Annotated in this window: 207 protein-coding genes and 2 pseudogenes (2 of these 209 running past the window's edge); 99 read left to right on the forward strand and 110 right to left on the reverse strand. The window is 66.5% G+C overall.

The features are described from left to right. Positions 1–369, reverse strand: partial view of a U32 family peptidase gene (locus AC1DOX_RS08250; RefSeq protein WP_441616719.1) — the 5' portion only. 576 nt of this gene lie to the left of the window's left edge; the window shows 369 of its 945 coding nt (coding positions 1–369); its start codon is at positions 367–369; the stop codon falls past the left edge of the window. Positions 370–409: 40 nt separating this feature from the next. After that, positions 410–1,456, reverse strand: a complete 1,047-nt coding sequence (ubiU, locus tag AC1DOX_RS08255) for a ubiquinone anaerobic biosynthesis protein UbiU (RefSeq protein ID WP_441616717.1) — start codon at positions 1,454–1,456, stop codon at positions 410–412. 240 nt (positions 1,457–1,696) lie between these two features. Here ubiU and AC1DOX_RS08260 point away from each other — a divergent pair, with 240 nt between their 5' ends. Beyond that, positions 1,697–2,878 (forward strand): NAD(P)H-dependent flavin oxidoreductase, encoded by a 1,182-nt coding sequence (locus AC1DOX_RS08260; RefSeq protein ID WP_441616715.1) that lies wholly within the window; start codon positions 1,697–1,699, stop codon positions 2,876–2,878. 114 nt (positions 2,879–2,992) lie between these two features. Here AC1DOX_RS08260 and AC1DOX_RS08265 read toward each other — a convergent pair whose 3' ends face one another. After that, positions 2,993–4,306 carry a hypothetical protein gene (locus AC1DOX_RS08265; protein WP_441616713.1) on the reverse strand — a complete coding sequence of 438 codons (1,314 nt, stop codon included), beginning with the start codon at positions 4,304–4,306 and terminating at the stop codon, positions 2,993–2,995. Between the two features lie 417 nt (positions 4,307–4,723). On the opposite strand from AC1DOX_RS08265, the gene AC1DOX_RS08270 reads away from it, so the two are divergent. Together AC1DOX_RS08270 and AC1DOX_RS08275 are read left to right on the forward strand one after the other, a co-directional pair. Continuing rightward, a complete protein-coding gene (locus AC1DOX_RS08270; RefSeq protein WP_441616711.1) occupies positions 4,724–6,733 on the forward strand; it encodes a type IV pili methyl-accepting chemotaxis transducer N-terminal domain-containing protein in 2,010 nt (669 codons plus the stop codon). Next, complete coding sequence (locus tag AC1DOX_RS08275) at positions 6,730–7,386, forward strand: response regulator (RefSeq protein WP_441616709.1); 657 nt, start codon at positions 6,730–6,732, stop codon at positions 7,384–7,386. The genes AC1DOX_RS08270 and AC1DOX_RS08275 overlap by 4 nt, the downstream gene beginning before the upstream one ends. Positions 7,387–7,419: 33 nt before the next feature. On the opposite strand, the gene AC1DOX_RS08280 is transcribed toward AC1DOX_RS08275, so the two are convergent. After that, the gene (locus AC1DOX_RS08280; RefSeq protein WP_441616707.1) at positions 7,420–8,229 is read right to left on the reverse strand and encodes an IclR family transcriptional regulator; all 810 of its coding nucleotides are present in this window, start codon (positions 8,227–8,229) and stop codon (positions 7,420–7,422) included. A gap of 231 nt (positions 8,230–8,460) precedes the next feature. Here AC1DOX_RS08280 and AC1DOX_RS08285 point away from each other — a divergent pair, with 231 nt between their 5' ends. The 4 genes from AC1DOX_RS08285 to AC1DOX_RS08300 all read left to right on the forward strand — a co-directional run bounded on the left by AC1DOX_RS08285 (position 8,461) and on the right by AC1DOX_RS08300 (position 11,923). Beyond that, positions 8,461–9,909, forward strand: a complete 1,449-nt coding sequence (locus AC1DOX_RS08285; RefSeq protein ID WP_441616705.1) for an NAD-dependent succinate-semialdehyde dehydrogenase — start codon at positions 8,461–8,463, stop codon at positions 9,907–9,909. Between the two features lie 123 nt (positions 9,910–10,032). Further along, complete coding sequence (locus tag AC1DOX_RS08290) at positions 10,033–11,190, forward strand: iron-containing alcohol dehydrogenase (protein ID WP_441616703.1); 1,158 nt, start codon at positions 10,033–10,035, stop codon at positions 11,188–11,190. Positions 11,191–11,521: 331 nt separating this feature from the next. Then, complete coding sequence (locus tag AC1DOX_RS08295; RefSeq protein ID WP_092137198.1) at positions 11,522–11,680, forward strand: DUF3309 family protein; 159 nt, start codon at positions 11,522–11,524, stop codon at positions 11,678–11,680. 54 nt (positions 11,681–11,734) lie between these two features. Next, a complete protein-coding gene (locus AC1DOX_RS08300) occupies positions 11,735–11,923 on the forward strand; it encodes a DUF3008 family protein (RefSeq protein ID WP_441616701.1) in 189 nt (62 codons plus the stop codon). A gap of 44 nt (positions 11,924–11,967) precedes the next feature. On the opposite strand, the gene AC1DOX_RS08305 is transcribed toward AC1DOX_RS08300, so the two are convergent. The 3 genes from AC1DOX_RS08305 to AC1DOX_RS08315 form a co-directional block, all read right to left on the reverse strand. Then, complete coding sequence (locus AC1DOX_RS08305; protein ID WP_441616699.1) at positions 11,968–12,597, reverse strand: ParB-like protein; 630 nt, start codon at positions 12,595–12,597, stop codon at positions 11,968–11,970. Positions 12,598–12,646: 49 nt separating this feature from the next. Next, positions 12,647–13,123 (reverse strand): hypothetical protein, encoded by a 477-nt coding sequence (locus AC1DOX_RS08310; protein WP_441616697.1) that lies wholly within the window; start codon positions 13,121–13,123, stop codon positions 12,647–12,649. Between the two features lie 79 nt (positions 13,124–13,202). Then, entirely contained in the window at positions 13,203–14,069 is an 867-nt protein-coding gene (locus AC1DOX_RS08315; RefSeq protein WP_441616911.1) for an SDR family oxidoreductase, read from the reverse strand. A 406-nt stretch (positions 14,070–14,475) separates the two neighbouring features. Between AC1DOX_RS08315 and AC1DOX_RS08320 the strand changes: the two genes are divergently transcribed. After that, positions 14,476–15,120 (forward strand): ParB-like protein, encoded by a 645-nt coding sequence (locus AC1DOX_RS08320; RefSeq protein WP_441616695.1) that lies wholly within the window; start codon positions 14,476–14,478, stop codon positions 15,118–15,120. Positions 15,121–15,148: 28 nt separating this feature from the next. Here AC1DOX_RS08320 and AC1DOX_RS08325 read toward each other — a convergent pair whose 3' ends face one another. The 5 genes from AC1DOX_RS08325 to AC1DOX_RS08345 form a co-directional block, all read right to left on the reverse strand. After that, positions 15,149–15,592: a hypothetical protein gene (locus AC1DOX_RS08325; protein WP_441616693.1), complete on the reverse strand. Its 444-nt coding sequence runs from the start codon at positions 15,590–15,592 to the stop codon at positions 15,149–15,151. Positions 15,593–15,980: 388 nt separating this feature from the next. Then, the gene (locus AC1DOX_RS08330; RefSeq protein WP_441616691.1) at positions 15,981–17,138 is read right to left on the reverse strand and encodes a DNA topoisomerase IB; all 1,158 of its coding nucleotides are present in this window, start codon (positions 17,136–17,138) and stop codon (positions 15,981–15,983) included. A gap of 112 nt (positions 17,139–17,250) precedes the next feature. After that, entirely contained in the window at positions 17,251–18,114 is an 864-nt protein-coding gene (locus tag AC1DOX_RS08335; protein ID WP_441616689.1) for an alpha/beta hydrolase family protein, read from the reverse strand. After that, the gene (locus AC1DOX_RS08340; RefSeq protein WP_441616687.1) at positions 18,101–19,255 is read right to left on the reverse strand and encodes a DUF3182 family protein; all 1,155 of its coding nucleotides are present in this window, start codon (positions 19,253–19,255) and stop codon (positions 18,101–18,103) included. The genes AC1DOX_RS08335 and AC1DOX_RS08340 overlap by 14 nt, the downstream gene beginning before the upstream one ends. A 154-nt stretch (positions 19,256–19,409) precedes the next feature. Next, complete coding sequence (locus AC1DOX_RS08345; protein WP_441616685.1) at positions 19,410–19,988, reverse strand: low affinity iron permease family protein; 579 nt, start codon at positions 19,986–19,988, stop codon at positions 19,410–19,412. A 190-nt stretch (positions 19,989–20,178) separates the two neighbouring features. On the opposite strand from AC1DOX_RS08345, the gene AC1DOX_RS08350 reads away from it, so the two are divergent. Beyond that, entirely contained in the window at positions 20,179–20,529 is a 351-nt protein-coding gene (locus tag AC1DOX_RS08350) for a BON domain-containing protein (protein ID WP_441616683.1), read from the forward strand. Positions 20,530–20,785: 256 nt separating this feature from the next. Here AC1DOX_RS08350 and AC1DOX_RS08355 read toward each other — a convergent pair whose 3' ends face one another. The 4 genes from AC1DOX_RS08355 to AC1DOX_RS08370 form a co-directional block, all read right to left on the reverse strand. Further along, a complete protein-coding gene (locus AC1DOX_RS08355) occupies positions 20,786–21,259 on the reverse strand; it encodes a PRC-barrel domain-containing protein (RefSeq protein ID WP_441616681.1) in 474 nt (157 codons plus the stop codon). A 409-nt stretch (positions 21,260–21,668) separates the two neighbouring features. Then, positions 21,669–22,022, reverse strand: coding sequence for a hypothetical protein (locus tag AC1DOX_RS08360; RefSeq protein ID WP_441616679.1), 354 nt, complete (start codon positions 22,020–22,022; stop codon positions 21,669–21,671). Positions 22,023–22,319: 297 nt separating this feature from the next. Further along, on the reverse strand, positions 22,320–23,126 hold the full coding sequence (locus AC1DOX_RS08365) for a sensor histidine kinase (protein WP_441616677.1): 807 nt from the start codon (positions 23,124–23,126) through the stop codon (positions 22,320–22,322). Between the two features lie 140 nt (positions 23,127–23,266). Further along, a complete protein-coding gene (locus tag AC1DOX_RS08370) occupies positions 23,267–24,670 on the reverse strand; it encodes a sigma-54-dependent transcriptional regulator (protein ID WP_441616675.1) in 1,404 nt (467 codons plus the stop codon). A gap of 431 nt (positions 24,671–25,101) precedes the next feature. On the opposite strand from AC1DOX_RS08370, the gene AC1DOX_RS08375 reads away from it, so the two are divergent. Beyond that, positions 25,102–26,082: a sigma-54 interaction domain-containing protein gene (locus AC1DOX_RS08375; RefSeq protein WP_441616673.1), complete on the forward strand. Its 981-nt coding sequence runs from the start codon at positions 25,102–25,104 to the stop codon at positions 26,080–26,082. On the opposite strand, the gene AC1DOX_RS08380 is transcribed toward AC1DOX_RS08375, so the two are convergent. Next, complete coding sequence (locus AC1DOX_RS08380; RefSeq protein WP_092137187.1) at positions 26,083–26,898, reverse strand: DUF2182 domain-containing protein; 816 nt, start codon at positions 26,896–26,898, stop codon at positions 26,083–26,085. After that, positions 26,895–27,497, reverse strand: a complete 603-nt coding sequence (locus AC1DOX_RS08385; protein ID WP_441616670.1) for a DUF1326 domain-containing protein — start codon at positions 27,495–27,497, stop codon at positions 26,895–26,897. The genes AC1DOX_RS08380 and AC1DOX_RS08385 overlap by 4 nt, the downstream gene beginning before the upstream one ends. Before the next feature lie 445 nt (positions 27,498–27,942). Between AC1DOX_RS08385 and AC1DOX_RS08390 the strand changes: the two genes are divergently transcribed. The 5 genes from AC1DOX_RS08390 (at position 27,943) to malQ (ending at position 41,557) form a co-directional block, all read left to right on the forward strand. Continuing rightward, positions 27,943–31,329, forward strand: coding sequence for a maltotransferase domain-containing protein (locus AC1DOX_RS08390; protein ID WP_441616668.1), 3,387 nt, complete (start codon positions 27,943–27,945; stop codon positions 31,327–31,329). Further along, complete coding sequence (gene treS / locus AC1DOX_RS08395; protein WP_441616666.1) at positions 31,326–34,721, forward strand: maltose alpha-D-glucosyltransferase; 3,396 nt, start codon at positions 31,326–31,328, stop codon at positions 34,719–34,721. Before AC1DOX_RS08390 ends, treS begins: the two co-directional genes overlap by 4 nt. Next, positions 34,708–36,987 carry a 1,4-alpha-glucan branching protein GlgB gene (gene glgB, locus AC1DOX_RS08400; RefSeq protein WP_441616664.1) on the forward strand — a complete coding sequence of 760 codons (2,280 nt, stop codon included), beginning with the start codon at positions 34,708–34,710 and terminating at the stop codon, positions 36,985–36,987. Before treS ends, glgB begins: the two co-directional genes overlap by 14 nt. A gap of 140 nt (positions 36,988–37,127) precedes the next feature. After that, the gene (glgX, locus tag AC1DOX_RS08405) at positions 37,128–39,275 is read left to right on the forward strand and encodes a glycogen debranching protein GlgX (RefSeq protein WP_441616662.1); all 2,148 of its coding nucleotides are present in this window, start codon (positions 37,128–37,130) and stop codon (positions 39,273–39,275) included. Further along, entirely contained in the window at positions 39,272–41,557 is a 2,286-nt protein-coding gene (gene malQ / locus AC1DOX_RS08410; RefSeq protein WP_441616660.1) for a 4-alpha-glucanotransferase, read from the forward strand. Before glgX ends, malQ begins: the two co-directional genes overlap by 4 nt. 49 nt (positions 41,558–41,606) lie before the next feature. Here malQ and AC1DOX_RS08415 read toward each other — a convergent pair whose 3' ends face one another. Both AC1DOX_RS08415 and AC1DOX_RS08420 read right to left on the reverse strand, forming a co-directional pair. Then, positions 41,607–43,454 (reverse strand): hybrid sensor histidine kinase/response regulator, encoded by a 1,848-nt coding sequence (locus tag AC1DOX_RS08415; RefSeq protein WP_441616658.1) that lies wholly within the window; start codon positions 43,452–43,454, stop codon positions 41,607–41,609. 386 nt (positions 43,455–43,840) lie between these two features. After that, positions 43,841–44,023: a hypothetical protein gene (locus AC1DOX_RS08420; RefSeq protein WP_441616656.1), complete on the reverse strand. Its 183-nt coding sequence runs from the start codon at positions 44,021–44,023 to the stop codon at positions 43,841–43,843. A gap of 281 nt (positions 44,024–44,304) precedes the next feature. On the opposite strand from AC1DOX_RS08420, the gene AC1DOX_RS08425 reads away from it, so the two are divergent. The 3 genes from AC1DOX_RS08425 (at position 44,305) to treY (ending at position 51,786) form a co-directional block, all read left to right on the forward strand. Continuing rightward, positions 44,305–46,818: a glycogen/starch/alpha-glucan phosphorylase gene (locus tag AC1DOX_RS08425; protein ID WP_441616909.1), complete on the forward strand. Its 2,514-nt coding sequence runs from the start codon at positions 44,305–44,307 to the stop codon at positions 46,816–46,818. Positions 46,819–47,212: 394 nt separating this feature from the next. Then, entirely contained in the window at positions 47,213–49,174 is a 1,962-nt protein-coding gene (gene treZ, locus AC1DOX_RS08430) for a malto-oligosyltrehalose trehalohydrolase (protein ID WP_441616654.1), read from the forward strand. After that, on the forward strand, positions 49,171–51,786 hold the full coding sequence (gene treY, locus AC1DOX_RS08435; protein ID WP_441616652.1) for a malto-oligosyltrehalose synthase: 2,616 nt from the start codon (positions 49,171–49,173) through the stop codon (positions 51,784–51,786). The genes treZ and treY overlap by 4 nt, the downstream gene beginning before the upstream one ends. 48 nt (positions 51,787–51,834) lie before the next feature. Here treY and AC1DOX_RS08440 read toward each other — a convergent pair whose 3' ends face one another. From AC1DOX_RS08440 to AC1DOX_RS08470, 7 genes are all read right to left on the reverse strand, one after another. Further along, entirely contained in the window at positions 51,835–52,839 is a 1,005-nt protein-coding gene (locus AC1DOX_RS08440) for an SDR family oxidoreductase (RefSeq protein ID WP_441616650.1), read from the reverse strand. A 351-nt stretch (positions 52,840–53,190) separates the two neighbouring features. Continuing rightward, complete coding sequence (ligD, locus tag AC1DOX_RS08445; RefSeq protein WP_441616648.1) at positions 53,191–55,674, reverse strand: DNA ligase D; 2,484 nt, start codon at positions 55,672–55,674, stop codon at positions 53,191–53,193. Positions 55,675–55,719: 45 nt separating this feature from the next. Continuing rightward, the gene (locus AC1DOX_RS08450; RefSeq protein WP_441616646.1) at positions 55,720–56,055 is read right to left on the reverse strand and encodes a MoaF-related domain-containing protein; all 336 of its coding nucleotides are present in this window, start codon (positions 56,053–56,055) and stop codon (positions 55,720–55,722) included. Positions 56,056–56,063: 8 nt separating this feature from the next. Beyond that, a complete protein-coding gene (locus tag AC1DOX_RS08455) occupies positions 56,064–57,002 on the reverse strand; it encodes a cyclase family protein (RefSeq protein ID WP_441616644.1) in 939 nt (312 codons plus the stop codon). Positions 57,003–57,023: 21 nt separating this feature from the next. After that, positions 57,024–58,157, reverse strand: coding sequence for an alkene reductase (locus AC1DOX_RS08460; protein ID WP_441616642.1), 1,134 nt, complete (start codon positions 58,155–58,157; stop codon positions 57,024–57,026). Positions 58,158–58,169: 12 nt separating this feature from the next. Next, the gene (gene dkgB, locus AC1DOX_RS08465; protein ID WP_441616640.1) at positions 58,170–58,973 is read right to left on the reverse strand and encodes a 2,5-didehydrogluconate reductase DkgB; all 804 of its coding nucleotides are present in this window, start codon (positions 58,971–58,973) and stop codon (positions 58,170–58,172) included. 155 nt (positions 58,974–59,128) lie between these two features. After that, entirely contained in the window at positions 59,129–60,718 is a 1,590-nt protein-coding gene (locus AC1DOX_RS08470) for an aldehyde dehydrogenase (NADP(+)) (RefSeq protein ID WP_441616638.1), read from the reverse strand. A gap of 171 nt (positions 60,719–60,889) precedes the next feature. Between AC1DOX_RS08470 and AC1DOX_RS08475 the strand changes: the two genes are divergently transcribed. Then, a complete protein-coding gene (locus AC1DOX_RS08475) occupies positions 60,890–61,876 on the forward strand; it encodes a LysR family transcriptional regulator (RefSeq protein ID WP_441616636.1) in 987 nt (328 codons plus the stop codon). Positions 61,877–61,895: 19 nt separating this feature from the next. Here the strand turns inward: AC1DOX_RS08475 and AC1DOX_RS08480 are convergent, their stop codons facing one another. Beyond that, positions 61,896–62,210 carry an NIPSNAP family protein gene (locus tag AC1DOX_RS08480; RefSeq protein ID WP_441616634.1) on the reverse strand — a complete coding sequence of 105 codons (315 nt, stop codon included), beginning with the start codon at positions 62,208–62,210 and terminating at the stop codon, positions 61,896–61,898. Between the two features lie 196 nt (positions 62,211–62,406). After that, positions 62,407–63,582, reverse strand: coding sequence for an iron-containing alcohol dehydrogenase (locus tag AC1DOX_RS08485; protein WP_441616632.1), 1,176 nt, complete (start codon positions 63,580–63,582; stop codon positions 62,407–62,409). A 247-nt stretch (positions 63,583–63,829) separates the two neighbouring features. Between AC1DOX_RS08485 and AC1DOX_RS08490 the strand changes: the two genes are divergently transcribed. Next, positions 63,830–65,185, forward strand: a complete 1,356-nt coding sequence (locus AC1DOX_RS08490) for an MFS transporter (RefSeq protein ID WP_441616630.1) — start codon at positions 63,830–63,832, stop codon at positions 65,183–65,185. 239 nt (positions 65,186–65,424) lie between these two features. After that, positions 65,425–66,375 (forward strand): transcriptional regulator GcvA, encoded by a 951-nt coding sequence (locus AC1DOX_RS08495; protein WP_441616628.1) that lies wholly within the window; start codon positions 65,425–65,427, stop codon positions 66,373–66,375. Here the strand turns inward: AC1DOX_RS08495 and AC1DOX_RS08500 are convergent. The 5 genes from AC1DOX_RS08500 to AC1DOX_RS08520 all read right to left on the reverse strand — a co-directional run bounded on the left by AC1DOX_RS08500 (position 66,347) and on the right by AC1DOX_RS08520 (position 70,850). Beyond that, positions 66,347–66,775 (reverse strand): thioesterase family protein, encoded by a 429-nt coding sequence (locus tag AC1DOX_RS08500; RefSeq protein ID WP_441616626.1) that lies wholly within the window; start codon positions 66,773–66,775, stop codon positions 66,347–66,349. The genes AC1DOX_RS08495 and AC1DOX_RS08500 overlap by 29 nt on opposite strands. A 17-nt stretch (positions 66,776–66,792) precedes the next feature. Then, a complete protein-coding gene (locus AC1DOX_RS08505; RefSeq protein WP_441616624.1) occupies positions 66,793–67,731 on the reverse strand; it encodes an amidohydrolase family protein in 939 nt (312 codons plus the stop codon). Further along, complete coding sequence (locus AC1DOX_RS08510; protein WP_441616622.1) at positions 67,728–68,714, reverse strand: Bug family tripartite tricarboxylate transporter substrate binding protein; 987 nt, start codon at positions 68,712–68,714, stop codon at positions 67,728–67,730. The genes AC1DOX_RS08505 and AC1DOX_RS08510 overlap by 4 nt, the downstream gene beginning before the upstream one ends. Before the next feature lie 54 nt (positions 68,715–68,768). After that, the gene (locus tag AC1DOX_RS08515; RefSeq protein ID WP_441616620.1) at positions 68,769–70,001 is read right to left on the reverse strand and encodes a CaiB/BaiF CoA transferase family protein; all 1,233 of its coding nucleotides are present in this window, start codon (positions 69,999–70,001) and stop codon (positions 68,769–68,771) included. A gap of 69 nt (positions 70,002–70,070) precedes the next feature. Then, entirely contained in the window at positions 70,071–70,850 is a 780-nt protein-coding gene (locus AC1DOX_RS08520) for an enoyl-CoA hydratase/isomerase family protein (protein ID WP_477101265.1), read from the reverse strand. A 277-nt stretch (positions 70,851–71,127) separates the two neighbouring features. On the opposite strand from AC1DOX_RS08520, the gene AC1DOX_RS08525 reads away from it, so the two are divergent. The 9 genes from AC1DOX_RS08525 (at position 71,128) to ku (ending at position 80,966) form a co-directional block, all read left to right on the forward strand. Further along, positions 71,128–72,267: an iron-containing alcohol dehydrogenase gene (locus tag AC1DOX_RS08525; RefSeq protein ID WP_441616616.1), complete on the forward strand. Its 1,140-nt coding sequence runs from the start codon at positions 71,128–71,130 to the stop codon at positions 72,265–72,267. Between the two features lie 232 nt (positions 72,268–72,499). Further along, positions 72,500–73,486 carry a DctP family TRAP transporter solute-binding subunit gene (locus AC1DOX_RS08530; protein ID WP_441616614.1) on the forward strand — a complete coding sequence of 329 codons (987 nt, stop codon included), beginning with the start codon at positions 72,500–72,502 and terminating at the stop codon, positions 73,484–73,486. Positions 73,487–73,515: 29 nt separating this feature from the next. Further along, on the forward strand, positions 73,516–74,499 hold the full coding sequence (locus AC1DOX_RS08535) for an amidohydrolase family protein (RefSeq protein ID WP_441616612.1): 984 nt from the start codon (positions 73,516–73,518) through the stop codon (positions 74,497–74,499). Further along, the gene (locus AC1DOX_RS08540; RefSeq protein WP_441616610.1) at positions 74,496–74,996 is read left to right on the forward strand and encodes a TRAP transporter small permease; all 501 of its coding nucleotides are present in this window, start codon (positions 74,496–74,498) and stop codon (positions 74,994–74,996) included. Before AC1DOX_RS08535 ends, AC1DOX_RS08540 begins: the two co-directional genes overlap by 4 nt. Before the next feature lie 18 nt (positions 74,997–75,014). Next, positions 75,015–76,292 carry a TRAP transporter large permease gene (locus AC1DOX_RS08545; protein ID WP_092137165.1) on the forward strand — a complete coding sequence of 426 codons (1,278 nt, stop codon included), beginning with the start codon at positions 75,015–75,017 and terminating at the stop codon, positions 76,290–76,292. A gap of 43 nt (positions 76,293–76,335) precedes the next feature. Further along, positions 76,336–76,941, forward strand: coding sequence for a PPC domain-containing DNA-binding protein (locus AC1DOX_RS08550; RefSeq protein ID WP_441616608.1), 606 nt, complete (start codon positions 76,336–76,338; stop codon positions 76,939–76,941). A 73-nt stretch (positions 76,942–77,014) separates the two neighbouring features. Continuing rightward, a complete protein-coding gene (locus AC1DOX_RS08555; RefSeq protein WP_477114004.1) occupies positions 77,015–77,119 on the forward strand; it encodes a hypothetical protein in 105 nt (34 codons plus the stop codon). Between the two features lie 502 nt (positions 77,120–77,621). Beyond that, positions 77,622–79,658 (forward strand): hybrid sensor histidine kinase/response regulator, encoded by a 2,037-nt coding sequence (locus tag AC1DOX_RS08560; protein WP_441616606.1) that lies wholly within the window; start codon positions 77,622–77,624, stop codon positions 79,656–79,658. Between the two features lie 198 nt (positions 79,659–79,856). Next, positions 79,857–80,966, forward strand: coding sequence for a non-homologous end joining protein Ku (gene ku / locus AC1DOX_RS08565; RefSeq protein ID WP_441616604.1), 1,110 nt, complete (start codon positions 79,857–79,859; stop codon positions 80,964–80,966). A gap of 63 nt (positions 80,967–81,029) precedes the next feature. Here the strand turns inward: ku and AC1DOX_RS08570 are convergent, their stop codons facing one another. Continuing rightward, positions 81,030–81,959, reverse strand: a complete 930-nt coding sequence (locus AC1DOX_RS08570; protein WP_441616602.1) for a LysR family transcriptional regulator — start codon at positions 81,957–81,959, stop codon at positions 81,030–81,032. 139 nt (positions 81,960–82,098) lie between these two features. On the opposite strand from AC1DOX_RS08570, the gene AC1DOX_RS08575 reads away from it, so the two are divergent. Genes AC1DOX_RS08575 through AC1DOX_RS08590 form a run of 4 tightly spaced genes read left to right on the forward strand, consistent with a single transcriptional unit; the run spans position 82,099 to position 86,174 of the window. Then, the gene (locus AC1DOX_RS08575; RefSeq protein ID WP_441616600.1) at positions 82,099–83,064 is read left to right on the forward strand and encodes a tripartite tricarboxylate transporter substrate binding protein; all 966 of its coding nucleotides are present in this window, start codon (positions 82,099–82,101) and stop codon (positions 83,062–83,064) included. 58 nt (positions 83,065–83,122) lie between these two features. Continuing rightward, positions 83,123–84,163, forward strand: coding sequence for a Bug family tripartite tricarboxylate transporter substrate binding protein (locus tag AC1DOX_RS08580; RefSeq protein ID WP_441616598.1), 1,041 nt, complete (start codon positions 83,123–83,125; stop codon positions 84,161–84,163). A gap of 33 nt (positions 84,164–84,196) precedes the next feature. After that, positions 84,197–85,261, forward strand: a complete 1,065-nt coding sequence (locus tag AC1DOX_RS08585) for an isocitrate/isopropylmalate dehydrogenase family protein (protein ID WP_441616596.1) — start codon at positions 84,197–84,199, stop codon at positions 85,259–85,261. 4 nt (positions 85,262–85,265) lie between these two features. After that, complete coding sequence (locus AC1DOX_RS08590) at positions 85,266–86,174, forward strand: amidohydrolase family protein (RefSeq protein ID WP_441616594.1); 909 nt, start codon at positions 85,266–85,268, stop codon at positions 86,172–86,174. A gap of 128 nt (positions 86,175–86,302) precedes the next feature. Here the strand turns inward: AC1DOX_RS08590 and AC1DOX_RS08595 are convergent, their stop codons facing one another. The 6 genes from AC1DOX_RS08595 to AC1DOX_RS08620 form a co-directional block, all read right to left on the reverse strand. Next, positions 86,303–87,364 carry a porin gene (locus AC1DOX_RS08595; RefSeq protein ID WP_441616592.1) on the reverse strand — a complete coding sequence of 354 codons (1,062 nt, stop codon included), beginning with the start codon at positions 87,362–87,364 and terminating at the stop codon, positions 86,303–86,305. Positions 87,365–87,577: 213 nt separating this feature from the next. Beyond that, a complete protein-coding gene (locus AC1DOX_RS08600; protein ID WP_441616590.1) occupies positions 87,578–88,336 on the reverse strand; it encodes an ABC transporter substrate-binding protein in 759 nt (252 codons plus the stop codon). Positions 88,337–88,361: 25 nt separating this feature from the next. Then, positions 88,362–89,117, reverse strand: coding sequence for an MBL fold metallo-hydrolase (locus AC1DOX_RS08605; protein WP_441616588.1), 756 nt, complete (start codon positions 89,115–89,117; stop codon positions 88,362–88,364). A gap of 3 nt (positions 89,118–89,120) precedes the next feature. Next, positions 89,121–90,095, reverse strand: a complete 975-nt coding sequence (locus AC1DOX_RS08610; RefSeq protein WP_092137157.1) for a Bug family tripartite tricarboxylate transporter substrate binding protein — start codon at positions 90,093–90,095, stop codon at positions 89,121–89,123. A gap of 37 nt (positions 90,096–90,132) precedes the next feature. Next, positions 90,133–91,185, reverse strand: coding sequence for an Ldh family oxidoreductase (locus AC1DOX_RS08615; protein WP_441616586.1), 1,053 nt, complete (start codon positions 91,183–91,185; stop codon positions 90,133–90,135). Positions 91,186–91,232: 47 nt separating this feature from the next. Continuing rightward, the gene (locus tag AC1DOX_RS08620; RefSeq protein ID WP_441616905.1) at positions 91,233–92,177 is read right to left on the reverse strand and encodes a Bug family tripartite tricarboxylate transporter substrate binding protein; all 945 of its coding nucleotides are present in this window, start codon (positions 92,175–92,177) and stop codon (positions 91,233–91,235) included. Between the two features lie 276 nt (positions 92,178–92,453). On the opposite strand from AC1DOX_RS08620, the gene AC1DOX_RS08625 reads away from it, so the two are divergent. Next, the gene (locus AC1DOX_RS08625; RefSeq protein ID WP_441616584.1) at positions 92,454–93,377 is read left to right on the forward strand and encodes a LysR family transcriptional regulator; all 924 of its coding nucleotides are present in this window, start codon (positions 92,454–92,456) and stop codon (positions 93,375–93,377) included. A gap of 223 nt (positions 93,378–93,600) precedes the next feature. Here AC1DOX_RS08625 and AC1DOX_RS08630 read toward each other — a convergent pair whose 3' ends face one another. Then, positions 93,601–94,023 carry a BON domain-containing protein gene (locus AC1DOX_RS08630; RefSeq protein ID WP_441616582.1) on the reverse strand — a complete coding sequence of 141 codons (423 nt, stop codon included), beginning with the start codon at positions 94,021–94,023 and terminating at the stop codon, positions 93,601–93,603. Between the two features lie 363 nt (positions 94,024–94,386). Here AC1DOX_RS08630 and AC1DOX_RS08635 point away from each other — a divergent pair, with 363 nt between their 5' ends. Continuing rightward, positions 94,387–94,626: a hypothetical protein gene (locus AC1DOX_RS08635; RefSeq protein ID WP_441616580.1), complete on the forward strand. Its 240-nt coding sequence runs from the start codon at positions 94,387–94,389 to the stop codon at positions 94,624–94,626. Positions 94,627–94,885: 259 nt separating this feature from the next. On the opposite strand, the gene pstS is transcribed toward AC1DOX_RS08635, so the two are convergent. The 5 genes from pstS to AC1DOX_RS08660 form a co-directional block, all read right to left on the reverse strand. Next, positions 94,886–95,917: a phosphate ABC transporter substrate-binding protein PstS gene (pstS, locus tag AC1DOX_RS08640; RefSeq protein ID WP_441616578.1), complete on the reverse strand. Its 1,032-nt coding sequence runs from the start codon at positions 95,915–95,917 to the stop codon at positions 94,886–94,888. A 166-nt stretch (positions 95,918–96,083) separates the two neighbouring features. Further along, complete coding sequence (locus AC1DOX_RS08645) at positions 96,084–97,229, reverse strand: MFS transporter (protein ID WP_441616576.1); 1,146 nt, start codon at positions 97,227–97,229, stop codon at positions 96,084–96,086. A 130-nt stretch (positions 97,230–97,359) separates the two neighbouring features. Next, positions 97,360–98,070 carry a hypothetical protein gene (locus tag AC1DOX_RS08650; protein WP_441616574.1) on the reverse strand — a complete coding sequence of 237 codons (711 nt, stop codon included), beginning with the start codon at positions 98,068–98,070 and terminating at the stop codon, positions 97,360–97,362. 169 nt (positions 98,071–98,239) lie between these two features. Next, positions 98,240–99,412 (reverse strand): Bug family tripartite tricarboxylate transporter substrate binding protein, encoded by a 1,173-nt coding sequence (locus AC1DOX_RS08655; protein ID WP_441616572.1) that lies wholly within the window; start codon positions 99,410–99,412, stop codon positions 98,240–98,242. Between the two features lie 260 nt (positions 99,413–99,672). Next, positions 99,673–100,806 (reverse strand): hypothetical protein, encoded by a 1,134-nt coding sequence (locus AC1DOX_RS08660; protein ID WP_477101264.1) that lies wholly within the window; start codon positions 100,804–100,806, stop codon positions 99,673–99,675. A gap of 129 nt (positions 100,807–100,935) precedes the next feature. On the opposite strand from AC1DOX_RS08660, the gene AC1DOX_RS08665 reads away from it, so the two are divergent. Continuing rightward, a complete protein-coding gene (locus tag AC1DOX_RS08665; RefSeq protein ID WP_092137149.1) occupies positions 100,936–101,883 on the forward strand; it encodes a LysR family transcriptional regulator in 948 nt (315 codons plus the stop codon). 72 nt (positions 101,884–101,955) lie between these two features. Here AC1DOX_RS08665 and AC1DOX_RS08670 read toward each other — a convergent pair whose 3' ends face one another. From AC1DOX_RS08670 to pobA, 3 genes are all read right to left on the reverse strand, one after another. Beyond that, the gene (locus AC1DOX_RS08670; protein WP_441616570.1) at positions 101,956–104,631 is read right to left on the reverse strand and encodes a tannase/feruloyl esterase family alpha/beta hydrolase; all 2,676 of its coding nucleotides are present in this window, start codon (positions 104,629–104,631) and stop codon (positions 101,956–101,958) included. Positions 104,632–104,771: 140 nt separating this feature from the next. Next, positions 104,772–105,422, reverse strand: a complete 651-nt coding sequence (locus tag AC1DOX_RS08675) for a lipocalin family protein (RefSeq protein WP_441616568.1) — start codon at positions 105,420–105,422, stop codon at positions 104,772–104,774. Between the two features lie 140 nt (positions 105,423–105,562). Continuing rightward, the gene (pobA, locus tag AC1DOX_RS08680) at positions 105,563–106,762 is read right to left on the reverse strand and encodes a 4-hydroxybenzoate 3-monooxygenase (protein ID WP_441616566.1); all 1,200 of its coding nucleotides are present in this window, start codon (positions 106,760–106,762) and stop codon (positions 105,563–105,565) included. A 137-nt stretch (positions 106,763–106,899) separates the two neighbouring features. Here pobA and AC1DOX_RS08685 point away from each other — a divergent pair, with 137 nt between their 5' ends. Beyond that, on the forward strand, positions 106,900–107,793 hold the full coding sequence (locus tag AC1DOX_RS08685; protein ID WP_441616564.1) for a helix-turn-helix domain-containing protein: 894 nt from the start codon (positions 106,900–106,902) through the stop codon (positions 107,791–107,793). Positions 107,794–107,814: 21 nt separating this feature from the next. On the opposite strand, the gene pcaDC is transcribed toward AC1DOX_RS08685, so the two are convergent. The 4 genes from pcaDC to pcaH all read right to left on the reverse strand — a co-directional run bounded on the left by pcaDC (position 107,815) and on the right by pcaH (position 111,830). Next, on the reverse strand, positions 107,815–108,993 hold the full coding sequence (gene pcaDC, locus AC1DOX_RS08690) for a bifunctional 3-oxoadipate enol-lactonase/4-carboxymuconolactone decarboxylase PcaDC (RefSeq protein ID WP_441616562.1): 1,179 nt from the start codon (positions 108,991–108,993) through the stop codon (positions 107,815–107,817). A gap of 13 nt (positions 108,994–109,006) precedes the next feature. Beyond that, positions 109,007–110,428 (reverse strand): 3-carboxy-cis,cis-muconate cycloisomerase, encoded by a 1,422-nt coding sequence (locus AC1DOX_RS08695; RefSeq protein WP_441616560.1) that lies wholly within the window; start codon positions 110,426–110,428, stop codon positions 109,007–109,009. Between the two features lie 114 nt (positions 110,429–110,542). Further along, on the reverse strand, positions 110,543–111,112 hold the full coding sequence (pcaG, locus tag AC1DOX_RS08700) for a protocatechuate 3,4-dioxygenase subunit alpha (protein WP_441616558.1): 570 nt from the start codon (positions 111,110–111,112) through the stop codon (positions 110,543–110,545). Positions 111,113–111,116: 4 nt separating this feature from the next. Beyond that, positions 111,117–111,830 carry a protocatechuate 3,4-dioxygenase subunit beta gene (gene pcaH, locus AC1DOX_RS08705; protein ID WP_441616556.1) on the reverse strand — a complete coding sequence of 238 codons (714 nt, stop codon included), beginning with the start codon at positions 111,828–111,830 and terminating at the stop codon, positions 111,117–111,119. Between the two features lie 100 nt (positions 111,831–111,930). On the opposite strand from pcaH, the gene AC1DOX_RS08710 reads away from it, so the two are divergent. The 8 genes from AC1DOX_RS08710 (at position 111,931) to AC1DOX_RS08745 (ending at position 120,508) form a co-directional block, all read left to right on the forward strand. Continuing rightward, on the forward strand, positions 111,931–112,896 hold the full coding sequence (locus AC1DOX_RS08710) for a LysR substrate-binding domain-containing protein (protein WP_441616554.1): 966 nt from the start codon (positions 111,931–111,933) through the stop codon (positions 112,894–112,896). A 278-nt stretch (positions 112,897–113,174) separates the two neighbouring features. Further along, complete coding sequence (locus AC1DOX_RS08715) at positions 113,175–114,578, forward strand: MFS transporter (protein WP_441616552.1); 1,404 nt, start codon at positions 113,175–113,177, stop codon at positions 114,576–114,578. 184 nt (positions 114,579–114,762) lie between these two features. Beyond that, on the forward strand, positions 114,763–115,269 hold the full coding sequence (locus AC1DOX_RS08720) for a shikimate kinase (RefSeq protein WP_092137322.1): 507 nt from the start codon (positions 114,763–114,765) through the stop codon (positions 115,267–115,269). Positions 115,270–115,428: 159 nt separating this feature from the next. Further along, complete coding sequence (gene treF / locus AC1DOX_RS08725) at positions 115,429–117,210, forward strand: alpha,alpha-trehalase TreF (RefSeq protein ID WP_477101263.1); 1,782 nt, start codon at positions 115,429–115,431, stop codon at positions 117,208–117,210. A 517-nt stretch (positions 117,211–117,727) separates the two neighbouring features. Beyond that, positions 117,728–118,081, forward strand: coding sequence for a FitA-like ribbon-helix-helix domain-containing protein (locus tag AC1DOX_RS08730; protein WP_477114003.1), 354 nt, complete (start codon positions 117,728–117,730; stop codon positions 118,079–118,081). A gap of 30 nt (positions 118,082–118,111) precedes the next feature. After that, positions 118,112–119,095: a Bug family tripartite tricarboxylate transporter substrate binding protein gene (locus tag AC1DOX_RS08735; RefSeq protein ID WP_441616546.1), complete on the forward strand. Its 984-nt coding sequence runs from the start codon at positions 118,112–118,114 to the stop codon at positions 119,093–119,095. Positions 119,096–119,165: 70 nt separating this feature from the next. After that, the gene (locus AC1DOX_RS08740) at positions 119,166–120,026 is read left to right on the forward strand and encodes a PhzF family phenazine biosynthesis protein (RefSeq protein ID WP_441616901.1); all 861 of its coding nucleotides are present in this window, start codon (positions 119,166–119,168) and stop codon (positions 120,024–120,026) included. Then, the gene (locus AC1DOX_RS08745) at positions 120,023–120,508 is read left to right on the forward strand and encodes a RidA family protein (RefSeq protein WP_441616544.1); all 486 of its coding nucleotides are present in this window, start codon (positions 120,023–120,025) and stop codon (positions 120,506–120,508) included. Before AC1DOX_RS08740 ends, AC1DOX_RS08745 begins: the two co-directional genes overlap by 4 nt. Positions 120,509–120,538: 30 nt before the next feature. Here the strand turns inward: AC1DOX_RS08745 and AC1DOX_RS08750 are convergent, their stop codons facing one another. Further along, on the reverse strand, positions 120,539–121,309 hold the full coding sequence (locus AC1DOX_RS08750; protein ID WP_477101262.1) for an AraC family transcriptional regulator: 771 nt from the start codon (positions 121,307–121,309) through the stop codon (positions 120,539–120,541). A 225-nt stretch (positions 121,310–121,534) separates the two neighbouring features. Between AC1DOX_RS08750 and AC1DOX_RS08755 the strand changes: the two genes are divergently transcribed. The 3 genes from AC1DOX_RS08755 (at position 121,535) to AC1DOX_RS08765 (ending at position 122,995) form a co-directional block, all read left to right on the forward strand. Beyond that, a complete protein-coding gene (locus AC1DOX_RS08755) occupies positions 121,535–121,852 on the forward strand; it encodes a high-potential iron-sulfur protein (RefSeq protein WP_441616540.1) in 318 nt (105 codons plus the stop codon). A 100-nt stretch (positions 121,853–121,952) separates the two neighbouring features. After that, positions 121,953–122,336 (forward strand): cupin domain-containing protein, encoded by a 384-nt coding sequence (locus AC1DOX_RS08760; protein ID WP_441616538.1) that lies wholly within the window; start codon positions 121,953–121,955, stop codon positions 122,334–122,336. Between the two features lie 23 nt (positions 122,337–122,359). Beyond that, a complete protein-coding gene (locus AC1DOX_RS08765) occupies positions 122,360–122,995 on the forward strand; it encodes an MliC family protein (protein ID WP_441616536.1) in 636 nt (211 codons plus the stop codon). Between the two features lie 51 nt (positions 122,996–123,046). On the opposite strand, the gene AC1DOX_RS08770 is transcribed toward AC1DOX_RS08765, so the two are convergent. Continuing rightward, complete coding sequence (locus AC1DOX_RS08770; RefSeq protein ID WP_441616534.1) at positions 123,047–124,549, reverse strand: patatin-like phospholipase family protein; 1,503 nt, start codon at positions 124,547–124,549, stop codon at positions 123,047–123,049. Positions 124,550–124,705: 156 nt separating this feature from the next. On the opposite strand from AC1DOX_RS08770, the gene AC1DOX_RS08775 reads away from it, so the two are divergent. The 3 genes from AC1DOX_RS08775 to AC1DOX_RS08785 all read left to right on the forward strand — a co-directional run bounded on the left by AC1DOX_RS08775 (position 124,706) and on the right by AC1DOX_RS08785 (position 126,580). After that, the gene (locus tag AC1DOX_RS08775) at positions 124,706–125,164 is read left to right on the forward strand and encodes a MarR family winged helix-turn-helix transcriptional regulator (RefSeq protein ID WP_441616532.1); all 459 of its coding nucleotides are present in this window, start codon (positions 124,706–124,708) and stop codon (positions 125,162–125,164) included. A 61-nt stretch (positions 125,165–125,225) separates the two neighbouring features. Further along, complete coding sequence (locus tag AC1DOX_RS08780; RefSeq protein ID WP_477101261.1) at positions 125,226–126,131, forward strand: LysR family transcriptional regulator; 906 nt, start codon at positions 125,226–125,228, stop codon at positions 126,129–126,131. A gap of 164 nt (positions 126,132–126,295) precedes the next feature. Next, positions 126,296–126,580 (forward strand): hypothetical protein, encoded by a 285-nt coding sequence (locus tag AC1DOX_RS08785; protein ID WP_441616528.1) that lies wholly within the window; start codon positions 126,296–126,298, stop codon positions 126,578–126,580. Between the two features lie 90 nt (positions 126,581–126,670). Here the strand turns inward: AC1DOX_RS08785 and AC1DOX_RS08790 are convergent, their stop codons facing one another. Genes AC1DOX_RS08790 through AC1DOX_RS08815 form a run of 6 tightly spaced genes read right to left on the reverse strand, consistent with a single transcriptional unit; the run spans position 126,671 to position 133,154 of the window. Next, positions 126,671–127,324, reverse strand: a complete 654-nt coding sequence (locus AC1DOX_RS08790; RefSeq protein ID WP_441616526.1) for a methionine ABC transporter permease — start codon at positions 127,322–127,324, stop codon at positions 126,671–126,673. Further along, positions 127,305–128,447, reverse strand: a complete 1,143-nt coding sequence (locus tag AC1DOX_RS08795) for a methionine ABC transporter ATP-binding protein (RefSeq protein ID WP_441616524.1) — start codon at positions 128,445–128,447, stop codon at positions 127,305–127,307. Before AC1DOX_RS08795 ends, AC1DOX_RS08790 begins: the two co-directional genes overlap by 20 nt. A 17-nt stretch (positions 128,448–128,464) precedes the next feature. After that, positions 128,465–129,274, reverse strand: coding sequence for a MetQ/NlpA family ABC transporter substrate-binding protein (locus tag AC1DOX_RS08800; RefSeq protein WP_441616522.1), 810 nt, complete (start codon positions 129,272–129,274; stop codon positions 128,465–128,467). A gap of 22 nt (positions 129,275–129,296) precedes the next feature. Further along, complete coding sequence (locus tag AC1DOX_RS08805; protein WP_441616520.1) at positions 129,297–130,652, reverse strand: LLM class flavin-dependent oxidoreductase; 1,356 nt, start codon at positions 130,650–130,652, stop codon at positions 129,297–129,299. Next, complete coding sequence (locus AC1DOX_RS08810; RefSeq protein ID WP_441616518.1) at positions 130,652–131,911, reverse strand: SfnB family sulfur acquisition oxidoreductase; 1,260 nt, start codon at positions 131,909–131,911, stop codon at positions 130,652–130,654. Before AC1DOX_RS08810 ends, AC1DOX_RS08805 begins: the two co-directional genes overlap by 1 nt. A gap of 1 nt (position 131,912) precedes the next feature. Then, the gene (locus AC1DOX_RS08815) at positions 131,913–133,154 is read right to left on the reverse strand and encodes an SfnB family sulfur acquisition oxidoreductase (RefSeq protein ID WP_441616516.1); all 1,242 of its coding nucleotides are present in this window, start codon (positions 133,152–133,154) and stop codon (positions 131,913–131,915) included. A 173-nt stretch (positions 133,155–133,327) separates the two neighbouring features. Between AC1DOX_RS08815 and AC1DOX_RS08820 the strand changes: the two genes are divergently transcribed. Continuing rightward, positions 133,328–133,456: a hypothetical protein gene (locus AC1DOX_RS08820; protein WP_441616514.1), complete on the forward strand. Its 129-nt coding sequence runs from the start codon at positions 133,328–133,330 to the stop codon at positions 133,454–133,456. Here AC1DOX_RS08820 and AC1DOX_RS08825 read toward each other — a convergent pair. The 6 genes from AC1DOX_RS08825 to AC1DOX_RS08850 form a co-directional block, all read right to left on the reverse strand. Then, positions 133,447–134,418, reverse strand: coding sequence for a type 2 periplasmic-binding domain-containing protein (locus AC1DOX_RS08825; protein WP_441616512.1), 972 nt, complete (start codon positions 134,416–134,418; stop codon positions 133,447–133,449). The two genes, AC1DOX_RS08820 and AC1DOX_RS08825, sit on opposite strands and share 10 nt — an antisense overlap. Beyond that, on the reverse strand, positions 134,411–135,184 hold the full coding sequence (locus AC1DOX_RS08830) for an ABC transporter permease (protein WP_441616511.1): 774 nt from the start codon (positions 135,182–135,184) through the stop codon (positions 134,411–134,413). The genes AC1DOX_RS08825 and AC1DOX_RS08830 overlap by 8 nt, the downstream gene beginning before the upstream one ends. Continuing rightward, positions 135,181–136,056: an ABC transporter ATP-binding protein gene (locus tag AC1DOX_RS08835; RefSeq protein WP_441616509.1), complete on the reverse strand. Its 876-nt coding sequence runs from the start codon at positions 136,054–136,056 to the stop codon at positions 135,181–135,183. The genes AC1DOX_RS08830 and AC1DOX_RS08835 overlap by 4 nt, the downstream gene beginning before the upstream one ends. Positions 136,057–136,063: 7 nt before the next feature. Next, entirely contained in the window at positions 136,064–137,158 is a 1,095-nt protein-coding gene (locus AC1DOX_RS08840) for an ABC transporter substrate-binding protein (RefSeq protein ID WP_441616507.1), read from the reverse strand. 120 nt (positions 137,159–137,278) lie between these two features. Next, positions 137,279–138,106, reverse strand: coding sequence for a phosphate/phosphite/phosphonate ABC transporter substrate-binding protein (locus AC1DOX_RS08845; RefSeq protein ID WP_441616505.1), 828 nt, complete (start codon positions 138,104–138,106; stop codon positions 137,279–137,281). Continuing rightward, complete coding sequence (locus tag AC1DOX_RS08850; RefSeq protein WP_441616503.1) at positions 138,093–139,082, reverse strand: fatty acid desaturase; 990 nt, start codon at positions 139,080–139,082, stop codon at positions 138,093–138,095. Before AC1DOX_RS08850 ends, AC1DOX_RS08845 begins: the two co-directional genes overlap by 14 nt. Positions 139,083–139,350: 268 nt before the next feature. On the opposite strand from AC1DOX_RS08850, the gene AC1DOX_RS08855 reads away from it, so the two are divergent. Then, complete coding sequence (locus AC1DOX_RS08855) at positions 139,351–140,163, forward strand: MetQ/NlpA family ABC transporter substrate-binding protein (protein WP_441616501.1); 813 nt, start codon at positions 139,351–139,353, stop codon at positions 140,161–140,163. An 86-nt stretch (positions 140,164–140,249) separates the two neighbouring features. Beyond that, positions 140,250–141,002, forward strand: a complete 753-nt coding sequence (locus tag AC1DOX_RS08860; RefSeq protein WP_441616899.1) for a MetQ/NlpA family ABC transporter substrate-binding protein — start codon at positions 140,250–140,252, stop codon at positions 141,000–141,002. A gap of 75 nt (positions 141,003–141,077) precedes the next feature. On the opposite strand, the gene AC1DOX_RS08865 is transcribed toward AC1DOX_RS08860, so the two are convergent. Then, on the reverse strand, positions 141,078–141,725 hold the full coding sequence (locus tag AC1DOX_RS08865) for a LysE family translocator (RefSeq protein ID WP_441616499.1): 648 nt from the start codon (positions 141,723–141,725) through the stop codon (positions 141,078–141,080). Between the two features lie 105 nt (positions 141,726–141,830). Between AC1DOX_RS08865 and AC1DOX_RS08870 the strand changes: the two genes are divergently transcribed. Then, on the forward strand, positions 141,831–142,679 hold the full coding sequence (locus AC1DOX_RS08870) for a LysR substrate-binding domain-containing protein (protein ID WP_441616497.1): 849 nt from the start codon (positions 141,831–141,833) through the stop codon (positions 142,677–142,679). Between the two features lie 27 nt (positions 142,680–142,706). Here AC1DOX_RS08870 and AC1DOX_RS08875 read toward each other — a convergent pair whose 3' ends face one another. Both AC1DOX_RS08875 and AC1DOX_RS08880 read right to left on the reverse strand, forming a co-directional pair. Further along, complete coding sequence (locus AC1DOX_RS08875) at positions 142,707–143,174, reverse strand: MEKHLA domain-containing protein (RefSeq protein ID WP_441616495.1); 468 nt, start codon at positions 143,172–143,174, stop codon at positions 142,707–142,709. A gap of 115 nt (positions 143,175–143,289) precedes the next feature. After that, positions 143,290–144,195 (reverse strand): LysR substrate-binding domain-containing protein, encoded by a 906-nt coding sequence (locus AC1DOX_RS08880; protein WP_441616493.1) that lies wholly within the window; start codon positions 144,193–144,195, stop codon positions 143,290–143,292. A gap of 106 nt (positions 144,196–144,301) precedes the next feature. On the opposite strand from AC1DOX_RS08880, the gene purB reads away from it, so the two are divergent. Next, positions 144,302–145,666, forward strand: a complete 1,365-nt coding sequence (gene purB / locus AC1DOX_RS08885) for an adenylosuccinate lyase (RefSeq protein WP_477101259.1) — start codon at positions 144,302–144,304, stop codon at positions 145,664–145,666. Positions 145,667–145,759: 93 nt separating this feature from the next. After that, entirely contained in the window at positions 145,760–146,710 is a 951-nt protein-coding gene (locus AC1DOX_RS08890; RefSeq protein WP_441616489.1) for a Bug family tripartite tricarboxylate transporter substrate binding protein, read from the forward strand. Between the two features lie 107 nt (positions 146,711–146,817). Here AC1DOX_RS08890 and AC1DOX_RS08895 read toward each other — a convergent pair whose 3' ends face one another. Both AC1DOX_RS08895 and AC1DOX_RS08900 read right to left on the reverse strand, forming a co-directional pair. Continuing rightward, on the reverse strand, positions 146,818–147,414 hold the full coding sequence (locus AC1DOX_RS08895; RefSeq protein ID WP_441616487.1) for a carbonic anhydrase: 597 nt from the start codon (positions 147,412–147,414) through the stop codon (positions 146,818–146,820). Between the two features lie 156 nt (positions 147,415–147,570). Further along, positions 147,571–148,314: a GlxA family transcriptional regulator gene (locus AC1DOX_RS08900; protein WP_441616897.1), complete on the reverse strand. Its 744-nt coding sequence runs from the start codon at positions 148,312–148,314 to the stop codon at positions 147,571–147,573. Positions 148,315–148,338: 24 nt separating this feature from the next. On the opposite strand from AC1DOX_RS08900, the gene AC1DOX_RS08905 reads away from it, so the two are divergent. Further along, entirely contained in the window at positions 148,339–148,581 is a 243-nt protein-coding gene (locus AC1DOX_RS08905) for a hypothetical protein (RefSeq protein ID WP_441616926.1), read from the forward strand. A gap of 124 nt (positions 148,582–148,705) precedes the next feature. Here the strand turns inward: AC1DOX_RS08905 and AC1DOX_RS08910 are convergent, their stop codons facing one another. Together AC1DOX_RS08910 and AC1DOX_RS08915 are read right to left on the reverse strand one after the other, a co-directional pair. Next, positions 148,706–149,536, reverse strand: coding sequence for a DUF2182 domain-containing protein (locus AC1DOX_RS08910; RefSeq protein ID WP_441616485.1), 831 nt, complete (start codon positions 149,534–149,536; stop codon positions 148,706–148,708). Then, positions 149,533–150,204 carry a DUF1326 domain-containing protein gene (locus AC1DOX_RS08915; protein ID WP_441616483.1) on the reverse strand — a complete coding sequence of 224 codons (672 nt, stop codon included), beginning with the start codon at positions 150,202–150,204 and terminating at the stop codon, positions 149,533–149,535. Before AC1DOX_RS08915 ends, AC1DOX_RS08910 begins: the two co-directional genes overlap by 4 nt. Positions 150,205–150,600: 396 nt before the next feature. Between AC1DOX_RS08915 and AC1DOX_RS08920 the strand changes: the two genes are divergently transcribed. Together AC1DOX_RS08920 and AC1DOX_RS08925 are read left to right on the forward strand one after the other, a co-directional pair. Continuing rightward, positions 150,601–151,599 (forward strand): GlxA family transcriptional regulator, encoded by a 999-nt coding sequence (locus tag AC1DOX_RS08920; RefSeq protein ID WP_441616481.1) that lies wholly within the window; start codon positions 150,601–150,603, stop codon positions 151,597–151,599. Positions 151,600–151,812: 213 nt separating this feature from the next. After that, positions 151,813–152,454, forward strand: coding sequence for an HD domain-containing protein (locus tag AC1DOX_RS08925; RefSeq protein WP_441616479.1), 642 nt, complete (start codon positions 151,813–151,815; stop codon positions 152,452–152,454). Positions 152,455–152,529: 75 nt separating this feature from the next. Here AC1DOX_RS08925 and AC1DOX_RS08930 read toward each other — a convergent pair whose 3' ends face one another. From AC1DOX_RS08930 to AC1DOX_RS08965, 8 genes are all read right to left on the reverse strand, one after another. Then, on the reverse strand, positions 152,530–153,411 hold the full coding sequence (locus AC1DOX_RS08930) for an NmrA family NAD(P)-binding protein (RefSeq protein WP_441616477.1): 882 nt from the start codon (positions 153,409–153,411) through the stop codon (positions 152,530–152,532). Between the two features lie 87 nt (positions 153,412–153,498). Continuing rightward, positions 153,499–154,071, reverse strand: a complete 573-nt coding sequence (locus tag AC1DOX_RS08935; protein ID WP_441616475.1) for a TetR/AcrR family transcriptional regulator — start codon at positions 154,069–154,071, stop codon at positions 153,499–153,501. A gap of 331 nt (positions 154,072–154,402) precedes the next feature. Then, positions 154,403–155,017, reverse strand: a complete 615-nt coding sequence (locus tag AC1DOX_RS08940) for a glutathione S-transferase family protein (protein ID WP_441616473.1) — start codon at positions 155,015–155,017, stop codon at positions 154,403–154,405. A gap of 193 nt (positions 155,018–155,210) precedes the next feature. After that, entirely contained in the window at positions 155,211–156,872 is a 1,662-nt protein-coding gene (locus AC1DOX_RS08945) for a cation acetate symporter (RefSeq protein ID WP_477101258.1), read from the reverse strand. After that, positions 156,869–157,174, reverse strand: a complete 306-nt coding sequence (locus tag AC1DOX_RS08950) for a DUF485 domain-containing protein (protein WP_441616469.1) — start codon at positions 157,172–157,174, stop codon at positions 156,869–156,871. Before AC1DOX_RS08950 ends, AC1DOX_RS08945 begins: the two co-directional genes overlap by 4 nt. A 239-nt stretch (positions 157,175–157,413) precedes the next feature. Further along, positions 157,414–158,250: a universal stress protein gene (locus AC1DOX_RS08955; protein WP_477101257.1), complete on the reverse strand. Its 837-nt coding sequence runs from the start codon at positions 158,248–158,250 to the stop codon at positions 157,414–157,416. Between the two features lie 64 nt (positions 158,251–158,314). Next, the gene (locus tag AC1DOX_RS08960; protein WP_441616465.1) at positions 158,315–159,151 is read right to left on the reverse strand and encodes a universal stress protein; all 837 of its coding nucleotides are present in this window, start codon (positions 159,149–159,151) and stop codon (positions 158,315–158,317) included. A 34-nt stretch (positions 159,152–159,185) separates the two neighbouring features. After that, on the reverse strand, positions 159,186–160,022 hold the full coding sequence (locus tag AC1DOX_RS08965) for a universal stress protein (RefSeq protein WP_441616463.1): 837 nt from the start codon (positions 160,020–160,022) through the stop codon (positions 159,186–159,188). A gap of 367 nt (positions 160,023–160,389) precedes the next feature. Between AC1DOX_RS08965 and AC1DOX_RS08970 the strand changes: the two genes are divergently transcribed. From AC1DOX_RS08970 to AC1DOX_RS08985, 4 genes are all read left to right on the forward strand, one after another. After that, positions 160,390–160,899 carry a sigma-70 family RNA polymerase sigma factor gene (locus AC1DOX_RS08970; RefSeq protein ID WP_441616895.1) on the forward strand — a complete coding sequence of 170 codons (510 nt, stop codon included), beginning with the start codon at positions 160,390–160,392 and terminating at the stop codon, positions 160,897–160,899. Next, complete coding sequence (locus AC1DOX_RS08975) at positions 160,896–161,876, forward strand: FecR domain-containing protein (protein WP_441616461.1); 981 nt, start codon at positions 160,896–160,898, stop codon at positions 161,874–161,876. Before AC1DOX_RS08970 ends, AC1DOX_RS08975 begins: the two co-directional genes overlap by 4 nt. Before the next feature lie 90 nt (positions 161,877–161,966). After that, positions 161,967–164,468 (forward strand): TonB-dependent siderophore receptor, encoded by a 2,502-nt coding sequence (locus AC1DOX_RS08980; protein WP_441616459.1) that lies wholly within the window; start codon positions 161,967–161,969, stop codon positions 164,466–164,468. Positions 164,469–164,477: 9 nt separating this feature from the next. Then, positions 164,478–165,230 carry a hypothetical protein gene (locus AC1DOX_RS08985; protein WP_441616457.1) on the forward strand — a complete coding sequence of 251 codons (753 nt, stop codon included), beginning with the start codon at positions 164,478–164,480 and terminating at the stop codon, positions 165,228–165,230. A gap of 9 nt (positions 165,231–165,239) precedes the next feature. On the opposite strand, the gene surE is transcribed toward AC1DOX_RS08985, so the two are convergent. From surE to AC1DOX_RS09020, 7 genes and pseudogenes are all read right to left on the reverse strand, one after another. Further along, a complete protein-coding gene (surE, locus tag AC1DOX_RS08990) occupies positions 165,240–166,019 on the reverse strand; it encodes a 5'/3'-nucleotidase SurE (protein ID WP_441616455.1) in 780 nt (259 codons plus the stop codon). A gap of 189 nt (positions 166,020–166,208) precedes the next feature. Next, the gene (locus AC1DOX_RS08995; protein WP_441616453.1) at positions 166,209–166,610 is read right to left on the reverse strand and encodes a hypothetical protein; all 402 of its coding nucleotides are present in this window, start codon (positions 166,608–166,610) and stop codon (positions 166,209–166,211) included. Between the two features lie 273 nt (positions 166,611–166,883). Continuing rightward, positions 166,884–167,801: a Bug family tripartite tricarboxylate transporter substrate binding protein gene (locus tag AC1DOX_RS09000; RefSeq protein WP_255371216.1), complete on the reverse strand. Its 918-nt coding sequence runs from the start codon at positions 167,799–167,801 to the stop codon at positions 166,884–166,886. A 133-nt stretch (positions 167,802–167,934) separates the two neighbouring features. Continuing rightward, a complete protein-coding gene (locus tag AC1DOX_RS09005; protein WP_441616451.1) occupies positions 167,935–169,359 on the reverse strand; it encodes an amidase in 1,425 nt (474 codons plus the stop codon). 138 nt (positions 169,360–169,497) lie between these two features. Beyond that, positions 169,498–169,797, reverse strand: a pseudogene (locus AC1DOX_RS09010) (cytochrome C biogenesis protein CcsA); the annotation flags it as partial. After that, positions 169,770–169,991, reverse strand: coding sequence for a hypothetical protein (locus AC1DOX_RS09015; RefSeq protein ID WP_441616924.1), 222 nt, complete (start codon positions 169,989–169,991; stop codon positions 169,770–169,772). The gene AC1DOX_RS09015 and the pseudogene AC1DOX_RS09010, both read right to left, overlap by 28 nt. 247 nt (positions 169,992–170,238) lie before the next feature. After that, the gene (locus tag AC1DOX_RS09020; protein WP_441616449.1) at positions 170,239–171,105 is read right to left on the reverse strand and encodes a LysR substrate-binding domain-containing protein; all 867 of its coding nucleotides are present in this window, start codon (positions 171,103–171,105) and stop codon (positions 170,239–170,241) included. 125 nt (positions 171,106–171,230) lie between these two features. On the opposite strand from AC1DOX_RS09020, the gene AC1DOX_RS09025 reads away from it, so the two are divergent. From AC1DOX_RS09025 to AC1DOX_RS09060, 8 genes are all read left to right on the forward strand, one after another. Then, a complete protein-coding gene (locus AC1DOX_RS09025; protein WP_441616447.1) occupies positions 171,231–171,818 on the forward strand; it encodes a cysteine dioxygenase family protein in 588 nt (195 codons plus the stop codon). A 101-nt stretch (positions 171,819–171,919) separates the two neighbouring features. Continuing rightward, positions 171,920–173,533: a rhodanese-like domain-containing protein gene (locus AC1DOX_RS09030; protein ID WP_441616445.1), complete on the forward strand. Its 1,614-nt coding sequence runs from the start codon at positions 171,920–171,922 to the stop codon at positions 173,531–173,533. 54 nt (positions 173,534–173,587) lie between these two features. Further along, a complete protein-coding gene (locus AC1DOX_RS09035; RefSeq protein WP_441616443.1) occupies positions 173,588–174,586 on the forward strand; it encodes a Bug family tripartite tricarboxylate transporter substrate binding protein in 999 nt (332 codons plus the stop codon). Positions 174,587–174,659: 73 nt separating this feature from the next. After that, positions 174,660–175,874: a cystathionine beta-lyase gene (metC, locus tag AC1DOX_RS09040; protein WP_441616441.1), complete on the forward strand. Its 1,215-nt coding sequence runs from the start codon at positions 174,660–174,662 to the stop codon at positions 175,872–175,874. Beyond that, positions 175,858–176,874 carry a M14 family metallopeptidase gene (locus AC1DOX_RS09045; protein ID WP_441616439.1) on the forward strand — a complete coding sequence of 339 codons (1,017 nt, stop codon included), beginning with the start codon at positions 175,858–175,860 and terminating at the stop codon, positions 176,872–176,874. Before metC ends, AC1DOX_RS09045 begins: the two co-directional genes overlap by 17 nt. Positions 176,875–176,920: 46 nt before the next feature. Next, a complete protein-coding gene (locus AC1DOX_RS09050) occupies positions 176,921–177,910 on the forward strand; it encodes a Bug family tripartite tricarboxylate transporter substrate binding protein (protein ID WP_092137089.1) in 990 nt (329 codons plus the stop codon). 3 nt (positions 177,911–177,913) lie between these two features. Beyond that, positions 177,914–180,163, forward strand: a complete 2,250-nt coding sequence (locus AC1DOX_RS09055; RefSeq protein WP_441616436.1) for a molybdopterin-dependent oxidoreductase — start codon at positions 177,914–177,916, stop codon at positions 180,161–180,163. Between the two features lie 181 nt (positions 180,164–180,344). Beyond that, entirely contained in the window at positions 180,345–180,680 is a 336-nt protein-coding gene (locus tag AC1DOX_RS09060) for a 2TM domain-containing protein (RefSeq protein ID WP_477101256.1), read from the forward strand. A 115-nt stretch (positions 180,681–180,795) separates the two neighbouring features. Here AC1DOX_RS09060 and AC1DOX_RS09065 read toward each other — a convergent pair whose 3' ends face one another. The 4 genes from AC1DOX_RS09065 to AC1DOX_RS09080 form a co-directional block, all read right to left on the reverse strand. Beyond that, on the reverse strand, positions 180,796–181,557 hold the full coding sequence (locus AC1DOX_RS09065; protein WP_441616432.1) for a LytR/AlgR family response regulator transcription factor: 762 nt from the start codon (positions 181,555–181,557) through the stop codon (positions 180,796–180,798). Beyond that, entirely contained in the window at positions 181,554–182,465 is a 912-nt protein-coding gene (locus AC1DOX_RS09070; RefSeq protein ID WP_255371188.1) for a sensor histidine kinase, read from the reverse strand. The genes AC1DOX_RS09065 and AC1DOX_RS09070 overlap by 4 nt, the downstream gene beginning before the upstream one ends. A gap of 250 nt (positions 182,466–182,715) precedes the next feature. After that, positions 182,716–183,987 (reverse strand): NAD(P)/FAD-dependent oxidoreductase, encoded by a 1,272-nt coding sequence (locus AC1DOX_RS09075; RefSeq protein WP_441616430.1) that lies wholly within the window; start codon positions 183,985–183,987, stop codon positions 182,716–182,718. A 130-nt stretch (positions 183,988–184,117) separates the two neighbouring features. Next, entirely contained in the window at positions 184,118–185,041 is a 924-nt protein-coding gene (locus AC1DOX_RS09080; protein ID WP_477101255.1) for a LysR family transcriptional regulator, read from the reverse strand. 218 nt (positions 185,042–185,259) lie between these two features. Here AC1DOX_RS09080 and AC1DOX_RS09085 point away from each other — a divergent pair, with 218 nt between their 5' ends. After that, the gene (locus AC1DOX_RS09085; protein WP_441616426.1) at positions 185,260–186,267 is read left to right on the forward strand and encodes a Bug family tripartite tricarboxylate transporter substrate binding protein; all 1,008 of its coding nucleotides are present in this window, start codon (positions 185,260–185,262) and stop codon (positions 186,265–186,267) included. Between the two features lie 18 nt (positions 186,268–186,285). Continuing rightward, complete coding sequence (locus tag AC1DOX_RS09090; RefSeq protein WP_441616424.1) at positions 186,286–187,812, forward strand: amidase; 1,527 nt, start codon at positions 186,286–186,288, stop codon at positions 187,810–187,812. Positions 187,813–188,102: 290 nt separating this feature from the next. Here the strand turns inward: AC1DOX_RS09090 and AC1DOX_RS09095 are convergent, their stop codons facing one another. Together AC1DOX_RS09095 and AC1DOX_RS09100 are read right to left on the reverse strand one after the other, a co-directional pair. Then, positions 188,103–189,800: an adenylate/guanylate cyclase domain-containing protein gene (locus AC1DOX_RS09095; RefSeq protein ID WP_441616422.1), complete on the reverse strand. Its 1,698-nt coding sequence runs from the start codon at positions 189,798–189,800 to the stop codon at positions 188,103–188,105. Between the two features lie 102 nt (positions 189,801–189,902). Continuing rightward, a complete protein-coding gene (locus tag AC1DOX_RS09100) occupies positions 189,903–190,130 on the reverse strand; it encodes a hypothetical protein (RefSeq protein ID WP_441616421.1) in 228 nt (75 codons plus the stop codon). Positions 190,131–190,472: 342 nt separating this feature from the next. Between AC1DOX_RS09100 and AC1DOX_RS09105 the strand changes: the two genes are divergently transcribed. The 3 genes from AC1DOX_RS09105 (at position 190,473) to AC1DOX_RS09115 (ending at position 192,340) form a co-directional block, all read left to right on the forward strand. Continuing rightward, on the forward strand, positions 190,473–190,826 hold the full coding sequence (locus AC1DOX_RS09105) for a DUF4148 domain-containing protein (protein WP_441616419.1): 354 nt from the start codon (positions 190,473–190,475) through the stop codon (positions 190,824–190,826). A 189-nt stretch (positions 190,827–191,015) separates the two neighbouring features. Continuing rightward, positions 191,016–191,555, forward strand: a complete 540-nt coding sequence (locus AC1DOX_RS09110; RefSeq protein WP_441616417.1) for a sigma-70 family RNA polymerase sigma factor — start codon at positions 191,016–191,018, stop codon at positions 191,553–191,555. Further along, positions 191,555–192,340: an anti-sigma factor family protein gene (locus AC1DOX_RS09115; RefSeq protein WP_441616415.1), complete on the forward strand. Its 786-nt coding sequence runs from the start codon at positions 191,555–191,557 to the stop codon at positions 192,338–192,340. The genes AC1DOX_RS09110 and AC1DOX_RS09115 overlap by 1 nt, the downstream gene beginning before the upstream one ends. A 167-nt stretch (positions 192,341–192,507) precedes the next feature. Here AC1DOX_RS09115 and AC1DOX_RS09120 read toward each other — a convergent pair whose 3' ends face one another. Beyond that, the gene (locus AC1DOX_RS09120; RefSeq protein ID WP_441616413.1) at positions 192,508–193,014 is read right to left on the reverse strand and encodes a GNAT family N-acetyltransferase; all 507 of its coding nucleotides are present in this window, start codon (positions 193,012–193,014) and stop codon (positions 192,508–192,510) included. A 36-nt stretch (positions 193,015–193,050) separates the two neighbouring features. Then, positions 193,051–194,022 carry a LysR substrate-binding domain-containing protein gene (locus tag AC1DOX_RS09125; protein WP_441616411.1) on the reverse strand — a complete coding sequence of 324 codons (972 nt, stop codon included), beginning with the start codon at positions 194,020–194,022 and terminating at the stop codon, positions 193,051–193,053. 137 nt (positions 194,023–194,159) lie between these two features. Between AC1DOX_RS09125 and AC1DOX_RS09130 the strand changes: the two genes are divergently transcribed. Genes AC1DOX_RS09130 through AC1DOX_RS09150 form a run of 5 tightly spaced genes read left to right on the forward strand, consistent with a single transcriptional unit; the run spans position 194,160 to position 200,533 of the window. Then, a complete protein-coding gene (locus AC1DOX_RS09130; RefSeq protein ID WP_441616409.1) occupies positions 194,160–195,185 on the forward strand; it encodes a tripartite tricarboxylate transporter substrate binding protein in 1,026 nt (341 codons plus the stop codon). Between the two features lie 19 nt (positions 195,186–195,204). Further along, positions 195,205–196,728, forward strand: a complete 1,524-nt coding sequence (locus tag AC1DOX_RS09135; protein WP_092137074.1) for a UxaA family hydrolase — start codon at positions 195,205–195,207, stop codon at positions 196,726–196,728. Between the two features lie 28 nt (positions 196,729–196,756). Further along, on the forward strand, positions 196,757–198,232 hold the full coding sequence (locus AC1DOX_RS09140) for an NAD-dependent succinate-semialdehyde dehydrogenase (RefSeq protein ID WP_441616406.1): 1,476 nt from the start codon (positions 196,757–196,759) through the stop codon (positions 198,230–198,232). A 27-nt stretch (positions 198,233–198,259) separates the two neighbouring features. Next, positions 198,260–199,078 (forward strand): 4-hydroxy-2-oxoheptanedioate aldolase, encoded by an 819-nt coding sequence (hpaI, locus tag AC1DOX_RS09145; RefSeq protein WP_441616404.1) that lies wholly within the window; start codon positions 198,260–198,262, stop codon positions 199,076–199,078. A gap of 9 nt (positions 199,079–199,087) precedes the next feature. Next, entirely contained in the window at positions 199,088–200,533 is a 1,446-nt protein-coding gene (locus AC1DOX_RS09150; protein ID WP_092137071.1) for an FAD-binding oxidoreductase, read from the forward strand. Between the two features lie 136 nt (positions 200,534–200,669). On the opposite strand, the gene AC1DOX_RS09155 is transcribed toward AC1DOX_RS09150, so the two are convergent. Together AC1DOX_RS09155 and AC1DOX_RS09160 are read right to left on the reverse strand one after the other, a co-directional pair. Further along, positions 200,670–201,872: an MFS transporter gene (locus AC1DOX_RS09155; RefSeq protein ID WP_441616402.1), complete on the reverse strand. Its 1,203-nt coding sequence runs from the start codon at positions 201,870–201,872 to the stop codon at positions 200,670–200,672. A 182-nt stretch (positions 201,873–202,054) separates the two neighbouring features. Beyond that, positions 202,055–202,240: a CsbD family protein gene (locus tag AC1DOX_RS09160; protein ID WP_441616400.1), complete on the reverse strand. Its 186-nt coding sequence runs from the start codon at positions 202,238–202,240 to the stop codon at positions 202,055–202,057. A gap of 348 nt (positions 202,241–202,588) precedes the next feature. Between AC1DOX_RS09160 and AC1DOX_RS09165 the strand changes: the two genes are divergently transcribed. Further along, positions 202,589–203,194: an ABC transporter ATP-binding protein gene (locus AC1DOX_RS09165; RefSeq protein ID WP_441616398.1), complete on the forward strand. Its 606-nt coding sequence runs from the start codon at positions 202,589–202,591 to the stop codon at positions 203,192–203,194. Continuing rightward, entirely contained in the window at positions 203,191–203,988 is a 798-nt protein-coding gene (locus AC1DOX_RS09170; protein ID WP_441616396.1) for an ABC transporter permease, read from the forward strand. The genes AC1DOX_RS09165 and AC1DOX_RS09170 overlap by 4 nt, the downstream gene beginning before the upstream one ends. 47 nt (positions 203,989–204,035) lie before the next feature. On the opposite strand, the gene AC1DOX_RS09175 is transcribed toward AC1DOX_RS09170, so the two are convergent. The 7 genes and pseudogenes from AC1DOX_RS09175 to AC1DOX_RS09205 all read right to left on the reverse strand — a co-directional run bounded on the left by AC1DOX_RS09175 (position 204,036) and on the right by AC1DOX_RS09205 (position 211,437). Beyond that, positions 204,036–204,836, reverse strand: a complete 801-nt coding sequence (locus AC1DOX_RS09175; RefSeq protein WP_441616394.1) for a GntR family transcriptional regulator — start codon at positions 204,834–204,836, stop codon at positions 204,036–204,038. A 106-nt stretch (positions 204,837–204,942) separates the two neighbouring features. After that, the gene (locus tag AC1DOX_RS09180; RefSeq protein WP_441616392.1) at positions 204,943–205,797 is read right to left on the reverse strand and encodes an isocitrate lyase/PEP mutase family protein; all 855 of its coding nucleotides are present in this window, start codon (positions 205,795–205,797) and stop codon (positions 204,943–204,945) included. Continuing rightward, positions 205,794–206,315 (reverse strand): LeuD/DmdB family oxidoreductase small subunit, encoded by a 522-nt coding sequence (locus AC1DOX_RS09185; RefSeq protein ID WP_441616390.1) that lies wholly within the window; start codon positions 206,313–206,315, stop codon positions 205,794–205,796. The genes AC1DOX_RS09180 and AC1DOX_RS09185 overlap by 4 nt, the downstream gene beginning before the upstream one ends. Next, positions 206,312–207,586 (reverse strand): 3-isopropylmalate dehydratase large subunit, encoded by a 1,275-nt coding sequence (locus tag AC1DOX_RS09190; RefSeq protein ID WP_441616388.1) that lies wholly within the window; start codon positions 207,584–207,586, stop codon positions 206,312–206,314. The genes AC1DOX_RS09185 and AC1DOX_RS09190 overlap by 4 nt, the downstream gene beginning before the upstream one ends. Further along, on the reverse strand, positions 207,583–208,551 hold the full coding sequence (locus AC1DOX_RS09195) for a Bug family tripartite tricarboxylate transporter substrate binding protein (RefSeq protein WP_441616386.1): 969 nt from the start codon (positions 208,549–208,551) through the stop codon (positions 207,583–207,585). Before AC1DOX_RS09195 ends, AC1DOX_RS09190 begins: the two co-directional genes overlap by 4 nt. A 206-nt stretch (positions 208,552–208,757) precedes the next feature. Further along, positions 208,758–210,170, reverse strand: a pseudogene (locus tag AC1DOX_RS09200) (extracellular catalytic domain type 1 short-chain-length polyhydroxyalkanoate depolymerase). Between the two features lie 364 nt (positions 210,171–210,534). Continuing rightward, entirely contained in the window at positions 210,535–211,437 is a 903-nt protein-coding gene (locus AC1DOX_RS09205; protein ID WP_441616384.1) for a LysR family transcriptional regulator, read from the reverse strand. Positions 211,438–211,599: 162 nt separating this feature from the next. On the opposite strand from AC1DOX_RS09205, the gene AC1DOX_RS09210 reads away from it, so the two are divergent. The 4 genes from AC1DOX_RS09210 to AC1DOX_RS09225 are packed head-to-tail and all read left to right on the forward strand — an operon-like array spanning position 211,600 to position 214,725. After that, complete coding sequence (locus AC1DOX_RS09210; protein ID WP_441616382.1) at positions 211,600–212,613, forward strand: 2Fe-2S iron-sulfur cluster-binding protein; 1,014 nt, start codon at positions 211,600–211,602, stop codon at positions 212,611–212,613. A 36-nt stretch (positions 212,614–212,649) separates the two neighbouring features. After that, positions 212,650–213,906, forward strand: a complete 1,257-nt coding sequence (locus tag AC1DOX_RS09215; RefSeq protein ID WP_441616380.1) for an aromatic ring-hydroxylating dioxygenase subunit alpha — start codon at positions 212,650–212,652, stop codon at positions 213,904–213,906. 1 nt (position 213,907) lies between these two features. Next, positions 213,908–214,402 (forward strand): aromatic-ring-hydroxylating dioxygenase subunit beta, encoded by a 495-nt coding sequence (locus AC1DOX_RS09220; RefSeq protein ID WP_441616378.1) that lies wholly within the window; start codon positions 213,908–213,910, stop codon positions 214,400–214,402. Positions 214,403–214,410: 8 nt separating this feature from the next. Then, positions 214,411–214,725 carry a non-heme iron oxygenase ferredoxin subunit gene (locus AC1DOX_RS09225; RefSeq protein ID WP_441616376.1) on the forward strand — a complete coding sequence of 105 codons (315 nt, stop codon included), beginning with the start codon at positions 214,411–214,413 and terminating at the stop codon, positions 214,723–214,725. Here AC1DOX_RS09225 and AC1DOX_RS09230 read toward each other — a convergent pair. The 3 genes from AC1DOX_RS09230 to AC1DOX_RS09240 all read right to left on the reverse strand — a co-directional run bounded on the left by AC1DOX_RS09230 (position 214,722) and on the right by AC1DOX_RS09240 (position 218,857). Then, positions 214,722–216,059, reverse strand: a complete 1,338-nt coding sequence (locus AC1DOX_RS09230) for a gallate dioxygenase (RefSeq protein WP_441616374.1) — start codon at positions 216,057–216,059, stop codon at positions 214,722–214,724. The two genes, AC1DOX_RS09225 and AC1DOX_RS09230, sit on opposite strands and share 4 nt — an antisense overlap. 9 nt (positions 216,060–216,068) lie before the next feature. After that, on the reverse strand, positions 216,069–217,397 hold the full coding sequence (locus AC1DOX_RS09235; RefSeq protein ID WP_441616372.1) for an MFS transporter: 1,329 nt from the start codon (positions 217,395–217,397) through the stop codon (positions 216,069–216,071). A 254-nt stretch (positions 217,398–217,651) separates the two neighbouring features. Continuing rightward, positions 217,652–218,857 (reverse strand): LysR family transcriptional regulator, encoded by a 1,206-nt coding sequence (locus AC1DOX_RS09240; RefSeq protein WP_441616370.1) that lies wholly within the window; start codon positions 218,855–218,857, stop codon positions 217,652–217,654. A gap of 126 nt (positions 218,858–218,983) precedes the next feature. Here AC1DOX_RS09240 and AC1DOX_RS09245 point away from each other — a divergent pair, with 126 nt between their 5' ends. The 10 genes from AC1DOX_RS09245 to AC1DOX_RS09290 form a co-directional block, all read left to right on the forward strand. Beyond that, a complete protein-coding gene (locus tag AC1DOX_RS09245; RefSeq protein WP_441616368.1) occupies positions 218,984–220,123 on the forward strand; it encodes a 4-oxalomesaconate tautomerase in 1,140 nt (379 codons plus the stop codon). Between the two features lie 16 nt (positions 220,124–220,139). After that, positions 220,140–221,165 carry an amidohydrolase family protein gene (locus AC1DOX_RS09250; RefSeq protein ID WP_441616366.1) on the forward strand — a complete coding sequence of 342 codons (1,026 nt, stop codon included), beginning with the start codon at positions 220,140–220,142 and terminating at the stop codon, positions 221,163–221,165. A 27-nt stretch (positions 221,166–221,192) separates the two neighbouring features. Then, entirely contained in the window at positions 221,193–221,888 is a 696-nt protein-coding gene (ligK, locus tag AC1DOX_RS09255; RefSeq protein ID WP_441616364.1) for a 4-carboxy-4-hydroxy-2-oxoadipate aldolase/oxaloacetate decarboxylase, read from the forward strand. Between the two features lie 57 nt (positions 221,889–221,945). Further along, positions 221,946–223,037, forward strand: a complete 1,092-nt coding sequence (locus AC1DOX_RS09260) for a porin (RefSeq protein ID WP_441616362.1) — start codon at positions 221,946–221,948, stop codon at positions 223,035–223,037. A 280-nt stretch (positions 223,038–223,317) separates the two neighbouring features. Then, positions 223,318–223,734 (forward strand): cupin domain-containing protein, encoded by a 417-nt coding sequence (locus AC1DOX_RS09265; RefSeq protein ID WP_441616360.1) that lies wholly within the window; start codon positions 223,318–223,320, stop codon positions 223,732–223,734. A gap of 132 nt (positions 223,735–223,866) precedes the next feature. Continuing rightward, complete coding sequence (locus AC1DOX_RS09270) at positions 223,867–225,150, forward strand: flavin-dependent oxidoreductase (RefSeq protein ID WP_441616358.1); 1,284 nt, start codon at positions 223,867–223,869, stop codon at positions 225,148–225,150. 63 nt (positions 225,151–225,213) lie between these two features. After that, entirely contained in the window at positions 225,214–226,368 is a 1,155-nt protein-coding gene (locus tag AC1DOX_RS09275; protein ID WP_441616356.1) for an ABC transporter substrate-binding protein, read from the forward strand. After that, a complete protein-coding gene (locus tag AC1DOX_RS09280; protein ID WP_441616354.1) occupies positions 226,365–226,868 on the forward strand; it encodes a DUF3237 domain-containing protein in 504 nt (167 codons plus the stop codon). The genes AC1DOX_RS09275 and AC1DOX_RS09280 overlap by 4 nt, the downstream gene beginning before the upstream one ends. A gap of 20 nt (positions 226,869–226,888) precedes the next feature. Beyond that, complete coding sequence (locus AC1DOX_RS09285) at positions 226,889–227,434, forward strand: MarR family winged helix-turn-helix transcriptional regulator (RefSeq protein ID WP_441616352.1); 546 nt, start codon at positions 226,889–226,891, stop codon at positions 227,432–227,434. A gap of 253 nt (positions 227,435–227,687) precedes the next feature. Beyond that, positions 227,688–228,099: the 5' portion of a flavodoxin family protein gene (locus tag AC1DOX_RS09290; RefSeq protein WP_441616350.1), read on the forward strand. Its footprint extends 209 nt past the window's final position; the window shows 412 of its 621 coding nt (coding positions 1–412); it begins with the start codon at positions 227,688–227,690; the stop codon falls past the right edge of the window.

Consider the following 228,099-nt stretch of genomic DNA (forward strand, 5'->3'; position numbering starts at 1 on the left):
CAGGAACGGGCGTCCGCCCATGCAGCGCACAGCGCCAAGGTCATTGGCCTCGACCAGGAAAACTTCCTGCTCGCACACCCGGCGCATCACGGCGATGTCACTGTCCGATTCCACCAGCACCGGCGTGGACAGCACGACCTCCTTGCCCGCCTGGCGCAGCATTTCCCCGATCTCCATCCAGTCTGCATGACGCAACTCGTGCCGGCGCGTGCAGACAGTCTCGCCCAGATGCACGCGGTCCACAGGCGCGTCGGCCACGGCGGCATAGAACTGGAACACCGTGGTGCGGGGCCAGTAGTACAACAGGGGGCCCAGCGTGATGCGGAACGGAACGGCAGCGGGGACGGAATCGGGATATCGGACAGTCATGGAAAGCTCTGACGGGAAGATGTTCGGTGGAGGCAGACGCCTAGCGCCACGGGCGATCGTAGGCGCCCTGGGTCACCTGGTCGCCCTCGGCGTGGCGGCCAAGCGCGGCCTGCCAGTCCTGGCGCGGCACGAATCGCTTGGGATCGCGGCAGGCATCGTCGATGGCCGCGCGCAGTACGCCCACCACATCGGCCACATAGCGCGGGCTGCGTTGCCGGCCCTCGATCTTGATGGCGGCGATGCCGATGTCGATCAGCGCCGGCAGCAGTGACACCGCGTTCAGGCTGGTAGGCTCTTCCAGCACGTAGCCGCGCTCGCCCTCCACCGTGAAGCGGCCCTTGCACAGCGTGGGATAGCCCGCCGGCTCGCCCGGCGCGTAGCTGTCGATCAGGATGCCGGAGAGGCGCGCATGCATGGTGCCGTCCGCCTCATCCCAGCGTACCGCATGGGCCGGCGAACAAACGCCCTTGTTGTTGGGAGAATCGCCGGTGGCATAGGAAGACAACAGGCAGCGGCCCTCGGCCATCACGCAGAGGCTGCCGAAACCGAATACTTCGAGCTCGACGTCGGTCTGGCGCGCCAGCTTGGCGATCTGGGCCATCGTGAGCACGCGCGGCAGTACCACGCGGCGGATACCGAAACGCTCGCGCATCAGCTCGATGGCGTCGGCATGTGTGGCCGATCCCTGCACGGACAGGTGCAGCCGCAGCGAGGGATGACGCTTGGCCGCGTAGGCCATCAGGCCGGGATCGGCCATGATCACCGCGTCCGCCCCCAGCGCGGCGGCCGCATCTACGGCGCGATGCCAGCGCGTCACCTCGCCCATCTGCGCAAACGTATTGATCGCGAACAGCACCTCCGCGCCGCGCGCATGTGCTTCCGCCACGCCGGTACGGATGTCGTCCTCGGAGAAATTGAGGCCACCGAAGTTACGCGCGTTGGTGGCGTCGCGCAGGCCCAGGTAAACCGCGTCGGCGCCGTGTTGCAGCGCCATGCGCAAAGCCGCCAGTGATCCGGCAGGCGCGACCAGTTGGGGTTTGCGGGCGCCGGAGGATGCATGAGCCGCGGCAGGCATGGTGGAGGTCATGTGAATGGCGTCAGGTTGGCAGCCACCGGATGCTAGCCATGCACGGACCTGACACCTTTGACCAGGCGCAAATCGGCGGACATGTCAGCTGTCCGGCACGGCCCGCTCCGGGCCGTCTTCTCCATCCGAACTAGGCCTACCGGACGGGCCATCCCGAGATATTGATCTGACACAAGCTGGCACCCGCGCGCGCGTGAGAGCCTTTGCGCTTCCGCAATGCAACAGGTACCCATTCCGATCATGCAATCACGATGGCTCAATCTCGCCGGCCGCAAGCTGCTGCCGATCGTTCAAGGCGGCATGGGCGTGGGTATCTCCGCGCATCGGCTGGCCGGCACCGTGGCCAGCCACAACGCCGTGGGCACGATCGCCAGCATCGACCTGCGCCATCATCACCCGGACCTTCTGGCCGCCACCGCTGGCAAGCGTGACAAGGCCGCGCTGGAAGCCGCCAACCTCACCGCGCTGGATCGTGAAATCCGTGCCGCACAGGCGCTGTCGGGTGGCCGCGGCATGGTGGCCGTGAATGTCATGAAGGCTGTCAGCGCCCATGCGGCACTGGTGCGCCAGGCTTGCGAGAGCGGCGCGGACGCGATCGTGATGGGCGCCGGCCTGCCGCTGGACCTGCCCGACCTGACCGCCAACCACCCCAAGGTGGCGCTGATCCCGATCCTGTCGGATTCGCGCGGCGTGGGGCTGGTACTACGCAAATGGATGAAGAAAGGCCGCCTTCCGGACGCCATCGTGATCGAACATCCGGCCTATGCGGGCGGCCACCTTGGCGCGGCACGCATGGAGGACCTGGGCGATGATCGCTTCTCATTCGGCCGCGTGCTGACCGAATGTCGCGAGATATTTGCCACACTGGGCATTGCATGGGACTCGGTGCCGCTCGTCCTGGCCGGTGGGCTTGGCCATCACGGCAAGATCCGGCACTGGCTGAATGAAGGCGCCGCCGCCGTGCAGGTGGGCACCGCCTTTGCGGTCACGGAGGAGTGCGACGCCCATCCCGCGTTCAAGCAGGTCCTGGCCACCGCGCCGGTGGAGCAATTGAGCGAGTTCACCAGCGTGGCTGGCCTGCCCGCGCGCGCCGTGCTGACGCCCTGGCTCAAGCGCTATCTGTCGCGCGAGACCGCGTTGCAGGCCCGCGCCAAGGTCCGAGAATGTCTGGAAGGATTCGATTGCCTGCAAGCCTGCGGACTGCGCGACGGAGTGGCCCGCATCGGCCAGTTCTGCATCGACCTGAAACTCGCGCAGGCGTTGCGCGGCGACGTGGAGCGCGGCCTGTTCTTCCGCGGCAAGGGCTCGCTGCCGTTTGGCGATGCGGTCCGCCCCGTGGCCGACCTGATCCACTACCTGATGACCGGGGAGAAGCCCACGGAGCTTTCGCGCAGCGAGATAGACGCCAGCGCACTGGCCTGAAGACCATCCCTGTGGCGGGCGATCGGACCGTTCAACCGAAGCCCGCCGCTGCAACCCGCCGCACCAACCCACCGCTGCAACCCGGGCCACTACAGCCACATCAGCCGCAACCAATCAGACAGAACCGGCCATATCGGCGCGTGGCGGCAACCCGCCCTGCTTCAGCACGGTCCGCAAGCAGCGCAGGGCCGCCAGCAACTGCACACCCAACCACGCATTGGCGACGGCGAACGTGATGCCGCCCGAGATCGCCAACCACGCCGGCGCCCATGGCAGGGCCAGGCATTGCACATAGGCGGCCAGCAATACCAGTGCCTGCAGTCGCTGCCGCGACGGCACAATGACCTGTTGCATCACCGGCACCCGCGCACGCGGCGGCAACAGCCGGCGCAGATGCAGCCATACCAGGAACGGCACGATCTTGCCGAGCATCGCGGTCACCGGCAGCACACCGCCACCAACCAGCGCCAGCGTGCCGATCCACCATGCCAGCGGCCACGTCGCATCCAGCCACGGCGTGAGCGCGGCCAGCAGCGCCGCCAGCAGCCCGCTGGCCCAGGCGACGGGCCAGAGTATCCAGGACGGGTCGTGCCGGCGCCGGGCGCGCAGCACGCCGACCAGCCCGCATCCCGCGATCGCCACGACGACGAGCAGCCACGGCACCGCCGCAATGGGCGCCAGATCCGGCATGCCGAGGCGCGTCGCACCATCGACGATCAACAGCACCCATAGGACCGCCGGCGGGCATCGCTCCAGCCGGCCAGGCGGCCGCGGCGTCTGCCAGAACATGGGCAGCACGGTGGTGGCCACGCCGGCCACCAGCGCCGCCAGCCATCCGCCCAGGCCCCACGACACGTGGATCGCCAGCAATGTGGAGGGCGACACCTGCCCCAGCCCTCCCAGTAATCCGCCAAACAGCGCAGCCAGCGCCCCGCCGCACAGCACCGTCGCCAGCAACGCCCCGCCGATGCCGGCCAGCGTGCGCGTCGTCGCATCGATTCGCCGAACCCGCCGGCCGGAAAGCCACAGCAGACATCCGACGATCGCAAAGAAGGGGGCGCCGGCCAAAGCCGCAATGCGGAACCCCGCGCGAACGCCGTCGACAAACCCCAGTCCCAGCGCCAGCGCGGTGCCCGCCCCCGCCAGTGCCACCAGCGGCGCCACCCACGGCATCCCTCGCACATCCACGCGTGCAATAACGGGCATCATCTGAAAAAGTGCGCCGATCATCACCGGCAGCAGCATGCCCAGCGCCAGCACGTGGGCCACCGCCAGCGCGAGCGGCGCATAGCGGTCCGGTAGCCCGGCCGATGGGCCCAACGCCAGCAGCAAGCCGGCAGCCGCCCCCAGCCATGGCGCGGGCATCAGGCAGCCGAATATCACAGCCGGACGCGGCGCGCGCGCATAGTCCAGGTCCGCAGGCTTCATGTGTTGTTTTTTCCTCTGTTGGGGGTCGATTCGCGAGCCCGGGGCAGCATGCCTGGAAGAAATGCGGGGCGAGTTGATCTGGCACAGACCCTCGCGCGCGGGCGCGCGCAAGAATCTCCGCAACTCCGCACGTGCCCAACGCCATCCGACGCGGGCGGCAATCCGACGGAGCCACCGACCATGACAGCGCCCTCAGCCCCCCTAGCCCCTTCAGTCATCCCCTCAGCCTTCGACGGTGCCCTGTCTCCCGACGTGGCTCCCAACCTGGCCCGCGACCTGCCCCACAATGCGGCTCACAGCACGGCTCACAGCGCGGCCCACAAATCGGCCACCAGATCAGCCCACAAGCCGGCCACCCATCCGTTTTCCCATCCGTCCTTCGCCCCGGCCCCCAACCTGGCTTCGGCCACGCCCTCCATGCCCTCGACCCCCGTGGCGCTGCCGGGTCTGCGCCACCGGCTATCCACCCGCATCATCTCACTGTCCCTGATCGCCTTGCTGGTTGTCCTGACGATGATCGGGGGCACCCTGTGGCTGTCCTGGAACCTGGAAGGCGCCGGCGCCGCCATCAATGACGCCGGCAGCATACGAATGCGCGCCAATGCGGTCGCCATCGAACTGGCCAAGGCGCGCAACGGCGAGCCCTCGTTGCTGGAAGCCCAGATGTCGCGCATGGACCACACGCTCGCCCAGTTGCGTCGAGGCAATCCGCAACGCCCGCTCTTCCTGCCCACGGAGCCTGCCATCCATGCCCAGTTCGATCGCGTGGCCTTGGCCTGGAGCGACCAGATGAAGCCCCAGGTGGCCAGGGACCTTGCCCAGGCAGGTGGTGTGCCGCTCGGCTACGTGGCCGCCTTGCCCGCTTTCGTTCATCAGGCCGACCAGCTGGTCGGGATGATCGAGGCCGACAACGCGCGCATGACGGACCTGCTGCGCATGTCACAGGCCGCACTGGCCGCCATCGCCTGCATGGGCACTGTCGCCGTCATCTACCTGCTCTACCTCTGGATCATCCTCCCCGTGCTGAGACTTCAGGATGGGCTGCGGCGCATGGCCGAACGCGAGTTCTCGCTGCGCCTGCCGGTGGAAAGCCGCGATGAATTCGGCACCCTGAGCGAAGGTTTCAACCGCATGGCGGCCGAACTGCAGAGCCTCTATCGGGGCCTGGAGGCGCGCGTGGCGCAGAAGACCGCCGAACTGGCGCGCCGTAACCGCGACCTGGAAACGCTCTACGACGTGGCCGCCTTCCTGAGCGAACCCAACGAGGCCGAGGCACTGTGCCGCGGCTTCCTGACGCGACTCATGCAACGGTTCGATGCCGACGGTGGCAGTGTCCGCGTGGTGGACGCCGTGCCCGGCAAACTCCATATGCTGGTTTCCGAGGGACTGCCCGCGGATCTCGTGGAGGATGAGCACTGGATGGCCACGGATGCCTGTCACTGCGGCACCGCCACGCGCGACCGCATCGTGACAGTTGCCGACTTGCGCTCGCGCCTGCGCGTACCGGATACCCATAGCGACACGGGTGCCGATGCCGCCGAGAGCGAGACTTTGCGCTGCGGGGATTGCGGCTTCGCCGGCCTGGCGGCTTTCCGCATCGATACGCCGCGCGGCGTGCTGGGCATGTTCGGGCTTCATTTCCGCACGCCCCATGTGCTTAACGCCTCGGACCGGCAGTTGCTCGAAACGCTAGCCCAGCATCTCGGCGTGGCGCTGGAGCATCTGCGCCTGGCGGCCACGGCCAGGCAACTGGCGGTGGTCGAGGAACGCAATCTTGTGGCCCAGGGCCTGCATGACAGCATCGCCCAGGGTCTGAACTTTCTTAACCTGCAGGTGCAATTGCTGGATGACGCCACCGCGCGCGGCAATCTGCAGGAGATCGGCGACATCGTGCCCTTGCTGCGATTTGGCGTGGAAGAGAGCTATCAGGACGTGCGCGAGCTGCTGCTGAACTTCCGCTCGCGGCTGACGCAAGGCGAACTGCGCCGCGCGGTGGAAGATACGGTCGCACGCTTCCGCCGCCAGTGCCGGACCGAGGCCCAGCTGGACATCGACGACAACGACGGCCGGCCGCTGCAACCGGACGAGCAACTCCAGGTGCTTTTTGTATTGCAGGAGGCCCTGTCCAACGTTCGCAAGCACGCGCAAGCCGCGCACGTCAGCGTGCGCCTGCATAACGGCCGCGACTTCCGGCTCACCGTGCAGGATGACGGCGAAGGTTTCGACTCGGCGGAGCTGGCCACGCGCGGTGACGCCCATGTCGGCCTGCACATTATGCGCGAACGCGCGACACGCCTGAACGCGCAACTCACCATCGAATCCCGGCCCGGCCAGGGCACGCGCGTCGCGTTGCTGCTCCCGCGCGGCACGGCCGCCTCCCCTTCCCCGGCAACTTCTGCCACAAACCAACCGGCGCCCCTGCCATGACCACCCGCATCCTGCTGATCGACGATCACACCCTGTTCCGCTCAGGCATTCGTGTCCTGCTGCAACGCCAGTCCGACTTCGAGGTCGTCGACGAAGCCGCCGATGGCGTGGAAGGCATCAAGCGCGCCAAGCAGCATCGGCCGGACGTGATCCTGCTGGACCTCAACATGCCGGGCCTGTCAGGCCTGGAAACGCTGCAACTGCTGGCACAGGACCTGCCGAACACCGCTGTGCTCGTGCTGACCGTATCGGAAGAAGCCGAGGAACTCGCGGCAGCACTGCGTGGCGGCGCGCGCGGTTACCTGCTGAAGAATATCGAGGCCGATTTCCTGGCCTCCGCCATCCGCCGCGCTGTCGCAGGCGAGCCGGTGTTCTCGGACGGGATGACCGCCAAGCTCGTGGCACAGTTCCGCACCCCCGTACCCACGGCACCCGCGCAGCCATCGGCGGAGGACGGCGCCAGGCTCACCGCGCGCGAGCGCGATATCGTGCGCGGCCTGCGGCGAGGCGAGAGCAACAAGGAGATCGCGCGGGATCTCGGCGTGGCGGAGAGCACCGTCAAGATCCACGTGCAGAACATTCTGAAGAAGCTCAACCTCGCCAGCCGCGTGCAGGTGGCTGTCTACGCCGTCGAGCATGGACTGACGGACTGAGCCGTCAAACATGAACTGATGGACCGGGCCGTCTCAGGCCGGCGCGCCCAGCCGCGCCGACAGCCGGTCCGCCAGCGCCCTCACCTCGCTGCCGATGCGCTCCCCGGTCGTCACATCGATTTCATTGGTCAGGTAGCTGACCGCGATCGCCCCCACCGCGCGCGGTCCGGTGGCGTCGAACACCGGCGCGCCGAAGCATGTCATGCCGTCGCGCATCTGGCCGTTGTCGGTCGAATATCCCGCCACCCTGACCTGTTCCAGTTCCGCGGCCAGCGCCTCGGGCGACGCCACGCTTGCGCGCGTCAGCGGTGCCGGCATGCCCCCGGCGAACAAGTGCCGCACCTCCGCCGGCGACAACGTGCTCATCATCGCCTTGCCGGTCGCGGTATAGGGCGCCGGCAGCCGCATGCCGATCCGGAACGTCACCCCTAGCGGCCGGTCCCCGTTCTGGCAGGCCAGGTACACCACGTCGATACCGTCCAGCATCGACAAGGTGACCGTGGCGTCATGGAACGCATCCGTGGCATCCCATAGCGCACGAAATTCCTCGGTGATCTGCGTTTGCGACAGAAACGCATTGGCCCAGCCCATCACATGCGGCCCAACCATCATTGCCCCGCTGGGCAGCCGCTTGATCAGTCGAAGCTGGACCAGCGTGTCGCACAGCCCGTGCAGGGAGCTCTTCGGTGCGCCGGTCAGCCGCGTCAGCTCCGCCAGCGTCAGCGGCTCCGTGGCGGCAGCCATCGCATCCATGACCTGCACAGCGCGCACTACCGCTGGCGAGGTGGATTTCATCGGCGGCGAGGCATCATCGGCAGGCGTGGCGTAAGCGGACTTGGGCATCGGTCGGGGGGTATTGGGCGGGAAGCATCCAGGATGGGCGCGATTGTACTGGCTGCGCGGAATGCGCCGATCCCACTGGCGGTCTCCCATTCATGGGCGTATCATCGCATAGACGTTCCACATATAGAATAATATTCAATCTATTGAACGCTCGCGATTGGCGTGCTGCCAGCGCAATGCATCTGACCCACCCCGGGAAACCGTCCCCGTACCCATATCCGGAAACTCGCCATGCAACTCAAAGACCCGTCACTCCTGAAACAGCTGGCCTATGTCGATGGCCAATGGATTGGCGCCGACAACGGCGCCACGTTCGATGTGACTGATCCGGCCACCGGCGAGGTGCTCGCCCGAGTCGCGGACCTCGGTGCGGCCGAAACCGACCGCGCCATCGTCGCCGCGGAAGCTGCCCAGAAGAGCTGGGCGGCCAAGACCGGCAAGGAGCGCGCCACGATCCTGCGACGCTGGTTCGACTTGATGCTGGCCAACACGGACGATCTGGCCTACCTGATGACGCGCGAGCAAGGCAAGCCGCTGGCCGAGGCCAGGGGCGAGATTGCCTACGCCGCCAGCTTCATCGAATGGTTTGCAGAGGAAGCCAAGCGCGTGGACGGCGAGGTGCTGGCCACGCCAGCCGCCGACAAGCGGCTGGTCACGCTGCGTCAGCCAGTGGGCGTCTGCGCCGCCATCACGCCGTGGAATTTCCCGGCCGCGATGATCACGCGCAAGGCAGCACCCGCGCTCGCCGCCGGCTGCGCCATCGTCATCAAGCCTGCCGAACTGACGCCGCTATCTGCCTTCGCGCTGGCCGAACTGGCCCACCGCGCCGGCATTCCCGGCGGCGTACTGCAGGTCATCACTGGCGATGCCAGGACCATCGGCGGCGTGCTGACCGCCAGCCCCGTCGTGCGCAAGCTGTCGTTCACCGGTTCGACGGAAGTTGGCCGCATCCTGATGGCGCAGTCCGCGCCGACCATCAAGCGGCTGTCGCTGGAGCTCGGTGGCAACGCGCCGTTCATCGTCTTCGATGATGCCGACGTGGACGCCGCCGTGGAAGGCGCGCTGGCCGCCAAGTACCGCAACGGCGGCCAGACCTGCGTCTGCGTCAACCGCTTCTACGTGCAGGACGGCATCTACGATGCGTTCGCCGCCAGGTTCGCGGAGCGGGCCGGCAAGCTGCGCGTTGGCAACGGTCTGGAAGACGGCGTGCTGATCGGCCCGCTGATCGAGGACGCGGCGCTGGACAAGGTAGCCACGCTGGTCGATGACGCCCGGGCGAAGGGCGGTCGCGTGCTGACCGGCGGTGCCCCGCACGCGCTTGGCGGCACGTTCTACGCGCCCACCGTCATCGCCGATGCCACCGCCGAGATGCGCATGGCACGCGAGGAAATCTTCGGGCCGGTAGCGCCGCTGTTCCGGTTCCACAAGGACGAGGAAGCGATCGCCGCCGCCAACGCCACCGAATATGGCCTGGCCGCCTACCTGTACACGCGCGACATCTCTCGTGCGTGGCGCACGGCCGAGGCGCTGGAGTACGGCATGGTCGGCCTGAACACCGGCCTGATCTCCAACGAGGTGGCGCCGTTTGGCGGCATCAAGCAGTCGGGCGTCGGCCGCGAGGGCTCGCGGCACGGCATCGACGAATACCTCGAAATCAAGTACCTCTGCCTGCAGATGTAATGGGATACGGCGTGGCGCCGTGACACGCGAAGCCACGCCGGTTGGCCGACCGGTGCATACTGTGCCGGCCGTACCACCGAGGGCGACCCCGATCGCCCCGCGCCAGGACACTCCGGAGACACCATGAACCCGTTCCGCTTCCAGACCGTGCCGACGGTCATCGTCGAATTCGGCGCCGCGCGCCGGCTGGGCGCCCTGCTGCGCGAATCCTTTCCGCAGGCGCAGCGCCTGTGCGTCGTGACCGATGGATTCCTGGCGAAGAGCGGCCTGCTGGCCCCCGCGCTCGACGATCTCGGCAAGCATGGCTGGCAGGTCACCGTGATCGACGACGTCATCGCCGATCCTCCCGAGCACGTCGTGCTGGAAGCCACCGAACGCGCGCGCCAGGCCGATGCGGAAGTCGTGCTGGGCCTGGGCGGCGGATCGTCGATGGATGTGGCCAAGCTGATCGCCGTGCTGCTGCCGGCCACGCAGCCGCTGAAGGACATGTATGGCGTGAAGAAGGTCACGGGTTCGCGACTGCCGCTGGTGCAGATGCCGACGACGGCGGGCACGGGGTCGGAGGTGACCGCGGTGTCCATCGTCACCACCGGCGAGACCACCAAGATGGGCGTCGTCGCCCCCCAGCTGTTCGCCGACGTGGCGATCCTGGACGCCGAACTGACGCTGGGCCTGCCGCGCGCCGCCACGGCCGCCACCGGCATTGACGCGATGGTGCATGCGATCGAGGCCTACACCAGCGCGCACCTGAAGAATCCGATTTCCGACATGCTGGCGATACGCGCGCTGGAGCTGCTGTCGCAAAACCTCATGCTCGCCTGCGACAACGGCCATGACCGCGTCGCACGCGAGGCCATGCTGCTGGGCGCGATGTTCGCCGGCCAGGCCTTCGCCAATTCCCCGGTGGCCGCCGTGCATGCGCTGGCCTATCCGATCGGGGGCATCTTCCACGTGGCACACGGGCTGTCCAACGCGCTGGTGCTGCCTCACGTGATGAAGTTCAATGCCCCGGCTGCCAGCCAGCGTTACTCGGAACTTGCCGACGTGGTTCTGCCCGGCACCACGGGTAGCTGCGAGACCAAGGCGGCCGCGCTGATCGCGCATATCGAGGGCCTGGTTCTGGCCACTGGCATCCCGCGCACGCTGCGCGAGGTGGGCGTCAAGGAAGGCGACCTCGGCAGGCTGGCCAGCGATGCGATGCTGCAGACGCGCTTGCTGGTCAACAATCCGCGCGAGGTCAAGGAAGCCGACGCTTTCGCGATCTACAGCGCGGCATTCTGACGCCGGCATTCCGATCCGATCGCGTCCGGCAGATTGTCCGGCAGACAGCAACGGCGGCCACTGTGCCGCCGTTTTGCTTTGACGCGATGCGCTTGACGATCCGTCGGCGATCCGTCGGCGATGCGTCGTCCAATTCCTACACCGATATCAGCCCCAGCCCGCCTTGGTTGCCACCTGCCCTGTCCTAACCTGAAAGGACAGAGAGGTGCGGGAAACCGCCCGGCGCGAACATCGCCGGATTCACGCAGTCTCCTGCGTATGCAGTCATGGTCAGGCGGTGATCGTTGCAGTCATCTCCGCGCCGCCCCGACCACAAGAAAAGGAGCACGCCATGGGTATCGGCACAATTCTTCTGATCCTTCTTATCCTGCTGCTGGTCGGCGCACTGCCGGCATGGCCATACAGTACCGGTTGGGGTTACTGGCCAAGCGGCGGGCTGGGCCTCGTCGTCCTGATCGTCGTGCTCCTGGTAGTCCTCGGCCGAATATAGAGGTCGATACGACCCCTGACGAGAAAATCCGACAATCCGATAAAGGAGACTGACATGCCAGCCAAGTCGAAGGCTCAGCAAATGGCCGCCGGCGCGGCCCTGTCCGCCAAGCGCGGGGATCAGAAGGCCAGCGCGCTCAAGGGCGCTTCCAGATCGATGTACAAGTCCATGAGCGAGAAGGAACTGCACGACATGGCCGCCACCCGGCGAAAGGGCAAGCCGGCCCACAAGTCCAAGAGCTGATGTCATTCGAGGCTGCCGGTGATGCCGGCGGCCCTCGCCACCCCCTAAGCCTTTCGCTTCGACGTCGCCACGCACGGCCCGATAAAACCCGGCAGCCTGCGCGCCTTTCCGCTGCGTGCCAGCGGAATCGCCACGGTCATCGCGCGCGCAAAGCCGGCGATGCTGTGCATGTCCTCCTCCACGTGCCGCCGGAAGAAGCCGGCCCAGCTGAAATCGCCATACGCATTGCCCGGCTTGCGGTACGCGCCCGCATCGCGCGTGAACGCCGCCAAGCTGCGATAGGGGTCATCGCGCATGCCCATGACCGTGGCCGGCAACGCGCCGACATCGAGCCGCTTGCCACGTTCGTCGTAAGGATGCAGATGGCCGAGCGCGCGCATGCGCTTCCAGAACTGCCCCGGCGAAAGATCGCCGAGATCGGCGTCGATACGCACCGGCGCGCGGCGCCAGCCAAGCTCCAGCCACGCGCGCGCCCAATGGTGATGATCGGTGATGTAGAGCGCCCCGCCCGGCCCGGCAATCGTCCGGATGCGATGCCCGCGCAGGAACTTGCGCAATGCGGCCGCATCGCGCGGCCTTGCGCTGATATCCATCTTCTGGCGGACCTGGTAGATCCCCAGCGTGAGTTGTGTCGGACGCAGCGTGTCAAGCTCCGCCATCGCCTTGCGGGACATGGCGCTCCTGGATGGTGAGGATCAGGCGGCGGATCGTGAAGCCGGCGAATCAGCTATGGCTGGCGATCTGCTTGTCGACGTAGTGCTCCAGCTCGCTGCCCGGATCTTCATTGCCGGTGCTTTCCATCGCCACGGCTTCCGCAGCTACCGGCCCCGCATGCGGGGGGCGCGACGCGCTATCGTCATGCCGCGCCGATACCGGTGCCGGCCAGCATTCGCCCGCCGGCTCTTCGTCGATCAGCGCGGGCGGCCGATGCGGATCGAAGTCGGTCCATTGGCCGCCATCCCACTTGCCGCTCGCCTTTTCCAAATCGAGCGCGCCACCTTCCCGCAGCACGTCGGCAACCTCTTCGCGCCGGTCCCGCTTGGCATGGGCCGCCAGCAACACGCCCGGCGGGCGGGCACCACCCGGGTTGACGGACATGACCGAAACATCCCAGACCGAGAACCCGCGCGCGTAGAGCTTGCGCGCCACTTCCTCGGCCTCGGGGATGGACGCGAAGCGCCCCGCTACGATGGATGACATGATCTTGCTCCCTCCTGTGGCATGCAAGGTCGCATGCATATGGACGCCTGACCGGACGCGGCGCAGGTCGTTCCGTCCCTCATCCGCCCACCACCTCGCCGCCGTTGATGTGCAGGATCTGGCCGGTGATGTAGCTCGCGGCGTCGGACGCCAGGAACACGTAGCCCGCCGCCACTTCGTACGGTTGGCCGGGGCGCCCCATCGGCGTCTTCTTGCCGAATTCGGCGACCTCTTCGGCCGTGAACGTCGACGGAATCAGCGGCGTCCAGATCGGCCCCGGCGCCACACCATTGACCCGGATGCCCCGCTCGACGATCTGCAGCGCCAGCGACCGCGTAAACGACACGATCGCGCCCTTCGTCGCGGAATAGTCCAACAGATGCGCGCTGCCCCGGTACGCGGTGACCGACGTCGTATTCAGGATAGTCGCGCCCTTGTGCATATGCGGCAACGCCGCGCGCGTGACATGGAACATGGCAAAGACATTGGTGCGGAACGTCGATTCGAGCTGTTCGGTCCCGACATGCTCCAGCGATTCCTGCGGATGCTGCTCCGCAGCGTTGTTTACCAGCACATCAATGCGGCCGAAGCGCTTCATGGTCTCGCTGACCACGTGATCGGCATGCGCCACGTCGGCCAGGTCACCCGCCATCGCCAGTGCTTGCCGGCCCGCGCCTTCGATGAGCCGGACCGTTTCCCGCGCATCGCTGTGTTCGTCGAGATAGGCGAACACCACGTCGGCCCCCTCGCGCGCGAAGGCCACGGCGATGGCGCGACCGATACCGCTGTCGCCGCCCGTCACCAGTGCCACCTTGTCCAGCAGCCGGCCACTGCCGACGTAATCGTCGGCGCCGCTGTCCGGCTTCGGCTCCATTTCGCTTTCCAGTCCCGGCTGGCGGTTCTGGTGTTGCGGCGGGAGTTCAGCGAGTGGCTTTGGCGTGACCATGATGAATGGCACCAGTGAATGTCGATTGCAGGCGATCGCGCAAATTCCATGCCGCGCCGGACGCGGCGTACCTGTGCCCTCCCGCAGGCGGATCGCACGTAACGGTTACAAGGCGTGGCAAGGATTCCACCCCGCAGCGCGAGCCGCCGCTTTACCTGGCCGGCCGCAACAGGGCCGCGGCAGAGTCACTGCAGAGTCACCACAAAGCCACCACAGCGTTGCGAGCCGCTCACCGCAAGCGCCACATTTCCAGCTCGCGCGGCATGGAAATTGCGGCGTACGGGCAGCACCGAACCCGATAGGAGCAAAACATGTTCAGTTCCCGTGGAAACCGCAGCGCAAGCCGGGCCAGCCGTGAAGCGCACAAAGCGGCCTCCAACTGGCGCGAGCGCCGAGAACAGCGCCGATGACCAAGCGCCTGCGCGAGGGCGCCAAGCTCATGGTGCCCATCGACCACCTGCGTCCGACCCAGATCACGATCGGCGGCTACCACGTCGCCCAGAAGATCCACGTCACCCGTCGGCTGTCACACGCCGAGCTGCCCGCGTTCCTGGACCGCCACCGCGTGCACGTGGTGATCGGGCCCGAACACAGCCTGTTCGTGGTCGATCATCATCACTGGGTCCGCGCATGGCACGAAATGGGCATGACGATGGTTCCGGCACTTGTCCGGCTCGACCTGAGCCATCTCTCCGTGCGGAAATTCCGGAAGCTCATGCTGGAAAGCCACATGGTCCATCCCTACGACGAGCACGGCAAGCGGCGGCCGCTGAAGTACCTGCCACCGGACATCCACGCCATGCGCGACGATCCGTTCCGGAGCCTGGAGGCCTTCGTGCAGCTATCCGGCGGCTATCGCAAGGTCAAGGCGGCGTATCCGGACTTCCGCTGGGCAGACTTCTTCCGCAAGCATATCGACGGTCCGCTGGACAGCCACCACACGTTCGCGGCAGCGCTGGCGCGTGCCGTGCAACTTGCCCACAGCACCAAGGCACGCGGCCTGCCCGGCTACATCGGCCCGTGCCGCAAGCGGGCGGCGCGGAAGGCCTGAGGGGCACAATCACGATTTGAACGACCTCTCAGGCGCCGCGATCCAGCGGTGCGTCGGGGAATGGTGGACGTGCCGGACGCTGAGGCTGCGGTGTCTCCTGCCGCCGCGGCACACCGGCGCGCCTCGCTTCGTCCCGCGCGAGCGTCAACACGCAGCACAACAGCAGGTAGGCGCGCTTCAACTCGCCGGCCGCTTCGCGCGACAGGCCGGTGCTCGCGTGACGGAAAGCGGCATCCAGTCGATCCTCGATACCGCGCTCGATTTCCGGTTGCGTAAACAGCTCACGCTGCCGGTTGTGCCAGAGCGCCATCGTCGTCGTGCGGCGGCTGGAGATGGTCGCTCGCGACCATCCGCCCTGGCTCGCACCCAGTTCGACGCGCATCTCGCACAACGCTTTCATCAGCACATGCGTCTGCCGCAAGTCCGGACGGCGCAATGCGCGCACGGTGCCGCGACGTGCAACCGTCACCACGGCAGCCGCCAGTCGCCCTAGCGGTGCCGGCGCGGTGCGTACGCTGTCGGTTCGTGACGATGCCGGGATGGAGGAAGGATCGGTCGCATCGCAAGGATTGCGCGGATCACAACCGTCGAACGTATCGGATAGATCGGATGATTCGGATGATGGGGAAGACAGCACCCTGGCAGCGGGAAGCGCATGAGCGGCTTCCGAATGAATCGTTGTCGGGCCGCTGCTATCCGCCTCAAGACAACTGATGACTGCATGTTCCACAATGGCCTCGCTAACTGCGCGTGTTCTGCTTGTTGATTGTTGGTACGCGTAACGACGCAATTGCCGTGCCGGATCTGCGTATTGTTGGCGAGTGATTCTGGCGATGACGTTGGCAACTAGCGTGCGGCACTCAGGCCACCTTGCGTGCGGATGTCGCGGGCACGCAGCTGCTCTCCAGCAGCAGCGCCAGCAGCCGCGCCTCGTCGGCGCGCAGGCGCATCCCTGCACGCGGTGCCGGCAAACCCTGCAACGTGTCCGCCATGAAAGCCGCCAGCACATCGGGATGTACATAGCACTTGCGGCAGACCGCCACGGTATTGCGCAGGCGCTGCGCCACTTCCCTGATGACTTCCACCACGGCTTTCTTGCGCGCGGTCTCGCTGTCCGCCACCGTCTTGCGCAGCAGCGACAGCGCGTGCACGCTGCCGGCCCAGGTGCGGAAATCCTTCGCCGTGAACTCGCCGCCCATGACTTCCTGCAGATAGGCGTTGACGTCGACGGATCCCACCTCGCGGATTTCCCCGTCGGCATCCTTGTACTTGAACAGCCGCTGGCCGGGCAGGTCTGCGCAGTTCCGAACAATGCGCGCCAGCCGGGCATCATTGACGGACACGTCGTGGGTCACGCCGCTCTTTCCCGTGAACTGGAACCGCAGCCGGCTGCCGCGCACCGCCACGTGGCGCGGCTTCAGCGTCGTCAGCCCGTAGGTCCGGTTCTGCTCCGCATAGCGTGGCGTGCCCACGCGCACGAGCGTGGCATCGAGCAACGTCACCACGGCCGCCAGGACCTTCTCGCGCGGCATGCCGTTGCGCGCCAGGTCGCGCGACACGCGGCCCCGCAACTTTGGCAGCACGCTGCCGAACGCCATCAGCCGCGCGTACTTGTCGCTGTCGCGCAGGACGGCCCAGTCTGCGTGATAGAGGTATTGCTTCCGCCCGCGCGCGTCGCGCCCGGTGGCCTGCAGGTGCCCGACAGGGTCCGCGCAGATCCAGACGGCTTCATACGCGGGCGGAATGGCAAGCGCCTGAATACGCGCCAGCGTGACCTCGTCTTCCACGCGGTTGCCGTAGGCGTCCACATAGAAGCATCCCGTTCCGGCCTTACGGCGGCTGATGCCCGGCTCGCTGTCGTCGACATGGCGCAGCCCCAGCGCGCGCAAGGTCGCCGCAGGCTGGGTGGTGGCTTTAGTTGCAGCTTTGATTGCCGCTTTGGTGGAGGACTTGGCGGCCGTCTCAGCCGCGATGGCGGTAGGACTCATGTGGCTGCGCAGACGCACAAGCCATGCCATCCGCCGATCCGCAATTGCCTAGTGCGGATTGCACTTTTTACATACCCGACCGGCACAAACGACAACGGCGCGCAATCACTACAACCTCGCCGCCGGCGCCACCCGGACACCGCTACTTCGCCGCGCGGGATGGCGGGCCTGCCGCGACGACTTGCGGCGGCGCCAGCCCGTCGTCGGCTTGCGGCACCCTGCGGGCCGCGGCTGGCGCCGACGGTCTGGCGGCGATGGCGGGCCCGGTGCGCGCTTCGGTCACCATCTCCTGCAGCCAGCCCACCAGCAGCTTGCTGTAGGCCCGCTGACCGTCTTCCGTGGACAACCCATGGTCGACGCCCTTGAGCACCCGGTAGGTGATCGACGAGGCCTGGCAACAGGCGTCCACATAGCTGAGCACGGCCGTGTGCGGCACGATGCTGTCGTGCTGCGACTCCACGACCAGCACGTCGCCCTTGAAGTTCGTGCACGCGCGCAACGCGCGATTGGTGTCGGCCACCACCACCTTGCGGCGATACGCCACCAGATCCTGGTCCACATGCAATTGCCGCTTGGGCGATTCCCAGCCGCTGTCCATGTAGAGCGCCGGGGCCCGGAAGGCCAGCCAGCGCACGGGCCGCAGCTCGCTCAGCACGGCGGCGAGGTAGCCGCCGTAGCTGCTGCCCACCACGGCAATCGCATGGCGGTCGACTTCGGGATGCCGCACCAGCACGTCGTAGGCGGCCAGTACGTCGGCCAGGTTGCGCATGCGGCTGACGGTCTCGTATTGCGCAGCGGTGCCCACGTGCCCGGTCAGGTCGAACGTCATGCAGACGCAGCCCAGCCCGGCCACCTCGCGTGCGCGCGCCAGATACTGCTGCTGGCTGCCGCCCCAGCCGTGCACAAACAGCACGCCCGGCAACTTGGTGGCCGGCATGATCACCGTGCCTGCAATCGTGCCGCCGCCCTCGGTATGAATCTCGATCGATTCCTCATGCGTTGCCATCTGACCTGGACTCCAGTAACGCGAATTTCGTCAACGCGCCGACATTGCGGTCTTCCCCCTGGAAATAGACGTCGGCGCCGGCCGGCACGGTCACGTTGGCAGCATAGATCTCGCACGTGCTCGCCGTGGCACGCACGCAGCGCGGATCGTCCTTGAACGCGGCCAACGCAGCCAGTTCCGCGCCGGTCGCCCCACCCACACGCCACGACTGCTCGAGCACGCCGAGGCAGGTGTTGCCACGGTCCGTGCCCATCGCCACGTCGTAGTTGCAGCGGGACATCAGCGTGCCCGGAAAACACGCGACTGCCGCCGTGTGGTAGACCAGTGCGGCACGCACCGCGTCCCGCAGGTGGGTCTCGATCGGATGGGCCAGCAGGTCTTCCAGCGTGCCGCGCACCACGCGCAGCATGGACCCGCCGTACACCATCTCGCCAGCGTGGTTGGGCGTCAGGCCCTGCGTGCCGCAATAGCTGGCGCGCAGGTCGCCGATTTCCACCTGCCCGACGCTGAAGGTCGAGACGTCTTCGAGATTGCGCTCCAGCACCAGCCCCTCCGAGGCAATCCGCGCCGGATCCAGCGCATCGAGCGCGGCCTCCAGCTCCGCCTCCGTCGCCACCACCTGCTGCCCCAGCCCGCCAACCCCGCAAGGCTCCTTGACGCGGACCTTGCCGCCTCGCAACAGGTCCTTGCCCGCGCGGCGCGCATCGTCGACGGTGAACGCGGTGTAGCCCGTCAGCACGAACGGCCTGACGCGGCCGGCAAAGTCTTCGCTCCATCCCGCGGGCGCGGGCGCGTCGGGGGCCACCAGTCCGTGAGAGATCGCCTTGGTGCCGACAAACGCATGGGGCACCACACCGCCGAACAGGTCCTGGAGGCTCCGGATGCCGAGTTGCCGTGCGCTGTCCAGCCCGGCCAGCGTCTCCGCCGGAACGAAATACAGCTCGCCGTCGTGCGCGGTGGCGTCATAGCTGCCCGCGAACGTGGACCCGCGCAGCCGCGCCACACGCTGGCCGATCCCTTTCAGCGTCGTGCCCTGATGGCTGGCTGGATCGTCGCAATCCGCGCGGCCATACACCACCACGCGCACATCGCGCGCCCGTGGGTCCGGTGCCGACTCGGTGTCGATGGGCGCGGTCGTCATGGTGGCGCTGCGTGTTGCCGTGGTCGCCAAGCTGGGCTCCTCTTGCGGCGGCGCCGCACTCTTTTGGAAAAAAAACGCGTTCAGGCAGAAATTGCCGGTCTTATCGTCCTCTCCTGTTTCTATTTCAGGGACCCTGCGGCGAGATCCATGCCAGTCATGCAGCCGGAGCGGCCTCCCGATGGCGACGCGCGCGCGTCTTGGCCGCATGGTTCTCGTTGGCCTCGTCAATCGAATGGCTGCATTTCACCCCGCCCTCCTGGTCGGCCAGCCTTGCCAGATGGCGGTAGAACTTGACCAGCTGGCGCAACTCCTCCTCGTCAAGGTCTTCGATGGACACCAGGTGGTTGCTGGCTTCCTTATGTGAAGCCAGCAACTCGTTAAGCTTCAGGTGGACGGCCACGGCGTCCTTGTTCTGGCTTTGCTGGATCAGGAACACCATCAGGAAAGTGATGATCGTGGTACCCGTGTTGATCACCAGTTGCCAGGTCTCCGAGTAATCGAAGACCGGTCCGGTCATGGCCCACGCCAGGACGACGCCCGTGGCCAGCACGAACGCCGCCGGGGATCCCGCCCGCCGGGTGGCGGCACCTGCGAAGCGGTCGAACAGATGCATCAGGCGATGTCGCCTAGGCGGCGCATCGGCATCGTCGCTGCTGTCGCTGCCGGCCCCGCCCCCGTTGGAATCCCGTTGCGGGGGTTGCGGCGCTTGCCGTCGCTGCGCAGGCTTGTTCATAGGGCGCTCCTCGGCGCATCAAACTGTCTAAATTGTAGGGAGCGTCCCGTTGCAATTTCAGTCGGCGGCGTCCTACAAGGGCGGCGCGCTGACGTGTCCCTTCCACAAGGGACCAGCCTGGGGCGCGGACATCCCGCGGGCATGACGATTGCGTCACATCCGGGGGCGGACACCATCGAGAGGAACCGTCATGCAGACCGAAGACCAGGGCGCGCCACAAGCCAGCCCAGATGAAGACGACGAACTGCTGCGGGAACGCATAGGCACCTGCATTGCCGAAGCGTGCGGCGGCGATATGCCCGACGGCGTGGCCGTGCATGTGGTGAACCGGCGCGTCACCATCACGGGCCGCGTGGAGGACGTGGACCTCGCCCAACGCATCGAGAAAGCCGCCGCGACGCCGCCGGGCATCCTCGGGGTGTCGAATCAGCTGACCACGCGCGTGCCGCCGCCCGTGGAGCCACCCGGCCAGCCCCCGGCCGGCGGCATGCACTCGGACCCCGCCAAGCGGCCACCCGGGCAGGTCAACCACAAGGTTTGACCGTGGCAGCATAAGGTCCGGCCGCCGCGCGTCTCGCGCGCGGTTACGCCTTGGAGGTTGTTTAAAAATGAAGCGAAGCGGTCCTGGTTAGGGCGAAGCAGGGGTTTCGGATCGCACGCGATCCGCCTGCGTAGCGGCATGCGCCTGCTGACGCATGCCGCCCTGCAATGGCGCGGCCGCAGACACCATACAACGGGTACGGCAAGCGAATGTGGCAACCCCGGCAACGACGCCAGGATCTTCTTTAAACGACCTCTCAGGCCCACGGGTCGTAGCGATCCTTCTCCCAGTACGGCGAGATGCCGTAGTACTCGTGGATGCTGGTGGCCCACTGCGAATTGGCCATGGTGGGCCAGTGTTCCTTGTCAAAGCCGGGCGCGGCCTTGATGCGATCCTTCTCCACCCCCAGCACGAAGCACTTGCGGCGCGTATCGAGCGTCAGCGCGGACCACGGCACCGCATGGAGTTTCTCGCCGATGCCGAGGAAGCCGCCCATCGCCATCACGGCGTAGGCGATCCGCCCGCCCAGCACATCCAGCATGATGTGGTCGATGGTGCCGATCTCCTCGCCGGAAGGATCGATGACCTTGTTGCCTTCCAGCGTGTCCGAGGCCATCACGAACGGGCCCGGACCGGCCGTGTTCTGCTCGACGCCGCCGATGATGGCGGCACCGCGCGGTGGCGCATCCGGTGACGAGCCCGGCGGCGTTTGCGGGTCAATGCGATTCATGAGAGCTCCTCCTGTGAACGAGCGGTTGCGAGCCATTTACTGACGCCAGCGGGCGGCGTCCTCCCCTGCCATCGGTCCCGCGGGTACCGGCGGCACCCGCGGATCGAAATCTTCCCAGTGGCCATCGCGCCACTGGCCTTTCCTGATGCCCCTGGCCCGCAAACGCGTCGCGGCGGTCTCGGCCCGGGAAAACGTATCGAATCGTCCTGCGATGATCGTAGACATCCTGAAGCTCCGTTCAAGGCGTGATGCGGTGCATCGGTTGGGGGACGTACATGCAAATGCACTTGGCGGCACCTGGCTGGCCTGAGGGTGACTGCATGGAGATGGCCGATGCCGCAATGTGGCGTCAGGTGCTATCCGTACTCAACCGCTCAATCACCCTCACAATCCCCCACGTGCCGCGACGCTACTTGCCGTGCTTTCCGCCGGCCTTTCCCGCGCCCTTGTCGGTGGCACCCTTTCTCTCGGCCGCGGCCTTCGCGCCGGCGGGCTGGTGCTCGCTGCCGCGCTTGAGGGTCCAGTCGACATCGTCGCGCTTCGTCTGGGTCTTCTTCTCGGCATGCATGGCCGCGCTCGGGGAGATCGGATCGCTGGCCGGGAACGTCATGTCGAGCGACTCATCCACTGCAGACTGATAGGTCTTCTTGCGCTTGTCAGCGGACTTGTCGACGGATTTGCCCGCAGCGGCCTTCTCGGACGTCTTGCCATGAGGACGGGCCGATGGCTTGTGCGAGGCCTTGGAGGCGTGGGCTTTTGACATGGCATCTCTCCTTTTGCGATTTCGCGATATCGAATCCGGGCCCCAGCCGAGCGGGCTCCGATGCCAACTCATGCAAGCCGTGGGCCAGCCAGACCGGGACACCAGACTTCCTGCACGAGGCGCACGAGCGTAAGACCGGGCGTCGCGCACAGCACGAACGACTGTACACGCGGGCGCACACAGGCGCAGCCCCTGCCGTTGCAGATCGTGCGTGCAGTGGTAAAAATTGCCGATCGCCCGATGGCGTGGCATGACGGCGTGCAGCCATGACTGGCGGCGTCGCCAACACACGGCATCTTAGGCGGCCGATTTGCGCGGAAATCGCACCGCAATGCACACGGTGACATTGTCGGCATCGCAGTTGTCGTTCTCGGCGGTGAGCATGGCGCCGTGGAGTTCCACCATGCGCCGCGTCAGCAGCAGTGCCGTGCTTTGCCGGGGAGAATGCGTGCCATCCTCGGGCGCGCGGCGCCCGAAGAAATCGGTCAGCGCGGCCAGGCGCGATGCGCCCCTGGCGCGGTCGATGGGCGGACTTTCCGTGATCCGGAACTTCACGAAATCGGCCTCGGCCGTCAGATAGGCCTTCACGGAACCGCCCGCCTGCGCCCGCCAGATGCAGTGAATCAGCAAATGACGCATGAGCGGCGCCAGACGCAGCGCGTCGCTATCGACGCAGAAGTCCGCGCCATTCGCACTTTTGCATTCCAACGTCCCGAGGATGACGCCGCGCGCCTCCGCGGCGGCACGCTTGTCGGCAATCGCCTGTTCGGCGACGGCACGCAAGTCCGTGCCCTGCCACGCCGGGGCGCGCTCGTCCGCCAGCAACCGCACCGCCTCTTCCATTTCCTCGATCAGGGCCAGTTGCTGTTGCATGCCCGAGCGGATGCCGTCCAGCGCACGCTGCGCAGGTGCCGCCAGCGAATCGATCGAGCGGTCCAGGACGTAGCTCCAGCTCTGGATCGCGTTCAGCGACGACCGCAGATCGTGCGCGGCCTGCTCGATCAGGGCCGCCACCTCGGCAATGCTGCGCACAAGCGGCAGCTCCGCGTCGGCCTGGGCGCCGTCCGGCGGAGAGTAGGAGGAAGAGCTCGGTGCGTCGGCCATGTTTAGTGATCCGCAAACCAGCCAGTTGTCACAAACGGAACTCGCCTGGAACCGCTCATGTTATGGATGCCACGCAAGAATCGTGCACCGCAGGCCGCCACGCGGCGGATTCCATGTCACGCCCCCGTCAGTGCCGCTGCTCACGAGGCGGCAGGCGGGCTGGCGTCACCGTTTCGCGAGGCGCGCAGCCATTCCGGCAACTCGCCCTTGGCCGCATAGTCTTCCAGCCGGTTGTACAAAGTCTTCAAACTGATGCCCAGAATTTCCGCCGCATGCTTCTTTACCCCCGCGCATTGCTCGAGCGTGGCAAAGATAAGCTGGCGATCGGCCTCCGCCAGGGACATCCCTACCGGCACCGATACCACCGCCGTGCCGGCGGACGGCGCCGCCGCCACCTGCAACGGGATCTGTACCTCGGCAATCACATCGTGGTCGGCCATGATGTAGGCGCGCTGCACAAAGTTGCGCAGTTCGCGGACGTTGCCGGGCCACGCGTGCATACGCAGGCTTTCCAGCACGCTGCCGGAAAAGCGCCGCTGCGTGCCCTGCTCCGCATTGAGCTGCTCCAGCATCGTATTGGCGATCTGCACGACGTCGTCGCCACGCGCGCGCAGCGGCGGCATCTCGATCGGAAACACGTTGAGGCGGTGATAGAGATCGGCGCGCAGCTTGCCTTCCGCCACCGCCTCCTCGGGGTTGCGGTTGGTCGCCGCCAGCACGCGCACATCGGCATGCGATTCGCGATTGGTGCCCACGCGCATAAAGGTGCCGGTCTCCAGCACGCGCAGCAACTTGACCTGCAATTCGAGCGGCATCTCGGTGATTTCATCGAGGAACAGCGTGCCGCCGTCGGCCCGCTCGAAATAGCCCTTGTGCTGGCGGTCCGCGCCGGTAAAGCTGCCGCGCTCGTGGCCGAACATCTCGGTTTCGATCAGCGTCGGGGAAATCGCGCCACAGTTCACTGCCAGGAACGGCTGGCGCCGGCGTGCCGACAATTCGTGCACGGTCTGGGCAGCGAGTTCCTTGCCGGTGCCGCTTTCGCCTGTCAGCAGCACGGTGGCCTCGGTCGGCCCCACCTTGCTCAATTGGTCGTAGACCGCCTGCATGGCCTCGGACCCGCCCAGCAGGCGGCCAAAGCGGCCATAGCGGCGCAGTTCGCCGCGCAGCGAATGAATCTCGGCCTTGAGTTCGCCGGTGGTAGCAATCCGCTTGAGCACCGTTTGCAGGCGCGTCACGTTGATCGGCTTGACCAGGTAATCGGTGGCGCCCAGGCGCAGCGCCTCCACGGCGCTTTCCACGCTGGCGTAGCCGGTCGTCAGGATCACTTCGACGCCGGCCGAGCCCACTTCCTCGAACAGCTCCATGCCATTGCCGTCGGGCAACCGCAAGTCGGCGAGTACGGCATCGGGCATGCGCCAGCCAATCTGCAGGCGGGCTTCGCGCAGACTACCGGCCGTCGCGGAGGAAAATCCTTCGATCGCGACAATCTCCGCCAGCGCAGCACAGGCGTTTTCGTCGTCATCAACGATCAGGATGTGTGGCATAGGGTCCGTCGGCGTCCGTTTGTCCCCGTGAGTCCAGTGGAATGTCGATCCGGAGTCCGGAGTCTGATGGTTCTGATAGTCATGGTCATGTCGCCGCAGGCGCTTGTTGCAACCTCGGTTGCGTCCTCTACGCCACGCACAACACTACGCGCCCGGAACACGGGCAACTGTTCCCCAACTCTACGGAAAGTCATGCTGAAGTCTAGCGACGCCGCCAGGGCCGTTATGCCAGTGTTCGTCTGACACAGGTGTCGGACCTTGCCGCGACAGCGGCCCGGGCGGTAGCCACCCTCGCCCCGAGCGGATAGCATGGTAACTATCTTCCACCCATGCGACGCGCCTGCACGCCCCCTCCCGAAGCGGGAGATGCACGTACTGGCCCAAGCGAAAACCTCGTGTCCTCCACCGCCACGCTACTCCCCGGACGGGCCATGCCGCCACCTCGCGTGCCGGGGCGCCGCGCCGCGCCCGCCCAGGTGTCCCTGCTATGGGAGAGCACCTCGCCCGCCATGCAGCGCCTGATCGCCCAGCTCAACCGCGTGGCGGTGACGGACGTGACGATGCTCGCCGTGGGCGAAAGCGGTAGCGGCAAGGAAATCGTCGCCCGCGCCGTGCACGAGCGCAGCAGCCGCAGCACCGGTCCGTTCGTGGCGGTCAATTGTGGCGCCATCGCGCCGACGCTGATCGAATCCGAACTCTTCGGTCACGAGAAAGGTGGCTTTACCGGTGCGCTCGAACAGAAGGCAGGGTATTTCGAGCAAGCACAGGGCGGCACGCTGTTCCTCGATGAAGTCACGGAAATGCCGCTGGAGATGCAGATCAAGCTGCTGCGCGTGCTGGAGTCCCGGACGTTTCACCGCGTGGGCGGTGACGCCCAGTTGGTCAGCGACGTGCGCATCCTCGCGGCCACCAACCGGGACCCGATGGAGGCCGTGCGAAACGGCCAGTTGCGCGAGGACCTGCTCTACCGGCTGGCGGTCTTCCCGCTCCATATCCCGCCACTGCGCGAACGCACCGAGGACATCGTTCCGCTAGCCCGTCATTTCCTGGCGGAGTTCAACGCCATGGAGCAAACGGACAAATCGTTCTCGGCAGGCTCGCTGGAGCGGCTGACGCGTTATGACTGGCCGGGCAACGTGCGCGAGCTCAAGAATGCGGTCTATCGCGCCTACATCCTGGCCGATCAGCAGGTGGAGATCGGCAATCCCACCCTGGCAAACCAGCCGCCACGGCCCACCACGGTCGACGGCGTGGTGAGCGTGCGCGTAGGCACGACGCTGGCGGACACCCAGCGCGAGATCATCCTCGCCACGCTGGCCCGGTTCGACGGCGACAAGCGGCAGGCCGCCCGCGCGCTCGGCATCAGTCTGAAGACGCTCTATAACCGGCTGGATGTCTATCGCGCCGGATAGTCAAGCATGGGTCGTCACCAGGACGACCGCCCACGACAACAGCGCGACACCGAGCGGTGCGCTAAGTCGCCGGCCCCAGCGCACGTTCTTCTCGATCGCCATCGCGGCCGCGAGCAGGAGCATCCAGCCGAGGCTGCCGGTGCCGAGCGTGAACATCAACAGCATCAGCGCCCAGCAGCACCCGACGCAGAACAGGCCGTGCAGCGTGCCCAGCGCAAACGCGTGCCACGCCTGCGCCTGCCCACGCCAGTGCTCGATGACGAAGCTCAACGGCGTGCGGCACTTTTCCAGGCACTGGTATTTGAGCCGGCTGAACTGGAATGCGCCGGCCAGTGCAATGATCGCGGCGCCGATCAGCCAGCCATGCCAGGCCAGCGCGGGGACGCTGGCGAACAGCGACAGCACCGCACTGTGCGCGGCGTGCGCCAGCAGCCCGAACGCGCCCCACACGGTGATGTAGCCGAGGGCGAGCAACATGAGCAGCCGCGCGTGGTCCGGGCGCTGGGCCGTCAACCGGTCGAAGGCGTTGAACAACGGCAAGGTCGTCGGCAGCATCATGGCCGCCGTCATCAGAATCCACGCGGCGGCATACAGCACCAGCGGCACCACCACATCGCCGGCGGGAACCACACGGCACAGGAACGCCGCCGGCCCGGACGCGGTCCAGTCACCGTGTTCCAGATAGCGCCCGTACGGACTGCGCGTCCACGCCCACAACGTCGCCCACGCCAGCGCGATCAGTGCCACCAGGATCGGCAGGAACACGCGATGATGGCGCGCGGCGCCGGACGGCGCCGGGCCTGCCGTCGGGTTCATGCGTCGAAGACGAACGTGCTTTGCAGGGCGTTGTGGTTCTTGATGTCGAGGTCGATGCCGATCGCGGCGTTCTTCGAGCGATAGGCCGGGGCCTTGCCGACAAACACCGGCGCCCCCGGCACCGTCGAGAACACGGTATCCGATAGCGTGGTCTGCCCGCCGGTGGCGCCGAGGTAAGGCTCAAGTTCGGCGTAGTAGTCCTTGCCGATCTCGAGTGTCCCCTTGCCCGCCACCACCGTGAAGGTGATCGGCGCCCGCTCCACGGACACCACCGTGCCGATGAGCTTGGCGAGGTCCGCCACCGGCCCGCCGGCCTGCCCGGTGTACACCTTCAGGAGTGCTTCTTCCTGCGCCTTGGAGGCCTTGTCATCCACGAAGATCGCGGCAGTCCAGTTGCCTTGCAGGATGTTGCCCGGCACATGCGCCACCGCCGCGATGGTATTGCCGCCGACGTCGACGCCATCGACCGTTCCCTTGTCTATCCGCCACGCGACGATGGTGTCGCAGGTGCCGTTGTCCGGGTCTTCGCCAATCCAGCACGGGCACAGGACATTGCAATTGCAAACCTCGAGCAGGCGACCTTCCAGGTGATAGCTCATTTGGACCTCCGTTGAAGTCACAAGAACACCGGCTTGCTGCCGCAGGCTGCGGCGACAAGGAATCATTCCCCCGTGTTGTGAAGTAAAGGCAGTCAAGGTGATCACGGCAAGCCAAATGGTCGTGCGAGGTTGCAGGCTTCATGTTCAGCCGGCGCCGCCGGGGCGAGCGCTTCCATCTCCTGCATGGGGTGTGACGCAGGGCATTCCTGCCACGCCCGCGCGATGGCTCGTGTAGTTCTTACACGGCTGATGCGTCAGGAAATCATCGGGCATCCATCGCCATCCCTTGCCGCAATGCAACTAGACTGGATTGCGTGCGACGACGGCCGCGCCTGGCACATCCCTCGCATGTCTGGTCAGATTGGCGCCACCTGCCCGCCGGCGCCATCGGAACCATTCACGCGCGCCCGCCACACCCGGTCGCGCATGGCCAAGGACCTGTGACGTGCGAATTTGCCAGCTCAACCTGACCGAGGCCCGGGCAGTGGACGATGAAGCGCTCGTGCGCGCTGCGTCGCTCGGGTATGACTACGTTTTACTGGCCGGCTGGTCGGTACCCCATGTGCCGCCCGACGTACTGGCCGCCGCGCTGAAATCCTGCCGCCAGCGCGGCCTGCGTCCGCTGCTGGACCTCGCGCTGGATCGCTTTCCCGTCGATGTGGCTGCCATGCACGACAGCTGGGTCGATCATGCGCGACCCGCCGGCAGCCCGGAGGCGACCGACAACCATCTGCCCGGCGTACGGTTGCGCTGGCACGACGATGCCGTCGCCGCAGCACTGATCGCGTGGTGGAGCGCGCACGTCCGCGATGCCATCGACGCTGGCGCGGCGGGCTTCTGCTGCCGTGCACCATCGCGCGTTGCCGGACGGCACTGGGCGGAACTGATCGAGACGGTGACCCGCCCGGACGGGAATCGCCCACGCGACGACGAAACCGAAAGCGAGTCCAATAGCGAATCCACCAGCGAAGGCACGCGCGATACCGGACGCCCCGTGTTTCTCGCCTGGACACCCGGCACCACGCCCCGGCAGCTGGATGATCTGGCCAGAGCCCCCTTCGACGGCGCGTTTTCGTCATTGCCGTGGTGGGACTACCGCAGCGCGTGGCTGGCCGAGGAAATTGCGCGCCTGCGCCGCTTCGGCCACGTGCTGGCCGCTCCGGCCCTGGCCCCGAACGGGGCCGACGTGCTGGCCGCCCGCCGCGCGCTGTGGACCGCCGCTGCCATCGGCGACGGGCTGCTGGTGCCCGCTGGCTATGAAACCGGTGCCGGGGCGCCGCACGCCATCGACACCCAGCCGGCCGCCCAGTCCGACGGCCACTCCGACAACGTCGTCGATGCCCCCTATGACCTGACCCACGAACTGATACAGGCCAACGCCTGGCTGGCCGCGCGCGACCCCGCCCCCGCTGTCGCCGTGCGGCAGATCAGCGGGCCGGGCGCGCCGCTGACCGTGCTGGCCCGCGTGCCCGCCCATCCGGCCAATGGCGCGGCCGGTGCCCCGGCGCTGACCGTGGTGCTGAATCCGTGCCCCATCAAACCCGCCTCGTTCGGCGCCGACCGCGTGCTGAGCGCCTTGCCGCAGCCGGCCGCCACGCTGGAAGCCGCGAAAGGCGGGCCGGGCGGCACGCTGGATGTGGAAACCCGGCTGGGTCCATGCAACACGATCACGCTGCCGCCGGCCGACATCCGGCTGTATGAGGCCGTGCCGGTCCCCGTGGTTCCCTTCGCAGCCCGGCCTAAACGCAGCGCCGATGCCGCACGCCAGACCCCCGATCGCGTCGACCGTGAGCTAGCCGCCGCCATGGAGGCGACGCGCGTGGCGATCGAGAATCTCTCGCCCGCCACCGACAACGGCCGGTTTGCCGTGCGGCGCATCGTGGGCGAACGCGTGGAGGTCAGCGCCGATATCTGGATGGACGGCCACGACAAGCTGGCCGCCGTCGTGCTGTGGCGCGCACCGGGCGAACCGGCGTGGCAGACGTCCCCGATGGTCCATATCGTCAACGACCGCTGGTGCGGCAGCTTTCCGGTGGTGGCGCTGGGCCGCCACGAGTTCACCGTGGAAGCGTGGCGCGACACCTTTGCGAGCTGGGTCGACGAAATCGGCAAGAAGCGCAAGGCCGGCGTGGACGTGACGCTGGAGATCGAGGAAGGCGCGCGGCTGGTGGCCGCCACGCTGGGCACGCCGGAGGGCGGCGTACACGCCGTGATCGCCGACGCGGCCGCGATCCTTTCGGACCTGAGCGGCGCTGCCGGCGACGATGCCCTGCGCCTCGAAATAATGCTTTCGCCCCGCACGGAGGCCGCGATGCGCGCGGCGATGGACACGCCCGCGGGCCGGCCGTTCGCGAGCCGCTACCCGACCCCGATGCCGGTGGAAGCGGATCGCCTGGCCGCCCGTTTCAGCAGCTGGTACGAGCTTTTCCCGCGCTCCGAAAGCGGTGACGAACACCGGCACGGCACCTTCGACGACGTGATCCGCCGCCTGCCGGCCATCCGCGCGATGGGGTTCGACGTGCTGTACTTTCCGCCGATCCACCCCATCGGGCAGGTCCATCGCAAGGGCAAGAACAACAGCCTGAAGGCCGAACCCGGCGACGTCGGCAGCCCCTACGCGATCGGCGGCGCCGAAGGCGGCCACGATGCGATTCACCCGCAGCTCGGCACGATGGAAGACTTTCAGCGCCTGCGCCGCGCCGCGGCCGACATGGGCCTGGAGCTGGCGCTCGACTTCGCCATCCAGTGCGCGCCAGACCATCCGTGGCTGCGCGAGCATCCCGAGTGGTTCGCGCACCGGCCGGACGGATCGCTGCGCTACGCCGAAAACCCACCCAAGAAATACGAGGACATCGTCAACGTCGACTTCTACGCCGACCCGCCAGCCAGCACGCAACTCTGGCAGGCGCTGCGCGACGTGGTGATGTTCTGGGCCGACCACGGCGTGCGCATCTTCCGCGTGGACAATCCGCACACCAAGCCGCTGCCGTTCTGGGAATGGATGATCGCGGACGTGCGTGCGAAGCACCCCGACACGCTGTTCCTGGCCGAAGCCTTCACGCGGCCCAAGATGATGGCGCGGCTGGCCAAGCTGGGGTTTTCGCAGTCCTACACGTACTTCACGTGGCGCAACACCAAGGCCGAGCTGACCGAATACATGACGGAGCTGACCCAGACCTCGCTGCGCGAGTTCTATCGCCCGCACTTCTTCGTCAATACGCCGGACATCAACCCGTTCTTCCTGCACGAGGGCGGCCGGCCCGCGTTCCTGATCCGCGCGGCGCTGGCCGCTTTGCTGTCGGGGCTCTGGGGCATGTACTGCGGCTTCGAGGTCTGCGAAAGCGCACCGCTGATCCTGAGCGGCGTGGAACGCGAGGAATACCTCGATTCCGAGAAATACCAGTTGCGCGTGCGCGACTGGAACCAGCCGGGCAACATCGTCGCCGAGATCTCGCGCCTGAACCAGATCCGCGCCAGCCACCCGGCATTGCAGAACCATCTGGGCATCCGCTTCTATCACGCCGGCGACGACGCCGTGCTGTACTTCGCGCGCTTCGTGCCGGCCGGCGCCGAAGGCACGGGCACGTTCGGCGACGACGTACTGCTGGTGGCCATCAGCCTGGACCCGCGCCAGCCGCGCGAGGCCGATATCGAACTGCCGCTGTGGGAATGGGGCCTCCCGGACCATGCTTCGCTGCTGGCGGAAGACCAGCTGTCCGGCCACCGCTTCACGTGGCGCGGCAAGCGGCAGCACATCCGCCTGAATCCGCGCGAACTGCCCTTCGCCGTGTGGCATGTCAGGCCGGAACCCCTTCCGGGAGACACAGCATGAAGCGTCTCTCGGACCGCAACAGCGGCGCACTGCTCAACGCCGACCCGCTCTGGTACAAGGATGCGGTGATTTACCAGCTGCACATCAAGTCATTCTTCGATGCCAACGGCGACGGCGTCGGCGATTTTGCCGGACTGCTGGCCAAGCTGGACTACCTGGTCAACCTGGGTATCGACACGATCTGGCTGCTGCCGTTCTACCCGTCGCCGCGCCGCGATGACGGCTACGATATCGCCGACTACCGCAACGTGCATCCGGACTATGGCACGCTCGCCGATGCGCGCCGCTTTATCACCGCCGCACACGCGCGCGGCCTGCGCGTGATCACGGAGCTGGTCATCAACCACACATCGGACCAGCACCCGTGGTTCCAGCGCGCGCGCAAGGCCCGCCCGGGTTCCGCCGCCCGCAACTACTACGTCTGGTCCGACAACGACCAGGCCTACGCCGGCACCCGCATCATTTTCTGCGATACCGAGAAGTCCAACTGGAGCTGGGACGCCGAGGCCGGCGCGTACTTCTGGCACCGCTTCTATTCGCACCAGCCCGACCTGAACTTCGACAATCCGCAGGTGCTCAACGAGGTGCTGTCGGTGATGCGGTTCTGGCTCGACATCGGCGTGGACGGCCTGCGGCTGGACGCCGTGCCCTACCTCGTGGAGCGGGAAGGCACGAGCAACGAGAACCTGCCGGAGACCCACGACATCATCCGCAAGATCCGGCGGCACCTGGACGAGCACTACAAGGGGCGCCTGCTGCTGGCGGAAGCCAACATGTGGCCCGAGGATGCCCAGCAGTATTTTGGCGGCATGAGCGGCGGCGGATCGGCCGACACCACGGGCGCGGCCAGCCCCGACGGCGGCGTGATGGGCGACGAATGCCACATGGCGTTCCACTTTCCGCTGATGCCGCGCATGTACATGGCCATCGCCCGTGAAGACCGCTTCCCGATCACGGACATCATGCGGCAGACGCCGGAGGTGCCGCCCAACTGCCAGTGGGCCATCTTCCTGCGCAATCACGACGAGCTGACGCTGGAGATGGTGACCAGCAGCGAGCGCGACTACCTGTGGGAGGTCTATGCCTCCGACCGCCGCGCGCGGATCAACCTGGGCATCCGCCGCCGCCTGGCACCGCTGATGGAGCGTGACCGCCGCCGCATCGAACTGATGAACAGCCTGCTGTATTCCATGCCGGGCACGCCGGTGATCTACTACGGCGACGAGATCGGCATGGGCGACAACATACATCTGGGCGACCGCGACGGCGTGCGCACGCCGATGCAGTGGTCGCCCGACCGCAACGGCGGCTTCTCACACGCTGACCCGGAGCGGCTGGTGCTGCCGCCGCTGCAGGGGCCGTTGTACGGCTACGAAGCCGTCAACGTGGAAGCCCAGACGCGCGACCCGCATTCGCAGCTGAACTGGGTGCGCCGCATGCTGGCGCTGCGCCGGCAGCATCGCGCGTTCGGCCGTGGCACGCTGCGCTTCCTGTTTCCCGGCAATCGCAAGATCCTGGCATACCTGCGCGAAGGCGACGGCGAACACATCCTCTGCGTGGCCAACCTGTCCCGCGCGCCGCAGGCGGTGGAACTCGACCTGTCGCAGTTCGCCGGACGCGTGCCGGTGGAAATGCTCGGCGCCACCCCGTTCCCGGCAATCGGCCAGCTCACGTACCTGCTGACGCTGCCGCCGTACGGCTTCTACTGGTTTGTCCTGAGCGAGGATGCCCAGCCGCCGTCGTGGCATGTGGATGCGCCGGAGCAGATGGTCGACCAGGTGACGCTGGTGCTGCAGAACAATGCCGGGCGCTCGGAGCTGACCGAATCCGCGCGCCGTGCGCTGACCACGGAAGTGCTGCCTGGCTACCTGGCGCGCCGCCGCTGGTTCGCGTCGAAAGGCGAGAAGATCGAGCGCGTGGCGGTAGCCTATGCCTGGCCGGTCGCCCGGACGAATGCCGGCGAAGAGGTCTTCCACTGCGAGGTGGAGGTCACGCTGCCGGGCCGCACCGAGTGCTACCAGTTGCCCATGGCGCTGATCTGGGACCGCGAAAGCACCGAGGGTCTGTCGCAGCTTGCGCACGGCCTGACGATGGCCCGCGTACGGCGCGGCAGCCGGATCGGCGTGGCCACGGACGGCTTCGTGATCGAAGCATTTGCGCGCGCCATGGTCAAAGCGCTGCGCGACGGCACCACGGCGCAGACCTCGCACGGCGTGATCCGCTTCCTGCCCGAGCCGGGGCTGGCCGGCGTGCCGCTGGAAGACGAACCCCTGCAATGGATGTCGGCCGAGCAGTCCAACAGCTCGCTGGCCTATGGCAACGCGGCGGTACTCAAGGTCGTGCGCCGCGTGGCGGGCGGCATCCACCCGGAGGCCGAGATGACGCGCTACCTGACCAGCCACGGCTACGCCCATTCGGCCCCGCTGCTGGGCGAAGTGGTCCGCACAGGCGCCGACGGCACGCCCCACACGCTGATGCTGCTGCAGGGCTACATCCTAAACCAGGGCGATGGCTGGGACTGGACGCTGGACTACCTGGGCCGATCCATCGACGACGCGCTGCCCGCCTCCGAAAGCGAGGACGAGTTTGCCGAAGCCATGGGCGGCTATTCGGCGATGGTCGGCACGCTGGGCCGGCGGCTGGCGGAACTCCATGCCGTGGTGGCGCGACCGACCGACGACCCCGCCTTCGCGCCGGAGCCGGCCGGCGAGGCGCAGGCCGGCGAATGGGCCGAGGAGGCGCTGAAATCGCTGCATGAAGCGCTGACGCTGCTGGCGGCCCGGCGCAAGGACGCCACCGGCGACTTAGCCGCCGACATCGATACGCTGCTCGCTTCCCGTGACAAGCTGCCGCACCTGGTATCGCGGCTCGCCACCGCCGCACCCGGCAGCCTGCAGACGCGCATCCATGGCGACTTCCACCTTGGCCAGGTGCTGATCGCGCAGAACGATACCTACCTGGTGGATTTCGAAGGCGAGCCCCGGCAGCCGCTGGCGTTCCGCCGGCGCAAGACGTCGCCGCTGCGCGACGTGGCCGGCCTGCTGCGTTCGCTCGACTACGCGGCCGCCACCGTCGGCACCGATCGCCAGGAACGCACCCACGCCACGCTGCCGCCCGCGCTGGCGGAGCGTCGCGCGGGCCTGCTGGACCGCTTCCGGGCCACGGCCAGCGAAGCCTTCCTGCACTGCTACCAGCAGACGATGGAAAACGCACCGCGCCAGTGGGCCGGGCCGGCACAGCTGCAACCGCTACTGGATCTCTTCCTGCTGGAGCGCGCGGCGTACGAAGTGGGCTACGAGGCCGCCAACCGCGTCGCCTGGATCGACCTGCCCACCAGCGGGCTGGCGCGGCTGGTCCGCAAGCTGTTGGGAGCCAATCATGCGCAGAGCTGACGGCGCCATCGCGGAACACGCGCCGCCCACGTTGCCGGAACCGGTCATCGACGCCCTGCTGCAGGGCCGGTTGGCCGATCCGTTCGGCGTGCTGGGCCCGCATCGCGACGAACATGGCGTCGTGGTCCGCGCGATGCTGCCGGGCGCCGCATCGGTGCAGCTTGCCGATGCCGGCGGCAAGCCGCTCACCCCGATGATCGCGCTGCACCCCGGCGGCGTCTTCGCGGGGCGGTTGCCCGGCTTCGATGACGATTCATTCAAGGGCGGCCGGCCCGGCGTGCGCGACTATCGCCTGTTGATCCGCTGGCCGGACGGCAACGAGCAATGCAGCGCGGACCCCTACGCCTTCGGGCTGCTGCTGGGTGAACTGGACCTGCACCTGCTGAACGAAGGCCGCCATCTGGAACTTGGCAAGTGCCTCGGCGCGCAATGCCTGACCGTCGAGGGCGAGACAGGCATCCGCTTTGCCGTCTGGGCGCCCAACGCGCAACGCGTCTCCGTGATCGCCGATTTCAATGGCTGGAACCCGGCGCGCCATCCGATGCGGCTGCGTCATGGCGCGGGCATGTGGGAGCTGTTCATCCCCGGTACGATGGGCGCCGCCGCAGGCAGCCGCTACAAGTACGACGTGATCGGCGCCCACGGCACCGCGCTGCCCGACAAGGCGGACCCGTTGGCGCTGGCCACAGAGCCGCCACCGGCCACCGCGTCGGTGGTCGCGTGCGCGGGCCAGAGCGCCCCGCCATTCCGCTGGAACGATGCCGCGTGGATGGCAAGGCGCACCAGCACCGACCCGCACGCGGCGCCGATGTCCGTCTACGAACTCCACGCCATGTCGTGGCAACGCGCGGCCAACGATACCGGCCACGGCTGGGAGATCCTCGCCGAGCGGCTGGTGCCGTACATCCGCGACCTCGGCTTCACGCACGTCGAGCTGCTACCGGTCACCGAGCATCCGTTCGGCGGGTCATGGGGCTACCAGCCGCTGTCGCTGTTCGCGCCGACCTCGCGGCTGGGGCCGCCCGAGCAGTTCGCCGCGTTCGTCGACCGTTGCCATCAGGCCGGGATCGGCGTGATCCTCGACTGGGTGCCCGCGCACTTTCCCACGGATCCGCACGGGCTGGCCGAATTCGATGGCACCGCGCTGTACGAACACGCGGACCCCCGCGAGGGCTTTCATCAGGACTGGAACACGCTGATCTACAACCTTGGCCGCAACGAGGTGCGCGGCTTCCTGCTGGCCGGCGCCGTGCATTGGCTCGAACACTTTCACGCCGATGCGCTGCGCGTGGATGCGGTGGCGTCGATGCTGTACCGCGACTACAGCCGCGAGCCGGGGCAATGGGTGCCCAACCGCTTTGGTGGCCGCGAAAACCTGGAAGCGGTGGCCTTCCTGCGCGAGCTCAATACCGTGGTGCGCCAACGTTGCCCGGGTGCGCTGACCATCGCCGAGGAATCCACGGCGTGGCCCGGCGTGACCGCCAGCGTGGAGTCCGGCGGACTGGGCTTCACCTTCAAATGGAACATGGGCTGGATGCACGACACGCTGCGCTACCTGGGCCACGCGCCGATCCACCGCGCCTGGCATCACCAGGACATGACATTCGGCATGGTCTACGCCTGGTCCGAGGCGTTCGTGCTGCCGCTCTCGCACGACGAGGTGGTGCACGGCAAGGGGTCGATGATCGCCAAGGCACCCGGCGACGACTGGCAACGCTTTGCCAACCTGCGTGCCTACTACGGCTTCATGTGGACGCATCCCGGCAAGAAGCTGCTGTTCATGGGCGGCGAATTCGCCCAGTGGCGCGAATGGAACCACGACGAGGAGCTCGACTGGGCGCTCCTCGACCAGCCTGCCCATCGAGGCGTGCATTCGCTGGTGCGCGACCTGAACCGCCTTTATCGCGAGCTGCCCGCACTGCACGCGATGGACCATCGGCCCGAAGGTTTCCAGTGGGTGGTGGGCGACGACAACCACAACAGCGTCTTTGCCTACCTGCGCCGCGCGGCGCCGGACAGCCGCGAGGTGGTGCTGGTAGTCGTGAACATGACCCCGGTGCCGCGCCGCGGCTACCGGCTGGGCGTGCCCTTCGCCGGCGCGTGGGAGGAATGCCTGAATACCGACGCGGCGTGCTACGGCGGCAGCAACATGGGCAACGGCGGCCACGCGGAGGCCGGCAAGACCCCGTCGCACGGGCTCCCGGCATCGCTCACCCTGACGCTGCCGCCGCTCGCCACGCTGATCCTGCGCTTGCGCGCTCCATGACGCGGCAGCGCATCTCCAATACGAGGCACTATAAAAATGAAGCGAAGCGGTTCTGGCCAGACGCGCGGCCGGCAAGGCCGCGCAACGACGCCAGAATCATTTTGATAGTGCCTCTAACAACGAACCAAGGAATCCTACGCATGGCCGGCGCCCCCATTGATCGCCTGCTGCCTGGCAAGCCCGGCCCGCTCGGCGCGCACTGGGACGGACTGGGCATCAACTTCGCGGTGTTTTCCGCGAATGCCAGCCGCATCGACCTGTGCCTGTTCTCGGCCAACGGCCGCAAGGAAATCCAGCGCCTGCCCCTGCCGGAATGCACCGACGAGATCTGGCATGGCTACCTGCCGCACGCGCAGCTCGGCACGCTCTATGGCTATCGCGCCTTCGGCCCCTACGAACCCACGCGCGGCCATCGCTTCAATCCGCACAAGCTGCTGCTCGATCCGTATGCGCGCCAGCTCAATGGTCCGGTGCGCTGGTCCGATGCGCTGTTCGGCTACCGGCTCAACAGCCCGCGCGCCGACCTGACGCCGGACCGTCGCGACAGCGCGCCCACCATGCCCAAGGCGGTCGTGGTGGATGCAAGCTTCCACTGGGGCGACGACCGGCCGCCGGCCGTGCCGTGGTCGCACACCTCGATCTACGAGGTGCATGTGCGCGGGGCGTCAATGCTGCGCGAGGACCTGCTGCCGTATTTCCGCGGCACGTTCTCCGCGCTGGCCGACCGCCGCTTTGTCGATCATCTGGTCAGGCTTGGCGTGACGTCCGTGGAGTTGCTGCCGATCCACGCCTTCCTGCAGGACCGCTTCCTGGTGGAACGGGGCCTGCGCAACTACTGGGGCTACAACACGCTGTGCTTCTTCGCGCCAGAGCCGCTGTACCTGGCGGCCAACCAGCTCCACGAAGTCAAGGTGGCCGTGCGGCGCCTGCACGCGGCGGGTATCGAAGTCATCCTGGATGTGGTCTACAACCACACGTGCGAAGGCAACGCGCTTGGACCGACGATATCCTGGCGCGGGCTCGACAACGCCAGCTACTACCGCCTGATGCCCGGCGACGAGCGCCACTACATCAACGACACCGGCTGCGGGAATACGCTGAACCTGTCGCATCCGCGCGTGCTGCAGATGGTGATGGATTCCCTGCGCTACTGGGTGGAATGCTTCCACGTGGACGGTTTTCGCTTCGACCTCGGCAGCACGCTGGGCCGCGAGAGCAATGGCTTCGACCCCGGCGCGGGGTTCTTCGACGCCATCCTGCAGGACCCGGTGCTGTCGCGCGTCAAGCTGATCTCGGAACCGTGGGACCTGGGCCCCGGCGGCTATCAGGTCGGCAACCATCCGCCCGGTTTTGCCGAATGGAACGACAAGTTCCGCGACAACGTCCGGCGCTTCTGGCGCGGCGACCCCGGCCAGCGCGGCGAACTGGCGGCCCGGCTGACCGGCTCCGCCGATCTATTCGACCGGCGGCACCGCAAGCCGTGGGCCAGCGTCAACTTCATCACCGCGCACGACGGCTTTACGCTGGCGGACCTGGTCAGCTACCAGGGCAAACACAACGAGGCCAATGGCGAGGACAACCGCGACGGCACGGATGACAACGCCAGCGCCAACTGGAGCCCGGACGGCAGCGTGGAAGGGCCCACCGATGACGAGGCAATCCTGGAGACCCGCAGCCGCGTGGCGCGCGCGATGATGTCCACGCTGCTGCTGTCGCAGGGCACGCCGATGCTCACGGCTGGCGACGAATGGGGCCGCAGCCAGCAGGGCAACAACAACGCCTACTGCCAGGACAACGTCCTGTCCTGGCTCGACTGGGAGGCCGCGGAGGACCTCTCCAACGCGCCGATGCGCGCCTGTGTGAGCCAGCTGCTGGCATTGCGGCGGCAGTTGCCCGTGCTGCGGGAGAACCGCTTCGTGCATGGGCGCTCACGTCCGGCGCCGGGGTTGCCCGATATCGCGTGGTACGGCCCCGACGGCAACGAGCTGTCGCCGGAGCAATGGGCCAACCCCGAGGACCGCACGCTGGCATTGCGCCGCGCCGCGCACAGCGCCGACGACGAAGTGGAGGTCATCCTGCTATGCCTGAACGCCGGCAACGATGACGTGGTGTTCCGTCCGCCAGCGCCGGGCGAGGACTGGCGTGTGCTGTTCGACAGCGCCGCGCCCGACGTCGGCGAGGTTGCCGCCCCGGCGGACGCGGACGGCAAGCCGGCATACACCGTCGTGGCGCACAGCGTGGCCTTGCTGCTGGCCGCCGTGCCGAAGGAAGAGGAGGAGGCCGCATGAATCCCGCTGACCCGACCCCGCTGGAACGACTGGCCCGGCACGCCGGCCTGCAAACGGATTGGCGCGATGCCTGGGGCCAGCCGCGGTCCCTCGCCCCCGACGCGCTGCGCGCGGTGCTGACCGCGATGGACCTGCCGTGCGGCACACCCGGCGAATGCGAGTCCTCGCGCGCGCGCCTGGCCGCCGACGATGCCGCGCATCCGCTGCCGCCGCTGACTACTGCCGATCAGGGCCAGCCGGTCAAGGTGCCCTGCGTGGATGCGCAGGCACAGCGCCCATACCGGCTGGAGCTGGAGGATGGCAGCAGCGTGGAGGGCATCGCCCACCGCATCGAACGGAGCGTTGACAACAGCGGCGATCAGGGCGACCTGGGCAGCGACCGGAGCGGCGTCGGCATGATGGAGATTCCGCCAATCGGCACGTGGGGCTACCACCGTTTGCTGCTGGGCGATCTGGAGACCACGGTCGCCGTGGCGCCGCCCCGCTGCTACGGTGTGGCCGATGCGCTGGCGGCGTCGCCCCGCGCCGCGCACGCGTACAAGCCGTGGGGCCTGTCCGTGCAGCTCTACAGCCTGCGGCGCGGCGCACCGACCGGACTGGGCGACCTGACCACGCTGGCGCTCTGCTGCGAGGCCGCCGCGCGCGAGCATGCCGATGCGGTGGCGATCAACCCGCTGCACGCCGGCTTTGCCGCGCTTCCGGCGCGCTACAGCCCGTATGCGCCATCGAGCCGCCTGTTCCACAGCCCGCTCTACGCGGACCCGGCCGCGCTGTTCGGGCAGGACGCCGTGGATCAGGGCATTGCGGCGCTACGCCTCGGCCACACGCTGGCCGCGGCGGAAGCGCGGGCGGAAATCGACTGGCCGGCGCTGTCCCGCGCGCGCTATGCGCTGCTGCGCTGGCTGTGGGATCGCCATGAAACGTTGCTGCCCACCGATGCGCTGCGGGCCTTCTCGGCGTTCCGCGCACGCGGCGGCAACGCGTTGCTCGCGCACGCCTGCTTCGAGGCGATTCAGGCCGAGCGCCTGGATGCCGCACAAGGCGCCGCGCAAGGCGGCGCCCACGCTCACTCACAAGCCAGTAAGTCATCCGGCAAGCAAGCCGAAGCGGCCACCGACTGGCGTCGCTGGCCGGTCTCGCTGCATGCGCCGAACGGCGCGGCGGTCACCGCCTTCGCCACGATGCATCCGGACGAGATCGGCTACCACACGTTCCTGCAATGGCTGGCCGCCACCGGGCTTGGCGACGCGCAACGCCGCGCGCGCGAGGCAGGCATGGCCATCGGCGTGATTGCCGACCTGGCCGTGGGGACCGACCCCGGCGGCAGCCATGCGTGGACGCGGCAGGCCGAGATCCTCGATGGCTTTCATGCAGGCGCGCCACCCGATCTATACAACCCACTCGGGCAGGACTGGGGCGTGGCCGTGTTCTCGCCACGGGGATTGCGTCGGCATGGCTACGCGGCCTTTATCGAAATGCTGCGCGCCAACCTGGCCCACGCCGGCGGGCTGCGGATCGACCATGTGCTGGGACTGGCGCGGATGTGGCTGGTTCCGGCGGGCGCACCGGCCAGCGCCGGGGCCTATCTCACCTATCCGCTCGACGACCTGCTGCGACTGGTGGCGCTGGAGTCATGGCGGCACCACGCGATCATCATCGGCGAGAACCTTGGCACCGTTCCCGAATCCCTGAACGCGGCGCTCGCGGCGCGCGGGGTACTGGGCATCGACGTGCTGTGGTTCGAACGCATGGCGACCGACGAACCGGCGCCGGACGACACGGAGGCCCCCAGCGCGGCCGGGCCCGTCACGGCCCCCTTCCTGCCGCCCGAACGGTGGCCCGCACAGGCCGTCGCCACGACCACCACGCACGACCTGCCGACGATCGTCGGCTGGTGGGCGGGCAACGACATCGCGTGGCGCGCGCGGCTGCATCACCTGGGCGAGAACGAGACCGAGGACAGCCTGATGGCCTTGCGTGCCGTGGAACGCGCGGCCCTGTGGCAAGCGATGTGCGATGCCGGGCTGGCGAGCGGCGCCGCGCCGGGTCCGACCATGGCGCCCGTGGAAATCATCCTGCGCTGGCTCGGCCGCGCAGGCACCCCGTTACGGCTGGTTCCGGTGGAAGACCTGCTCGGCGCGGCCGAGCAACCCAACCTGCCGGGCACGGTGACGGACCATCCCAACTGGCTGCGGCGACTCGATACCGACGTTCGGGAGATATTCGCGCAGGCCGAAGTGCGCGCGCGCGTGGAGGCGGTGCGTGATGACAAGGCGTGCTGAGTTGCGGGGAGAGGCAGTAAGCGCGGTGGCCTGCGGCGCTGCCAGCGGCCTAATTCGCACCCTCGCCCGCGAGAGCCTGGCAGAGCACCTCGATCGTCAGCGGTTTGACCAGATGATCGTCGAAGCCCGCCGCCTTCGTCCTGCGGCGATCCTCCGCCGTGCCCCGGCCGGTGAGCGCGAACACGCGCAGTCTGGCAGACGCCCCCGCCGTGTCGTCCGCGTGCAGCGCCGCCAGCACCTCGAAGCCGCTCATGTCCGGCATTTCCAGGTCCAGCAGCACCACGTCGGGCGCAAAGCTGCGCGCCAGCGCCAGCGCTTCCATGCCGTTGTAGGCGGGCCGCGCCTCGTGCCCCAGCACGGTCAGCAGCGCCGCCATGCTGTCCGCGGAATCCGGACTGTCGTCCACGATGAGGATGCGCCGGCCGGTGCAATCCGCCGAGACCGCGCGCGGTACGCTGACGCCGCCCATCTCCACCTCTGGCAGCATCACCGTGAATGTGCTGCCTTGCCCTTCGCCCGCGCTGCGGGCCTGAATGGCGCCGCCATGCGCTTCCACGACGGCGCGCGCCAGCGCCAGGCCGATGCCGAGGCCGCCGCGCGCGCTGCCGTCCTCCCCTTCCTGCGAAAACAGGTTGAAGATGCGGTCAAGCGCATCCGGCGCAATGCCCTGGCCCGTATCGCCAACGGCGGTGATGACGTTGCCGTCCTCGGCGCTCACATGCACTGATATCGCACCGCCGCGCGGGGTGTACTTGGTGGCGTTGCTCAGCAGGTTGGCCAGCACCTGTCCCAGACGGGCCGCATCGGCGTTGACGAAGAGCGGGTCGCGCGGCAGCGTCACCGTCAGGCTCTGGCCCGCCGCGTCCAGCACCGGGCGAATGGCCTCGACGGCGGCCGTCACGATCTCGTTGTACAGGGTGGGCACCGGCTGCACCCTGAGTTTTCCGGCAGTGACGCGGCCCACGTCCATCAGGTCGGTCACCAGCCGGGTCAGCAGCTGGATCTGGCGGCCGATGATTTCCGCGCAACGGTGGATGCGACCGTCCGGCGCGGGTGTCAGGCGGATGACATCCACGGCATTGCGGATCGGCGCCAGCGGATTGCGCAGCTCGTGCGCCAGCACGGCCAGGAAGGCCTGCACGCGCCGGCTGGCCCCTTCCAGTTCCTCCAGCCGCGCCGCATCGGAAATATCCCGCGCGGCCCACAGGATGCCGGTCGGACAGGATGCCGCATCGCGCAACAGCACCGCCCGGATCAGACAGCGGACGAGCGTTCCGTCCTGCCGCTGCAAACGATCTTCGCCCTCCCACTGGCCGGTGGCGCGCACGTCGTTCAGCACGGCCAGGTCATTGCCGGCGGCGACGTCCGGCCGCGCGTACAGCATCGACAACGGCTGGCCAACCGCCTCCTGCTCGGCGTAGCCGAAGATGCCGGCCGCGCCGCGGCTCCATTCGCGGATCTCGCCCTCAGTGCTCAGTTCGCAGACCGCGTGGTCGTACAGCGTGTCCGCCAGGAGCAGCCGTCGCGCCTCGGCCAGCCTGGCGTTTTCCTCGGCCGCATACTGGATGGTGATGTCGCGGCAGACCACCGCGAAGCCGTCCGTCTGGCCGTCGGGGCCGGTGATGGCCGTCATCACCGCGCTGGCATAGAACACGCTCCCGTCGCGCCGCACACGCCAGCCCTTGTCCTCGGCCCTGCCGGTGGCACGAGCCGCTTCGAACCAGCGGCCGGGCTCGCCCTGGGCGATGGATTCGGGTGTATGCAAGCACGAGAAATGCTGTCCGGCGATGTCGTCCGCCGTATAGAGCAAGGCGCGCCGCGCCGCCGCGGTCCATTCTCGCACGTGGCCATCCGGCGACAACGCGAAGATGGCGGTGTCGTCCACGGCGTCGAGCATGGCGTACGCTCGCGCAGCCCGTTCCCCGTCAGTTTGTGCGACCGCATCGGTGCCCGCACCATCGCGGGACGGTACAAGGTCCGACGTCCACGGATCCGGCATGGAAACTCTCTCTTGTGGCGTAAGCGCTGCTTTTCCTGGAAGCTTGGGTTGTTGCGGCCATCCCGCCGCCGCTGGTGCTGGCATTGCTGGCACGCGTCCCGCGCGGTCACGGGGGGCGTGGGGCGGCAACTTCCCGCCGGCATGGCACGCCGGCGCTTTCATCATAGCGCTCGTTGTGCCGGCAACGGCCTCCGCCGCCGGCACAAACGCCAGAGATTACGTAAAAAAAGATACAAGACCGCACGCCGCGATGGCGCTGCGCGCCCGGCTGGCCCGACAGGGCCTCAGCAGGGCGCCGGGGCCGGGGCCCGCGCCTTGCCGGCGTGTTGCCTGGCCGATGGTGGCACCGGATGCTTGTCGGGCAGGTTGCGTGCCGGCTGGTCCCCTTTTTCCTTGTTGTGGTCGGGGCTCTGGTCGGGTCGATGGTCCGGGCGGCGGACGGGCTCTTGGGGGATCGGGTTCGTCATGATGGGCCTCGGAACAGTGAGCGGAGACAGGGAGTCCATCTCTCCCATCTCCGAGCAGGTTTCATACCAGCGTCGCGCGCGTAACGGTAACGGCGGGTAACGACGGGTAACGGGTAACGGCGCGGGCGCATCAGATTGCCTAGCATGACTGTCTGGGGCATTGCCCCGCGTTTTGACTCAGGAGCCAAGCGATGACCGATGCATCCCGGCTGCGGCCGGCCCCGGACGCGGCAGCCCATCCCGGCACGAGTACCGATCATGCCGACGACACCCGTACCGCGATGTCCAGCGCCACGATCCGGCGTGCGTTCCTCGACCATGTCTTCTACACGCAGGGCAAGCTGCCCGGCCATGCCAGCGGCAACGACCTGTACCAGGCGCTGGCCCACACCGTGCGCGACCGCCTGGTGCAGCGCTGGATCAGCACGGCCGAAGCCTATGAAAGCCAGCCGTCGCGCACCGTGGCCTACCTGTCCGCGGAATTCCTGATGGGCCCGCACCTCGGCAACAACCTCGTCAACCTGGGCATCTTCGACGAAGTCCGCGCGGCCATGGCCACGCTGGACCTGGACCTGGACGACATCCTCGCGCAGGAGGAAGAACCCGGGCTAGGCAACGGTGGCCTGGGCCGGCTGGCGGCCTGCTTCATGGACTCGCTGGCAACGCTGGAGATTCCCGCTGTTGGCTACGGCATCCGCTATGAGTATGGCATCTTTCACCAGAGCATCGTCGACGGCATGCAGGTGGAATCCACCGATACGTGGCTGCGCCACGGCAACCCCTGGGAGATCCAGCGTTCCGAATGGGCCGTACAGGTCCGCCTGGGCGGCCACACGGAGCATTACACCGATGACCGCGGCCGCTACCGCGTGCGGTGGGCGCCCGTCAAGACCGTGGTGGGCGTGCCGTTCGATTCGCCGATCCTCGGCTACCGCGTCAATACGGTCAACACCCTGCGGCTGTGGCGCGCGGAAGCCACGGAGGCCTTCGACTTCCATATCTTCAATCGCGGCGACTACCTGGGGGCGGTCGACAAGAAGGTGACGTCGGAGAACCTGACCAAGGTGCTCTACCCCAACGATGAAACCCGGCAAGGCAAGGAACTTCGGCTGGAGCAGCAGTACTTCTTCGTGGCGTGCTCGTTGCAGGACATGCTGCGGGTAATGGCCACGCATGGCATTCCCGTGACTCGCTTCCACGAGAAGTTCGCGGTGCAGCTCAATGACACGCACCCGGCCATCGGCATCGCCGAACTGATGCGGCTGCTGGTGGACGACCACGACCTGGCCTGGACGGAAGCCTGGGACATCACGCGGCGCGCCTTTGCCTACACCAACCACACGCTGCTGCCCGAGGCGCTGGAGCAATGGCCACTGCCGCTGTTCCGCCGCATCCTGCCCCGGCACCTGGAAATCATCTTCGAGATCAATGCGCGCTTCCTGGAAGAGGTGCGCATCCGCTTCTACGGCGACGAATCGCGGCTGGAACGGCTGTCGCTGATCAACGAGCACGGTGAGCGGCACGTGCGCATGGCCAACCTCGCGTGCGTGGGCAGCCACGCCATCAACGGCGTGGCGGAACTGCATTCGCGGCTGATGCGCGAGGACGTGCTCAAGGACGTCTATGCAATGTGGCCCGAGAAGTTCACCAGCATCACCAACGGGGTGACGCCCCGGCGCTGGCTGGCGCTGTCCAACCCGCGCCTGACGCGGCTGGTCACCGAAGTCATCGGGGACGGCTGGATCAAGGACCTGGACGAATTGCGGGCGCTGGCGCCCCATGCGGAGGACGCCGGGTTCCGGGAGCGCTGGCAGGCGGTGCGGCGCGACAACAAGGACGACCTCGCCCGCCTGGTGCGCGACTGCACGGGCGTGGCGGTCGATCCGGCGTCGATGTTCGATGTCATGGTCAAGCGCATCCACGAGTACAAGCGCCAGCACCTGGCCGTGCTGCATATCATCGCCCTCTACCACCGCATCAAATCCGACCCGCACGCCGAGGTGCAGCCCCGCACCTTCCTGTTCGCAGGCAAGGCGGCGCCCGGTTACCACTACGCCAAGCTGATGATCCGCTTCATCACCTCCGTGGCCGAGGTGGTCAACCGCGACCCGCAAGTGCGGGACCGCCTGAAGGTCGTCTTCCTGCCGAACTTCAATGTGACCTACGGCCAGAAGATCTATCCGGCGGCGGACGTGTCCGAGCAGATCTCGCTGGCCGGCAAGGAAGCGTCCGGCACCGGCAACATGAAGTTCGCGATGAACGGCGCCATCACCATCGGCACCATGGACGGCGCCAACATCGAGCTGCGCGATGCCATCGGCGCGGATCACTTCTTCCCGTTCGGCCTCAACGCGTCCGAGGTCTATGCGCTGAAGGCCGCCGGCTACCATCCGTCGGCGTTCTACGACAGCAGCCCGGAACTGCGCGCCGTGGTCGAGCTGATCCAGCATGGTTTCTTCAGCAAGGGCGATACCGCGCTGTTCCGGCCGCTGTTCGACGGGCTGCTCCAGCATGACCCCTATCTGCTGATGGCGGACTTCGCGTCCTACTTCCACTGTCAGCAGGAAGTGTCCGTCGCCTATGCCGATACGCCGCGATGGCAGCGCATGTCCGTGCTGTCGTGTGCGCACTCGGGCCGCTTTTCGTCCGACCGTGCGATTCGCGAGTACTGCGAGCGGGTATGGCACGTGCACCCGGTGCCGGTTTGCCTGCTGCGCCGCTCCAGCGGGCACATCCAGGGCGCGCGACGTCCCGGTGGCGAGCACAGTAGCGGGTTCAGCGTGCGCTGCACATGATGCCTGCCGGCACGCAGGCGGAGATGTTCATTTTTCCGATGCGCACACGCGCGCGCAGTTTCTACAATGGTGGCTGGCAGCTTATACATGCACATGGGCCGCCGGCCGCGACAGATCGCTGCGCGGTGCCGGGCCGCAGGTCTGGCACGGTGTTCGCAACGCAGTTCCGGCGTGTTGGGTTGGGCAAGACAACACGAGGACGGGCGCATCCGCGCAGCGACGAATTTCGCACGCGCGTTCGCCCGCGATCGAAAACGGGCAGCGGGAGGCTCATCTTGAACGCGAACATCCTTCTTGTTGCGGCGCAAGCCATGCCAGCGACAGGTGGCATCGCCCCCGCGTTGACCCGATGCGCGGCCACGTCCGCCTGAAGATAGCCTGAAGGTAGCCCGCCATGATGCATGCGATCCCCGCGACACCCGGCAAGGAAACCCAGCCCGCCCTGCGCTGGCAGACGCTCGGCACCGCCGCGCGGGAGCAGCCTTGCGCCGGCGAGGGGGCCGAGGCCTACCGGTTCGGCCCGGTCCGCCTGGCCGATGGCCGCATACGCTTCCGGCTCTGGGCACCCGATGCCGCCGCGCAGCGGCAACCCGTCCGGCTGGAGGTCGCCGGCATGACGCCGATGCTGATGGCGCAAGTGGAAGCGAAAGCGGGCTGGTTCGATGCCGTCACGGCCTGCTGCGACAACGCGCGCTACTGGTTCCGGCTGGACGACGGCACCATCGTGCCGGACCCGGCCTCGCGCCTGCAGGCCGACGACGTGCACGGCGCCAGCGTGCTTTGCCTGCCATCGCCGGAGCAGGGCTTTGCGTGGCAACACGCGGCATGGCATGGCCGCCCGTGGCACGAGGCAGTGATCCACGAACTGCATGTCGGGCTGTTCGGCGGCTACGCGGGTGCCACCACGCAACTGCATCGGCTGGCGACGCTGGGCTTTACCGCCGTCGAACTGATGCCGCTGGCCGAGTTTCCCGGCGCGCGTAACTGGGGCTACGACGGCGTGCTGCCGTTTGCACCAGAGCGCAGCTATGGCACGCCTGACGAACTGCGCGCGCTGGTCGATACCGCTCACGGGCTGGGCATGATGGTGCTGCTCGACGTCGTGTACAACCACTTCGGCCCCGAGGGCAACTACCTCCACCGCTACGCCAGTCCGTTCTTCCGTGCGGACCGCCAGACGCCGTGGGGTCCGGCCATCGATTTCCGCCAGCCCGAAGTCCGCCAATTCTTCGGCGAGAACGCGCGCTACTGGCTGGAATCCTTCCGTTTCGACGGGCTGCGGCTCGATGCCGTGCACGCCATCGAGGACGAAGGTTGGCTGCCGGAGCTGGCCGATCAGCTTCGCCACTGCCTGCCCGGCCGCCAGTTGCATCTGGTGCTCGAGAACGACCACAACGACGTGGCGCTTCTGCATGCCGGCTACGACGCCCAGTGGAACGACGACGCCCACCACGCGCTGCATGTGCTGCTGACCGGCGAGCACGATGGCTACTACCAGGAGTACAACACCGACCTGCCCGGTGCCGTGACGGCGGCACCCGGCACGCCGCCGCTGCGCCATCTGGCGCGCGTGCTGGCCGAGGGATTTGCCTGGCAGGGGGAGATGTCACCGTATCGATCCCACGACGGCTCCCATGACGGCCCCCGAGCTCGCGAGATCCGGCGGGGCCAGCCCAGCGCCCGGTTGCCGTCCACGGCGTTCGTGATGTTCCTGCAGAACCACGACCAGACCGGCAATCGCGCGTTTGGCGAGCGGCTAGCCACGCTGGCGGAGCCGGATGCCCTGCGCGCGGCGGTGGCGCTGCAACTGCTTTGCCCGCAGATCCCGCTGGTATTCATGGGCGAGGAGCATGGCGCACGCACGCCGTTCCTGTATTTCACCGACCATCCACCCGCGCTGGCCAGTGCCGTGCGCGACGGGCGCCGCCGGGAATTTTCCGCAACGGCGGCATTTCGCGATAACGACCGGGCAGCGAAGATCGCCGATCCGAACGTGCCGGAAACGTTTGAGGTGTCTCGGCCAGTCTGCGACGACACCGATGGCTATTGCCGCGCGTGGAACCACTACTACAGCGAACTCCTGTCGATCCGCCGGCACGAAATCGTGCCACGCCTGCGCGGCGCCCAGTCCGCCGGCGTGACGATCCTCGCGGACAAGGCGCTGGTGGCGCGCTGGCGACTCGGCGACGGCAGCCTGCTGGCGATCTGGCTCAACTTCAGCGAGGAGCCCGTCGTCGTCAACCAGGATGGCGATGCCGGGGAAATGCTGCATGCCAGCCAGCCCGGCGCCATCGCCACGTTGCGCGCCGGCACGCTGATGGAACATTGCTGCGTGACCTGCCTGCAAGCGCCATGACCGAACTCGACCCCACCGGCATTCCGCGGGCCACGGCACGGCTGCAACTGCACGCGGGATTCACCTTCGCGGACGCCGCGGCACTGGTGCCCTACTACGCGGGGCTAGGCGTAAGCCATCTCTATCTCTCCCCGATCACCACGGCGCGGTCCGGCTCCACGCACGGCTATGACGTCACCGACTTTACGGCGATCAACCCGGAACTGGGCGGCGAAGCCGGCTTTCTAGCACTGGCCCGCCAGGCCCAGGGGGCGGGCCTCGGCATCGTGGTGGACATCGTGCCGAACCATATGGCTGCCAGCGCCACGCACAACGGCTGGTGGCGCGACGTGCTGGCGCGCGGCGCGGACAGCAGCCATGCTCGCGACTTCGATATCGACTGGCAATCGCGCGATCCGGCATTGCACGGCAAGGTGCTGCTGCCGATCCTGGCCGACGCCTACTGGCACACCCTGACCGCCGGCGGCATCGCGCTGGTGCGCACCGGCGACGGGCAGGTCACGTTGCGCTATGGCGATCACGACCTGCCGCTCGCCGAGCCCATGCTCGACATGGCAATCCCGTCGGGCCCGGATGCCATGCATGCGCTGCTCGAACGGCAGCATTACCGACTGGCATGGTGGCGGACCGCCGCGACCGAGCTGAACTGGCGCCGCTTCTTCGAGATCAGCGACCTCGTGGGCGTGCGCGAGGAATGCGACGACGTGTTCGAAGCCGTGCACGCGCTGATATTCCGCCTGTATCGCGAGGGCTGGATCGATGGCCTGCGCATCGACCATGTCGACGGACTGGCGGACCCGGCCGGCTACTGCCGGCGCGTGCGCGAGCGACTCGATACGTTGCGCCCCGGCCGACCCGCCGCGCGTGCGCTGTCGCATCCGTGGCTGGTGGTGGAAAAAATCCTCGCCGAGGATGAGCCGCTGCCCGCCGACTGGCGCGTGGATGGCACCACAGGCTATGACTTCATGGACAACGTGAGCGCGGTGCTCCATGACCTTGCCGGCGAGGCGGCGCTCACCTCGCTCTGGATGCGCATCAGCGGGGACAGCCGTCCGTTTGCGGACTATGTGGGCGCCGGCCGGCACCGCGTGCTGGCGCGCCACCTCGTCACCGAACTCGACGCCGTCTGCGCGCGCCTGCACGAACTGGCCCGCGAGGCGCCCGCCACGCGAGACCTCTCGTATTACGCGCTGCGCCATGCGCTGTCATCGTTTTTGGTGGCGTTTCCGGTCTATCGCACTTACTTTCGCACCGACTTCACGACGTCTGGCGAGACGTCGAACGAAGCCGCACGCGACAGCGCATACGACACGGCGATGGTGTCCGCCGCCGCGGAGACTGCCCGCACGCATCTGGCGCCCGACGAGGCCGCCGCGCTCGATTTCATCCTCGCGCGATTGCGCGGCGACGCCCGGCCCGATACGCGCGCGGGGCAGCTACGCACGAAGCTCCAGCAGATCATGCCGGCGCTGGCGGCCAAGTCGACGGAGGACACGGCCTTCTATCGTTACGGCCGGCTGCTGTCCCGCAACGAGGTTGGCAGTTCCCCGGGCACGCTCGCTCTGGCGCCCGAACGCTTTCACTCGCGCATGGCGGCGCGGCACGACGGCTATCCGCACGCGATGCTGGCCGTGGCCACGCATGACCACAAGCGCGGCGAGGACGCCCGCATGCGGCTGGCCGTGCTGAGCGAACTGGCCGGCGAATGGGCCGATGCGGTCGCGGACTGGGAAGCACGTCTGGCGCCGTTGCTGGTGGCCTCGCCCAGAGGGCCGGACGGAGCGGACCGGATCATGCTCTACCAGACCTTGCTGGGCGCATGGCCCGCCGATCCGCGCGCATTGCAGGCCGAGGAAGCCCAGCGTGCGTTCGTCGAGCGCATCCTGGCCTGGCAGCGGAAATCGATCCGCGAGGCCAAGCGGCACGGCAGCTGGACGCATCCGGATACCGCCTACGAGTCCGCCAGCGAGGCCTTCCTCGCGGCGCTCGCCAACGGTGAACCGGACAGCGTGCTAGAGCGCATCGGCCAGTTTGCCGACCACATCGGCCCCGCGGCGGCGATCAACAGCCTGTCCCAGACCCTGATCCAGCTGACGGCACCGGGCGTCCCGGACCGCTACCAGGGCAACGAGGGCTGGGACTTCAGCCTGGTCGATCCCGACAACCGGCGCGCGCCGGACTTCGCGCGGCTGCAGTCGCAGCTGGAATGTCGCGGGGGCTGGTCGCACTGGTTGCAGCACTGGCGCGACGGCCGCATCAAGCAGCAGGTGATTCGCGCGGTATTGAAGCTGCGACACCAGCAGCCGGCGCTGTTTGCGGAAGGCACCTATGAAGGGCTGGCGGCCGATGGCAAGCTGGCGCCACAAGTGCTGGCGTTCGCACGGCGCTGCGGCACGGCTGAAGCCATCGTCATCGCCACGCGGCTGGCGGCGCGGCATGCGGACCCGGCGTTGCCGCGCATCCCGCCGCAGTGTTGGGGTGATACCGGCCTGCACGCCGAAGGCAACTGGGTGGACTTCCTGACCGGGCACGCGGTCAGCGCCCATGCGGGCTGCCTGTGGATGAAGGACGTGCTGGTGGGGTTGCCTGTAGCCGTGCTCGTGCGCGCCTGAGCGGTTCGGTCAATGCTGCTTCTGTCGGCTCTATTGACGCTATCGACGCTAACGCCGATTCCGCAGCTGCATCATGCACGCCATCGCCGCCGATGCACCCACCACCAGCGCGGTGGTCAGCAGCGGATGCCTTGCCGTCGTCGTGTAGGCACACGACTGCAGCGCCCGCCGGCTGCCCGTGCGTTCCCTCAGGCCGTTGCCGGCGTCATACAGCGCGTTGTCCTCGCGCGGGCCTGCGGGATCGCGCGTCTGCTGCGCGCGTCCCATGAACCGGCGCATCAATCGGTCGAACGTGTGCGGCGCGTGATAGGCGGCGGCGGAAAAGGCCTTGGCGGATGCCCCCACGAACATGTCGCGGCGCGGATGCGCGGCGGCAAACAGGATGGCGTCCGCGGCCAGCGCGGGGTCGTAAAGCGGCGGCGGCAGGCGGGGTTCCACGTGCAGGAAGTTCTTGGCGTGCGTGACGATGGGCGTATCGAGGCCGGCCGGCTTGATCAGCGTGACCGAGATCGGCACCCGCTCCTGCTCGAGTTCGAGCCGCAGCGTATCGGTAAAGCCCTTGATCGCGTGCTGGGATGCCGCGTAGGCACCCTGCAACGGCAGCGGCCCATCGGAGGCCTCGCTGCCGATGTTGATGATCGCGCCACCGTTCTGCCGCAGATGTGCCGCAGCGGCCAGCGATCCGTGGACCACGCCCCAGTAGTTGGTGTCGAACAGCCGGCGCTGGTCCTCCAGCGGCACATCGTCATGCCGGCCGAAGATGGTCACCCCGGCGTTGTTGATCCAGGTATCGAATCCGCCAAAGCGCTCGATGGCCGCCTGCGACACGCGTGCCACGTCTTCGTGGTTGCCCACGTCGGCCTTGACAATGATGACTTCCGCGCCCGACTCGCGCAGTTCTTCCGCCAGCCGTTGCAGGGAATCCTCGCTGCGGGCCACCAGTACCAGCCTGGCGCCCAGCGCCGCCGCCTTGCGCGCCGTGATCAGGCCCACTCCGCTGGTGGCGCCCGTCAGCACGACGACCTGCGAACCAATGCTTTTCAGGGATTTCATCTCCGTGTCTTCCTGTTTGCGCCCGGAACGGACGGGAATGTCGCGCCGCGGCCTCCGGGACTCGCTGCCTCCCGCGCGATGTGACGCGGTGCGAGGGTGTGAGTCTCCTCGTGGGATGTCGCAAATCCCGTTCCCGGTGGTGCGCGTTAATGGTTGCCCGTGTGGACGCCGCCCGGCGGCCGGTGTGCGTGCGTGTGCGGCGCAACAATGGCCGACAATCGCTCTGGCAATGGGCGGTCAGGAATTACAAAGGCGGTAAAGACGACGACCATGCACAACTCGCCCTTCCGCGCGTGGCGTGCGCTGCATGAGCTGGAGTGGCCGGAGTGGCGACTGAGGGCTGCGCCTCATTCAGCCCAAACGTTCCATCGCAGCCGTCAACGTCTGAGCCGTCTTCCAGAAATCGCGCCAGGGATCGGTGCGCTGGAAACTCAGATACTCGCGCGCATTACGCACGTTCCAATAGTCGGGACCCTTCAGGTCAGAGAGTTGGCGCCATGATATGGGCATCGATACCCCCATGCCGGGGCGGGCCCGGGCCGAAAATGCGGCGACTGTCGTCTGCCCGAGGCCATTGCGAAGGTAGTCCACGAACACCTTGCCTTTGCGGTTGGCGGCTCCCGATTTGGCGACAAAGCGCTCGGGAAGCACCTTTGCCAGATGGCACACCACAGCGTGTGAAAAGCCCTTGACCGTGGGGTAATCCAACTCCGGAGCCAGTGGGACGACAACGTGCAGGCCTTTCCCCCCGCTGGTCTTGATCCATGCTTTCAACGCCAGCTCGGTCAGGAAGCCTTGCACCAGTTGCGCCGCCTCCAGGACATGCCGCCACGACACACCTTCGCCCGGATCAAGGTCGAAGACAATGCGGTCCGGGTAACGAAGCGCGGCAACCGTCGAGTTCCACGTGTGAAATTCGACCGCGTTAAGCTGGGCAGCGGCGGCGAGGGCATCCGCTGAATCGACCGTCAGCAAGGCGCCATGCCCAGGCCACAATGACTTCGGATGCGCGGTCAACCCTGACAGCCGGCTCGATTCGAGGTGTTTCTGGAAGAAGACCTCCTTCCCGATACCGTCCGGTGCGCGCAAGAACGCAACTGGCCGCGCAGCAAGATGGGGGAGCATCCACTCCGCCACGCTTTCATAGTATCGAACCAGATCGAGCTTCCTGATGCCACTTGCGGAGTCGATCACTCGTTCGGGATGCGTCACTTTCACCGCGCTGCGAGACACGTTGGTATCGACTTCAACCGCCTCCTGACGGATATCCTTCGGCGACTTGTCACTGCGCAAACCTTTGAATGAGGCATGACGAACGCGGCCATCGCGTGTCCACGCGGAAAACTCCACCTCCGCAACCAACTTTTGCCTCACCCAATGCGTTGCAGCAGCATTGCCCTGCGCCCAGCGCGTGCCCGTCATTTCCGACGCATCGAAAGCCGCCTTGCTGACTTGCAGCTTTTCAAGTTTCTCCCGCAGATCGGTAGCGGTCTTGCCGGTCCAGCCGGTACCAACACTACCGGCAAATCGAAGTTTGCCTTGATCGTAAACACCAAGCAGAAGCCGACCCACCTCAGTTCGTGACCCTGCCCGATAGCCAAAGCCACAGATAACGAATTCCTGTCTCAATTTGCACTTGGCCTTTATCCAGTCGGGACTTCGCGTCGACGTATAGGCAGACTCGGCACGCTTGAGCACCAGGCCTTCCAGGCCAAGCTCGCATGCGGACTTGAAAACCTGCGCGGGCGGCGCTTCGAAGCTCTCGCTAAAACGCACCCGGTCGGCTTTTCCTTCGACCAGTTGCGCCAGATGGGCACGCCGCATGCTCAGCGGCGTACGCCTCAGGTCATTCCCTTCCCAGTAGGGAATGTCGAAGACAAAGTAGACAATGTCGTTATTGCCCTCGCCCTTGATCGCATTCTGCAAGGCGTTGAAGTCTGGCACGCCGTCACGCAGAACAACTATCTCGCCGTCTACCCACCCCTCGGAGATACCTAGCTTCTCGATGTCTGATGCGACGCCTTTCAGTTTGTTCGTCCAGTCCTCGCCGCCACGCGTCAACAAGGTCACCCTGGAATCGATGATTCTGGCCAGAACCCTATATCCATCGAATTTTGCTTCGATGATCCAGTTGCCCCCACTCGGCAAAGACGTCGTGGGCACGGCGAGTTGTGGGGAAAGATGCGCCGGAGTTTTTGACCGCTTTGCATTGACCAGAGAGGCTCCTGCGGCCGCAGCCCCATTCGCGACGATTTTCGGCGCTTCGAGAGCGCCAAGCGGATGCGCTATGACGCTGTCAGGGAAGGTGCTGATGACGTCGAACTGGGCCAGCGATCGCGCCCATTGGTCGCGCTTCTTGAACAAGATCCATTGGTCGTGCGCGTCATCGGACCTGGAGATGCGCACGAGTTCCCAACGACCCGCAAGCTTCTGGCCGTGTAGCAGGAACACCAGCTTCCCGGCTTCCATGCCGGCATGTGGATCACCAATGGGCTCCCATGTCCCGTGGTCCCAGACGATGACGGTACCCGCGCCATACTGCTTCGGCGGGATCGTGCCCTCGAAATCTGCATAGTCGAGCGGATGGTCTTCCACGTGGATCGCCATCCGCTTCTCTGTCGGGTCGAAGCTTGGCCCCTTGGGGACAGCCCAACTCATCAATACGCCGTCAAGCTCGAGTCGAAAGTCGTAGTGCAGTCGCCTGGCCCAGTGCTTCTGAACTACGAAGCGAAGCTGATGCGATTTCCCACGCTTCCCGCGCGCCGTCGCGGAGGGTTCCGTGGTGATGCGGAAATCACGCTTTCCGCTGTACCGGTCAAGGTCGTGATGTGCCATGCAGACAGCATATACGCTCGCCAGACGGTTTCCCCGTGGGGCGCCTTACGCGTCATTCGTGCCGGCCAGCGCGGTCAAGGGTCCCTGCATCCGGTAGAACGTCCGGTCAGCAGCGGTGAAGAACGCCATGGACCGGCCGTTGGCGAAGTCGTCGACGTGCACCACGGTCGCGCCATCGGCTTCCTGCCACGAGATTGCGTAGACGCCCTCCGCAATTTGCCGCCATTCGCAGGGCGCCTCCCCGCTCGCGCCTGCGTAGGGGCCCGAAACAATGGCGTAGCGGATCGATCGCCCATCCTCGGCGTAGAGGTTGTGCGCCGAGAGGCCGTCGTAGTCGACGCGAAAGCCGCGGCCCGCGAACGGCGGTCGGTCAGAAGTCATTGGATTGCTCATCGGATGGCTACCGGGTTGATGTTGACTTGCGTGGAGCCCACGTACAGTGGCTGGCCGAGCACGAACAGGAACTCCCACGCCTTGTCGCGCACCAGGGCACGGCTGTCGATCAGTTCAAGGTTGTAGATACCGCGCCTGGCCAGCATGAACTGGTTGACCGGAAACTCGTCCTTGCCGTGGGGATTCGGATAGACCTCGGACGCCCAGGTATCGCCGCCAAAGGCGACGATGCCCTGATCGGCCAGCCATTGCGCGGCTTCCATGCCGATGCCCGGCTCCACCTCCAGGAACTGGCGGTTGTCCTTGCCGATGAGTTCAAGCCATCCGGTATTGAACAGCACCACGTCACCCTTGCGCAGCGTGACGTCCTGCTTCTTCAGCACCGCCTGGATGTCGGCCACCGTGAATTCGGTGCCGCCCGGCACGACGGACTTGCCGTAGTACGCGGTCATGTCCAGCACCACGCCACGCGTGACGATCGGCGGCACCTTCTCGATCCCCAGCCGGTGCACGCCGTCCACGCTGACGAAATCGGCAGCCTTGTTGCCGTTGTAGTAGACGTTGTCGATGCCGATATGGCCAATGCCGTTGAGCTGCGTGCCCACGCCCGTCCAGGCGTTCACGAGTTCGTCGTTGAAGGTGAACTTGTTGGGCCCCAGCGACTTGCCGGCCTGCTGGCCGACCTGGACGTTGTAGAGCCGGAAGCTGCGATGGCGGAACGCGGGCAGGTCCTTGTCCACGGGCACGGCCAGCGGATAGGTCTTGCCGGTCTTGACCAGCGTAACGGCGTGCTTCACCACATCAGGTGTCAGCAGATTGGCAGCGCCGATCTCGTCGTTCGCGCCATACGGGGACGGATACCAGTCCGCCGCCGCAGCGACCTGCATGACAAACGGCAGCGCCGCCGCCACGGCGAGTCTTGTCAGTGTTTTCATCGTGGATTTCCTTCGTTCCGCTCAGGCTGCCTTGGCGGCGAGTGCCGGATAGTCGGTCAGACCGGGCGCACCGCCACCGAACAGCGTGTCCCGATCATGTGGATTGAGGGCGGCGCCCTTGCGCAGGCGCTCCGGAAGGTCCGGGTTGGCCACGAACGGACGTCCGAAGGCGATCAGGTCGGCCCAGCCTTCGCGCAACGCGGCGTTGGCGTGCTCCACCGTGTACTTGCCAGCATAGATCAGCGTGCCCGGATAGACCTCGCGCAACCGCTGCTTGAATGCCGTGGGCATATGCGGGGCGTCATCCCAGTCGGCCTCGGCGATATGGATGTAGCCCACGCCGATCTCGCCGAGCCGCTTCGCCGCTGCGGTATAGGTCGTCTCGGGGTCGGCATCGACGCAGCCATTGAGTGTCGTCAGCGGTGCCAGGCGGATACCGACGCGGACCTTGCTACCCGTCCCCTCGACCAGAGCCTGCGCCACCTCGCCCAGGAAGCGCAGGCGGTTGTCGAGCGCACCGCCGTACTCGTCGGTGCGGTCATTGGCTTCGGAGTCGATGAACTGGTTCACCAGATAGCCGTTGGCCGCGTGCAGTTCCACACCGTCGAAGCCGGCCGCCATGGCATTGCGCGCGGCCTGGCGGAAGTCGTCGACGATCGCGTGGATGTCTTCGACACTGAGCGCGCGTGGTTGGGACGCCTGCACGAAGCCGGGCTTGCCATCGCGTTCGGCAATGAACACGTTGACGCCTTGCGCCTGAATGGCCGACGACGACACCGGTGCGTGGCCGTCGAGCAGGCTGATATGACTCAGGCGGCCAACGTGCCAGAGCTGGGCAAAAATGCGCCCGCCAGCGGCATGCACGGCACTGGTGACCTGGCGCCAGCCTGCCACCTGCTCCGGCGTGTGGATGCCGGGCGTCCACGCATAGCCCTTGCCAAGCGGCGAAATCCAGGTGCCCTCACTGACGATCAGGCCGGCGCTGGCACGTTGCGCGTAGTACTCGGCCATCAACGCATTCGGTACGTCACCGGGCTGGCTCGCGCGCGAGCGCGTCATCGGCGGCATGACAATACGGTTGGGAAGTTCGAGGCTGCCGAGCCCATACGGCTCGAACAGCGGCGTGCGTGCTTTGGACATCGTGGATACGGACATCGTGGCTTCCTCTCAATCCCAAACCGGGGCCAGGCCCTCGGGGCTCACCTCGCGGCCACTGCGTTCCAGCTGGGCAATCGCCGCCATGTCATCCGCATCGAGCTTCAGCTCGCGCGCCAGCAGGTTGCTCGCCAGGTTCTCTCGTTTCGTCGATGACGGAATCACCGCGTAACCGAGTTGCAGCGCCCACGCCAGCGCTACCTGGGCCACGGTGGCATGGTGCCGGGCGGCAATCCGTGCCAGCACCGGGTCCTGTAGCACCTTGCCGTAGGCCAGCGTCATATACGACGTCACGGCAATGCCCTGTTCCTTCAGGAACGCGGTCAGCTCGCGGCTCTGCAGGTAGGGGCTCAGCTCGATCTGGTTGGTGGCGATTTCGCCCTTGCCGACCACTTCGATCGCCTGCCGGGTCAGTTCGATATTGAAGTTGGAGATGCCGATCTGCCGCGTCAGGCCCAGCGCCTTGGCTTCGGCGAGCGCCTTCATGGTTTCGGACAGTGCCACGCCGTTGCCCGGCGCCGGCCAGTGAATCAGCGTCAGGTCGACATAGTCGGTGCGCAGCTTGTTCAGGCTGTCGCGCAGGCTCGGAACGAGCTTGTCGGCGGCGTAGTGCTCGGTCCAGATCTTGGTGGTCACGAACAGCTCGTCGCGCTTCACACCGGCCTCCGCGATGCCCTGGCCGACGTCGGCCTCATTGCCATAGATCTGCGCGGTATCGATCGCGCGATAGCCGAGTTCCAGCGCGTTGCGCACCGAATCCACGGCGACCTGGCCGGTCAGGCGGAAGGTGCCAACGCCAAATGAAGGGATGCTCATGGGAAAACTCCTGTGTAAAGGTCCAATTGGGAACAATGGGAATGGTTGGAGTCTGCCTCGTTCACTCTTGCGGATTAAGCCGCATATCGACGAAATATATTTGACGCCAAGTCAACAATGGAACCGCCCGACGCCATGGCGCGGGGGCGGCGCGCCTAGCCAATGATCGGGCCGCGCGTGCGCGCGCCGTTCACCAGCCGGTCGATGCCAAGCGGATTGGCATTCTGGAGTGCAGCCGGCAGCAACGCGTCATCCAGGTTCTGGAAGCAGACCGGCCGCAGAAAGCGATCGATCGCCAGCGTTCCCACCGAGGTCCCACGTGCATCGGACGTCGCAGGATAGGGGCCACCGTGCACCATCGCGTCGCACACCTCGACACCGGTCGGATAGCTGTTGACGAGCAGCCGTCCTGCCTTGTGTTCAAGCGCTGCAACCAGTGGCGCGGCGTCGGCCAGGTCCTCCGGCTCCGCGATTAGCGTGGCCGTGAGTTGCCCCTGCAAGGCGTCAATCGCGTGCTGAAGCCGGGCAGCGTCATCGAGTTCCACCAGGATGGTGCAGGGCCCGAACACTTCCTGCTGCAAGCGTCCCTCCGGCTGGAACAGCAATGCCGCATCGGCTTGCCACAGTTCGGCGGACGCCTGCCCGGGTTGCGACGGCGCGGCGGCCAGCAAGGCCATGCCGGGCGTGTCGGCAAACCTCCGCATGCCTTCCTCATAGTGTTGCAGGCCCGCGGCATTGAGCATCGTCTGCGCGGGTGCGGCGGCGATGCTCGCCTTGAAGTGCTCGACAAATACGTCCAGCGCGGACGAGCGGATGCCGAGGATAAGACCCGGATTCGTGCAAAACTGGCCGGCACCCAACGTCACCGATGCGGCAAGCTCCGCCGCGATCGCCGCCCTGCGGCGCGCCAGCGCGTGCGGCATCAGGATCACCGGATTGACGCTGCTCATCTCGGCAAAGACGGGAATCGGATGCGGCCGTGCGGCGGCCATGTCGCAGAGGGCTCGGCCGCCGCGCAGCGAGCCGGTGAATCCCACTGCGCGGATCTCGGCATGCCTGACAAGATGCTCGCCGACCCGGTCGCCGAAGATCATGTTGAAGACTCCGTGCGGCATACCCGTGGCTTCCGCGGCACGCACCATGACGTCGGCGATGACCGATGCCGTCGCCATGTGACCCGTGTGGGCCTTGAATACCACCGGACAGCCGGCGGCGAGCGCCGACGCGGTGTCGCCGCCGGCCGTCGAGAATGCAAGCGGAAAATTGCTGGCGCCGAACACGGCCACCGGACCGACGCCAATGCGGTACTGGCGCAGGTCGGCACGCGGTATCGGCGTACGTTGCGGCATCGCGAGATCGATGCGTGCGCCCAGAAAGTCGCCGCGCCGCAGCACGGCCGCGAACAGCCGCAACTGATGGCTGGTACGTGCGCGCTCCCCCGCGATGCGCGCACTGGGCAGCGCCGTCTCGCGGCAGACCAGCCCGATGAAATCCTCGCCGAGGGCGTCGATGCCATCCGCCGCCGCGTCCAGAAAGCGGGCCCGCTGCTCGGGCGCCAGCGCGCGGAATGCAGGATAGGCGGCCGCGGCGGCGCGGGCCGCGGCGGCGACTTCGTCGACCGTGGCCTCATGGAACGCGTAAGGCAGCCGCTCGCCCGTGCGTGCATCGACACTGTGCAGCACGGTGGCACCGCCCGCGCAACGCGTGCCGCCAATATATTGTTGACCGGAAGGTTGCATCGACATGGGAGTCTCCTGGAGATGGATGCGGCGTGGCCGCGAGTGTCGGACGACTCTATGCGCCGGCGCCGGTGCGCGCCAATGAAAAGGCCTGATTTCCCGATAAACGGCGGTTATCCGTGCGCCGTGCCGCGATCAGTCGAAGGCGCTATAGTGTCGATTTTTGCAAGCTCCGCCATGCGCCCCACGGCACTTCCCTCGCTCGCCACCATTGCGTCAAGACTGCGCCTGAAGCAACTGCGTCTGCTGATCGCGCTCGACCATCACGGCTCGCTGCACAAGGCTGCGGACGAGATTGCCATCTCGCAGCCCGGCGCCACCAAGGCCCTGAGGGAAATCGAGGACATCCTGGGCATGTCGCTGTTCGAGCGCCAGCCCAAAGGGCTAGTCGCCAATGAACTGGGCCAGTGCGTGACCCGCTACGCACGCCTGATCTACAGCGACCTCGAACACCTTCACGCCGAGATCACCGCGATCGCGCACGGACATGGCGGTCATCTCGCGGTGGGCGTGATCATGGGTGCGATTCCGCTGCTGACGCGCGCATTGACCGCATTGCGCAAGCAGCAGCCGCATCTGTCCGTGGAAATCATCGAGAACACGAGTGCCGCGCTGCTGCCGCTGCTCGACGAGGGCCGCATCGACCTGGCCCTGTGCCGGTGTGGGGTGAGCCGCAGGCCCGGCGCCTACGATTGCATGGCGCTGGAAATGGAGCCGCTCGCGGTAGTGGCCGCGCGCTCGCACCCACTGGCGAATACCACGGGGCTGACGCTGGCCGACCTGGCCGGCCTGCCGTGGATGGCGTATCCTGTCAACACGCCGATGCGCCGCGCGCTGGAGCGCGAACTCGGCGACGCGGGCATCGACGTGCCGCGCTACCCGCTGGAAACGGCATCGGCCTTCGCCACGCTGACGATGCTGCACGAAACCCCGGATCTGGTGGCGGTGGTGCCGCGCGCCGTGGCGGAGTTCGGCGAACAATTCGGCATGCTGGCACGGCTGTCCGTGCCGATGCGCGCGCTCGACGACCCCTATGGCGTCATTACCCGATCCGGCGCACACCTGTCGCCCGGTGCGCGCCTGCTGATCGAATCGCTGAAGGCGCATTGCGAAGAACCGCCATCGGACGACATGCAAGACGACACGCAAGACGCGCGCCCGTGACCGCCAGCGTGGATGGTACTCAGCGAATCGGCGAGAAATCCGCGGGACGCAGCAACTTGGACTCCATCCTGACCAGCATCGGAAAGGCAACCGGCACGAACTTCTCCAGCCAGTCGCGATCCTCATAAAGGGCATTGCGCCGCGCGATCCGGTCGTCGAGGCTTTCGTAAGCCCAGATATGAATGACCTGATTCAGCTCTCCGATCTCGGTGTACCACCAGCCGACCAGCTTCGCGTAACGGGAAATCACGGGCAGACCTTCCTGCTCGAAGTGGCGCAGGTATTCCTTCATCTTGCCGATCTGGACCGTATAGGTCCGCATTTCGTAATACATGGTGTTCCTGATGAGTGTGTGATGCGAGAACGAGCCATCGGCCGCGCCCGGACGAGGCCGGCCTGTGCTTTAGAGGTTGCTTAAAAATGAAGCGAGGCGGTCCTGGCTAGGCGCGCGGCCGCAGGCAGTACAAGTGGTACGGCAAGCGAATGTGGCTAACCCGGCAACGACGCCAGGATCTTTTTGAAGCGACCTCTTAGGCAACCTCCTCGAGATTGCCGCGATGCGCGGCGACGATAATGCGCTCGATGTCGGCCGCATTGGTCAGCCGTGGATTGACCAGGACATTGCCGCTGCGCATGGAGTCCTTCACCATCTGCGGCAGATGCGCCAGATCCACGCCAAGCTCGCGAATATTGGACGGGATACCGAGCGCGCGATTCAGGTCGCGGATCAACGTGACCACCCGTTCGGCCGCGACAAGGTCCGTCAGGCCCGACACATCGCTGCCCAGCGCCTCGGCGATATCCCGGAAGCGCCCGGGGCATGCAGGCACGTTGAAAGCCACCACATAGGGCAGCAACGCAGCGTTGGCTATGCCGTGCGCGATGTCGAACACGCCGCCCATCGTGTGGGAGATCGCGTGGACGTTGCCGAGCTTCGACTGCGAGAACGCCACGCCCGCCAGGAACGACCCCATCAGCATGTCCGCGCGCGCCTGCAGGTCCGCGCCCACATAGAAGGCCGTGCGCAGGCTGCCCCCGATCATGCGGATCGCGTGCAGCGCCAGCGCCTGGCTGATCGGATTGGCCTGCTTCGACACGTAGGACTCGATGGCATGGGTCAGCGCGTCCATGCCGGTGGCCGCGGTGATCGCGGGCGGCAGCCGCAGCGTCAACGCCGGATCGAGGATCGCCAGCTTCGGGAACAGCTTCGGGCTGATGATGACGGTCTTGAACAGCGTTTCCTTGTTGGTAAACACCGTCGATGCCGTGCATTCACTCCCCGTGCCGGAGGTGGTCGGCAACGCCAGGATCGGCAGCGGATCGTTCGGGATGCGGTCGTAGCCTTCGTAGTCAAGGATCGATCCCGGATTCGTCGCCATCGCGGCCACGCCCTTGGCCGTATCGATACTGCTGCCGCCGCCGACGCCCGCCACGGCGGTGCAGCCATGTTCCCTCAGGAACGACACGGCTCGCTCCAGCACCGAGGTATCCGGATTCGGCGCGACCCCGTCAAAGGTCTCGTAGGCCACGCCGGCATCGCGCAGGGACTGGAAAAAGTCATCCAGCACGCGGCTGCGCATGAGGCCCTCGTCCGTGACGACAAGCAGCTTTCCGCCGACATGAGGGCGAATCAGCTCACCGGCCTGTGCGGCCAGGCCGTTGCCAAACCTGAGCGTGGTGGGGAAATGGTATGAGAAGGGATGCATGAGGATTCCGGTTCGGTACGTTGTCTCCAGCCGGAACGTTACAAAGCGCGTTGCCCCCTGCCTAATGAAAAAGCGTGATGGCCCGATAACGGCGCCGCATCGGACCGCATTCGGCTCGGACCCGTGGGTTCGCCTCTCACCAGCGGTTATCACACGATCACAACGCGTCATTAGGCAATGCGGGACGGCGCTCATACAGTGCCGGGGGCTATTTGCTCGCCCCGACAACCACAACGACGAGACAACCATGCCATCTCTGCATCCTTCCGCCACCTCGGCGCCCGCCGCGCATTCAGTGAGTCCCGACGCCCTTTCACCGGCGGCCGCGATACGCCCCACCAGCGTGCGCTGGCGGATCTTCCTGATCATGCTGCTGCTGACCGCGATCAACTACATCGATCGCGCATCGCTGTCGGTGGCCTTGCCGCTGATCGCGCCCGAATTCAACCTGACGCCGGCCATCGAGGGCCTGATGCTGAGCGCCTTCTTCTGGTCCTACGCGCTGATGCAGATTCCGGCCGGCATGCTGCTCGATCGCTATCACACGCGTGGCATCATCGCCACGGCCACGATTGCGTGGGGGGCGTTCCAGGCGCTGGCCGCCGCCTCGCACAACTGGATCGTGCTGCTGCTGACACGCATGGGCCTGGGCGTCTCCGAGTCGCCCATCATGCCGTCGGGCGCCAAGCTGATCGGTTCATGGCTGACACCGCATGAACGCGGCCGCGGTGCCGTGCTCGTGGATGGCGGCGCGCCGCTGGGCAGCGCGTTCGGCGCCATCCTCATCGCCGGACTGATCTCGTGGCTGGGCTCCTGGCGCATCGCGTTCGTGATCGCGGGCGTGGGCACCATGCTGGCGGGGTTGCTGGCCTGGCGCTATATCCGCAACCATCCGTCCGAGCACCCTGACGTCAACGCCGCGGAACTCGAACACATCACGCGCGGCAATGCCCCAGCCGGCATCGCCGCGGCCGGCGCCACGGTGCCGTTCCGCGAACTGATTCGCGACCGTTCGGTGCTGGCGATGTTCGCCGGCTACAGTTGCATCCTCGCGGTCTTCTACGGCCTGCTGACCTGGATGCCGAGCTACCTGCACAAGGCCCACGGCTTCAATATCGCGGCGATGGGCGGCGCGACGTTCCTGATCTTCATGTCCGGCTTTGTCGGCGAACTGATCGGCGGCTATCTGGGCGACAAATGGAAGGCGTCCGGGGCTTCGCCAAACCTGGTGATGCGTACGATGTTCAGCGGCTCGTCGCTGGTGGCCGCCGGGTGCATCCTGGCCGCCGCGTATATCTCCAACTCCACGGCGGTGGTCGCCCTGCTCTGCGTGGCGCTGTTCTTCATCCGCTTCTGTGGCATGTACTGGAGCCTGCCGGCCGTGATCGGCGGCCCGGACCGCACCGGAGTGCTGGCCGGGACCATGAATTTCTGCGGGAACATGGCGGGCGTGGTGGTGCCGGTGCTGATCGGCGTGATCGTGCAGTGGACCGGATCCTACTTCCTGGCGCTGCTGTTCTTCGTGGCCATGGCCGTTGGTATCGCGGTGTTCTCCAGCCTGATCGACTACCGCCCGCGCGAGCAGGCCGCCCAGGCCCACTAGGCCGGCCAGCTCGCCAGGCCTGGCCGGGTGTGGCGGCGGGCAGACTGGTGCCCGTCCCGGCACACGCCGCGCCGGCCTTCCAGCGCCGGCGCGCGGGCGACGCGGGAAGGCACCTATGTTCCTGCCCCGCCGCGGATGCTATGTTGTGTTGTCCAGCCCGGCCGGATGGCATGACAAGTCCCCGGGTGACGGCTGGCGAGTGACGCAGGTGTGTTGGTACCCGGCACGAACGCGAGACCATGTCCAGATCGATCCCTCCCCTGAATCCGCTTCGGGCATTCGAGGTAGCCGCGCGGCACCTCAGCTTCACCAGAGCCGCCGAGGAACTGTTCGTCACACCCTCGGCAGTCAGCCACCAGGTCAAGACGCTCGAAGAAAACCTCGGCGTGCAGCTCTTCATCCGCGACGCCAAGGCGCTGGTGCTGACGCCGGCCGGCACGGCGTACCTGCCGGCCGTTCAGCTGGCCTTCAAGCAACTGGCCGATGCGACGCACCGCCTCCATAGCAAGGACCGGCCCGCGCTGAAGGTCAACATGCCGCCCACCTTCGCGGTCAAATGGCTGATTCCGCGCATGGATCGCTTCATGCAGGCTCACCCGGAGATCGACCTCAAGGTGTCGACGTCGAACCATCGCATCGACTTCGAGCGCGACGATTTCGACCTGGCCATCCGCTACGGCCGTGGTGACTATCCCGGCCTCTATTCGCGCCTGTGCCTGCCCGTGGAGGTGATCCCCGTGTGCAGCCCCGCGCTGCTGCAGGGCCCCGCCCCGCTGAACCAGCCTTCCGACCTGAAGCACCACACGCTGCTGCACGACGACAGCACCTATACCGACGTCAGCAATCCCGACTGGGCGATGTGGCTCGAACATGCGGGCGTCACCGACGTCGATGCCAGTCGGGGCCCGTCGTTCTGGCCCAGCCACCTGGTCATCAACGCCGCCATCAGCGGGCTGGGTGTGGCGCTAGTCAAGAAGAACTGGATCGAGCAGGACCTCGCGGAAGGCCGCCTTGTCAGGCTGTTCGAATCGATCCGGCTGCCTGTCGAGTTCTCGTATTTCATCGTCTTCCCGCAGGAGCGGCTCGACGATCCGCGGATCCGCAGCTTCGTCGACTGGATCTGCGGCGAAACCGCGGCGCTGCGCCAGCCCGCCGCGTCCGTCAGCGAAGTGCCGGGGACGCCGCGGTAGTCGCAGCCGCCTCCACCTTCTTGCGCACGCGCGACTTGAGCCGCTCGACATCGACGACGAAGCGGCGATGAATGCCGGTGCACACGGTCTCGACCGCATCGCGCGCGGCCACGCGGAACGTCACGCTGCGGCCATCGACGGCCGTCACCTCGGCTTCGATCCTCACTTCGCCACCGAGCGGCGTCGCGCCCGCATGCTCGACCGACACCTCCGTTCCCACCGAGCTCTGCCCCGGCGTCACGTGATCCTGCAGGAAGTCGAGGCAAACCTGCTCGATATCGCGCACCAGTTCCGGTGTCGCATAGATGCGCAGGTCCTCGCCAAGAAAGTCGATCGTGCGCGCACGATCGACCACCAGCGTGCGGGTGCACGTCGCACCCACCTTGATGTCATTTTCCATATCCATTCCTGGTTCGGTCAGTCGTGCAGCCGATAGATGTGCGCGGCATTGTCGTGCAACAGCGCGCGCTGCTGCGCTTGTGGAAGGTCCGAGATGGCCGCGACGAAGCCGGCCAGGATCGTTGCGTAGGGCGCCACGAGACTGTCGACCGGGTAGTTGCTGGCGAACATGCAGCGGTCCGCGCCGAAGATCGCGATGGTGTCGCGGATGACGGGCACGTTGTCCTCCTGCGTCCAGGGCCGCCCGGGCAGCCCGAGCCCCGAGATCTTCACCGCGACGTTGGGTACGCGCGCCAGCTGTTCCATGGCGCGGCGCCAGCCGTCGAGCCCCGCCTCGCTGCGGTCCGCCGGCAGGCCCGTATGGTTCAGCACCAGCTGGGTCTGCGGAAAATCGCGCGCGAGGTCCGCGGCCTGGTCCAGATGCCACCACGGCGCCTGCAGGTCGAAGGACATGCCGTGGCGACCCAGCAGCCCATAGCCGCGCCGCCACCGCACATCGTCCATCGAACCCGGCTGCCCACGGCGCGCATCCTCGCGGCGCGCCGCCGTGGCCGGCTTGTTGCGGATGCCGCGCATCCTGCCAGAGGCGGCATGGCCAGCCAGCACCTCGTCGACGTCCGCGCGATCGAGCTGGGCATGTCCGACGATCGCCGTGGGCCGGCCGTGGGCGACGGCCAGCGTGTCGAGCCAGACAGTCTCCTCGACCGGGTTCTCGCGCGCCCATTCCGCCTCGACATGCACGGTCTTCACGGGCGCGAATCCCGCCGTGTCGCGTGCATAGTCGGCCGGCAGATAGTTGCGCCGCAGTGCGCTGTAGTCGCCGTACCGGAAATTGGGCACCGTTTCCCCCTGCAACCAGGGATAGCGATGACGATCCAGATCCCAGAAATGCTGGTGGGCATCGATGAACGGCGTATCGAAGACAAACGGTGCGGTACTGGCTGCCGATGCGGTCATCGTGCGCTCTGCTGGGCGGCGATACGTTGTGCGAGCGGCCGGAACTGGACCGACTCCCTGGCCATCTCGGCCTGCAGGGTAACGTCGTCGGCATAGGTATCGGTGCTGAAGTGGAGCTTCTCGAGCGTCTGGCGCATGATGGGCTCCTGGACGGACTTCGCGATCGCCGCCTTCAGCACGGCCAATACCTCGGGCGGCGTCCCCTTCGGCGCCGAAATGCCGCGCCAGATACCCATCGACAGATCGATATTGCGCTCCTTGAGCGTGGGCACGTTCTCGAAACCGGCCACCCGGCGGTCTGCCATCACCGCAAGCACCTTGAGCTTGCCAGCTTCCACATGGGCGGCCACTTCAGCCGTGCTCACCGTGACCGCGTCGATATGGCCGCCGAGCAGCGCCAGCGTGGCCGGGGCGCCGCCGGCATACGGAATGTCGTTGAACCGCGCGCCGGTCTTCTCCGCCAGCGCCGCCGAGGCCATGTGCCACGCCGAGCCCTGCCCGGCGGTACCTACCCGAATATTGGCACCGGGCTTGCGGGCATCGGCCAGGAATTGCTCCAGCGTGGCCCACGGCGCATCGGCACGCACCACCACCGCCGCCGGATCGGCATTGAGCCGGGCGATCGGCACCAGATCCTGATACGTAAACTTGGCCAGCCCCAGGTGGTTCAGGAACGTCAGCTCGCTGGACGACAGCACGAGCTTGTATCCGTCCGGCCTGGCGTTGACCACTTCGCCGAGGCCAACCGCGCCCGTGGCACCGGGCTTGTTGATGACGACAATCGGCTGCGGCAGGTGCTTGGCCGCGGCGGCGGCCAGCGCGCGTGCCACCACATCGGCACCGCCACCGGCCTGCCACGGCACGATCAGTTCAATGCGGCGGGTTGGATAGCTCTCCGCCGTCGCGGGCAGACTGAAGCCAAATGCGGCGAGCGCGCAAGCACCGAGCACGAGGTGCCGGCGTGAAGCATGTACGGGGGTCATCCCTGTCTCCTGATGGTCATGGTCGTTCTGGCGGGTCTTTCGCCCGCTCGGGGGTCAAGCTGTCTTGCGCACCGGTGGCTGCGCCGCGTCCTGCTCGCCGAATGCGCCCTGGGCGCGCAGTCGCGCCACGGCGGCGGCATCGAGGCCGAACTCCGACAGTACCTCGTCGGTGTGTTGCCCAAGCAGCGGCGCCGGATAGCGCACCTGCTGCGGCGTGCCCCACAGTTTCACCGGGAAGCCCAACGCCTTGGTTGCTCCCTCCACAGGGTGGTCGATCTCGAGCACCATGTTACGCGCCACCGCCTGTTCGCTCGCCAGCGCCTCATCGTACGTGGCAATCGGCGCGGCCGGCACGCCTGCCGCGAGCAGCGCGTCCACCCACTCGCTGGCGGGGCGGCGCGCAAACTCGGTTTCGATCTCGCGGATCAGGCTGTCGCGGTGCCGGATCCTCGCTGCGTTGTCGACAAAACGCGGATCGTCGACCAGTTCGGGACGCCCGATCACATCGCACAGCGCCTTCCACAACTTCGGATTCGCCGCGCCGATCACGAAATGGCGGTCGGCGGCACGCACGGCCTGATACGGTGCGCTCATCCGGTTCGCGCTGCCGATCGGCACCGGCACCTGCCCGGTGCCCCAGTATTCGGCCGATTCCCAGACAGACAGCCCCAAGGCCGTTTCGAACAGCGACGCGTCGACGTATTGCCCCTTGCCAGTATGCTCGCGGCCCATCAGCGCACTGAGTACTCCATATGCGGTGAAAAGGCCCGCGCCAAGGTCGGCGATCGGCACGCTGGCCTTCACGGGCGGCGCATCGGGATGCCCCATCACGCTCATGACCCCCGACATCGCCTGCGCGATCAGGTCGAGCCCGGGGCGGGCGGACCACGGTCCGGTCTGCCCGAATCCCGAAATACTTGCGTAGACCAGCCGTGGATTGATCGCGCTCAGCGTGGCGTGGTCGATCTTGAGCCGCGCCGCCACGCCGGGCCGGTTGTTCTCGACCAGCACATCGGCGCCGCGCACCAGTTCGTAAAACGCCTCCAGCCCGGCGGGGTTCTTGAGATCGATCTCGACGCTGCGCTTGTTGCGATTCAGCGCCAGAAAGCCTCCACTGTCATCGCCTTTGAGCCGGAAGCCCATGGCCTTGCGGGTCTGGTCGCCCACGCCCGGTGTTTCCACCTTGATGACGTCGGCGCCCATGTCGCCAAGCAGCATGCAGCAGAAGGGCCCAGCCATGATCTGGCTGACGTCCAGGACCTTGATTTTCGACAACGGCAAATTCATGAGATACACCTTGCAGATGGAAATACGTAGCGCGTGGATGCGCGCGGCAAATGAGCGGCAAGAAAACGTCTAGCGCCCACGAAACTGCGGGCGCGACTTCGACACGAAGGCGTCAAAGCCGATGCGGAAATCTTCGGTGTCGAAGCATGCGTAGGCTTCGTCCTCCTCTGCGGCGCGCAGCGGAGCCGGGTCCTGCAGCCGGTGTACGAACTGCTTGTGCCAGCGCGCCACCAGCGGTGCACCCTGGGCGATGCGTCGTGCGGTCGCGAAGGCTTCCTCGGGCACATCGGCGTCGGCGACGACACGGTTCACAAGTCGCATCTCGCGCGCCTCGGCGGCGCCGAACACACGCCCCTCCAGAACGATCTCGAGTGCGGCCGCCGGGCCGGCCAGTGCCATCAGCCCGCCCAGTTCGCCGTATGACATGACCAGCCCAAGCCGGTTGACGGGTACGCCGAAGCGGCTCGACTGGCCGCAGATCCGCATGTCGCACATCGACGCGATCTCCAGGCCTCCGCCCACGCATGCGCCCTGGATCAGCGCGACGGTCGGGTGCCGGCATTCGGCAATGGCGCGCATCGTGGCGTGCGTGATCCCGCCGTACTCGCGCGCCTGAGCCGAGGAGAAGCGCTGCGTGCGGAATTCCTCGATATCCGCGCCCGCGGCAAACGCCTTGTCCCCCGCGCCGCGCAGGACGACGCAGCGCACGGTGTCGTCGGCGGACAGCATGACCATGGCATCGGTCAGGCCCCGCCACATCGACAGATCCAGGGCGTTGAGCTTTTCGGGGTTATTGAGCGTGACGGTGGCGATCTGGCCATCGCGTTCGATCAGGATCGGCTGTCTCATGGTTTCTCGTTGGTGTGATGGTGTCGGGCAAGCCATGGCCTGGCGTGCTGGCTTGCAGTCTAGAGGCGGCGCCGCGCGCGGCAAAACGAGAAAAACTCGACCGGCTTTCAAGAAAATCTAGGCCGTTCGTCTTGTGAGTTTTTCTTGGAGGCGCTTCAAGTAAATCCACGTTGTCGCCCCGCAGCCTTGTTCCTAGACTTCGACACCATTCCAGCCCCAATTCGAAAACAGGGATTGCCGCACCGCACCATGGGGCGCGCATCCATCAGGAGACGCCATGCCGCTGATTCAGTACATCACCCAGATCCAGATCGATTTCGGCGCCGTCAAGCTGCTGCCGCAGGAGTGCGAGCGCATCGGCATCACGCGGCCGCTGGTGGTCACCGATGCGGGCGTCAAGGCAGCCGGCATCGCCCAACGTGTGCTGGAGCAATTGCCGCCGGGCATGGAGGCAGTGATCTACGACGGCACGCCGTCCAATCCGACCGAACGGGCCATGCGCGAGGCCGTGGTGCTGTATCGCGACTACCGCTGTGACGGGATCATCGCCATCGGCGGCGGCTCGCCGATCGACCTCGCCAAGGGCGTGGCCATCTGCGCGACGCACGAGGGCCCGCTACGACAGTTCGCGGCCGTGGAAGGCGGCGTGGCTCGCATTACCGCCGCCACGGCGCCCGTCATCGCCATTCCCACCACGGCCGGCACCGGCAGCGAAGTGGGCCGCGGCGCTGTGCTGATCCTCGATGATGGCCGCAAGGTCGGCGTGCTGTCTCCGCATATCGTGCCGCGCGTGGCGATCTGCGATCCCGAGCTGACACTGGGCCTGCCACCCGGCTTGACGGCGGCGACGGGCATGGACGCCATCGCGCATTGCATGGAAACCTTCATGGCGCCGGCCTTCAACCCGCCAGCCGATGGCATCGCGCTCGATGGCCTGCGCCGCGGCTGGCAGCATATCGAACTGGCCCAACGCGAGCCGCAGAACCGCGCCGCACGGCTCGCGATGATGAGCGCATCCATGCAGGGCGCCCTGGCCTTCCAGAAAGGGCTCGGATGCGTGCACAGCCTCAGCCACGCACTGGGTGGCCTGATGCCGAGCCTCCACCATGGCACGCTCAACGCGGTGCTGCTGCCCGCCGTCATCCGCTTCAACGCGCAGGCGCCATCGGTGCGCGAGGAAGACCGGCTCGCACGAATGGCGCAGGCGATGGGTATCGGCGGTGCCGATGCGATCGACGCCGCCATCGTCGAGAAAAACCGCCGGCTCGGCCTGCCTTCCGGCCTTGCGCAGATGGGCGTCGACCCCGCGTTGTTCCCGCGCGTGATTGCCTATGCATTAGCCGATCACTGCCACAAGACCAACCCACGGATCGCCAGCGAAAGCGACTACATGGCGATGCTGAACGAATCGCTCTGACCGCTTCGGTGCCGAGGACGGCGGCGGCAGCGCGGCGTCAAGGAAGCCAACATCAAGTCATGAGGTCTGACCATGTCCCGACGCATCACCGTTGAAGCATCGCGCGGCCTGCTCCATCCCCCACCCTGACAGCGCTTTGCACAGGGGCCCGACGGCCCTCGCGGCGACCGCCACCACCACAGGCATCCAACCGATGTGGCGGCGCCATTCATCACCCCAGGAGACAACCACCATGAAACACGCTATCTCGCATATCGTGCTGGCCGCGCTTTTGTCGATCGCCAGCGCAGCCGGCGCTCAAACCGTCAAACTGCGGTTCGCGCATACCGTGCCCGAATCCGATTCCCAGCACCTTGCCGCGCTCTCGTTCAGCGAGAAGGTCAAGGCACGCACCGGCGGCGCCGTCGAGATCCAGGTGTTCGCGAACAGCCAGCTCGGCAACGACACTTCGCTCGTGACCGGCGTGCGCAGCGGCACCATCGATATCGGCGCCACCGGCAATCCCTTTGTCACCGGGCTCGCGCCCCGGCTCAATGTGCTGGACCTGCCCTATCAGTTCGAGGACGGACCGGGCGCCTATCGCGTGCTGGACGGTGCCGTCGGCCGTTCCTTGCTCGACGAGCTTGGCGCGCATCGCATCAAGGGCCTCGCCTTCTGGGAAATCGGCTTCCGCAGCCTGGGCAATAACAAGCGCCCGATCCAGCGCGCAGAGGACGTTCGCGGCCTGAAGATCCGCACCACGCCAAACCCCTCCCATATCAAGGCATTCCAGCTGCTGGGGGCCAGCCCCCAGCCGATGCCATTCGCCGAGGTGTTCGGCGCGCTCGAATCGGGTGCCGTCGATGGCCAGGAGAATCCGCCGACGTTGATGGTGTCGGCAAAGCTCTACGAGGTGCAAAAGTACGTGTCGCTGACGCGCCACGCCTATACGGCGCTGGTGGTGTTGATGAACAAGGCGAAGTTTGATTCGCTCAAGCCCGAGTACCAGAAGATCCTGCTCGAGGAGGCCGCCGCCGCAGCCACCTACCAGCGCAAGCTCAACGCTGACAACGAACGCGCGGCGATTGCCCAGTTGCGCGCGAAGGGGGTGCAGGTCAACGAGCATCCCGACAACGACAGTATCCGCAAGGTGGTGCGCGAGGAAACGCGCCAGCTCTTTGTCCAGAAGAACGGCGACGCCGGCGGCGCCATCCTCCGCGCGATCGAGACCCAGCGCTGATGCGCGGCACAGAAGAAAGGACTGGCACCATGACCCATCTTCCCGACGCCATCGTCGATGCCCATCATCACATCTGGCGGCTCGACGCCGGCCACTACCCGTGGCTGCAGGATCGCTATGACCCGCGCGCGTTCTTCCTCGGCGACTACGCGACGCTGCGCCGCGATTTCGCCGCGGACGATTACCTGGCGCGCTGGCAAGGGATTCGCGTGGACGGCACCGTCCACGTGGAAGCCGAGCGCGATCGCGCGGAATCGCTGGCCGAAACGGCCTGGCTGCACGAGCAACACGCGCGTCTCGGGTTCCCCAACGCTGTCGTGGCCTACGTCGATCTGCTGCACGATGACCGAGCCGACCATCTGCACGCGCAGTTGCGCTATCCGCTGGTGCGTGGCGTGCGATGCAAGCCGCGCATCGCGGCCGATGCCCGACAGGACGTGCGGCGCGAACCCGGCACGCTGCAGGATCCACGCTGGCGGGCCGGGCTTCACGCACTGGCCGCGAACGGACTGTCGTGGGATCTGCGCGTGCCCTACTGGCACCTCGAAGAAGCCGCCGATCTCATCGCCACCGTGCCAGGCCTCCGGGTGGCAGTCGAGCATGCCGGACTGCCATGGGACCGCTCCGAGGCCGGCCTGTCCAAATGGCAGCAGGGCATGCGTGCATTAGCCAGCCTGCCCGGTGTTCACGTGAAGCTGTCCGAATTCGGACTGCCTCGCGCGGCATGGAACCGCGCCGACAACGTACGGGTAATCCGCCTTGCCATCGATACCTTCGGGGCGGAACGCTGCATGTTCGCCAGCAACCTGCCCGTATCGGGACTGCGCACCAACGTCGGCGAGCTCGTCGACACCATGGCGCAGGCCATGGAAGGCCTCGACGCCGGGCAGGCGCGCGCCATCTGGCGCGACAACGCCCTGATGTTCTATCGCATCGCGCTCGGCGACGCGCCGGCGCATCTCGGACGCGATGGCCACGCTTCGACCGCCTCGACAGGAGCCCACGCGTCATGAATCGTTTCACGCTTCGTATTGCTCATGGCGCCATGGTCGTCATGATGGTCGCCATGATCGGGCTCGTCTTTGGCAACGTGGTGCTGCGCTATGTGTTCAACACCGGCATTGCCTTCTCGGAGGAAGCCTCGCGCTTCCTGTTCATGTGGCTCACGCTCGTTGGCGCGCTGCTGGTCATGGCCGACCGCGCGCACCTCGGGATGAGTACCGTCGTGGCGCGCCTTGGCGCCGGCGGCCAGCGACTGTGCCGCCTGATGGCCGACACCGGGGCACTGGCTTGCTGCGTGCTGCTGACCCATGGCGCCTGGCAGATCGTTGAGATCGGCATGGACGACCGCGCACCTGTCACCGGCGTCCCGCTCGGCCTCGTCTATGCATGCCTGCTGGTCTGCAGCGGGGGCATGGCGGCGATGCTGGCGTGGTCGCTCTGGCGGCTCGTCAGCGGCCGCATGGCACTGGGAGAGCTTGTGCCGCAGTCGGGCGCGAGCGGTGAATAACGGGACGGAGTACGCATCATGACCATCTTTGTCTTTGTCGGCTCGCTGCTGGGCGCCATGGCGCTGGGGATGCCGATCGCTTTTGCATTGCTGGCCTCTGGCGTCGCCTTGATGCTGCACCTGGGCAACTTCGACACGCAGATCCTGGCCCAGACGATGCTCGAGGGCGTCAACAACTATCCGCTGATGGCCGTGCCGTTCTTCATGCTGGCGGGAGAGCTGATGAATGCCGGCGGCCTGTCCCGCCGCATCGTTCGCGTGGCCGATGCCGCGGTGGGCCATGTGCGCGGCGGCCTTGGCTACGTCGCGATCATCGCGGCTACCGTGGTGGCGAGCATCTCCGGGTCGGCGGTAGCCGATACGGCCGCCGTCGCCGCCCTGCTGATTCCGATGATGCGCAATGCCGGGTACAACGTGCCGCGCGCGGCCGGCCTGATCGCTGCAGGCGGCATCATCGCGCCCGTGATTCCGCCGTCGATCGCCATCGTGGTGTTTGGCGTGGTGGCGCAGATTTCCATCACCAAGCTGTTCCTGGCGGGCATCGCTCCCGGGGCAATGATGGCCCTGACGCTGGCCGCCACGTGGTACTTCTGCGCCCGGAAGGAAGACCTGGCCCCCGTGCAACCGTTCTCGGCCGGACGCCTGCTGCGCGCGCTGCGCGAAGGCATCTGGGCGCTGGTCCTGCCGGTTGTCATCATCGGCGGCATGAAGATCGGTGCCTTCACGCCCACCGAGGCCGCCGTGGTGGCAGTGGTGTATGCGATGGCAGTGGGGCGCCTGGTCTACGGCGAACTCCAGTTCCGCAAGGTGCCGGAACTGATTGTCACGGCCGCCAAGACATCGAGCACGGTGCTGTTCCTGGTGGCGTGCGCGCTGGTTTCCGCGTGGCTTATCACGATCGCCGATATCCCCGCCCAGGTGACCGCGCTGCTGGAACCGTTCATCGGCAACAAGATCCTGCTGATGTTCATCATCATGGTGCTGGTGATCGTGGTCGGCACGGCGCTGGACCTGATGCCGACGGTGCTCATCATGACGCCGATCCTGATGCCCGTGATCACCAAGGCGGGCATCGATCCCGTCTATTTCGGCGTGATGTTCGTTCTCAACAACGCCATCGGACTACTGACACCACCGGTCGGCACCGTGCTCAACGTCGTGGCTGGCACCTCGCACTGCAGTCTCGACAGTGTGATCGGCGGCGTATGGCCATTCCTGTTGAGCCTGACCGCGCTGATGTTCCTGTTCGTGCTGTTTCCGCAGTTGATCCTGGTACCAGCCGCATGGCTGCATTGAAGTCCCCATCACTCTCAAAAACCACCGGAACGAGGAGATCGACATGACCACCACCCCTGCCCTTTCACGGAAAACGACCCGACTGGCGCAACTGCTGGCGGCAGCCACGCTCGCCGCCGCAGCCATGGCCACTGTTCAGCCAGCACAGGCGCAGTCATCGACGCCGGGCAGTTGCAACGGCATGCTGCGCGTCCAGCCCGAAAACAAGAACTATCCGGACGTCAGACGCTATATCAAGACGCCCACAGGCTACCTGCTGGTGCTACGCATGGGAGACAACGTCCTGGACCGGCTCGCCGCCTTCGCCGAGTGCGAGAAGATACCGAGCGCGAGCCTGTCCGCCATCGGCTTCGCCAACGTGACGTTCGGCTTCTGGGATGCCGGGAAGCAGCAGTTCAATCCCAAGACCTATCGGGATGTCGAAATGGCCAGCGTGGTCGGCAGCCTGGCGTGGAAGGAAGGCAAGCCATCGGTGCATATTCATGGCGTGGCGGGCGATGGCAAGTTCGACACCTACGGTGGGCATATCCTGGCGATGGAAGTGGGCACCGGATCGCTCGAAGTGACCATCGCCGTGCACGGGCAGCACCTTGAGCGCGCGATCGATCCGTTGATCGGTGCCAACGTGCTTCAGCTTTCTCATGAGTAGGTCGAGGTAAAGGGTAACGCGAAGGGCCCGGAGCGACCCGCGCAACGGGGCTGGCAAGATTTTCATCGATTACCTGCGCAATGGTGTCGGCGCTACCACGACGGGGGCGTTCTCCGCACGCGCCCGCCCCGGGCTGGGCGTGTCCATGCCGGTGCGTGGGACGAACTGGCCGACCTGACATCGACCGCGCACTGGACCATCGCCAATGTGGACGCACGGCTCGCGGAAGTGGCGCGGCACGATCCGTGGGCCGGTCACGATTCGGTCCTCCAGACGCTGACACGTGCGAAAAAACTGCTATCGGAGGCGTAGGGACCGCACGCCGCCGACGGGCCGGCGCGATGTCGGCGTCCGTCTGTCAGCGCCACTGCCGCGTGCGGCACGCTTCTTGCCACTGCTCTGGTCACGAAAAGCCGCGGAAGCCAGGCGGCAGGCCGAGGCGCTGACCCGCCCACGTCGAGCGGGGTTTTCCGTGTCATAACTACACAGGAGACCGGCGGTATGCAGGTAATTTCTACAACGCAACGCGTCGAAAGGGCTCGCCACGCGGCGATTTCGCCATGCGCCCGGTGCCTGTCGATGGGCCAGGTGACGCATCGCGACGCTCGCCCCACTGCTCCGGCCTTGTCCTGCGTGTCCTACGCCATCACTATCGCGGCCGCCGATGCCGCCTGCCAGCCATGAACGCCTCGTCCGCCAATCCTTCATCCCGGCGCCCGCTCATCCTCAATGTGGAGGATCGCGAGGGTCCGCGCTACGTCAAGGGCCGGATCCTGCAGCGCGCCAGTTTCTCGGTCCTGGAGGCGTCGAACGGCCAGACCGCGTTGTCGCTGATCCGGCAGCATGCACCGGATCTGGTGCTGCTGGGCATGCAGCTGCCGGACATCGACGGGCTGGAAGTCTGCCGCCTGATCAAGGCGGACCCACAGACCGCCGGCACATTGGTCTTGCTGACCTCCCCGGGGGTTGCGGATTCACACCGCCGCGTGCAGGCGCTCAACGGCGGCGCCGACGCCTTCATGATGGAACCGGCGGAGCCCGAGGAACTGGTGTCGAGCATCAACGCGCTGTTGCGCATGCGCGGTGCGGAGGACGCCAATCGCCGGACCTCGCAGGCCTTGCACGAGAATGAAGACCTGTTCCGCCAGCTGGCGGAGGCGCTGGCCGACGTCGTCTGGATCCTGGACCCGGTCACCCATCGCTTCCTGTTCGTCAGCCCGTCGTTCGCGTCACTCTGGGGCCGGGCCGTGGAAGGGGTACTGCAAGACCCGCAGCGCTGGCTGGACTGGGTGCTGCCGGAAGAGCGCGCGCGCATGAGCGCCGGATGGCAGAGCATGCTGCGCGACGGCAAGCTCGATACGGCATTCCAGATCGAGCGGCCCAACGGCGAGATCCGCGAAGTCCACATGCGCGCCTTCCCCGTGCGTGGCGCGGACGGGCGATGCCTGCGCGTAGCCGGCATCTGCCAGGACGTGACGCGCCACAACCGCGCGGAGCGCACGCTGCAAAACGAGGGGCAGCGCAAGGACGAGTTCCTGGCGATGCTCGCTCACGAGCTGCGCAACCCGCTGGCGCCGATGCGCAGCGCCGTGGACCTGCTCCAGCAGTGTTCCCCCACGCGCGAGGAGATGTTCCGTGCGCGCGACATCATCAGCCGGCAGCTTCATCACATGACGCGCCTGATGGATGATTTGCTGGACGTATCGCGCTTCAACCAGGGAAAGATCACGCTGCGACGGGACCTCGTGGAATTGCGCAGCGCGCTTAACACGGCCGTGGATACCGTGCGGCCATTGCTGGAAGCACGCCATCACACGCTGCGGCTGTCGCTGCCCGAACAACCGTTGCCGATTCGCGGCGACATGATCCGGCTGACCCAGATTTTTGCGAACCTGCTGCACAACGCGGCCAAGTACACACCCGAAGGGGGAACGCTGGCGGTCGAGGCCACGGCCAACGACGGCAAGGTCATCGTCCGGGTCAGCGACAACGGCACGGGCTTGTCACCGGCATTGCGCCGGCAGCTTTTCGATCCGCTGGCGCCGCCAGACATTGGCAGCGATCCGGCCACGCAGCCGGGCGCCAGTCAGTATGCCGGGGCGGAACATGACGACCGCGATGCCGCTCCGGCCCCTCCAGCCGATGCGGTCACGGACCCCGACAACGCCTCCGCGCGCGAAGGCGCAGGCATTGGCCTGACCCTCGTCCAGAAACTGGTCGGGCTGCATGGCGGCCGCGTCAGCGCCGAGAGCCCGGGCCGCAACCTGGGCAGCACCTTCATCGTGGAGCTGCCGGTGGAACCCTGGCAGAACTGGCATCCGCCCACCAGCAAGGCGCGGCCGCAGGCCGGCACGCCTCACACGATCATGCTGGTCGACGATAACGTCGATGCGCTGGAAGCCATGACCATGACGCTGGAGACGCTGGGCCACAAGGTCGTCACCGCGCCGGACGGACAGAGTGCCGTGGCGCGCGCGGCGAGCGTTCGGCCGGATGTGGTCCTGCTGGATCTGGGCATGCCCGCCATGGACGGCTTTGAAACCGCGCGCCGGCTGCGTGAAATTCCCGAGCTGCGTCACGCGCGGCTGGTGGCCTTGACCGGATTCGGCCAGCCCGACGACCGGCGGCGCACCCAGGCGGCCGGCTTCGACCTGCATCTGGTCAAGCCGGCCGACCTGGACGCGCTGACGCGCCTGCTGGACGAACTCGACGCCTGAACCCGGCATCTGAACCCGACACGGAGTACCCATTTCCGGACCGCCTGACCATGCACATCACACCCGAACCCGACATCATCCCGCCAAAGCCGGAGTCCCCGCCGCCCGAGCCGCCGCCGGGTCCGCCGGAACCGATCAGCGATCCCCCTCCGGGCGACATGCCCCCGCCCCCACCGCAACGGGCGTAAGGTAAACCCAATGCCGCGCGTTATCTGGAAAGGCGCCATCAGCTTCGGCCTGGTCAACATCCCCGTGGTGCTCAAGCCCGCGACGCGCGCCAACGCACTCGACCTGGACCTGCTGGACAAGCGAGACATGGCGCCGGTGGGCTATCAGCGCATCAACAAGCACACCGGCAAGCCGATTGAGCGCGACAACATCGTCAAGGGCTATCAGTACGAGAAGGATGAGTATGTGGTGCTGAGCGACGAGGACTTCCGGCAGGCCAACGTCGAGGCGACCCAGACCGTGAATATCGTCAGCTTTGTGGAAGCCGACGCGATTCCGCCCTACTACTTCGATACGCCGTACTACCTGGAGCCGGACAAGCGCGGCGAACGCGGCTATGCGCTGCTGCACGAAACGATGCACCGCACCGGGCGCGCGGCGCTGGCCATGGTGGTGCTGCGCCAACGGCAGCACCTGGCCGCCCTGCTGGTGGTCGGCCATGCGCTCGTGCTCAATACGATGCGCTTTGACGACGAGGTGTTGCCGATCGGCGACCTCAGCCTGCCGAAAGGCGGCAAGCGCGGCGGCGCCACGCCGCGCGAGGTACAGATGGCGACGAAGCTCGTCGAGGACATGAGCGAGAAGTGGGCGCCGGAGCAGTATCGCGATACCTATCGCGACGACCTGATGGCGCGGATCCACGCCAAGATCAAGGCCGGCAAGACCCATCTGCTGACACCGGCTTCCGACGAGGCGGAAGCCCCGCGCAAGGGCGCCAAGGTCATCGACATGATGGCGCTGCTCAAGCAGAGCATCGGCAAGCGCGGCAAACGCGCTGCGCAGGCGGACGCCGACGGCGATCAGAGCGAAGGCACCGCGAAGTCATCAGGCAAGGCGTCGGCCAGGCCGTCAACGAAAGCGTCAGGCAAGTCGGCGAACAAATCGACGACCAAATCGTCGGCGAAGTCGTCGGCCAAGGCATCAACCACATCGTCGGCCAAGTCTGCCGCCAAGGCACCCCCGGCGCGCAAGCGTGCAAGCAAGACCACGGCCGCGCACGCCCCTGCCAGGACAACCCGCGCTGCCAAGCCAGCCGTCAGGGCAGCAAAGACCACGACGGCCAGCCGCAAGGCCGCGTAACGATCATTGGGTCATCGAGTGCGGCCGCATGACGCGGATTGCGGATCTATGCGGATCATTGCCTCATCGACCGTTCAACCTGCCACGGCCTTTCCGCCGCGCATCGCCGGCATAGGACGCCACCAGCAGGTCATGAAACGCTTGCGCCGCAGGGGTCAGTGGCCGGCCGCGGCGGCGGGTCACGCCGATGGTCCGCGCAATCTCGGGTTCGACCAGCGGAATGCTGACCAGGCTTGCCTGCGCGTGCTCCGGCACCGCGAAGCGCGGCACGGCGCCCACGCCGATGCCTTTTTCGATCAGGCTGACCAGCGCGGGCACGTGCCGTACCTCGCACGTCCAGCTGGGCCGGGCCGTCACGGTCGACAACGCCTGGTCGATCAGCATGCGGTTGCCGCTGCCCGGCGCCAGCGTCACGCACTCATGCTCCGCCAACTCCGTCCACGTGACTTTGCGCCGCCGCGCCAGCGGATGGTCCGGACGGCAGGCCAGCACGAATGTCTCCTCGATCAGCGGCTCGAACTCCAGGTCCGGTTCGTGGGTGCCGAGGTAGCTGACACCGAAGTCCGCCTCCGAGCGCGCTACCGCCAGCAGGATCTCGGCCGCGGTCTCGTCGATCAGGCGCACGTGGATACGCGGGTACTGGCGATGGAACTCCCGAACCACGTCCGCCAGGAAATTACCCACAGCGGACGGGATGCAGGCTACCGACACCTGCCCGTACAGCCGGTCCGACAAGTCCATCATCCCGAGTAGCGCGCTCTCCAGTTCGTTCATCACGTGGCGTGCCTTGGGGATGAAGCTGCGCCCCATGGCATTCAGCTCCACCTTGCGCGTGGTGCGCTCGAACAGGCGGAAGCCCAGCGCCTGCTCCAGCTTGTCCACGCGGCGGGACAGCGCGGGCTGGGAGATATGGAGCGCCACCGAGGCCGCCCGGAAGCTCCCCAGGTCCGCAACCGCGACAAATGCGCGGAGGTCAGCGAGATCGAAATTCATTCACTTTCGGCATCAATTAATAGGATATTTGCAATTTACAGCAAATTGGTCCTGGCGGATCATTGCGCAAGCCGGAAGCCAGCGAGGCGTCAACGCATCAATGCCTTGTCGGCAGGACAACAAGAAATCGGAGACATCCATGCTCACCCTGCTTCGCGGCACGCTGGCCGCGTTGGCCGCATTGCCGCTGCTGGCCACGGCGCAACCCAACTACCCTGCCCGCCCGATCACGCTGATCGTGCCGTTTGCCGCGGGTGGCGGCACCGACAGCATCGCGCGGGACATCGCCAAGAACATGGCGGACCGCCTGCACCAGCCGGTGGTCATCGACAACCGTGGCGGCGCCGGTGGCGCGCTGGGCGCGGACATGGTGGCGAAGGCGAAGCCGGACGGCTACACGCTGCTGTTCGCCACCTCCACCTTTGCGACCAACGCGGCGATCGAGGCCAGGCTGCCTTATGACCCGGTCAAGGACTTCAGTCCCGTGGCGATGATCGGTCGCGGTCCGCTGCTCGTGGTGACGTCGAAAGAACTCGGCGTAAAAAATGTGAGCCAGTTGATCGCCGCGGCCAAGGCACGGCCCGAGGGCCTGAACTTTTGCTCGGCGGGCAATGGCAGCATCAACCACCTGGCGGGCGAGATGTTCCGCCAGAAGGTGGGCCTGAACATGACGCACGTGCCGTTCAAGGGCAGCGGCCCGGCCACGGTGGAACTGCTGGCCGGCCGCATCGATGTGTTCTTCGCCACCGTGCCGACCATCCTGTCCTATGTGCACGCCGGCAAGGTGCCGGTGCTGGCGGTGACGAGCGCCCGGCGCTCCGCGCTGTTCCCCAATGTGCCGACGATGGCGGAAGCTGGCGTGCCCGGCCTGGACATCACGACGTGGTGGGGCGTGCTGGCGCCCGCCAATACCCCCGCGCAGATCGTCGACGCGCTGAACCGCGCGGTCAATGACGCCGCCGCCGCGGAGCCGGTCAAGGCGCGACTGGTGCAGGAAGGCGCCGACGCGGTGCGGTTGACGCCGGCCGCCTTCGGCCAGGAACTGAACAAGGAGCTCGCGCTCTGGCGTGGCGTGGCCAGCAACCCTGGCATGCAGCTGAAGTGAAGGCTGGCCCGGCGTGGTTTCAGGATCTACGGATTTACAGCAATTGAGGAGACATCGATTGAACGACACTACCCCCCACGCTACGGGATCCCTTGCCGGACTGCTTTCCGGGTCCGCCGGCGCCATTGACCGTCGCGGGTTCCTGCGCGCCGGCACGGCCGCGCTGGCCTCTGGCGTGCTCGGCAATGCGTGGGCCGCCGACTACCCAGCCAAGCCCATTACCGTGGTCGTCCCTTATGCGCCCGGTGGGCAGGGCGACGTGTTTGCGCGCCTGATCGGCGAGTGCCTGTCCCGCGTGCTCGGGCAGCCGGTGATCGTGGACAACCGCCCGGGCGCGAGCGGCGCGCTGGGCACACGCATGGTGGCGCGCGCCAGCGCCGACGGCTACACCCTGCTGCTCGGCCAGACCGGCGAGATCGCTGTCAATGGCTCCGCGATGAAGACGCCCGGCTACGACACGCTGAAGGACTTCCGCCCCGTCGCGCTGGCCGGCAACGCGCCACTGATCATGGTGGCGCCCGCGAGCGCACCGTTCAACAGCATTGGCGAGCTGCTGCAGGCCGCGCGCGCCAAACCGGGCAGTATCTCCTACGCGTCCTCGGGCACCGCGACGCCGGGCCACCTGGCGGCGGCCGCGCTGGCCATCGGCACGAAGACCGAGATGATCCACGTGCCGTACAAGGGCGCGGGCCAGGCGATCACCGACCTGATGGGCGGCCAGGTGCAATTTTTCTTCTCCAGCGCCTCCGCGATCATGCCCCACCTCAAGGGCGGCAAGATCAAGCCGCTGGCCGTGGCCACGCCACGGCGCATGGCCGCGCTGCCGCAGGTGCCCACGGTGGCGGAGACGGTCATGCCCGGCTTTGCATTCAGCCTGTGGGGCGGCTACTTCGCGCCGCATGGAACACCGGACGCCGTGGTGACCCGGCTCAATACGGAGATCAACAAGATCATCGCCGAGCCACAGGTCCGCGCGCGTTTCGAGGCGGACGGCAGCGCCGTGGAGCCGCTGTCGCCGGCTCGCTTCGATGCGTTCGTCCGCGCCGAGATCCAGAAATTCGCGCAGCTCGTCAAGCAGACGGGTGCGCATATCGAATAGCACGCAACGCTCACTCTTATCCAGGAATCCAACATGAAAATCGTAGTTCTTCCCGGCGACGGCATCGGCCCCGAGACCATGGCCGCCACGCTCGAGGTTCTTGATGCCGCGTCGGCGCGCTTCAACCTGGGGCTGGAATATGACCACGACGTGGCCGGCCACGACAGCCTGCAACGCCACGGCGCCACCGTCACACCGGCACTGCTGGAGAAGGTCAAGGCGGCCGACGGTCTGATGCTCGGCCCGATGGCCACCTATGACTTCAAGGACGAAGCCAAGGGCGAGATCAACCCGTCCAAGTTCTTCCGCAAGGAACTGGACCTGTACGCCAACATCCGCCCGTCGCGCACCTACAAGGGCCTGACGCATCGCGCGGCGGCGGACTTCGACCTGGTCGTGGTGCGCGAGAACACCGAGGGGTTCTACGCCGACCGCAATATCGAGTCGGGCGGCAGCGAGATGCTGATTACGCCGGACGTGGTGGTGTCCCTGCGCCGCATCACGCGCCTGTGCTGCGAGCGCATTGCGCGTTCCGCCTTCGAGCTGGCCATGACGCGCAAGAAGCACGTCAGCATCGTGCACAAGGCCAACGTGTTGAAGATTGGCGATGGCATGTTCATCGACATGTGCCACCAGGTAGCGAAGGAATTTCCGGAGGTCCAGGTCGACGACTTCATCGTGGACGCGATGATGGCGCACGTGGTGCGCGCGCCGCAGCGCTTCGACGTGATTGTCACCACCAACATGTTTGGCGACATCCTGTCCGACCTGACCGCCGAACTGTCCGGCAGCCTGGGCCTGGGCGGGTCGCTGAACGCCGGACGCGAGCACGCGATGGGCCAGGCCGCCCATGGGTCCGCCCCGGACATCGCCGGCCAGGACATTGCCAACCCGTTCTCCCTGATCCTGTCCGCTGCCCAGTTGCTTGGCTGGCACGGCCAGCGCAAGAACCAGCCGGGCTTCCTGGCGGCGGCGCACGCGATTGACGAGGCGCTGGTCGCCGCGGTACAGGCCGGCGAGGTCACGCGCGATGTTGGCGGCAATCTGGGCACGGCGGCCACGGGCCGGGCCTTTGCGCAACGGTTGCTGAAGGCCTGACACCATGGTCGGGGACATCACGAACGGTGCCGGCGTCATGGCCGGCATGGCGATGCCGCCGGGCGCGTGCGACTGCCATACGCATGTGATCGGCCCGCGCGCCGGATACCCGATGGTCGAGGACCGGCACTACACGCCGGGCCCGGCCTCGCACGAGGACTTGCTGGCCCACCTGTCCCGCCAGGGACTGCAGCGCGTGGTGATCGTGCAGCCTAGCGTCTACGGCACGGACAACCGCTGCATGCTGGAGAGTCTCGACCGCCTGGTGGGCGCCGGCCGAGGTGTCGCCGTGGTGGACGACAGTATCGACGTGAGCGCGATGCGCGACATGCATCGGCGTGGCGTGCGCGGCCTGCGCATCAATATGGAGAGCGCGGGCCTGCGCAATGCGGATGCCACGTATGCCATGCTCGAGCGCTGGGCCAACCGCGTCGCACCGTTCGGCTGGCACCTGCAGTTGTACGCGGCGCTCGACGTCGTCGCCGCGCTGGCCGGACGGCTCGTGCAGTTGCCGGTACCGGTGGTGATCGACCACTTTGCGATGGTACCGGCCACGATGGCCCATGACGATCCGCGGGCCGTGGCCTTGCTGGCGTTGCTGCGATCGGGCAATGCCTATATCAAGCTGTCGGCACCTTATCGGCTGGACATCGACGGCCTGGGGGGCGATGCCGCCAGCCAGGCTATCGCCGCCTGGGCGGGGGCCTTCCTGCGGGTGGCGCCGGCGCGCGTGCTGTGGGCCAGCGACTGGCCCCATACGGGGCGCGACCCCGGCAAGGCCGCACACGAGGTCAGCCGCTACCGCGTGCTGCCAGACGGCATGCTGGCCCGCACGATTGCCGATTGGTTTCCCACGCCAGCACTGCGGCAGCAGGTACTGGCGGACAATCCCGCGCGCCTCTACGGTTTCTGAGCGGCACGGCACGACTGGAATGACTGGCATGACGCCAGACGACTGATCGATCCATCCGTGCCCTGATCGGGTCACATCGCATGAAATGAGGGCCGGCAGGACTTGCCGGCCCTCATTTCATTTATCGATCAGAAGTTGTGTCGCAAGCCCAGCGTGCTGCCGATCTTGCCACCAACCACGCCCTGCGACTTCAGCAGCGTGTAGGCGCCGGCGATGCGGTTGTAGTCCACTTCCAGGTAGGCCGTGGTCCGCTTGGAGAAGTAGTAGTCGATGATGCCGTAGGCGGTGGAACGGCTGCCGCCGGGGTCGCGCTGCCAGTCGCGGAAGCCGCCGACGCCGACGCGCCAGGCGGCATTGGGGTTATAGCTGAAGCCCGCGATGGCGACGTCGTTGCGCACATCGGCCGTGCGGTAGCGAACGCCCATGTAGCCGAGCGTTGCCTTGAACGGTCCGAAGCCATACCCTCCGCCGAGCCCCCATACGTTGCGCGTTTCCTTGCCGTCAGCACTGTTCAGGCTGGCGAACGTGCCCGCCACCCTGGCACCCCCACCCTCGTAGGACAGCGCCACGCCACCGCCCGAATTGGCGCGCGAATTGCCAGCGGTCTCGCCAAACGCGTAGTCGGCGCCCAGCCGGAAATTGCCGAAGCTTTTCTCGTACTTGACCGCGTTGTCCTGGCGGTTGCCGGTGTAGTTGGCGGCGATGATCAGCGTGTCCAGGTTCGGGTTGCCAAATATCTGCGCGTTGGCCATGGCCTGGTAGGCCACCGAGTACTGGCGGCCAAAGGACAGCGCGCCATAGCGGCTATCCATCCCCACGAATGCCTGCCGGCCGAACAGCCGGCCCTGCCCGTTGGTGGAGACCTGCGTGTAGCCGGCGCTGGCGCTGCTCTGCAGCGAGTTGCCGGTGCCCATGTCCATGCCGGCTTCGAGCTCGAAGAACGCGCTGGTGCCGCCACCCAGGTCTTCGCTGCCCCTCAGGCCGAAGCGCGAGCCGAAGACCGGACCTTCCGACAATTCGAGCTTGCCGTTCCTGGCAGCATTGGCGTTGGTGGCATATCGGACGCCGGCGTCCAATATGCCCCAGAGCGAGACGTTGGATTGCGCGTGCGCCGCGCCGCTGAAGCAGGTGGTTACACCGGCGATGGCCAGCGGCACCAGCGGCCCCGGACAGGTAAAGCGTACCTTCATATGAACCCTTCCCTTTCTTGATTTGGCGTCCTCGCGGACGTGATGCCGGCTTTCTCCGGACAAAAGGCCGCCCGCACGCCATGGGCAGGCGTGTTGGGCAGCAAGACGTGTGTAAGGTGGGTGCCACCGCCGCGGCGGCGATGCCTGCTGGCTCACAGGCATCGGCTGGCGGCGCGCCGCCCGGGCGCGCGTGGCGTGTGGCGCGGAGAAGTTCTACTGCGCGGGCGCCACCGATGCGCCGTGGATGTCGTGGCGCCTGAGGGCATCCGCGACGAAGCCGCTGGCCTTCATGTCTTCCACGAACTGGCGCAATATCGCGACGGCAGCTTCGCTGCGCGCCTTGGGCAGGCCCATGGCTTGCTGGATGACCATGAAGCGACCCGGCAGCAGGCGCAGGCCGGGAATGCGCGCGGCATCGGCCTCCAGCTGCTGGCGCACGCCGGCCGCGACATCGAACTGCTGGGAAACAAAGGTGTCGACCACCGTCGGAGAAGTGGGCGCGCGCACGATCTCGGCGTGCCTCAGTTCACGCGTGAGATACAGGTCATACGCACTGCCCTTTCCGACCGTGACGCGCCGGCCCGGCTGGTCGACCTCCGCGTTGTCGCGCAGCGGTGATTCGTTGCGGACCAGGTAGGCGCCCTCGATCAACACATACGGCGCGGTAAAGGCAATGCCCGCGCCGCGCACGGGGTCGATGGCGAAGAACCCGAAATCGGCCTGCTCGTTGGTGACCGCGTCGACGGACTTGCCGGCCGAGTCGAACACCTCCAGCGCGACGGGCACGCCGAGCCGGCGCGCGAACTCGCGTGCCAGGTCGATCGAGACGCCGAACGGCTGACCTGCGGCATCGAGGTTGGCCAGGATGGGATTACCGACGTTGATGGACGCGCGCAGGACCCCGCCGGGCGCCAGCTCGGTAACGACATCAGGGGCGACAGTGCCCGGGAAACTTGGATTCAAGGTAGTCATGACTTGACCGCAGTGGTGGAGATCTCTAGTGCGGCGCGCAGCACAGATCGATTAACGTGGTTTGCTCAAGGCTTTCGGAGAACCAGGCGGCGATGGCCGCGCGGCGCTCGCCGATATATTCCGGCCGCCCGTTCTCATCCAGCCGCATGCTCAGGTCGTGGCCGGGAATCAGCACCGTGCCCGGCACCTGCTTCCAGTAGCGCCAGATGGTCTGCAGCGACCGCTCGCTGACCGCATGGTCCCCGCTGGCGTCCACGTGGCCCGACAGTAGTTCCGCACGGTTCTTGGCGGCATCGCCGGTGAACAACACGGGTATCTCGTTGGCCGTAAGGTGGAAGACCATGTGGCCCGGGGTATGGCCGGGCGCGTCGATGGCCCGCAGGCCGGGCAGGAATTCCTCGTCGCCGTGGATGCGCGTGACGCGGCTGGCGCTGGCCAACTCCTTCACGTACAGCTCCGGCAGCGGATTGAACCCCGGCGGCTGGCTGGCGGCCCAGTGCAGCTCGTCGGCGCCGACCCACACGGTGGCCTGCGGGAACAACGTGAAATTCACCGCGTGGTCGTAGTGCGCGTGGGTCAGCACCACGTCTGTGACAGCCTCCGGGGCGACGCCGTGTGCTTTCAGCTGTTTGCCTAGCTCGCGGCGCACGCCGAACGCACCGACATCGAGCAGGATGGTGCGGCTGTGGCCGCGCAGCAGCGTCACCGTGCTCCAGCCCAGGCCGCCGTGGCAGACAGCCTTGCCGGGAAAGCCCTGGATCAACACATCGATTTGGTACATGGCTTAGTCCGCTTTGATGTTGGCGTCCTTGATCAGCTTTGCGTACATCGCCGATTCGGACCGGATGACCTTGGCGAACTCCGCCGGCGAGCTGCCGACCAGCTCATTGCCGCCCTCGGTCACCAGCCGCCGGATCACGTCCGGGGACTTGAGGGCCTGCACCACAGCCTGGTGCAGGCGTTCGATAATGGCCGGGTCGGTCCTGGCGGGCACCATCAGGCCCTGGAACTGCGTGATATCAAAGCCCTTGTAGCCGATCTCGCTCATCGTCGGCACCTCGGGCAGCCCGGCCGCGCGCCGGGTGCCCGACACCGCGAACGCGCGCAACTTGCCGCCGGCGATCTGCGGCACCGTGGTGACCACGGTATCGAACGTGAACGACAGCTGGCCGCCCAGCAGGTCCGCCAGCGCCGGCGCGCTGCCCTTGTACGGTACGTGCGTGAGCTGGGTGCCGGTCATCGTGCCGAACAGCTCGCCGGCCAGGTGGCCGCCGCCGCCGATACCGGTGGAACCGTAGCTCAACTTGCCGGGGCTGGCCTTGGCCATGCGGATCAGATCCTGCACATTCCGGATCGGCGAATTTTTTGCCACCACCAGCGCGTACTGATAGGTGGTGATCTGGCTGACCGGGGCCAGGTCCTTGATGGGGTCGTACGGGACCTTGGCGTACAGCGATGGGTTGACCACGATCGGGCCGCTGGCCACCAGCAACAAGGTGTAGCCATCCGGCGCGGCCTTGGCCACCGCGTCCGTGCCGATATTGCCGTTGGCCCCGCCACGGTTTTCCACGACGACAGGCACACCCAGCGTCTCCGCCATCTTCTGCCCGACCACGCGCGCGGTAATGTCCGCCGCGCCACCAGCCGCGTATGGCACCACCATCCGGATCGGCTTGTTGGGATAGGCTTGCGGTTGTGCCTCGACGGCACCGCTCAGGACGGCGCCGCCCAGCAGCGCCAGAATGGCCGCTTTCTTCATCGATGTCTCCGGATCTTCTTTTAGCGAGTGTTGTGGATCAGGCCATAACGCGGCCGGCGTGGTGCTTCAGCAGCGCGATGACGGCGGGATCCAGCGCGATGCCCTCGGCACGCTGGCGCGCCATGTTGGACAACTCGATTTCGCCGGGCACGATCACCGGCTTGCCGGCCTCCGCGGCGGGGCTTGCATGCAGGATGGCGGCGAAGTCCTTCATGCGGTCGGCCAGCCATTCGGTGGAGCCCAGGCGGCGCGTATCGATCAGGATGAAGAAGTGGCCGAGGTTCTGCGGCTCGTCCGGTGCGTCCACCCACGACTTCACGTGTGTCAGGTAGGCCGCGTTGGACAGCAGGCCCGCGAACAGGTCCACCAGCAACGCGAGGCCATAGCCCTTGTGACCGCCGATGGGCAGCAGGAAGCCATCCAGCGCGGCGCGGGCATCCGTGGTACGGCGGCCATCCTTGTCCGTGGCCCAGGTGTCCGGAATGGGCTCGCCAGCCTTCAGCGCGTTGCGGATCTTGGCGCGTGCCACCACGCTCATCGCCATGTCCAGCATGAAGTGCGCACCATTGGGACCCGGCACGCCGAAGCCCAGCGGGCTGTTGCCCAGGCGCGCGTCGCTGCCGCCCCATGGCGCGATGGTGGTGGTGGCGTTGCTGCCGATCATGCTGGCAAAACCGGCCTCGGCGGCCATATGGCTGTACGGCGAGATCGGCCCGAAATGGTTGCTGCCGCGCGCGAGCGCCATGCCGATGCCGCATTCCGCCGCCACTTCCATGGCCGCGCGCAGCGCGTGCATGCCGACCAGGGGGCCCACGCCGTTGCCGCCATCCACCTTGACCAGGGCGGGGGCCACGCGGTCGACCTTGATATCGGGACGCGCGGCAATGCCGCCGACATCCAGGCGCTCACCATAGGACTCCACGCGGCTCAGGCCGTGCGTGCTCAGGCCAAACAGGTCGGCCATCACAAGGATGTCGACCACATCCCCGGCATCCGCTGCAGTCAGCCCGAGGCCCTGGAACGCCTGGCGGCCCAGTTCGCGGAGCGATGCTTCCGGCATGGTGATCCGGTTGTCGGTACGTGCATTCATAGTGCTATCCAGATTGATAGAAAGAAGACTTTAGAGGGTCAAAGCGTCTAGTTGGCCTTCACGTGGGCGCTGCGCACCACGTCGCCCCAGCGCTTCTGTTCGGTCCGGATGAACCTGGCGAAGGCCTCGGGTCCCTGCCCGACGGCCGTGCTGGAGTCCTCCGCCAGCCGCTGCCGCACCGCCGGGCTGCCGAGTGCCTTGAGCGCTTCCGCGTGCAGGCGCTCGATCACCGGGGCCGGTGTCTTGGCGGGCACCATCAGGCCGAACCACTGGGAACTCTCGAAGCCCGGATAGCCCTGCTCCGCCACGGTGGGCACATCGGGAATCGCCGGCAGGCGCTCGGCCGATCCCACCGCAAGGATGTGCAGCTTGCCGGCCTTCACATGGGGCAGGAAACCGGGCAGGCCGGCGGAGGCGGCATCGATATTGCCGGCCAGCAGGTCGGTCATCTGGGCGCCGGTGCCCTTGTAGGGCACGTGGACCAGGTCCGCGTGCGCGGTGACCTTCAGCATCTCGAAGGCCAGATGGCCGGCGCTGCCGTTGCCCGCCGATCCGTAGGTCAGCACGCCGGGTTTCGACTTCGCCAGAGAGAGGAATGCGGGCAACGAGCCGGCACGGACATTCGGGCCGACGGCAAACACCATCGGCACCTTGGCCAGCAGCGTCACCGGCATGAAATCCTTCAACGGGTCGTACGGCAGCTTCGGCATCATGGCCGGATTGACCGCCAGCGTGCCCACGTGGCCGAGCACCATCGTGTAGCCGTCCGGCGCCGACCGCGCGGCGTCCTGCATCGCAATCACGCCCTGCCCGCCTCCCTTGTTGTCGACGATGACCTGCTGGCCGAGTCCCCTGGACATTTCGGCTGCGATGGAACGCGCGATCACGTCGGAACTGCCGCCCGGGCCATAGGGCACGATCAGGCGGATCGGCTTGGCGGGCGCCCAGGCCTGAAGCGGTCCCTGTGGCTGCGCCGTGGCGGGCAGCGCCATCCATGCGACGGCCGTCAGCAGGCCCGACAGGAGGTTGCGGCGGCGTTGCGGCAACGACAGTCCGCTCAGGCAGTGCTGTCGCAGGGAAGGCAGGATAGTGAGACGGCGTTGAACGCGCTCGATTTGCATGTCGATCATCTTTCAAGATGGATGCGAGGTCATCCCGGGTGCCCGTGGGCGCTGTCTCCGTGCCTCGCCGTTTTTCGATGCGCAATGATCGGATCGCATTGTTTCCGTGTAAAGTGCAAAAATCCGATTGATTCTTGCGTTTGACACATGAATTTTGATCTCGCGGATTTGCGTGCCTTCCTGTCGGTGGCGGACCTTGGCAGTTTCCGCGCCGCATCGGAAGTGCTTTTCCTCTCCCAGTCCGCGCTGTCACGCCGCGTGGACAAGCTGGAGGAAGCGCTGGGCGTGGAACTCTTTACCCGCACCACGCGCAAGGTCGAGCTGACCACGGTGGGCCGCGCGTTCGTCCACAAGGCACGCAATGTGCTGAACGAACTGGAAGGCGCGATGCTCGGCATCCGCGACGTGGCCGAACGCCTCTCTGGCGAGGTCACCTTCGCGTGCGTGCCCTCGGCCGTCGGCTACTTCCTGCCCTCGGTCGTCGAGGAATACCACCGGCGCTACCCCCGCATCCGCCTGCGCGTGATGGATGTCTCATCGGCCGATGTCCTGTTGGCGGTCACGCGCGGCGATGCCGACTTCGGCCTCACCTACATCGGCACGCAGGAAGCCGACATCGAATTCCTGGCACTGATGGAGGAGACCTTCGTCGTGGCCTGCAAGAGCGGCCACCCGCTGGCCAGCCGCAAGAAACTGAACTGGTCGGAGCTGGGCGAGTACGACTACATCACGCTTGCCCAGGGCAGCGGCAACCGCTTCCTGATCGACCAGGCCCTGGCCCGGCTACCGGAACGGCCCCGCTGGTTCTGCGAGGTCCAGCACGTGCCCGCGCTGGTGAGCCTGGTGCAGGCGGGGATTGGCATCGGCGTGGTCCCCCGGATGGCGCTGCCGCCGGATGGCCACAAGGCACTGGCGGCGATTCCGCTGTCGGATCCACGGGTGACACGGACGCTGGGATTGATTTCGAGACGCGGACGCGCGCTGCCGGCGGCGGCGAAGCTGCTTTATGACTTGCTGGTGGCGTCGAAGGGGGGACGCAAGAAGGGAAAGGTTCGACGGGATGTGGCGTGAACAGGCTGGAGGCAAATCCGGATGTCAACTGAGGACCTGGCATACGGCATCCCGAGTCCGCCGTCTGCTGCCCCGCAATGCTCCGCCCGAAGCGACTGAAGCGCGAAAATGAGCCGCGAAAAGCCGCAAAAAAAGAGCCGCAGTACGTGGGACGAACCGCGGCTCGCGCTGCGACCTCGGTCGCGGCGCATCAGAAAGCAGAGAGATCAAAAAGGCTTTGCCACTAGCGGCTCGACACCTTCAGGTCATCGCGGACCGAATCCACGCCTTCCACCGACTTGACGGCGTCCACCGCCATCTGCTGCTGTTCCTTGCTCGGGACCGTACCGGTCAGGTTGACCACGCGATCCTTGGTCTTGACGTGGATGCCCGTGGACTTGAGGTCCTTGGTGGCCAGCAGCTTCGTCTTGATCTTGGTGGTCAGGGCACTGTCAGTGACGGCCTGCTTGGCGTGGTCGACGCTCGGATCGGTCGTGGCGGCCGGACGCTGTTCCTTGTCGCCATCCGTGGCCGGTGCCATGGTGGTGCCGCGACTGGTGGTGTCAGCCACCTTCATGAGTCCACCCGCCTCCAGCGCCTGGGCGCCTCCGGCAGCGACAAGTCCCACGGTAATCAGGGCGATACGAAGCTTCTGCGAAGTGTTCATGGCGCAACCTCCTTGTTGGCGTTTCGCTAGGTTCCTCTGCATTGCTGTACACAACAGCCGGTGAGCGGCCGTCATGGGGGGAATCTGCAAATAGCGTTCCACAGCCTTCCAGCGAAGGGACCCGTCCGCGAGACAAGCCCTGCAACGGCAAATCCGCTTGTGATGCGGCCACCACCGTCGCGCGGCATGTAAAAACACCGCACGGTTGTAAATCGGCACAAGGGAGATGACGGGAGGTGACGTGCATGCGTTACCTGCCTGGCTGGCAGATGCCATACCGCACACATTCCGGCCGTGGCACGCGGCTTGCACGGATAGCGATGCGGCAGCCTCGCCGCGAAATGCAGACAGCAGGAGACAGCAATGGGACAGCAGCAAGGTAACCAATCCCAACCGGGCCAAAAGCAGCATGAGCAGCAGCAACCCGGCCAACGCGGTAACCAGCAAGGCGGCCAGCAGGATCAGCAACGTCAGCAAGGCGGCCAGATGGGCAACCAGGATCAACGCTCCGGCCAACCCCAGCAAGACACCGGCCGTCAGCAAGGTCAGCAAGGTCAGCAAGAAGGCAACAAGCAACAGCAGGACAAGAGCCGTCAGCAGTAACTGACGTAACCGACGGCCGGGTCCGGCACCTTTCGGTCTCGTGGCGACATCTCCACGGTTGTCGCGGCACGCTGCAGGTCAACAGCGTGCTTTCTGACACGGGCCTCGCCGGAGCATCCGAGAAGGGTGTTCCGGCGCCTGCATTCCGGCCAGTCTTTCCGGCCACGCTTTCGCACGGCTGAATTCGCTCAGCCCTCTCGTCTTTCACCGAACGGTCACCGATCCGTCACCGAACAGTCATCGATCCTTCACCGATCTTTCACCGGATATTCTCGTCCCAGTAGGACTCGACCTGCCTGACCAGATCGGGCGGCAGCGACACGTAGTTCTCCACGCGCGTGTCGGCCTGCCCGTCGTTGAGCGCCCATCGGAAGAAAGCCAGCGCACTCCGCGTCGCCGCGGGGTTTTTGGCCGTGCGGGGCATGATCACGAAAACGACTCCGGCAATCGGCCACGCGTTGGCGTCAGGTGCATCTGTTGCCACCTGGTAGAAATCCGCGCTCTTCTGCCATGCGGCGGACGCCACCGCATCACTGAACGATTCGCGCGTGGGTGTCACATAGTTGCCGCCGCGATTCTGCACGGACGCGTAAGACAAGCGGCGCTGCAACGCGTATGACAGTTCGACGTAACCGATCGACCCCTTGACGTTCTTCAGGTAGATGGCCACGCCGTCATTGCCGTTGGCCCCGATGCCCACGGGCCATTTGACCGTGGTGCCGGCGCCGACGCCGTTCTTCCATTCAGTGCTGACCTTGGACAGGTAGTCCGCCCAGTTGAACGTGGTGCCCGAGCTGTCGCTCCGATGGACCACGACGATCCTTTGCGCCGGAAAACGGATGCCGGGATTGATCGCGGCGATAGCGGGGTCGCTCCAGTCATTGATCTTGCCAAGGAAGATATCCGCAAGTAACGGGCCGGTCAGCCGCACCTGCCCCGGTGCGATGCCGTCCAGATTGATCACGGGCACCACGCCGCCGATGACCAGCGGAAACTGGGCCAGGCCGGCCGCGCGCAGCTCCTCGGGCTTGAGCGGCATGTCCGAGGCGCCGAAATCGACGTTCCCTGCCTTGATCTGCTTGATGCCGTTGCCCGACCCGGTCGCTTGATAGTTCACCTGCTGGCCCGTCTTGACGTAGTACGTGGCCGCCCATTTGGCGAGCATGGGGTAGACGAAGGTCGAGCCGGCGCCGGTCACTTCGCCGGCGCGGGCCGCGAAAGCCGTGACCGCAATCAGACCGCCGATACACAGGCGCCGCCACACGCTCCCGCCAATCCGGTTACCGTTCATCGTCCCCTCCGCACGGGCGACGAGCGTCGCCCCGCGTGAATTCTCCAGAATAGATTCACGGCCGCGACGCTTGCCGAACTAATTTGAACGACGGCCCGAACTGTGTTGGGAAGGGGAGACAACTACGCCGTGCCGGCGGCGATGCGCGCACAAACCGGAGGCTGGGTCAGACGATGCGCGGCGCGGACACCGTTGCGCGCCGTTCGCGGGCGCGCAAGATCAGCGCCAGGATCGCCCCCAGCGTGCAAAGGGCCGAACTCAGCAGGAAGGCCCGCCCGCCCACGCTGGGAAACAGGAAGCTGCCAAGGTAGACGCAGAAGGCCGTGAACAATCCCCCACATGCGGCGTAGACGCCGGTGCCACTGGACAGCACCGCCGCCGGGACGCGCGTACGGATGTACTCAGCGGCACCAAGCTGGGTCAGCGCCAGCGTGGCCCCCTGCAGCAACTGGGCGACGATCGCCACGTCTACCCGTGGCGCCAGGCCGATAAGCGTCCATCGCAATACGCCGGCCATGCAGGCCAGCGCGATAAGCCCGGGCGCCGCGACGCGCGCGACGATGCGGCCGCTCACGCTGAACACCACGATCTCCGCGACTACGCCCAGCGCCCACAGGTAGCCGATCACCGAGGCCGGAAACCCCACGCTTTTCCAGAACAGCACGCTGTAGCTGTAGAAAAACCCGTGGCATGCCTGCGACACCGCCGCGCTGCCCAGCAGCAGCGCAAACCCCGGCAGCCGCAGCACCTGCATCACCGGGCCCCTGACGCGCTGGCCCACGCGCACGCTGTCGCCCGGCAACGTCATGGCAAACAGCCCCTGCGCGATGTAGGCGACGAGGAGCACCCACGCGATGACGCCTGCGCCAGCACGATCGATCAGCCAGCCCAGAATGACCGACATCGCCACCACGGACATCGATCCGGCGCTGCGCAACCGCCCGAAGTTGAATCCGTAGCGCGACACACTGCCCAGCGCGATGGATTCGCTCAACGACAGGCTGGTCGCACACGCGCGCATGGCCAGGAAGACCAGCAGCACGCCCACGAACCCGTCCACCGCGAACAGCAGCCCCGCGCTGGCCACGGAGCCGGCCACCAGCGCCAGCAGGATGGTCTTGCGGCTGCGCGCCTGATCCGCCATCGCGCCAACCAGCGGGTTGACCACCACGGCCAGCGCGCTGCCCAGCGCCAGCACCAGTCCGGTCTGCCGGTCGGTCAGCCCTTGCGCGCGAATCCACAGCGGAAAGAAGCTGATGATGATGGCGACCGGCGCGTAGAGCGCCACGTAGTAGAGGTAAAACGCGGCCACGGGGCGGCGGGCCGCGATGGTGGGTGTTGGCGCAGGTGCAGTCACAGGTCGGGCAGGTGTGGCGGGCCTGGCGGCAGACCAGGCGGTTCAGGTGGACAAGTCAGATGAGGCAATGGGTCACGGTGGCGGATCAGGTCGGGCGCGGGTTCTGTATGGGCACCTGGCGCGGCAGCAGTTCGCGCATGCAGGATTCGCGCGCCTGGACGCCGGCCGTCATCACATAGGGATAGATCGACTTCATCAGCGCGCCGAACCCATTGCCGTTCAGGAAGGCCGCGATCTGGGGCGCTTTTCCGAACCGGTTGGCCTCCTCGATTTCGGCCTGCGTGAAATAGCTGGGGTCCATCGGCTTGTTCTCGATCACCAGTTCGATCAGCTTCATGCCGAAGCTCGATTCGAACACCGTCGCCAGCTGGTCCATCAGCGCCGGGTCGGTAAAGGTCATCGCAAACGCGGGACGCACGACCTGCTCCAGGACCTCGGGCGACAGGCGCGCGTAGGTGCAGGCCTTGAGCTTTTCCTTGGGAATCGAGCCGATCCTGTCCGGCATCCTGGCAAACGCGCGGTCCATGCCAATTGTCATCAGCCGCGCGAAGTTCATCGCCCGGACCAGCCGGGTCAGCGAGGCATTGAGGTCGGCATCCGCGGGCTTGGCGGCAGCGTTGTCGGAGGGCGCGGCGGGGGAGCTGGCGGACGCCGGGTCGCGCGGCGCCGGCATCAGGGTGCCAGCCCGGACCGGATTGCCCGGCATGACGACGATGACCAGAACGGCGAGAACAGCGAGCACGGCAGCCGGCACGGCGGCCAGGCGGGGCAAGACGCGGCGGCAGGTGACCCACATGATGAATTCTCGCGATTGTTCTGCGCCGTGGCCATCCGGAGTATCGAAGCCTGGCATCAGGCGGGCGGCGCGGGCGGGGTTTCCAGCGATTGTAGAGGGGATAGGCGGTTCGTGGTGGAGCGCATCGTGGGGCACCCCACTCCGGTGAGCCCACATTCTGGCAACGCACTCAAGCCAGCCGGTCGGATACCTTGAGGATGGCCTGGCGCCATACCTCGCGCTGGCGGGCGAGATAGTCGACGGCCTGCTCGCCGGTCAGGCCGAGCGGCTCCGCGCCGTCCTGGCCGAGCCGGCGTCGCAACGCCGGATCTTGCAGCAATCGCGCGAATCGCCGCGACAACGCCACGCACTGGGCCGCCGATACGCTTGGCGCGGCCAGCACGCCATACCACGCGTCCTGACGCATGCCATCCACGCCCAGTTCGGCAAAGGTCGGCACCGAGGGCGCCAGCGGGCTGCGCACCGCGCCGGTCACGGCCAGCGCGCGCACCCTGCCCTGGCGCATCAACGGCAGCGCCGCCTGCAGCGTGCTGACGAGCATCGCCACGTGGCCGCCCTGCAGGTCCACCAGCGCACGGGCACTCCCCGGATATGGCACGTGCGTCATCGAAACGCTGGCTTGATGGCACATCAACTCCCCCACGAGATGCGCGCTGGAATGGACCCCCAGGGAGGCGTAGACGAGCTCGCCCGGCCGGCGGCGAGCCTCGGCCAGCCGCGCCTGCAATGCGGTGCGGGCATCCGCCTCCCGCACCCGCCTGCCATCGCCCGCCATCAGCAGGACATGGGGCGTGCTCGCGACGATGGCAATCGGCTGGAGCGGTGTGGCGGGGGGTTCCGGTGCGGCCGCGATCAGTGGACTGATGCTGACCGACCCGACGGTGCCCAACAGCAGCGTCTGCCGATCGGCGGCGGCCCGCGCGGCTTCATGCAGCGCCACCTGGCCCGCGGCGCCCGGCCGGTTTTCGACGATGATGGTGGCGCCGTCCGCGCTCAGGCTGTCGGCCAGCAGGCGGGCGATATGGTCCGCGCCGCCGCCGGCGGCATAGCCCACCAGCAGGTGCATGACCGTGTCCGTCGCGACGGCGGGCCGCCACGGCGCGGCGAGCGGCCACAGCGCCAGCCCGCACAGCAGGCGACGGCGGGCGAGGTCAGGCGCGATGGCAGGCGTGATAGCAGGCGTGTGGACGTGCGTGTGGGCGTGCGCGGCGTCACCCCCGCACGGAAGTGCGCGGACGGGCGTGCTGGAAGGTCCGCTGAAAGTCAGGAGAGCCGGCAGGATGGCTTGCGCCCCGCCGTGCGCGCGGCGTGCGCGCCGGCCGGACCGCCCGGGCGAGAACATGGATGGGAGACCGCGAATCGGATGGCCGGCATCCTAGCACCGCCCCAACGCGGCCGCCGCCCGGACAAACCCGGTCCGGAGCGCATCCCCATGCGTTCGGGATGCGTTCGCGATGCGCCCGGGAAGCGCCTGCGATGTCCCAGGACGCCTCTGGAGCGCGCCCTGCATGTGCCCGGGTGTGCCCGGAACGCATGCGGGACTTGCTCTCGATCCGTCCGCAATCTGCCCGCGATCTGCCCGCAATCCGCCCGGGAAGCGCTTCAGCGTTGCGGCGTGCGGCAGGCGGCGCCGGAAGGATTGGCGGCCGGGTCCAGGCCGAACACGGCGCGCGCGCCGCACTGGGACCCGAACACGCGCGCCTGGTCGTGCCCCACGCCTACCACTTCGAACGCCTGCCGCGTGCTCGCCTGCCCCGGCTTGGCCAGGAACTGCTCGTAGCGCAGGTAGCCGCGTGCGCGCTGCAGGCGCGTCGGGCCTTCGGCTTCCGCGCCGCACGCCTTGTCCAGCACGCGATGATTGGGATCGTTGTCCTCGGCCCCCACCATATAGGTCACCTGACGCTGCATGTAGCGCTGGTAGAGCGCCATACCATCGGCGCCCCGCGCATAGGCGACCATGTCCTGCATGCCGTAGCGGTACTTGTTGTAGTCCGCGCAGGTGGCAGTGCTGTAGGGCGCGAAGCGCTTGTATTCCGGGGCCACCGGCCGATCCGGTGTGAAGTAAAGATAGGACGACGGGTTGGCCACCACGTAGCGCAGGTCGATGCCGCGCGCGCGGACCTTTTCGTCCACGTTGTTGAGGACCGCGTAACGGTGCACGATCTGCGCGCCGCCGGAGTGGCCGGCCACGGTGACCTTGGTGACCGCCGGGAACCGGCCCTTGTCCGTGACGTAGGCCACCAGGTCGTCCAGCACCTGCAGCGAGCTCACGCCGGCGCCCGGCCCGGACACCGCGTCTTCACCGCCGATCCAGCCCTGCGTGGTCCACACCGGCATGTTGTCGAAATGCTTGGCGGCGTCTGGCGTGCCGGGGAAGTTGGGCGCGATCAGCAGGACCTCGTCAGGATTGCGGCCGCTGGCCTTCAGCAATTCCGCCCCGGCCGCGTAGTAGTCGTCGCCATTACGCTGCAGGCCATGCTGGACGAACACCACTTCGCGAATCCGGCTCATATCGCCGCCGAACGGATGGTTGGCATAGACGGGGAAATCGTAACCGGCGCCGGCACCGAGATGGACGCGCTGCCATTGCGGCCTGGCGGCCTTTGTCTGGGCGGCCGGGGCCGCGGGCGTGCTGGCGCATCCCGCGACGACCGCGACAACCGTCATGGCGGTCATGGCGGTCACGGTGGCGGCCAGCAGCGTGGCAGCGGTGGCACGCGGACGAGCGTGGGGCATGGTGTGTCTCCTGATTCCTTGATGTCGGTCCCGTCGCATCGGGCAAAACGCCAATACTAGGCCCGACTGATGCGCAAGTAAAATATATGCATTCCTGTCGACCCATACTTTATACATATTGATACCGCCATGGAACTGAGACACCTGCGTTACTTCCTTGCCGTGGCGGAGAGCGGTTCCGTCACACGCGCCGCCGAACAGCTCGGCATCCAGCAGCCCCCACTCTCCCAGCAACTCAAGGCGCTGGAAACCGAACTCGGCGTGACGCTGTTCGATCGCCAGCCGCGCGGCGTGGCGCTGACGGCCGCGGGCACGGCCTTGCATGCCGATGCGACCGACCTGTTTGCCCGGATCGAACAGATGCGCGCGCGCATGCAGCGGATGGCGCGCGGCGACGAAGGCGCGCTTGCCATCGGCTTCACCAGCTCCGCCGCAGCCCACAAGCTCACGCCCGAGGTGCTGCGCGCCTGCCGCCGACAATTCCCGCGTGTGGCGCTGTCGCTCACGGAACGCAATGCCGCCGAAGCCATCGAGCAACTGGCCGACGGCACCCTGAGCGCGGCGCTGCTGCGCGCGCCTGTCCAGCATCCGGACGGTGTGCGCTTTGACTTGCTGCTGGAGGAAGAGATGGTGATCGCGCTGCCACTGGATCACCCGCTGCTGCGCGAGCGCGCGGCGGAGGGCATCGCCGCCGGCACGCCGGTATCGCTGCGCGCGCTGCAGGCGGACCCCTTCATCCTGGTGCGCCGCCCCGGTGCGCCAGGGATGTATGGGGATCTGCTGCGCGAGTGCGAGGCGCTGGGTTTCACGCCGCACGTGGGCGCGGAAGTGGAGCGCATGCTGACCAACCTGAACCTGGTGGCCGCCGGGGCCGGAGTCAGCGTGGTGCCGGCATCGATGGCGGGCCTGAATCGCCACGGCGTGGCGTACTGCCGCATGGTGGAGGCCGACCGCCTGCGCGCGCCGCTGACGCTCGGTTATCGCGAGGCCAATACCGATCCGGCACTCGCGGCGCTGGTGGCGCTGACGCACCGGATCGCGGCGCGGCATCGTCGCAAGGGCGACGACGACCTGTGACGCCGCCGGGCGCCGGCWTTTTTTTGCCGGCGCCCGGCCCCTTCCGCTACGGGAGGCGATGCAGTTCAGTACTCAGTTCAGCAACCCGAGTTCGAGCCGCCCCGCCGACGTCCCGATCAGCAGCCCGCTGTTGACCAGGTACGATCCGACCACACCGCCCGACGCACCGATCACGCCCAGCACCGGCTGGTTGTAGGTCAGCGTGCCCGACACGCCGTTGCGTACGATGCTGGTCCCGTTCAGGTCGGCGCTGACCTGGCTGCCATCGGTCGCCATCACGCGATACGAGCCATCGGCCGCGCCCGTCGCCAGCGGCAGCGTGGGCGGCTGCGTCGCATAGACGTTCATGCCGTAGGCCGTGGCCGACCGCGTCAGGATCACGGGCACCGGCACCCCGTTGACCATGCCGCTGATCAGCGACCCGCTCAGCACGCCATCGCCAGCGGCAATCGTCCCGCCCACGAAATAGTCGAACGCATTGCGCGCCGCATTCCAGACGATGTAGCCCTTGGTCGTATTGGCGCAAGCCGCGTCATACAGGATGAATCCACCCGTGGCCGTGGCCGCGCAGGTCTGCCACGTCGCCGCCGATGACCGCAGCCGCGCCGAGCCCGTGCGCACCGTCACCGATCCGTCGGCCACGGCCGTCTGGATGCCGTTGACGTTATAGATGTCGGCAACGGCCTTGAAGTCCGCCGAGACATTCCGGAACGCCACCAGTGGCAGGAAGCCAGCGCCCGAGACCGGTTTGACCCCGCCCGCCAGCACCCCGCCGCCGGTCAAGGTAAAGCGCGCCCCGTTCTCGTCGCTGGCATAAGTGCAGCCTCCCTGCGAGACGAGCTGGCCGGACCGCGTGGTCCCGGCCGTCCGCTGCAGGCTGGCATCGATCTTGACGGTGTACTGGAGCGTGGCCGGATCGATCTGCACCGTCAGCTCTTCCCCGCTGGTATTGCCGCCCTTCCACGTTGTCACCGCCGACGGCATGTTCAGGCACGACTGCACGACGCCGGTCGCCCCTTCGCACGTGTAGTTGATCGCGGCATCCGCGCTGCCCGATCCCTTGAACTTCGGCCACGACGGATACTGGCACAGCGGGCGCGTGCGGCCATAGGTTCCCGCATTGGTGTCCATGACCGTGCGCGTGCCGGGGGCCACGCCCATTTCCACCCAGTTTTCCAGCGCGGTCAGCGAATTCCACGCCGGCAGGAAGCTGCCCGTGCCGTGGCCCATGCCGGGCACCGTGTAGAAGCGGATGCCGGTGTCGACGGCCGCCTGCCCCACGCGCGCCGCCACGGCCTTGAACCAGGCGATGGTGGAATTCGGGCTGATGACTTCATCGGCCAGGCCGTGCAGGAGGATCAGGCGGCCTCCCTTGCCAAGAAACGCGGACAGGTCGGGATTGGTCGCATCGGTCAGCGCGGAAACGGCCTGCACGCGGGACGTCCAGCTGCCCGGGCTGGCGGGGTCGAACGTCAGCGCATCGAACGTGGCGTTGCGGGTGACGAAGAATTTCACCCACTGGTCGCCCGTCACGTACATGTTGGCATCGGCCGTCGTGGCCGGATTGCCGGGCACCACGCGCGTGCCGAGGTCACGCGTCGTGAACGGGCCCGCCACCAGCGCGCCTTCCATCAGGTTGTAGCCACCGGCCACGGTGACGCCATTGGCCAGAGGATAGGTCAGCTGCAACGGCTGTTCGATGGCCTTGACGGTCGCGATCTGCGCGTCGGACAGGCAGGTATCGCCCGCATCCGTGCCACCCGGGCAGCGCAGGCTGGCCAGCACCGTCATCGCGCCGACACGGCAGCCTTCCACGTTGCTAACCACCTTGTCGGCCACGCCATCGAGCGCGTCGCAGGCGGCCATCGCGGCGTTTTGCACCAGCAGTGTCTTGTTGATGTTGAGCCAGCCGGCACCGCCGTTCAGGTACAGCGCCCGGCCGACGGCCACGTTGGACAGCCGCGTGCCCGTGTAGTTGAGCGCCGGCTCGTTGGCGATCACGCCGTCGTAGTCGGCGGGCCAGCGCTGGATGTAGGAGAGCGCGTCGCGCCCGCCGGTCGATGTCCCCAGGAAGTAGGCGCGCGTGGGGGCCTTGCCATAGCGCTGCTTGATCAGCGCGATCGCGACATCATGGGTCTTCTTGAGGGTGTCGCCGCCATAGTTGGCCAGCGCTTCGTCGTTGGCCGCGAATCGGCCATCGGTGATGCTGGTGCTCTGGTGGCCGGAATCATCGCCCCAGGTGACATAGCCCCGCGCGAGCGGCGCAGGATCGTCGGGCACCGCAAAGCGCACGGTCTCAGTGCCGTCGATCAGCGCACCATCAAACCCGCCACCGCCAAACTGGATGCCCTTGCCGTTCCACTGCGAGGGCAGGTTCACCGCGAAGTTGATGTTGGACGCCGACGCATCCACGGGCGCGATGGCCCCGCGCACCTGGCAGTACTCGCCCAGCGTGTTGCCGGCGGCGTCGGCGGCAATCAGCGTGGCCGCGTTGACGGTGGCGCCGCCCGACGCAAGCGTCAGGCTCGATGCCGGCAGGCTCACGCCATTGAGTGCCGTGCAGGCCACCTGCGCGCTCAGCGCGGGGCCCGTGCTACCGGGGGCATCCTGCCCGGGTCCCGTAGGGCTGTTCGACGTCGAGGCCGCGGGCGCGTCTTCGCCACCGCCGCAGGCGGTCATCAACGCAGTGGCCGCCAACGCGGCCGCCAGCAGCGCGCCGCGCCGCCAGCCGGTGTTTCCGGATTTCATTCGGGTCTCCTCCAAGCGCATCCGGTACTTGTGCCGGATTGCTGGAGCGAGACGGTATCACCGGGGGGTGGCCACGTAAAATATATGTCTCATCGGCCATCCATATTCAGTAAATATGGAATTGGAGACGCGGAACGCCTTCAGTCTTGAGGAGTAATTTCCAGGCGGGTGAGGTCAAAGCCGCTCTGCGCCAGCCTGCCCAGCAGCGCCTGATAAGCCTCACGCTCCACGTGCGGCGTCCGGGACAGGATCCACAGATACTTGCGGCCCGGCTCGCTGACCGCGGCAAGCTTGTAGTCCGGATCGAGGTCGATCACCCAGTAGTCACCCCAGACCATCGGGATGAACGACAGCCACACCGGCACGAAGCGCACTTCCAGTTTGGGCGAGTCGGGAGATCCGACTGAGCGGGCCACGCCATCGGCCTCGTCGGTGGTGCCATCCTGCTTGCGGCAGCGATTGACGACCGCGACGGTGCCGTTTGGCCTGGCCGTGTACTGTGCGGTGACGTGCCCCACGCATTGGCGCTGGAAGCGGTTGCCGAACCGGGCGATCTCGTACCACGTGCCCATATAGCGCGACACGTCGAGTTTCTCGATGGTGGCCAGCGGCTGCGGTTGCGGGTCGGCAGCCACCGTATCCGCGCTGGCTGGCGTGGCGAGCGCGGACGCGACGAAGGCCAGCGCCAGCGGCAGCCACGCGAATGCCGATCGCCGCCTGCCCCGGCCATTGCCGCCCTGCCGGTTGGTGTCCCGGCCGATGTCCCGTCTGTGGATGCCCTGTCTTTTCATGCCGGCTTTCCCCTGGCGCCCCGGCCCGCAGGGCCGTCAGGCAACATCGGCATTGTCCATGAACGGCTGCGCCCTGCGCTGTCGGCGCGGGGCTGATGCCGGCATCGGCGTCGTCCTACGCGCCCGGGTGCCGCGCGGGTCTACTCGCAGGGCAAGCCGACGTAGTTCTCCGCCAGCGACTTGCACGCGGCTTCGGACCCGACCAGGTAATCAAGCTCCGCCTGCTGGATGCGATGCGCGAAGTCATCCGCATCGGGAAAGCGGTGCAGCAGCGAGGTCATCCACCACGAGAACCGCTCCGCCTTCCACACGCGGCGCAGGCATTTCTCCGAATAGGCATCGAGCTCGCGCGCGTCGTCGGTATGGTAGAGGCCGATCAGGCCATCGGCGAGGTACAGCACGTCGCTGGCGGCAAGGTTCAGCCCCTTGGCCCCAGTGGGTGGCATGATGTGCGCCGCGTCGCCAGCCAGGAACAACCGGCCGAACCGCATCGGCTCGCAGACAAAGCTGCGCAGCGGCGCGATGCTCTTTTCGATACTCGCGCCCGTGACCAGCGCCTCCGCCGCTTCGGGATCAAGCCGGCTGCGCAGCTCGTCCCAGAAGCGCGCGTCGGACCAGTCCTCCACCTTCTCGCACGACGGCACCTGCACGTAGTAGCGGCTGCGCGTTTTGGAGCGCATGCTGCAGAGTGCAAAACCGCGTTCGTGGCTGGCGTAGATCAGCTCGTCGGCGACGGGCGGTGTCTCCGACAGGATACCCAGCCAGCCGAACGGATAGATGCGCTCGAAGATGCGTTTCGACGTCTCCGGCACGCTGGCGCGGCTGACGCCGTGAAAACCGTCGCATCCGGCGATGTAGTCGCAGGCTACCTCGTGCGCGACGCCGTCCTTGCGATAGCGCACCTTCGGCCGCGCGGTGTCGAAGTCGTGCAGCGAGACGTCATGCGCCTCGTACACGATTGGCATGCCGGAAGCCTGCCGCACCGCCATCAGGTCGCGCGTGACTTCCGTCTGGCCGTACACGGTGACGCTGCGGCCAATCAGCGCCTGGAAGTCGATGTGATGGCGCGATCCGTTGTACGAAAGCTCGATGCCGTGGTGCACCAATCCCTCGGCATGCAGCCGCGCGTCGACGCCCGCGCGGGTCAGCGCATCGACCGTCACGGATTCCAGGATGCCGGCACGGATGCGGCCGAGCACATAGTCGGGGCTGCGCTGTTCGATGACGATGTTGTCGATGCCCGCGACAGTCAGCAACTGGCCGAGCAACAGGCCGGCGGGGCCGGCGCCGACGATGGCGACGCGCGTGGAATGGGCGATATGGGAGCCATTGGGGGCCATGGCGTGTCTCCTGATGTGATGTCGTTTTATGGATCTGTTGGACCTAACGATAGAGGTTCCGCCCCCCGGCCGGAATGGACAGATCGAACCAACAACAGGAAAATCCGAACATTGCCGGCCTGACGCAGTGCGCTCCCATGAAGACCGTCCCCACCTACTCGCTCTACGGCGTAAATTCGTCCGAACCCTTGCTGGACCAGCTGCATTTCGAGTCGATCGCCTCGCGCAGCCAGCTGTACGCCTGGGAGATCAAGCCGCACCGGCACGAGCGCTTCCTTCAAATTCTGTACATCCACACCGGCAGCGGCGAAGCGTTGCTGGATGGCAGGCGCGAGCGCCTGTCGGGCGGGTCGCTGATCACGATGCCGCCGCACCACGTGCATGGATTCGTGTTCTCGCCGGATACCGACGGCATCATCGTGACGATGACCGAGAGCTACCTGCGCACGCTGCTGGCGGGCGTGCCCGGCACGCCGAAACTGTTCGAGCACCCGCGCCATGACCGCGTGGGCCGGCGGCACGCGCTGGCCAGCACGCTGGCGCTGTTCAGGATGGAGATGGAGGGGGTGTCCGCATGGCGCGGCGCGGCGGCCTCGGCGCTGCTCACGCTGCTGCTGGTGGGCATCGCGCGGCTGGCGGAAGCCTCGGGGTCGGCCACGGCGCAGGCCAGCAGCCGCCCCGCGCGGCATTTCCAGCAGTTCCAGCAGTTGCTGGAATCCGACTACCGCGTGCAGAAGGAAATCACGTATTACGCGGATGCGATCGGCGTCACCTCGACGCAGCTCAACCGTATCTGCCGGCAGCTCGCCGGCGCCTCGCCGCTGCAGATGATCCATGCGCGCCTGCTGGCCGAGGCGCAACGGGACTTGCTGTTCAGCGACCTGGATATCAAGCAGATCGCCATGACGCTGGGCTTCGCGGACGCCGGGTATTTCTCGCGCTTCTTCGCGCGGCTGGCGGGCCAGACGCCCACGGCGTTCCGGGAGTCCGGCCGCGCCCGCCTGCCGGCATTCGCGACCCGTGACACCTGAACGCCTGACCGGGCGGCACGTTCAGCCGCGCGCCTGATCGATTTCCGCGAAGACTTCCTCGGCCATATGGAATGCCGAGTTGGCCGCCGGCACGCCGCAGTAGATCGCGGTCTGCAGCAGGACTTCCTTGATTTCGTCGCGCGTCACGCCGTTGTTGGCCGCGGCGCGCAGGTGCAGCTTCAGTTCCTCCGAGCGATTGAGCGCCACCATCATCGCGATGGTCAGCAGGCTGCGCGTATGGCGCGGCAATCCCTCGCGCGTCCAGATCTCGCCCCAGGCATAGCGTGTGATCAGGTTCTGGAATTCCTCGTTCAACGGCGTCAGGCGCTGGAGCGAACGGTCCACATGCGCACTGCCGAGCACATCGCGGCGCACCGACAGGCCGGCCTCATAGCGCGCGGGCTCATCGGTGACCGGGCGGCGCCCGTTGATGAAATCCAGCAGCGCGGCGGTAAAGCGGCCCGGCTGCTCGCGGTTGGAGAGGTGCGCGGCATGTAGTTCTATATAGAGTGCCCCCGGAATCGCTGCCGCCAGCGCGCGGCCCTCTTCCGCCGTGGTCGACGGGTCGTCGCTGCCCGCAATCACCAGCACCGGCACCGGGATCGTCCTGACCGCCTCGCGCAGGTCCGCATCGCGCACGGCGGCACAGCTCCCCGCGTAGCCGCGCGGGTCCAGCCCGGCCAGCACCGCGCGCAGGTCGTCCAGCGCACGGCCGGAGGTCGCCACGAAATCCGGCGTGAACCAGCGCTGGATCGATGCCTCGGTCAGGCTGCCCATGCCATCGCGCAACACGGTGTCGATGCGCGTATTCCAGGCCTCGGCCGTGCCGATCTTCGGCGCCGTGTTGGCCAGCACGATCTTCGAGAAGCGTTCGGGCGCATAGGAGCCGAGCCACATGCCCGTCAGGCCGCCCATCGACAGGCCGCAGAACACCGCCTTGTCGATGTGCAGCACATCGAGCAGCGCGACGACATCGCGCCCCAGGTCTGCGACAGTGAAGGCGGCGTCCGGCGCGGTGGAGCGGCCGTGGCCGCGCACGTCGTAGCGCACCACGCGGAAACGGCCCGCCAGCGCATCCGCCTGCGGCTTCCACATCATGTGGTCCGTGCCGAGCGAGTTGGAGAAGACGATGACCGGCGCATCAGCCGGACCGTCGACGGTATAGAAAAGCCGGGCACCGGCGTGATCGATATAGGGCAAGACAAGTCTCCAGTCAGGCGCCGGGCGCCGTGTGATGTCGGTCAGCGTGTCGTTCTGCGGTTGCCGCGCGCCAGGCTGCGACGGCGGCGTCGGCAAATCGTGCAGATTGTCCCGCGTAATGCGCGGGGTCGCTCACGCGGTCCAGCGTGGCGTCATCGAGCAGGCCCGCATGCGCGGGATCTTCGGCCAGCGTGCGGGATAGCGCCTCGCGCAGTGTTACGCCCTCTTTCACCGCGCGGCGCGAGGCCTGCTCGACCAGATGATGGGCTGGCAGGCGGCCGACCTTTCCGCCGATTTCGAGCATCGCCGCCTCGCCAAGAATCAGGCCGTGCGTGAGATCGAGATTCGCGCGCATGCGGGCGGCATCGACCTCCAGTCCGGCCACGACCTCGCCCATCTGGCGCAGCGCGCCGGCGGCCAGCGCCACGATCTGCGGTAGCGTGTCCCATTCCGCCTGCCAGCCGCCCAGCGCGCGTTCGTGGTCCTGCACCATGCCGGCCAGCATCGTGGCCACCAGCGGCGGCACCCGCACGGCAGCGGTCAGCACGGCGGCGCAGCCCACCGGATTGCGCTTGTGCGGCATCGTGCTGGAACCCCCGCGGCCGGGCCCACTGGGCTCCGCCACCTCGGCCACTTCCGTCTGCATCATCAGCGAGATATCGCGTGCCATCTTGCCGAGCGTGCCCGTCAGCATGCCCAGCGTGGCGGCCGCCTCGACCAGACGGTCGCGGTGGGCGTGCCACGGCAGCGTGGGCAGGTCGAGGCCGAGTTCCTGCGCGAGTTGCGCGGCGACGTCCGGCGCGTTGTCGCCAAGGCTGGCCAGCGTGCCGGCCGCGCCGCCGAACTGCAACGCGCGGGCCTGGGCGCGGGCATGGCCGAGCCGGCCGAGATCGCGCCGCAAGGCATCGAGCCAGCCGGCGGCCTTCAGCCCAAACGTCATCGGCAACGCATGCTGGAGCCAGGTGCGCGCCACCATCGGCGTGGTGCGGTGCGTCAGGGCCAGCGCGGCGCAGGCGTCGCCAAGCTGCAGCAGGCCGGCATCGAGCGCGGCCAGTGCGTCGCCAATCTGCAATACCAGTGCGGTGTCGATGATGTCCTGGCTGGTGGCGCCCCAATGCACGAAGCGTCCGGCCTCGGCATCGTGCTGCGTGACCACGGCAGTCAGTTGCCTGACGAAGGGAATGGCGAGATTGCCCGCGGCCACGGCGGCCTCGGCCAGCGCGTCGAGGTCGATCAGCACGATGGCATCGGGACGCGTGCAGACCTCGGTGATGACCGCGGCGGCCCTGGCGGGGATCACGCCGCAACGGGCTTCGGCGCGGGCCAGCGCGGCCTCGACATCGAGCATGCGACGCACCGTGCCGGCATCGGAAAAGATGTCCAGCACGGCGGGACTGCCGAACATGGGATCGGTCAGGCGGGAAAAGGTGGGCATCGTCGGCGGGGGCGGACCGGTGGAAATGCTCCGATTGTCAGGCAAAGCGCGCGGCGCGTGGGATTTACCCTCGCGCCGCGCGCCTGAGTTTCAGCGGCTCAGAGACTCGGCGTTTCAGATATCGAAGAAGACGGTCTCGTCCGGACCCTGCAGCACCACGTTCCAGCGGTACGTGTTCGGGCCGGCGGGCTCGGCGATCAGCGTGGCGCGGCGATCGGCCGGCACCAGTGCCAGCACGCCGTCGGCGGCATTGGCGGCGGACTCGTCCGGGAAGTACATCCGCGACGCCACATGCTTGACCAGTCCGCGCGTGAACACGGAGACCAGGATGTGCGGCGCCTGCAGGCGGCCTTCCCCGTCGGGCACGGCACCCGGCTTGACCGTGGTGAAGCGGAACGATCCGTCGGCTTCGGTCGGCACGCGGCCAAACCCAGTGAAGCCCGGCACGAGCGGCAGGTCACGCGCGTCCTCGGCATGGCGATAGCGGCCGGCGGGATTGGCCTGCCAGATCTCGACCATGCCGTCGGGCACGGCTTCGCCGCGGCCATCGACAACACGACCCTCGATCACGATGCGCTGGCCGGCGAGGTCAGGAGCGTCGGCCGTGAGGTCGGCGCAGTTCAGGCCCGTCAGGCCGATATGGAGGTAGGGACCTACGGTCTGGGATGCGGTGGCGTACAGCATGGCCTTACTCCATCGGCGTGGCATCGCGGCCGCGCAGGACGATATCGAAACGGTAACCCAGTGCGTACTCGGGCGCCGTGGTTTCCCAGTCGAACGTGGCGATCAACCGGTCGCGCGCCTTTTCGTCGGGCACGCAGTTGAAGATCGGATCGAACGCCAGCAGCGGGTCGCCGGGGAAGTACATCTGCGTCACCAGTCGCGTGGCATAGGCATTGCCGAACAGCGAAAAGTGGATGTGCTGGGGACGCCAGGCGTTGTGGTGATTGCGCCAGGGATAGGCGCCCGGCTTGATCGTCTTGAACTGGTAGTGGCCGCTGGCGTCGGTGATGGTGCGGCCCTCGCCCGAGAAATGTGGGTCGAGCGGTGCGTCGTGCTGGTCGCGCTTGTGCGTGTAGCGGCCGGCGGCATTGGCCTGCCAGACCTCGATCAACGCGTTGGGCACCGGGCGGCCATTTTCGTCGAGCACCCGGCCGGTCACCAGGATGCGCTCGCCGATCGGCTCGCCGCCGTTGCCCACGGTCAGGTCGTTATCGCCAGCGCGGACGAACTCGGGGCCAAACCCCGGGCCGGTGACTTCGGACAGCGACTGCGGCAGCGCGATCAGCGGCTGATTCGGCGAGCGCAGTTGCGTCGAGGCATAGGGGTCGAAGCGGTATTCGGGCTGGGTGTCCCAGTACGGACGGCGGTACTGGGCGGGGCGGGCGGAACGGGGGGCCATTGCGCTGTCTCCGTTGTGGTCGGTAGGAATGGGATTGACTGTATGCAGCGCCAGAAGTCATGTAAATTGAGATTTAGCGTTATTTCGATGAATTTCTGTTATGCAACGCAATATGCCCTCGCCCGACGTCGCCCTCGACACCTCCCTCGGCACCTTCCGCAGCCGCATCCGGCTGCGCCACCTGCACTGCTTCGTCGCCGTGGCGCAGACCCAGCACCTGGGCCGGGCCGGCGAGCGGCTGGGCCTGACGCAGCCGGCGGTGTCCAAGACGCTGACCGAGCTGGAGGAGCTGGTCGGCACCCGGCTACTGGTGCGCCAGCGCGCGGGGACCGACCTGACCGCGGCGGGCATGCGCTTCCTGCGGCATGCGCTGCGCATCCTCGAGGACGTCGATGCCGCGGCCGACAGCCTGATCGGCGCCGACGCGCCGCGCCATGAACGCATCCGCCTCGGCGCGTTGCCGAGCATCGTGCCCGCGCTGCTGCTGGACGCGGTGTCGCACTTTCGCACCCTGCATCCCGAAGTCGGACTGGCCGTGCAGAGCGGCATGAACCGAACGCTGATCGACCTGCTCAAGGCCGACGTGCTCGACCTGGTCATCGGCCGCATGGACGACCCCGCGGCGATGGAAGGCCTGTGGTTCGAATCGCTCGGCCCGGAGCCGCTGGTGCTGGCGGTGCGCGCCGGGCATCCGCTGGCGGGCAACGCCAGGCCGACGATGCGCGAGGTGCTGGCCTGGCCGATGGTGATTCCCGCGCTGGGCTCCATCCCGCGCCACAGCACCGAAAGCCTACTGGCGCGGCACGGCTTTGGGTTGCCCGAGGGCTGCCTGGAAACCGCCGACGCGTACCTGAGCCGGCTGGTCACGCAGCAAAGCGACAGCGTCTGGGCCGCGCCGCTTTCCGCCACACGCCGTGCCGTGGCCGCCGGCGAGATGGTGCTGCTGCCCATCGACACGCAGGGCACGGAGGAGCCGATCGGGCTGCTCCGGCGCAGCGATCGCACGCTGGAACCGGTGGCCGAGGCCTTCGCCGAAGGCATCCGGTCGATCGCCGCAAGCCGCTGATCCGCCGCTTCCCGAAAATTTTTTTCCCGCGCGCCGGCACCCCTTCGCCGGCCCCCGCGCGCCTTGTCGCGTCGCGCCTTCGCGGCGGTGGTGCCCCCGCCAGACCGTCGGCCCCTTCCGGGTTTACGCCGATGTTTCCGCGATAAAAACGCTGCGTATGATCCGTTCCTACTGAGAACATCAGTTCGCTATTAGAACAAAAACAGCAAAAACGGCCTTTCGACAGCCCGCCAAAGGGTGCCGGAACGGTCGCCAACCATCCGAAACCGGAGACAAACATGTCCCAGCCCCCACGCCCCGCGACCGGCACGCTCGACGTCCAGTCACTCATCGACGGCCAACGCTTCTCCGCGTATCAATGGCTCATCCTGGCGCTATGTTTCCTGATCGTCGCCATTGATGGCTTCGACACGGCTGCCATGGGCTACGTGGCGCCAGCCCTGGTGCAAGACTGGGGAATCGATAAGTCGTCACTTGGCCCGGTGATGAGCGCGGCGCTCTTCGGCCTGGCATTTGGCGCGCTGTTCGCCGGCCCGATGGCCGACCGCGTGGGCCGCAAGAAGGTGCTGGTGGCGTCCGTGTTTTTCTTCGGCGCATGCAGCCTGGCGACGGCCTTCGCGCCGACGCTCGGGTGGCTGACCGCGCTGCGCTTCCTGACCGGCCTGGGCCTGGGCGCCGCCATGCCGAACGCGGTCACGCTGATGTCCGAGTACGCGCCGGCCCGACGCCGCGCGGTACTCGTCAACACCATGTTCTGCGGCTTCCCGCTCGGCTCCGCGGCCGGCGGCTTCTTCGCGGCGGCGATCATTCCGCACCTTGGCTGGCACAGCGTGCTGGTGTTCGGGGGCGTCGTGCCGCTGGTGCTGGCCGTCGTGCTCGTGGGCGCGCTGCCCGAATCGATCCGCTACATGGTGGTGCGCCAGTATCCGGCGGCGCAGATCCGCAAGGTGCTGACCCGCGTGATTGGCCTCGCTGGCGCCAGCCGTGCCGGCGTGGAAGGCGCAACGCATTTCACCATCCATGAAGCCGCGCCCGCGGCACGATCGGCCATCGGCACGGTGCTGGCCCCGCGCTACCGGCTGGGTTCGGCCATGCTGTGGCTCACGTATTTCATGGGTCTGGTGATCTTCTACCTGCTGACCAGCTGGATGCCCACGCTGATGAAGGATGCGGGCTTCACGCTGCAGCGCGCCTCGTTCCTGACCGCGCTGTTCCCGCTTGGCGGCGGCATCGGCACCATCGCCGCGGGCTGGTTCATGGATCGCTTCAACCCGAACAAGGTCATCGCCATCACCTATGCGCTGACCGGCGTGCTGATCTACGCAGTGGGCCAGGGCACGGGCAACCAGTTCATGCTGGGCGCGCTGATCTTCCTGGCCGGCACCGCCATGAACGGCGCGCAATCGTCGATGCCTTCGCTGGCGGCGGGCTTCTATCCGACGCAAGGCCGGGCAACGGGCGTGGCGTGGATGCTTGGCATCGGGCGCTTCGGCGGCATCACGGGCGCGCTGCTTGGCGCCGAACTGCTGCGCATGCACCTGGGCTTCGACGCGATCTTCACGCTGCTGGCGATTCCGGCCTTCCTGGCCGCCGGGGCGCTCGTCGTGAAGCATCTGGGCGGGCGCGGCGCGGCCCAGCCCGAAGGCGCAGGGCGCGCGCAAGAGGCCGTGTCGGGGCATTGAAGCTGTGTAGGTAAGCCTGTGTAGGGAAGCGCGCATGCAAGCGTGCATTGAAGCGCCCCCGGCGCCTGACGGGCCTTGATTCACGCACCGATCGTGCTACCGTTCACAGGAGCGCACAAAACGCCGCCCGGAGGCCGGGCGGCGCACGATCTTGGACCAGGACAACCTCTTCTTCATCGGCTTCATGGGCGCGGGCAAGACCACGATCGGGCGGACCGTCGCCCGGCATCTGGGCCGGCCCTTCTTCGATTCCGATCACGAGATCGAAGCGCGCTGCGGCGTGCGCATCGCCACCATCTTCGAGCTGGAAGGCGAGGAAGGATTCCGCCAGCGCGAAACCCGCATCATTGATGAACTGACGCGCCGTAGCGGCATTGTTCTGGCCACCGGCGGCGGCGCGGTCCTGCGGCCCGAGAACCGCGACATGCTGCGCATGCGGGGCCGCGTGATCTACCTGGATGCCTCGCTGCCCGAGTTGTGGCGACGCACGCGCCGCAACCGGAACCGTCCGCTGCTGCAGGCCGACAACCCGCGCGCACGCCTGGAAGCGCTGTTCCGCGAGCGCGACCCGATCTATCGCGAGATCGCCGACATCATCATGCCGGCGCACTGCGGCAGCGTCGCGCAGGCCGCGTCCGCCGTGCTGGCGCAGCTTGGCCTGCCGGCGATGGACGTCACGGCGCACGACTGATGCGACAAGAGCCACGAAACCCGCGCCCCGGCCATCGCCGGAGCCACTTGAACCATGCCCGGCGGCACCGAATCCACGGTGACACGACCCACGTGGGAGGCATCCTCATGCGGCTGCAAGACTGGATAGCGCTGGTCATCGATGGCGGGCTGCTCTGGAATGATGCGGAGCAGTGACGCCAGCCCCCCGGGCGGGGTCCCGCATGTTCCGCCGCACGTGCGGCCGGCAAAGGCCGATGCAAGCGCGCGCGCGGCAACGCCCGCCGGCACGGCGCATCCGTCTCATTGCCACGCGCACGCGCCGACGGTCACGCACCTGCCCTGCCCCGGTCCTTGCACGCTGCCGGGCTGTGCTGCCGCTGACGCGGTGTCGCCTGCCGAGCGCTATGCCGAACTGTTTGTCGACGTGCAGGCCAGCGGCTTGTTCGCCGACAGCAAGACGTTTCCCGATTGCATGCCGCTGGTAGACCCGGACACCATCCTCGCGCGCTACCGGGCGCAGCGCGATGCGCCGGACTTCTCCCTCGACGCCTTCGTGCAGGCTCACTTTGCGCGCGAGACGATTCCCGACGACCACTACATCTCCGACCCGCGCAGTTCGCTGCGCGACCACATCGACGGGCTGTGGCCGGTGCTGACGCGAGATCCCGGCGAGCATCCGCCGCTTTGTTCGCTGCTGCCGCTGCCGCGCCCCTACGTCGTGCCGGGCGGGCGCTTCCGCGAGCTGTACTACTGGGATTCCTATTTCACGATGCTGGGGCTGTCGGCCAGCGGGCGCTACGATCTGCTGCGCGCGATGGCCGACAACTTCGCCTACCTGATCGACACCTACGGCCTGGTGCCCAACGCCACGCGCACCTACTACCTGAGCCGCTCGCAGCCGCCGGTCTTCGCGCTGATGACCAGCCTGTTCGAGCGCCAGGGCATCGACGCCGCGCTGGTCTACCTGCCGCAGCTGAAACAGGAATATGCCTTCTGGATGGATGGCGCCGGGCACCTGCCGCCGGGCGCGGCGCACCGGCGCGTGGTGCGGTTACCCGATGGCACGCTGCTGAACCGCTACTGGGACGACCGCGCCCACCCGCGCGAGGAAGCGTATCTGGAGGACGTGGCAACGGCGCAGCGGAGTGGCCGGCCGGCCCACCTGGTCTACCGCGATCTGCGCGCGGCGGCGGAATCGGGCTGGGATTTCAGTTCGCGCTGGTGCGAGGCGGCGGCGCCGGGCACGTCGACAACGCCGGCCAGCGACCTCGCGACGATTCGCACGACCGCGATCCTGCCGGTCGATCTCAATGCCCTGCTCTGGCAGACCGAATGCCGGCTGGCGGCACTGTCCGACGCGGCGGGCGACACCGCAGCGGCGACGGGATACCGTGACGCGGCGGATCGCCGGCGCGACGCCATCGCCACGACCATGTGGGACGACCGGGCCGGCGCGTTCTTCGACTTCGACTGGCACCGCGGAACGTTGCGCACACAGCTGACCGCGGCCACGCTGATGCCGCTGTACCTGCGCATGGCCACGCCCGAACAGGCTGCGCGCGTCGCGGATGCGGTGGCAGCCCGGCTGATCGAGGAAGGCGGGCTGGCGACCACCGAGAGCGACTCCGGGCAGCAATGGGACCGGCCCAACGGCTGGGCGCCGCTGCAATGGATCGCCATTCACGGACTGCGCCACTACGGATGCCACGCGCTGGCCGACGACATCGCACACCGCTGGCTGGCCACCGTGGCCAGCCTCTACACCCGCGAATACAAGCTCGTGGAGAAATACCGGCTGCAACGGGCGCCCGACGACGGAGCGGTGGGCGGGGGAGGTGGGGAATACCCGCTGCAGGATGGCTTTGGCTGGACCAACGGTGTGGTGAGCGCACTACTGATGGAATACCCGGACCACCCCGCCACCCGCTGCCAGGCTGGCAAGGCCGACGCCAATACGTAGCGGCCGCATGTGAAACCGCTCCGCCGAGGCTACACAATGGCTGGCGGGCGGAGCGGCCCGCTTTTATCGGAATCGCATTCCTTTGTTCAGAATCGAGGCGACGCGGAACCTGCTTTTCCCGGCTTCGACCCCCATCGGCCAATAACTCATGTGAGTTATTGGCGCCTGGCGTCGGGGAAGTCACACTTCTCGCAGGGCCACTCGACACGGTCCAAAACGACTTGGCAACTCTTAATACCCCGACGATCCCGCGCGTCGGGGTAATTTCTTCTGCGGGCCGTTTTTCTGCAGTGCCCCTCAGGCGCGACTGGCCACGACGTGCTTGCAAGCACGCCGCACGCTGCCTCCCCCATCGAACATCCATCGCACGCCGCTCGCACGCTCCACGCATTCTCCGCGCATCGGCGCGATGCCGACGCTTGCCCAGGATCAACCCGCTCGTCACAGGTGGACAAGAATTTCGGGCGCTTGCAGAGGCATGATGACGGCCGGTTCTCGGACTTCAGGAAAACCCATCATGCCAACTCTCACCGTTCGAAACCTGGACGACGACATCGTGATCCGGCTCCGCCAGCAGGCCGCCATGAACGGCCGCAGCGCGGAAGCCGAACATCGCGCGATCCTGGCGCAGGCGTTGCGGGGCACGCCGCGCAAATCGCTGGCGGCCTTCGTCGCTGAGCCCCCCCGGCGAGGCGCGCGGCAAGAGCGACGAGAGCGATGTCCCACGGCGTCAGTAAGGCCACGCCTCACGCAGGCCCGACGGTGTCAACGCATCGCGCATCCGCTCCCGGACGGACAACAACGGCGCGTGTCGCCAATCGGATCGCACCGTGTCGCCTTCCGGTTTGGCCGGCGAAGGACGCGCTCCTAGACTCGGTGCGTCGATCCACGGAGAACACCCATGCCATCCTCGTCGCACTGGTTTCGCAAGCTGCTGCCAACGGCTTTTGCCACGCTTGCCATCGTCAACATCCATCCGGCGCTCGCCGATCCCTGGCCGGTCAAACCCGTCACGCTCGTCGTGCCCTTCCCCGCCGGCGGCGGCACGGACCTCGTCGTGCGCAGCCTCCAGCCGCAGCTCCAGCGCGAGCTCGGGCAGCCCGTCGTCATCGACAACCGCAGCGGTGCCGGCGGCACCATCGGCTCCACCTTTGTCGCCCGCGCGGCAGCCGATGGCTATACGGCGGGCGTCGTCACCACCAGCACGCATGCGGTCAGCGTGAGCGTGTATCCGCGCCTGCCCTACAACCCGGCGAAGGACTTTGCCTATGCGGGCTTCATCGGCACTTCGCCCTATGTGCTGGCCGTCAACCGCGACCTGGCGTCGCGCGACACCCGCGCGCTGATCGCCCGCCTCAAGGCCGGCAAGAGCCAGTACAGCTTTGGCTCGGTGGGCGTGGGCACCGTTTCCCACCTGATCGGGGAACAGTTCCAGAAGCTGGCGAACGTGCCGCTGACCCACGTGCCGTATCGTGGTGCGGCGCCGGCCTATACCGACCTGATCGGCGGCCAGGTGCAACTGATGTTCGACAACCCCGTTGGCCTGGCCCCGTACATCAAGGCGCAGAAGGTCGTGGCGATTGCGACCACGGCGCCAACGCCCCTGCTGGCTGACGTGCCGACGTTCGCCAGCCAGGGCATCGACCACTTCGACCAGCAACTCTGGTATGGCGTGGCCTTCCCCAAGGGCACGCCGGCGGCTATCGTCGACAAGTTCAACGCGGCGCTCAACAAGGTGCTGGCGGACAAGGCCGTGGCCGCCGACCTCGCCGGCAAGGGCGTCACCGCCCAACCGGGCACCCCGGCCGCGCTGCAGTCCGCCGTGCAGAAAGACATCCCCTACTGGGGCACCATCGCGAAATCCGTGGGAGCGACCCTTGAATAAGACGACGCCCGACAACAGGCCCATCAATGTTGCAGGCGGCACTCCCGGCGATGTTGCCGATGAAGTCGCGCTGATCCGCGTGTTTGTGCGCGGCGCCTGTGGCGGCAATCCGGTGCCACTCGTGGCCGATGCCTCAGGCATGACGGCGGCAGCCATGCAGGCCGTGGCGGCCCGGTACGGCCACGAATCCGCCTTCGTGCTGCCACCGGACATCCCGGGCTGCGACTGGCGCCTGCGCTTCTTCGTGCCCCAGCACGAAATGGAAATGTGCGGGCATGCCACCGTCGGCACGCTTTGGGCGCTACGCAAGTGGGGCCGCTGGACCAGCGACGTGGCGCGCATCGAGACGCTCAGCGGCATCGTCCTGGCACGCTGGGACGATGCGGCGCAGCGCGTCTGGATCTCGCAGCCGGCCGCCAGCGTCCAGACGCTGCTCGCGCACGATTGCCAACGCATCGCCGAGGTGCTGGGCCTGTCTGCGGAGGCGGCCCGGTACGCCATGCACAACGCGTCAACCAGCCGCGTGAAGACGCTGGTCGCACTGCCGTCGGTCGACATGCTGGACAGCCTGCAGCCGGACTTCGGCCGCATCGAAGCGCTGTGCGAATCGATCGGTTCGACCGGCTTGTACCCGTTTGCCCACGGGGCCGTGGCCGAGCGTGGCCAGCCGGTGATCCATGCGCGACAGTTCCCGAAGTCTTCCGGCTATCCGGAAGACGCGGCCACCGGCATTGCCGCGGCGGCACTGTGGGGATACCTGACGGGCATCGGCCCGCTGGCCCGGCCCGGCGAGGCGCGCCCTTCCATCGCCGTGCGCCAGGGCGATACCATGGGCAGCCCGTCTGAAATTTTCGTCGCCCCCCGGCACGATGACGGCGGGCAGCCGGCCGGATGCTGGCTCAGTGGCAATGTGGAATGGAGTCAACCATGACGAAGGAAACCCCGGAGCAACGACTGGCGGCGGCACAGTTCGCGCTACCGCCCGCCCCGACGCCGCGCGGCGACTATGCGCCGTACTGTGCGATCACGCCCGGTGGGTTGCAGTGGGTGTCCGTGGCCGGGCAAGTGAGCCGGCAAGATGGCGTGCCGATGTCGGGGCAGTGCCGGACCGACGACGACATCGCGCCGGCCGGCCGCGCTGCCGAGGTGGCCATGCGCAATGCGCTGGCGGCATTGCAGGCGGCCTGTGGCGGGCATCTCGACCGCGTCGCGCAGATCGTCCGCTTACGTGGCTTTATTCGCGCCGCGCCCGAGTTCACGCGTCATGCGGCCGTGCTCGATGCCGCGTCGGCGGTGCTGCGGACCGCGTTTCCGACGCAGCCCTTGCCGGCACGCAGTGCGCTGGGCGTGTCCAGCCTGCCGGACCAGACCTGGATCGAAATCGAGATCGACGCGCTCGTGGCATCGGCCTGAAGGTCACGACGAGCGACTCCTGACGAACGGTCACCGGTCCGGCGCGACCTCGCGCAACAGGCGGCCCAGGTGGCCGCTGCTGGCAAACCCCAACTGGACGCTGACGCTGGCAAGCGTGCGTCCTTCGTTTATCAGCGTCCGCGCATGCGTCGCCAGCACGCGCCGCCGCACGGCAACCGGGCTCGCGCCAAACTCGAGCTGGCAGGCACGCTGCAGTTGACGGATCGACACGGCGAGTTCGCTCGCGACGCCATCGATTGAAGGCAGCGGCCCGTCACGCTCCAGCGCGGCCACGAAGCGGCGCACCATGCGCAGCGCCACCGATGCGGGCTCTTCCGGCAAGGCCAACGGTGCGCCCGCCAGTATCTGTTCGACGATCGCGCGGACGAGGAGCGCCCCGCTGGAAGCGGCGAGCGTCGGCGTGAGCAGCGCCTCGAGCATGGCGAGGGTCGCTGCGTCCAGATGGATCGCCCCGAACTGCCGGCAGCCACGCAGGCGCTCGGGCGGCAGGTAGAGTTCGCCATGCTGCTGGCGGCCCGGCTGGGAAGCGGTGAGGTGGGTGGTGGCCGTCGGCAGCAGCACGGCCGTGCCGCGCGCCAGCGTGGCGGTGCGAGGTACGTCGCCTTCGCGCGCGCGGTCATCCCATGCGGTCCTGAGACTTCCCATGCGCGGCCACAGCAGCATGCCGCAATCGTGCGTGTGCCATTCGCGCCGGAAGTCGGGCTGTCGGCTGTAATGCAGCGCGTAGCCGAGATCGGCGGTCAGGTGGAGCTTGGGAGACAGGCGGGGGATGTCGGCCATGATGGGATCGGCGGCGGGCACCCCGGCGCCGTGCGTCCGGGCAATGCCCCATGGCCGTCGATCATACGCCTCATGCACCGGAGCGGCCGCCCAGGTTCCCCTCCGGCGGCACGGCGGTTGCCATGTCACATTCGACGAGGCCTCTCCGGAGGCTCCGGATCAAGACGCCGCCTGGAAAACTCCAGTAAGCTGCGCGACAAACAGGCTCACACAACAGGACTCCCCATGCCGCGCCGTCGCCAGTTTCTTCAAGCCATTCCCGTCGTCATCGCCGCCGGATTTGCCATGACGGCATCGGTCACCAGTACGTCCGCCCAGGCGGCGGTGCTCGACGAGCAGGACCCCCAGGCAGTGAAACTTGGCTACAAGGCCGACACCACCAAGGTAGACGCTCAGAAATTTCCGAAGCACAAACCCAGCCAGACCTGCGCCAACTGCCAGCTCTACCAGGGGGACAGCACCAGCGCCACGGGCGGATGCGTGCTCTTTGGCAGCAAGGAAGTGGCGGCCAAGGGATGGTGCACCGCCTGGGAGCAAGGCTGACCCTGGCGCCGCATCCGCCCTGCTGCAGGCCCGGAACATTGCGATCCGGAACAGCGGGGCTACACTTACGGCTTCGACATTCCGCATCCCGCACGCAGCCGTGTCCACGCCCCTCGCCACCCTCCCCGCCCTGACCGATTTCCGTGCCGATCCGGCCCCGGCCCACGACCGTCCGCGTCCGGACCGGCTCGTGCAGGGCAACCCCGACCGCACCACCTGGACGCACTACAGTGCCGCGCAAGGCGACTTCGATTGCGGGATCTGGGCGTGCGAACCGGGTGCCTGGCGCATCGCCTTTCCGGCCGGCAAGGAGGAGTTCTTCCACGTGATCAGCGGCCGGCTGCGCATTACAAGTCACGCCGGCGAGGCGCGCGAGTTCGGTCCCGGCGACGCCTGCGTCATTCCGGCCGGTTTTGAAGGGGTATTCGAAGTCATCGAACCGGTGCGCAAGCACTTCGTCGTATTGGATCGCAACACGGGCTGACCACGCCCGGAGGAGGCCGCGCCATGTCCAGACGTCCCTGCATCGTGACTGCAGCGCTACTCCTGCCATGCCTCGCCGGCACGTCGCAAGCCGCGAGCCCCAGCTTCGACTGCAAGAAGGCGGACAGCGAGATCGAGCAACTCGTCTGCAAGGACAACACGCTGGCGCGGCTGGACAAGGAAACGACCCGGCTGTACGGGCTGGCGCTCGATGCGCGCTCCCTCGGCACGGCCAGCAAGAAGACGCTGATCGCCGAGCAACGCGGCTGGATCAAGGGCCGCAACGATTGCTGGAAGGCGAACGACCCGCGCGCCTGCACGACCACGAGCTATGTGAACCGCATCTACACGCTGCGGCAGAACTATGCCGGCGCGCGTACGCGCGATGACAAGGGCATCAGCACCGGGCCGTTCACGATCCGGTGCCCGGGCGTGGATGCCGCCATCGCCGGCACATTCGTCCAGACCGACCCGGGCTATGCCTACCTGACGTGGCTGGACCAGCAGTGGCTGCTCCAGCAGACGCGATCAGCCTCCGGCGCCCGCTACACCGCCAAGGCCGACGCGGGTGAAGCCATGTTCTGGGACAAGGGTCCGGACGCGCTGTTCACGCTGCCCGGCAAGCCCGAGATGAACTGCCGCGTGGAGATGCCAGGCTAGATACCGGGCTACATGCCGGGCCGGGTGTGGGGTTTCGGCAGGTGGTGCGCCCTACTTTCCTGCGGGCGCTGTCGCGGGTGCTGTGGGTGCTGTGGGTGCTGTAGGTGCTTCTCCTGATCGCGTCGGATCCACCACGATCCTGGCGCCGACATCGCGCAGGAGCCGCTGGAAATCGGGCGAGGCCATGATGATCTTCCCCGCGGCGGCGCGCAGGCGATCCACTGCCTCGGCCGGAAGATAGAATGAGGTGGGCAGCTCGTTCAGGTAAGCCAGTTCCTCCTTGTCCGTCAACTTGTCGAACGACACATCAATGGCATAGATGGTCGCGTCCGGCGTGCGTAACGCCGTGGTCACCGCGGCATCCTTGTTCGCCGAAAACGCGGAGGACGCCCGGACGCCGCGCATGGAACGCCACCGCGCCTGCGTATCCCTCAACAATTCCGTCGCCTCGTAGGAGTAATGGTCGATCGGAACGCCCGTGGCCTTGACCAGTATCTCCAGGGTTCCCGGTGGAGATTCCGACTTGTCCCATGCCGTCCTGGGTACGGACAGGGAATTGACGACGAACACGACGATCCTGCGCGTATGGTCGAGCGGCGAAGGTACGCCAATCAGGTGCAGCGCCTCCATCAGCTCGAGGGCATCCAGCACGCTGCGCATCCCGAGATTGTCCGACACGCCCCCATCCACGACATGGATGTAGGGCCGGTTGACGCTGTCGCCGAATTCGGCCTCTTCCCGCAGATGACGGGTCGCGCGCGCGGCGGGACGGGGCGGTTCGGCGCTCTCGATGAACGGCTTGATCCAGGCTGGCGTCGTGTAGCCGCAGGTGCCGCCGTAGTTGTTGAGCGTAATGGGTGTCAGCACCACGGGCACGGCCGACGACGCCGCTGCCGCGCGGGAAAGCCGCAACGCGTTCAGGTCCGAGCAGAGCACGTCGAACGTGGACTGCGTAAAGGGCAGGCGGGCGCCGGTAGAGATGTCCGTCGCCGACGCGACGATAAACGGTCCGTGTCCGCGATTGAGGTCGCCGAACGTGGCACCGTGGAACAGGATCTCGTCATACAGGTCCGCCGCCAGCTCCGATCGGCCCCAGCCGCTCGACCATAGCGACGGCCAGTAGACCGGATTGAGCGTGCGGAATGTAATCGTCCCTTGGACGTCCCGCTTGAGGAAATTCTGTTCGTAGTCATCGAAGAGCTTGTCGCCGTAGAGGCCATAGGCGAGCGCCGTAAAGCTTCCGCCCGACACACCGGTGATGACACCGACATGGTCGAGCAGGCGAGACTTGTTGCCCTTTGGCCCGACCGCTACGGTATTCCGCAGGAATTCAAGGACGCCGTACGAGAACGCGGCGGCGCGCGTGCCGCCGCCCGAGAAAGCAAGAATGACCAGGTTTTCGTTGTCCGACGAATACTGCGGGCGCGTGAAAAACCGATAACCGGTATTGGGATCGGCATGGGCGATAGGTGGGTTGACCGGCCGGCTGGCACAGCCGCCAAGCAGCAGCGACAACGCGAGTATCAGCCATGCAGATGTCGACGATCGACTCATGGATCCTCCCAGTCGGGCAGTGGCGGCCTCGCTGTCACGATCAAATTGCCAATGTCATTCAGCATAGTCTGAAAAGCCGCTTTGGACGCCGTCTCCGCCAACCTTGACAATGCCTGCTCAGGCAGATAGATTCCACGCGACCATCACCGAGGGACCATGATGCAATCGGCCAAGCGCCCCGTTTTGACGCAGTTGAGCTCCGGCGACCTCGGTTACCTGGTCACGCAAGTCCGCAATCAGGTCCTGGCCAGCATCGAGCGGGAACTGGCACCGCTCCAATTGACAGCTGCCCAGTTTGTCGTCCTCAACATTCTCATCAATGGCCGGGGCCGCACGCTAAGTGAGTTCTGCAAGCTGATTGGCTATGACTCCGGCGCCATGACGCGGCTGCTTGACCGTATCGAAAGCAAGGGCTTCATCCGGCGTGTGGAGAATCCCTCGGACCGGCGCAGCTATCTGGTTGAACTGACGGACGCAGGCGCCGCCATTTTTCCGCAGGCGCGCGCCGGCACGCAACGCGCGCTAGGCGGCCTGCTTGCTGGCTTCTCGGAGGATGACGCAACGCTGTTGCGTGACATGCTGCAACGCATCCTCGTCAACGCGAGCGAATCCTGACCTGGCTTTTTTTCAACAACTATCTGCCTGGGCATATTCAGCAGAGACAGATTGACTGAACATGACTGCTGATGTGATGGACGACCTCCTTGACTGGCGCGACTGGGAAAACTTCTGCAGGGTCGTGGAGGCCGGCGGATTCACAGCCGCGGGCGCCCGGGCCGGGCTCCCAAAATCCTCGGTCAGCGCCTCCGTGGCGCGGCTCGAAAGCCAGCTTGGCATGCGGTTGCTGGAGCGAACCACCCGCCGCGTGCGCGCCACCGAAGCCGGCGATGTGCTCTATGTGCGCTCGGCGCCGCTACTTGCCGCCCTGCGGGATATCGCGGCCGACGCGAAATCAGCAACGCACGAAGTCCGGGGAACACTGCGGGTGACCGCACCCTACGAGAGCGGATGGCTGCATTTGTCGCCGGCGCTCGCCAGGCTGCTCCAGACGTATCCCGACCTGCGCGTCGAGATCGATGAGTCGCGAGCGGTACCCGATCTGGTCGAGCAGGGATATGACATCGCCTTTGTCAGGACCACCACGGAGCTGCCAGGTAGCTCGATGGTGAGCCGGCGCGTGGTGGCGATGGAGCGGGCCTTCTATGCATCCCCTTCGCTGTCCAGGAAGCGGGGACTTCCCGGCGCGCCACAGGAACTTGAAGGATGGCCCGCGATCCTGGAGCCCGGAGACAAGCACTGGGAGTTCTGCCAGCACGGGAAAGAGCTGGCGCGCGTCCCCATGCAGGCACGCGTCCGGACTTCCAATGCGGAGATGCGCGTGCGCGCGGCCATCGACGGATTGGGCGTGGCGCGCCTCGCGTCGCGCTATGTCGACGAATACCTCAAGCGCGGCGAGCTTGTGCGGATCTTGCCCGCATACCATTCGTCGCCATCCAGGATCTATGCGCTCACCCCGGCGCGTCGGCTGATGCCGGCCAAGGTACGCGCCTTGCTCGACGCCATCGGCAGCGTCAGCGAATAGCGACGCCCTGCCGAAGCTGACCAGGCGTTTCCCGAGATCCGGCAAGAAAGCTGCCAGCGATTGTCCAGGCTCGTGAACAGCCTGGCGATGGCAAGCGCTTTTTCCGGTCTGCCGGCTGATCTAGAGTGGGTCCATCGCTTCCACCCACCCGGAGACAACGCAGCATGAACCGCCTCGCACACACCACCCACCTCGCCGCCGCCCTCCTTTGCGCCATCGGCCTGTCGCTGGCCGCCGGCGCGGCAAACGCCACCACGCCACCATCCGACCTCGCCCGCCTGGACGGTAGTGTCGGCCGCAAGGTTGACGCCTTCACCGACGGCGCCGGCATCGTCCAGCGCGACGTGTATGCCGGCGGTGCGCGCAGCGTCCACGAGCCGCGTGATGTGTTTACCGACGGTGCGCGCAGCGTGCATGAGCCGCGCGACGTATTCACCGACGGCGCCTGATCACTTCACGCCAGCACTCACGGACGCACCCCGGATGCACCGCCGCCCGCTGTCTGCGTCCACGACCACCTCGATCTGGCGCGTTCCACGCTACCGCGCCCGCAAGCGCCTGACGCCAAAGTCCCCCAGGGCTTGCACCGCGGTCACCAGCACGATCAGCACCGCAATCACCACGATCATCACGACCGTGTCGAAGCGCTGGTAGCCATAGCGGATGGCCAGATCGCCAAGCCCGCCCGCCCCCACTGCGCCGGCAATCGCGGACGCACCGATCAGCGACACCACCGTAATCGTGAACCCGCCGAGGATGCCCGGCAGCGCCTCGGGCAATAGCACATGCCAGATGATATGGCGGCGCTCGCAGCCCATCGCCTGCGCGGCCTCGATCAGCCCGTGCTCCACCTCGCGCAGACTGACCTCGGCGATGCGCGCGAAGAACGGCGTGGCGCTGATGGCCAGCGGGACCACGGCAGCCCAGACACCGATCGTCACGCCCACCACCAGGCGCGTGAACGGCAGCAGCGCCACCAGCAGCACGATGAACGGTGTGGCGCGGAAGCCGTTGACGACCGCGCCTGCCAGCCGGTGAAAGCGCGGCGACGGCCGCATGCCGTTCGGTGCGGTCACCACCAGCAGCAACGCCAGCGGCAGCCCGGCCAGCGCCGCGATCAACGCGGATGCGCTCACCATGGTCACAGTATCGAGCAACGCATTCCAGAGACGATCAACGAGAATCGGAGACATAGCCTAGCGAAGTGACTTGATGGGCAAGATGAGCGTTCGGCGCCGAATCGACCGGCCCATGCGCGGGCACGGCCAGGAGCAAGGTGCCATGCGTGTGGCCCTGTATCCGGTCCAAGCTGCCGTGCAACAAGCGCACGCCGCTGCCGAGCGCGGCTGCCACCTGCGACAGGTCGGGGGCCTCGCCACCGCTATAGCGCAACTCGATCACCCGTTGCCACGCGCCATGGCCATCGGGCCGGTCGCGCAGACGCCGCGCGATATCCTCCGGCACGCGCATGGCCAGCGGTGCCAGCAGCGCACGCGTGGCGTCATGCGTCGGATTGCCGAACACCTGCCAGACGGGGCCGGTCTCCGCAATCGCGCCGCGATCCAGCACCAGTACCCGGTCGCAGATCGCGCGGATGACGCGCATCTCGTGCGTGATCAGGACGATGGTGATATCGAGCCGCGCATTGATATCGCGCAGCAGCGCCAGTATCGACTGCGTCGTCTCGGGATCCAGCGCGGACGTTGCCTCGTCGCAGAGCAGGATGTCGGGCCGATGCGCCAGCGCGCGCGCAATCCCGACGCGCTGCTTCTGCCCGCCCGACAGCCGGCCGGGATAAGCATCGGCCTTGCCCTCCAGTCCGACCAGCGCAAGCAGTGACGCCACGCGCTCCCGCACTTCGGCGCGCGGCACCCCGGCCACCTTGAGCGGCAATCCCACATTCTCGGCTACCGTCTTCGCGGAAATCAGGTTGAAATGCTGGAAGATCATGCCGATGCGGCGGCGCAAGGCCACCAGCTCGCGGTGGCCCAGCGTGGCCACATCGACGCCATCCACGCGGACACGACCGCCGGTCGGCGTCTCGAGTCCGTTGATCGTGCGCAGCAAGCTGGACTTGCCCGCGCCGCTTCGGCCGATGATGCCGAAAATGCCACCAGCGGGAATCTCCAGATCGATCTCGCGCAGCGCCTGCACCGACCCGTTGGCCGCGTGGTACGTCTTGCTCACGTGATCGAAGCGGATGGCACCCGCACCGGGCGTGCCGACACTTTCCTGATGCAGCAGCGGCGACGCGGGCGCCTCCGACGACGTGGGCGCCTGAAAACCCCGGCGCCACAGTGGAAAGTTGGCGGCCATGTCTGGCGACTTCCGGGTCAGCGCTTCAGCCATGGCAGGCTGTAGAGCTTGTCATTGTTGGCGAAGGAAGTGCCGAGCTGCTTGCGCACCGCCGGCGACTCCTGATAGATCTTCACGAAGCGGGCCACCCTCGTGTCGTTGGCGTTGTCCTCGCGCGTGACGAAGCGAATCGCGAAGTAGGTGTCATCGACCCCCGAATACAGCAGCCCCGCGCCCGCCACCTGCGGCTTGCCCGCGTTGACGAAATGCGCCGGGTAGCCCTGCGCGAGGTCCACGTCATCGAGCGCGCGCACCAGCTGCGGCCCCTCCACCTCCACCCATTTTAGCTTCCTCGGATTGGCGGCGATATCGTTGATGCTGCCCTTCGCGCCCACGCCATCGCGCAGCTTGATCAGGCCCGCCTTCTGCAACAGCAGCAGCCCGCGCCCCTGGTTGACCGGATCGTTGGCCACGCCAACGCGCGCGCCCTCCTTGAGATCCTCGAACCGCTTGATGTGCGTCGAGTAGAGGCCGATGTTCGGCAGCACGCCCAGCGCCACGCTGCGGAACTTGTAGCCGCGCTCCTTGATGGCATTGTCGAGGAAGGCCTGATGCTGGAAATAGTTGAGATCGAGATCGCCGGCGGCCAGCGCCACGTTGGGCGTGGTCCAGTCGGTGAACTCGATCACCTTGACGTCGAGGCCCTGCTTGCGGGCTTCGGTGGCGGCCACTTCGACGGAGTCGGCCAGCGAACCCGGCGTGACACCGATGGTGAGGGGCGCCGCATGCGCCTGGGCGACGATGGCGAACGAGGCGAAAAGCGGAAGCAACAGCGAAGATTTCAGCATGATGATTGGCAGGAAATGAAGATCAAGGACGGCGGAACTGTGCGGCGGCGTGGCGATCCGGCAATCGGTCGCCTTCGCCAAACAGCTTGTGGCGCAGCGATCCGTCCGCGTATGCGGTCTTGTAGCGGCCGCGATTCTGTAACTCGGGGACGATCAGGTCGACGAAATCCTCGTAGCTCTCCGGAATCACGGTGCGGCTGAGGTTGAAACCATCAATGCCGGTCTCGTCGATCCAGGACTCGAGTTCGTCGGCCACCTGCGCCGAGTCGCCGACGATGGCGGGATACCGTCCGCCGAGCTCGAACAGGTCCAGCAGCTTGCGCCGGGTCCAGCCGTGCTGTGCGGCGGTGCGCTGCGCGGATTCGATGGCATTGCCGCCACCGTAGTCGACCGGTTCGTCCAGCCCGTAGCGCGCAAAGTCCACCCCGGTGCTCGCGGCAAAGTGCGCCAGCCCCGCCTCGCGGCTCGCATAGTCGCGATACTCGGCGTGCCGGGCGCGGGCTTCGGCCTCCGTCCGCCCCGTGATCACCGCCGCACCGGCAAACACCTTGACGTCATCCGGCTTGCGGCCCGCTGCCACCAGTTGCTCCCGCAATGCGCTGACGGTCTTGCGGGCGGCCTCCTTGCTGGGTGGCGAGATAAACACGCACTCGGCGTGGCGCGCGGCAAAGCGCTGACCGCGCCCCGAGCTGCCGGCCTGGAACAGGACCGGCGTGCGTTGCGCGGAAGGCTCCGCCAGGTGATAGCCCTCGACGTCGTAATAACGGCCGTGATGCACCACCTTGTGGACCCGGGCCGGATCCGCGAATGTGCGCGCGGCCTTGTCGCGCAGCACGGCGCCCTCCTCCCAGCTACCCTCCCAGAGCTTGTAGAGCACGTCGAGGTATTCATCGGCGCGTTCGTAGCGCTCGTCATGCGCAATCTGCTTGTCCAGCCCCATCGCCCGCGCAGCGCTGTCCAGGTATCCGGTCACAATATTCCAGCCCACGCGACCACGCGTCAGGTGGTCGAGCGTGGAGAAGCGGCGTGCGAGCAGATACGGCGCGTCGTAGGTCAGGTTGACGGTGACGCCGAATCCGAGATGCGTGGTGGCGGCAGCCATCGCCGGCACCAGCAGCAGCGGATCGTTGACGGGCAGCTGGATCGACTCGCGCAGCGTGACATCGACATCGCCACGATAGATGTCGTAGACCCCGACGATGTCGGCGATAAACAGTCCATCGAACAGCCCGCGCTCCAGTGTGCGCGCCTGGCTGACCCAGTATTCGAGCGTGTTGTATTGCGTGGACTGATCGCGCGGATGCGTCCACAGTCCGTGGTTGATATGCCCGACGCAGTTCATGTTGAATGCGTTGAGCAGGATCTGCTTGCGCGCCATCAGAGTGCTCCGTGCCGGGCCGGCAGCCTGTCATTCAGGTAGTAATTGCCGATCGCGTGATATTTCCATCGCACCGGATCGTGCAGCGTATGCGTGCGCGCATTGCGCCAGAAGCGGTCGAGGCCAAGGCCGTCGAGTGTGGAAGCGGTGCCGCCCAGTTCGAACAGCCGCGTGCCGGCCAGCAGCGAGGCGGTGGTCGTCGCCGCGCGGGCTTCGGCCACGGCGATCGATGCGGCCGCCACGGTCTGTGCGTCCGGCTGAAGCTGGGCTGCATCGACAATGCGTCCCGCACGGCGCACCAGCGCTTCCGCGGCGCGCAGCCGTACCTTGACGTCGCCGATGTGGTGGAGGGTCAGCGGATCGTCGCTCGCGCGCTCGACCTTCGCGTCCGCCCACGGCCGCGCATGATCGCGGATAAACGGCAGCGTTGCCGCCAGCGCGCCGCGCCCGATGCCGAGGTCGATGGCAGCGTGCATCAACTGCGCCACCGGGCCAATCGTGGTCGGCGTCTCGAACGATGCCGAGAATGGAATCACCCATTCGGCCTTCACGCGTACGTCGGTGAACGTGACCGAGCCGCTGCCCGTGACGCGCTGGCCGAATCCGTCCCAGTCGTCAGTGATCGTGATGCCCTCCGCGTCGCGCGGCACGATGGCGATGTAGGTCACCTCGCGCCCGTCTTCCTCCGCGACCACGAGCGTCGGAATGCGGTGCGCGAAGATGGCGCCCGTGCAGTAGAACTTGTTGCCATCGAGGCGGAAGCCATCGCCGTCAGGCGTCAGCCGCGTGCGACGCTTGAAATCCTTGTGGCCAATCTCGGCCAGCGCATTGCCGAAGCGCTCGCCGGCAAGCGCCAGATCGTAGAACGCGCGCTGCTGCGCCACGACGCCACCGACGCGCAACACCTCCAGCGCGTAGTAGTGGTTCTGTGGGATCTGCCCAAGCGATCCGTCCGCAGCCGCGAGGATCGCGATCACTTCCGCCAGCGTGCCGCTGGACACGCCCGCGCCGCCAAACTCGCGCGGCACGGTGATGCCCAGCAGCCCGCTTGCGCTCAACGCGTCTAGCTCAGCCCATGGCAGGCGCCGCTCGCGGTCGCGTAGCGCGGCCTCGGGCGCAAAGCGCTCCGCCAGCAACTGTGCGGCGGCAATGGCCTCGGCATCGTCGCGAATCCGGTGCGCGCGCGGTGGCGGCGCGGCCGGCGCGGGATGGCTGTCGGGATGGTCTGGGGCGGGCGGGGGGGTCTGCAACAAGGTCATGTCAGTTCCAGGAATGCCGTGCGGGCAGTACGCCGTTAAGGTGGTAATTGCCAATCAGGTGGAGCTTCCAGCGCACCGGATCATGCAGGGTGTGCGTGCGGGCATTGCGCCAGTGGCGATCGAGGTTGTGCCTGTCACGCGTGGCCGAGGAGCCCGCCAGTTCGAACAACTTCTCGCTAGCGGCGAGCGCCACTTCCGTGGTCAGCACCTTCGCCTCGGCGACGGCGACCGATGCCTGCGCACTGAGTTCGGCAGTCACCGTTTGCGCCGCAATATGGTCGAGCGTGCGGCCGCCCTCCAGCAGCACTTCCCGCGCGGCGTGGAGGTCGACGGCGAGCCGGCCAACATCGCCGATCAGATAGGGGTCGTCGGTGGCGTGCTCGACCTTGGCATCGATCCACGGCCGTGCGTAGGCGCGCACGAAAGCGATCGCATCGTCGAACGCGGCCTGTGCGATGCCCTGGTCGATGGCGGCCTGGATCAGCTGCGACGTCGGCCCGAAGAGACCCGGCCGCTCCGCCAGTTGCCAGACTGGCAACACGTCGTCCTCGGAAACCGCGACGTGGTCGAAGACCACCGTGCCGCTCGCCGTGGTGCGTTGCCCGAATGCGGACCAGTCGTCGTTCACCGTCAGGCCCGCCGCATCGCGCGGCACCCAGACCTGCACGGCGCGATCGTGGTCGTCCAGCGCGCGTACCGGCACGCGATGCGCAAACAGCGCACCGGTGGAATAAAAGCGCTTGCCGTTCAGGCGCAAGCCCTGATCTGTTTGCCGCAGCCGCGTGCCCGATTGCAGGACCGTCTGGCTGGTCGCCGACCGGCGCTCCGGCCCCGCGTTGCCGAGCCGCTGGCCGGCCAGTACTTCGGCGTAATAGCGCCGTTTCTGGGCCGGGGTTCCGATCTCGCGCAAGACGCCAAGCAGACCAAAGTGATTTTGCGGAATCTGACCGAGCGAGGAATCGGCGGCGCAGAGGATCGCGAAGACCTCGGCCAGCGTGGCGTAGGAGACATCGGGCCCGCCAAGTTCGTGCGGCACGGTAATGGCACCGAGCCCGCTGGCGGACCAGCGGTCAAGCTCATCCCACGGCAGGATGCGCTCGCGGTCGCGCCGCGCGGCACCTTCCGCAAAGTCGGCAGCCAGTGCATGAGCAACGGCGATGGCCTCGGCATCATCGCGGATACGCCGCACGGGCGTCACACGCGTCGGGCGCTGCAGCGCGTGCAGTTCTGAGAGGTTGGTCATGGCGAAGCGCAATGGAAATCAAAAATCCATTGGAGCATGGCGCCCGGGGCCTTCACGACGAATTTTTCCGTAGATGCTTAGGCAGCGGCGACCATATATGGATAGCCGATCTCCTTCATTCCCTGCGCGGCCACCAATCCCTACTATCGGCGTGACCCACACGGAGAACGCCCATGAAGGATCTTCTCGACTGGATCACCGCCATCGGCGTGGTCTTGCTGGTCTACGCGGCGCTACGCTATCCGCTCTACCCGCCGCGCGATGCGAGCGGCAGCCGCTGCGAATGCGACCGTCAGGAGTGACAGACCAGGCCATCGCCCAGCTGGCTCGCCTCGTAGGCGATATCTCCGGCACGCCGCTCGCGCGCGGCGGCGAAGGCACCATCGAGCTTCCAATGGCGCACCGCGCGATCGATCCATGCGGCCGATTGCGGATCGTCGAGGCGAATCGCCAGCTGCGCGCGATCGTTATCCGGTGCCACTTGCGCATCGAGCTTTCGATAGAAGCGCCATTCCGGCAAGGCCAAGAGCCTCGACACCACCAACTGGTCTTCCGCCAGCGCCTGGCATTCGCCTGCCATGAACGCGGCGATGGCGCGGATCGACGATGGGTAGACCCTGAGTATCGCGCCGACGCTGTGCGTCAGCGTATGGGCATATGGGCTGCCCTGCCCCACGCAGACTTCGCGCCGATTCAGGTCGTTCGGATGACGGTAGGCGCTGCCTTGCAGCACGAGAAAGGCGCCGGTGCCTCCGGTATATGCGGTCCGAACGTTCGGCGCACCGGCCTCCATCGCGCCGGCCACCACCATATCCACGCCTGGCAAGCTGCGGCCAGGCGCGACTGGGGTTGCCACTGAGGTCGCCACAACACGCAGGCGCACCCGCAGCCGGTCGGCGATGTAGCGCGCAAGCGATATGTCGAACGCATCGGGTTCCGGTGGCGTGGGCCGGTTCGGCGGCGATGGACGCGCGTACTGCCGCACGGCGACCACCAGCTCGCCGCTCTGCTTCACGGCATCGAGCAAGGGCCCGCGCCGCAACGCTGCCCAGTCAGGCTCTCGCTGCAAATGCCGTAACCCGTCTTGCGCTGCGGGGGGCAAGCGCTCGGGCACGTTCGGCATGCGCTCGAGCCAGCGCGGCGCGGTCACGGCCACCAGCAGAACAGCCGCCAGCACGAGCCAGGCCGCCAGCCAGAAGCCGTGAACCGGGCGCGGCGCCGCGCGTGCGGGCGCCAGCGGCAGGTCGGGCGCGACCTCAGCCATTGAGCGTCAGCCCCTTGCGCCACCGCGTCAGCCGCCGCTCAACCATCGCCAGGCCATAGCTGAGGACCAGCCCCAGCAGCGCCAAAAGCAGGATGCCCGCGTACATCGTCGGAATCTGGAACACCTCCTGGGCGTTGAGCGTCAAGAACCCGAGCCCCGAGTGCGCGCCGATCATTTCGGCCGCCACCAGCGCCGTGATGCAATACGTGCCTGCGAGCCGCACTCCGGTGAAGATCGACGGCGACGCCGCCGGTAGCACCACCTTGCGGAACACAAACAGGCGCGATGCCCCCATCGAGCGTGCCGAGTCGATCAGCAGTCGGTCCACCTGCTTGACGCCACCGATGGTGCTCAGTAGCACCGGCCAGAACGACGCCCAGAAGATGATCGCCACCTTCGACATCTCGCCGATGCCCAGGAACAGGATGAACACCGGGAACAGCGCGAACGCGGACGTCTGCCGGAACAACTGCAGGATCGGATCGACGATGGCCTCGAACCGACTGAACCAGCCCATCAGCAGGCCCAGCACCACACCCAGCGCAATGGCCGACAGCAATCCCCATAGCGAGCGCTGCAAGCTCGCGGTCAGGTGCTTCCATAGCGCCCCGCTGCTCACCAGTTGCCAGATCGTCGCCAGCACCTGCGATGGCGGGCTCAGATAGGCTTCGCTGACGATGCCAAGCCGTGGCACAAGCTCCCACAGCAATAGAAAACCGATGATGCCCAGTACGCCGAGCGCGCGTTCCGTCGTCTTGCCGTTCATGATGCAACCCTGGCGATAGCGGGTTCGGCCGTGGCACGTTCGCCAGGATTGGCGGTGGCGCCAAGCGGGCGCGGCACCGTGGCCGGATTGGTGAATTGCACTTCATCCTTGAGCACGTCCCACGCCTTCTGGCGCAGCCTGACGAACGCCTCCGAGTTGCGCAACTCGGCCGCGCGCGGACGCGCGAGTGGCACGTCGAGGATGGCCTTGACCGTACCCGGTCGGCGCGTCATGACGGCGATCCGGTCCGACAGGAAGATCGCCTCGTCGATGCTGTGCGTGATGAAGACAATGGTCTTGCGCGTCTGCTCCCAGATGCGCAGCAGCTCGCCCTGCAAGATCTCGCGCGTCTGCGCATCCAGCGCGGCGAACGGTTCATCCATCAGTAGCACTTCCGGCTTGTACGCCAGCGAGCGCGCAATCGCCACGCGCTGTTTCATGCCACCCGAGATCTCATGCGGGAAACGCTGGCCGAAGCCTTCGAGTCCGACCAGCTCGAGGTATTCGCCGGCAATGCGGCGGCGCTCGGCGCGCGCCACGCCACGAATCTCGAGCCCGACCTCGATGTTCTCGAGCACCGTGCGCCAGGGGAACAGCGCATAGCCCTGGAACACCACGCCCTGCGCCGGATTGATGCCCTGCAGCGGCTTGCCATCGATGGCGATGTCGCCACCGGTACGCGCCGTCAGGCCGGCAAGGATGCTCAGGAACGTCGATTTTCCGCAGCCGGAAGGCCCGAGGATGGAGATGAATTCGCCATCGCGGATCTGCAGGTCGAAGTCCTTGAGGACGGCAACGTTCTCGCTGCGTCCCGCCTCGTTGCGCACGGCGTAGTCCATGCGCACGCCACGGGCATCGATCTTGTGCCTCATGATGGGGTCACGCCTTCGCGGGCGCTTGCCCGGCGTACGGATTGAAGGCGTTGGTGTAGATATCCTTCGCCGCGACCTTGCCCTTGGCCAGCTTGCCCTCGGCTTCCAGCACGTCGATGTAGTACTGGATCGGCGGCTCGGTGACCACGAGGTTGTCGACATACGCGTAACGGTCCACGAATTCGAGCTGCAGGTTGATGCGCTTGGACACCAGCTGGCGCGCGTCCTCGGGATTCGCATTGACCCAGTTGGCGGCCTTGGCCAGCGCCGTCACCACGTCGCGCACCGATTCCGGATGCTCGCGGATGAACTTGCCGTGGGCGCTATAGGGCTGCATGCCGCCGAGGCCGCCGTCGAGGTCGAAGTCGCTCCACAGCCGCACGAGCATGTCGGCATGGTCGGCGCGCCCCGAGAACGGGGCATGGATGATGGCCATGTCGGTGTTGCCGGTGGCCAGCGTCTGCTCGGCCTGGTCGTCCGGAATCACGACGAAGTTGATCTTGTTGACGTCCACGCCCTTCTGGCGCAGGAAGGTCTTGGTGACGAACTCCGCGCAGGCGCCGAAGCTGTTGATGCCGATGGTCTTTCCCTCGAGGTCCTTCGGCGCCTGGATACCCGAGGCCTTGCGCACGAAGTACTTCATGTGCGGCGCGTTCTCGAGCGTCTTGTTGCCGGCGGCCACCACCTTGATATCGGAGCCGCTCGCCACGGCGGAGATCACCAGCGGCACCATGCGCGAGCCGAAATCGATCTCGCCGGTCCCCACCAGCGGAATGATCTGCGGCGCTGCCACCTTGCCGATGTAGTTGGGCCGCGTGTTGGTGCCCTCGAAGTACCCGAGCTGGTCGGCCAGGTAGACGAGGTCGAACGTGGGATTGTCCGGATAGCGGAAGCTGACCTTGTCGCCTGCCTTGCTGACGACAGCCGGGGCCCCGGCAGCGGCCTTGGGGGTGGCGGCCTTGTCGTCGCGCGAGCAAGCGGCCAGCAGCGCGCCCGCGCCACTGACTACGGCCAGCGAAGCGAGTTGTTTGAGGGCAATGCGGCGCGAATTGGATGCACTGGGTGCATTGAGCGCATGGGCCACGCGGGGCGACGAAGACATGATGATCCCTATCTGAATGGGTTGCGGTTCGACTGCCAGTATCAGAAAGGGACGCGCCGCGCACAACGAAGTCTTTCAACTATCGATACGCACCGCACCACGCCGCGATGTGCGGGCGCTTCACGCCAGTTCGCCGTAGCCGCGCAACCGTGCCTCCTGCGCCATGGCAGCGATCGGGAAATAGTCCGCGGCCGTGGAGCGCACGACATCCTCCATGCGCAGCCGCGAGCGCAGGCCGGGGTCTTCGCGCAGCACTTCGCGCATGGACTCCCTGACCCGCCCCACCAGCGACGAGCCCGCGCGCCGTGACGCGATGAAGGGCAGCCCGGGCACCGCACGCGTGAAGCCGATCTGCCGCAGGCCGGCCACCAGATGAGGGTAATACTCGGCCGCAAACGCCAGCGTGACGCAATCGATGGCCGCCACGTCAGCCTCGCCGCTTTCCACCGCGGCCAGTGAACCCAGATGCGAGCCCGTCCTGACAATATCCGCAAAGAACCGCCCGCCAGCAGCCAACGGCGCCACCGCATGGCGCAGCGCATTCATGCCACTGTGCGAATCGGGGCCGTTGCATGCCGCGCGGGTGCCGCGACAGGCCTCCAGCGTGGCGGGGCCGTCGGCCGCGCGCACCACGATGGCGCTGCGGTATGTCTTGCGGTGACATCCCGGCACGGTGAACCGGGGCGTACCGATCAACCGGACATGCTGCGCGAGCCCGTTCACCAGCGGATAGCCGCAGGTTTGCGACAGCAGCATATCGTCACGCCGCCAGAACGCATGGAGCGCATCGGGGCCATCGCCCGGGTCCACGGCACTCAGGATGACCGATGCGCGCTCGCGCGCCAGCGCCTGACCAACCCGGTTGATCAGCGCAAGCCAGTCGTCGCGCAATGACGCCGACACGTTGTACATGGGTAGCGCGGCTACCCACCGTTCAGGCTTCGCCATAGGGATGTGTCACCTCTGAACGCCGCGCGGACGGCTTGTGGAACAGCGGATGCACAACGGGTGCCACGGCGCGCCATGTGTACCGGATCAGCCATTCCCCGTACCCACGCACGAAGAATCCGTCGTTGCGCGCCAGATAGTCGTGCGCGCGGCGGCGGTAGACCCAGGCCAGCGCAAACCACGGCACCGACGGCAAGTCATGATGGACGAGGTGATAGTTGTTGTTCAGGAACAGCAGACGCCATCCCAGCCCCGCATCATTGATGACGCTGCGCGCCGCGTGGGAATCGCTGGCGCGATGTTCGTGGAACGAGCGGACCGAAGCCAGTGACAGCGCCGGATAGCCGACACCGGCCAGCACCAGCCACACCGGCATGCCGCACGACGTCTGCAGCCACGCCAGCAGGCATCCCAGAGCGCTCAGGTGCGCGAGCCATGCGGGCGCGTCGCGCCAGTCGCCGGCGCGGATCCTGCCCAGTGCATCGGCTGTGATCGCATGGATCGAAAAGGCCGGCTGCAGCAGGACTCGCCCCGCCATCGTGTTGCGCGCGGCGTAGAGCCACCGCAGCGCGGGGCTGGCCGCGTACCAGTCCCGGGCATAGAGGAAGTAGCTCTCGGGGTCCGCGCCGGGGTCCGTCAATTCGGCGGCGTGATGTTGCAGATGCGCGCGGCGGTACAGGCTGTATGGCAGCCAGAAGCCGAGCGGCGCAGTACCCAGCAGCGCATTGAGCCACGGCAGGCGCGTCGGATGCCCATGCAGCAGTTCATGTTGCAGCGACAGGTACCACGTGGTGCAAAGCGTGAGCAGCACGCAGGCCAGCGGCAGGCCGAGGCGCGTGGCATTGTCCGCCACGCCAAACCACGCCGCATAGACGGAGACGATCAGCAGCCACGTGGGCAATTCGGTTCGCCACAGCCAGTGACGGGCGGTACGCGCCAGTTCCGCGCGTTGTCGGTCATCGAGATAAGTTGCCATCGGCGCCGTCGATGCTGTGAAAACGAAGCCGCAGGATACGGGCGACGGGACGTACGCGGGAACGAACGATTGTCGATAACGTTATGCGCACCCCGCTTACGCCGCACCTGGCGCACCGAAACACCAGCAGTCAGCGACACACCGGGGCATATGCGATGACGGCATATGCGCATGAGGATTTGCCGCTTCGCCCGCGTCAACCGCGTCCATACAATGGCCGGACGCAGCTTCCACTGCACCATTCACGGACAAGATAAAGGGAAGACCGATGAACATCAGGAAAGGGGTCAAACTGCTGGCGGCACTGCTGACGCTCGGCGTCGTGCACGCAGCCGGAGCGGTCGACGCGGACAAGAAGGAGATCCGCTTCGGCGCCACGGCCGGCCCATACGCCGACCAGGTGCGCTACGGCATCAAGCCGATCCTGGAGCAGCGCGGCTACAAGGTGACCATCATCGAGTTCAGCGACTATGTGCAGGCGAACCTCGCGCTGGCGGATGGCGCCATCGACGCCAACGCGTTCCAGCATGTGGTGTACCTCAAGAAGTTCTCTGCTGACCGCAAGCTGCAGCTGTCCGAGCTGGTCCAGGTGCCCACTGCGCCGATTGGCATCTACAGCCGCAGGCACAAGGCGCTGACCGAAGTGAAGCAGGACGCCACGGTATCGCTGCCGAACGATCCGACCAACCTCGCGCGGGCCATCGCCATCCTGCAGCAGATTGGCTGGATCACGCTCAAGCCGGGCACCGACGCCGTGCGTGCGTCCGAGCGCGATATCGACGGCAATCCGCACAAGCTCAAGCTGATCCAGCTGGAAGCCGCGCAGCTTCCGCGTTCGCTGGACGACGTGGACTACGCGTTCGTCAACGGCAACTTCGCGCTGGCTGCGGGGCTGAAGCTCACGTCGGCGCTGGCGCTCGAGAAGATCCCCGACTACTACATGAATCTGGTGGCCGTGCGCACCGACGACCTGAACAGGCCGTTCGTCACCGACATCCGCGACGCCTACCGTTCCACCGCGTTCAAGTCCGTCACGCAGCAACGCTTTTCCGGCTTCGTTCCACCCGCCTATCAACGCTGATCACAATAAGACAGGAAGCATCCATGCAACGACACAACCTCATGCGGCTGATTGCCGCCTCCACGTTTGCCGCGCTCGGCGCCGGCATGGCCCTATCCTCCAGCGCCGCGGACCAGACCATCCGCCTGGGCACCATGAGTGGCCCGGACGCGCAGATATGGGAAGTGGTGAGGGGTGTGGCCAAACGCAAGGGACTCGACATCAAGATCGTCGAGTTCAACGACTATGCCCAGCCTAACGCGGCGCTCGACGCGGGCGACCTCGATGCCAACGGGTTCCAGCACCAGCCGTTCCTCGACAGTCAGATCGAGGCGCGTCACTACAAGATCGCCAACGTCGGCCTGACCTATGTGGCGCCGATGGGCTTCTACTCGCGCAAGCTGAAATCGCTGAAGGACCTGCCGGAAGGCGCCAAGGTCGGCATACAGAACGATCCGTCGAACGGCAATCGTGCGCTGCGCCTGCTGCAGGCACAGGGCGTGCTCACGCTGAAGCCCGGCGCGGGCGTGAACGGCAAGAACGCCACGCCACTCGATATCGCGTCGAACCCGAAGAAGCTCAAGATCGTGGAACTCGACTCCGCCATCCTGCCGCGCTCGCTGGACGACCTGGCCGCCGCGTCGGTCAACACGGACTACGCGGTCAAGGCCGGCCTGCAACCGACCCGCGACGCGATTGCCATCGAAGACCTCAAGGGCCCCTACGCCAACCTGATCGCCGTGCGCGAGCAGGACCGCAACAAGCCATGGGTCAAGGACCTGGTGGCGTCCTACCAGTCGCAGGAAGTCCGCGATTTCCTTGCCACGCAGTTCAAAGGATCGATCCTGCCGGCATTCTGAGCGCATAGGTTCTTTGCTACGCCCTTCGGGCAGTGTCGGCCTCCGCGGCGTGTTGATGGAAGCCCGGAGCCCGACTCAATACATGCCTGCCGCCTTCAATGTATCGATGGTCATGTGTGCGCCGAGGACAACCAGAACAGCGCCCATGATCCAGCGCTGAACCAGCAGGAATCTCGGGCGACTGGAGAGGAACGTCGCCATGCTGCCGGAACATACCGCCACAAACGCATTGACCGAAGCGAACGCGACAATCAACGACGAACCGAGCGTGAGTGACTGCCTGAGAACACTGCCATCGTGGTAGTTGATGAACTGCGGCAGGAGCGACAGAAAGATCATCGCGAGCTTGGGATTCAACAGACTGGTCGCCGCCCCCATGGCGAAGAGCCGGCGTGGCCGTTCGCGGGGCAGATCGCGCACCTCCAGGGGAGAACGGCCACCAGGCCTCACAACCTGCCAGGCCAGATAGAACAGATACATGGCCCCCGCCGCGCCCAGCACGCTGCCTGCATAAGGCACGCTCAGGAAAAACGCCGTGATGCCGAACGCTGCCCCCAACATGTAGAAGAGGTATCCGAGCATGACGCCTGCAAGCGATATCAGCCCGGCAGTGCGTCCTTGAGCAATCGAGCGCGACATCACGTAGACCATGTTCGGTCCCGGCGTAATCGCAAGCATTCCGCCAACCGCCAGAAATCCGTAGATCGATACCGTCCCTTGCATTCTCGCGAGCTCCCCCGCAGTGGTCATTGGCTGCAAGTATCGGATCGATGAATACTCAGGTAAAACGGATTAAACTGAATTCATTACTCAGCTTTTCTGACCAACATGAAGAAGCTCGATCTGGATGTGCTTGAGATGGTAGTGGCCGTCGCCGATACAGGATCGTTCGCTCGGGGCGCGGAGTCCGTGCATCGGTCGCCGTCGGCGGTGAGCATGCAGATCAAGGCGCTTGAGGATGCACTGGGAAAACCACTTTTCGTGCGAAGCACCCGTCACGTAGCGATTACCGCGGAAGGCAAGACGCTGCTGGACTATGGCCGTCAGATGCTCGCGCTGCGGGAGGAAGCATGGGCGTCGGTGGTTCGCCCGGAGATAAAGGGCCGCGTCACCATCGGCGTTCCTGACGACTACGCGTCATCGTTGCTGCCACAGGTGCTGGGCAAGTTCGCGGTTGCGCATCCGCGTGTGGAGATTCGGGTGATCGGCCTGCCCAGCAGCGCGCTCGTTCCATTGCTCAAGGACAACACGCTCGACCTCGCCTGCATCACGAAAACCAGGGGCGTTGCGAGCGAATTCATCCGGTATGAGCCGATGGTATGGGCCGGGTCGGCCGCAAGAAAAGTGTGGAAGGATCGCCCGCTTCCCATCGCCGTTTTCGCACAGGGCAGTACGGCACGTGCCCATGCCATCAGTGCGCTGCAGCGGGAAAATATCAAGTATCGGATGTCCTACGAAAGCCCGAGTCTGATGGGCCTTGTCAGCATGGTCGAAGCCGGGCTCGCCATAGCGCCCCTCGCCAGATGCAGCGTACCTGCGCACCTTGTGCAGATATCCGAGAACGAAGGGTTGCCACCCCTGGATGAACTCGAAGTCGTCCTTGCCCGCAGTGCCCGGTCCGGTCGGCCGCCTTGCGACTTCCTCGCCGAGCAGATCCTGGCTGAAATGCGGGCGTAGACCCGTTGCCCGATGGCCGGGAATCGATCAGATGTCGCGCGTACGCGGGATGACGACGGCCTGGCCGTGCAGTTTGCCGTCCGCGTCGAGCATTTGCCACAGCGTGGCTTCCTCGATCATGAAACGCTGGCCTGACTTGGTGATGCGCACGCCCTTGTAGCCCGCCTCGTAGCCGAGCCGCTGTACGCGCGCGAGGAACTGCTGCCGCTCCTCGCGGTTCGGCGCCTCGGCCGAGAGCCGCGACGGCAATCGGGTGATTTCTTCCCAGCTGTATCCAAAGCGGCGCTGGGCCGCCTTGTTGCCGTAAATAAAGACCGGGTCGGGATCCGTGTTGTGCGCGAGTACTGCGAACGGGGCGCTTTCATAGAGCCATTCGGTCGCTTCGGCGACGGACATGGCCTGCGGCACAAGCGGGCGACCCAGCAACCGGGCGTAGCTGTCGGCAAGAAGCTGGTAAAAAGCTGGATCGCGGTGGAGCGGGATTGTTTGAGGCATCTCGAGGGAAATCGTGGGTATGTGCGAGGGCGGAGGCGCACACGATACAACATCCGCGACCGAATCCTGGCGTCCCGCCGTGGCGAGAGGTTGGCGATGGATCGGGCCCAACAACCTAACCAGCGGCTCCGGTCGCACCACCCGGCGAAAGCATGTCGATCAGGGCTTGCATATAGCCCCGCACGAACTGGTCGGCACGCAGGCTGATGACCGCCATCGATTGCGGGAAGATGCTGTCGGTCTCGATCGTCGCCAGGTCGGTGTCCCGGTCGGGCTCCAGCGCCATCTGCTGGAGTACGGCAACGCCCAGGCCCGCTGCAACATAGGCCTTGATGACGTTGGCATCGGTGGCCCTGACCACGACGCGCGGGGAGAGTCCATGACGCTCGAACTCGCGCAGCACCACCCAGCCTGAATTGAAGCGCTCGTCATACGCCACCAGCGGGTATTGCGCGATGTCCTTGATGGTGACTTTCTTCAGCCGCAACAGAGGATGACCGCGCGGAACTATCAGGCAGCGGCGAATCGGATAGGCATCGAGCGTGACGATGCCCTCGGGCGGGCTTTCCGGCAGCGTGGAAATGCCAAGGTCCACGGCGCCTTCGCTGACCCATCGCAGGATTTCCGTGGGCGTGCCCTGCGCCAGTTCCAGATCGACCTCCGGAAAGGCAGATCGGAACCGCTTGATGACGTCGAGCAGCGCATACCGGGCATGGATGTGCGTGGTGCCGATACGCAGCGTTCCACTGTTCACCGTCTGGGTCGTACGCGCGAGGCTCGCCAACGCGCGCGCGTCGTTCAGGACGCGCCTGCCCAGCGCCGCCGCCTCCTGCCCCGCATCGGTCAGGCCCACCAGCCGGTTGCCGCGACGCACGAACAGTTCGATGCCGATCTCGTTCTCGAGCGCGCGGATCAGCTTGCTGACCGCAGGCTGCGTCGTGTGCAGGGCTTCCGCCGCGCCGGAAACGCTCAGCTTGCTGTCGATCACGGCCTGCAGGCAGCGTAGTTGTTGTAGCGTCATATCATGCCATTTTTGTAATGATTGTCTCCGAACATGTCATTTTACAGAATGGTTTGGCCGACCCAGAATGACTGCTATCCCCTTTCGACGACAGAAGGCATCAGCCATGACAAGCAGTGTGTTCGACCAGGCCCTCCAGCAGCACATGTGGAGCACGGACGAGATGCGCGCCGTGTTCTCCGAAGAGAACCGGGTGCAGAAGTGGCTGGACTTCGAGGCGGCGCTGGCGCTGGAGCAGGGCGAACTGGAGATCATCCCAAGGGCCGCCGCACAGGAAATTGCCGCGCGGGCGCGGGTCGAGCACTTCGACCTCGCCCAGCTTGCCATCGAGGTTCGCCGCGTCAAACACCCGCTGGTGCCGGCGGTGCGCGCCCTGCAGCGACAGTGTGGCGACGAAGCCGGGGAGTTCGTGCATTTCGGCCCGACGTCCCAGGACGTGTACGACACCGGCATGATGTTGCAGGTCCGGGAGGCGCACCGCATCCTGACGCGAGACCTGGCTGCGGTGGCGCGAGTCCTGTATCGGCTGGCCGACGTGCACAAGCACACCCCGATGGCCGGTCGCACCCATTCGGTACAGGCCTTGCCCATCACCTTTGGCCATAAATGCGCGATCTGGCTGGCGGAACTTGGCCGACACAATGAACGATTACTCGCGCTGGAGGCGCGCACCTTTGTCGGCCAGATGGTTGGAGCCGTTGGCACCAAGGCGTCATTCGGCCCGCACGCCATCGCGCTGGAAGATCGGGTCATGGCGCGCCTGGGATTGAATGTGGCGGAGATCAGCTGGCAGCCCGCGCGGGACCGGCTTGGCGAGTATGTCGGGGTGCTGGGACTGCTTGGCGCGACGCTCGGCAAGATCGCCAACGAGATCATGAACCTGGAGTCCGACGAGGTCGGTGAAGTGGCTGAGCCCTTCAGCGAAGGCAAGGTGGGCTCATCCACCATGCCCCACAAGCGGAACCCCGCGGTGGTGGAGACGGTCGTCACGCTGAGTCGCGCCATCCGCTACAGCGTGGCGATGATGCACGATGCCCAGATGGCCGAGCACGAGCGCGATGTGGCCGCTGTGCGGATGGAGTGGAAAGCGGTTCCCGAGGCCTGCATGATGACGGCGGCCATGCTGGAAATGATGCATCAGGCCCTGTCCGGCCTGACAGTGAACACTGGCAGGATGCGGGCCAACCTGGACTTGCTCGGTGGCTTCCTGATGTCGGAGCGGGTGATGTTCGCGCTCGCCGAGAAAGTCGGCAAGCAAAGTGCGCATGAGCTGGTCTACGCCGCGGCCATGCAAGGGATGGAAGCTGGCATCACCTTCGAGCAGGCGCTGTTGCGCGACCCCGCAGTCCGCAACGCACTGGACCCCTCATCGCTTAGGCAGCTCCTGGACCCATCCACTTATGTCGGCATGGCGCCAACCATCGTCGAAGCAGTCCTCGACAGAATTCGCGCAAGCGGCTGGCTCGACTGAGCGCAACATCCTCAACCATAAATAGACGGAGACCATGCAATGTTCCAAGCCACAAGATTTCAAGCCGCGAAGCAACTGGGAAGACTCTTCGCCATGACTCTGCTATGTGCAGTTGCCGTGGGGGCGCATGGTGCCCAAGCGGACACCTATCCAAACAAGCCTGTTCGTGTGATCGTGCCGTATGCCGTGGGCGGCGGCGGGGATATCGTCGGGCGGCCGCTGGCTCAGTATCTTTCACAGCGCACCGGGCAGCGTTTCATCATGGATAACCACGGCGGCGCCAACGGCAATATCGGCATGGACATGGTGGCGAAGGCGCCCAACGATGGCTACACCCTGGTACTGGCGCTGACGGCGCAACTTGCCGTCAACCAGAGCCTGTATCGCAACCTGCCCTACGACCCGGTCAAGGATTTCGAGCCCGTGTCCCTGCTGGCTTCGGCGCCTTACTTCCTGGTGGTGCACCCATCCGTGCCAGCGCGCAATCTGGCCGAGTTCATCAAGCTGGCCAAGGCCAATCCGGGCAAGTACACGTATGGATCGTCAGGGAATGGCAGTGGCCCGCACCTGTCGATGGAGTTGCTGAAATCGAAGGCCGGCATCGACCTTGTGCACGTTCCCTTCAAGGGTGCCGGGCCGGCAATGCCCGCGCTGCTGGCCGGGCAGGTGAGCGCCATGTTTGCCAGCTACGGGCTCGCGGCGCAGCAGATCAAGGCAGGCAAGCTGCGGGTGTTGGCCGTATCGACCGCCAATCGCGCAGTGTCGATGCCTGACGTCCCCACTGTCGCCGAATCCGGCGTGCCCGGCTACGACTCCAATGTGTGGTACGCGCTGCTGGCGCCTCGGGGCACGCCAAAACCGATCGTTGCGCGCCTGAGCAGCGAGATTGCCACCCTGGTCAAGAGTTCGGATCTGCGCCAGCGCTTTCTTACCGACGGCATCGTGCCGGTGGGTTCGACACCGGAGGAACTCGGTGCCTATATCAAGTCGGAGAGCACCAAGTGGGACGCCGTGGTGAAGCAGTCGGGCGCAACGATCGACTGATCTGAAGGCAAGCACCGTGAATCGCGGCTCGTGCTGCAGTGGCTCAAACGGCAGCGCTCCCCGCGTCGGCGCCAGATGCCAGCAGCACATCGGCGCAGGACCACGAGCTATGCAGGAATGTCGCGCGCCACCTCGGTCAACTTGCCGGAATTGATCTCGTAGAAGAAGCCGTAGAGCTTGACGCTCTTTGGCACGGCCGGGCTGGCGCGAAGCAGTTTGACGTCGTGTTTGATCGACTCTTCGAAATGCGAAATGGCGAGGCTATCGTGGTCGAACATCGTCGAGATGTCGGCGTGATGATGATCATGGAACTCGTCGATGAGGGTTTCGGCCTTGAAAGCCGTCGCGCCACAGAAGGAGTGATGCACCACAACGACATTCTGAACTTTGAAGAGATAGTCCATGGTCGCAACCGATTGCAGAGCCGAAAGGGCACGGCCGCCTGCGTTCGACACGGCAAACAGCGTCCGCGTATTGCCGATCCGGTTGCCAGCTTCGTCGAGAATGTTCTCGCCCGGGTAGACCTCATCCCCGAAATAGTCGGCAACAGCCTGCGGGATTTCGGACGCCCGGGGGTCGAAGCAGTGGATCACGATGGTCTTCATCGGGATGAACTGACTGAATCCCTGGAAGTTGGACCGATCGAACCAGGCCGGGTCAAACCAAGGTTGTGCCCTGAATTCGAATTCGCTGTACTTCGTCATTTCCTTGCTCCACTTGTTCGGTGTTTGACTGGTTGAAGGCAGCGTTTCCGGGACGCTGCATTCACTACCGAGTGTAAGTTCGACGAGTGACGGCGCAAATGACATTGCGTCCTCGATTTCCGCCAAGAAGCCAGCGACACAGGGCAGTGTCGATGCCTATCGCTGCCCAACGCTGAACCGGCGACGATACTCGCCCGGTGTCAGGCCGGTGACTCTGTGGAAGACCTTTCGGAAAGCGCTCGGATCGCCGTAGCCAACTTCCCACGCGATCGCATCAATCGCCAGATGTCCGAACTGCAGCATCTCGCACGCCCTGCCCACCCGCACTCGCTGGCAATAATCGATCGGCGTCAGGCCCGTCGCCTTCCGAAAGCGACGTAGCAGGGTTCGTTCCTCCAGCCCCGCACGCAAGGCCAGCGAGGCAAGCGACATATCCTTCGCGCCGGCCGCCTGTAGCCAGTGCTGGACCTTTAGCACCGCAGGATCACCATGCGTCAGATTGGGGGACAAGACGCTGTAATAGCGCTGCTCGCGGCCCGGCGGATCGACGAGGAAAAAGCGGGCGGTATCACACATCACCGTGGGGCCGAGGAAGCGATCCACAAGCTTCAGGCCGAGATCCGTCCAGGCCATCATTCCGCCGGCGCTCATGATGTCGCCGTCATCGATGAGCAAGCGGTCGACATCGAGCAGCGCTCCGGGGAATCGCCGGCGGAAGTAGTCAGCGAGCGCCCAGTGGGTGGTAACGGCGCGGCCTGTCAGCAACCCGGTTTCTCCGAGAAGGAAAGCGCCCCCGCATACGGAGGCGAGCGTTGTCCCCGCACGATGGTGGCCCGTCAGCCACCCGATAAAGGGTGCTGCCTCCTCGGGCGGCAGAGGGTCACCCAGGCAGGGTGGCAACAGCAGGACCGCCGGAGAGCCATCTTGATCGCTGGCAACGTGGGTGTCCCGAACGGGTACCCCCTTCAGGTCGCATTGCCGCCACTGGGTGATATCCAGAGTTACGGCATCTTGCCCTCCCCGACGCGCGGCAAAGCCATTGGCGACGGCGAACAGATCGATCAGACCGTACACAGCGGCGAGCTGCGCGCCTGGAAACAGGACGATACCGATCTCGATTATTCGCTGCGGTGGCATGGCTTGATCAACTGCACGCTTGTGCTCTGAAAGACGGGGACAGTTCGCGCCGCGATGGCTTGTACCCCGCGAGAGGCTGCCTGATGACGGCGACACTCTAACTCGTCGAGTGGCTAGCGGAAATGACATTGACCACCGCAAACTCTGCCACGGGCTAGTGCCCATGGCAGATCGGAGCGCGGTAGAGGAACTGATGCTTGAGGAGGGGCGCCGTGTTTGGCGCCACCGCGATCCAGATCCCCATCACAACCAGGAAGATCGCTATCGCGGTCGCGAGCCTTTTGCCTTGCGGCAGCATTTTCTCCGCGAACATGAAGACGGTCAGCAATGCCATCCACGAGAAGCTCATGACGCCGACGGCGAACATCACCGCCATCAGGGCCCAACAGCATCCAACGCAGACCAGCCCATGCCGGAAGCCCATGACAACCGCCCCGCCATTGCCCTCCCTCCAGTAGCGCGAGAAGAAGGAGAGCGGGGAACGGCAGCCAGTCAGGCAAGCGTGCTTGAGCGTCGAGAACTGGTAGAGACCCGCAAGCACCAGTGTCGATCCGGCCAGATACCGTCCCGCCCGGCTCCAGGAGACCCAATCCAGACCGGCCGAGCGAACGGCCGAGTCCAGCGCATAGGCGAGCAGCCCGTAAGCAATCCAGGCGATGCCATAGCCGGCGATGAAGGATTGGATCCAGCGCTGGCGCTCGCCAGGGGTCTTGCCGCGACCCTTGAGCAGAATGCCGAACGCCGCGACATAGTTAAGCTCGGACGGCAGCATCATGGCGGTGAGCATGACGATCCAGCCGATCAGGAATACCGGCAGATCATGCAGCGGCGTTCCCGGCCCATGGTCCATGCCGCCCATCCAGACCAGCATGGCGAGCCAGGCGGCGGCGCTGAGCCCGACGATGGCGATCGTCCAGCCCGGCGCCGCCGAGCCTCGCCCGAGCGAAATGATCGCCGAGCGCGAAGCAGCGAGGACGGCTCTCATGATTGTTCAGGCCCGTGCCAGTCGAACGGAATATGCTTGCTCGCCTGGCCGGCCGGGATGTTCTGCTCGAAGCCAAATGCCGTCCAGCGGCCACCCGTGCCTTTGCCCCAAGTCACCGGCGCGTCGGTCGGACCCACCTCGCTACCCGGGGGATTGAAGCTCTGGAGAAGCTTCGATTTGTCGGACGTCGGTCCGTACATCGGCGTCCCGCTTGCGTCGACGCGGTCGTCGACCTTCACGCTCCAGCGCTCCAGATCGCTGTCGATTTCAACCGTGATATCCGCGAACTCCATGCCGTTGACCTGGCGGACGCGCGCCGGCACAAATTGGGCCATCCAGCTTCCAGCCTTGCCGGTGAAGATGTTGATCAGCGCCTCCCGCTGGGCATCATCCGTCCTGGCATCGAAGAAGAATCCGCAGTCGAGTTTCGCTTCACCCCAAAGATTGCCGTCAAAGCCGGCGAGCAGAACAACGTAGAGGCCCGTCATCGGCGTACCGCCATAGTGGCCCGCGTTGATCCGGTAGGCCCAGAGCACTTCACAATGATTGTTCGTAGGCGCCTGGGCGAAGGTGCATGGACAGGGTGAGTTGCACGAACAGACGTCGAACCACTCGCCCGCGATATGCCAGTCAGGGATGCCACTTTCCATGGCGGTTTGCTCGGTCATTGGATACTCCATACGCTTTGAACAGATCTCGAAATTGCGCAGGCATCATCCGGCACGAGCGATCGCCCGCCAACTGGCGATATCGACATAATCAGTGGCGATTCCGACATTGCGTTCTGGCAGACCGGCCAGGCAGTATTCCTTCCGCCACACGGGACCGCCATCTAATCAGCGTGGTCGGGGAGCACGAGTCCTATCGTCAAGCATTGACGCCGGAGATTGGCAGAAAACGAGGTGACATTGTCATTGCGGCCATGCGGCGACGGCTCATAAGCTTCGGGTAAAGCCCGCCAGCCTGTCGCTCCGGGCCGTTTCGTCGTGGTGCCTGCCCGCCGCCACTCCCAGGCGCGATAGCAGTGCCGGCGGCGTCACTGCACACCGGGAGCCGTGTCAACGATGTCTAAAACTGCCAGATCGGGCGGGCAAGCGCCGCGCAAGATTGTCATCGTCGCTTACGACGGTGCCAAGCTGATGGACATATCCGGTCCGCTGCAGGCCTTCAGCGACGCTTGCTTCGAGGATGGTCGTCCTGCCTATCAGGTCATTCTGGCCTCCGAGTTCGGCGGCTCCGTTTCCACCGATACTGGCGTGAAACTGGAAACGGTACGCCTCGATGAGGCGGTGATCGCTTCCGTCGACACACTGCTCGTTGCGGGTGGCGACCTCATCATGCCCGCCGCCGCGACCGCATCGCTGCGAGCCACGCTGGTGAACTATCTCGACCGGCCGCGTCGGCTCGGCTCCATCTGCACCGGAGCATTCGTCCTCGCCCAGCTCGGCGTCCTGGATGGCCGCGAGGCAACGACGCACTGGTCCGCCTGCAGCCGGCTCGAGCGCCAGCATCCGACCATAAACATCAAGCCCGACGCGATTTTCGTCACCTCTGGCCATATCTGGACATCGGCCGGCGTCTCAGCCGGAATCGACATGGCGCTGGCAATGATCGAGGACGATCTGGACCATTTGGCGGCGCTCACTGTGGCGCGCGGGATGGTTCTGTTTCTGAAGCGACCAGGTGGCCAGTCGCAGTTCAGCGTCGAGCTGCGCCAGCAAATGCGTGACGCGCGCGGTCGGTTCGACGACCTTCATGACTGGATCCGAGCCAATCTCGAAGCGGACTTGTCGGTTCCGGCACTGGCGGAAGCGGCTCGGATGAGCCCGCGCAACTTCGCTCGCGTCTATCTTCGCGAGATGGGGGAAAGCCCTGCACGGGCGATTGAGAAGCTCCGCACGGAGGCGGCCCGACGCCTTCTCGAATCGGCACACGATGCGATCCAGGTGGTCGCGCGTCGGACCGGTTTTGGCGACGACGAACGCATGCGCCGTGCATTCGTAAAGGCCTATGGTGTGTCTCCGCAGGATTATCGTCGCCGCTTCGGGCATTCGCAGGCTTGACGCACATTGCGCCAGAGATTGCTTCCCAGTGACGAAAACTATCGCCAAGGTATTGCGCCAATCTTCTTCTGATAGCTGGTCCCAATCGACCCGGAGGTGCCTGCGAAATCGAACGGCCAATAACGAGGACTGTTTGTCATTGCTGCCAAACACAGGGGAATCTATTCTCCGGACGAGAACGATCTGAACGAATCAAGCATTCGAGGAACACCCATGAAAGCCCCTGTCACCATTGGCGGCATCATCGCGCCGGACTCTGACCTTGCCCGTAAAGCCGCCATGCTTGCCGAGCAAGTCCATTCGAAGTCGCTCCTCAATCACGTCCACCGGACATGGTGGTTTGCGGAGTTCATCGGCAAAAAGCGGGGGATGAAGTACGATCGCGAGTTGGTTTATCTGGCGTCACTGCTCCACGATCTGGGCCTTACGAAGGATCACGCTGCCGACAAGCGCTTCGAAGTCGATGGCGCCGACGCCGCGAGCAAGTTCCTGCACGCCCACGACTATCCGGAGATGAAAATCGACATCGTCTGGGATGCCATTGCGCTTCATTCGTCCGCTGACATCGCCGATCGCAGGGAGCCGGAAGTCGCGCTCGTCCACTTCGGTGCCCATGTCGACGTCATGGGGCTCAGGATGGACGAAATCTCGCCCCAACTGATCGACGATACGCTCGCGCTCTACCCGCGCCTCGGCTTTAAGAAGGCGTTCACGGAGGCATTGGCCGAGGTCGCCAGGAAGAAGCCGCACACCGCCATCGGAACGGGTCTCGCCGACGTCGGGCGCCGCCTGTTACCTGGTCTAGAGATCCCCAATGTCTGCGACCTTCTGCTCGGGGCCCCCTTCGAAAGCTGAGAGCGCTCCGAGACCATCGGGGTCTCCTCTTCCGCTTCATGCGGATCGTCGTCGATCCGCACGAGGCGATGAGCGTTACTGGACGAATGCCTCGCGATTGGCCTTCACGAAGTCGGCAACAGTCTGAGGCGCCTTCCCGGTAATTTGGCTGATAACGCCATCAGCACCAGAGAAGATTCCGTTCTGATAATCGACAGCCGTAGCAAGGAAATGCTGGATCACGAACTCCGGCAGATCGTATTTCTCGAGATGCTCGCGGTACTCCTCGAGGGTCGAAGGCGCGTAGGTGATCTTTCGGCCGAGGACCTTGCTCAGTTCGTCCGCAATTTCTTCCTGGCTCAGTTCAACAGGACCGTAAAGCGGGTAGGTCTTCCCGATATGACCGGCCGGTTGCGTGAGGATCGTGGCAATCAGGCGCGCCTGATCCTCGGCTGCAATCGGAGCATGACGTCCGGCACCGTACGGTAGTGTGATCTTGCTTTCCTTGGCGATCGGATCCCTCACCCACGGGAACGTCAGCCATTCGGAAAAATATGTCGGGCGAATGTGGACGGTCGGCACGCCCGACCAGTCGAGCACGCGCTCAGCGATCCAATGATCGCGCGCCGCGTGGCTCTCCGAATCGTCGCGGGCGGAGATTTGCGACATTTCAACGACGACTTCGACGCCAGCGCGCCGGGCAGCGTCGGCAAAATACGAGGTAGCCTGGATAAAGCCCGGGCGGACGGGGTAGCACAGGTACGCGCCATTTACACCGTCCATCGCACGGATGATGTCATCGTGCTCCAGAAGATCGCCAACGACGATTTCGGCACCTTCATTGCGAAGCGCTTCGCTGCGGTCATCCTCTTGATGTACGAAGGCCCGGACAGCATGGCCCTTATTGAGAAGCTCGCGAATCGTATGGACGCCAGTCTTGCCGGTGGCGCCAGTGATCAGGTATTTGCGCTGTTGCATCTTGAATCTCCACTGATGGATATACGCATTCGTCGCGAATGCAAAGGATCGCGATGGCCGAACTGGTCATCGCTCTTTCGGCATCGCTTACATCGCGCCGAGGTGTTGCTTGACGTCCTGCAGGACGGCCAATGAAGTGCCAGGATCGCCAATGATTCTTGAAAGTGTGACGGCGCCCACCATGGCGGCTAGCGCAAAGACGGCATCGGATCTGGCTGCCTCTTGCTGCCGGCGGCCAGCACGCTTTGCCAGCACATCGACCAGTTCGTTGAAAGTTTGCGACGCCGCCGCCCGGGTCTGCTCATCGGCGCGCGCCAGCTCACTGCCCAGGGCCGCCAGTGGGCAACCGCCCGCCGCGGTGTCCCGGTGAGCGGCTGAGACGTAAGCCTCAACGATCGCCTTGAAGCCCTCTTTGCCGTCGCTTTGACTCGCCGCAGTTTCAAGCGCACCCACGACATCCCTGGTTGCCTCGGCACATGCTTCGGCGACCAATTGATCTTTGGACTCGAAGTGTCGATAGAAGCCACCTTGTGTCAGTCCCGCTTGGGCCATCACATCGGTGAGTCCTGTGGCGTGGATGCCCTTGAGCCGGAATTCGCGGGCCGCCACCTCGATGATTCGCCGGCGCGTCTCGGCCGCCTCGACCTTGGATTTCCTCATGGCCACTCCATTTAGATGTTGGTCACAATCTAATTTGGATGGTAGTCATCATCTAATTTGAAGTCAAGGACGATCTGCGGCCAGGGGCAAGCGGTGCAGGAATTCCGCAGTAAAGCTAGAGCCGGAGTATTGTTCGAGGCATTTCGTGGCGCCGCCTTGCCGCGGATGACGACAGAATGTCGACCACGATGGACTTCCGTCGCGGACGCTGAAATACAGGCTGGGGGGTTGCCCTGCGGGCGAAGGAAGGTGACCTAGGTATACGGACCTTCGCGAGGACCGGTTTGGGCAACGCCCAGGATGCGCGCCCCACTCAAAGACGAGCGTCGCGCTATGCGAATGCCTTCAGGCCGCGTTGCACGGCAGGCCTACGCTCGATCTCCCCGTACCAACGGGAAAGTTCGGCATGCTCATCCCATTCGATGGCGTCGTGATATGCGCGAGCAATGGTGAATGCCGCGATGTCGGCAACGGAAAACGCCTCGCCTGCCATAAATGGGGAAGACGTCAGGAACCCGCCACTTTCAAGCAGTGCGGATACGGCGAATTCGTTGATGGCCTTTGCGTGGTCGGATGCTCCGATCTGTTGGAGCCTGAATGCACCATGGCTCACCGCAATAACGTCGGTCAAGAAGTAGAAGAACCGCTCGTATGCCCTGGCGCGCGCGACTGGATCGGTTGGAAGCAAAGTCGTCGGAGCGGACTCCGCCGCGAACAGCATGATGGCGTTTGACTGCGCGAGGACAAACTCGGCGCCGGGGCCACGCCGGACGAGGACCGGCACCTTGCCGAAGCGGTTCAAGGAGCGGAGCGCCTGCCCTTGGTGCTCTCCAGCTGCCAGGTTGATGGGTCTCGCGGTGTAAGCAATGCCAGCTTCTTCCAACGCGATGGCGGCTCGAATGCAATTCCCGGTTAGGGCTCCGTACAACTCCAGGGCATTCTGCATGTAGGCCCCCCCTCTCGATACGCGGATTCTCAGCGGCCCTCATGCAACGAGTTCGCGCTCACGGCGATGGAACACGCCGCATTCCAAGCATAGCGCAGGGCAGCACAAACCCAGCCATTCACCGCAGCGCTGGTGAATGGCCGGGTCGACCGGGCAACCCGAAATCGAACCGCGATAAACCGCGGCCTCCAATTCAATGCCCTGCCGCCTCCACTGCACCGATGCCAGTCTCCGAGCGAAGCTCCTGGGCTTCGAAGCCAGCCTTGTCCATGCGCGCCCTGGCCGACTTGTCGGTGATCGAGAAGAACCAGATGCCGAGGAAGCCGACCGTCATCGAGAACAATGCCGGGGACGTGTAGGGGAATGGCGCGGTCTTGTAGTGCAGCACGTCGACCCAGACGGCCTGCGACAGGATGGTAAGAACCACCGCAGACAGCAGCCCCAGGAATCCGCCCACCGTCGCGCCTCGTGTGGTGCAGCCCCTCCACAGCACCGACATGAACAGCACCGGGAAGTTGGCCGATGCCGCCACGGCAAAGGCCAGCGAGACCATGAACGCAATGTTCTGCTTCTCGAAGACAATGCCAAGGATCACCGCGACGATGCCAAGGATGACCGTGGTGATACGCGATACACGCAGTTCATCGCGGCTGGTTGCGTTGCCATGCTTGAATACCGTTGCATAGAGATCGTGCGAAACGGCCGATGCGCCGGCAAGCGTCAGTCCGGCCACGACCGCCAGGATCGTAGCAAACGCCACTGCGGAGATAAAGCCGAGGAAGACGTTTCCGCCAACGGCGCTGGCAAGGTGCACGGCCGCCATGTTGACGCCACCAAGCAGCTTGCCGCTCCCGTCCTGGAAGCTCGCATTTGTTCCTACCAGCACAATGGCGCCAAAGCCGATGATGAAGGTCAGGATATAGAAGTAGCCGATCCATGTGGTCGCCCAGAAGACCGACTTGCGCGCCTCCTTGGCGTTGGGCACGGTGAAGAACCGCATCAGGATGTGCGGCAGGCCAGCCGTGCCGAACATCAGCGCAATGCCAAACGAGATTGCCGAGATGGGATCCTTGATGAAATTGCCCGGACCCATGATCGAATCCTTCTTGGCGTGGACCTCGACGGCTTTCGCAAACAGGGCCTCAGGGCTGAAGTGATACTGTGCCAGCACCATGAAGGCCATGAAGGAAGCACCGCCAAGCAGCAGGCAGGCCTTGATGATCTGAACCCACGTCGTTGCCGTCATCCCGCCGAACAAGACATACACCATCATGAGCGCGCCCACGATGACTACCGCAACCCAGTATTCCAGGCCGAACAGTAACTTGATCAGTTGGCCGGCACCTACCATCTGCGCGATCAGGTAGAACGCCACGACCACCAGCGTGCCCGACGCAGCGAACGCGCGAATCGGCGCCTGCTTGAAGCGATACGCCGCAACGTCGGCGAATGTGAACCGGCCAAGATTGCGCAGCCGCTCCGCCATCAGGAAGGTGATGATCGGCCAGCCGACGAGGAAGCCGATGGAGTAGATCAGGCCGTCATAGCCATTGGCGTAGACCGCGGCCGAAATCCCGAGAAACGATGCCGCTGACATGAAATCTCCGGCGATCGCCAGGCCATTCTGGAAGCCGGTTATGCCTCCGCCGCCCGTATAGAACGCCGCAGCCGATTTTGTCTTCGATGCCGCCCACTTGGTAATGAACAACGTGCCAATGACAAACACGATGAACATGCCGATGGCCGTCCAGTTGGTGGGCTGTCGGACCGCCTGCCCAAGGTCTCCACCCGCTGCCATCGCGGCCAATGGCAGAAGCAGCGCGCCGCAGGCAAGGGTTGCGTGATTGGCTTTCATGCGACCTCCTGCTTGATCTGCTCGGTGAGATCGTCATAGACGCGATTGGCATGACGCACGTAGAACCCGGTGATGGCGACGGTAAAAGCGATCACGAACAGGCCGATTGGCATGCCCCACGTCATCACGCCATCGCCGATCTTCGCGGCAAGGACTTCCTTGTCAAAGGCAATCAGCAGGATGTATCCGAAATAGATGACGAGCATGACGGTGGTCAACGCCCATCCGAGCTTCGTTCGCCTGCGGACAAGCTCCTGATATCGAGGACTTGCTTTCAGTCTTCCGACCAGATCTTCATGCATCTATGTCTCCTGCTATTTACGTCGTTGCGTTACCAGGTGCTGCCACAGCAGCCGTGGACCTGATACCGCACGCCAGCCTGATGCATGGATACGCGCACTGACTCTGAAGCCATCCAGGGTCCACGCGAGATAAGGTAAGGCATGCTCCTTACCCGCTTCTTACATAGGACCTCGGATTGCCGTGGGGTAAACGAGTAGCCGGTGAATCCCGGGTTATGGATGAGGCACGGAATGCTGACTCAGTGAGACATCATGACCGGCCACGGCGCACGCTGCAGTAGCGAGCGCGTGGTGCCGCCCATGACGAGTTCCCGCATTCGCGAATGGCCATAGCAACCGGCCACCAGCATATCCGCCCGCACCGCCTCGGCCGCCGCAAAAATCGCATCCGCAGGGGGCTCGTGGCCACGCGACACGGCATGGTGGCCTGCCACGATGCCGTGCCGCTGCAACCAGGTATGCAGCAACCCGAGGCTCGCACCGTCACCGTGTGCCGTTGACGCGCCGCCGGCAACAACAACCGTGACGTGCCGGGCGTGCGACAGCAGCGGCAGCGCATCGGCCACGGCGCGCGCCGCCTCGCGACCGCCGTCCCACCCAATGACGAGATGCCCGCCGTGCAACGGCGGCGAGAGTTGCGGAACGATGATCACCGGCCGCCCGGTGCCAAGCAGCACCTGCTCCGGCAGGTCCGTGACAAGCGAGGGCACGACACCCGCCGGGGAGCGCTGCGCCATCACCACCAGGTCTGCCGACTTGCCTTGAAGCACGAAGGCCCTGCCCGCCTCCTCCTCGATGACGTCATGCGAAAACGCGATGTCGGCGCCAGCTTCGGCAACCATGTCGCGCATCATGCCGCCGAAGGCAAAGGCCTGGCTGCGCAACCGGTCGCGCTCCAGTTCCGCCAGATGCGTCGCATCATCATTGCCACCGCGTATGGCGCCGAGCCGGATACCCGTCGGGGTGAGCCCGGCGAGGTGCGCGCCGAACCTGGCAGCAAGCGCTGCGGCGGCGCGCAGGCGGTCGCGGCAGCCGGGATCGGCCCCCACTTCAACGAGAATGGTCTTGTAGGTCACGCCGCGTTCCTTTCGTCCACAAAACAGGGGCCAGTGCAAGTGAACTGACCAGCGCCACCATGCGTCAATGCGCCATCAAGACGGGCACTGTCATCGAGGCCAGCAGGGTCCGGGTCACGCCGCCAAGCGCCAGTTCGCGAAACCGGCCATGACCGTAGGCGCCCATGACGATCAGATCAGCGTCGAAGTCCGCCGCGCAAGAAAGCATCCGCTCGCCGATCACCATGTCCGCGCCAGCCGGGCTGTGATGGATGGACACGGTTGCGCCCTGGCGCTCGAGCAATCGGGCCGCATGGCTTACCGGCGCGGCGTCCGCCCTGAGCGCCTGTGCGGCGGTATTCGCGCAGAACAACTTGACCGCGGAACCCGCCAGCAGCGGCAGCGCATCGTGCAGCGCACGCGCGGCTTCGCGCCCGCCGTCCCAGGCCACCAGCGCGCGCTGCCCCACGTGCTGGAACTCGCCCGCGCTTGGCACCACGAGTATCGGACGGCCTGACTCCAACACCAGTGATTCGACAAACTTGGGCGCGACAAAACTGTGAGGGTCGTTGGCATCGAACTGGCCCGCGATCAGAAGGCTCGCTTCCCGCGCCTCGCGCAATACTGCCGTCACGGGATCGCCTTCGACGTTCCGCCATTCCCATTCGATGGACTGGTCCGACATCTCCTGCTCAAAGCGCTGGCGAACCGCGTCGCGGCGGGCCTCCCGCCGTGCATGGTCCTCCTTAAGATACTGGGCGGCCTCCTTCATCAGATACAGCCACGTGGTTTCCGGAGCAAAGCCGGCAAACAGCCCAACCAGGCGGCTGCGGTGCGCGTGCGCCAGTTGCGTGCCAAGCTTGAAACGGTGAAGCGCACGAGCGCTGGTGTCGAGATGCACGAATATGGTGTGGTATGCCATGAGTGTCTCCAAGTGTGGATGCGTGCGCCAGGCGTCAGTGCGACATGAACAACGGCACCGCGCATCTGCGCAGCAGCGTGCGGGTGGTGCCGCCGACGATCAGTTCGCCCAGCCGGGAATGTCCGTATCCGCCGGCGACAAGCAGTGCCGGTTGCACGTCGCTGACGATCCTGAGCAACGCATCATCGGCAGCGGCGCACTCCTCGACGCGAATCGTTGCGTCGATGCCGTGCCGCGCCAGCCAGGGCACCAGGTCGCTCGCGCCCTCGTCGCCCATCCCGCCGTCGGTAACGAGGACAAGGATCGTGACGCGAGAGGCCAGCGCGAGCAGTGGCAAGGCATCGGCAAGCGCACGCGAGGCCTCGCGCCGGCCGTTCCACGCCACGACGGCGTGGCCATCCAGACTCAATGGCGTTTTCAATGGCGTTTGCGGCGGCACCAGCAGCATCGGCCTGCCAGCATGCAGCAGCGCATACTCGGCCGCCTTGGCCATGGGTGCCGGCGCGGTTTCGTCTGCCGACGGCGGCGCGGGAAGCACGATGTCCGCCGCGCGGCCGTGCGTCGTCAGCGCCCAGCCGGCTTCCGCCTCCACCACCACTTGTGCGCTACGCACTCCCGGCGCGGTGCGTTCGAGCACGCTGCGCATGGCGTCTGCATCGCGGGCCGCCAGGCGCTTCAATCCTTCGTCCTGAAGCACGGCGTAGTGACCCGCCTCGGCGCCTGCGCCCGCAAACGGCTGCATCCGGGTGCCCAGCGCGGTCAGCCCCACCACCACGCCGTCCGAGTTGGCGGCCAGCACGGCCGCCGCTGCGATACGTGCGTCGCGGGCCGCATCGTCGCCGAGGTCCACGAGAATCGTCTTGAAATCCATCGCTAATCCTCACAGGGGGAACGGTAAGCAGGACGATTCGCCTTTGCGCGGCGGCCTGATGAATTTCAATCTAGGTCGAAGCGGCATTGGCCGATTGCGGCAAATCAAGGAAACCCTGCCAAAGCGAGCGGGATCCAGGCGCGGCGGAGCCCTGAGCACGATTCATGCGGTGGCTACGAAACACGACGCTCAACCAGAGTGAGAAATCCGCCGCGGGAAATGTGTCCGCCTCGACGGCCACCGCATGGCCTCCGCCGTGGCGCCCACGCGACGCTGGCATTGCACGGCACCCCATCCGTCCATATAATAACGATTCTCATTTAGATTCGAATGCCTGCAACCCGTCGCGGCAACAAGGAACCTCATGATGGCCGCCGACGTTGGTCCCCATCAGGACATTCACGCGCTGTACAACGGCCACCACCGGTGGTTGCTGGGCTGGCTCCATCGCAAGGTCGGCTGCTGGCATCGCTCCGCCGATCTCGCCCATGACACCTTCATGCGGCTGCTGGCCCGCGAGGAATCGCTGTCGATCCTGGAGCCGCGCGCGTTCCTGACCACCGTGGCGCAGCGCGTGCTGGCCAACCAGTGGCGACGCGACAAGCTCGAACAAGCCTACCTGGAAGCGCTGGCGCATCAGTCGCCGGCCCTCGCGCCCTCCGCCGAGGAGCGCGCCATCCTGCTGGAAACCCTGCAAGAGATCGCCAACCTGCTCGACGGCCTGCCTGTCCCGGTCAAGCGAGCTTTCCTGATGGCACAACTCGAGGGCCTGACGCAGCCGGAGATCGCGTCGGCGCTGCGGATCTCGGTGACCACCGTCAAGCGCTACCTGGCGCGCGCGGGCACGCAGTGCTATTTCGCGATGCCGGCAGCATGAACACACCTTCGCCACCGGCGATCGCGCCGGACATTGCCCACGCCGCTGTCGAATGGCTCGTGACGCTCCAGGGCGACGACGTCGACGACGACACGCGGGCGGCATGGCGCCGATGGCTGGCCCGGCATCCCGATCACGCACGCGCCTGGGCCCACATCGAGGCCGTCAATACACGGCTGCGCGGTGTGGCCTCACCGCTGGCGACAGCGGTTGCACGGGCCGCGCTGACGCCGCCACGGTCCGCCGGCCGCCGCCACGCCATTCGCGCGCTGGCCACGTTGTTCGCCGGCGGTGGCGCCGCGTGGATGCTCCGTGACCACGCGCCGCTGCAGGACTGGCTGGCCGATGCCCACACCGGCGTCGGCGAACGGCGCGACCTCACGCTGGCCGACGGCACGCAGGTCCGGCTCAACACCGACACCGCCATCGACATCCACCTGACCGCGACCGAGCGACGCATCACGCTCCGGCGCGGCGAGATCTTTATCGTCACGGCCAGGGACCGCGCCACCGTGCCACGCCCATTCGTGGTGGCGACGCGCGACGGCACCTTGCAGCCGCTGGGCACCCGTTTTGCCGTACGCCAGATGGACGAGGCCGGCTGGATCAGCGTCCTGGAAGGCGCCGTCGCCGTGCGGCCGCGCGCGAACGCGGGCTTCACGCGCGTGGTGGCCGCCGGCCAGCAACTGCGGTTCACGGCGAACGACATCGATGCGCCGCGTCCGCTGGCCGACGCCGATACCGCGTGGATCGACGGCATGCTGGTGGCGGCCGACATGCGACTTGCGGACTTTCTTGCCGAAGTCGACCGCTACCGGCCCGGCCACCTGCGTTGCGACCCGGCCGTGGCAGCGCTGCGCGTTTCCGGCACCTTCCCGCTGGCCGATACCGACCGCATCCTCGACGCCCTGCGCACCGCCCTGCCCGTGCGCATCCATTTCGTGACCCGTTTCTGGACCACCGTCCTGCCTGCATGATTTTTTTCTCCCCGGGTGGTCTGTTTTGGATTCTCGCGTGACATAGGAGATGAGCCTCTCTTCTCCGAACCTCTCGTTGTCGAATCCGTCATGCCGTCACAGTCCCAGGCGCCCGCGCGCCACCGCAGCCGCTTTATCCTCAAGCACACCGTCCTCCTGACCTGCCTGCAAGGCGCCGGCCTGCTGCCGGGCGCCAACTTCGCCCAGACTGCCGCCGCCCAGTCCGCCACCCAGTCCGCCACCCAGTCCGCCACCCAGACCGCTGGCCCGGTCCGCGCCTACGACATTCCCGCCGGGCCGCTGCAGGCCACGCTGAACCGCTTTGGCCGCGAGGCCGGCATCCTGCTGGCCTTCACGCCCGAGCAGACCGCGAACCGCCAGAGCGCAGGGCTGCGCGGCCAATACAGCGTATCCGCCGGGTTGGCAGCCATCCTGCATGGCTCCGAACTGGCTGCCGCACCGCAGGCAGACGGCAGCTTCATCCTGATACGCCAGCGCACAACGCAAGCCGAAGCACCACCGGCACCCGGCGATGGCGTGGCGGCTTTGCCGCCCGTCACCGTGAGCGCCACGGCGGAGAGCTACCGCCCGCCACCGGTCACCAACGTGCTGCGCTCGGACCTGCCGCTGCTGGACACCCCGCAGGCCGTCAATATCGTCCCTGCCCAGGCATTGCGCGACCAGCGGCCGCGCAATCTCGACGACGCCGTGAACAACATCAGCGGCATTACCCAGGGCAACACGCTGGCGGGCACGCAGGACACGCTGATGAAGCGCGGCTTCGGCGGCAACCGCGATGGCTCGATCATGCACAACGGCATGCCGCTGATGCAGGGCCGCGGCATGAACGCGGCAGCAGACAGCGTGGAAGTGCTCAAGGGGCCGGCGTCCCTGCTCTACGGCATCATGGACCCGGGCGGCGTGATCAACATCGTCAGCAAGCGGCCATCGCTCCAGCAGTACAACGCCATCTCGGTGCTTGGCACGACCTACGGCCACGGCAAGAACGGCGCGGGCGGCACGATCGACACCACCGGGCCGATCGGCACATCGGGCCTGGCGTACCGGCTGGTCGCGGACTACGTGGACGAGCAGTACTGGCGCAACTTCGGCGTGCACCGCGAGACGCTGGTGGCGCCATCGCTGGCCTGGTACGGGCGCGATACGCAGGTCGTGCTGTCGTACGAGTACCGCAAGTTCCTCTATCCGTTCGACCGTGGCACCGCGCTGGACCCGCGCACCAACGAACCTCTGCCGATTCCCAGCCGGCGCCGGCTCGATGAGCCATTCAACGAGATGGGCGGCGAATCCCACCTGGCCCAGCTAGCCGTGGACCACCAGTTCAACGCGGACTGGAAGGGGCACTTCGGCTACAGCTACAACCGCGAGGTCTACGACGCGGGCCAGTTGCGCGTGACGGGCGTGAACACCACCACCGGCGTGCTCACGCGCAGCAACGACGCCACGCACGGATCGCTCTCCACGGACAGCTATGGCGTGGCCTACGTCGACGGCAACTTCCAGGTGGCCGGCATGCGCAACAACCTGCAGATCGGCACGGACAGCGAATACCGGCGCTTCTATCGCGCCGACCTGCTGCGGCAGGCCACGACCAGCCGCTTCAATTACCAGAATCCGGTCTATGGCCTGGAATCTCCGTCGAGCACCGTCTCCGCCAGCGACAGCGACCAGACCGACGCCCTGCACAGCACCTCGGTGTTCCTGCAGGACAGCCTCTACCTGACCGACAAGTGGATCCTGGTGGGCGGCGCGCGCTACATGACCTGGAGCCAGGTGGCGGGCCGGGGTCGGCCCTTCACGGCCAACACCGACATCTCCGGCAACAAGTGGCTGCCGCGTGCGGGCGTCGTCTACAAGTGGACGCCGGCGGTCTCGGTCTACGCCAGCTATACGGAGTCCCTGAAGCCCACGTCGACGATTGCACCGCTGGCCTCCGGCGTGGTGATCGACTCGTCGGTGGCACCGGAAGAAGCGAAGTCCTGGGAACTGGGCACCAAGGTCGACTTTGCCGGCGGCCTGACCGGCACGCTGGCGCTGTTCAATATCGAGAAGAAGAACGTGCTGGTGTCCCAGTACAACGATGTGACCAAGCTCACGGACTGGCGCACGTCCGGCCGCGCGCGGTCGCGCGGCGTCGAGCTCGACGTGGCCGGACAGATCGGCAATCACTGGAACGTCATCGCCAGCTACGCCTACATCGACGCCAAGACCACCGAAGACCCGCTCTACGCCGGCAACCGTCTCTGGAACGTGGCGCAGCACACGGCGTCGCTGTTCGCCACGTACGACTTCGGCCAGATCTTCGGCGGCGACCGCTTCCGGCTGGGTGGCGGCGCGCACTACGTCGGCAACCGTCCGGGCGACTCGGCCAACAGCTTTACGTTGCCCGCCTATACGGTGTTCGATGCGTTTGCCACCTACGAGACGCGCGTTGGCGCGCAGAAGGTGCGCTTCCAGCTCAATGTGAAGAACCTGTTCAACCGCGTGTACTACCCGTCCAGCGCCAATCGCTACTTTGTCGCCGTGGGCGACGCGCGGCAGGTGTCGTTGCTGACCACGTTCGAATTCTGAGGATCTGCCATGTCGATGCTCCAACGCCGCCGCGCGCTGCTGGCCGGCGCCCTATTCGCTGGCACCGGACTCTGGTCCGCCGCAGCGTCCGCCACCCCCGCCACCCCCGCCGCCTCGGCCTCTTCCGTCCGCGAGACCGGTTCGCGCGGCACCGTTGCGCTCGTGATCCAGGCCGGCGGACCGAACGCACCGACAGACCAGAAGATCAGGGAACATCTGGAATCACGCGGGTTCCTCGTCAACGTGCTGAACCAGGATGTGCCGGCATCGCGCGTCGGCAACGCCCGGTTGGTCATCCTGTCATCGACCATCGCCGCCAAGTCGGCCGGCGAGGGCTGGCGCCAGTTGGCCGTACCGCTGCTGACATGGGAAAACGATCTGCTCGACGACCTGGCGATGACGGGCAAGCGTCACGACGTGGACTATGGCGAAGCCCCGCGAGAGCGCTACCTGTGGCTGGTCAACGCACCGCACCCGGTGTCGGCCGGCATGCCGACAGGTGCGGCCAATGTCTATCAGAAGCAGGCCGCGATGAGCTGGGGCAAGCCCGGCCTGGGCGCGAGCATCATCGCCACGCTATATGGCCAGCCAGAAAAGGCGGCGATCTTCGTCTATGAGAAGGGCGCGACGATGGACTACGAGTCGCTGGCGCCCGCGCGGCGCGTGATGTTCTGCCTGGCCAACGACACCTTCACGAACCTGTCGGCGCCAGGCCTGCGCCTCTTCGACGCGGCCGTGGACTGGGCCATCGCCGGTCACTGAGGCACCGATTCACGCGCGCCCCAGCGCCGCCGCCAGCCCGGCGGCCGCCTCGTCGTCGGTCCGCTCGAACCGCAACGGCGTCACCGAAATGCCGCCGCGCGCGACCACCATGGCCTCGGCGTCATCCACATCGGGACGCTCGCCCCGCGAAAACTGGAGCCAGTGATAGGCGATGCCGCGCGGGTCCACATGCGGGCGCACGTCGATGGCCTTCACCAGCCCCACGCCCTGCCGGGTCACGGTCAGCGGTCCGGCGGCATCCGCCGCCACATCCGGAAAATTGACATTCAGGCAGGCGCCATCGCTCCATCCCGTGGATAGCAGCTTGCGGATCACGCCGGGCGCCAGCGCGCGTGCGGTATCCCATTTGACCGCGTTACGGTCGGTGAACACCTGGCTCAGCGCGATCGAGCGGATGCCGAGCAGCATCCCCGTCATCGCCGCCCCGACGGTCCCCGAAAACACCGTCTCAAGACCGAGGTTGCCGCCCCGGTTGATGCCGGACAGCACCAGGTCCGGCGGCGTGTCGCGCATCAGGTGCCGTGCGGCCATCACCACGCAATCGCCGGGCGTGCCGGTGATGCCGAACCGGCGCGCGCCGCGCTCGGAGATGCGTAGCGGCGCATGAAGGCTGATCGAATGTGACGTGCCGCTCTGGTCATGCTCGGGGGCGACCACCCAGACTTCGCGTGCCAGCGTGGCGGCCACGCGTTCCAGCACGGCGAGCCCCGGCGCGTCGATGCCGTCATCGTTGGTCAGGAGCACGCGGTCGACAATAGGTTCGGACATGAATAAGGCCTTTGGTTGCACGGTGTCTAAGACAACCGGAAACCCGCGCGGCCCGGAGGCGCGCGGAGCGGCCCTTACTGTAGCCCAAACAGCGGCAAGAACGTCGATCGACGGTGGCGGACACCGATCGTGTGCGCCGGACGTGGACGCCGGACGCGCACGTTCAGTTGCGTGCTCAGGTCACCCGAATCAATGCACCCGATGCGCGTCCGCGTCGAGCGACGCCTCGGCCGCATCGCCGGAGAGTCCCTTGTAGTACAGGTGCACGCCGATGGCCAGCGAGTCGTGGCGGATCTCGTGCAATGCGCGCCACGCTTCGGTGGGATCCTGGAAGACGAGGTAATGCGCCTCTTGCCCGACCAGCGTGGCCACCTGATGCAGGCCGTGCCCATGCAGCGCGCTGACCAGATGATCGAGGCTGCGGTGCGTGCGCGCGTCGGTGCGCGGATAGAGCATATGCAGCACGGCCACGCGCTGCGATGACAGCAGCGCCGAGAAGGCGACGACGATGTCCTGATGGTTGATGGCTGTGACAGTGTCGTCAGCCGAGGTACGGTGGTGCGGGAGAATGGTTTCGAGCGACGTGTTCATGGCATTACCTCCTGATCGAACCTGAACAGTGGAAGCTCAAACATAAGGAGCGCACCAACCCTTTACAAGACGCGCGATTGGAAACACACCGTTCCGCAATCGGCATCCAATCGGCGTCTTTGACGATGCCTATCAGGCCCATCGGCGGATTCCGCGGCGCCAGCAGGGCCGCGGATCTTTCAGTTGCCTTACAGCACGACTGCGTCAGTGCGCTTGCGTGACTGCGTTACTGCATGACTGCGTTCGTGCGTGACTGCGTTGAAGCCTCCGTGCTCAGTCTTCGGCGACAAACCCCGTCGACTCGACAATCGGCTTCCACGCCGCGCGTTCCACCTGGATGCGGCGGCGCGCGTCCTGCCCCGGCTTGCCGACCACCTCGAGTCCCAGCGCTTCCAGCTTGGCCGCCGTGGCCGCATTGCCGGACGCGGCAATGAACATCTTCTCGACCTGCGCCAGCACGTCCGGCGGCGTGCCCGCCGGCACGAACGCGCCATACCAGCTCGTCGCGTATTCATACTGGCTGATGCCCTGCTCCTTCATGGTCGGCACCTCGGGCAGTGCCTTGGCGCGGCGCGTGCCGCTGACGCCCAGGAATTGCAGCTTGCCGCCCTTGTAGAGCGGCATCATGCTGGCCACCGCGTCCCAGCCAATCGATACATTGCCGCTGATCACATCCACCAGCATCGGCGAGGCCCCGCGATAGGCCGCCGGCGTAATCGCGATCCCAGTCGCCTTGCCCAATGCCACCGTCCCCAGGTGCCCCGCGCTGCCGATTGTCGCCAGACCCAGGCTGGCCTTGTCGGGATTCTGCTTCGCCCACGCCAGGTAGTCCTTCATGGTCTTGTACGGTTGCTGCACGCCGGCCGCGACCACGGTCGGCACATCGGTCAGCACTGCAGCAGGCACGAGGTCCTTGTCCGCGTCATAGCCCAGCTTCTTGTAGGTCAGCGGAAAAATCGTAAACAGCGGCGACGGGCCGATGAATATCGTCTTGCCATCGGGCTTCGACCGCTTCACGTAGTCCAGCGCCAGCCGGGCCGACGCCCCGGGACGGTTCTCGACGATCACGGTACCGTGGCCGTCCTGCCGCAACTGTTCGGCGTAGAGCCGCGCCAGGCTGTCTGCAGCCCCGCCGGGCGCATAGCCCACGATGATGTGCATCGGGTTGTCATCGGCGGCCATCGCCGGCATGGCGGCAATGCTGGCGAGCAGGCAGGCGGCGCGCAGCAATTGCCGGCGGGAAAAGCGGGAAACGTCGGTCATGGGGGCGATTCCTGGTGAAGAAATGAAAGGCGATACTGAAAAGCCGGGGCGGAAAGCCAGTTCAGAGCGCAGGCCAGCGATCGGTGAACGGATGCGCGGATTCGAACAGCGCGGCGGCGCGCAGCAGGTCGGCATCGCCACGGAAGCGGCCAACCAGTTGCAGGCCAATCGGCAACCCATCCTCGCCAAAACCGCACGGCAGGCTGATGGCGGGATGTCCGGTCATGTTGAACGGCATCGTCCACGGGAACCACGATCCCCGCACGTTCTCGCAGGCCTCGCCGTCGATGTCGATGGTGCCGAACAGATCCTGATCGATCGGCAATGCGGTGCGTGTCAGCGTCGGCATGGCGAGCAGGTCGCCCTGCGCCAGTAAGCCTTGCACACGCAGGAATAGCCGCGAGCGATCAAACATCGCCTGCTGGTACTGCACGCCGCTGACTTCCGCAGCGGACTGGATCTGCCGGACGAAGGTCGCGCTGAGCGCGTCGCCATGCTTCGCCACGATGTCGACAAAACGCGAGCGCCATACCGTATGGTTGATCGCCCGCCACATGGCTTCCACGTTGAAACCCTCGCCGTCGAACGGCACCAACTCCGCACCGAGCGCCGCCAGCTTGCCAAGGCTCGCTTCGAAGGCTCGCGTGACATCGCCCGACACGCTGCGTTCCGGCGGCGCCAGACAATAGAGGATGCGCTTGCCGCGCAGGTCGCCTTCGACGCGCGCGGCATCGATGTAGTCCGGCACCGGCACACCGATCGACCACGGGTCGCACGGGTGCTCGCCAGCCATCGCCTGCATCATCAGGCCGGTATCGGCCACGGTACGCGTGGTGGGCGTGACATAGGTCTGGTTGCCGAACAGGTCCTGCGCCTGGCTGTGCGGAATCACGCCGTTGCTCTGCTTGATGCCGACCACGCCGTTGCACGCCGCAGGGATGCGCGTGGAGCCGCCCCCATCGGTGGCCACCGCGAGCGGCGCGATGCCGCTGGCCACCGCCACGGCCGCGCCGCCGCTGGATCCCCCGCTGGTCCGTTCGGCATGCCACGCGTTGCGGGTCTGGCCGAACAGCGGCGAATCGGTCAGGCACTTCGATCCGAACTCGGGTGTGGTGGTCTTGCCGATCAGGATGGCACCCTGCGCACGCAGGCGCGCCACGGCGACGGCATCCTGCTCGGGCACGTTGTCACGCATGGGCGCGGCGCCGAACGTCGTGCGCACGCCCGCCGTGTTGACGATGTCCTTGACGGTAAACGGAATGCCGTGCAGCAAGCCGAGCGGCTTGCCGGCCATCACATCGCGCTCCGCCTGACGGGCCGCATCCATGGCTTCGTCGGCGCACAGCGTGATGAAACAGTTGAGCGTGGGCTGGAGGCGTGCGGCACGGTCAAGCACCGCCCGGGTAAGTTCGACTGGGGACAGCGCCTTGCGCTGGATCCGCGCGCGCAGCTCGGCGGCGGAAAGAAAACAGAGTTCGTGGGGCATGAGGCGGGGTTGTCTCGGGGTGTGTCGCTTCCGGGCTTGGGTATCCCGTGTCGGGCAATCTTAGCCCCGTCCGCGCCGCAACACGAGCACTTTGTCCCCGGCATCGTGCATCACGATACCGGGCGGTGCCCCGGGCCGTTATTCGAACGGCATCGGCCGGCGCGTCGTGTCGCTCGACGGCGGCAGTATTGGCAGCATCATCCTCGGCTGGTCGCCGGTGAGGGTCTTCAGGAAGGCTACGATATCGGCGTTCTCTTCCTTGGTGAACTTGCGGCCCGGCTGCAGCCGGCCCATCGTATCCACGGACTGGGCGAGCGTGTCCGCCGCGCCATCGTGGAAGTACGGGTAGGTCAGCGCGACATTGCGCAGCGTGGGCACCTTGAAGCTGAAGCGGTCAGCATCCTTGCCGGTCACCGCCACGCGCCCCTCGGATGGATTGGACGCGACAGCCGGGGATCGAACCGCAGTTTCTGGCCCAGCGCCACCCGCTCCGGGTGCGTGACCTTGGCAGGGGAAATGGGCTGGACCGGCTCGGCCGGCGTGGTTGGCGCGGCCTGGGCAACTCCGGCCAGCCAGCCGAGCGCCAGACACAGTACGCCCCGACGCAGGCCAGCGGGATATCGCGGTTTCATGGAGGACTCCGTTCTTTTCGATTGGGAATTTGTGTATTGCTTGCGGGCGTGTCCCGCACCGCGGGACAGCACATACACCAATTGGATTCCCATGACAGAACCGGAGCGTTGATGGGTGTCAACCGGCCTTGCGGGCAAAGTTTCCAGAAGGTAATCGACACATATGCATGCGCGGATTTATTCGTTTGCGCGCGGCACATGGCCGCCTACGATGTGGCCTTCGTCTGACGTTACGCGGCTGGCTGGCTCAGGCACTGACCAGCCCGCGCTGCAGGGCCGTTTTGAGCATCGAGAAGACATGTCGCGCAACCGGATTGACCGCATTGGGCCGCGCCCAGAGGTAATACGTCACGTCCGGCAACCGGGGCAGGCCATCGTTCTCGCCCAGGATGCGCATGTCGGCGGCCAGCAGGTCGATGCTGCGCGCCGTGATGCCCAGCCCGCCGCGCAGCGCCGCCTTGATGCCGATCAGGCTCGGGGCCAGATAGGCGATGCGCCACGGCACGCCGGCCTGCGTCAGCGCTTCCAGCGACAGCTTGCGGAACAGGCTTGGCTCGTCGGCCAGGATCAGCGGCACCGGGGTGCCGCGCTCATAGACAAAATCCGCCGAGCAGACCCAGATCGTCGGCGTGGTGCGCAGCACGATGCCGTCCAGCGAAGTGTCCTCGCGCGTGGAGACCGTCAGGTCGATCTCGCCGCGCCGCAGGGACTCCATCAGGAACGGGCTGCGCCCGACGTGGATCTCCAGCCGCAGTGCCGGCGACGTCCGCGCGATATGCGACAGCAGCACGGGCAGGATGGTGTCGGCCACGTCATGCGGCGCGCCAATCCGCACCGATCCGGTCAGGTCGCCTTCGCGCAGCACGCGCAGCGCTTCGTCATTGAGCGTCAGCAGCTGCCGCGCGTATTCGACGAGCTTCTTGCCGTGCCGGGTGAGCTGCTTGCCACGGCCGTGGCGCTCGAACAGGGTCAGTCCGAGCTGCTCTTCCAGCCGCTGCATCTGCTGCGTGACCGCCGACTGGGTGCGCTGCACGGTATCGGCGGCCGCGCCGAAGGTATCGTGATCCGCAATGGCCACCAGGGTGCGGAGGAGGTCCAGGTCGAGGTTACGCATTCATTAGATCTGCTAATGAGATTTCGTCAGGCATTAAGTGGTTTTCAGGGCAGGTGTTCATTAAAGTGAAACCAGAAGCATCGTTCTACCCCTCAAAAACAGAGATTGCAAGGATCACCCGCACCATGTCCATCGCAAAGCAACGCCAGGCCGCCGTAGGAGACGCCATCGAATCCATTAGGGAAATCGTAGCCAAAGAGGGGGTCACGCGTGACGCCCTGGCCGAAGTCCTGACCCGCGTGGAAGACCTGGCGGCCCGTGCCGACCTGTGGAACGCGGCGGATTACCCGCCGCCGGAGCCCGGCGAGCGCCAGGCCCGCTACCTGATTGCCGAGGACGCCGACCAGACCTACGCGCTGTATCTGAACGTCATGCGCCCCGGCAAGCGCATTCCGCCGCACAACCACACCACCTGGGCCTGCGTCGCGGGCGTGAGCGGGATCGAATTCAACGACGTCTACGCGCGCACCGACGATGGCAGCCAGCCCGGCGTGGGCACGCTGGCCCATGTGAAGACCGTGGAAGTGGGGCCGCGCAGCGGCATCGCGCTGCTGCCCGACGACATCCATGCCGTGGAAATCCGTGGCGAAGACGTCATCCGCCACCTCCATATGTACGGCCGGTCGCTGGAAACGCTGACCGATCGCCTGACCTTCGACCTAGAGACCGGGCATTGCCAGGTCATGAGCGTAGGCGTGCAGACGCGACGCTGATCCTCGCCTGAACCGGGCGGCCCGCGCCGCCCTCCCCTGACAAGTCGATACCGCTTGCCTCCCCGCGTGGGGAGGACGGCCCCCTTTTGCCCGGAATTTCCATGACGATCCCTCCCTTCACCGCCGTCGACGCCGTCACGCTCAAAGGCTGGCTGCATGATGCCGACGAAATCGCGCTGTTCGACGTCCGCGAGCACGGCCAGTACGGCGAAGGCCATCCGTTCTACGCCGTGCCGCTGCCGTTCAGCCGGCTGGAACTCGATGCCGGCCGCCTGGCACCGCGCACCGACGCGCGCATCGTGCTGGCCGATGACGGCGACGGGGTGGCGCAGGCCGCCGCGGCCGCGCTGGCCCGCCTGGGCTACGTGCGGCTGTTCGTGCTCGACGGCGGCATGCCCGCGTGGCAGGCCGCCGGCTACACGCTGTTTGCCGGCGTCAACGTGCCATCGAAGACGTTTGGCGAACTGGCCGAACATCACTACAACACGCCGCGCATCTCCGCAGGCGAGCTGGCCGCGATGCAGGCCAGCCCGCGCGCACCGATCGTCCTGGATGGCCGGCCCGCGAGCGAATTCCGCAAGATGAACATCCCGGGCGCGATCTGCTGCCCGAACGGCGAACTGGCCTACCGCTTGCGCGACCTGGTGCCGGATGCCCACACGCCCGTCGTCATCAACTGCGCGGGCCGCACGCGCAGCATCATCGGCGCGCAGTCGCTGATCAATTTCGGCGTGACCAATCCCGTCTACGCGCTGGAAAACGGCACGCAGGGCTGGTACCTGAACGACTTCCGGCTCGAGCACGGCGGCACCGCACGCTATCCGGACAACGCTTCGCCGCGCGGACTCGATGCCGCACGCGACGCCGCGCAGACGCTGATCCAGCGTTTCAAGGTGCCGCACATCGGCCCCGCGCAAGCCGCCGCATGGCTGGCCGACCGCTCCCGCACCACGTTCCTGTGCGACGTCCGTACCGCGGAAGAGCATGCCGCGCAGACCCTGCCCGGCGCGCAGCATGCACCAGGCGGGCAACTGATGCAGGCCACGGACCAGTACGTCGGCGTGCGCCGCGCACGGATCGTGCTGTTCGACGCCGACGGCGTGCGCGCCCCCGTGGTCGCCAGCTGGCTGCGGCAGATGGGCCACGACGCCGTGGTGCTCGAAGGCGGGCTGCAGGCGGGCCTCTCCGCGGGCGTGACCGCAGTGCACGGCCCCAATCCCGAAGTCACCGCCCCTGCCACCGTGACCACGGCGGAACTGGCCGCCGGCCTCCGGGACCAGTCGATGCTGGCGCTCGACCTGCGCGGCAGCATGGCGTTCCGCGCGGGCCATATCGCCGGCAGCCGCTGGTCGATCCGCCCGCAACTGGCGCGCGACCTGGCAGGCGTGCCGCACGACACCACGCTCGTGCTGGTCAGCGACAGCGATGCCGACGATCCGGCCGACCTTGCCGTCGCGGACCTGCGCGCGCTCGGCTTCCGCGACGTGCGCCGCCTGCACGGCGGGCTGGCGGCGTGGCAGGCCGAAGGCCACGCCGTGTCCGAGGGCGCCGACACGCTGGCCGACGCGCGTTGCATCGATTTCCTGTTCTTCGTGCACGACCGCCACGACGGCAACAAGGCGGCGGCACGGCAGTACCTGGCCTGGGAAACCAACCTGATCGACCAGCTCGACGCCCAGGAGCTGGCGACCTTCCGCTTTCCGCCCGCCGCCTGAAATGCTTTTCCCCACTGACTGACTCTGCCCCCACACAAGAACGAGGTCGCCCCCATGTCACGCATGTCGCAGTATCTGGCCGCAGTGCTTTCCCTTGCCACGCTCGGCGCGGCCCCCGCCGTCGTCGCACAACAACCGCTGGCGCCGGTCGGCGGATTTCCGTCGCAACCGCTGCGCATCGTGTCGCCGTTTCCGGCCGGTGGCGGCAACGATGCCGTCACGCGAATCGTGGCAACGCGCCTGTCGCAGGTGCTGGGCCAGAGCGCGGTGACGGACAACCGCGGCGGCGCCGGTGGCAATATCGGCACGCGATTCGTGGCGGAGGCCAAGGCCGACGGCTACACGGTGCTGACGTCGCAGGTCTCGGTGATGGCGGTCAACCCGACGCTGTATCGCTCCCCGGGCTTCGATCCCGTCAAGCAGTTCGTGCCGGTCACGCAAATCAACGCCGCGCCGCTGGCCATCGTGGTCTCGGCCGAATCGCCGCTGAAGACCTTTGCCGACCTGGCGACGCAGGCCAAGGCGCAGCCGCAGAAGATCACCTACGCCACGCCGGGCAACGGCACGCTGTCGCATCTGGTGGGCGTCGTGCTGGACAAGGACAGCAGCGTGTCGCTCCAGCACGTGCCATACAAGGGCGCCGGGCCGGCCATCAACGACCTGCTCGGCGGGCAGGTGGATGTGCTGATCACGTCGACGTCCTCGGTGGCGGGCTTCATCCAGTCCGGCCGCATGCGTGCGCTGGCGGTCACGAGCCCGCGCCGGCTCGGGGTATTCAGCAAGGTGCCCACGCTGGAGGAACTAGGCTACCGTAATGCGCGCTTCGAGGACTGGTATGGCTTCTTCGTGCCCGCCGGCACCGCGCCGGAGCGCGTGGCCCTGCTGAACCGTGCGATGGTGCAGGTGCTGCAGATGCCCGACGTGGTGAAGCTGATCAATGAGGGCGGCAGCGATGTGGTGGCCAGCAGCCCCGATGCCTTCGCCGCGCAGCTGAAGCAGGACATCACGCGCTGGTCCCAGATCGTCAAACTCTCCGGTGCCCACGTCGACTAAGAGGCACGGCACGGTCCTTGCGAGATCCGCTAGCTACATCCGCAACGATCACCCCGCCCCCAACAGGCCAGATATGACCCATTCGCTCCCCACCCGGCTGGCGCACGCCGGCCGCACCGCCAGCGTGCCCGGCGGCCAGCCGGTCAACCCGCCGGTGGTGCGTGCCAGCACCGTCCTGTTCGAATCCGTCGCACAACAACGCGAGATGCGCGCCCGCCGCGACAACGAGCGCCTGTTCACCTATGGCGCGCGCGGCAACCCCACCAACTTCGCACTGGAAGACATGGTGACGATGCTGGAGGGGGGCTACCGCACGCGGCTGTTTCCTTCTGGCCTGTCCGCGGCCGCGATGACGATTCTTGCCTACGTGCGCCCCGGCCAGCATGTGCTGCTGCCCGATTGCGTGTATGAGCCGGTGCGCAACCTGGCCAACGGCTTCCTGCGCCAGCACGGCATCACCGCGGACTTCTACGCGGCCGATGGCTCGGACCTCGCCGCGCGCCTGCGCCCCGAGACGCGCCTCGTCTATGTGGAGGCGCCGGGATCTCTGGTCTACGAGATGTGCGACCTGCCCGCGCTCGCGGCACTGGCGCACGCGCATGGTGCGCTGGTGGCGGCGGACAACACGTGGGGATCGGGCCTGCTGTATCGCCCGCTCGAACTGGGCGCGGACATTTCGCTGATGGCCGCCACCAAGTACCTCGGCGGCCATTCGGACGTGATGATGGGCACGGTGTGCACCACGGAGGCCGCGTGGCAGGAGCTTGCCACGGTGGCCGACGCCTTCGGCATGACGGTGAGCCCGGACGATGCCTACCTCGTCCAGCGCGGCATCCGGTCGCTGGGCGCACGCCTCGCGCAGCATCAGGAGGGCGCCATGGCCGTCGCCACCTGGCTGCGCGAACGCCCGGAAGTGGCGCAGGTGTTCTGCCCCGCGTTGCCCGACGATCCCCATCACGCACTCTGGCGGCGCGATTGCCACGGCACCAACGGCCTGCTGTCGTTCACGCTGCGCGCGCAGGCACCGGTTGCCGCCGAGCGCTTTGTCGACAGCCTCCGGCTGTTCGGCATCGGCGCCTCGTGGGGCGGCTTCGAAAGCCTGGCCGTGCTGGCCGACATGCGCCGCGCGCGCAGCGTCACCGACTGGTCTGCCCACGGTCAGGTCATCCGGCTCCATATCGGACTGGAAGGCGTTGCCGACCTGCTGGCCGACCTGGAGCAGGCATTCGCCGCCATCGACAACATCGCCTCGATACAACCGGAGCAGGATCATGCCGATCATCGGTGACTGGCTGAGCAGGAACGAGGGCCCTGCCCGCACGAGCGGGCAGTTGCCGGTGGGTTCGATGGCCTCCGGCATGGCGGTGACGCTGCCCTATGTCGCGGTGCGCGGTGCACGTCCGGGCCGCACGCTGTGGCTCCACGGGCAGGTGCATGGCGACGAGATCAACGGCATGGTGGCCGCGCTGCGCTTCGCGCGCGGCCTGAATCCGGAGACCATGCAGGGCAATGTGGTGGTCACGCCGACCGGCAACCCCCACGCGCTGGATGCGCGCCGCAAGCGCAATCCCTATGACGAACTGGATCTCGACCAGACCTATCCCGGCAATGCCGGCGGGCTGGTGTCGGAGCGGCTGGCCCACGCGCTGATGACCGAGATTCGCGGCGTGGCCGATGTGCTGATCAACCTGCACACGATGAACCCGCTGTTCGACGCTCGCCCGTACACGGTCTACAAGGTGCATCCCGGCAGCCGCGTGACGGAAGCCGAGGTGATGGCGGCCATGGCGCCCTTCCACCCCCATGTGGCCTGCCAGCAGGACGTGGGCGGCAAGGGCGAGCTGCCCGGCAACATCTCCGGCGCGCTCGACTACCAGTGCCTGGCATCCGGCATCTGTGCCTTCATGCTGGAGCTGGGCGGCGGCAGCCGCTACGAGCCGGACAACATCGCCGTGGCCGAGACCGGCTTTCATGGCCTGGCCGTGCAGATGGGGATTCTCGACGGCGACCCCGTCCGGCCCGCCGCGCGAACGCTGCGCCGCGTCACGCGGCGCGGCTGGATCACCGCCGACGAAGGCGGCCTGTTCGTGCCCGCCACGCGTGCCGGCGATCTAGTCCGCGCGGGCGCATCCATCGGCGACACGCTCAGGCTCGATGCATCGCTCACGCCCATCGCGCCGCTTGCGCGCGATGGCGTGCTGATCGGCTTGCGCAGCGACCCCGTCGTCCATACCGGCGAACGCCTGGCGTTCGTGGCGTGGGAATGGGACACCGTCAGCGTGGATTGAACGATCAAACCCGTATTTACCAATGCTGTCTGCCGGAGTTCCCGCCATGTCTGCCCCGCGCCCCCTGCGCCCTCTGCTCTCCCGATTCCTGTTGACCACCTCGCTGGCGCTGTGCCTTGCAGCCCCGGCGCACGCGGCATGGCCCGATCCGACGAAGCCGATCCGCGTCGTCGTCGGCTTTCCGGCGGGCGGCGGCGCCGATGCGCTGGCACGCGCGATTGCCCCGGCACTGTCGGAGCAACTCAAAACCAACGTCATCATCGACAACCGTCCCGGCGCGGGCGGCCTGATTGCCACGGACATGGTGGCCAAGTCCGCACCGGACGGCTACACGCTCTACGTGGCCACGCCGGGGTCGTTCACGATCTGGCCCAACCTGCGCAAGCTGCCGTATGACCCGCAGAAGGATTTCGCGCCGGTCAGCGTGCTGGTGACGATGCCGAACGTGCTGGTGACGGGCGCCAACGCACCGTACAAGGACCTGCCCGGCATGCTGGCCGCGGTTCGCAGCGCAGGCGGCAAGTTTGCCTACGCCTCCGGCGGCAACGGCACCATCGGCCAGATCGCCGCCGAGCAGTTCAAGATGATGACCGGCCTGCAGATGCAGCATGTGCCTTACAAGGGCACCACGCCGGCGTTGACGGACGTGATGGCCGGTATCGTGCCGGTCACGTTCTCCGATCCGTCGGCCAAGCCGCTGATCGCTTCCGGCAAGCTGCGCGTGCTGGCCGTGACCACGGCCACACGCTCGGCGCAGTTCCCGGACGTGCCGACGGTGGCGGAAGCCGGCGTGCCGGGTTACGACGTCACCAACTGGTACGGCCTGGTCGCGCCGGCCGGCACGCCTGCCGACGTCATCGCGCAACTCAACAAGGCCCTGGTCAAGGTCATGGCGGAACCTGAGATCCGCCAGCGCCTGGCGCAATCGGGCATGGATGCCACCTCGGACACCCCCACGCAGTTCGCCAAATTGATGGCGACGGAACGCGCCCGGTGGGGCGACCTGATCCGCAAGGCCGGCATCCAGGGCGACTGAACCGTGACGACCGTCCGCCGTTTTCCGCAGTTGGCGCACTGGGGCGCCTTCACCGCCGTCGTGGAAGACGGCCGGCTGGTCCGGTGCGAACCGTTCGCCGCCGACCCCAATCCCTCGCCGCTGCTCGATGCCATCGTGCCGATGGTGTATTCGCCGATGCGCATCCGCGTGCCGATGGTGCGCCGGGGATGGCTGGACAAGCGCGAGGCGGCCGACGGGCACGCGCGGGGTCGCGACGATTTCGTCGAGGTGTCGTGGGACACGGCGCTCGACCTCGTGGCCGGCGAGATCCGGCGCGTGCGTGATGCCCACGGCCCCGCGGGGATCTTCGGTGGCTCCTACGGCTGGTCTTCGGCGGGACGCCTGCACCATGCGCGATCGCTGATCCGGCGCTTCCACTTCGGCGCGGGCGGCTGCGTCGATCAGGTCGGCAACTACAGCTGGGGCACTGCCCAGTTCCTGCTGCCGCATGTGATCGGCACCGACCGGCCGCTGACCGGCCGCGTCACCGCGTGGCCGAGCCTGATCGCCCATACCGAGGTGTTCCTCGCCTTCGGCGGCCTGGCGCTCAAGAACGGCCAGGTGTCCTCCGGCGGCGCGGCGGAACACACGCAGGAAGGCTGGCTGCGCCAGCTGGCGGCCAGCGGCGCGACCGTCATCAATATCAGTCCGACGCGCGACGACTGCCCCGCCTTCCTGAACGCGCAGTGGGAGCCGATCCGGCCGAACACCGACGTCGCGCTGATGCTGGCGCTGGCCTACGCATTGCGTCGCGCCAACGCGCACGACGCGGCATTCCTCGCCTCGCACTGCAGCGGCTGGCCGGCGCTCGAGGCGTACCTGCTCGGCACCGTCGACGGCACGCCGAAGACGCCCGCGTGGGCGGCGGAAATCACCGGCATTCCGGCGGAGCGCATCGAGCAGCTTGCCGCGCTGCTGGCCGGCAAGCGCAGCTACATCACCTGCAGCTTCGCCGTGCAGCGTGCACACCGGGGCGAACAGCCGTACTGGATGGCCATTGCGCTGGCCGCGATGCTCGGCCAGATAGGCCTGCCCGGTGGAGGATTCGGCTTCGGCCACGGCTCCATGAACGGCGTCGGCAACCCGCGCGTCGCCACGCCGGGGCCGGAGATGCCGGTCGGGCGCAATCCGGCCGGGCTCGACATCCCGGCGGCCCGCATCGCGGACATGCTGCTGAACCCCGGTACGTCCTATCGCTTCCGAGGCGAGACGCGCCACTATCCCGATGTGAAACTGGTGCATTGGGCCGGCGGCAATCCGTTCCACCATCACCAGCAGCTGTCGCGTCTGCGCGAGGCCTGGGCGCGGCCGCAAACCGTGATCGTGCAGGACATCTGCTGGACCGCCACCGCCCGCCACGCGGACCTCGTGCTACCCGTGACGACCGCGCTGGAACGCAACGACATCGGCGGGTCCTCGCGCGACCGCTTTATCCTGGCCATGCATCAGGCGATTGCCCCGCGGCATCAGGCACGCAGTGACTTCGAGATCTTCACCGCGCTGGCCGCGCGGCTGGGCGATGAAGAGACGTTCACCGAAGGCCGCGACGAACGCGCCTGGATCGCCGCGATCTACGCGCGCTGCCGCGATGCGCAGGCGCAAGCCGGCATCGAATTGCCATCGTTCGACGCGTTCTGGCACGCGGGCCACGTGGCGCTGCCGCCGCCCGAGCAGGACTTCGTGCTGTTCGACGATTTTCGTGCCGATCCAGTGGCGCATCCGCTGCGCACGCCGAGCGGCCGCATCGAACTGGCGAGTCCCACGCTGGGGGCGCTGTCCGAGGACTGCGGGACGCATCCACACTGGCGGCCGCCCGTCGAATGGCTCGGCGCGGCCGAAGCCTCACGCCATCCGCTGCACCTGGTCTCGGTGCAGCCCGCCGACCGGCTGCACAGCCAGCTCGACCCCGCCCCGCTGGCGCAAGCCGGCAAGGTCGCCGGCACCGAGCGGATTACGCTCCATCCGGCCGACGCGGCCGCGCGTGGCCTGCACGCCGGCATGCGGGTGCGCGTGCATAACGGCCGGGGAGCCCTTGCGGCGGGACTGGCGATCAGCGATGGCGTCGCGCGCGGCGTGGCGGTCATGGCCACCGGGGCGTGGTATGACCCCGATGCCGACGGCGTCGACCGAGCGGGCGCGGCCAATACGCTGACGCTCGATATCGGCACGTCGGACCTGACACAGGGCCCCAATGCCATGAGCTGCCTCGTCGAGGTGTCACGCGAGCCATGACGCCGGAGGCGGTCGCTGGCTGACCGTCACTGGCGCCGGCTGTCCGTCGCTGGCGAAGCCGATCTGTCGATTCGGCCCATGCCCCTGGCATGGGCGTCCGTTGGGGCGTATACCTCACACCAATGCGCCATCCCGGCCGCAGACAATACGCCAACGAGATTGCCGAAAGATGAGGTCATCCATGCCCTGGGAATCGATGCATCCCCCCGTCCCGCCCACCGACGACAACGCCATGGCCTACTGGCGCGCGCGCCGCATGATGCGAGCGCTGCGGCGCTGGTACATCCATCTACTGATCTACGCGGTGGTCAACGGCTGGCTGTGGTTCCGGTATTTCTACCTGCCCGCGCCGGCCTGGTCCCACCGCATGATCGAAGGCTGGCCGTGGCCGATGCACACGACGCTGGTCTGGGGGCTCATACTCGGCGTGCACGGCCTGCTGGTCTGGGCCAGGCTGTCCCGCTGGGGACGCGACTGGGAATCGCGGAAGATCCAGGAATTCATGAACCGCCAGTAAGAGGCCGCTTCAAAAATATCCTGGCGCCGTTGCGCGGCCTGGCCGTACTTGTACTGTCTGCGGCCGCGCGTCTAGCCAGGACCGCTTCGCTTCATTCTGAAACAGCCTCCAAAGGCTACATCTGGCGGAATCTGTGCACGTACGCCCGCGACACCGGAAGTTCGGTCTCGCTGTCCCGCAGCCGCACGAACAGGCGGCCGGTGTCGTCGCGCCGCGTGCCCGCCACGTATTCCATGTTGACGATGGTCGAGCGGTGGACCTGCCAGAAAATCTCCGGGTCCAGTCCGTCGACCAGCTCCGCCAGCGGCGTGCGGATCAGATGCTCCCCGTCGCGGGTATGGACGACCACGTACTTGTCGTCGCTCTGGAAATACAGCACGTCCTGGATCGGCACATGGCTCGTGGTGTTGCCACGGCTTGCGCGCACCCAGCGCAGAGGCGTCGCGCCCTCCGGCCTGGCCTGGCCACGCGTCAGCTGGCTCAACAGGCGCGCCAGCTCCGGCGGCGGCGCTGATTCCTGCATGGCCTTGCGCAGCCGCTCCACCGACCGGGCCAGCCGCTCGTCGTTCACGGGCTTCACCAGATAGTCCACCGCCTCGCGTTCGAAGGCATCCAGCGCGTACTGGTCATAGGCCGTGACGAACACCACGCGGGTATCGGCCTCGATGCCCTGCGCCACTTCCAGCCCGGATAGCCCGGGCATCTTGATGTCGAGAAACGCGACGTCGGGTGCCTGCCGGGCGATGGCTTCGGCGGCTTCCAGGCCATTCGCGACCTCGGCGACGATCCGCAACTCGGGCCACAGGCGCGCCAGCTTGGTCCGCAAGTGCGCGCGCAGATGTTCTTCGTCGTCGGCGATCAGGGCGGTGGGCGTCATGCCGGGGCTCCGGGGCGGAATGATCGTGGCAGGGGAATTTCGATGAGCACGGCGGTGCCTGGCGATCGCTCCTCGATCCGCACATGGGCATCGCCGTCGTACAGCACGGCCAGCCGGTCACGCAGGTTGGACAGGCCGACCCCGGCACCGGCCGTGGGCCGGAAGCCCATGCCGTCGTCTTCGATCGTGACCAGCATGCGCGGGCCGCGATGCTCCAGCTTCACCATCAGCCGGCCGCCTTCGACCTTCGGCTCCAGCCCGTGCTTGATGGCATTCTCCACCACCGGCTGCAGCAGCATCGGCGCCAGCGGGGCATCGTTCAGCGTCGGATCGACCTCGATCGTGTAGCGGAGCCGGTCGCCCATGCGGATCTCGATCAGCGCCAGGTAGTCGCGCAGCAGCGTGGCCTCCTGCGCGACGGTGCCCTGCGTGGCGCGGCTGGCTGCCAGCGTGGCGCGCAGGTAGGCGATGAAGTGCTCCAGCATCAGCGTGGCCTTGCGCGGCGCCGGCTCGATCAGGCTGACCACGTTGGCCAGCGTGTTGAACAGGAAGTGCGGTTCGATCTGGGCCTGCAGCAGGCGCATCTGCGCTTCCACGAGCTGCTTTTCCGTGGACAGCGTGCGCACCTGGTCGCGCGCCATGTACTCCGCGATCTTGCGTTCCTCCCAGCGGCGCCCCAGCAGGCCGACGCGGCTCCAGACCAGGATGCCGTGGGCGGCCAGCCCCACGCCCCAGCCGGCCAGCGGCGCGCTGGACCACGGACGGTGCGGCGACGTCAGCAGGTTGATGGTGATCAGGATGGCATTGACCGCCACATAGAGCATGGCGTGCATGTAGAAGCCGCGCAGCGCGCGCACGCGGCGGCGCGCATCGTCGTAGGCGCGCTGGTCGGCGGCGGTCCGCCACAAGCGGGCGTCCGGGGCATGCCGGGAGTCCCGCGAATCGTGTGAATCCTGCGAGTCCTGCGAATAAGAGGAACGGGAGGAGGAACGGAAGCGGGGCACAGGGTGCGATCGGGGCTGGAGACGCTGCGAGATTACCACCGGGCCCCGCGCGCGGGGGCAACCCTGCGCCGGATCGACAGCCGCCCGGCGCCAGTGGCATGCCGGCGCCGCGGATGCACCCCGCCCCTCAGCGCTCTCTGCCCCCTCAGCCCTTTCAGCTTCCGAAGCGGCGCGGGTCGTACGGCGTCGGGTCGACGTAAGGGGCCTCGCCGTCGAACAACTCGCCCAGCAGCCGTGCCGTCGCCGGGCCAAGCGTGAGGCCCTGGTGGCCGTGGCCGAAGTGGAACCACAGGTTGGCATGGCGCGGCGCCCGCCCCACCACCGGCCGCATGTCGGCCACGCAGGGGCGCGCGCCCATCCAGGGCGTGGGCTCGACCGGCGCCCCGAGGCGGACGAGTTCCGCCGCCAGCCGTTCCGCGCGGACGGACTGGACCGGCGTCGGCGGCGCATCGTGATGCGCGAACTCGGCCCCCGTGGTCAGGCGCAGGCCCTGCTGCATGGGCGCCAGCAGGACCCCGTTCTCCGCATCGAGCAACGGCATCGTCGGCATCGCCTCGGCCGCATAGTGCCGGTGGTAGCCGCGCTTGACGAACAGTGGCAGCCGGTAGCCCAGCGGACGGGTTAGCGCCGGCGCCCACGGCCCGAGCGCGATCACGGCCTGTGCGGCATCGACGGGGCCGTCGGCGGTCGACACACGCCAGCCGGCGCCCGACGCCTGCAGCGTGGTGGCATCGCCACGGCAGAGCGTGCCGCCCGCCTTCTCGAACAGCGCGGCATAGCGGCGCACCAGCTCGCCCGGATGCGTCACCGTCCAGGGATCGCGCCAGTGGATCGCACCGGCCAGCCCGCCGCGCAGCGCGGGCTCCGCGGCTGCCAGGCCCGCACTGTCGAGCAGCACGCAGTCGAGTTCATGGTCGCTGGCCACCGCGGTCGCGCCCCGCCCCGCGCGCTCGAAGGCCGCGCCGCCCCGATACGCCTCCAGCCAGCCCGTCTTGCGCACGAGGTCCTGCGCCCCGGCCATCACGATCAGCCGCTCGTGCTCGGCAATGCAATGGCGGATCAGCGCACTGTAGGCGGTCACCGTGTCGGCATACCGCCCGGGCGCGGACGCGTGCCAGTAGCGCGCCAGCGCCGGCGCCAGGGCCGGCAGCGCACGCAGGTGATAGTGGACATCGTTGCCTTGCCGCGCCACCACGCGCAGGATCGCCTGCCAGGCGCGCGGGAACGCATAGGGCTGCACGGCTTCGCGCTGGATGATGCCGGCATTGCCGTACGAGGTCTCGCACCCGGGTGCCTGCCGATCCACCAGGCACACCGCATGGCCGCGCTGCTGCAGCGCCAGCGCGGTGCTGACGCCGACGATGCCGGCCCCGAGGACGATGACATCGGTGGATGGGTGGGTGCGGGAAGCGGATGGGTGGCTCATACGGTCGGTCGGAGATTGGATGGCGGCGAGTCAGACGGAAACGCTTCGATTCTGCCGTGGGCAGCGAGCGGGCGAAACATGCGTGGCGTGCAATGAATCGAACCAACGATTGCGAATACGGCAATCATGCTCATGCGCGACGGCTGACGCTGGTGATGGCGTGCGTCAGTTGCTCGACGAACGCGCGGGCTGCCTCGGGCAGGTTGCGCTTGGCGAGCGTCTGGATCTCGATATAGCGCTCGTTCATCTCCCGGTCGCGCAGCGGTATGGCCGCGATTGTCCCGGCCAGCAGCCGGCTGCGCACCGACAGCTCGCCGTAGAACGTGATGACTCCGGCGCCCGCTGCCGCGAAGGAAACCAGCGAGTCCAGGTAGTTGCTCGAAAACACGGTCTGGTAGCGCAGGCCCTGCCGGCTGCAGCTGGTATCCAGCAACTGCCGCAGCGAACTGTCCGCCGGCGCCAGCGCCAGCGGATAGGCCGTGACCTGCGACAGCGAAATCTGGCGCTGCCCGGCCAGCGGGTGGTCCGGCGCCATGATGGCGAGCACCGGCGCGGGATGGCGCAGCTCCACCTCGATGTTCGGCTCCGGCAACCCGGCGAGCGTCACGCCGATATCCGCGTCCCCGTCCCGGATGCGGCGCGCGATGTCGCCTTGCGGGCAGACGTCCAGGTCAAAGCGGATGCCCTCGTGCGCGCCCCGGAAACCGGCCGCCAGCGACGGCAGGAACTCATGTGCCAGCCCCGCCACACTGGCCACGCGGACCCGCCCGGCACGCAAGCCGCGCAGCGCCTGGATTTCGCCCGTCACGCGCTCGATGTCCTGCTGCGTGCGCTTGGCGTAGGCCGCCAGCAGCTCGCCTGCCGCATTGGGGACCAGCCCGCGTGCGCGCCGGTCGAACAGCAGTGTGTTGAGCTCGCCCTCCAGCCTGGCCACCTGCCGGCTGACCGCCGACGGCGCCACGTTCAGCTTGACCGCGGCGTCTTTGACGGACCCGGTGCGCACGACTTCCAGGAAGTAGCGGACGGCGGTCTCCTGCAGGATACGGTAGGACATGGGAACTCCGGGGGCGGGGCGAAAGTGTGTGAGCGCGGGGGCGCATGTGCGCGGGGGGCGGCGTCATGCAGGCCAAGTCTACCGCCGATTGCCGATCTGGCAATCCAATATTCTAAAGATTGCTCCCAACGCATTCATCCCAGCGCATAGCATGGTTATCAGGACACGCCGATACCCGTCGATACCGTGTCGCACCCCTCGACTGCCGGAGCCCGTTCATGCATGTCCCAGCCCCCCGCGCCACGTTTCGCGCCCCGATTGCCACCCTGGCCTGCTGCATCGCCATCGGATGCGGGTGGGCAAGTGCCCCGGCAGCCGCGCAGGGCGGCTATCCCACCAAGCCGATCCAGCTGGTGATTCCGTTCCCGCCGGGCGGATCGACCGATGTGATCGGGCGCCTGGTCGGGCAAAAGATGAGCGAGCGGCTCGGCCAGACCGTCGTGGTGGACAACCGGCCCGGCGCCGGCACCATCGTCGGCGCGAGTTTCGTCGCCAAGGCGGCCCCGGACGGCTACACCCTGCTGGCCACCTCGGGCACCACGTTCACGGTAAACCCCGCCGTCTATCCGCATCTGCCTTACGACCCCGCGAAGAACTTCGAGCCGATCGGCCAGATCGGCTCGACCAGCCTGATCCTGCTGGCAAACCGCGACGTGCCCGTCAACAACCTCAAGGAATTCGTGGCGGCGGCCAAGGCGGCACCCGGCAAGTATTCGTACGCGTCCTTTGGCACCGGCACCACCGCGCATTTCGCGGGCGAGGCGCTGCAAACCCTGACCGGCACCAAGCTGCTGCACGTGCCTTACAAGGGCAGCGCACCGGCAATGACCGACCTTATCGGCGGACAGGTGCCATTCAGCGTGGACACCGTGACGGCCGCCATCCCGCAGCTGAAGTCCGGCAAGATCAAGGCGATCGCCGTCACCACGGCAAAACGGTCCGCCTTGCTGCCGGACGTGCCTACCGTGGCGGAGTCCGGCTATCCGGGCATGGACGCCGGCACCTGGCTGGCAATCGTCGCGCCCAAGGGGCTGCCGCCTGAAGTAAAGGCCAAATTGGAAAAGGCCCTGGCCGAGGTCGTGGCCGATCCGGCCATGCGCCAGAAGCTGGCCGAAGCGGGCTTCGATGCAGCCTTTGCCAACGGCGCCCAGGTGACCGCCACCATCGCGAAGGAAGCGCCGCAGATGCGCGCCATCGCGCGCAACGCCAACATCAAGCTGGACTGATCCAGGAGACACCGTTTCATGCCTTTGCAAGACAGCCTGACCCAGACCTCCGCCGTGGAACTGCGGCGCCTGATTGGCAGCAAGGAAATCTCACCCGTGGCGCTGCTGGAAGCCTGCATCGCCCGCATCGAAGCCTATAACCCGGCGATCAACGCCATCACCGCCACCTGTTTCGACCGGGCGCGCGAGGAAGCCCGCGCGGCCGAGCGCGCCGTCATGCGCGGCGAACCGCTCGGCCTGCTGCACGGGCTGCCGCTGGGGGTGAAGGACCTGGAGGCCACGGCGGGCCTGCTGACCACGTACGGGTCTCCGCTCTATCGCAACAACGTACCCGCCGAGGACAACGTGCTGGTCGCGCGCCTGCGGGCGGCTGGCGCGATCGTCGCCGCCAAGACCAACGTGCCAGAGATGGGCGCCGGCGCCAATTCCCGCAACACGGTGTGGGGCGCCACCGGCAATCCGTTCAACCCCAACCTCAATGCGGGCGGCTCTTCGGGCGGGTCCGCCGCGGCGCTGGCCGCGGATTTCCTGCCGGTCTGCACGGGTTCCGATACGGGCGGATCGCTGCGCATCCCCGCCGCGAAATGCGGCGTGGTGGGCTTCCGGCCTTCACCGGGGCTGGTCCCCAGCTCACGCAAGCTGCTGGGATGGACGCCGATTTCCGTGGTTGGCCCGATGGGCCGCACGGTGGCCGATGCCTGCCTGCAGCTGGCCGCGTCCGCCGGCATGTCAGTATCCGACCCCCTGAGCTTCGAGAGCGATCCGGCCGCGTTCCTCGTCCCCGCGCCGGTCGATCTGTCGACGCTGCGCGTCGCCTGGACCGAGGATTTCGGCTGCTGCGCCGTGGATGACGACATCCGCCGCGTCTTCCGCGCGAAGATCGCCGCCATGAAGTCCATGTTCCGTCGCTGCGACGAGATCGATGTGGAGCTGGGCGACGTGCACCGCTGCTTCGATGTGCTGCGCGCCGAGAGCTTCGTCGCCGGGCTGCAGGACGCCTATCAGCGCGATCCGGCGAGCCTGGGGCCCAATACGCGCGCCAACTACGAGATGGGCGCGAAGATGTCGCTGGTGGACAGTGCCTGGGCACAGGCCGAGCAGACCCGCATCCTGCAGCGGTTCCAGCAGGCTTACCGCGACTACGACGTGATCCTGTCGCCCACCACGCCGGTATCGCCGTTCCCGTGGACGAACCTGTATGCGGAGACCATCAACGGCGAGCAGCAGGAGAACTACTACCGCTGGCTGGCGCTGACGTATGTCGTCACGCTGACCACGCATCCGTCCATCTCTCTGCCTTGCGGCACGGACCACGCGGGCATGCCGTTCGGCCTGCAGGTCACGGGACGGTTCCGTGCCGACCGGGAAACGCTCGGCGTGGCCCATGCGATGGAGCGCGCGTTCGCGGCGTCGCCCGCGCTGCGGCGACCGGTACCGGATCTGGCCGCATTGCGCCCCGCCGAACCCGCGTTGCGCTCGATCGTCACGGCGCCACCGGGCATCGATGGCACCGGCGCCGCATCGCAAGCGGTGTCAGCGGTTTGAGAGGCACTATAAAAATGATTCTGGCGTCGTTGCGGGGTTAGCCACATTCGCTTGCCGTACCACTTGTATGGTGTCTGCGGCCGCGCCCTTGCAGGGCGCGCATGCGCCGGTAGGCGCATGCCGCTGCGCAGGCGGATCGCGTGCGATCCTAAACCCCTGCTCCGCCCTAGCCAGAACCGCTATCGCTTCATTTTGATAGCGCCTCCAAGTCCAGAGTGAGCTTGTAGCCTTCGTGGCAGGCCACGAAGGCTAGCTTCTCCTTAGCGAGCCCCGTGGCGCGGAGGGCGTAGTCAGGCCTTGGGCATCAGCGCCGCCTTCGACAGTACACGGACGGGCACCGGGCCGGCGCGGCCTCGCAGGCGTGCATCAAGCTGCGGCAGGCCTGCGGCTGAAACGCCGGCATGCTGGAAGACTTCTTCTGAAACTATCGCCTCGCAAGCGATCTCCTTCGTCAGCTGCTCAAGTCTCGAGGCCACGTTCAACGGATCACCAATCGCCGTAAACGTGACGTGCTCGCGAAAGCCAATCTCACCCATGACCGCCCGACCGCAATGCAATCCGATGCCAAACCGGATTTTCGTTTTCAACTGCTGCCTGAGCGCATCGTTGAGTGCCTCGATATTGGCGGCCACCAGCGGCACGGCGCTGAGCGCCTGACGACAAGCGTCGGACGGCGGGCTGCTCAGGCCAAAGATCGCGAGCACTGCGTCCCCCAGAAACTGGTTTGGCAAACCGCCCGCCTGGACTACCGCGGCACAGACCGAATTCAGGAAGCGACTGACCACGAACAGGCTGTCGAACGGCAATTGTGCCGCCGCAAACTTTGTGGAATCGCGCATATCCACGAACATGAACGCCGCAAATCGCTCTTGCGGCATGACGTCCCGTTGGCGCCGTTGCAGGAAAGCCGCCGATGCTGCCGGCGGCACCAACGGCCATACGGAGAGATCATGAGTCGGCCGTAACTGGCAGGCAAGGCGCACTGTTTGCGAGTCAGCGCGCAGTCGCTCCAGAACGCGCCTCTCCGCCTCGACCGGTGCGGGCAGCGGCACATCGCTGAGCACGCGCACCCGGCACAACGTACATCGGGCGCGGCCACCGCAGGTGCTGGCGTGGGGAACGCCAGCCATGCGGCTGGCCTCGAGCACCGAAAATCCGCGGGGCGCGAACACTTTTCGCCCGTCTGGATACAGAACGCAGATCCGCCCGACCCGGCGCTCCCGCACCATGCGCACCAACCGCGCTGCGAGCACCAGCAGCAGCGCACCCCCATCGAAGAGCAAAAAGTCGTTGCGCAGCGTGGCGAGCCAGAGATTCTGCTGATCTGTGCCAATGATCGTCGGCCGGGTCGCCGCGGCGCGCCAGACGGGATCCTGCGCGAGCGCGATCACTTCCCGTCCGCCCTGCAGGAAACCTAGCAGCGCGAGCACCGGGAGCAGCACGGCGACGCTCAGTAGCACGCTCCGCCACGCCCCAAACCATGGCTTCAATCGCCACCAGAACCAGATGCCGTAGCACCCGTGCAGCCAGGCAACCACCAGCAGCGTCAGTTGAACACGGCCAAAGAACGGTGAAGCGATCCAGAACGAGTACAGCAACTGCGCGTAACCCTTGTCCAGGCCGAACTCAGCAAAAGCGACCCGCGTATTCGCAATATGGTTGGCGAGCAGCGGCGGTATGCACAAGCCGAGGACGAGTTGCGCCACCTCGCCCGGAGTCCAGTGCAACGAGCGCCGTTCGTACAGCGCCCAAAGACCCAGGAAGAAATGCGTCACCAGCGCACTGTACAGAACGGCCGTTCCGAGCCATCCCTGCCAAATGAACTTCTGCACAAGCAGATCGCGCTCCAGCCAGGCGAGCGAGATATTCCCGAGCGAGTGATTCAGCAGGTGCGTGCCGACGTAGGTGAACAGCACCAGTCCGGTGGTCAGCCGGATCGATCGCACCCCCGCAGGCCGCAACCTTTGAAGATAGGGAAAGAGTGCCATGCTCTACTCTCCTCGCTCTCGACGCCTGGTATGTGCTGACTGCGAAGAAGCAACCCGCCAGGACGGGCTGGGCAGAGCCCCGCCCGCGGATCCGGCAGCGTCTTAGCTGTGCGCGCCGTCGGTGAAAGGATCGCGCCGATCCGTGACCCTTGCGCCGTCCGAATAGACATCAAACTTGCCTGCCTTCGCGCCATCAGTGTAGGGATCGCGCGGCCCGTTGGCGTGTGTCCTGCTGTCTGGGGTGGCGACATCGGAGGGAAGGTTGGATGCATGGGCCAAGGCTGCGAACGATGCCAATGCCGCGACAGCGGCCGAAATCAGAACTTTCATGACGATCTCCAAATACAGTAGGGATAGCTTCCAAAGCGCATCCCAGTGAAGGCTACGCCTGGGCACGCAACTCGCTTCCGCGTCGTGCATCTGTAGAACTTCCCGGCCACCAGATTTATTCCCGCTCTCGCTCTCGCTGTCGACCCGGCCGCCTGCCAGGGAAAAGTCCTGTGCCGCATGGCGTGTCCCCGTGTCCTCTTGTTGCCGATGTCACGGACGCATTTTTTCGACCGCATCGGGGAATAAGAAGATCTGTTCCGCGGTTCATCCATGCAGAGCGTCATGCTTCGGAGTCAGGTCGACTGCGGGCATCACTTGCTCGAACAACCAAGGAGTGTCGACATGAAATCGAATTCGCTGAACTGGCTTCTCGTCCCGCCCACACGCGGTTCGCTCATCGCGAGCGCTGTGTTGATGGCAACTTCAGCTTGCACATACGCGCAAACCTCGCTGGAACCTGGCACACATCAAGTCACGCGTGCAGAAGTGCTGCATGAACTCGAGGAGTTGGAGTCGGTCGGTTACAACCCCTCCCTTGGCGACAATGGTGACTACCCCGCCAACCTTCAAGCAGCGGAACAAAAGCTGGAAGCCAAACATCGAGCGGAAAAAAAAGCGCTAGTGGATGGAAGCCCGGCGGCACAGACCGGTGAAAGCCGGAACGCACAGACCACGCCCGTGCTGCCTTCCCTTTGATCTTCAACGTGGAGTGCCCGCGAAGACGATGAACATGGGAGGCGCACCGGTCACACGATCGGCGCCTGCCATGCCGAAGCAACGCGGGATCCCATGCGGGTGACGATTCCGGGAATAAAAATGGCATGCCGGCGGTCTCGTTGTTATCCACTGTCGGTAACGGATTGCGGTTACAGCAGAAACTTCACAATGGCCGATCCAGTCACCGCGCGGCGCTTCGAAACGCTCGTCTTGCCTCATATGAACTCCGCCTTCAATGTCGCGCGATGGTTGACGCATAACGACCAGGATGCCCAGGACGTGGTGCAGGAGGCGTACCTGCGCGCATTCCGTTTTTTTGACGGATTCCGCGGCGAGGATGCACGTGCCTGGCTATTGAGCATTGTGCGCAACACTTTCTGCACCTGGTACCAGCAAAACCGGGGGCATGCAGCGAATACCACAATGTTCGAGGAGGAGATGCATAGCCTTGAGACGAGTGCCGATGGGCATGACGACAGTCCTGAAGCCATGCTCATTCGTGGTGAGAGCCAGAAGCGGGTGCACAAGGCGTTACAGGCCTTGCGGCTGGAATACCGGGAGGTTGTCGTGCTGCGGGAGCTGGAAGACCTGTCGTACAAGGAAATGGCCACCATCGTGGGTATCCCGATAGGCACGGTGATGTCGCGCCTGGGCCGCGGCCGCCAGCAACTCGCGGCCCTGCTCGCCCCGGCGGATCAGGAGTCGTGATGGATCACCAACATGCGTTTGAACTGTTGCCGGGCTATCTCGACCAGGAGCTGAGCCTGTCTGAAGCGCTCGAATTCGAGCGCCATCTTGCCGACTGCGAGCAGTGCCAGCAGGTCTATGCACAACACTGCCAGGTGAGTGCGCAGCTCCGTCAGGCGGATTTGCGCGTAGCAGCGCCGCAGGAACTGGTGAAACGGGTCAAGGCTGGGCTGCCGAGGCGCCGCCCGCTCTGGCAGCGGCTGAGCGAGCGAGTTGGTCGGTGGGGCGGTGGTGGGTCGTTGAGCTGGGCGCCGGCTGGCGCGATGGTGATGAGTCTGGTCGCGTTGACCTGGAGCGCGGGGCTGTACCTCGCGGTGCCATCGAGCGAGACGCGCCTGACTCAGGAACTCGTGGACAACCATATTCGCTCGTTGCAGGTCAATCACCTCTCCGACGTGATCTCAACCGACCGGCACACGGTCAAGCCGTGGTTCGAGGGCAAGCTGGACTTTGCGCCGCCTGTGGTCGATCTTGCGCAGCAAGGATATCCGCTGGTCGGTGGACGACTCGATTACCTGAACGGGCGGCCGGTAGCCGTGATGGTCTATCACTACAAGCTGCATCCGATCAATCTTTATGTATGGCCGGGCAACGACGCGGGCGCAGCGCCTCGCCTATACGCGCAGCGGGGCTATCACCTCGCCCACTGGAGTGCCGCAGGGATGAATTACTGGGCGATCACCAATGCCGGCGAAGCGGAACTGAACGGCTTCATCACGGACCTGCGTGCGCATCCTGCTTCCTAGCCACCGCAGCGCGGTGCGATGCGATGGAGCGCGCGTTCGCGGCGTCGCCCGCGCTGCGGCGCCCGGTGCCGGGCCTGGCCACGTTGCGCCCCGCCGAACCCGCGTTGCGCTCGATCGTCACGGCGCCACCGGCCATCGACGGTAAGGACGCCGCATCGCAGGCGGTGTCAGCGGTTGGAGTCCAGGGTGAGCTTGTAGCCTTCGTGGCTGGCCACGAAGCCGAGCTTTTCGTAGAAGCGATGCGCGTCGGGGCGGCCCTTGTCGGTCGTGAGCTGGACCAGCTGACAGCCCCACGCGCGGCATTCGGCAATCGCCCATTCGAACATCTGCTGGCCGATGCCGCCGCTGCGATGGCTGGCGGCAATGCGCACGGCCTCGATTTGTCCGCGCCAGGCGCCGTGCCTGGCAATGCCCGGCAGGAACGACAGCTGGAACGTGCCGACGATCCGCTCGCCTTGCACGGCGTCCGGTGTATCGTCCGCCGTGGCGCGCTCCACCGCGACCACCAGCCGCTGGTTGGCATCGGCCTCGATGGCGCGAAACGCCGCCACGTAGCGCGGGTCCACCGGATCGCTGACGGTCTCGCGCAGGCGGCCCAGCGGATCGTCCGCGAGCAGGCGGACAATCGCGGGCAGGTCGGCGAACTGTGCGGTGCGGAAGGTGATGTTGGTCATGCGTATCCTCAGATCTGGCGCGACAGGCCCGGTGCTTCAGGCCCGGCGCTTCGGTTGACGGCGCGCTGTTGCGCCGGCGATGGCTTCCGCTTCCGTGCGCAGGCAGCCGATGAGCTGCGTCACGCTCGGCGCCAGCCGCCGTTCGCGCAACGTGATCAATCCGATGGGCGGCAGCTCCACTTCGATCGCCATCGCCAACACCTTGAAGCGCCCTTCCGCTTCCAGTTGCTGCCCCACCGACCGCGCGACAAATCCCACGGCCTGGCGTTGCGCGACGAATGTGGTCACCGCCATGTACGACGACGATTCCACCACATCGGCGGGCGGATGCTGGCCGGCCCGGAAGAACGTCTGCTCGATCTTGACCCGCAGCGACGCCCACGGCGGCGGCAGCACGCAGGGCATCGCCGCGAGATCCGACCAGGTGGGACGCGTCTTGCGCGCAAGCGCATGATCCGCCGCGACGATCGCCACCATGGGCTCCTCGTAGAGCGGCTCCGTCACCAGGTCGGGCGCCGCGTACGCGGGTTCAAGACGGCCGATGATCACATCCAGCTCGCTCAATCGCAGGCGCGGCAGCAGATGGGTCAGGTCGCCCTCCTCGATCAGCACGGTCGCGCGCGTCGACTGCGCCTTGAGCCGCGAGACCGCCCGCGCCAGCAGCACCGGCAGCGCCGCACCCATCGACCCCACGCGCACCCGGCCCGCCGCGCCGCTGGCCACGGCCTCGATCTCGTCGCGCGTCATGTCGAACTGGGCCAGCACGGACCGCGCAAAACGCACCAGCGACTCGCCGGCCGGCGTTGGCTCCGTGCCGCGCGTGGAGCGCGAAAACAGCGTCATGCCGAACATCTTCTCCACCTCCGCCAGCACCTTGGACACCGCCGGCTGGCTGACGGACAGGAACTCGGCAGTACGCCCCAGGTGGCGGAATTCGTCCAGCGCCACCAGCAACTGCAAGTGGCGTAGCTTGATGTTGGAGCGCAGCGCGCGATCAATATGGGCCATGGCGCAAAGTCTATCTAACCTTAAGGTTATGAAGCAATGCCATTTTTTGATTGGATTGTTATGGGTCGCCTGCGCACAATGGCGAGCATGGCGGATGGCAAAGCACCAGTTCCGCGACACAAAAGACCGGAGACATCATGACGCAAGGCATCCCCACCAACCTCACGCGCCGCCGACTGCTACTGGGCAGTGCCGCAGCCACCGCCGCAGCCGCCACCGGTACTGCCGGCCTGATCCTGCCGCGCTCCGTCCGGGCCGCCGCCGTGTATCCCGAACGTCCCATCACCTTTATCTGCCCGTGGCCCGTGGGCGGCACGGCCGACCAGTCGATGCGGGCCTTGTGCCAGGTGGCGTCGGGCATCCTCAAGCAGTCCGTGGTGGTGGAAAACCGCGCCGGCGCGTCCGGCATGATCGGCACCAAGGCCCTGGCGCGCGCCAATCCGGATGGCTACACGATCGGCCAGATCCCGATCTCGGTCACGCGCTTCTCGCAGCTCGGCATGCTGCAACTGGACCCGCGCACCGAACTGACCTACCTGGCCCGCACCTCGGGCCAGACCTTCGGCATCGCCGTGCCGGCGAATTCGCGCTTCAAGACGCTGGAAGACGTGATTGCGGCCGCCAAGGCCAGCCCGGGCCGCATCACCTACGCCCACGCGGGCATCGGCGGCGCCACGCACGTCGGCATGGAGCAATTCGCGCTGGCGGCCAACATCCGGTTCAACGCCATCGCCTACAAGGGCGGCGCCGCCGCATTGCAGGACGTGCTGGCCGGCCAGGTGGACCTGCTGGCCGATTCCAGCTCCTGGGCGCCGCATGTGGAAGCCGGCAAGCTGCGCCTGCTGGCCACCTGGGGCGAGCAACGCACGCCGCGCTTCAAGGACACGCCGACGCTGCGTGAGCTGGGCTACAACGTGGTGGTCGAAGCGCCCAACGGCATCGGCGCGCCCAAGGGCCTGCCGCCCGCCGTGGAAAAGACACTGCGCGATGCCTTCCGCGCCGCCGTGGCCAGCGCCGAGTTCAAGGCGGTGGCCGCGCGCATCGATGCTCCGGTGATGTACCTCGACGGCCCCGAGTACAAGAAGTACGTCACCACCGTCTATGACCAGGAAACCCAGCTGATCCAGCGCCTGAAGCTCAAGGAACTGCTCCAGCAGAGCTGACCGCAACACACCTCGCATCGTGAACCCGAACCCCGTCATCCGGCTGCACCCCAACGACAACGTGCTGATCGCCCGCAGCGACCTGACGCTGGGCCAGCAACTGGCCGATCCCGGCGTGCGCATGCGCGCGCAGGTGCCGGCCGGCCACAAGATCGCCGCCCGCGCCATTGCGCGTGGCGAGCAGGTCCGCAAGTACGACACCGTGATCGGCGTGGCCAACCGCGATATCGCCGCTGGCGATCATGTGCACAGCCACAACCTGGAACTGGTCGATTTCTACCGCGACCCCGCGTTCTGCCGCGACGTGCGCCCCGTGGACTACGTGCCCGAAGCCGAGCGCGCCACCTTCATGGGCTTCGTGCGGCCCGATGGCCGCGTCGGCACGCGCAACTTCATCGGCATCCTGTCGTCGGTGAACTGCTCGGCCACCGTCATCAAGCACATCGCGGCGCATTTCACGCCGGAGCGGATGGCGGCGTATCCCAATGTCGATGGCGTGGCCGCCTTTGCGCAAAGCAGCGGCTGCGGCATGTCGTCGCCGAGCGAGCATTTCGACCTGCTGCGCCGCACGCTGGCCGGTTATGCGCGCCACCCGAACCTGGCCGGCGTGCTGATCGTCGGCCTGGGCTGCGAGCGCAACCAGGTGGCATCGCTGGTGGAATCGCAAGGGCTGGTGCCCGGCGTGAACCTGCGCACGCTGGTCATGCAGGACACCGGCGGCACGCGCGAGACCATCGCCGCCGGCATCCGCGCCATCGAGGAAATGCTGCCCGCGGCCAATACGGCCACGCGCCAGCCCGTGCCCGCCAGCCACCTGAAGATCGGGCTCGAGTGCGGCGGATCGGATGGCTTTTCCGGCATCACCGCCAACCCGGCGCTCGGCGCCGCGATGGACATCCTCGTGCGGCATGGCGGCACGGCGATCCTGTCGGAGACGCCCGAGATCCACGGCGTGGAATACATGCTGACGCGCCGCGCGATCACGCCGGAGGTCGGCCAGAAGCTGCTGGACCGCCTGGCCTGGTGGGAACGCTATACCGCCGGCCAGAACGCGCAATTCAATGGCGTGGTCGGCCACGGCAACCAGCAGGGCGGCCTGGCCAATATCTTCGAGAAGTCGCTCGGCTCCGCGATGAAAGGCGGCACCACGCCGCTGCAGGCCGTGTACGAATATGCCGAGCCGATCGACAAGGCGGGCTTCGTCTTCATGGATTCCCCCGGCTACGACCCCGTGGCCGCCACCGGCCAGATCGCCAGTGGCGCCAACCTGATCTGCTTCACCACGGGCCGGGGGTCGATGTTCGGCTCCAAGCCCGCGCCGACGATCAAGCTGGCGTCGAATTCGCCCATGTTCCGCCGGCTCGAGGAAGACATGGACATCAACTGCGGCCTCGTGCTCGACGGCGAACTGAGCGTCGCGCAGATGGGGGAACGGATCTTCGCCCACATCCTGCGCGCCGCGTCCGGCGAGGCGACCAAGAGCGAATTGCTCGGCCTGGGCGACCACGAATTCGTGCCCTGGCATCTCGGCATCGTCAGCTGACTCCCCTTTCATTCTTCGCCTTCGCACCATGCTTGCTTCCCTTGCCCATCCGGACCTGTTGCGGTCTCAGAACTACATCGGCCAGCAATGGTGCGATGCCCGGCCCGGCCAGACGCTGCCGGTGTTTGACCCCGCTACCGGCGACGAGATTGCCCGCGTGCCGGACAGCGACGCCACCGACGCCATCCGCGCCGCCGACGCCGCGGCCACCGCATTCCCGGACTGGAGCCGCCGCACCGCACGCGACCGCGCCCAGATCATCAAGCGCTGGCACGCGCTGATCCTGTCGCACCAGGACGACCTGGCGCGCATCATCTCCGCCGAGCAGGGCAAGCCGATGCACGAGAGCGTGGGCGAGGTGCGCTACGGCGCGTCGTACGTGGAATGGTTCGCGGAAGAAGCCACACGTATCTGCGGCGACGTGGTGGCCGAATCGGCGCCCGGCCGCAAGATGTTCGTGCTGAAGGAAGCCGTGGGCGTGGTGGCTGCCATCACACCGTGGAATTTCCCGCTGGCGATGATCGCTCGCAAGATCGCTCCCGCGCTTGCCGCAGGCTGCACCGTGGTGGCCAAGCCGGCCGAGGACACGCCGCTGACCGCGCTGGCGCTGGTGTATCTGGCCGAAGAGGCCGGCCTGCCGCCCGGCGTGATCAATATTGTCACGGCATCGCGCACCAATACGCCGGCCGTGGTCGATGCGTGGCTGGCGGACCCGCGCGTGCGCAAGATCACCTTCACCGGATCGACGCCCGTCGGCAAGCACCTGGCGCGCGAATCGGCGGGCACGCTCAAGAAACTGTCGCTCGAACTGGGTGGCAACGCCCCGTTCATCGTCTTTGACGATGCCGACCTCGATGCGGCCGTCGAGGGCCTGATGGCCTCGAAGTTCCGCAACGGCGGCCAGACCTGCGTCTGCCCCAATCGCGTCTATGTGCAAGACGGCGTGCACGACGCCTTCGTCGAGCGGCTAGCCGCGCGCGTCAAAGCCTTGCACGTGGGCCCGGCCACCGAACCCGCATCGCGGATCGGCCCGATGATCAATGCGCGCGCCGTGGAAAAGATCGATCGCCACGTGCAGGATGCCGTCGCCAAGGGCGCGCGCATCGTCGCGGGCGGCGAGCGCGTGCGGACCAGCGACGGCCCGCACTACTACGCTCCCACGGTGCTGGTCGACGCGACGCCCGCGATGGCCCTGGCCGACGAGGAAACCTTCGGCCCGGTGGCACCGGTCTTCCGCTTCCGGCATGAGGATGAAGTCATCCGCCACGCCAACGACACGCCGTTCGGGCTGGCCGCGTACTTCTATTCCAACGACGTGCGTCGCATCTGGCGCGTGGCGCAGGCGCTGGAGACCGGCATCGTCGGCATCAACGAAGGGGCGATTGCTTCCGAGGCGGCTCCGTTCGGCGGCGTCAAGGAATCCGGCTATGGCCGCGAGGGATCGCGCCACGGCCTGGATGACTATATGCACACCAAATACCTGTGCCAGGGCCAGCTGGCCTGACGGCAATCCATACATCGGACCCCACGCATGCCCGCAAACAACCCGTTCAAGACCGCGCTGGCCGCGCGCCAGGCGCAGATCGGCCTCTGGATGTCCGCCGCCACGCCCTACCTGGCCGAGGTCAGTGCGACGGCCGGCTTCGACTGGCTGCTGATCGACGGCGAACACGCCCCCAACGACGTGCGCACCATCCTGCAGACGCTGCAGGCCGTCGCGCCCTACCGCTCGCAACCCGTGGTCCGCGCGGTGGCCGGCGAAACCGCGCTGATCAAGCAGTTGCTCGATATCGGCGCGAAGACGCTGCTGGTGCCGATGGTCGACACCGCCGAACAAGCCGCGTCCCTCGTCCGCGCCACGCGTTACCCGCCGCACGGCGTGCGCGGCGTGGGCAGCGCGGTGGGCCGCGTGTCGCAATGGAGCGCGCGCACGGACTACCTCGATATCGCCGACGACGAAGTCTGCCTGCTGGTGCAGGCCGAGACCGTCACGGCCATGCAGAACCTGGAAGCCATCTGCGCCGTGGACGGCGTGGACGGCGTGTTCATCGGCCCGGCCGACCTGGCGGCGTCGATGGGCCATCGCGGCAAGCCGGGCCATCCCGAGGTGCAGGCCGAGATCGAGCGGGCGATGCGCACGATCATCGCCAGCGGCAAGGCGGCCGGTACGCTGACCTCCGACCCCACGCTCGCCCGCCGCTATCTGGAGATCGGCTGCACCTTCGTTGCCACCGGCGTGGACGTGCTACTGTTCGCGGGCGCGGCGCGCAAGCTCGCCGCGGAATTCCTGCCCGATCGCGCCAATGCATCCAATGACGCGGCATCATCGCGTCCCGGCGCCGCCTACTGATTCAGACTCATGACCGCCCTGCCCTCCCCCGAGATCCTCCTGAACGCCATGCAGGCGATTGTCGGCGCCAATGGCTGCCTGACCGCCGATGCCGACACCGAACCCTACGTGACCGACTACCGCAAGATCTATCACGGCAAGTCGCCGGTGGTGGTCATGCCGTCATCGACCGAACAGGTCAGCCAGGTCATGGCGTGGTGCTACGAACACGGCGTGCCCGTGGTGCCGCAGGGCGGCAACACCTCGCTGATGGGCGGCGCGGTGCCCGACGATTCCGGCACCGCCGTGGTCATCAACCTCGGCAAGATGAACCGCGTGATGGCCATCGACCCGGTCAACGACACCATGACCGTGCAGGCCGGTGTCACCCTCTCGGCGGCACGCGCGGCGGCGGAGGACAGCAAGCGGCTGTTCCCGCTGCGCATCGGCTCCGAGGGCTCCTGCCAGATCGGCGGCAACCTGTCGACCAACGCGGGCGGCACCGCCGTGCTGCGCTACGGCAACATGCGCGACCTGGTGCTCGGCATCGAAGTGGTGCTGCCCGATGGCCGGATCTTTTCCTCGCTGCGCGGCCTGCGCAAGGACAATACGGGCTACGACCTCAAGCACCTGTTCGTCGGTGCGGAAGGCACGCTGGGCATCATTACCGGCGCGGTGCTGAAGCTGATGCCGCAGCCGCGCGCCTCGGCCGTCGCCTTCGTCGCCGTGGAAAGCCCCGAGGCCGCCGTAAAGCTGCTTGGCGAGGCCCGCCAGGTATCCGGCCAGGCCGTCACGGCATTCGAGCTGATTTCCGCGCCGGCGCTGGAGCTGGTGCTGGAATACCTCGGCAATGCGCCGTCGCCGCTGGCTGACCGCCACGACTGGATGGTGTTGATCGAACTGACGTCGGGTGCCGATGAAGACAGCCTGAACGCCACGCTGATGGAAATCCTGGAGGCCGGGCTCGGCAATGGCTGGGTGGTCGATGCCGCCGTGGCGTCGAGCCTCTCCGACGCGCAGACGTTCTGGCGCATCCGCGAGGAAATCTCCGACGCGCAGACGCGCACCGGCGGCAGCATCAAGTGCGATATCTCGGTGCCCGTCTCGCGCATCGCCGGTTTCATCGGCAAGGCCTCCGCCGAGGTGCTGGCGCTGGAGCCCGCCACCCGCATGGTCATCTACGGCCATATGGGCGACGGCAACGTGCACTTCAACCCGTTGCGCCCCAAGGACCGCAGCGCCAAGGACTTCCTGGCCCAGTGGTACAAACCGGTGTCCGACCTGGTGGACGGGCTGGCCCATGCGGAGAATGGCTCGATCTCCGCCGAGCACGGCATCGGCGTGGCCAAGCGCGACGACCTGAACCGCTACAAGTCCCCGGTGGAGCTGCAGCTGATGTGGCAGGTCAAGCGCGCACTCGACCCGAAGAACCTGATGAACCCGGGCCGGGTACTGCCACAGCTGGAAGACAAGTAAAGGCCGCTCACGCGCCGCGCGGGCCATCGCGCCCGCGCGACAGCGCGACAGCGAAATAGTGGCCAGCCGCCGGATCGCGCCGGGCATCCCGGCCACGGCAGCCCACGCAGCCCATGGCAGCAAGTAAGCGGCAGACCTATCCGCCCGGCAGTGCCGTGGGGCCGGAGGCCAGCATCCCCTCGCGCAGATACGCCGCATTGCGCGCGATGAAGGCAGCAAGCAGCACGGCGGCAACCGCCCATGAAGCAACGGGCAGCCAGCGCAACAGGTCCGCCATGTCCGCGCGCTGGTGGATGCCGGACAGCATGATCGCGATCCGGGCAAACGCCGCCAGCGCGGACACCGCGAAGACCATGCCGGTCAGCAAGCCCTCCCGTCCGACGTGCCCCGCGCGCAACGCGGCATGGGTTACCGCCCCGAACACCACGCCCCAGACCCCGCCGGCCGCACACTGGGCCACCAGCACGCCGGCCATCGTGGCCGACATTGCAAACCCCGCGAAGGCGATCACCCCGAGGACCACCGCCACCAGCAGCAGGCCATGCGCGGGTGCCCTCCGGAACATGGCCGTATCCGGTAACAGCACGCAGGCCACGAAGCCCAGCCAGAACGCGGGCATGTAGCGCACCAGATCGGCGCTGGAGACGAACTTCAGGTATGCCGGCGCGGAGTTGATCGTGGTGTGAACCTGGAAACCGAAGGCAAGGGTCAATGCGGCGGCGAAGAACAGCCACAGCATGCGGATGCGTGCACGATCCGGACCGGCCCCCGCGCGGGCCTCCACGTGCGGCGCCTTGTCCACCCAGCGCAACGCCGCAACGGCCACGATCAGGCCGGCGCTGGCCAGCGCGAACGGCAAGGCCGGCGACACGTTCCGCAACCCGGCGGTCAGCAACGGGCCCAGCGCCCCGGCGATGCCGATCCCCAGGACGGACCACGACACCAGCATCGGCGCCGATCGCTGCATGCCCCTGGCGATGATGACCATGGGCGGCGCCCGCAAGGCCGACGATGTTGCCGCCCACAAAGCGGTCAGCCCGAGCAGCAGCGCCGGCGACGTGGACTGGGGCAGCAGCACGAACGCCGCGCCCGACAGCACCGCAATGGCCAGTATCCACGTGCCGAGGCGCTGCATCGCGGAAGCCATGCGGTCGGCGGCCATGCCCATTGCGCAGTCCATGACGACAAAGACCGCCTGGTCCATCAGCAGAATCCATGCGACATGCGGGCGGGGGATGCCGGCCTGCGCCGCCAGTTGCGGCAGGAACGCGGTGTAGATCGTCCAAGTGACTGCAAGCAGGCACTGCACCGCGCAGAAGATCAGGGGACGCATCGCCATTGCCGTCGTCTGTCCGTCCAGGTCGATTCCAGCATAGGACAGACATCACGGGAACTGGCCGCTGGCATCGCAATCTGTCTGGCGACCACCGGAGGTGGCTACCGGAGGCGGCCACCAAAGGCTGAAGGCGGACGAAAAAAAGGCGGGGCCACGCCCCGCCTTCCTCGGACGTCAGATCCTGCTCAGCGCGGCTTCTTCATATCCTTCATGTCTTCCTTCGCATCGCCGTAAGCCGCCTGCGTCTTGCCGGCCACTTGCTGGCCCTTGCCCTTGATTTCCATCGAGGTCTTGCCGGTGACCTTGCCAGCGATTTCCTTGGCCTTGCCCTTGGCTTGTTCCATGCGGCCCTTCACTTGATCCTTGTTCATGGTGATGCCTCCATTGGTCGGGGTGGAACAGTCCGCTCTCCGGTCACCCGGATTGCCGCTCACTGACACTGTCACTGGTGCGACAGCGCATGCCGGCAGGCCCGGGAGATGGTGCGGTACGCAATGGACAGTGTAGGAAATCCCGTGGCGCCAGCCCTGTAGGACGACGCCCCGACATGGTGTCGGACGCCGCCGGGACGCGTGCTCAGGTACGCTTTCCCTAACCGGATGCGCGCTCAATGCGCGCTAGATTGCGGCTTGATTTCCGCTTAATGCCCGCTTAATGCCCGGGTGTTACGCTTCGTGCGCATCGTGACGCCATCGCGCGGTGCGTCGGAACCCTGCGCCATGGACGCCAATCTCTACATACGCCATCTCACGGGCCACGGCCGCGGCCCCTTCACGCTCGTCGTCGCGCCGGGACGCTGCACCGTGCTGTCCGGCGCGTCGGGCACCGGCAAGAGCCTCTTGTTGCGCATGATTGCCGACCTCGACCCCAATGAGGGCGAAGTCCGCATCGGCAAAACGCCGCGCGATGCGATGACGGGCCCGGCCTGGCGCCGCGAGGTGACCTACGTGGCGGCCGAATCGGGCTGGTGGGCGGACGACGTCCGATCGCACTTCACCGACCCGGCTGCGGCGGAACGCCTGCTCGGCCGGCTGCTCCTGCGTCCGGACATCCTGTCGGCGGCGGTCAGCCATCTCTCCACGGGCGAGCGCCAGCGCCTGGCCCTGATCCGCGCGCTGGTGCGCCGCCCGCGCTTCCTGTTGCTGGACGAACCCACGTCCGGACTCGACGCCGACACCACGATGGCTGTCGAAGCCTTGCTGCGTGATGTGATGTCCGAAGGCATCGGCCTGCTGGTGGTATCCCACAACACGGCACAGGCCGCCCGCCTGCGCCACGCGCAATTCCATCTGCGCCAGGACGGCCTGGAAAGTCTGCCGATATGACTCCGATCGACCTGACCGCCGCCGACCTGCTCCTGGCCAGCCTGCTGATCCTCGCGGGCGCCGGCCTGTCCGTGGCGCTGTCGCTGAACATCCATCGCACCCTGCTCTGGACGGCCTGCCGCATGGTCGTGCAACTGCTGCTGGTGGGGCTCACCCTGCGCGCGGTCTTCGCGCTGTCGTCGCCGTGGCTCACGCTCGGCGTCGTGCTGGCGATGGTCGCGGCCGCCGCCCATGAGGTCAGCAGCCGGCAGGAGCGCCGCCTGCAAGGCCCCTGGCAGGCCATCACCGGCGCCGCGGCCGTGAGCCTGCCGACGCTCGTGATCACCGTACTCGCGTTGACCACGGCACTGCGCCCCTCCCCCTGGTACGACGCGCGCCACGCCATCCCGCTGGCGGGCATCGTGCTCGGCAATGCCATGAATGCCGCCAGCCTGGCACTGCACGCCGCCTTTTCCATGGCATGGCTCCAGCGCGGCGCGATTGATGCGCGACTGGCGCTGGGAGAAGACCGTCACACCGCACTGCGCCCAATCGTGCGCCACGCGATACGCAGCGGCCTGATGCCGACGATGAACACCATGGCAGCCGCAGGCATCATCACGATGCCCGGCATCATGACCGGCCAGATCCTGGCTGGCATGGACCCGATTGCGGCGGCGCGCTACCAGATCCTGCTGATGTTCCTGCTGACCGGCGGCAGTGTGCTGGGAGTCATCGTGGCGGCATACCTGGCCGTCTCGCGCATGACCGACGAACGTCATCGACTGCGCCTCGACCGCCTGGTTTCGCGCTAGGAGGCGTCCTGCAAGTCAGGGCTGGTATGCCCCGATGCAGCGCACCATCATGCCCCGCCGTCCGCCTTGGGGCGTCGCTTGTGCTGGTCGGCGTCGATCCAGACCTTGGTGGCGCCGCCCACGCGGGACAAGCGCATCTGATAGGTGTAGCGCTCCGGATGGTAGAGGCCGACCAGGAACTGCACGGGCCGCCCAGTGCTGTCGATGGCCACGCGCGACACGCGCAGCAACGGCACGCCGGGCGCGATGCGCAGGATGCGGGCGACGTCGAGGTCCGCGGTGGCGGCCCCCAGCGTCTGCTCGGCGGATACGACCTTGATGCCGCGCTGCTCCAGCGCAACCAGCATCGGCGTGTCCTGCAGCGTGTGGCGATCGATGGCGCCCGCCAGGTCGGCGGGCAGGAAGACCTCGGTGTAGGCGATCGGCTGGGCGTTGAACTTGCGCACGCGCACCACCTTCAGGGTCTGCGCGCCCGGTGGCAGGCTCAGCGCGGCGCTTACGGCCGGCGACGCCGGCATCAGCCGCCATTCCAGCACCGACACGCGCGTGCGCAGGCCCATGCTGACGATATTGTCGAGCAGTCCGCCGCGCAGCCCGGCCTGCGCCGGGGAGGCATTACGGCCCGTCGGCACGGTGCCCTTGCCGCGCAGGCGCGAAATCAGCCCCTCTTCCTGCAAGCGTGCCAGCGCCGAGCGCACGGTCACGCGCGCCACGCCGAATTCCTCCGCCAGTTGCCGCTCGCCCGGCAGCGGATTGCCATTCTCGTAGTACCCGCCACGGATCCGCTCGCGCAGGATCAGGCGGACCTGTTGGAATCGGGGCAGCGTCGTATCGACATCGGGCGGCATGATTCGGCGTGAGGGGGGCAATGCCGCCACGGTACGCGTCCCCGGCATGGGCCGCAAGCGCTGGCTGTAGTCGGCCTGTCATTGGCCGTCGCCGGCCTATGGTCGGCTACTCGTAGCGCTTGCCCAGCGCCAGCATGTCCGGCGTGCCGATGACGTCGTTCAGCTCCGAGAACGACAGCATCCGGTCCAGATACGGCGTGGTGGTGCCGTGCGAGGACAGGCTTTGCAGGTAGTCGCGCAACGCAAAGCTCAGTGCGCGCACTGTGCCGCCGGGGAAAATCACCAGCCGGAAGCCAATCTCCTGCAGCGTCGCGGCCGGCAGCACCGGAGTCTTGCCGCCTTCCACCATATTGGCCATCAACGGTGCGCGGCCCGACAGCCGGTCGATCGCCACGGCCATGTCCTCGCGGCTGCGCAATGCCTCGACAAACAACATGTCCGCGCCGGCCTCCGCATACTGCTCGGCGCGCTCCAGCGCCGCCGCCATGCCCTCCACCGCCACGGCATCGGTACGCGCGATGATCAGCGTATCGGCATCGCGCCGCGCGTCGCAGGCCGCACGAATCTTGCCGGCCATCTCGGCGGCCGGGATCACGCTCTTGCCATCCAGGTGGCCGCAGCGCTTGGGCGATGCCTGATCCTCAAGCTGGATGGCCGAGGCCCCAGCGCGCTCCAGCACCCGCACCGTCTGCATGACATTCAGCGCGTTGCCGAAGCCGGTGTCCGCATCGACCACCAGCGGCAACGCCACACGCTCGCGGATATTGCGGGTGACCGCCGCCACATCGTCGAGCGACAGGAAGCCGATATCGGGCCTGCCAAAGCGCGTATAGGCGATGCTGGCGCCGGACAGGTAGGCGGCCTCGAAGCCTGCCTGCTCCACCAGCAGGGCGGAAAAGGCGTCGTAGACGCCCGGCGCGGTCACGATGCCGAGGGCTTGCAGGCGTTGCTTCAGTGTCATTGCGGATTCTCCGTCTTGGATGGCTGGCCTGCCGCGAGCTTGCGCGCCAGGTGGGGCACCAGTCCGCCATCGCGGACCATGGCGATCAGGTGTGGCGGAATGGGCTCGCATTGTAGTGGCACCGCCGCGCCCGCGATCGATACCTGCGCAGCCTCGATATCGCAATGCACGCGCTGGCCGGCACGCACCGATGCCGCCTGCGGGCAGATCAGCAACGGCAGGCCCAGGTTGAAGCCATTCCGGTAGAACAGCCCGGCGAACGACGGCGCGATCACCGCCACCACGCCCAGATGACGCAAGACTTCCACCGCCTGCTCGCGCGACGATCCCGCGCCGAAGTTGCGGCCACCAAACACCACATCACCCGCCCTCACCGAGCCGGCGAACGCCGGGTCCAGCGACTCCAGGCAATGCTTCGCGATCTCCTCGATGCCGAACTTCATATAGGCGCCCGGCGCCAGCAAGTCGGTATTGACGTCATCGCCGAATACCCACGCGCGTCCCGTGGTGGCCGTCATGCCAGCATCTCCCGCGGGTCAGCAATGCGCCCCGCAATGGCGGAAGCGGCAACGGTGTACGGCGATCCCAGGTAGACCTGCGACGACGCGGCACCCATGCGCCCCTTGAAATTACGCGCCGTGGCGCTGATCACCACGCTGTCCTCGCCAAACCGATGCGCGCCGTAGCCGGCACAGGCGCCGCATGCGTTGGGCAGCAGTTCCGCGCCGGCATCCACCAGCACGCCCAGCGTGCCCTCTTTCTGCGCGCGGGCCTGGTCGGCCGCGCTGGCGGGCGCCACCAGCAGACGCGTGCCGCTGGCCACGCGGTTGCCGCGCAGCACTTGCGCGGCCATGCGCAGGTCTTCCAGTTTCGCGCCCGTGCAGGCGCCGATATAGGCGACGTCCACCGCCACGCCGTGAAACGCGTCGACGTCCTCCGCGCCCGCCGGCGTATGGGGCCGCGAAACCTGCGGGGCCAGCGCGCCGGCATCGAATCGATGCGTGGCCAGACATGCCGCGTCGGCATCGGACTGCCAGGACTGCAGGTCGATTTCCGCATCCGCCACGCCAACGGCGGCAAGCCAGTCCCGCGTTACCGAGTCTGGCGCAATCAGCCCGACCTGCGCGCCCAGCTCCGCCGTCATGTTGGAGAGCGTCATCCGTTCCTGCATCGGCAACGCCACCACGGCATCGCCCGTGTATTCCACCGCCTGGTACTGCCCGCCATCCATGCCAAAGCGTGTGCACATGCGCAGCATCATGTCCTTGGCGGACACGCCCGGCCGCAGGCGGCCGTGCCAGTGCATGCGGATCGTCTCCGGCACGCGCACCCAGATCTCGCCGGTGACCAGCACGCCCAGCATCTCGGTCGCGCCGATCCCGAACATATAGGCGCCAAACGCGCCGCCCGTGGAGGAATGGCTGTCGCCGCCCACGGCGAACATCCCCGGGCGCAGATAGCCTTTCTCTGGCACCACCACGTGGCAGATGCCCTCCATGTCATGGAAGCGCGAAACCCCGGCCTCCTTCACCCAGTCCCGTGCGAGCTGCACTATGGCGCGGCTTTCGGCGTCATGGGCCGGCACATAGTGATCGGTCACGACCACCACCTTGTCCGGATTCCAGACCCGGGCGCCCAGACGCTCCAGCATCGGCTTGACGCGACGCGGGCCGCCGGAATCGTGCATCATCGCCAGGTCCACGCGGCAGGTGACGATCTCCCCCGGCGTGACCGCGGCCACTCCGGACGCGCGTGCAAGCAGCTTCTGCGCCAGTGTCTGCGCCATCATTCCACCTTGGTGCCGGACGACTGGATCACCTTCGCCCAATGCTGGATATCGTTGCGGACAAACTGCCCGAAGGCCTGCGGCGTCATGCTGACCGCGATGGCGGCCTCGGTTTCCATGCGCCGCTGGTACGCGGGGTCTTCCACGGCAATCTTCACCGCGCGATAGAGCTGGTCCGTCACGGCCTGCGGCAGTTTTGCGGGGCCGAACAACCCGAACCACGCGGACGACTCGAAGCCCTTGACCGTGGTGGCGATCGTCGGCACGCCGGCAAACTGGGGCAGCGGGTCCTTGCTGCTGACGCCGAGGATCTTGAGGCTGCCGCCATGGGCGTGCGGCAGCACGTTCACCGTGCTGGCGAACATCAGGTCCACCGTGCCGCCCAGCAGGTCGGTCATCGCGGGGCCGGTGCCCTTGTAGGGGATGTTCAGGATGTCGGTGCCGGTCTGGAGCTTGAATTGCTCGCTGGCCAGATGCAGCGAGGACCCCTGTGCGCCGATGGCGAAACTCAGCTTGCCGGGATTGCGCTTCGCGTATTCGATCAGCCCCGCCGTGGTGTCGAACGGCGCGTTCTTGCGCGCCACCAGCACGCTCGGCACGCGCGCGACCATCGTGATCGGCGTGAAATCGCGCACGGCATCGAACGGCAGGTTCTTGTAAAGCGACGCGTTGATGGTGTGGGCGGTGAAGCTCATCAGCAGCGTGCTGCCATCGGGCACGCTCCGGGCGACGTACTGGGCGGCGATATTGCCGCCGGCACCGGGCCGGTTATCGACGACGACCGTGCGACGCAGGGTCTGCGACATCGATCGTGCGATCAGCCGTGCCAGCGCATCCGTGGTGCCGCCGGCAGGGCTGCCGACGATGATCGTCATGGGCTTGTCCTGCGCCGCACAGGGCGCGGGGCTTATCGCCGCCAGCATGGCCAGCGCCATGCCGGCCGCAAAATGTCTTCTCGTGAGGGGCATTGCTGTCTCCGCCTGATCTTGTGCGACCGACTGTAAGAGACAGCGGATGGGGGTTCAATGGAACCAGCTGGTCCTATCGGCAGGACCGGTTGTCTCGACATTTGCGGGGGATGGTGCATGGTGCACATCCCCCGGGTCCCGGGCGGCCCGCCAGGCGCGGGCCGCTTCGGTCAAAGGCTGCCAGCGCCCCTGCGCCCCCGCGCCTCTCAGGGGCAGTTGCCCACGATGTAGTACCCGGCCGCCGTCTGGGCCAGCGTGCTCGTGTAGAACAGGTTGTCGAGGCCCATGCTCTGGTTCGAGCCGTTCGCATACGCAATGCCGCCCGTATCGTGCGCGCGCCCGGCCTGCACGTGTGCATAGTTGCTCGCCGTGGTGGCGGAGCACGTGAATCCGGACTGCGTGGTGGCGTTGATCGACGCCGACTTCGCGCTCTCCCCCAGGCTCGGGTCGACTTCCGTCACGGCGTAGCTGTAGGTCGTGCCGGCGATCAGGCCCGTATCGGTGTAGGTCGTGGTGGTCGACGAACCCACTTGCGAGCCGTTGCGATAGACGTTGTAGCTCGTCGCCCCGGTCACGGCGCCCCAGGAGAGCGAGACGGACGTCGTCGTGGTGGCCGTCACGGCCAGCCCGGTCGGCGGCGTGCCGGACTGCACGGGGCCGCCGCCGGCGCGCAGGTTGTTCCGGACCCAGAAGTCCATCACGAAGGCCGGATAGTTGATGTGGGTGGCATCCACGTAGTTTGTGTTGTTGCCGCCCGTGCCCGCCGGCCATGCGTGGGACATGCCAGACACCGTGATCTCGTGCGTGCGCACCTTGCCGTTGCTGTCCGTGTAGGGCACGTTGGTGCCGCCGCCGGCCACCGACACCGGGCTGCCCTGCGTGAACGTCCCGCCGTAGACCTGGCGCATCGCGGCGACATCGAGTGGGCCGTAGGCCTGCGCCACCGTGTAGTCCGACGTGCCCCACACCGCGCCCGCGACCTGCGTCGAGAACTTGCCCACGTTCGATCCCGCCCACGCCTTGCACTTGTTGGCCGCCGTCGTGGCCGTGACACCGGACGGGACGAAGGAAATCTGCGCCGTGGTGGTGCCGGGCGCGGGGCCCGCATTGATGCCTACGCCGGCAAAGATGTCCGGTGCGACGCAACCCAGCACCATCGTCATGCCGCCGCCCGACGACAGGCCCGCGACGTAGACCTGGTTGGGATCGATCTCGTACTGCGCGTTGGAAACGAACCGGTTGACGGCGTCGAGCAGCACGCCGACATGCCCCGCGGTGCGGCTCGGCGCCGTATTGGCGTAGTCCCAGCAGTGATTGCTGTACACGTTGCCGGTGGCATTGGGCGCCAGAATCACGGCGCCGTACTGGTCGGCGATGGCCTTCCAGTTGAAGCCGCCGCCGCTGGCGCCGTTGATGACATCGCCCGATGCGGTTTGCTGGCACCCGTGCAGCACCAGCACCAGCGCGCGCTTGCCGTTGGGCGTGGTGGGCTGGCTGGACGGCCAGTAGAAATAGCCGGTGAGGCTGCCACCGTTGACGGTATCGGCGGCCCAGGTCTGCTGGCCGCTCTACGTGCCGGGGCCGGCCGTCGCCGCATGGGCGGCGAACACCGACAGCATCCCCGACAACAACGTTGCCAGCGTTCCCAGCCATAGACGTGTTCTGATCGATTGCATGATTCCCAGATCTCCTCGTTGTTGTTGTATGACTACCGGGTACGGCACGGTGCAACCAACGGGACACGCGGACAGCAACGCAGCGGGTATCGTCAGGCAACACCACTGAACACTGCAATTTTTGACGGGGGACGGCTAAGAGGCTGCGAGCTGGCCGTTGCGGGACGACGCGGAGCATCGCATCACGGGATTGGATCGGCCCGCAAACATGAGACATGATTCATATTTCATCGTAGAAAGCCGGACAGTCGTATGTCAACTAGTGGCTTACCCCTAGCGGCAGAGGCGTCGCGGACCAAGGCGCTCGCTATTCGGAGAACAGCTCGAAGATCAGGCTGCGCAGCCATTGGCTGGCGGGGTCGCGGTGATAGCGCGAATGCCAGAACAGGTTGATCTGGATATCGGGCAGCTCCACGGGATGGCGGATGTACTTCAGGCCGAAGCTTGCGGCGCTGCGCTGCGCGAACTTCTCCGTCACCGTGGCGACCAGATCGGTGCTCTGCACGATATCCGCCAGCGCGACGAAGTGCGGCACCCTCAGTCGGATGTTGCGCTGCACACCGCGCTTCGCCAGGATCTCGTCCACCCTGGCATGGCCGGTGCCGGCGGCGGTCACCACCACATGGTCGGCCTGCTCGAAGTCCTTGATTCGCACCGTGCGTTTGTCCAGCGCGTGCCCGGGCCGGAACATGCACACATAGCGCTGCCGGAACAGCCGGCGCTGGAAAAACTCGGACGTCAGTTCGGGGAAGTGCCCCACGGCCAGGTCGATCTTGCCCTGGCTCATTTCCTCCGCCAGGTCGACCGCCGCATTGCGTACGGTGCCCACGGATACTTTCGGCGCGCGCTCGCGCAGCACGCTCATCAGTTTCGGGATGAAGTGCACTTCGCCGATATCGGACATCGCCAGCTGGAACGATCGCGCGCTCGTGAGCGGATCGAACGACACCTTGCGATTGAGCGCCGACTGCAGTGCGTCCAGCGCATAGGCCACCGGCTCCGCCAGTTCCTGCGCAAACGGCGTGGGCAGCATGCCTTTGGCGCTGCGCACAAACAGCTCGTCCCCGAAGGTGCGGCGCAGGCGCGCCAGCGCATTGCTCACCGCCGGCTGGCTGACCTTGAGCGCTTTCGCCGTGCCCGATACCGTTCGCAGCCGCAGCAAATGCTCGAACACCACCAGCAGGTTCAGGTCCACATCCTGCACATCCATCGCTGCCTCTCTCCGCTGTCTGTTTCCGCGTCCTGGCGCCGCTACTCGCGCCGCTGCCGCCTTATCACCAATGTGAATAGCGCTTATAAGCCGGATTCTATTGGCTTATGTCGCTCCGCACACCATGATTCGGCAAAACAACGACAGCCCCACGGAGACGACATGGAAATACTTGTCCAGCCCCTTGGCCAGCGACTCGACGTCCGCCCTGGCGAAAACCTGCTGGCCGCGCTGCAAGCCAGTCAGGTGCCGATCTCGTACAGCTGCCTGTCCGGGCGCTGCGGCACCTGCCGTTGCAAGGTGGTGGAAGGCGATATCCACGAGCACGGCGGCTACGCTTTCCACCACGGCGACCATCAGCCGGAGCGCCACGTGCTGGCCTGCCAGTCGGTGGTCACCGGCCCCTGCGTGATCGAGATCCCCGAGCCGGACGAGGTCGTGATCCATACCGCCAGGATCGTCAAGGCCACGGTCACCGCGATCGAGAACCTGACGCACGACATCCGGATGATCCGCTTGAAGCCGTCAAAGCCGCTGGCGTTTTCACCTGGGCAATACGCCACGTTGCGGTTCACGCCGGATCATATTCGTCCGTACTCAATGGCCCGGATCGCCTCCGACTACGAGATGGAATTCCACGTGCGGCTGGTGCCCGATGGGCGCGTGACCACCTACATCCGCGACGTCCTGAAAGTCGGCGACGCCGTCCGCATCAGTGGTCCGCTGGGAACGTCCTACCTGCGCACACGCAATGCGGACCCTATCCTCTGCGTGGCCGGCGGCACGGGCCTGGCCCCGGTGCTGTCGATCATCCGTGGCGCCATCGAGGCCGACATGCGCAATCCGATCCATCTCTATTTTGGAGTCCGGTCTCCGCGCGATGCGTATGGACTCGACTGGCTGCGGCAATTGTCAGACCAGTATCCGAACCTGAAGACCGAGGTGGTGGCGAGCCTGCCCGGCGAGCGCGACGGCATGCACGCCAACTTGCGCACCGAACTGCGCACCGGACTGGTCACCGAAGCCGTCGGCAAGGACTTTGCCGACCTGAGCGGCTGGCGCTCCTATCTGTGCGGCGCGCCACCGATGGTGGAAGCCGCCACGCGACTGCTGCGGCAGAAAGGCGTCAAGCCGGAGCACATCTATGCGGATGCGTTCTACGCATCCGGCACCTGATCCCCCACGCATTCCAGTATTCACAAGGAGACAACCATGCGCACGGACGATACCGGCGACGCCGGGAACATCTGGCCTGCGGACGACATCAGCCGCATGCCGTTCCGGGTCTACACCGACCAGGACCTCTACCGACGCGAGCTGGAGCGCTGCTTCTACACCGCGCACTGGAATTACGTCGGGCTGGAGGCCGAAACCCCGAATCCGGGCGATTTCAAGCGCACGGTCATCGGCGAACGCTCCGTCATCCTGGTGCGCGACCAGGACGGCGACATCAACGTCATCGAGAATGTCTGCGCGCATCGCGGCATGACGTTCTGCCGCGAAAAATCCGGCAATCGCAAGGACTTCCATTGCCCGTATCACCAGTGGAACTACGACCTGAAGGGCAATCTGCAGGGAGTGCCGTTCCGCCGTGGCGTCAAGCAGGACGGCAAGGTCAACGGCGGCATGCCGGCGGATTTCAAGACGCAGGATCACGGCCTCACGCGGCTCAAGGTGGCCACGCGCGGCGGCGTTGTGTTTGCCTCGTTCGACCATGACGTCGTGCCGCTTGAGGAATTCCTCGGCCCGGAGATCCTCGGCTACTTCGATCGCCTGTTCAACGGCCGCAAGCTCAAGGTGCTTGGCTACAACAAGCAGCGCATCCCCGGTAACTGGAAGCTGATGCAGGAGAACATCAAGGACCCCTACCACCCCGGTCTGCTGCATACGTGGTTCGTGACGTTCGGCCTATGGCGCGCCGACAACAAGTCCCGGCTGGTGATGGATGCGGAGTATCGGCACGCGGCAATGGTATCCACGCGTGGCCAGGGCGGACGCGGCGACGTCACGTCGGGCGTGTCCAGCTTCAAGGAGCAGATGGCGCTGCAGGATGACCGCCTGCTCGATATCGTCCACGAACCGTGGTGGGGGGAGCCTACGGCGGTCATGATGACCATCTTCCCGAGCGTCATCTTCCAGCAGCAGGTCAACTCGGTCTCCACGCGGCATATCCAGCCCAGCGGGCCGGACGCCTTTGACTTCGTCTGGACCCATTTCGGCTTCGAGGACGACGACGATGCGATGACGCGGCGCCGCCTGCGGCAGGCCAATCTGTTCGGCCCCGCCGGCTTTGTCTCCGCCGACGATGGCGAAGTCATCGAATGCTCGCAGCAAGGCTTTGCCCAGAAGCCGTGGCATCGCGTGATCGCGGAGCTGGGCGGCAAGACGGCGGAGAACACCGACCATATGGTGACCGAGACGCTGATTCGCGGCATGTACGCCTACTGGCGCAAGGTCATGGAGGTCTGACATGGAGTCCTCAACTTGCATCTCTGCTCATTTCTCCGATTACTTCGACCTCGTATCCCTCAACGCCGACTACGCCAGCGCACTCGACAGCGGCGACTGGGACCGCTGGCCCGATTTCTTCGTCGACGACTGCGTCTACAAGCTGCAGCCGCGCGAGAACTACGACCGGGGCTTTCCCCTTGCCACGCTGTCCTTCGAAAGCAAGCGCATGCTGCGCGACCGCGTCTTCGGCATTCGCGAGACGCTGTTCCACGATCCCTACTATCAGCGGCATATCGTCGGCGCGCCGGTGATCCGCCGCATTGAAGACGGTTGCATCCACGCCGAGGCCAACTACGTGGTGTTGCGCACGAAGCCGGACCAGTTGACCGACGTGCTGAACACCGGCCGCTACATCGACGTGGTGCGGCGCACGGCGGAAGGCCTGCGCTTCCAGTCCCGGCAATGCGTGTTCGACAGCGAAATGATCCCGAACTCCCTGATCTACCCAATCTGAGGCCAGCGATGAGTGAAACATGGATGGAAGCCACTTCGGTGGACAACGTGCCCGCCGATGACGTGGCGGCATTCGCGGTGCAAGGCAGGGATATCGCCCTGTACAGCGTGGACGGCGAGATCTACGCCACCGACAACATCTGCACGCACGGCCACGCGCGACTCTGCGACGGCTTTCTTGACGGCCACGAGATCGAGTGCCCGCTGCATCAGGGCAAGTTCGATGTGCGTAACGGGGCCGCGTTGTGCGCGCCCCTGACCGAGAGTATCCGCTCGTATCCGGTCCGGATCGAGGGCGGGAAGGTGTTTGTGGATCTGGGCTAGATACCGGAGGGGGCGGACGGGCCAGATGGGCCAGACGAAGAGGCCCAGGCCTTCTCGTTGTCCTTGCCCGCGCCCCCGCTCACCGAATAGAGCGCGCCGGGCGCATTGCGCGTCTTCTGGAAGTCGGCCAGCGACTGGCCCCGCATCGCCGCGTAGATGTGGAGGTTCGAGACGCCGCTGACCGCGCCGAGCTTTTCCAGCAGGAAGAAGATCACCCCGTAGTGGATCATCCCGCGCCAGTCGCGCTGCGTGATCAGCTGGCGCTCGTCGTCAGTCAGGCCGGCCTCGTCGTACGTGGCCTCCGGATCGGCGAGGAAGCGGGCACGGAACGCGGGCTGCACCAGCTGATGCAGATAGCGGTTGATGCGATAGGCGCGCACGCTGGTTTCCAGCGTGAAGGGGTACGTCCCCTCCAGCGCGTCGATGCCGCGCAGCTGGTGGCCGGTATGATCGCGCTGACGCTGGGCCGCCGCGGCCCGGAGATCGCTGCTGGTGGAGACTTCGTTTTCATAGACCGCGACGGCGATGCCCGTCATCGACGGCAGATAGTAGTCGCGATGCAGACACCGGATGCCGCCCGCCATCGCCCCGCGCATCACCATCCACATCACCACTTCCGCGCTCTCGAAGCCGCCCAGCCTTGCGAAGTCGGCATGGGTCAGGTCCAGCAGCGCGTCCGGGTCCGATTCGAACAGGTCGAGGAACTGGTGGTCCCACGCCGTGTTGTTGAAGCCGGCGCGCTCGCCATGAACCTGATGAGAAAGCCCGCCGGTGGCGACGATCGCCACGCGGAGGTCTTCCGGATAGCTCTCCACCGCGCGCCGGATGGCCTGCCCCAGCTTGTAGCAGCGCCTGGCCGAGGGGGCCGGTGCCTGCAGGACACCCACCTGCAGCGGGATGATCTTCACCGGCCACCCTCCCTCATGGGGCAGCATCACCGACAACGGCGAAAAGCAGCCGTGGTCCAGCGCCTTGCCCTGGAAGAAGGACATGTCGAACTCGTCAGCCATCAGCGACGCCCCGACATGCCGCGCCAGTTCGACGTGCCCCTTGACGGGCGGCAGCGCGCGGGGGCCGCCGCCCTCGTCGGCGGCATCGTACGATTCACCGATACCGAGCGCGAACGCCGAGTAGTGATCGAAGAAGAACGACGTGACGTGATCGTTGTAGACCATCAGCAGCACATCGGGCCTGGCCTGGAGAAGCCATTCGCTCACCGGTGCGTAGGCCGCGAAGATTGGCGCCCACGCGGGGTCCTGTTGCTTGCCCGCGTCCAGGGCAAAGCCGATGGTGGGCGTATGGGATGACGCGATGGCGCCGATGATAGTAGCCATATCAGTACATCAAGCAGTAACGGCGCGCGGCTGCGCCTTGGTGGAAACAATGGAAATGGCCGCCATGGTGGCGGGGATGGCCAGGATGGCGATCACCGCGCTGAAGCTCCAGCCCATGGTCAGCAGGATGCCGCCTGCCATCGACCCGGTGATGCTGCCAAAGCGCCCGATGCCGAGCATCCAGCTTACGCCGGTGGCGCGCACCGGCGTCGGGTAGCAGGACGGCGCGAATGCGTTCAGGCCGGTCTGAGCGCCGCTCATGCAGAACCCCGCCATCAGGACGTAGAAGCCGAACATCGCGGACGTCACACTGCCCGAGGCCAGCAACAGAATCCACATCGCACCGAGCACATAGGCCACGCCGATCACGCGATGGGCGGAGAAGCGATCCATGCAGAACCCGACGACAAGTGCGCCCACCGTGCCGCCCAGCTGAAACAGCGCGGTCAGGTTCGCGGCACGCGCGATGGGCAGGCCGGCATCCTTGATCAGCGTGGGCAGCCAGCCGCTGAGCAGGTAGATCACCAGCAGGCCCATGAAGTAGGTAATCCACAGCGCCAGCGTCATGCCGCGGAAGCTGGCCGACAACAGCGTGCGGACCGGCTGCTTGCCCGACACCTGCGGCTCGCTGATGGCGAACTCGGTGCCGTCCTTCACGTCGCCGCCGCAGACCCGGCGCAGCGTGCGCGCGATCTTATCCGGTGACACGTTCCTGACGACCATGAAGCGTGCCGACTCGGGAATCAGCAAGATGTAGAACGGCAGGCAAATCAGCGGGAGCGCGCCCCCTGCAATCAGCACCGCGCGCCAGCCGAAGTGCGGCAGGATGGCGGCGGCACCAAACCCCACCAGCGCGGAACCGAGATTGAAGCCGGTGAACATGGTGGCCAGCAGCATGCTGCGCGAGCGCTCGGGCACGTATTCAGAGAGCAGCGTCGTGGTGCTCGGCATGGCGGCGCCCAGCCCGAGGCCGGTCAGGAAGCGCAGCAGCGACAGCGTCGCCGTGCTGTCCGCAAAGGCGCTCGCGAGGTTGAAGGTGCCAAACAGCGCAATCGATGCGAGCAGCAGCTTCTTGCGACCGAACCGGTCGGACAGCGGCCCCACCAGCAGCGCGCCGATGGCCAGGCCAATCGGCGCGGCGCTCATCACGATGCCGAAGCTCGCCTTGGAAATGCCCCATTCACGCGTAATGTCCGGGGCCAGGAACCCCATGATCGCGACGTCCATCCCGTCCGTCGCCACGATCAGAAAACACAGCACCAGCAACAGCCACTGGTAGCCGGACATTCTCCGGTCGTTGATATGGGCCCGGATATCGAGCCGTTGCTTTGTCGTCATGCCGTCTCCTGGCGTGAACCGCTATGCGCGTTCTAGTTATCGATATGTCTAATCGCCGCGAAAGCGGCCGTCCGTGAAATGCATCGTCACGGCAACGGCAGTCTACGTTTGGGATGGGCATGCAGCATTGCTTTCTGGCGCGGCCTGCGTTGCCGTCTGCTTATCGGACGCCGAAAGGCCAGGAGATGCGGATCATGGGAAACCCTGACGCGCGCGGCGCCCGCACAAATCGATGTGGGTGCGTTCGGTGCAGGTCAGCGCCACATGGCGCTTGCGCGGCGCAGCGCCTCGATCAGCGCATCGGCGCCGGGCGACAACCGCGCCCCCATGCGCGTGGTGATGCCGATATCGCGCGACGTGTCGGGCATCGGCAAGTGAAGTTCGCGCAGCCAGCCGGCTTCGATTTCATAGTGCAGCTGGTGGGCCGACAACGCCGTCACCATGTCGCCGCGCAGCAGTAGGCCCCGGACCAGCGCCAGGTCACCGGTTTCCACGAGTGGCTGCGGCAACGGAAAGCCTTGCGAGAGGAAGAAGTCATCCAGCGCCTGCCGGGACGGCGACGCGGCCCGCGAGAGCACCCACGGATAGTCGGCAAGGTCCGCCAGCCCCAGCGATTTCTTCTTCGACAGCGGATGGGCGGCGCGGGCAATCAGCGAGATGCGGTCCTCGAACAGGACTTCCGTGGCCAGTCCTTGCGACGGCTCCGGGCGCAGCGCACCGAGGATGAAATCGATGCGGCCGCTGAGCAAGCCGGCCGTCAGCTCCTCATAAGGGCTTTCCAGCGAGCGAAAGCGCAGCCTGGGATGTTGGCCGTGGACTTCGGCAATCGCCATCGGAAGAAGCTGCGTGCGGCCGAGCGGCAGCGCACCAATCGTGACGGCGCCTTCCAGCACGCCCTGCAGCGCGGCGATGTCGGCATGGATGTGGCGCAAATCCGCGAGGGCGCGCTCGAAGCGGACGATCCAGCGGCTACCGAGATCGGTCGGAATCATGCCGCGCGCGGTCCGCGTGAAGATCGGCTGGCCCAGCGCGTCCTCCAGCCGCGCAATGGCCTGGCTGACGGCGGATTGCGATACGCCGATGGCGGCGGCCACGCTCGGCATATGGTGGACTTCGGCCAGGAGCGCGGCGACTTCCAGCCGGCGCTCGTTGTGCAGCGCCTCCAGGCTAGCCACCGGCGCGCCCTGCCGGCTTCGCATCCGCACCGCATCCTCCCTGACCTCGCGCAGCGCGGCTTCGATATGGCGGGCACGCGCCAGCACGATTTCCCCCGCGCGCGTCAGCAGCATCCCCCGGCCCTTGCGCTCGAACAGCGCGACGCCCAGCGCCCGCTCCAGCGCACCCACGGACCGCGCGATGGCGGAAGACGCCCGGTGCAGCGATTCGGACGAGCGGCGCACCCCGCCGGCGGCCGCCACACCGGCAAATACGTGGAGGTGATGCAGGCTGATTTTGTCCATGGAGTTCCGGGGGCGATCTTCATCCGATAAGAAGATTAGAACAGTTGTCCTGCGACATCGCAACCAAGCGAGCCGATGCCGCAGGGATACTCCGAGCACCTGTCGTACCGGAAAAACGCTGCCCACATGGACTTCCCTCTCGCTTCAGACCTTCATGCCGTGCCCTGCATCCTGATGCGGGGTGGCACGTCCCGTGGGCCGTTCTTCCTGGCCAGCGACCTTCCCGCGCAAGTGGCGGAAAGAAATCGCGTGCTGCTGGCCGCCATGGGCAGCCCGGACCCCAGGCAGATCGACGGACTTGGCGGCGCGCACCCCCTGACGAGCAAGGTCGGCATCGTGTCGCGCGGCACACCGGGGCAGGCCGATCTCGACTTCGTCTTTGCGCAGTTGCAACCTGACGCTGACACAGTGGACACCACGCCGAACTGCGGCAACATGCTGGCGGCCGTGGTGCCGTTTGCGCTGGAAAGCGGGCTGATCGCAGCGGCCGGCGATGTCACGCGTGCACGCGTGCTGACCCGCAACACCGGCATGCTGTGCGATATCACCGTGAAGACGCCCGGCGGTGTGCCGCGCTATGCCGGCGACGCGCGCATCGACGGCGTCCCCGGCACGTCCGCCGCGATCGTCATCGACTTCCTGGATACGGCCGGATCGGTGTGCAACAGCCTGCTGCCAACCGGTAATGCTGCGGACACGCTACAGATCCGCGATCCCGCTACAGCCGAGCCGCGCGCCTTGGCCGCCACCCTGATCGACAATGGCATGCCGATGGTGTTGATCCGCGCCGCCGATCTGCAGCGCACCGCCCATGAGAGTGTCCGTGATCTGAATGCCGACACCGCGCTGAAAGCCACGCTCGAGGCGCTGCGGCTGGCCGCCGGGGAACTCATGGGCCTCGGCGACGTGTCGGGAAAGAGCTATCCGAAGATGTGCCTCGTGGCCGCGCCGGCATCGGGCGGCAGCATCGCCACGCGCTGCTTCATTCCGCATGTCTGCCACGAAGCGATTGGTGTGCTCGCCGCCATCACGGTGGGCTCGGCGTGCGTGCTGCGCGGCACGGTGGCTGCCACGCTGGCGGACGTGCGCGGCCCCGGCCCCGTGCATGCCATCAGCGTCGAGCATCCGACTGGCGAGTTCACCGTCGAACTGGAAACCGCACCGGGGAATCCCGACTCGATCATCAGAAGCGCGCTGGTCCGCACGGCGCGTCCCATCATGCGCGGCGAGGTGCTGATACCCGCCAGTGCATGGCCCTCCCACTGACACGTCTCCCGCCATCATGATCATCGATTGCCACGGGCATTTCACGACCGCCCCCAAGTCTCTTGAAGACTGGCGCCAGCGCCAGATCGCCAGCCTCGCCGCCCCGGAACTGACCCCTTTCCCGCAGTCGCTGAAGATCAGCGACGACGAACTCGCGGAAGCCATCACGCGGAACCAGCTGCGCCTGATGCGGGAGCGTGGCAGCGACTTGACGATCTTCTCACCGCGCGCGTCGTTCATGGCGCACCACATCGGCACGTTCGAGACCAGCGCCACCTGGGCGTCGATCTGCAACACGCTCTGCTATCGGGTGAGCCAGCTGTTCCCCGACCATTTCGTCGGGGCGGCGATGCTGCCGCAGTCGCCCGGCGTGGATATCCGCACGTGCATCGCCGAACTGGAACGCTGCGTGCACGAATATGGCTTTGTCGGCGTGAACCTGAATCCGGACCCGTCCGGCGGACACTGGACCTCGCCGCCCCTGTCCGACCCCTACTGGTTCCCGATCTACGAGAAGCTGGTCGAAAACGACCTGCCCGCCATGATCCACGTAAGCACGAGCTGCAATGCGTGCTTCCACACCACCGGCGCCCACTACCTGAATGCGGATACCACCGCGTTCATGCAGGTGCTGACCAGCGACCTGTTCCAGCGCTTTCCCACCCTGAAGTTTGTCATCCCGCACGGCGGCGGCGCCGTGCCCTATCACTGGGGCCGCTTCCGCGGGCTGGCCCAGGAACTGAAGCTGCCTCCGCTCCGGGATCACCTGCTGAACAACGTGTTCTTCGACACCTGCGTCTATCACCAGCCGGGTATCGACCTGCTGACCCGCGTGATTCCGGTGGACAACGTCCTGTTTGCCTCCGAAATGATCGGCGCCGTGCGCGGCATCGATCCGGAAACGGGGCATTACTTCGACGATACGCGCCGCTATATCGACCAGGCCGCGCTATCCGCCGACGAGCGGCACAAGATCTACGAGGGCAATGCGCGCCGCGTCTATCCCAGGCTCGACGCACAACTCAAGGCACGCGGCCGCTAACCCACATACGCCAACCGGAGAACCATCATGCAGTCCCCCCACACACAACTTGGCGTTGTCCAACGCCGCATCGAACGCGCCCCAGCGGAGGCCGTCGAGCGGCTCTCGCGCTTTGGCGTCGCCACCGTGCACGAAGCCATGGGCCGGCTCGGGTTGATGAAGCCGTATATGCGCCCGGTCTACGCGGGGGCCTCCGCGTGCGGCACGGCCGTGACTGTGCTGCTGCAGCCCGGCGACAACTGGATGCTGCACGTCGCGGCGGAATTGATCCAGCCTGGCGACATCGTTATCGCGGCCTGCACGGCGGACAGCACGGACGGCTTCTTCGGCGACCTGCTGGCGACGTCCTATCGCGCGCGCGGCGCCGCAGGCCTCGTCATCGACGGTGGTGTCCGTGACGCACGAGACCTGACCGAGATGAAATTTCCGGTATTCAGCCGGGCTATCCACGCCAAAGGCTGTGCACGCGCCACGCTCGGCTCGGTCAACGTCCCGGTGGTCTGCGCGGGCGCGCTGGTGCAGCCGGGCGACGTGGTGATCGCCGATGACGACGGCGTCGTCGTGGTGCCGGCCGGCTCCGCGATGGCGGTCGCGGAGGCCGCGGAAGCGCGCACGGCCAATGAGGCGGCCAAGCGTCAACGCTTTGCCGCAGGCGAGCTTGGCCTCGACATGTACAACATGCGCGAGACGCTCGCGCGCGCCGGCCTGCGCTACGTGGACTAGCGCGCCGGTTCGCCCGCCTCACGCACACAAGAAGAATTCACAAGGAGGAGATGATCCATGAACCTGCGCCCCCTGGCGTTTTCGCTCGCCGTCGGCATGCCTGCCCTCGCGAGTGCCCAGTCCGTGACCCTGTACGGGGTCGTGGACACGGGCGTCGAGTATGTCAACCACATCGGTACGGCCAGCAATTCCGTCGTGCGGATGCCGAACCTGAGCGGCACCGTGCCGTCGCGCTGGGGCCTGCGGGGCAGCGAGGACCTGGGCAGCGGAATGAAGGCGCAGTTCGTCCTGGAGTCCGGATTCGCGCCGGACAGCGGCACGTCCAACCAGGGCGGCCGCCTGTTCGGCCGGCAGGCGTGGGTAGGTCTCTCCAGCAACTGGGGCCAGGTCAGCTTCGGGCGCCAGTACACCATGCTTTTCTGGGCGACCCTCGATTCGGACATCCTGGGGCCTAACGCCTATGGGTCCAGTTCGCTCGACAACTACCTGCCCAACACCCGCGCCGACAATTCCATTGCGTACAAGGGCAAGTTCGGCGGCTTGACGGTCGGTGCCACGTACAGCTTCGGCCGGGACACCGTCAACGCCGGACCCAGCCCGTCAGGCGCGAACTGCGCGGGCGAAAACCCCGCGGACAGCCGCGCGTGCCGCGAATGGTCGGCCATGTTGACGTACGAGACCAACTGGTGGGGCGTCTCCGCCGCCTATGATTCCCTGCGTGGCGGCCCGGGCGCGTTTGCCGGGCTGACGTCGAGCTCGCTCAAGGACGATCGCATGGCGCTGGGCGGCTACATGCTGGTTGGCAGCGCCAAGGCGGGGCTGGGCTGGATCGCGCGGCGCAACGGCGCGCTGGCCACGCCACGCAGCGACATGTTCTACGGCGGCGTGGCGTACGACATCACGCCGGCCATCACCTTGTCGGGAGAAGCGTACTACCTGCGCTACCACCACAGCGCGGACAAGGCATGGCTCGGCGCCTTGCGGGCGAGCTACGCGTTCTCGAAGCGGACTTCCGTGTACAGCACGGTCGGCTATCTCGACAATCGCGGATCGCTGGCGCTGTCGGTCGACAGTGCCGCCACCGGCGCCACGCCGGTCGCCAGCGGCAACCAGCTCGGCGCGATGGTGGGCGTCAAGCACACGTTCTAAACGACAGGCCGGGATACGGGCGCGAGAAAAATTGGGGCGCGAGCGCGCGGTGGGCCATCCGCCGGGGCGCTCGCCTCGCCCGCGCCATAGCACCCACATCCGACCGGCGGCGCCCGCCTGCATCGGATCGATCGGCGTAAAATCCGGTGCAGCCGGATGCGGGCGTCTCTGCACCCCTCCGGACCCGGCCTAACAGGCCTTTCCCATCATGCAGGCCATGTTGCAGGCCAATTTGCTGGCACAGCATGCAGAGCGTTCCGCCGATCCCCGGAGGGTGCCCGTGCAAGACGATCCCGATGCTCCGCAAGTGTCCCTGGTCGCGGTACGTCCCGGCCGGGAGATTGCAACCAGCCAGCGGCTGTCCTATTTCGTCGGCATCTCGGCGACGACCACCGGTGCACGAGGGTTATCGATGTACCTCGTCGTCGTGCCGCCCGGTGGCCATGCCGAGCCGCACATCCACTGCGAATTCGAGACCGGCATCTACGTGCTGGAAGGCCGCGTCGAAACCCGCTACGGCCCCGGACTCCGCCAGTCGGTCATCACCGAGCCCGGCGAATTCCTGTTTATCCCGCCCGGCGTGCCGCATCAGCCATTCAACCTGAGCGCGACGATGCCGGCCCGGGCCATCGTCGCGCGCAACCGCCCCGACGAGCACGAGCAGGTCATCCCCTACGATCCCTCCGCCGACGCCTAGGCTCGCCGTCCCGACGCGGCTTACCTCAGTACTTCCCCCACGTGGTTCGCCGGCGCATTAGTTATACAGTAGAACAATATTGCGGCGGCGCCGAAGGCGCACGCCCATGCCATCCGCGCCGTGGAGGAGACCATGAAGATCGCAATTGCTGGCGGCGGCATCGGCGGGCTCACGCTCGCCCTCCTGTGTCATCAGAAAGGCATCGAGGTCGACGTGTGGGAGGCCAGCGAGCCGCTGCGTCCGCTTGGCGTCGGCATCAACCTGCTGCCGCACGCGGTACGCGAGCTCGCGTCGCTGGGGCTGCAGGACGCGTTGACCGAGATCGCCATCGAAACGGCTTCGCTGTCCTACTACAACAAGTTCGGGCAACTGATCTGGCATGAACCGCGCGGCCGTGCGGCGGGCTATGAGTGGCCGCAGTTCTCGGTGCATCGCGGCGAATTCCAGATGCTGCTCCATGACACCGCCGTGAGGCGGCTTGGCGCGGACCGGATTCATACCGGCCATGCGATCGAATCGGTGCTCGCCGAGGGCGGCGGCAAGTCTGGCGATCGTGCGCGGTTCCTGCTGCGGCGGCGCGCGGACGGCGCGGCCGTGGAGGCGGAAGCCGATGTGCTGGTGGGGGCCGATGGCATCCACTCCGCCGTGCGCCGCCATTTCTACCCCGCTGGCGATGCGCCGCGTTTTTCGCGGCGGCTGCTGTGGCGCGCCACCACGGAGGCCGAGCCATACCTCGACGGGCGCTCGATGTTCATGGCGGGCCATCAGGACCAGAAGTTCGTCGCGTATCCGATTTCGGAGCCGCTCCGCAAGGCAGGCCGTTCGCGGATCAACTGGATTGCCGAACTACGCGTCCCCGACGACTATCCCGATACGCCGCCGCGCAGCGACTGGAACCGGCAGGTCGACAAATCCGTGTTCCGCGCCGCGTTCGAAGACTGGCACTGGGGCTGGATCGACATTCCCGCGCTGATCGATGGCGCGGAGGCCATCTATGAATTCCCGATGGTGGACAAGGACGGCCTGCCGCGCTGGACCTTCGGGCGCGTCACGCTGCTGGGCGACGCGGCGCATCCGATGTACCCGATCGGCTCGAATGGCAGCGCGCAAGCCATCGTCGACGCGCGCTATCTTGCCGATTGCCTGACAGGCCACGTCGACCTCGACTATGCGCTGCGCGAGTACGAGGCCGAGCGCCTGCCGCGTACGGCGGGCATCGTGCTGCGCAATCGCATGAACGGCCCCGAGCAGGTCATGCAGCTCGCGGAACAACGCGCCCCGCGCGGATTCACGACGATCGAGGACGTGATCCCGCGCACGGAACTCGAAGCCATTGCCCAGCGCTACAAGAACCTCGCCGGCTTCGACCGGCAGCAGTTGCAGTCGAGCCAGCCCGGCGCAGCGCAGACGTCGTAGCTCGTGTCGCAGCGCTCGCCAGATCGCCAGTCAAACCCGACAAGAAAGACGAAAGGAAACTTCATGCCCCCTCGCCCGATCCGTGGCGCACTCAGCACGCTGACCGCCCTGTCCATCCTGTCCCTGGCATCGGGCGCGGCGCGCGCCGATGTCACCGTCGGCGTCAGCATCTCCTCCACTGGCCCGTCCGCCTCGCTCGGCATTCCGCAGAAGAACACCATGCCTTACCTGCCGGAGACGATCGCGGGCGAGAAGATTCGCTACATCGTGATGGATGACGCCTCCGACCCGACGCAAGGCACCAAGGTCGCACGCCGCTTTGTAAGCGAAGACAAGGTCGACATCATTCTCGGATCGTCGTCGGTCGCGCCCTCCATCGCCATCTCCGAGGTCGCCGACGAAAACCAGACCGTCCAGCTGGCCTTCTCGCCCATCGAACTCAAACCCGGACGTGGCGCGTGGACGTTCCGCCTGGCGCAGCCGGTAAAACTGATGGCCGACGCCGTGGCGGCGACGGCACATGCCAACGGCGTCAAGACCGTGGCATTCATCGGCTTTGCCGACGCCTATGGCGAAACATGGCTCAAGGAATTCACCGGCGCGGCCGCTGCCAACAGCATCCGCGTGGTGGCGACCGAACGCTACGCGCGGTCTGATACCAGCGTCACCGCACAAGTCCTGAAGCTGATGGCCGCACGGCCCGACGCCATGCTGATCGCCGGTGCCGGCACCGGCGCGGCGCTGCCCCACACCACACTGCGCGAGCGCGGCTACACCGGACCGGTCTATCACACGCACGGCGCGGCCACGCGGGACCTGATCCGGATCGGTGGCAAGGCGGTCAATGGCGCCATCCTGCCGGCCGGCCCGGTCATCGTGGCGGAGCAACTGTCCGCCGACAACGTCGTCAGGAAGCCGGGCCTGGACTACGTCACCCGCTATGAAAAACAGTACGGACCGGAGACCCGCACGCAGTTCGGCGCCCACCCCTATGATGCGGGCCTGGTGCTGCAGCGGGTCGTCCCGGTGGCACTGAAGCGCGCCAAACCCGGAACGCCCGAGTTCCGCAAGGCCCTGAAGGACGCGCTGGAGAGCGAGCGCAATATCGTGGTGTCGCACGGTGTGCTGAACTACACGGCGCAGGACCATTTCGGATTCGATGCGCGCGGCAGGGTGATGCTCACGATCGACAACGGCAACTGGAAGCTCATCCCATGAACGCCAGCCCGCTTGCGACGGTGGCGCTGCCGGCGCCCACGCTCGAACATGTCGCCGATTTCCGGCTGGACGTCGCGCCGGCGACGGAGGTCGGTGACGGGCCGCTCGGCCACCGGCGCGTGATTCCCATCTTGTCGGGCACGGTGTCCGGGCCACGGCTGAATGGCCGCGTCCTGCCGGGCGGCGCGGATTTCCAGTTGATTCGCCATGACGCGGGCGACGGCATCACCACCGCCGAGATCGAGGCACGCTACGTCCTGGAGACGACGGACGGTGCCAGGATCTATATCGTCAACGCGGGGGTGCGCAGCGCGGCGAGCACAGTCATCGCGCAGCTGAATCGCGGCGAAACCGTGGATCCCGCGAGGATCTACTTCCGCACCGCGCCGCGCTTCGAGACCGCCGCGCCGCACTATCTCTGGCTGACGCAACATCTGTTCGTCGCCACGGGCGCGCGCTACCCGGACCGGGTGGAGTTGCGCTACTTCCTAGTCCGATAACCCACGCGCACGGCGAAATCATGGCGGCCACAGTCAAGACGCGCGGCAAGACCCGCGACCCGCTCGCCCCCGATCCCGCGCTGGACACTGGAGAAGCCGGGCATTTCGATCCGCATGTGCCACACGTCGACTACGGTGTGCTGGACACGCTGGTCGGCTACGCGATTCGCCGGGCCCAGATCCGCATCTACGAAGACTTCGTCACATCCCTGGCGGCCTGGCAGATCACCCCGCCGCGTTTTTCCGCGCTGCAGATCATCGCGGGCAATCCGCACCTGAAGCTGACGGACCTAGCACAGATCCTCGGCATCGCGCGATCCGGCGCGGTGCTGCTGGTCGATGCGCTGGAATCGATGAAGCTCGTGGCCCGCCGCCCGTCGCCGACCGACCGACGCGCCTACAGCCTGGTGCTCACACCCGCCGGGCGCAAGACGCTCGCCGCGGCCACGGAAGCCGTGTGCGAACACGATGCGCGCATATCGGCGCAACTCACGGCTGACGAAAAATGCGTGCTGCAAACGCTGCTGGAAAAGCTGGCCCCTGCCCAGTCGGCCGGCCGGCCCTGAACGCCTGCGTCGCATTCGCCCCTTTTGCGGCTCCGCCCCCCGGGCGCGCGGAGCCCGCTTCTCCAAACCGGGTGCATCCATCACATCCATGTTAATTCAATAAATTTCACAGACTGATTGCGTATCGTGACGCCATCAGCGGACGGCGGCGCCTAGACTTTGTCCATCGGCTCCGGCACCGCAACACATAGCAACCCCAGCGGCGCCAGGCCATCCCGATCGAATCATTCAATCGTTTTGAGGCAAAGACATCATGACCGCTTCCACCACGCAGATCGCCATCGTCTACCACAGCGGCTACGGCCACACCGCCCGGCAAGCCCAGGCCGTCGCCCGCGGCGCAGCCGGCGTGCCCGGCGCGGAAAGCCTGCTGATCAGCGTCGACGAGATCGACCAGCACTGGGACACGCTGGAAGGCGTGGATGCCATCATCTTCGGCGCGCCGACCTACATGGGCAGTGCGTCCGCGCAGTTCAAGGGCTTCATGGATGCCACGTCCCGGAATGTGTTTGCCAAGGGCGGCAAGTGGGCCAACAAGCTGGCGGCGGGCTTCACAAACGCCGCGTCGCGGTCTGGCGACAAGCTCAACACGCTGCAACAGATGTCGATCTTCGCCGCGCAGCACGGCATGCACTGGGTCAACCTGGGCCTGCCTCCCGGGCACA

Source organism: Cupriavidus sp. 01L415, from assembly GCF_056400065.1.

Bases quoted from the DNA above. Each gene is read 5' to 3' on its own strand.
- AC1DOX_RS08830 (WP_441616511.1), bottom strand. From the start codon at position 135,184: ATGAACGGCAAGACGACGGAACGCGCGCTCGGCGTACTGGGCATCATC.
- AC1DOX_RS08935 (WP_441616475.1), bottom strand. From the start codon at position 154,071: ATGAGGAAATCCAAGGTCGAGGCGGCCGAGACGCGCCGGCGAATCATC.
- AC1DOX_RS09095 (WP_441616422.1), bottom strand. From the start codon at position 189,800: ATGGCACTCTTTCCCTATCTTCAAAGGTTGCGGCCTGCGGGGGTGCGA.
- AC1DOX_RS09245 (WP_441616368.1), top strand. From the start codon at position 218,984: ATGGACTTCCCTCTCGCTTCAGACCTTCATGCCGTGCCCTGCATCCTG.
- AC1DOX_RS08300 (WP_441616701.1), top strand. From the start codon at position 11,735: ATGCCAGCCAAGTCGAAGGCTCAGCAAATGGCCGCCGGCGCGGCCCTG.
- AC1DOX_RS09270 (WP_441616358.1), top strand. From the start codon at position 223,867: ATGAAGATCGCAATTGCTGGCGGCGGCATCGGCGGGCTCACGCTCGCC.
- AC1DOX_RS08660 (WP_477101264.1), bottom strand. From the start codon at position 100,806: ATGCCCCACGCTCGTCCGCGTGCCACCGCTGCCACGCTGCTGGCCGCC.
- AC1DOX_RS08790 (WP_441616526.1), bottom strand. From the start codon at position 127,324: ATGTCTCCGATTCTCGTTGATCGTCTCTGGAATGCGTTGCTCGATACT.
- AC1DOX_RS08945 (WP_477101258.1), bottom strand. From the start codon at position 156,872: ATGAAAGCCAATCACGCAACCCTTGCCTGCGGCGCGCTGCTTCTGCCA.
- AC1DOX_RS08495 (WP_441616628.1), top strand. From the start codon at position 65,425: ATGTCCAGATCGATCCCTCCCCTGAATCCGCTTCGGGCATTCGAGGTA.
- AC1DOX_RS08730 (WP_477114003.1), top strand. From the start codon at position 117,728: ATGCCAACTCTCACCGTTCGAAACCTGGACGACGACATCGTGATCCGG.
- AC1DOX_RS08810 (WP_441616518.1), bottom strand. From the start codon at position 131,911: ATGACCTTGTTGCAGACCCCCCCGCCCGCCCCAGACCATCCCGACAGC.
- AC1DOX_RS08855 (WP_441616501.1), top strand. From the start codon at position 139,351: ATGAACATCAGGAAAGGGGTCAAACTGCTGGCGGCACTGCTGACGCTC.
- AC1DOX_RS08285 (WP_441616705.1), top strand. From the start codon at position 8,461: ATGCAACTCAAAGACCCGTCACTCCTGAAACAGCTGGCCTATGTCGAT.
- AC1DOX_RS08440 (WP_441616650.1), bottom strand. From the start codon at position 52,839: ATGAAATCCCTGAAAAGCATTGGTTCGCAGGTCGTCGTGCTGACGGGC.
- AC1DOX_RS08375 (WP_441616673.1), top strand. From the start codon at position 25,102: ATGCCGCCACCTCGCGTGCCGGGGCGCCGCGCCGCGCCCGCCCAGGTG.
- AC1DOX_RS09085 (WP_441616426.1), top strand. From the start codon at position 185,260: ATGCATGTCCCAGCCCCCCGCGCCACGTTTCGCGCCCCGATTGCCACC.
- AC1DOX_RS09120 (WP_441616413.1), bottom strand. From the start codon at position 193,014: ATGACCAACATCACCTTCCGCACCGCACAGTTCGCCGACCTGCCCGCG.
- AC1DOX_RS09195 (WP_441616386.1), bottom strand. From the start codon at position 208,551: ATGCCCCTCACGAGAAGACATTTTGCGGCCGGCATGGCGCTGGCCATG.
- AC1DOX_RS08515 (WP_441616620.1), bottom strand. From the start codon at position 70,001: ATGAATTTGCCGTTGTCGAAAATCAAGGTCCTGGACGTCAGCCAGATC.
- AC1DOX_RS09235 (WP_441616372.1), bottom strand. From the start codon at position 217,397: ATGACGACAAAGCAACGGCTCGATATCCGGGCCCATATCAACGACCGG.
- AC1DOX_RS09025 (WP_441616447.1), top strand. From the start codon at position 171,231: ATGTCCATCGCAAAGCAACGCCAGGCCGCCGTAGGAGACGCCATCGAA.
- AC1DOX_RS09185 (WP_441616390.1), bottom strand. From the start codon at position 206,315: ATGACGGCCACCACGGGACGCGCGTGGGTATTCGGCGATGACGTCAAT.
- AC1DOX_RS08910 (WP_441616485.1), bottom strand. From the start codon at position 149,536: ATGAGAGCCGTCCTCGCTGCTTCGCGCTCGGCGATCATTTCGCTCGGG.
- malQ (WP_441616660.1), top strand. From the start codon at position 39,272: ATGAATCCCGCTGACCCGACCCCGCTGGAACGACTGGCCCGGCACGCC.
- AC1DOX_RS09015 (WP_441616924.1), bottom strand. From the start codon at position 169,991: ATGAAACCGCGATATCCCGCTGGCCTGCGTCGGGGCGTACTGTGTCTG.
- AC1DOX_RS08355 (WP_441616681.1), bottom strand. From the start codon at position 21,259: ATGAATCGCATTGACCCGCAAACGCCGCCGGGCTCGTCACCGGATGCG.
- AC1DOX_RS09165 (WP_441616398.1), top strand. From the start codon at position 202,589: ATGGACGCCAATCTCTACATACGCCATCTCACGGGCCACGGCCGCGGC.
- AC1DOX_RS08655 (WP_441616572.1), bottom strand. From the start codon at position 99,412: ATGTTCTCGCCCGGGCGGTCCGGCCGGCGCGCACGCCGCGCGCACGGC.
- AC1DOX_RS08685 (WP_441616564.1), top strand. From the start codon at position 106,900: ATGAAGACCGTCCCCACCTACTCGCTCTACGGCGTAAATTCGTCCGAA.
- AC1DOX_RS09285 (WP_441616352.1), top strand. From the start codon at position 226,889: ATGGCGGCCACAGTCAAGACGCGCGGCAAGACCCGCGACCCGCTCGCC.
- glgX (WP_441616662.1), top strand. From the start codon at position 37,128: ATGGCCGGCGCCCCCATTGATCGCCTGCTGCCTGGCAAGCCCGGCCCG.
- AC1DOX_RS08650 (WP_441616574.1), bottom strand. From the start codon at position 98,070: ATGTGGGTCACCTGCCGCCGCGTCTTGCCCCGCCTGGCCGCCGTGCCG.
- pcaG (WP_441616558.1), bottom strand. From the start codon at position 111,112: ATGCTGTACGCCACCGCATCCCAGACCGTAGGTCCCTACCTCCATATC.
- AC1DOX_RS08305 (WP_441616699.1), bottom strand. From the start codon at position 12,597: ATGTCCCGCAAGGCGATGGCGGAGCTTGACACGCTGCGTCCGACACAA.
- AC1DOX_RS08665 (WP_092137149.1), top strand. From the start codon at position 100,936: ATGGAACTGAGACACCTGCGTTACTTCCTTGCCGTGGCGGAGAGCGGT.
- dkgB (WP_441616640.1), bottom strand. From the start codon at position 58,973: ATGAGCATCCCTTCATTTGGCGTTGGCACCTTCCGCCTGACCGGCCAG.
- AC1DOX_RS09275 (WP_441616356.1), top strand. From the start codon at position 225,214: ATGCCCCCTCGCCCGATCCGTGGCGCACTCAGCACGCTGACCGCCCTG.
- AC1DOX_RS08455 (WP_441616644.1), bottom strand. From the start codon at position 57,002: ATGAAAACACTGACAAGACTCGCCGTGGCGGCGGCGCTGCCGTTTGTC.
- AC1DOX_RS08710 (WP_441616554.1), top strand. From the start codon at position 111,931: ATGCAACGCAATATGCCCTCGCCCGACGTCGCCCTCGACACCTCCCTC.
- ku (WP_441616604.1), top strand. From the start codon at position 79,857: ATGCCGCGCGTTATCTGGAAAGGCGCCATCAGCTTCGGCCTGGTCAAC.
- AC1DOX_RS09205 (WP_441616384.1), bottom strand. From the start codon at position 211,437: ATGGATGTGCAGGATGTGGACCTGAACCTGCTGGTGGTGTTCGAGCAT.
- AC1DOX_RS08780 (WP_477101261.1), top strand. From the start codon at position 125,226: ATGACTGCTGATGTGATGGACGACCTCCTTGACTGGCGCGACTGGGAA.
- AC1DOX_RS08970 (WP_441616895.1), top strand. From the start codon at position 160,390: ATGGCCGCCGACGTTGGTCCCCATCAGGACATTCACGCGCTGTACAAC.
- AC1DOX_RS08850 (WP_441616503.1), bottom strand. From the start codon at position 139,082: ATGGCAACTTATCTCGATGACCGACAACGCGCGGAACTGGCGCGTACC.
- AC1DOX_RS08715 (WP_441616552.1), top strand. From the start codon at position 113,175: ATGTCCCAGCCCCCACGCCCCGCGACCGGCACGCTCGACGTCCAGTCA.
- AC1DOX_RS08485 (WP_441616632.1), bottom strand. From the start codon at position 63,582: ATGCATCCCTTCTCATACCATTTCCCCACCACGCTCAGGTTTGGCAAC.
- AC1DOX_RS08315 (WP_441616911.1), bottom strand. From the start codon at position 14,069: ATGGTCACGCCAAAGCCACTCGCTGAACTCCCGCCGCAACACCAGAAC.
- AC1DOX_RS08550 (WP_441616608.1), top strand. From the start codon at position 76,336: ATGACCACCACCCCTGCCCTTTCACGGAAAACGACCCGACTGGCGCAA.
- AC1DOX_RS08265 (WP_441616713.1), bottom strand. From the start codon at position 4,306: ATGAAGCCTGCGGACCTGGACTATGCGCGCGCGCCGCGTCCGGCTGTG.
- AC1DOX_RS08345 (WP_441616685.1), bottom strand. From the start codon at position 19,988: ATGAACAAGCCTGCGCAGCGACGGCAAGCGCCGCAACCCCCGCAACGG.
- AC1DOX_RS08845 (WP_441616505.1), bottom strand. From the start codon at position 138,106: ATGGCGAAGCCTGAACGGTGGGTAGCCGCGCTACCCATGTACAACGTG.
- AC1DOX_RS09065 (WP_441616432.1), bottom strand. From the start codon at position 181,557: ATGACGCCCACCGCCCTGATCGCCGACGACGAAGAACATCTGCGCGCG.
- AC1DOX_RS08520 (WP_477101265.1), bottom strand. From the start codon at position 70,850: ATGAGACAGCCGATCCTGATCGAACGCGATGGCCAGATCGCCACCGTC.
- AC1DOX_RS08270 (WP_441616711.1), top strand. From the start codon at position 4,724: ATGCCCTCGACCCCCGTGGCGCTGCCGGGTCTGCGCCACCGGCTATCC.
- treF (WP_477101263.1), top strand. From the start codon at position 115,429: ATGATGCGGAGCAGTGACGCCAGCCCCCCGGGCGGGGTCCCGCATGTT.
- AC1DOX_RS08525 (WP_441616616.1), top strand. From the start codon at position 71,128: ATGCCGCTGATTCAGTACATCACCCAGATCCAGATCGATTTCGGCGCC.
- AC1DOX_RS09220 (WP_441616378.1), top strand. From the start codon at position 213,908: ATGGAGTCCTCAACTTGCATCTCTGCTCATTTCTCCGATTACTTCGAC.
- AC1DOX_RS08615 (WP_441616586.1), bottom strand. From the start codon at position 91,185: ATGAATGCACGTACCGACAACCGGATCACCATGCCGGAAGCATCGCTC.
- AC1DOX_RS09190 (WP_441616388.1), bottom strand. From the start codon at position 207,586: ATGATGGCGCAGACACTGGCGCAGAAGCTGCTTGCACGCGCGTCCGGA.
- treZ (WP_441616654.1), top strand. From the start codon at position 47,213: ATGATGCATGCGATCCCCGCGACACCCGGCAAGGAAACCCAGCCCGCC.
- AC1DOX_RS08755 (WP_441616540.1), top strand. From the start codon at position 121,535: ATGCCGCGCCGTCGCCAGTTTCTTCAAGCCATTCCCGTCGTCATCGCC.
- AC1DOX_RS09110 (WP_441616417.1), top strand. From the start codon at position 191,016: ATGGCCGATCCAGTCACCGCGCGGCGCTTCGAAACGCTCGTCTTGCCT.
- glgB (WP_441616664.1), top strand. From the start codon at position 34,708: ATGCGCAGAGCTGACGGCGCCATCGCGGAACACGCGCCGCCCACGTTG.
- hpaI (WP_441616404.1), top strand. From the start codon at position 198,260: ATGCCCGCAAACAACCCGTTCAAGACCGCGCTGGCCGCGCGCCAGGCG.
- AC1DOX_RS08930 (WP_441616477.1), bottom strand. From the start codon at position 153,411: ATGCAACAGCGCAAATACCTGATCACTGGCGCCACCGGCAAGACTGGC.
- AC1DOX_RS09050 (WP_092137089.1), top strand. From the start codon at position 176,921: ATGTCTGCCCCGCGCCCCCTGCGCCCTCTGCTCTCCCGATTCCTGTTG.
- AC1DOX_RS08625 (WP_441616584.1), top strand. From the start codon at position 92,454: ATGAATTTTGATCTCGCGGATTTGCGTGCCTTCCTGTCGGTGGCGGAC.
- AC1DOX_RS09045 (WP_441616439.1), top strand. From the start codon at position 175,858: ATGCCGATCATCGGTGACTGGCTGAGCAGGAACGAGGGCCCTGCCCGC.
- AC1DOX_RS08535 (WP_441616612.1), top strand. From the start codon at position 73,516: ATGACCCATCTTCCCGACGCCATCGTCGATGCCCATCATCACATCTGG.
- AC1DOX_RS08880 (WP_441616493.1), bottom strand. From the start codon at position 144,195: ATGACGCTACAACAACTACGCTGCCTGCAGGCCGTGATCGACAGCAAG.
- AC1DOX_RS08530 (WP_441616614.1), top strand. From the start codon at position 72,500: ATGAAACACGCTATCTCGCATATCGTGCTGGCCGCGCTTTTGTCGATC.
- AC1DOX_RS08510 (WP_441616622.1), bottom strand. From the start codon at position 68,714: ATGACCCCCGTACATGCTTCACGCCGGCACCTCGTGCTCGGTGCTTGC.
- AC1DOX_RS09130 (WP_441616409.1), top strand. From the start codon at position 194,160: ATGACGCAAGGCATCCCCACCAACCTCACGCGCCGCCGACTGCTACTG.
- pobA (WP_441616566.1), bottom strand. From the start codon at position 106,762: ATGGCCCCCAATGGCTCCCATATCGCCCATTCCACGCGCGTCGCCATC.
- AC1DOX_RS09090 (WP_441616424.1), top strand. From the start codon at position 186,286: ATGCCTTTGCAAGACAGCCTGACCCAGACCTCCGCCGTGGAACTGCGG.
- AC1DOX_RS09155 (WP_441616402.1), bottom strand. From the start codon at position 201,872: ATGGCGATGCGTCCCCTGATCTTCTGCGCGGTGCAGTGCCTGCTTGCA.
- AC1DOX_RS08765 (WP_441616536.1), top strand. From the start codon at position 122,360: ATGTCCAGACGTCCCTGCATCGTGACTGCAGCGCTACTCCTGCCATGC.
- AC1DOX_RS08420 (WP_441616656.1), bottom strand. From the start codon at position 44,023: ATGACGAACCCGATCCCCCAAGAGCCCGTCCGCCGCCCGGACCATCGA.
- AC1DOX_RS08770 (WP_441616534.1), bottom strand. From the start codon at position 124,549: ATGAGTCGATCGTCGACATCTGCATGGCTGATACTCGCGTTGTCGCTG.
- AC1DOX_RS08820 (WP_441616514.1), top strand. From the start codon at position 133,328: ATGAAGGATCTTCTCGACTGGATCACCGCCATCGGCGTGGTCTTGCTG.
- AC1DOX_RS09005 (WP_441616451.1), bottom strand. From the start codon at position 169,359: ATGCCCCACGAACTCTGTTTTCTTTCCGCCGCCGAGCTGCGCGCGCGG.
- AC1DOX_RS09100 (WP_441616421.1), bottom strand. From the start codon at position 190,130: ATGAAAGTTCTGATTTCGGCCGCTGTCGCGGCATTGGCATCGTTCGCA.
- AC1DOX_RS08630 (WP_441616582.1), bottom strand. From the start codon at position 94,023: ATGAACACTTCGCAGAAGCTTCGTATCGCCCTGATTACCGTGGGACTT.
- AC1DOX_RS08620 (WP_441616905.1), bottom strand. From the start codon at position 92,177: ATGGCGCTGCCCGCCACGGCGCAGCCACAGGGACCGCTTCAGGCCTGG.
- AC1DOX_RS08980 (WP_441616459.1), top strand. From the start codon at position 161,967: ATGCCGTCACAGTCCCAGGCGCCCGCGCGCCACCGCAGCCGCTTTATC.
- AC1DOX_RS08675 (WP_441616568.1), bottom strand. From the start codon at position 105,422: ATGAAAAGACAGGGCATCCACAGACGGGACATCGGCCGGGACACCAAC.
- AC1DOX_RS09115 (WP_441616415.1), top strand. From the start codon at position 191,555: ATGGATCACCAACATGCGTTTGAACTGTTGCCGGGCTATCTCGACCAG.
- AC1DOX_RS09180 (WP_441616392.1), bottom strand. From the start codon at position 205,797: ATGACACTGAAGCAACGCCTGCAAGCCCTCGGCATCGTGACCGCGCCG.
- AC1DOX_RS08920 (WP_441616481.1), top strand. From the start codon at position 150,601: ATGTCTAAAACTGCCAGATCGGGCGGGCAAGCGCCGCGCAAGATTGTC.
- AC1DOX_RS09240 (WP_441616370.1), bottom strand. From the start codon at position 218,857: ATGGACAAAATCAGCCTGCATCACCTCCACGTATTTGCCGGTGTGGCG.
- AC1DOX_RS08695 (WP_441616560.1), bottom strand. From the start codon at position 110,428: ATGCCCACCTTTTCCCGCCTGACCGATCCCATGTTCGGCAGTCCCGCC.
- AC1DOX_RS08735 (WP_441616546.1), top strand. From the start codon at position 118,112: ATGCCATCCTCGTCGCACTGGTTTCGCAAGCTGCTGCCAACGGCTTTT.
- AC1DOX_RS08450 (WP_441616646.1), bottom strand. From the start codon at position 56,055: ATGACTTCTGACCGACCGCCGTTCGCGGGCCGCGGCTTTCGCGTCGAC.
- pcaH (WP_441616556.1), bottom strand. From the start codon at position 111,830: ATGGCCCCCCGTTCCGCCCGCCCCGCCCAGTACCGCCGTCCGTACTGG.
- AC1DOX_RS08965 (WP_441616463.1), bottom strand. From the start codon at position 160,022: ATGGATTTCAAGACGATTCTCGTGGACCTCGGCGACGATGCGGCCCGC.
- AC1DOX_RS08360 (WP_441616679.1), bottom strand. From the start codon at position 22,022: ATGTCAAAAGCCCACGCCTCCAAGGCCTCGCACAAGCCATCGGCCCGT.
- AC1DOX_RS08750 (WP_477101262.1), bottom strand. From the start codon at position 121,309: ATGGCCGACATCCCCCGCCTGTCTCCCAAGCTCCACCTGACCGCCGAT.
- pstS (WP_441616578.1), bottom strand. From the start codon at position 95,917: ATGAACGGTAACCGGATTGGCGGGAGCGTGTGGCGGCGCCTGTGTATC.
- AC1DOX_RS08960 (WP_441616465.1), bottom strand. From the start codon at position 159,151: ATGGCATACCACACCATATTCGTGCATCTCGACACCAGCGCTCGTGCG.
- AC1DOX_RS08585 (WP_441616596.1), top strand. From the start codon at position 84,197: ATGAAAATCGTAGTTCTTCCCGGCGACGGCATCGGCCCCGAGACCATG.
- AC1DOX_RS08475 (WP_441616636.1), top strand. From the start codon at position 60,890: ATGCGCCCCACGGCACTTCCCTCGCTCGCCACCATTGCGTCAAGACTG.
- AC1DOX_RS09060 (WP_477101256.1), top strand. From the start codon at position 180,345: ATGCCCTGGGAATCGATGCATCCCCCCGTCCCGCCCACCGACGACAAC.
- AC1DOX_RS08385 (WP_441616670.1), bottom strand. From the start codon at position 27,497: ATGAGCTATCACCTGGAAGGTCGCCTGCTCGAGGTTTGCAATTGCAAT.
- AC1DOX_RS08925 (WP_441616479.1), top strand. From the start codon at position 151,813: ATGAAAGCCCCTGTCACCATTGGCGGCATCATCGCGCCGGACTCTGAC.
- AC1DOX_RS09215 (WP_441616380.1), top strand. From the start codon at position 212,650: ATGCGCACGGACGATACCGGCGACGCCGGGAACATCTGGCCTGCGGAC.
- AC1DOX_RS08275 (WP_441616709.1), top strand. From the start codon at position 6,730: ATGACCACCCGCATCCTGCTGATCGACGATCACACCCTGTTCCGCTCA.
- AC1DOX_RS08290 (WP_441616703.1), top strand. From the start codon at position 10,033: ATGAACCCGTTCCGCTTCCAGACCGTGCCGACGGTCATCGTCGAATTC.
- AC1DOX_RS08310 (WP_441616697.1), bottom strand. From the start codon at position 13,123: ATGTCATCCATCGTAGCGGGGCGCTTCGCGTCCATCCCCGAGGCCGAG.
- AC1DOX_RS08720 (WP_092137322.1), top strand. From the start codon at position 114,763: ATGGGCGCGGGCAAGACCACGATCGGGCGGACCGTCGCCCGGCATCTG.
- AC1DOX_RS08365 (WP_441616677.1), bottom strand. From the start codon at position 23,126: ATGGCCGACGCACCGAGCTCTTCCTCCTACTCTCCGCCGGACGGCGCC.
- AC1DOX_RS08800 (WP_441616522.1), bottom strand. From the start codon at position 129,274: ATGCTGAAATCTTCGCTGTTGCTTCCGCTTTTCGCCTCGTTCGCCATC.
- AC1DOX_RS09140 (WP_441616406.1), top strand. From the start codon at position 196,757: ATGCTTGCTTCCCTTGCCCATCCGGACCTGTTGCGGTCTCAGAACTAC.
- AC1DOX_RS08600 (WP_441616590.1), bottom strand. From the start codon at position 88,336: ATGACTACCTTGAATCCAAGTTTCCCGGGCACTGTCGCCCCTGATGTC.
- AC1DOX_RS08785 (WP_441616528.1), top strand. From the start codon at position 126,296: ATGAACCGCCTCGCACACACCACCCACCTCGCCGCCGCCCTCCTTTGC.
- AC1DOX_RS09175 (WP_441616394.1), bottom strand. From the start codon at position 204,836: ATGCCGCCCGATGTCGATACGACGCTGCCCCGATTCCAACAGGTCCGC.
- AC1DOX_RS08595 (WP_441616592.1), bottom strand. From the start codon at position 87,364: ATGAAGGTACGCTTTACCTGTCCGGGGCCGCTGGTGCCGCTGGCCATC.
- AC1DOX_RS09280 (WP_441616354.1), top strand. From the start codon at position 226,365: ATGAACGCCAGCCCGCTTGCGACGGTGGCGCTGCCGGCGCCCACGCTC.
- AC1DOX_RS08670 (WP_441616570.1), bottom strand. From the start codon at position 104,631: ATGAAATCCGGAAACACCGGCTGGCGGCGCGGCGCGCTGCTGGCGGCC.
- AC1DOX_RS08870 (WP_441616497.1), top strand. From the start codon at position 141,831: ATGAAGAAGCTCGATCTGGATGTGCTTGAGATGGTAGTGGCCGTCGCC.
- AC1DOX_RS08610 (WP_092137157.1), bottom strand. From the start codon at position 90,095: ATGAAGAAAGCGGCCATTCTGGCGCTGCTGGGCGGCGCCGTCCTGAGC.
- AC1DOX_RS08890 (WP_441616489.1), top strand. From the start codon at position 145,760: ATGACTCTGCTATGTGCAGTTGCCGTGGGGGCGCATGGTGCCCAAGCG.
- AC1DOX_RS08280 (WP_441616707.1), bottom strand. From the start codon at position 8,229: ATGCCCAAGTCCGCTTACGCCACGCCTGCCGATGATGCCTCGCCGCCG.
- AC1DOX_RS08415 (WP_441616658.1), bottom strand. From the start codon at position 43,454: ATGCTCGACGCCGTGGACGACACCGCCATCTTCGCGTTGTCGCCGGAT.
- AC1DOX_RS08295 (WP_092137198.1), top strand. From the start codon at position 11,522: ATGGGTATCGGCACAATTCTTCTGATCCTTCTTATCCTGCTGCTGGTC.
- AC1DOX_RS08985 (WP_441616457.1), top strand. From the start codon at position 164,478: ATGTCGATGCTCCAACGCCGCCGCGCGCTGCTGGCCGGCGCCCTATTC.
- AC1DOX_RS08745 (WP_441616544.1), top strand. From the start codon at position 120,023: ATGACGAAGGAAACCCCGGAGCAACGACTGGCGGCGGCACAGTTCGCG.
- AC1DOX_RS09170 (WP_441616396.1), top strand. From the start codon at position 203,191: ATGACTCCGATCGACCTGACCGCCGCCGACCTGCTCCTGGCCAGCCTG.
- AC1DOX_RS08480 (WP_441616634.1), bottom strand. From the start codon at position 62,210: ATGTATTACGAAATGCGGACCTATACGGTCCAGATCGGCAAGATGAAG.
- AC1DOX_RS08425 (WP_441616909.1), top strand. From the start codon at position 44,305: ATGTCCAGCGCCACGATCCGGCGTGCGTTCCTCGACCATGTCTTCTAC.
- AC1DOX_RS09075 (WP_441616430.1), bottom strand. From the start codon at position 183,987: ATGAGCCACCCATCCGCTTCCCGCACCCACCCATCCACCGATGTCATC.
- AC1DOX_RS08940 (WP_441616473.1), bottom strand. From the start codon at position 155,017: ATGCAGAATGCCCTGGAGTTGTACGGAGCCCTAACCGGGAATTGCATT.
- AC1DOX_RS08860 (WP_441616899.1), top strand. From the start codon at position 140,250: ATGGCCCTATCCTCCAGCGCCGCGGACCAGACCATCCGCCTGGGCACC.
- treY (WP_441616652.1), top strand. From the start codon at position 49,171: ATGACCGAACTCGACCCCACCGGCATTCCGCGGGCCACGGCACGGCTG.
- AC1DOX_RS08895 (WP_441616487.1), bottom strand. From the start codon at position 147,414: ATGACGAAGTACAGCGAATTCGAATTCAGGGCACAACCTTGGTTTGAC.
- AC1DOX_RS08825 (WP_441616512.1), bottom strand. From the start codon at position 134,418: ATGGCTGAGGTCGCGCCCGACCTGCCGCTGGCGCCCGCACGCGCGGCG.
- AC1DOX_RS08340 (WP_441616687.1), bottom strand. From the start codon at position 19,255: ATGACGACCGCGCCCATCGACACCGAGTCGGCACCGGACCCACGGGCG.
- AC1DOX_RS08795 (WP_441616524.1), bottom strand. From the start codon at position 128,447: ATGGCCGCCAACTTTCCACTGTGGCGCCGGGGTTTTCAGGCGCCCACG.
- ubiU (WP_441616717.1), bottom strand. From the start codon at position 1,456: ATGACCTCCACCATGCCTGCCGCGGCTCATGCATCCTCCGGCGCCCGC.
- AC1DOX_RS08835 (WP_441616509.1), bottom strand. From the start codon at position 136,056: ATGAGGCACAAGATCGATGCCCGTGGCGTGCGCATGGACTACGCCGTG.
- treS (WP_441616666.1), top strand. From the start codon at position 31,326: ATGAAGCGTCTCTCGGACCGCAACAGCGGCGCACTGCTCAACGCCGAC.
- AC1DOX_RS09230 (WP_441616374.1), bottom strand. From the start codon at position 216,059: ATGGCTACTATCATCGGCGCCATCGCGTCATCCCATACGCCCACCATC.
- AC1DOX_RS08460 (WP_441616642.1), bottom strand. From the start codon at position 58,157: ATGTCCGTATCCACGATGTCCAAAGCACGCACGCCGCTGTTCGAGCCG.
- AC1DOX_RS09020 (WP_441616449.1), bottom strand. From the start codon at position 171,105: ATGCGTAACCTCGACCTGGACCTCCTCCGCACCCTGGTGGCCATTGCG.
- AC1DOX_RS08605 (WP_441616588.1), bottom strand. From the start codon at position 89,117: ATGTACCAAATCGATGTGTTGATCCAGGGCTTTCCCGGCAAGGCTGTC.
- AC1DOX_RS08470 (WP_441616638.1), bottom strand. From the start codon at position 60,718: ATGTCGATGCAACCTTCCGGTCAACAATATATTGGCGGCACGCGTTGC.
- AC1DOX_RS08370 (WP_441616675.1), bottom strand. From the start codon at position 24,670: ATGCCACACATCCTGATCGTTGATGACGACGAAAACGCCTGTGCTGCG.
- AC1DOX_RS08500 (WP_441616626.1), bottom strand. From the start codon at position 66,775: ATGGAAAATGACATCAAGGTGGGTGCGACGTGCACCCGCACGCTGGTG.
- purB (WP_477101259.1), top strand. From the start codon at position 144,302: ATGACAAGCAGTGTGTTCGACCAGGCCCTCCAGCAGCACATGTGGAGC.
- AC1DOX_RS08320 (WP_441616695.1), top strand. From the start codon at position 14,476: ATGACCAAGCGCCTGCGCGAGGGCGCCAAGCTCATGGTGCCCATCGAC.
- AC1DOX_RS09160 (WP_441616400.1), bottom strand. From the start codon at position 202,240: ATGAACAAGGATCAAGTGAAGGGCCGCATGGAACAAGCCAAGGGCAAG.
- AC1DOX_RS09000 (WP_255371216.1), bottom strand. From the start codon at position 167,801: ATGCCGGCGATGGCCGCCGATGACAACCCGATGCACATCATCGTGGGC.
- AC1DOX_RS08570 (WP_441616602.1), bottom strand. From the start codon at position 81,959: ATGAATTTCGATCTCGCTGACCTCCGCGCATTTGTCGCGGTTGCGGAC.
- AC1DOX_RS08560 (WP_441616606.1), top strand. From the start codon at position 77,622: ATGAACGCCTCGTCCGCCAATCCTTCATCCCGGCGCCCGCTCATCCTC.
- AC1DOX_RS08865 (WP_441616499.1), bottom strand. From the start codon at position 141,725: ATGCAAGGGACGGTATCGATCTACGGATTTCTGGCGGTTGGCGGAATG.
- AC1DOX_RS08805 (WP_441616520.1), bottom strand. From the start codon at position 130,652: ATGGCGCGCAAGCAGATCCTGCTCAACGCATTCAACATGAACTGCGTC.
- AC1DOX_RS09035 (WP_441616443.1), top strand. From the start codon at position 173,588: ATGTCACGCATGTCGCAGTATCTGGCCGCAGTGCTTTCCCTTGCCACG.
- AC1DOX_RS09250 (WP_441616366.1), top strand. From the start codon at position 220,140: ATGATCATCGATTGCCACGGGCATTTCACGACCGCCCCCAAGTCTCTT.
- AC1DOX_RS08975 (WP_441616461.1), top strand. From the start codon at position 160,896: ATGAACACACCTTCGCCACCGGCGATCGCGCCGGACATTGCCCACGCC.
- AC1DOX_RS09150 (WP_092137071.1), top strand. From the start codon at position 199,088: ATGACCGCCCTGCCCTCCCCCGAGATCCTCCTGAACGCCATGCAGGCG.
- AC1DOX_RS09030 (WP_441616445.1), top strand. From the start codon at position 171,920: ATGACGATCCCTCCCTTCACCGCCGTCGACGCCGTCACGCTCAAAGGC.
- ligK (WP_441616364.1), top strand. From the start codon at position 221,193: ATGCAGTCCCCCCACACACAACTTGGCGTTGTCCAACGCCGCATCGAA.
- AC1DOX_RS09080 (WP_477101255.1), bottom strand. From the start codon at position 185,041: ATGTCCTACCGTATCCTGCAGGAGACCGCCGTCCGCTACTTCCTGGAA.
- AC1DOX_RS08545 (WP_092137165.1), top strand. From the start codon at position 75,015: ATGACCATCTTTGTCTTTGTCGGCTCGCTGCTGGGCGCCATGGCGCTG.
- AC1DOX_RS08635 (WP_441616580.1), top strand. From the start codon at position 94,387: ATGGGACAGCAGCAAGGTAACCAATCCCAACCGGGCCAAAAGCAGCAT.
- AC1DOX_RS08775 (WP_441616532.1), top strand. From the start codon at position 124,706: ATGATGCAATCGGCCAAGCGCCCCGTTTTGACGCAGTTGAGCTCCGGC.
- AC1DOX_RS08575 (WP_441616600.1), top strand. From the start codon at position 82,099: ATGCTCACCCTGCTTCGCGGCACGCTGGCCGCGTTGGCCGCATTGCCG.
- AC1DOX_RS08590 (WP_441616594.1), top strand. From the start codon at position 85,266: ATGGTCGGGGACATCACGAACGGTGCCGGCGTCATGGCCGGCATGGCG.
- ligD (WP_441616648.1), bottom strand. From the start codon at position 55,674: ATGGCACATCACGACCTTGACCGGTACAGCGGAAAGCGTGATTTCCGC.
- metC (WP_441616441.1), top strand. From the start codon at position 174,660: ATGACCCATTCGCTCCCCACCCGGCTGGCGCACGCCGGCCGCACCGCC.
- AC1DOX_RS08815 (WP_441616516.1), bottom strand. From the start codon at position 133,154: ATGACCAACCTCTCAGAACTGCACGCGCTGCAGCGCCCGACGCGTGTG.
- AC1DOX_RS09105 (WP_441616419.1), top strand. From the start codon at position 190,473: ATGAAATCGAATTCGCTGAACTGGCTTCTCGTCCCGCCCACACGCGGT.
- AC1DOX_RS08505 (WP_441616624.1), bottom strand. From the start codon at position 67,731: ATGACCGCATCGGCAGCCAGTACCGCACCGTTTGTCTTCGATACGCCG.
- AC1DOX_RS08335 (WP_441616689.1), bottom strand. From the start codon at position 18,114: ATGGCAACGCATGAGGAATCGATCGAGATTCATACCGAGGGCGGCGGC.
- AC1DOX_RS08840 (WP_441616507.1), bottom strand. From the start codon at position 137,158: ATGTCTTCGTCGCCCCGCGTGGCCCATGCGCTCAATGCACCCAGTGCA.
- AC1DOX_RS08260 (WP_441616715.1), top strand. From the start codon at position 1,697: ATGCAATCACGATGGCTCAATCTCGCCGGCCGCAAGCTGCTGCCGATC.
- AC1DOX_RS08915 (WP_441616483.1), bottom strand. From the start codon at position 150,204: ATGACCGAGCAAACCGCCATGGAAAGTGGCATCCCTGACTGGCATATC.
- surE (WP_441616455.1), bottom strand. From the start codon at position 166,019: ATGTCCGAACCTATTGTCGACCGCGTGCTCCTGACCAACGATGACGGC.
- AC1DOX_RS09210 (WP_441616382.1), top strand. From the start codon at position 211,600: ATGGAAATACTTGTCCAGCCCCTTGGCCAGCGACTCGACGTCCGCCCT.
- AC1DOX_RS08950 (WP_441616469.1), bottom strand. From the start codon at position 157,174: ATGCATGAAGATCTGGTCGGAAGACTGAAAGCAAGTCCTCGATATCAG.
- AC1DOX_RS08330 (WP_441616691.1), bottom strand. From the start codon at position 17,138: ATGGCATGGCTTGTGCGTCTGCGCAGCCACATGAGTCCTACCGCCATC.
- AC1DOX_RS08540 (WP_441616610.1), top strand. From the start codon at position 74,496: ATGAATCGTTTCACGCTTCGTATTGCTCATGGCGCCATGGTCGTCATG.
- AC1DOX_RS09125 (WP_441616411.1), bottom strand. From the start codon at position 194,022: ATGGCCCATATTGATCGCGCGCTGCGCTCCAACATCAAGCTACGCCAC.
- AC1DOX_RS08995 (WP_441616453.1), bottom strand. From the start codon at position 166,610: ATGAACACGTCGCTCGAAACCATTCTCCCGCACCACCGTACCTCGGCT.
- AC1DOX_RS09260 (WP_441616362.1), top strand. From the start codon at position 221,946: ATGAACCTGCGCCCCCTGGCGTTTTCGCTCGCCGTCGGCATGCCTGCC.
- AC1DOX_RS08490 (WP_441616630.1), top strand. From the start codon at position 63,830: ATGCCATCTCTGCATCCTTCCGCCACCTCGGCGCCCGCCGCGCATTCA.
- AC1DOX_RS09225 (WP_441616376.1), top strand. From the start codon at position 214,411: ATGAGTGAAACATGGATGGAAGCCACTTCGGTGGACAACGTGCCCGCC.
- AC1DOX_RS08350 (WP_441616683.1), top strand. From the start codon at position 20,179: ATGCAGACCGAAGACCAGGGCGCGCCACAAGCCAGCCCAGATGAAGAC.
- AC1DOX_RS08380 (WP_092137187.1), bottom strand. From the start codon at position 26,898: ATGAACCCGACGGCAGGCCCGGCGCCGTCCGGCGCCGCGCGCCATCAT.
- AC1DOX_RS08875 (WP_441616495.1), bottom strand. From the start codon at position 143,174: ATGCCTCAAACAATCCCGCTCCACCGCGATCCAGCTTTTTACCAGCTT.